Origin of the sequence: Labilithrix sp. (genome assembly GCA_019637155.1) — a bacterium.
In the GTDB taxonomy this organism is placed as follows: domain Bacteria; phylum Myxococcota_A; class Polyangia; order Polyangiales; family Polyangiaceae; genus Labilithrix.
Map to the genome: position 1 here is coordinate 57,672 of JAHBWE010000016.1, position 230,686 is coordinate 288,357.

Consider the following 230,686-nt stretch of genomic DNA (forward strand, 5'->3'; position numbering starts at 1 on the left):
GTGTCGCGTCTGTCGTGCGTGACGCGGCGTCGCTGGGAGCGGTCGTCTCGTCTGCACTTGCTCGTGGCGCGCCGCTCGTTGCGGTCGGCGCGGCCGCACGTTCTGTCGCGTTTCCCCCGTCTGCCGCCGACGTCACGGCTCGATTCATGTCCTCCGTTCTAGCAGATGATATTGAAAGTCAAATTCAATTAGGTCGACGCGTAGGCTTCGACTCGGGAGCGCGAGCGTTGGGGTCCGCGCTCGGGAGCGCGAGCGTTGGGGTCCGCGCTCGGGAGCGCGAGCTGCCAATCGCCAGGTGAACGCGATGACGGAGAAGCACGATGCGAGGTCGCTCGAGGATGCGGCCTTGCATCGTCCAGATGGATTACGATCCCTTGGTGGAGAGCGCGTTTTCCCGAGTTGTGGAGCGTGTTTATGCGGCGGCGGTCGAACCTGCGGGCTGGTCCGAGGCGCTCCGTTTCCTCGCGGGAGCGGTCGGCGGGACTGCGTGTGGATTTCGGGTCGAGTCGTTCGAGGTGCCCGCCGTCACGCAGACGTGGGTAGGCCTCGAGCCCGCGTTCGAGCGCGCCTACGTCGAGCGCTACTGGGCGGACGACGTCTGGGCGATCGAAGCGCGCCGGGGGCCGGTCGGCTTCGCGCGGACGGGCGACCAGCTCGTCTCGCCGAAGATCAGGAAGGCGAACCCCTTCATCAACGAGCTCTGCGTGCCGTACGAGCTCGACGATCTCGTCGGCGGTCTCGTCGCGCTCGGTCCGCACGAGATGATCTCCTTCGCCGCGATGAAGCCGCGCGGCGCGCGCCCGTTCGACGCGTCGCACGCCGAGCTCTTCGAAGCGCTCATCCCTCACATGCGACGGGCGTTGGCGATCGCCGATACGCTCCAGTCCGCTCAGCGCGACGCGCGCACGGCGTGGGACGTCGTCGATCGCCTGCCCGCCGGCGCGATCGTGCTCGACGCGCGCGGCCGTCGCCTCCACTTGAACGAAGCCGCTCGGCGCATGGTCGCGGCGGGGCTCGACCTCGACGCGCGCGACTTCCGCGAGATCGTGGCCACGCTCGAGCCCCGGCGCGTGACGACGAGCTCGGGCGCCGTGCTCGCGGTGACGGCGGTCCCGCTTCGCGCGGAGGACGACCTCTTCGCCCTCGCGAACGAACGCGGGCGGACGCTCGTCGTCGTGACCGATCCGTCGGCGCGGGTCGGCGCGCCGGCGGAGCTGCTCTCGCAGGTCTACGGCCTCACCGCGGCCGAGGCGCGCGTCGCGCTCCTCGTCGGCGGCGGCCTCGCGCCGAAGGAGGCGGCCGACCGGCTCGGCACCGCCTGGAACACCGTGCGCGCGCAGCTCCGGCACGTCTTCGCGAAGACGGGGACGAGCGGACAACCCGCGCTCGCGCGCCTGCTCGTCCTCCTCGGCCTCGCGTCCTGACGCCCGACGCCCGACGCCTGACGCCCGACGCCGTTGGCCGGAAGTCGAAAGACGTTGGCCGGCCGGCGAAAGCGGCGCGCGCGCGGCGGCGCTACTGCGTGGGCATGAACAAGACGACGCTCCTCGCCGCTTCTCTCTCGCTCCTCTCGCTCGTCGCGTGCGCGCCCGCCGACACGGAAGACGCCGCGACGTCCGAGGACGCCTTCGCCGCCGACGGACCCGCGCTCCGCGTCGACGCGACGTGGCGGCGCGTCGTGACCGGCACGCCGACGTACGGCTACGACGCGACGACGCCGATGGTCGCGATCGGCGTGCGCGTCAACGACGCGGCGGTGCGGCGGACGCACCCCGACTTCGACGGCTTCGAGCGCGCGGTCGCGTACGTGCCGCGCGCGGACGGCACGACGGAGCGGCGCGAGCTCCCGTTCCGCTACACGACGTGGCAAGGGTACATCCAGCTCTACCCGGTCGACGTGCACGAGGCGGCGGCGTTCTTCGTGTCGGAGGCGGACCTCGCCGTCATCCGGCGCGACGGCATCACGGTGACGCTCGAGACGAACGCGGGCGTCGTCGGTGGTGACAACGTCGCGGTCGTCGCGAACAATCCGTGAGGTGCACGAGATCGACGTCGATCGCGCCGCCGCGCCTGCGTTCGGGATCGCCGAGGACTACGAGCCGTTCCGCGGCGACTGGCACCAGCACGATCGCCATCAGCTCCTCTTCGCTGCGCGCGGCACGCTCGTCCTGACGACCGAGGACCGACGCTGGACGCTCCCGCCCGAGCGCGCGGCGTGGATCGCGCGGAAGGTCCGCCATCGCGTCGAGAGCAGCACCGGCTGCGCGCTGCGCACGGTCTACATCGCCGCCGCGCTCGTGAAGCGCTCGCCGCCCCGCTGCCGCGTCTTCGCCGTCACCCCGCTCGCACGCGAGATGCTCCTCTACGCGATGCGCTGGGGCCCGACGGGGAGGGGGAGCCCGCCAGACCCGACGGGGCCCCAGAAGCGGCCGCGCAAGCGAAGCGACCCGAGCGCTCCGCAGGGCCCCGACGTTGACCAAGACCTCGCGGATACGTACTTCCACGCGCTCGGGGCGCTCGCGTCGGAGTGGATCGCGGACGAGCGGCCGTACTTCCTGCCGGTCGCGAAGTCCGCCGCGACCGCGCGCGCGACGGCGTGGATCGACGAGCACCTCGACGAGGCCACGGTGGAGCGCGCCGCGGCGGCGGCGAAGGTGTCGGTCCGCACGCTGTCGCGCCGGTTCGAGGACGAGCTGCAGACGAGCTACCGCTCGTACTTGCAAAGTGCACGCATGATGCGCGCGATGGAGCTCCTCGCGCGCCCCGACGCGTCGGTGTCCTCCACCGCGCACGCGGTCGGCTTCTCGAGCCTCGGCGCGTTCACGACCGCGTTCACCGAGCGATGCGGCGAGACCCCGAGCGCCTACCGCAAGCGCGTCACCTCGTAACCGGCACGACGCGACACGAAAAGTGCCATAGTGCGCGGCATGAAGGCGCGGGAGGTGACGACGTACGCGGTCGCGGCCTGCGTCCACGCGCTCGTCGTCGCGTGGGCGCGGACGCCGGCGCCCGCGCGCGCACCGATCGTCGAGGCGGCCGAGGTCCCCGCCACGGAGGCCGCGATCGAGATCGAGACCCCCGTCGAGCGAGAAGACGAGTGGTCGCCTTCGGCAGAGGCCCCGCGCGCCGCCGCGGCGATCCGCGCCGCCGCGGTGGGCGCCGTCGCGGTGGGCGCCGCCGCGGTCGCTCCACGCGCGTCCGCCGCGTCCGTCGCGCCCGCCCCCACCGGCTCGGCCGAAGCCGTCGCGGGCTCGAACGGCACGTTCATCGTGTTCGGACCGAAGACCGGCATCGGCCTCGGCGAGCTCAACCCGTTCATGGCGCGTGGTGCGCTCGCGGAGGGCGGCGACGCGGGGGCGCCTCCTCCTGCCGACGCGAAGCGCAGAGACGATACGCTCGCCGCGGCCTTGCGCGCGCAGGACGTCGCGAAGGGGCTCGGGCCCGAAGGTCCGGTCATCCGCGCGCTCGAAGAGGCGACGCTCGCGAGCGCGGCGCCGATCAAGGGCGGCGCGACGTTCAGGGCGATCGTCGACGCGGCGGGCATCGTCACCGACCTTCGCCTCGTGGCGTGGCGCGGCGAGCGCAACGGCTGGGACGACGCGCGGGAGCGCGCGGCCGTGGCCCTCGCCGCGACGAAGCTGAACCTGCGCGGCGCGCAGGGCGCGGAGCTCCACATCCAGGTCGACTCCGATCTGAAGCTCCCGAGCGGCGCGAGCGCCGACGGCCTCTCGCAGAAGAAGACCGTGTTCTCGCTCGATCCGAGCGACGTCGGCGCGCGCCCGATGCGGATCGTGCACGCGCGCCTCGAGAGCTTCGAGCTGCTCTAATCGCGTTACTGCTTGATGAACCTGAAGCCCTCGCCGTCGTCGACGTCGCATTTCACGGTGCTGCCGTTGGTGTAGCCCCCGGCGAGGAGCTCCTCGGCGAGCGGGTCCTGAATGGCCTTTACGATCGCGCGCTTCAGCGGGCGCGCGCCGAAGGCGGGCTCGTAGCCGATGTCGACGAGGCGCATCTTCGCGCCCTCCGTCAGCTCGAGGTGCAACTCCCGATCAGCGACGAGCTTTTCCACTTTGCGTAGTTGGATATCGACGATGCCGCGCAGATCGGGCTTCGAGAGCGGGCGGAAGATGATGACGTCGTCGATGCGGTTCAAGAACTCGGGGCGGAGGAAGTTCTTGAGCTCCTCGCGCAGCACGTCGCGGAGCGCCTCGCGGCCCTCGTCCGACTCGAAGAGCCTCGGGTCGGTCTCGAGGATGCGCTGCGAGCCGATGTTGCTCGTCATGATGACGACCGTGTTCGAGAAGTCCGCCGTGCGGCCGCGGCCGTCGGTGAGGCGGCCGTCGTCGAGGACCTGGAGGAGCAGGTTGAACACGTCGGCGTGCGCCTTCTCGACCTCGTCGAAGAGGAGCACGGAGTAGGGGCGGCGGCGGACCGCCTCGGTGAGGAAGCCGCCCTCCTCGCTGTCGACGTAGCCGGGCGGCGCGCCGACGAGGCGCTGCGCCATGTGCTTCTCCATGAACTCGCTCATGTCGAGGCGGGTCATCGCCTGCTCGTCGTCGAAGAGGAACTCGGCGAGCGCCTTCGCGAGCTCGGTCTTGCCGACGCCGGAGGGGCCGAGGAAGAGGAACGAGCCGATCGGCTTGCCGGGATCGCGGAGGCCCACGCGCCCGCGGCGGACCGCGCGCGAGAGCGCCTTCACCGCTTCGCTCTGGCCGACGACGCGATGGGAGAGGCGCTCCTCCATCTTCATGAGCTTCTCGCTCTCGGCCTCGAGCATCTTCGCGACCTGGATGCCGGTCCAGTCGCAGAGGACCTGCGCGACGTCCTCCTCCGTGACGATGCTCGAGATGCTCTCCTTCAGCCCCGCGTTCGCGACCGCGGCGTCGGCGGCCTCGAGGCGGCGCCGCACGTCCGGGATCTGCACGTGCTCGAGCTCGCCGAGCTTCGCGAAGTTCTTCTCGTTCCGCGCCTGCTCGAGCTGCGCTTGCAGCTTGGTCATCTCGTCCTTGAGCGCCGCCTGCGCCGCGACCGCGCCGCGGCGCGACTCGAGCTTGATCCGCATCTCGGCGACGGACGGCTCGAGATCGCGGATCTCCTTCTCGAGGCGCTCGCGCGTCTTCGTGCTCATCGCGTCGTGGTCGTCCTTGAGGCCCTCGAGCTGCGCCTTGAGCGACGCGACGCGGCGGATCGCGTCGTCCATGTGCGCGGGGAGGCCGTCGATCTCGACGCGCTTGCGCGCCGCCGCTTCGTCGAGGAGGTCGATCGCGCTGTCCGGCAGCGCGCGCTCCTGCACGTAGCGCTTCGCGAGGCGGACCGCGGCCGTGATCGCGGGATCGCCGATCTGCACTTTGTGATGCGACTCGTAGCGCGTGGCGACGCCGCGCAGGATCTCGACCGCGCGCTCGGGCGTCGCGGGCTCGATCGTGAGCACGGTGAAGCGACGGAGGAGGTTCGGGTCCTTCTCCGAGAGCTTGCGCACGCCCTCGAGCGTGGTCGACGCGAGGAGGCGGACCTCGCCGCGCGCGAGGAGCGGCTTCAGGAGGTCGCCGACGCCGGCGCCGGCCGGGCCCGAGCCGAGGAGCGACTCGAGCTGCGCGATGTAGAGGAGCGAGTCCCTGCCCTTGAGCGAGGAGACGACCTGCTTCAAGCGGTCCTCGATCTCGCCGCGGAGCTTGGCGCCGGCGAGGAGGAGGCCGGTCTCGAGCTCCAGGATCGAGAGCGACGCGAGGTTCTGCGGGACGTCTCCCGCCGCGATGCGCATCGCGAGCGCGCCGACGATCGCGCTCTTGCCGACGCCGGGATCGCCGACGACGAGCGGGTGGTTCTTCTGCCGGCGCTCGAGGATCTGGAGGAGGCGGCGCACCTCGACGTCGCGACCGATGACGGGATCGAAGCCCTTCTCCTTCGCGCGCCGCGTGAGATCGTGGAGGTAGCGCGCCGCGCCGTCGGCGCCCACGCCGGTGCTCGTCGAGGCGATCTCGCGCGGCACGCTCTTCAGCGCCGCCATGTGGGGGCGGAACGAGCCCGGTCCGAGCGAGAAGGCCTGGAGGACGACCGCGGCCGGACCGCGGATCTCCTGCGAGAGCGCGTTGAGGAGGTTCTCGACCCCGACCGCGCTCTTGTCCGCGTCCTTCTCCGCGCGCTGGAGCAGCCCCAGCATCGCGGTCGAGAGGTACGCGAGGCCGGTCCCCGCCTTCGCGAGCTTCTGGAGCTGCGACTCCGCCTCCGACGCGACGTCGTTCGGATCGGCCCCCGCTTTCTTGAAGACCTCCGCGACGCCCGGATCGCGTTCGAGCGCGCGCGCGAGGAGGTGGATCGGGTCGACCTGGACGTGCTTGCGCTCGTCGGCGAGCGCCTGCGCGCCCGCGACGAGGGCCTTCGCGTCGTGTGCGTATTTCTCGAGGTGAATCGTCTGCTCGGCGGCCATGGGGATCACGAAGGTACCACGGCGCTGTCACGCGTTCGCGACATCGGTCGACGGGGCGCGACGCGCCGTTTGCCCCGGAATTTCGGATGCTGACGGCGGCACGTGCGTTGCTCTCCGAAGAGGCGATGCGGTTCGGCGGGATCACGGACGCGCGCTTCGAGGTGCACGGGCAGATCGGCGCGGGCGGCTGCGGGGTGATCCATGAAGCGTTCGACCGGGAGACGGCGCGGTGGGTGGCGCTCAAGATCCTGACCGACGAGGACCCGAACGCGCGGGCGAGGTTCGAGCGCGAAGCCCGCGCCGCGTGTTCCATCAACCACCCGAACGTGTGCGCGGCCTACGCCGCCGGCCTCCTCGACGACGGCCGCCCCTACGTCGCGATGGAGCTCCTCCACGGCGAGAACCTCCGCCGCTACCTCGATCGGCACCGCGGCCTCGAGCTCGAGGCCGCGATCGAGGTGACGGTGCAACTGCTCTCCGGCCTCGAGGTCGCGCACGCGCACGGGCTCGTTCATCGCGACGTGAAGCCGGAGAACGTGTTCCTCGTCACCGGCGAGGACGGTCGCATCACGGTGAAGCTGCTCGACTTCGGCCTCTGCCGCAGCGCGGTCGATCCGTTCGACGGCCGCACGCTCACCGCGCTCGGCTGCGTCGTCGGGACGCCCGGCTACCTCGCGCCGGAGCAGCTCGGCGAGGGCGCCGTCGTCGACCAGCGCGCCGACGTCTTCACCGCCGGGCTCGTCCTCTTCGAGATGCTCGCCGGTCGCCGCGCCTACCGCGGACGGAACGCGGCGCAGCTCGTGATGCAGCTCCTCCTCGACGAGGTCCCGCTCCTCGGCGAGGTCTGCCGCGCGCCGGCCGTGCTCGAGCGCGTCGTCGCCCGCGCCACCGCGCGCGATCCGGCGCAGCGTTACCCGGTCGTCGCGGCGTTCCTGCACGACCTCCTGTCGGCGCGGACGCGCATCCGCCTCGAGGGCTCGCGGCGCGCGCGCGTCAGGCTGCCAGCTTCTTCGCCAGCTCTCCGCTGAGGTCGAGCTTGCGCAGCTCGTCGAACCCGCCGATCGGCTCGTCGCCGATGAAGATCTGCGGGACGGTGCGGCGGCCGGTGGTCTCCACGAGCCACTGCCGCTTCTCGTGATCGCCGCTGACGTTGATCTCCTCGAACGCGATGCCGCGGTCCTCGAGCAGCATCTTGGCGCGGACGCAATAAGGGCAGAAGTTCGTCGAGTACATGCGAACGGGCTTCATCGGGGGCTTCGATGAAGCATAGTCCGCGCCAGTTGCGTTCGCGAGCCGGAGCTCACGTTCGACCGCGCCTCGACCGCGGGGAAGTGGCGTCGCCGGCGGGCTCTCGCCTCGTCATCCCGTGCTTCTTGAGGAGTCGGTTCAACGCGTCGCGGCTCGAGAGTCCGAGCGCCTTCCATGCGTGCGAGACGTTGCCGTCCGCGTCGTCGAGCGCGCGGGCGATCTCGTCGCGTGACGGAGGTGCGTCGGCGATGCGCTTGAGGCGGAGTCGTCGCGACACCCCCGCCGACAGCGTCAAGCGGTCGTGGCGGCTCTCCGCCATCGACAGGAGCAGCAAGCTCTCGAGCTCGCGGACGTGTCCCGTGTACGAGTGCCGAAGGAGCGCCGCGATGAGCGCAGGCTCGACGCGCGGGGCGTCGTCGGTGAAGAAGCGCTCGCGGAGCTGAGCGTCCCGGCGGCTCACCTCCTGGAGGATCGCGCGGGCGAGCAGCGGAACGTCCTCGACGCGCTCGTCGATGCCCGGGATCTCGAGCCGAAGCTTGAGGCGCGCGAGGAGATCGTGCTTCAGCGCGTCCTCGTCACGGTTGGTCGCCGCGACGAGCCGCAGGTCGCACCGGCGCGCGCGATCTTCGCCCAGCCGGTGGTACTCCCCTGCGTCGAGCAGGCGGAGGAGGTGCGCCTGCACGTACGACGGCAGCTCGCCGATCTCGTCGAGGAAGAGCGTGCCGCCGTCGGCCTCACCCACGAGCCCCGCGCGCTCACGCATCCCCGCGTTCGGGTAGTTCTTCGCGTTGCCGAAGAGCTCCGCGTCGACGATCCCGTCGGGGAGCGTCGCGGCGTTGCGCGCGACGAACGGCCCGGCGCGCCGCGGCGAGAGCGCGTGGATCGCGCGCGCCGCGAGCTCCTTCCCCGCGCCGCTCGGTCCCGTGACGAGGACATGGGACTCGCGACGCCCGTAGAAGTCGATCGTGTCGCGCATCGTCCACGTCGTGACGCTCTCTCCGACGATGCCGAACCCGTCGGCTTCGCCGAACGCGAACGCGGGTTCGCTGCCGCGCATGAACGCGCCCCTCGCGCGCTCGATGCAGAGGAGCGCCATCTGACCTTCGAGGAGGAGGACATCGCCGGGCGCGATCGTGGCGCGGTCGAGCTTGCGCCCGTTCACCTCGAGCGAGAGCTTCCCCGTGCGCTCGATCGTGATCCCGCCCGCGGCGCGCGTCATGACGAGCTGGCGCCGAGAGAGCGCCGGGCAGAGGAGCGGCGCAGGCTCCTTGCGCGCGGCGCCGGGGCGGTGCGGCGCGAACAGGAGGCGTGGTCCCGGATCGTCGTCTCGCGCCGCGCCCCGTCCGAGCACCCACGGCCCTCGTCCCTCGGCGAACGCGACCTCGCCGAGGCGCGACGGCTCCGCGAGCGACCACGCGAGCAGCAAGGCCGTCCCCGCGGCGTCCGCCTCGCTCGGCTCGGACCGCCCGGGGCCGGCGGTTCCGGTCTTCGTGTCGTCGGTCATCGAAGGAAGCGGTCGCCGAGGCCACGGCGACAAACTCGACTCAGGATGCGAGGCGCGCGCTCCCCTCGTCAAGTCCGGTCACGCGCGCACAGCAGGCCTCTGTGCGCGCACACCGCTCTCCTGCACGAGAGCGCATGTTTTCTCGGGAGGCGAGGTCGCGACGGCCAGGCATGACGCTTGCGAAGCTCGAGCGCGTGGCGCCCATCCGCGAAGGAGAGATCCTCGCCGGCAAGTACAAGGTGGAACGCGTGCTCGCCCACGGCGGGATGGGCGTCATCGTCGCGGCGATCCATCAGCAGCTCGATCAGCGCGTCGCGCTCAAGTTCCTGCTCCCCGAACAGACGAAGAACGAGGCGCTCATCGGGCGCTTCCTCCGTGAGGCACGCGCGGCGGTCCGCCTCCGCAGCGAGCACGTCGCGCGCGTCCTCGACGTCGGGACCGCCGAGACGGGCTCGCCGTACATCGTCATGGAGTACCTCGAGGGCCGTGATCTGGCGGTCGTCCTCGACGAGGAGCGCCAGCTCTCGGTCCGCGCGGCCGTGACCTACGTCCTCCAGGCGTCGGAGGCCGTGGCCGAGGCGCACGCGCTCGGCATCGTGCACCGCGATCTGAAGCCGGCGAACCTGTTCCTGACGACGCGCCCCGACGGGAGTCCGTGCGTGAAGGTGCTCGACTTCGGGATCTCGAAGCTCCGCGGCAGCGAGCTCGACATGACGAAGACGAGCGCGCTCCTCGGCACGCCGTTCTACATGTCGCCGGAGCAGCTCCGCTCGTCGAAGGACGTCGACGTCCGCGCGGACATCTGGGCGCTCGGCATGATCCTCTACCAGCTCCTCACGGGCGTGGTGGCCTTCGATCGCGAGACGCTGCCGGAGCTCTGCATGGCCATCCTCGAGGAGCCGCTCCCGCCGCTCTCGACGAGCAGGCCCGAGCTCGCGCCCGAGCTCAGCGCGGTGATCGAGAAGGCCCTCACGAAGTCGAGGGACGATCGGTACCAGACGCTCGCGGAGCTCGCGACCGCGCTCGCGCCGTTCTCTCCGACCGGACACGCGTCCGAGCAGCGGATCCATCGCATCCTCGGGATCGGGACTCCGCACAGCGACGCGCCGCCTCCGGATCCGGGCGCGCGGGCGTCGAGCCCGTCGCTCACGGTCGTCATGCCTCCCTCGTCCGCGCGCGACGCTACGTCCGGGCACTTCGGCTCGAGCTCCGGGCAGCTCCCGTCCTTCGGAGAGCTCCCGTCCTCGGACCAGCTCCCGTCTCCACACGCGATCTCCGGCGGGGACACCGCGCCCGTGCGCGGGCTCAGCACGCGGGCCCTCATCGGGTTCTCCGTCGTCATGACGCTCGCCGCGGGGATCGGCGTGACCGCGTTCGTCCTCGCGCGCCGTGCTCCAAGACCGACGCCGGCGGCGTTCGTCGAGGCGAGCGCCCCGCTCGCGTCCGCGGCGCCGGCCACGGAGCTCGCGCCGGAGGTCCCGGCGCCGGCCAAGAGCCCGGAGAAGGAGCCGGAGCCCGCGGCGGTGGCGCCCGAGGCCGCGCTGCCGCGCGCGGGGGCTCACCCGCGGCCGAGCGCGCTCGCGAGCGCGCCGCCCTCGGCGTCGAGCGCGCCGCCGCCCGCGCGATCAGGCGACGACGACGTGATGTTCGGCCCGCGCAAGTGATGGCGCGCGAGCCAGGAGGAGGGACCGATGTCGAATGAGCTTACCTCGCGAATCCTACCGCTCGTCGCGATCATGTTCGCGACGTCCATCGCGCGCGCGGAGCCGAGCGGCGCGGACAAGGCCGCGGCCGAGGCGCTCTTCGACGACGCGCGCCGGCTCATGAAGGAGGGGCGCTTCGCCGACGCGTGCCCGAAGCTCGTCGAGAGCCAGAAGCTCGACGCCGGCATCGGCACGCTCATGTACCTCGCCGACTGCTACGAGCGCGACGGGCGCGTCGCGAGCGCCTGGGCGACGTGGCGCGAGGCGGCGCACGCGGCGCACGCGGCGGCGCAGCTCGAGCGCGAGCAGGTCGCGAAGGCGCGCGCCGACGCGCTCTCCCCTTCTCTGCCGCACATCGTCGTCGTCGTGCGCGCCGCGACGCCTGGGATCACGGTCCGTCGCAACGGGGCTGTCGTGGCCGAGCCGCTCTGGGGCACGCCCATCCCGGTGGACCCGGGCGATCACGTCGTCGAGGCGAGCGCCGAGGGCCGCGTCCCGTTCCGCCGGACGATCGCCGTCGCGAAGGGAGAGCGCCAGGAGCTCGCCGTCCCGGAGCTCGAGGTCGCTCGGGTGGAGGCGCCTCCGCCGGCCCCTGTCGTCGCGCCGCCGGCTCCTCCGGCCCAGCCGGAGCCCACGCCGAAGACGGGGCTCGGCACGTCGCGGACCGTCGCGCTCGGCCTCGCCGGCGCGGGCGTGGTCGCGGCGGCGATCGGCACCTACTTCGGCCTGCGCGCGGCGTCGCGCTGGAGCGACGCCGAGGGCATGTGCCCGAACGATCGCTGCCGCGACGCGGCGGGCAACGCGCTCGCCAGCGACGCGCGCGCCGACGGCACTGTCTCGACGATCGCGTTCGCCGGGAGCGGCGTCGCGCTCGCGGGGGCCGCGGTTCTCTGGTTCGTCGCGGGCAGCTCCGCTCGCGGCTCGTCCCCGTCCGCCCAGAGGTCTGCGCGGATCTTGCCGATCGTGTCGTCCACGGGCGGCGGGATCGCGATCGGAGGCTCCCTTTGATGAAGATGCGCATCTTCCCCGTGCTCCTCGTCTCGACGATCGTGTCCGGATGCACCGCGGTCCTCGGTATCCACGATTTCGACGACGAGCCGCCGGATCAGGACGCAGAGGCGGGCGCGCCCGACGGCGCGAGCGCCTCGAGCAGCAGCAGCAGCGGCGGTCCGGTCGTCGTCGACGACGGGACTGCGCCCATCGTCGATGGAAGCGGCGAGGCCGGGACCGACGAGGGCGGCGTGATCGACGCGGACGCCTTCGACGCAGGGGAAGACGCGACGATCGAGGACGCGGGCGAAGACGCGACGATCGAGGACGCGGGCGAAGACGCGGGCGCCGACGCGTCCACCTTCGACGCGGGGGAAGACGCGGGCGAAGACGCGGGCGTCGACGCCGGCATCGAGGACGCAGGCGTCGACGCGCCGATCGACGCCGGTCCCGCGTGCGTCGATCCCGAGGACCCGCCCATCACGCTGGGGCCCACCCCCGCGACGTGCGCCGCGGTCCGCGCGGCGAACCCGCAAGCAGGCGACGGCGAGTACACGCTCTACGTGCAGGGCGATCGCGCGCGCCCGTGGCAGGCCTACTGCGCGGAGATGGCCAACGCGCCGCTCGAGTACGTCCCCCTCATCCATCGCGGATATGCGACCGGCGACGGGTCGGCGATGGGCGGCGTCACGGCCGGGAAGTTCGTCAACTACTCGCAGATATTCCAGGAGGAGCGGGGCAACCAATCGCGCCCGACGCGGCAGCTCTTCACGTTCTACGATCGCGTGCGCGTCGATCCGAGCACGCTCCGCGTCGCGATCAGTGACGGGCGCTTCGCGCGCCTCGTCGGCGCGACGGACTTCTTCGAGGCGGGGCAGCTCGCGCAGGTCCCCTACGCGACGGCGGCGTACTGCTGGGAGGGCGGCAACGCGCGCGGCAGCGGCAACGTCGATCTGCGCGGGACGGCCTTCACCGTGAGCGGGACCGCGCAGTTCGTGAAGGGCGGCGCGGCGCCCGGCGGCTCGGCCGTCCTCGCCGCGGGTGGCCAGGTCGTCGAGATCTCGGGCGGTGGAGGCAACGGGGACGGCGGCGGCGACGGCAAATGCGGGTGGACGAGCACGGTGCCGGCGGCCGGGTCGATCTACACGTTCTCGGCGGGGCAGTTCCCCCTCCAGCTCGCGCATCGCGCGCTCCCGCAGAGCTGCGCGGACGTTCGCGCGAAGAACGCGCAGGCGGCCGACGGCGACTACGTGCTCTACCTCGATCACGACGCGCGGCGCCCCTGGCGCGCGTACTGCGCGGGGATGAGCAGCGGGACGCCGCGCGAGTACCTCGTGCTCCGGGAGACGGGCGCGAGCTCCAACTTCGCGACGTACGCGGCGGGAGGAGGCGCGACCGGGACCGAGGTCAGGACGCGCTACCAGCGGCTCCGCATCGATCCGGCGACCCTGCGGATCGACATCTCCGATCGTACGTACGCGAGCTCGACCGGGACGCTCTCGGTCGAGGGCAAGACGCTGACGTCGGTGCCGTTCGGCGTGGCCGCCGATTGCACCGGCGGCGTGACGGGGAGCGCGAACGTCGACCTGCGCGGGACACCGTTCGCGGTCGCGCCGGCTGCCTTCGTCACGCAGGGCTCGAGCGCGGGCGGCGGCGCGACGTACGCGTCTTCGGACCGCGTCGTCGACGTCACCGGCGGCGGCGCCTGCGGGCGAGTCGAGCCGGCGCCCGCGCGCTGCGACGTCTTCGCGCGCACGGAGAGCTACCAGCTCAGCCTCGTCTATCGACCGCTCCCGCAGACGTGCGCCGAGCTCAAGGCCGAAGACCCGACCGCGACGATCGACGGCGAGTACACGCTCTGGGGGCCGGACGCGCGCGCGTGGACCGCCTACTGCTCGGCGATGCCGAGCGCCGCTCCGCTCGAGTACCTGAGCGTGCGCCACGGAGCGAACGAGAACTTCGCGCAAGCGACGGCGGCGGGCGGCGGCGCCTGGGGCGGCACGAACGTCGTCACCTCCTATTCGAGGATCCGCGTCGATCCGAGGTCGTTCCACGTCGACGAGACCGATCGCCGGTTCACGACGAGCACGGGGCAGCTCAACTTCGGCCTCAGGTCGGCCGAGTACGGGAACGCGCTCGCGTGCGGCTACTCCTTCGACGACACCGGGCGCGCGAACGTCGACATGCGAGGCACGCCGTTCGTGGTGCCCAGGAACAAGTTCGAGAACTACGGTTATCTCGCGAACGGCAGCGAGACCTACGCCGGCCTCGATCAGGTCGTCGACCTGAAGGGCGGCGGACTCTGCGGCCGCCGCGAGCCGAGGCCGGTCGCGGCCGGCGCCAGCGCGATCCCGTCTCCGCTGTTTCGGATCGGGCTAGTCTATGCCGATTGATGACGACGGACCGCGGGACTGTGGGCCGATGCATCGCGGTCGCGATCCTGTTCACCTCTGCGCCGGCGCGCGCGGAGCCGAGCGCCGACGTGAAGGCCGCCGCCGAGGCGCTCTTCGACGACGCGCGTGAGCTCATGAGGGACGGTCGCTTCGCCGAGGCGTGTCCGAAGCTCGTCGAGAGCCAGCGGCTCGACGCCGGCGTCGGCACGCTCCTGTACCTCGCCGACTGCTACGAGCGCGAAGATCGCGTCGCGAGCGCGTGGGCGACGTGGCGCGAGGCGTCCTACGCCGCCCGCGCCGCGGCGCAGGGGGAGCGCGAGCAGCTCGCGAAGACGCGCGCCGACGCGCTCGTCCCTGCGCTGCCGTACCTCGTCGTCGTCGTGCGCGCCAAGGCGCCCGGCCTCATGATCCGTCGTGACGGGGTCGCGGTCGCCGAGCCGCTCTGGGGCACGCCTATCCCGGTCGACCCCGGCGAGCACGTCGTCGACGTCTCCGCCGACGGTCGCGTGCCCTTTCGCAGGAGCGTCGCGATCGCGAAGGGGGAGCGTCTCGAGGTCGCGGTCCCGGAGCTCGCGCCTCTCGTCGCGCCGGCGGCCCCGCAGCCGCGCGAGCCCGCGCGCGAGCTCGAGCGTCCGCCCGCGCCGGCGGGCTTCGGCGCGCCGCGGACCGTCGCGATCGGCCTCGCGGGGGCGGGCGTGATCGCGATCGCGGTCGGCTCGTTCTTCGGCGTGCGTACGATCTCCCGCTTCCGCGACGCCGAGGCGATGTGTCCGAACGATCGCTGCCCCGACGCGCGGGGGAAGGACCTCGCCGACGACGCGCGCCGCGACGGCGTCATCTCCACGATCGCGATCGCCGGCGGCGCCGCCGCGCTCGCCGGCGCCGCCGCGCTCTGGCTCTTCGCGCCTCGTACGAAGAGCGCCGCGCGGCTCGCGCCGATCGTCGCGCCGGGCGGCGGCGGCGTCGCCTTCGGAGGTTCGTTGTGATTCGCGCCCGCGTCGTCTCCGCGCTCCTCGTCTCGACGTCGATGGCCGGCTGCGGCGCGCTCGTGGGCATCCGTGACTTCCAGATCGATCCGCCCGACGTGGAGGCGGGGACGAGCGACGCGAGCGAGGCCTCGAGCGAGGCGTGCGTCGACGCGGAGGAGCCCGCGCCCGTCGCGCCCGGCCCCACGCCGGCGACGTGCGCCGAGGTCCGCGCCGCGAGCCCCGCGGCCGCCGACGGCGAGTACACGCTCTACGCGCGTGGCGACCGCGCGCGCCCTTGGCAGGCGTACTGCCACGACATGGAAGGCACGCCGGCGGAGTACGTGCCGCTCGTGAACACCGGTGAGGCGCACGCGATCGGCGACGCCCTCGGCTCGGTGTCGAGCGGGGCGTTCGTGAACTACTCGCAGCTCTTCCAGGAGGAGCGAGGCAACCACGGGCGGCCGACGCGCCATCAGCTCACGTTCTTCGATCGCGTGCGCGTCGATCCCGCGACGCTCCGCGTCGACGTCGGCGACCGGCGCTTCGCGCGCGTCGTCGGCGCGATGGACTTCCTCGAGGCGGGGACGCTCACCGGCCTGCCGTACGGTACGGGCGCGTACTGCTGGGAGAGCGGCAACGCCCGGGGCAGCGGCAACGTCGATCTGCGCGGGACGCCGTTCGCGATCGCGGACACGGCGCAGTTCGTGAAGGGCGGCTCGGATCCCGGAGGAGAGGTCGTCGTCGCGGCCGGCGGGCAGGTCGTCGAGCTGCACGGCGGCGGCGGCCACGGCAACGGCGGCGGCGACGGCGCGTGCGGATGGATGAGCGCGCTGCCCCCGAGCGAGTCGATCTACACCCTCCCCGCGGGGCGGTTCCAGCTCGCGCTCGCGCACCGCGCGCTCCCGCGGAGCTGCGCCGAGGTGCTCGCGCAGGACCCGCAGGCGAAGGACGGTGAGCGCCTGCTCTACGTCGACAACGACGTCCGCAGGCCGTGGCGCGCGCACTGCGTGGGGATGGCCGGCGGGGCGCCGCGCGAGTACCTCACGCTCGTCGAGACGGGCGCGACCTCGAACTTCGCGACGTACGCCGCGGGGGGCGCCGCGGAGGGGACCGACGTGACGACGCGCTACGAGCGGCTCCGCATCGATCCGGTGACGCTGCGGATCGACGTCGTCGATCGGACGTTCGCGAGCTCGGCGGGCTCGGTCATGGTCGGCGGCGAGACGATCGCGTCGGTGCCCTTCGGCGTGGCGGCGAGCTGCGGCGGTCCGGGCTCGGCGACCGGCAGCGCCAACGTCGATCTGCGCGGGACGCCGTTCGCCGTGGCGCAGGACGCCTTCGTCACGCGCGGCGAGAGCCCGGGAGGGAGCGCGACGTACCGCCGATCGGATCGCGTCGTCGACGTGCTGGGCGGCGGCGCGTGCGGGCGGAGCGAGCCGGCGCCGGGGCGCTGCGACCTCTTCACGCGCGCCTCGAGCTTCCAGCTTCGCCTGATCCATCGCCCGCTCCCTCGGACGTGCGCCGAGCTCGCGGTCGAGGAGCCGACGGCGCGAGACGGCTCCCATACGCTCCACGGCGTCGACGGTCGCGCGTGGACGGCCTACTGCGCCGACATGCAGAGCGCGACGCCGCGCGAGTACCTGACCGTCGGCGGCGGTGACGGCCGGAACTACGCGCAGGCGACGGCTTCCGCGGGCACGGGTGAGTGGGGCGGCACGAACGTCGTCACGCGCTACGAGCGCGTTCGCGTCGACCCGAAGACGTTCTACGTCGACGAGAGCGATCGCAGGTTCGCGACGAGCACGGGTAAGCTCAACTTCGGGCTCACGGAGCTCGACTATGGCAACGCCGTGGACTGCGGCTACTCGTTCTCCGACACGGGCCGTGCGAACGTCGATCTCCGCGCCACGCCGTTCGCGGTGACCGAGAGGAAGTTCGAGAGCTACGGCTACCTCGTGGGGGGCTCGACGACGGAGACCGCGCTCAACCAGTTCGTCGACTTGAGGGGAGGTGGCCTCTGCGGCCGTCGCGAGCCGCGCCCCGTGCTCGTGTCCGGCTCCACGCGGCCATCCCCGAGCTACCGCCTCGGCCTCGTCTATCTCGACTGAGTCTCGCGACGGCTCGACGGTCCGGGCATACGGTCCGTCGCTTTACACGAACGGCCGGTCTGCTGCACTCTAGAGGCGAATGGCCGCAGCGCTCTCCATCGGAGACGAGATCGCCGGACGCTACCGCTTGGAGGGGACGCTCGGCTCGGGTGGGATGGGCCAGGTGTGGTCGGCGAGGCACGTCGGCCTCGACGAGCGCGTGGCGATCAAGGTGCTGCGCCCCGAGCGCGCCGGCGGCGAGCGCGATCTCGAGCGCTTCCGTCGTGAGGCGCGCGCGGCGGCGCGCATCCGCGGGGAGAACGTGGTCCGCGTCCTCGACTTCGGCACGCTCGACGAGGCGCGTCCGTACATCGTGATGGAGCTCGTCGATGGGACGAACCTCGAATCGCTGCTCGCGGAGGCCGGCCCGCTGCCGCCCGCGCGCGCGGCGAGCTACGTCCTCCAGGCGTGCTACGCGATGGCGGAGGCGCACCGCCTCGGCATCGTGCATCGCGACCTGAAGCCATCGAACCTGCTGCTCACGCGTCGCCCGGACGGCTCGGCCCTCGTGAAGGTCTCCGACTTCGGCATCGCGACGGCCGGCGCGCTGGCGTCCGATACTCTCACGGAGACGACCGACATCCTCGGGTCGCCGAAGTACATGTCCCCGGAGCAGCTCCGCGAGGCGCGCGCGGTCGACGCGCGCTCGGACGTCTGGTCCATCGGCGTGACGCTCCATCACCTGTTGACCGGCAAGCTCCCCTTCGAGGCGTTCACGGCGGCCGGCCTCATCGCCCGCATCACGTCCGAGCCGCCGGTCCCCGTGCGCGAGCAGGCGCCCCAAGTCGACGCGCGGCTCGAGCGCCTCATCCTGCGATGTCTCGAGAAGGAGCCCGAGCGTCGCTACGAGGACGTCGCCGAGCTCGCGGCGGCGCTCGTCCCGTTCGCGAACGCGGACGACGCTGCGGCGGAGCGCGTTCGGCGCACGCTCCTCCGCCCGCGTACGGAGAGGCCGGCCGCGACGGTGACGGCGCCGCGTGTCGAGGCCGACGCGAACACCGTGGTCCCGACGGAGCGGCCGGCGACGCTCACGGAGAGGTCGGCCTCGCGCCCGCTCCGCTTCGTCCTCCTCGCCGGCGCCGTGGTGCCGCTCGCCGCGGTCTTCGCGCTCACGGCGGCCTCGCGGGTGGCGCCGAAGGCGGCGGATCCTTCCGTGGCACCTCCGAGCGCTCCAGCGCGCGAAGAGCCGCCGCCCGTGGAGTCGCCAGCTCGCGACGAGCCGGCGCCGGCCGTGTCCACTTCGCCCGAGGTGGCCGTGGCGCCGCTCCCGGCGACCGTCGCCGCCGCCGCGCGTCCTGCGCCCGCGCCGCGTCCCGCCGCGAGCGCACCGCCGGCGAGGCCGATCGTCCAACCGTCCTCGAGCGCTACCAAGGTGAACCTGCTCGACTATGGTCCGCGGAAGTGAGCGGCCACGGGGGTGGCGGCGGTTCGCGCTCGGAGACGTCGACCTGGTGAGTGCGTCCGCGGCGATCCGATAGCATCGCGCGATGTCCTTCTCGCCCAGGCCGTGCGCGCATTGCGGAGGCGTTCAGTTCCACGTGCTCCCGGACGTCATGCTCGAGCCTCACAAGGTCGTGATGTTCGGACGAACCACCGGCGGCCAGAGGCTCGGCTGGTGGAAGGTCACCATCGTGATCTGTGTACAGTGCACGCGCACGGAGCTGTTCACGCCCAACGCGGCGGAGCTCGTCTCGCTCACGCCCGGCGCCCACGTCGTGACGTCGACGCGCTGACCCGCGGAACTTCGTTCGCCGGACGCTGTCGACCGCGTGTGCCTCGCGGTTTGCTCGTCTCGCTCGTCGCCCTCGCCGCGTGCGCGTCCCCGCGCGCGGCGGCGCCGTCCTTCGTGCCGGCGCCGGCGCCAGCGAAGCCGGAGTTCTTCGCGTGGGGGAGCTTCCCGGGCTGCTCGCGCGAGCGGGCGGAGGAGGACCGCTCGCGGACGGCGACCCTCGCGAAGATGCTCGCCGGCATCTCGGCGCCCGCGCCGGAGACGCTCGCGCCCGCGCTCGCGGACATCGACGCGACCTGGGCGAGCCCGTGCTTCGCCCACGTCGCGCGGCTGTTCCCGCGACCGCGCATCACGTCGATCGAAGACCTGCGATCGACGTGGTTTCGCGGGCGGCTCTCCGGCATCGGCGCGATGCTCGGCGGCCTCTACGAGCGGGACGGCAAGCGCTTCTTCTACGTCCCGCCTGCGACGCGCGAGCCGCTCGACGCCGAGACGCGCCGTGCGCTGGCGCCGTGGATCTGCGAAGGCGCGAACGCCGACTGCGGGAACACGGGCTCGTACGTCAGCGCGGCGGAGGCGTCCTTCGATCGCGAGGAGGAGCGCTCGCGGCAGCGCGTCGAGTCGGGCAAATACGATCCGTGCAAGGACGCGGCCGCGAACGAGGACCGCGACCCCAAGCCGACCGCGTTCGAGTCGTTCGCGCTCTGCGTCGCGAGCGAGGCGCCGCGCACGTATCGCTATCCGGAGGAGGTCCGACTCCGTGCGCCGCAGCGCGGATGGCTCATCGTCCGCGGCCGGCGCGGGCACTACGTCTTCGCCGACGAGATCGCGGCCTACGACCTCGCGACCGGCGCGGCCTACGAAGCGCGGAGCCGCAGCGCGCTCGTGCTCGACGGACCCTGCATCGACGCGGAGGCGATCGACGAGAAGCGGGAGCTCGAGACGTTCACCGGCAACGTGCTCGCGACCGCGGCGCGCGAGCTCGCCTTCGTCGTGCTGACCGCCGCAGCGCTGAGGCCGGCGCGCACGACGATGACGCTCATGCCCGTCCCCGCCGACCTCCCGCTCACGCTCTCGCCCCGCCTCGAGCACGCGCCGCGCGCGTCGGGCTGGGGCACGAGCGAGCAGACCACGATCTCGCTCACGCTCGTCGACGGCGGGACGATCGTCGCGGAGGGGAGCTTCACGTACCCATATTCCTCCGAGCCTGCGGACGCACGCGCGAACGAGGTCCTCCGCATCCTCGAAGCGGGGCGCGAGCCGGGCTGCGCGCGCGCCTCGCTGCCGGCGACGCTCCCGCGGAGCGGGGCCTCGGGCGCCTCCGTCCTCGACGCCGACCCCGGGCGTCAGGTCGACGTGTCGCGCAAGCTCGAGGACACGCTCCTCGCGCTCCGTCGAAAAGACTGCGCGCGCTGATTGACGGAGACGCGTTCGATGAACTAGCGAACGTCCGGTGAAGACTCGACTCTGGATGATCCTCTTCGGTGGCATGGTGGCGTGCGCGGCGGCGCCTCGGAGCGATGGGCCCGCTGCGCCCGCGGCGTCGGCGCCGGCGCCGGAGCCGCGCCGCGCGTACGACACGGCGCGAGGGGGGCGGCTCTTCGACAAGTGGACGGCGGAGACCAAGCGGACCGGGGCCGAGCCCGCGCGGATGAAGGACCTCTTTGGCTGGGACCTTCGCGGGCAGAAGGGGATGTACGGGCCGGAGCACATGAACAAGAAGAACGCGCTGCCCGTCGACCTCCTCTCGTGGGAGGGGGACGTCGCCGCCGTCGCCGCGCGGCTCGCTCGTGGTGGGGACGGCGTGCCCGCGTATGCGCCCGCGCTCACGCCGCCGGAGCTCGAGAACGTCGCCGCCCTCATCGTCGCGATGCGCGATGGGGAGCTGCCGCGCGCCGATCAGGTCCTCACGCTCACCAGCCCGGCGGCGAAGGACTATGCCCTCGCGACGGGCGGGGACGCCGCGCGCGGCAAGGCGCTCTTCGCGGAGCGATGCGCCAACTGCCACGGCGCCGACGGCACCAAGTTCCTCCTCGACGACGGCGCGTATTCGCTCGGCTCGCACGCGCGGCAGAAGGCCTACGAGGACTGGTTCAAGATCCTCAACGGACAGCCCGGCTCCGCGATGGAGCGGCAGGTCAAGGGCGCGAGCGCCGCCGAGATGCGCAAGGAGCTCCTCGATCTGCTCACCGCGCTCTGCGATCGGACCGCCTTCCCGAAGGGCGCCGCCACCGCCGCCGACGTCCCCGACGCCGATCCACGCTGCGGCGCCGCCCTCCGCTGAGGGCGTCCATTGAAATAGCACCCCTCGCGCGCCGTCTTCCGGCACGATGGACAGGATGGGCTCGGGGCGCTCTCTCTCGGCGGCGGTATCGGTCGTGGCGGCTCTCCTCGTGCTCGCCGCGTGCACGGGTGCGCGGCCCTACGAAGGCAGCGGTGACGCGGGGGCCGACGACGGCGGGGTCGCGGAAGGCGGAGTCGACGCGCCGAGCCCCCTCGACGCCGCGGCGGACGCCGCAGACTCGCAAGCCGGATACGGGTGCGCCGACGTCCCGGCCGTCGAGAGCACGAGCTCCCCCAACCCCGCGCACCGGCGCTTCTTCTTTCGGCAGTCCGTCTACGGTGGGATCAAGGGCTGCGGCGCGCTCGCCGAGGGAGTGAGCTCCTGCGACGCCTTCGATCGCCTCCGGGACTGCATGGGCTCGCGGCTCGCGTGCACGTGCCTCGACGGCGCGGTGCAGACGCGCATGTGCCGCGACGTCGACGATCTGTCTCCGTTCGAGAAGGCGCGCTGCGCGGTCGCCGGCTCGATCGGTCCGGAGCACCCGGCGTACGCCGCGAGCCTCCCCGACGGGCCGTACCCGATGCCGGACCGAAAGTACCTCTCCGACGCCGTGTGCACGACGACCGGAGGCGAGGAACGATCGCCCATCGGCTTTCATCGCTGCACGTCGCGCCAGATGCCACGGCCCGCCGGCTATCTCTCCTGCGTCGTCCGTCATACCTACGGCCAGGACGTCGGCGGAATCCAAAGTTGCTCCGAGATCTACGAAGACGACGCCTCCAAGATGACGGCCTTCCGCGCCGCCTGCACGGGCAGCGACGAGCTGCGCGAGGACGTCCCGTGCCCCCGCGGCGAGCAGTTCGTCGTCGCCTGCCAGAAGCGAGAGCCGTCCGCCTACGCGGCCAGGTATTACTACTTTCGCAATTACCCATTTCAGGAGTTCCGAACACCGCCGTACACGGACGGGTGGCTCTCGCCCAGCACGCAGGACTGGATCCACAGCCTCGAGGTCGACTGCCTCGCCAGAGACGGCACGCCCGGCGTGCTCTATCCGTGGGACACCCTGCCGGAGTACTTCACGGACGGAGAGGGGAACCATCGAGGCGGGATCCGCGGCCAAGGCGCCGTGATCTTCCCCGACGCCGACGACCCCTGACGCAGAATCAGCGCCCGCGATCCTCATGGCACAGGCACAGTCCGCTCTTCGAACCGCTGCGGCGGGGCTCATCGGGAACGTCCTCGAGTGGTTCGACTTCGCGGTCTACGGGTACTTCGCGAGCGACATCGGGCGGCAGTTCTTCCCCGAGGCGAGCTCGACGGCGCGGCAGCTCTTGTCGTTCGGCGTCTTCGCGCTCGGCTTCGCGGCGCGTCCGGCCGGCAGCGTCGTGCTCGGCCTCGTCGGCGATCGGATCGGCCGGCGCGCGCTCCTCACCTTGTCGATCGGTCTCATGGGCGGCGCGACGCTCGCGATCGGCCTGCTCCCCGGCTACGAGCAGATCGGCGCCGCCGCGCCGGTGACGTTGGTGCTCCTCCGCCTCGTGCAAGGCTTCTCGCTCGGCGGCGAGTTCACCGGCTCGATGGTCTACACGACCGAGCTCGCCTCGCCGCGCCTGCGCGGCCTCATCAGCAGCTCGACGGCGGCGGGCACGACGATCGGGTTCATGCTCGGCTCGGTCTCGGCGTGGGCGGTGAACCGCGCGCTCGGCGCCGAGGCGGCCGGCGCCTGGGGCTGGCGGATCCCGTTCGTCGCGAGCGTCTCGTTCTGTCTGGCCGGGTGGCTCTTGCGTCGCGGCATCGCCGAGTCGGAGGCCGGCGCGCAGGCGGCGGTCGAGCGCGCGCCCTGGCTCGCGTCGCTCGTGGCCGACGCGCGGCCGATCGTGCAGACGTTCGGGATCGTCGCGATGACGAACGCCGCGTATTACCTGACGTTCACGTTCGCGGTCGAGCGCCGCAAGTCGCTCGCGGGGGAGGGCGGCGAGGCGTTCTTGCTCGCGAACACGCTGAGCCTCGCCGCCGTGCTCGTGGCGAAGCCGTTCGGGGGTTGGCTGTCCGATCGCGTCGGCCGCCGGCGCCTGATGATGGCGGCCACCCTCGTCACGATGATGGCGGTCGTGCCCGCGCTGCGCGTCATGCTCCGTGGCTCGCCCGCGCAGTTCGTCGTCGGGCAGGTGCTCCTCGCCGTCCCGCTCGGCATGGCGCTCGGCCTGCAGGGCGCGATGCTCGTCGAGATATTTCCCCTCCGGACGCGCGTGACGTCGATGAGCATCGCCTACAGCGTGGCCCTCGCGCTCGCGGGCGGAACGGCGCCGCTCCTGTCGACGTGGCTGATCGAGACCTTCCACGATCCGATGCTGCCCGCGTACGCGATCCTGCTCTACGGAGCGATCGGGCTCGCGATCATGGCGCCCATGCGCGAGACGAACGGCCGCTCGCTCACGGCGTAGCGTCAAGGAGGGCAAACGGGCGGAGGAGGCGGAGTGACGCGGGGCGCGCACGTGCCGTCCGTGCAGGCGAGGCCCGAGCCGCACGGCGCTTTCGTGAAATCGCTGTTGTCGCAGGCGTCGCCCTGCTTGCCGTACTCGAGGCACTGCGGGCTCGAGAGGGGGCAATGGAGACGGACGCATTGGACGTACTTGCCGCCGGATTGGAAGCCGCACGTGTCGCCGACGTTCGTGGCGTATCCGTCTTCGACACATTTGCCGTCCACGCACGACAGGTTCGAGCGGCAGGAGCTGGGGAACGAGCCCGTGCACGCCTCGCCGATGCCGACGGTCTTCAGGCACTTGTTGCCGACGCAGTTGTGGTCGGCCGCGCAGGAGCCGTCGCCGAAGGTGCAGCTCGCGTTCTGCCCGCCGTACTTTGTGCACGTCTTGGTGGCGGAGGCGCAATAGAGGTCATCTTGGCACTCGAGGCCGCCCGTGCACTCCGCGCCGAGGGCGAGGCGCTCCGCGCACTTCCCGCAGTCGACCCCGGGGTCGCGTTTGCACCGGCCGCTCGCGCATTGGCCGTTCCTGCTGCAACCCGCGTCGTCGGGGAGCGTGCCGGGAGGGTCGAAATCGCACTCGGCGAAGTCGCGCTCGCGTTGCGCGCACGTGGCGGAGGCGAGCTTCGAGGCGCAGGCATCGTATTGCGCCTGCGTCGTGGCGGGCTCGAGGTCGGTCCGTGCGTCGCCCTCGCACGCGGCGTCGTCGGCGAAGTAGGCCCGGAATCGATCGGGAAGGCAGCGCTTCTGGAGCGCACATTTCGCCCTCACGTAGCTCGAGGGATCGATCGGCGTCGCGACGTCACCGGAGCTCGACGCCGCGCCCGAGCTGCTCGCGCCGCCTTCGCCGACGACGCCGGCGTCGGGATCGTCCACGAGCTCGTAGTCGGAGAGGCCGGTGACGGCCGCGCATGCGCACACGGCGGCCACCCCAACGACGGTGACGAGACGAAGACCGTCGAAGCTCCTCACGTCAATAGTCTACTACCGGGCTCCGGCTCAGTCTGCCAGCGCGGTGACGAGGCGCTCGACGTCCTTCGCCGGGACGGAGCAGAGGGCGACGCGGAGGCAGCCCTTCGACGGGACGACGAAGACGCCCTTCTCCTTCATGCGGAGCGCGCGCTCGATCGCGTCGTCGCAGAAGACGGTGACGAAGAAGCCTCCCTCGTAGCGCGGGTATTTGAGCCCCGCCTTCGAGGCGTGCTCGTTGAACGCGGCGACGCGCGCGTCGAGCAGCGCGCGGAGCTCGTCGCGCTCCTCGTCGCACGCCGCCCGGAGCTCCGGCGTCGTCAGCAAGCGCGCGATCGCCCGCATGCCGCCGCGGCTGCAGTTCGACCACGTGCCGCGCGACGAATAGGAGAGCGCCGCCGCCGTCGCCGCGCGCGCCGCCGCGTCGGGCACGCACGAGACGAGTGCGCCGACGCGGAGCCCGTAGTGCGTGAACGACTTGGACGCGCTCCACGCGAAGAGGAGCCCCACCTTGCCGAGGAGCGGCAAGAGCTCCGCGAGGAACGCCCGCGGAGCGCGCGCGCCGTACGCGTAGTACGCCATGTCCGCGAGGAGCGTGATCGGCGCCGCGTCGGCGTGGCGGAGCAAGCACGCGACGACCGCGCGCCACTCCTCCATGCTCATCGAGTAGCCGGTCGGGTTGTGGCACGGATCGTTGAGGAAGAGGAGGACCCGCTTCTGCTCCGCGATCTGCCTCGCGACCGCGGCGTCGAGCGCGGCGACGTCGAAGCCGCCCTTTTCGTCGAACATCGAGAACGTCGAGAGCTTCCGCTCCGTCTCGTCGCAGAGCGTCTGGTACGGGCCCCAGAAGTAGCTCGTCGTGAGGAGCGCGTGGTGCGGCTCCATGTAGTTCGCGATCGCGTGGCGGAGCGCGCCGGTGCCGCCCGGGGTCGCGCCCGCGACCGCGCAGGCGCGCATCTCGGGCTCGCCCGCGAACAGGTCGTCGATGACGGCGGCGAGGAAGTCGGGGGAGCCCGCGATCGGCGCGTACGTCGCCCACTCCTCCGGCGCGACCTCCTGCACCGCGCGCGCGGCGGTCGGGAGGATCGCGAGCTTGCCGTCGTCGTGGAGGAGCGCGCCCACCGTGGCGTTGACGACCGACTCGCCACGCGCCTTCCGCTCCGTCGCCTCTTTGTTGAGCGCGAAGATCGGATCGTCCGAGGGGCGACCTTGATGCGACGGGATGACGTGCAGCATGCGTCCTTCGCCCTACCGCTCGGGCGGTGCGGGGGCAAGCACGTCATCCGCGCGGTCGACCGACAGGTAGAGGCCGCGCGCGTAGAGGCGGCGCCGTTCGGGTTCTGAAAGATCGCCCTTCCGGCCGGCCGTCGCGGCGGCGAGGAGGATCGCCGCGCTCACCGACACGTTGAGGCTCTCGACGAAGCCGCGCATCGGCACGCGGACCTTCCGGCTGCACGCGGCGACGAGGTCGCCCGCGATGCCGTCGCGCTCGTTGCCGAGGACGAGCGCGAGCTTGGGGACGTGGGCGAGGTCGGCGGGCGCGAGCTCGCCGTCGGCGGCGGCGCCGACGAGCTCGTAGCCGTCGGCGCGGAGCTTCGTCACGGCGTCCTCCGCCTTCTTCCAGCGCCGAAGATCGACCCATTTCTCGGAGCCGCGCGACACGGTCGAGGCGAGGAGGAAGCCCTCGTAGCGCTCGACGACGTTGACGTACTGCACACCGAACGCCTCGCAGGAGCGGACGACCGCGGCGCCGTTGTGCGGATCGTGCGGCGCGTCGAAGACGACCTGCACGCTCGCGAGCCGCTGCTCGATGACGCCGAGGAGCCGCTCGCGCCGCCGATCGAGGACCATGCCCTCGAGCAGCGCGATGACGCGCTCCGGATCGTGCTGCTCCGCGACCGCGATCCGCGCCGGCACGATGCGATCGCCGGTGACGACCCCGTAGCTCCGCCGTCGCATGTTCGCCCCCGCCCTTACCACGGCGTACGATGAGGGGGCCAATGGATCGGAGCTCGAGCACCCAGCTCCCGCCGCTCCCGCGCTCGTCGCGGCGGCGCGATTGGGTGCGCGTGGTCTGCCGGTTCCTCTGCGCCGTCTTCGCCGTCGCCGGCTTCCTCCCGATCGCGCTCGGCGTCGCCGTCCGCACCGAGTGGGCGCGCTCGCTCGCGACGCGCGAGACGCGGAAGATCGTCAAGGACCTCGGCATCGAGGCGCGCTACGAGCTCGACCTCCGCCTCTGGCCGCTCAGCGTCACGCTCACGAACATCCACGTCGACGCGAGCGACGGGGGCACGCCGTTCCTCACCGCCACGCGCGCCACCGCGCGGCCGAAGATCTTCGGGCTCCTCGCGGGGAAGCTCGTCATCGATCAGATCGAGGTCCTCGAGCCGAAGGCCCGCGTCGTGATGAAGGACGGGAAGCTCCAGAACCTGAAGCTCGACCTCCCGGAGGGCCCGAAGTCCGACAAGCGCTCGCGCGCCCCGTTCTCGGTCGTCTCCACCACCGAGGCGTTCGTCGACTTCACGTTCGACGACAAACACGTCGTCGCCACCCACATCGACGCGGACGTCACGGTCGACGAGGACGAGGCCGGCGACGACGCCTTCGAGGTCGCGCTCCGCGTCGACGAGGCGCGCACCAAGGTCGTCCGCGGCGGCGCGGTGGACGACGACACGCTCTGCAAGCTCGACGGCCGCGCGCGCATCGAGCAGAAGAAGGTGCTCGTGCGCCGGCTCGAGCTCCACGGCGCGGCGGACATGGACCCGGCGCCGGGCACGCACCTCGGCTGCGAGCTCCCGAAGACCGATTACCGCGTCGTCGAGCTCGCGCTCGGGCACTTCGCGGTGACGATGCCGCCGGGGCAGGACTACCCGAACCTCGAAGGCCACGTGAAGGTGCGCGCGCCGCTCCCGCTCATCGGCCGCAAAGGGCCGGACGCGCCCTTGACGGAGGGGTGGGCCGGCGTCGACGCCGAAATCCGATTTACGCCCGAGACCGCGATACCCGATCTCGCGGGCAAGATCGAGGTGCACGGCGTCCGCGTGGAGCGCTTCATCTTCGGCGACGTGTCGAGTGAGGTCGCCGTCCGCCGCGGCGTCATCACCGCCCCGCTGACGAAGCTGAACCTCGCCGAGAGCCAGACCGAAATACGGGACATCGAGGTCCGCCCGCTCTCCGACGGAATCCCGATCAAGGTCGGGAGCATCAGCGTCCGGAATGCCAACTTCACGTCGCTCCTCCGCGACTTCCACGTCCACCCGCGGCCCTTCGTCGGGTGGGACATCCGCGAGGTGGACGTCTCGAAGGTCGAGGGGACCGCCGATCCCCTCCACCTCGACGGCGAGATCAAGGGGCACACCTACAACTTCGCGGTCTACGACCGCCCGGCGAAGGAGACGGCGACGCGCGAGCGCATCATCGGCGTCCCCGACGCGGCGCTCGCGGGCAAGCTCGCGATCCGTCCGAAGGGCTTCTCCTTCGAGAACATGACCGTCACGACGCCGCGGAGCGTCGCGCAGAACACGACCGTGATGATCGGGTATCACGAGGAGCTCCTCGTCGACGTGCCGAGCTCCCGCATCGACCTCGCCGAGATGTCCCCCCTCGGCGACCTCGTGATGAGCGGCGTCGCGGAGCCGAAGGTCCACATCAGCGGCACCGCCGGCGCGCCGATGTTGAAGGGCGAGACGTCGGTGAAGGACTTCGTCATGGCCGACATCCCGTTCGGCAACGTGACGCAGGGCACGATCGAGGCCGACATCGCGAACGTGAAGGTCGACCTCTCCGACGTGAGGGCGACGAAGGGGAAGAGCACCTACGAGCTCTCGACCGGGCGCCTCGATTTCTCGAAGCCGGCGAAGATGCGGATGGAGGCGCAGGTCTCCTCGAAGAGCCTCAACGTCCGCGACTTCTTCTCGATGTTCCACCTCGAGGACGATCCTCGCCTCCTCGAGCTCGACGGGACGCTCGAGACCAACGCGCGGATGCGGCTCGTGCTCGGCGGGCCGGAGGACAAGTGCCAGAGCGGCTTCCTCACCGTGACGGCGCAGACGACCGGGCGCGACCTCAACGTCCTCGGCGAGCACTTCGACGAGGGCCACGCCGACATGGAGTACCGCTGGGAGGATCGCCTCGCGGGGCTGGAGGGCGCCGAGATCGACGTCCACTCGATGTCGCTCACGAAGGTGAAGAAAGCGGGCGGCACCCCGGTCGGCTCCGTCCTCGGCTCGGTCGCGATCCATCGCGGCGGCGCGATCCGCGGCAGCGTCGTCGTCCAGGGCTTCCCCCTCGCGCGCACCAACGTGATGGGTCCCGCCGCGCGCTACCTCGAGGGCAGCGGCTCCGGCGTCGCGCGCATCGGCGGCACGATCTCCTCCTTCGAGGTCACCGCCGACGCGAGCCTCAGCCCGATGCGCATCTTCGGCGCGCCGTTCGGGAGCTCCGACGTCCACCTCACGATGACCCAGGTCCCGCGCCCCTCGAAGGTCAAAGGAAAGACCAAATGCGGCGCCGACATCTACGCCGAGCTCGACAAAGAGGCTTATGGGCGCGACACCTCCTCGCAGGGTGAATTCCGAATATCGGGCGGGCTATTCGGTAATCAGGTGCGCCTCGACGACGTCGTCGTCACGCGCCAGAAGGCCCCGCTCATCACCGGCAACGTCCGCTTCGAGGACTTCGACCTCGACCCGATCGGGCGCATCGTCGTCGCGCGCACGCCCGACGAGACGGACGACGCCACGCCGCTCGGCGGCCGCCTCTCCGGCGCTCTCGCGCTGAAGCGCGTCGCGACGGACGACCTCCCGCACGCGGACGTGACCTTCACCCCCGCCGAGCTCCGCGTCGACCGCGGCGGGCAGCGCCTCGAGCTCCACGACAAACAAGCGGTGTTCACGCTCGCGAACGACACGGTGACGATCCCGAAGGTCACGTTCGACCTCGCCGCGCCGAACGGCCTCAAGGGCGCCGTCGCCGTGAACGGCAAGATCGATCGCGTCACCCGCGGCGGCGCGCTCGACCTCGAGGCGGTCCTCTCGCCCATCGATCTCGGCATCCTCGTCGGCGTCGTCCCGAAGATGACGCGCGGCATCGGCACGCTCACGGGCTCGGTGAAGGTCAAGGGCACGCCGAAGGAGCCCGCGCTCGACGGCCGCCTCGCGATCCGCGGCGGCGAGTTCGCGTTCCGCGGCCTCCCCGGCGGCATCAGCGACGTGAACGTCGACATCGAGGCGGACGAGAACGAGGTCCGCATCACGCACGCGCGCGGCCACTTCCTCGGCGGCGACGTCGGCATGACGGGCCGCCTCCCGATCAAGGACGGCAACCTCGGCATCGCGCGCGCGGAGGTCACCGGCCGGCAGCTCTATTTCACGCCGGTCGAGGGCGTGCGGGGCGTCGTCGACGCGGACCTCGAGCTGAGCCTGAACTCCAACGCCCCCTCGGCGCAGGGGCGTCTCCCGTTCGTCGGCGGCTCCGTCACCATCACGCAGTTCGAGTACACGCGCCCGGTCGCGCTCGACCTCACCGGCTTCCGCGGCGGCGCGAAGCGCACGGTGGTGGAGGCCTACGATCCCTCTCAGGACTCGGTCGTCTTCGGCTTCGACGTGCGCGCGCGGAGCCCGCTCCGCATCCGCAACAACCTCGTCGACGCGCAGCTCGCGATCGATCAGCGCGGCCTCCACGTCAGCGGCACCAACCAGCGCCTCGGCCTCCGCGGCGAGCTCGCGGCGGTGCAGGGCGGCCGCTTCCGCGTCTTCGCGAACGACTTCGAAGTACGAAAAGCCACCATCCGCTTCGACGATCCGACGCGCATCGTCCCGCGCGTCGACATCACCGGCGTCACGGAGTACCGCCGCTACTCGAACACGACCGGCCCCGGCGCCGGCGGCGCGGCGGCGGGCGGCGGCAGCGGATCCATCTCGAGCGGCGGCAGCGGGAGCGGCCTCTGGCGCATCACGCTCCACGCCTACGGCGACACCGAGGACCTCCACGTCGACATGACGAGCGATCCGGCGCTGTCGCGCGAGGACATCTTCTTCCTCCTCACGATCGGCCTCACGCGCGCGGAGGTCGATCAGGTCCGCGCGGGCTCCGTCTACGCGAGCGCGGCGTTCGAGGCGATCGGCACCGTGAGCGGCGCCGACCGCGCGCTCAAGACGGTCATCCCCGTCATCGACGACTTCCGCTTCGGCAGCGCCTACTCCCCCCGCACCGGCCGCACGGAGCCGCAGGTCACGCTCGGGCGGAGGCTCACCGAGAGCCTCCGCGCCAACGTCTCCACCGGCCTCACCGAAGATCGCCAGTTACGCTCGAACGTGGAGTGGCGCCTCTCCCGCCCCCTCAGCGTGCAAACGAGCTACGACAACATCAGCACGGTGTCGTCCGGCTCCGTCGGCAACTTCGGCTTGGATTTCCGCTGGCGCATCGAGTTCAACTAATCAGCTCCCACGCCGAGTGCCGGTCGCGCCGCCGAGCAGCATGTCGCGCACGGCTTGCGTTCTGTCGCGCCCGACCGGAACGCGAACGCCTCGCTGCTCCGATCCCATCCTCTCTCCAACGAAGATTCGCGTCTCCCTGCCTTCGCGCTCGAGCTCCTTGATGAAGCTGGTGTTGACCAACCAGTTCCGATGAACGCGCATCATCGAGCGTCCGAGCGAGACCTCGATGACGGACAGCGAGAGGTCGACGTCGAAGACACCATGCAGCGTGTGGACGGAGGTCAAGCGCTCCCTCGCCTCGAACGCCCATACCTCGGACGGCTCCAGGAAGACGAGCGTCTTCCCTCGGCGTGCAACGATCCGCTTTCGATACCCTGCTTCGGCCCGGGATGGACGCCGTCCGAGCAAGCGGAGGAGGCACTGTTGTACGCGCTCTTCGGTGAACGGTTTTAGCAAGTAGTCGACCACGTCGAGGCTGAACGCCTCCACCGCGTGCTCCTGGAAGGCCGTCGCGAGGACGAACATGGGGGCGTCGGGTTTTCCGGCGAGATTACGAACGACGGCGAGACCGCTCGTGTCACCGCTGCCCGCCAGCCGAACATCGACGAACACGGCGTCCACCTGCAGCTCGCTGCCCGGCTTCAGCGCTTGCCAGGCCTCCGCCAAGCTGCCGACCGCACCGACCACCTCGGCGAGCTTCGAGTCTTCGAGCAACTCGACGAGATAGTCGCGAGCGGGAGGCTCGTCTTCTACGACCATGACGCGAAGTCTCTCCGTCATGGCGCGTGCACCCGCGACGGCTCGTCGTCGACGAGCGGGAGTCGAACGACCGCCTGAGTTCCGCGGGCCGTCGACTCGAGCCGGAGGCTCGCGTCATCGTACTTGAGCTCCAGCCGGCGGCGCACGGAGTGAAGCCCGAACGCACCGGGCCGCGGCTCGACGGCGGGGACGCCCGGCCCGTTGTCCTCCACCGTGCACACGACGTGTCCGGCGCCGTCCCCTCTCTCGAGCGAGACACGCAGCGTCACCTCACCGTCGCCGGAGCGCTGCAAGGCTCCGTGATTGACGGCATTCTCCATCAGCGGCTGGAGCAGCAGCCTCGGCACGAGGACCCGCTCCGCAGCGCGTTCAATCTCCCACCGAAATTGCAGCGCACCAACGTGGCGAGACTCCAGGATCTCGGCGTAGCGGCGAAGCCACGAAACTTGCTCTCCGATCGTCTGCATCTCCTCGGGCTCACGCAGGGAATCCCGAAGAAGGTCGCCGAGGCATCCGAGGAGGCGTCGCGCCTCCTTGGGGTGTTTGGTGACGAGACCCGCGATGGCGTTGAGGGTGTTGAGGAGAAAGTGCGGTTCGAGCTGAGACCGAAGATAAGCGAGCTCGGCGGCGCTCCTCAGCTGCTCGGCTTCGAGCTTCAACTTGTCCGCTTCGAGGCGATGCGTATCCGCCTCGAGCTTCAACTTGTCCGCTTCGAGTCGATGCGCATCGGCCTCGAGCGCGCGCAGCCGCGCGTCCTCCGCGGCGAAGGGGAAGACGAAGCCGAGCGCCCAGATCGCGCACAACAGGAGCCCCCAGAACATGCCGAAGAACAGCATGGCGGAGAGCGGCACGTGCCGGCCTTGGACGTCGAGGCTGAGCCCGAGCATGACGACGGTCAGAAGGACGACCGCCGCCGAGAACGTACCGAGCACCGCCGCGAGCGCGAGGTTCGCGAGGAGCGTGCGCATCGTGCCCAGCGAGCGACGCAATGCGCGTTCATAGTGAAGAGAGAGACCCACGAAGAGGACGGGGGCCTCAATCCCGTAGAACAGTAGTTTCGGGACGGCATTTCGGCGCTCGAAGAACAACTGCGGAAGGACGGCGAGGAGGGAGACGCCGAGGACCACGCCACCTGCAGCGAGCCATCGTCTTCGCCGTCGGTCCTCCATCCACGACGTTAGCGAGCTCGCCTGCGCGGGCTGCCGATTCGTACTCGGGAAGGCCTGAGATGATGCCACGCCAGCGAGAAGCTACCCCGCAGTCCGACGGCGTCCAGCGCGTTTTCGACGCTCGGCCGCACTGCCTCGCGGAGCTCGCGTTCACGGTGTGAACGGAGGTTCCCACCCGAACGGTGCGCGCGGTGAGCGGTGCCGAGCTGCGCCTCATTGCGGACTTCTCGTGGTCGTCTCCAGACCACTGGTCAGAATGCATCGGCGCGGCCCGCCGCGCGCCCTAGTTGTGCATGAGTCGAGTGCCTCTTAGGAGCCGTATTTGGTTGAGGAGCCCACGTGAAGAAGCCGACCGAGATTAGCCCGCCGAGAGGAGAGCTCGGTCTGTTGCTCCGCGACTCGATCCTCGCGGCGCCGGTCGTCCTCGACCTCGCCAAGCGCGCCGAGCTGCGCGGGATCCACGACCTGTTCGTCCAACGAGCGAAGCTCGAGAACACGCTTCGTTGGATGGCGGGGGAGGACCTGATCCACCACCTCGGTCGCGAGTACTACGACTGAGGTGCGCGTGGCTTGGTCTTGCGATCTCGCGGCCTCGCTCTGCCTGCTCGGCGCTCTCGCCGTCGCGCTCGGCGCACATCTCCTCGCGAGCCTCGTCCACGGTCGTCCGCTCGTCGCGTCCCGCGTCGAGCGTGAGGCGGGCTTGCCGCTCGTGGGCCGGGCGCCGATGCACGCGGTCTATCGCGCTCTCGAGCCGCTCGGGAGCGCGCTCGCTCATCTCGGCGTCAGCGCCAACTCGATCACGGTGGCGTCGGCCGTCATCGCTCTCGGCGCCGGCGCGGCCTTCGCGACCGGGCATTTCGGCGTCGCCGCCGCGATCGCGACGGTCGCTTCGCTCGCGGACGGGCTCGACGGCTTCGTCGCTCGGCGCACGGGGACGCAGAGTCGGTTCGGTCAGGTGCTCGACACGACCGTCGACCGCTACGTGGACGCGATTCTTCTCGGTGGGATCGCGCTCTACGTCCACGGCGACGTCGCGCTGCTCTCGCTCACGATCGCGGCCATCGTCGGCAGCTTCATGGTGAGCTACTCCTCGTCGGTCGAGCGCGAGCTCGGCGTCGTGAGCAAAGACGCGCCGATGCGGCGCGCGCATCGTCTCGCGTTCTTGCTCCTTGCATCCGCCGTCGCTCCACTCACCGGCGACTTCGCCTTGCCGGTCGTCTTCGCGGCGGTCATCGCCATCGGCGTAGTCGGCAACGTCTCCGCGGTGAGCCGACTCGTTCGCGCCGCGCGCCAGGCCGACGCCAGCATGAGCGATCCGGTCCTCTCGGAGCCGGCGCATCCGGCCACGGCACCCGAATCCGAGAGGGCATGAGGTCGCCCGCCGACCCGTCTCACGCCACGTTCACGGGCAAGTAGTCGGACGCCGAGATCGTGACGTGAATGGCTCCTGGGAGGAAAACACCATTCGCGCGCCAACTGCCGATGGCAACGACATCGGCGTCCGTTCTGGTCCTTCCCCGGCGCGCACGATGACGGCTGCGCGCAAGCCATGGGAGGAGTGTGCCTGCATCATGGCGTGCGACGGCTCGAGGTTGGTTTCCGCATCGCAGTTTCCATGAATCCGCGCCCGCGGCGGCTGTCGCGATGCGCTGCTCGTGAATACGACGAATATCAGCGGGAGACAGGCGCCGCTGCGCATTCCGACCGGAGGTCCGCCGGCATCGACGAGCGGACCGATTGCCCCGTCGGCGCGGCAGATCGGCAATCACCGCTAGTCGTCATTCGCCGCTGGAGTGAATTCGGTGTCGACCGCGCCCTCGCGTTTGGGCAGAGTGGCTCCTCCTTCTCGGAGCGTCGCAACGTCGAATGAGCTCGGTGCATACGAGCGGCAACGTGAGGCCGCGCTGTTTCCTCCTCCTCGCTCGCGGCGTGGTCCTTCGTCTCGCGCTCGCGGCGACCGCCCTGGCGTTCACGTCCTCGCCGGCGATCGCGTTTGCGCAGCAGCCCGCGCCGGCGAACGAGGTGGTTCCGCCGAAGCTGACGAAGGACTCGCCTGCGCTTTATCCGGAGCAAGCGCTCCGGGAGAAGGTCGCGGGGCGGGTCGTCGTGAACCTGATCCTGGAGATCGATCCCAGCGGGAAGGTGAAGACCGCGACGATCCCGGAGCCGGTGGGGCACGGCTTCGACGAGGCGGCGGCGTCGGCGGCGTCGGGCCTCGCGTTCGAGCCCGCCACGCGCGGAGGCGCGCCGATCGCCGCGAAGATCCGCTTCTCGTACACGTTCGATCCGCCCGCCGCGCGCGTGACGGGCAAGGTCCTTCGTCCCCCGAACGACGTGCCGATCGAGGGCGCGACGGTGGTGGTGACCGACGCGACCGGCGAGCATCGCGTGACGACGGGGAAAGACGGCGCGTACCGCGTCGAGGGCCTCGCGGCGGGGAAGGTCCACATCCACGTCGAGGCGCGGGGGCGCACGCCGCAGGACCTCGACGAGGAGATCGGCGCGGGCGAGGAGGCCGAGGTCGTGCTCCGTCTCGCCGTCTTCGAAGAAGCGCCGCCGCCGACGGTGCCGGGGAAACCGGGCGAGCCGGAGGAGGCGATCGAAGAGGTCCGCGTCAAAGGCGAGCGGCCGCCGCGGGAGGTCACGAAGCGCAGCATCCCGCGCGAGGAGATCAACGTCATCCCCGGCACCAACGGCGACGCGCTCCGCTCGCTCCAGAACCTCCCCGGCGTCGCGCGTCCGCCGCCGTTCGGCGGTCAGCTCGTGGTGCGCGGCTCGGCCCCGCAGGACACGAACTACTTCGTCGACGGGACGAACATCCCGCTCATTTACCACTTCGGCGGCCTCTCCTCGGTCCTCCCGACCGAGGTGCTCGACCATATCGACTTTTATCCCGGCAACTACGGCGCGCAATACGGCCGCGGAATGGGCGGTATCGTCGACGTCGCGGTGCGCGGGCCGAAGGACGACGGGCGCATGCACGGCATGGCGCAGGTCGACCTCATCGACGCGCGCTTCGTCGCGGAGCGCTCGCTCGGCAAGGGCTGGAGCTTCATGCTCGGCGGCCGCCGGTCGTATTTCGATTTGTGGCTCGGCCCGATCCTCGCGAGCGCCGCCGGCGTCAGCACCGCGCCGCGCTATTACGATTACCAGGTGATGCTGAAGAAGGAGCTCGGGCCGGACCACGAGCTCCGGTTCTTCTTCTTCGGCTCGGACGACCGACTCCAGATCTTCAGCTCGGACCTCGGCGGCGACTTCGTGCTCGGCGGCGGCATCCGCGCCGTCGTCACGTTCTGGCGCGCGCAGATGCGCTACACGAACAAGCTCAACGCCGACACCCGCGTCACCGCCGTCGCCGCGGTCGGGCAGGACTACGTCAACTTCGGATTCGGTCCGAACTACCTCGATCTCACCACCACCCCGATCTCGCTCCGCGCCGAGGTGAGCCGCCGCCTCGCGCGCGCGATCACGCTCAACGCCGGCATCGACGCGATCCACACGCCGTTCAACATCGCGGTGCGCTTCCCGGTGCCGCAGCGCCCGGGCGTGCCCGACAGCGGCTTGAACGCGCCTTCGGTGCGGCAGGACACGTCCGGCACGTTGTTCACGCCGGGCGTGTACTCCGACCTCGAGATCGTCCCGCTGCGCGGCACGCGCATCGTGCCCGGCATCCGCGCGGACTACTTCAAGTTCGCGGAGACCGACGCGCGGAACTCGAGCTGGAACTTCTCACCCCGCGTCGTCGTCCGGCAAGACCTGACGACGAGCAGCCCGAAGACCACGGTGAAAGGCGGCGTCGGCGTCTTCCACCAGCCGCCGCAGGCGTTCGAGATGGACAAGGTGTTCGGGCGCCCGAACCTGACGTCGAACCGCGCGATCCACTACACGGCGGGCCTCGAGCAGGAGGTCGGCGCGCACGTCACGGTGTCGGTCGAGGGCTTCTACAAGGCGCTCGACAACCTCGTCGTGCAGGGGCTCGGCAACACCGGCGACGGCCGCGTGTACGGCTCGGAGTGGCTGCTCCGCTGGCAGAAGGACCCGAAGATGTTCGGGTGGATCGCGTACACGCTCATGCGGAGCGAGCGGCGCGAGAAGCCGGACGATCTCCTGCGCCTCTTCGACTTCGATCAGACGCACATCCTGACCGCCATCTTGAGCCGCAACCTCGGGCACGGCTGGCGCGTCGGCGGGCGCTTCCGCCTCGTCTCGGGCAACCTGTACACGCCGAGCAACTACGGCGCGCTCGACGCCGACCGCGCGGTGTATCAGCCGGTCAGCTCGATGCCGCTCTTCGGCGAGCGCCTCGGCACGTTCCACCAGCTCGACTTCCGCGTCGACAAGGAGATCGACGCCAAGCCGCTGAAGCTCAGCATCTACCTCGATATCCAAAACATCTACTTCCACCGGAGCCAAGAGGGCATTTCCTACAATTACAACTACGTCGAGAAGTCCCCTGTCCTCGGCCTGCCCATCCTGCCGATCCTCGGCCTGCGCGGAGACCTCCTGTGAAGCAGCTCCTCGCCGCCGCCGGTTTCGTCGGCCTCGTGGGCATGGTCGCTTGCGGCGCCGACTTCGCGCCGAAGAACGCGGTCCAGACGATCCGCATCCTCGCGACGAAGTCGGACCTCCCCTATGCGCGTCCGGGGGAGAACGTGAACCTCGAGGTCCTCGCCTTCGACGGTCGCACGAGCCCGACCAAGAAGCCGATGCGCGTCTTCTGGTTCCCCGCTCCGTGCGTGAACCCGCCCGGCGACCAGTACTTCGTCTGCTACGCGTTCGTGCACCAGCTCTTCCCGCTGAACACGGACCTGTCGCCGGTCCTCGTCGAGAGCACGAAGACGACGATCACGATCCCGCCGAACGCGCTCGACGGCGTCGTCGCGCCGCCGGGCGCGGGGGCGGACCGCACCGTCACCGCCTACAACTTCGTCGCCGCGTGCGCGGGGCACCTCCGCCGCGTCGCGCCGAAGTCCGGCCTCGGCCTCAACCAGCTCCCGGTCGGCTGCTTCGACGACGAGACGGGGCTAGAGCTCGGCCCCGACGACTTCGTCTTCGCCTTCACGCGCGTCTTCGTCTTCGATCAGCGCCGGAACGCGCTCCCGACCTTCAGCGGCGTGACCTTCGAGGGGCAGCCGCTCGACGCCGCGAAGGGCGTCGTCACCCCGCGCTGCAAGCGCAACGAGGCCACCGGGCTCTGCGAGACGGTGAAGCTCGACGTCCAGTTCGACGACGCGACCGCCGAGCTCGACCCCGACATCGTCGACTCGAACAACAACGTGCAGCACGAGACGCTCTACGTCGATTGGTTCTCGAGCGCCGGCAAGTTCCGCACCGACCGCAAGATCATCTTCGACGGCACGCTCGGACGCCCGCCGAAGACGGAGATCGAATACGAGCCGCCGCCGGATCCGGTGAGCGGACAGCGAATGTGGATGATCCTCCACGACAACCGCAACGGCACGACGTGGCTCGAGTGGCCGCTCGAGGTTCAGTAGCGCGTGCGGTCGTGATCGATCAGCGCGCCGCTTGCGGGACGAGGGCTCCGCTGACGTGGAGAAGGCCGAGGTCGGCGATCGCGAGATCGACGCGGGCTCGAACGGCTCGCAGCTCGCTGGTCCGCACCTGGTCTTCGGCGACACGCACCTGTAGCGCGGTGCCGGTCCCCGTCTTGAACCGAGCCTTTTCGGAGTCGAGCTGGCTCTTCGAGACCGCCAGCGTGCGATCGGCGAGACCGATGCGAAGCGTCGCGGAGACGCGCCGTTGCTCCGCGTCGTCGAGATCGGCGGTCACCTTCTGGATCGTCGAATCGAGGCGCTGCTTCGCGGCGGTCACGGCGACGAGCGCCCGCTCGTGCTCCGCGCGATAGCGGGTGTTGTCCAGCGGTGCCTCGTACGTCAGCGTGACCTGCGCCGTGATCGCCTTGAGCGCGCCGAGTTGATCGAAGACCGGGGGGACCTCGCGGTTGCCGAGGCCATTGGCCTGAACGTATCCATCGACGTCGAGTCGGTGCCGGAAGGGATCCGCCACCGTCCGCGCCTGAACCTCGGCCAGGGCGAGGGTGTTTCGTTGCTCGGATATCTCGGGAGAGCTCTCGAGCGCGCGCCGGCGTAGATCGCTCGAAGGAGCGAAGTCGCGATGCCGGGGCTCCTCGTCGACGGCGCGGCGAGGCGTGAGGTCCGGGTCTCCGACGAGGCGCCCGAGCGCGGTGGAGCGACGGCGCTCCTCGGCCTCTACCGCGACCAGCTCCTCCTCGAGCGAGGCGATGCGCGAGTCGAACGTGAGCAGCTCGACCGGCGCCAAGCTCCCGGTCTTGACCCGGGCGGCCGCCTCTTCGCGCTGGTCGCGCGCCAATTCGAGGGTTCGTCGCTGGATGTCGAGCGATCGGCTCGCGTAGTAGAGCTCCCAGTACGCCGTGAGCGCGTCGAGCAGGAGCTGGCTGCCGGTGCGGTCGCGCGCGGAGTCTGCCGTCCTCCGGTTCACCCTCGCGGCGTCGAGGTTCGCGAGCACGACGTCACGACCTGCGCCGCGGAGGAGCGGCTGCGTGAAGCCGAGCCGCATCATCCCGCCATACCCGGGACCGAGCTGGAAGATCTGCTGGACCGGCGCGCCGCCGGGAGGTGTGAACGCGAAGACGGTATTCGACTGCTGCCGCGTCGCCTCGAGTCGGACATAGAGGTCCGTTCCCCAAATGAGCTTTCGGCGCAGCTCGGCCCCGGTCGAGAACGTCGTCGACGTCGGAAACGTCAGACCGGCGGCGCCGAGCTGGGGCGCGCCGCTGCGAAGGCCCTTTCCGTCGACGACGAGCGTGAAGGGATAGCGGTGCAGCTCGGCTTCTTCGAGGAGCTGCGCCCGGCGAAGGTCGCTCCTGGCGGCCGCGAGGGAGGGATTCGTCGCGAGCACCATCTCGATGACGGTCCGGTCGTCGATCGTACTCCGTGGAGCCTCACCTTCGGCGCGCGCGACCGGCGCGAGCGCGAGGAGCGCCGTGAGGCAGCCGGCGAGCATGACCGTCGCGCGCGCTCGTCGCTCATTCATGACGGAGCGCCTCGATCGGGTTGAGACGAGCGGCCTTGCGCGCGGGGAAGAAGCCGAACGCGACGCCGATCGCGGCCGAGAACGCGAACGCGAGGACGACGATCGAGGGATCCATCACGAACGGCATCGAGAGCACGCGGGTCGCGACGTAGGAGCCGCCGAGGCCGAACGCGACGCCGATCCCGCCGCCGAGCACGCAGAGCAATATGGCCTCGACGAGGAACTGGAGCAGGACCTCCTCGGCGAGCGCGCCGATCGCGAGTCGAATACCGATTTCACGCGTCCGCTCGGTCACCGACACGAGCATGATGTTCATGATTCCGATCCCTCCGACGAGCAGGCTCACCGCTGCGATCGCGCCGAGCAGCGCCGTGAGCACTCCCGTCACGCTGCTCACGGTGTTCGCGATTTCTTTCGTGTCCTGGACGTTGAAGTCGTCCTCTTGTCCCGGCTGGATCCGGCGCCGATCGCGGAGCACTCCCTGGATCCGGGAACGTGTCCGCGCGAGCTCGCGCTCGTCCGCGACCGAGACGTAGATCGTCGAGATGTCCACGTTGCCCGCGAGCCGCCTTTGGAGCGTGGTCAGCGGCATGACGAGGAAGTCGTCCTGATCTTGTCCGAACGTATTCTGCCCCTTCGACTCGAGCAGACCGACGACGTTGCAGGCGACGGTGCCGACACGAATCGTCGTGCCGAGCGCCTCCTGGTTGGCGAAGAGCTTCGTCCTCACCGTCTCGCCGAGGATGCAGGCGGGGGTTCCACCGGCGAGCTCTCCCTCCGAGAAGTCTCGACCGCGGACGATCTTGAGCCCCCGCACTGCGAAGTAGGCATTCGTCGCGCCGTACGCGATGCTCGAATAATTCGTATTGCCATAAACGACGAGCACTCCTTTCGTCGTCGTCGGCGCGACGCCGGCGAGGTCGGCGACCTCTTTCTCCATCGCGCGGACGTCCTCGAGCCGGAACGGCGAGGCGGCGACGGTGACAGGACCACCGCGCCGGGCCGAGCCGGGCATGACGATGAGCATGTTCTGACCGAGGCTCGCGATGTCGCTCGTCACGCGTGACGTCGCGGACTGGCCGAGCGTGACCATCGCGATGACCGAGCCGACGCCGATCACGATGCCGAGCGTCGTGAGGACCGAGCGCATCACGTTGCGCCGGATCTCGCGGATCGCCATGAACAGCGTCGCGACCCACATCATGTCCTCGACCGGGGAGGAACGGACGGGGGCGGAGTGGGGACGTTGGGCACGTCGCTCTCGACGAGGCCGTCCCTGAACCGGATGATCCGCCTCGCCCAGCACGCGATGTCGGGCTCGTGGGTGACCATCACCACCGAGATGCCGCGCGTTCGATTCAGCTCGGAGAGGAGGACCATGATCTCGCTCTTCTTCGCCGAGTCGAGGTTTCCGGTGGGCTCGTCCGCGAGCACGAGCGAGGGCTCGGTGACGATCGCCCGCGCGATCGCGACGCGCTGTTGCTGCCCGCCGGAGAGCTCGGCCGGAGTGTGGTGCTCGCGACCGGCGAGGCCGACCGAGTGCAGCGCCTCGATCGCGCGCTCGCGGCGTTCGCCGGCGCCGACTCGACGATAGATGAGCGGGAGCTCGACGTTCTCGAGCGCGCTCGTACGGCCGAGCAGGTTGAAGCCCTGGAAGACGAACCCGATGTAGTGGCGACGGAGGAGGGCGAGCTGGTCGAGATCGAGCTCGGTCACCTCGACCCCACGAAAGCGGTAGGAGCCGAACGTCGGTCGATCGAGGCAGCCGAGGACGTTCATGCACGTCGATTTGCCCGAGCCGCTCGCCCCGATCACGGCGACGAGCTCGCCGTGGGCGATCGAGAGGCTGACGCCGTCGAGCGCCCGCACCTCCGCGTCTCCGGAGCCGTAGACCTTGCTCACGTCCGCGAGCTCGATGAGGGGCTCAGCGGGGTACGACGACATCGACGACCACCTCGGTTCCGACCGCGACCTCTCCGCTCACGACCTGCGTCACGTGTCCATCGGTTGCGCCCGTCTTGACCGGGATCGACACCGGTGCTCCGCCGCGCAGGAGATGGACCCGCTTCTCGTCGGCCTTCGGCGGTGGGGGAGGGGCCACGCCCGGGCTGACGGGAGGCACGAACCGAAGCGCGGCGTTCGGCACGACGAGCGTGTCCGCGATCGTCTCCGACGTGATCGTCGCGGTCGCGGTCATTCCCGGGCGGAGCAGCAGCTCGTCGTTGTCGACGGTGAGGACCGCCTCGTACGAGACGACGCTCTGGGAGGACTTCGGCTCGTTGCGCAGCGAGACGACCTTCGAGGAGAACGTGCGCTGAGGATAGGCGTCGACCGTGAACGTCGCCGCGCCTCCCTCCTTCACGCGCCCGACGTCGGCTTCATCGACGTCGACGTGGAGGGCGAGCTTGGTCAGATCCTCCGCGACGCGGAAGAGGACCGGCGTCTGGAATCCGGCGGTCACGGTCTGACCGGGCTCGACGGCGCGCGCGAGGACGATCCCGTCGATGGGCGCGAGGATCTTCGTCTTGCCCACCCTGGACTGCGCCGACTTCAGGGACGCGCGCGACAGGCTCGCGCTCGCGGTGGCGCTCGACAAGCTCGCCTGCGCGCGCGCCTCGGCCGCGCGCGCCGCCTCGAGGTCCTTCTGCGAGATGAGCCCTTGCGCGGCCTGTTCTTCGGCGCGGTCGCGGGCCTGTTTGGACTCCAGCACGTTCGCCTGCGCCGTGCGGATGTTCGCTTCGGCGGAGAGGACCTGTGCGTTCGTCTCTTCCAGCGCGGCGTTGAGCTGCTCGGGATCGATCTCCGCGAGGACTTGACCCTTCTTGACGCGATCGTTGTAGTCGACGAGGACACGAAGGACCTTGCCGGTGACCTCGGCGCCGACCTCGACCGTGTTCAGTCCCTGGATCTTGCCGGTCGCCGAGATCGTGACGTGAACGTCCGCACGGAGCGCGCGCTCCGTGACGTACTGCGGGCTCTTGGCCGCCGCCCGCCGGCGCAGGAGGTGCACGCCCACGAGCGCGACGACGACCACGGCGAGCGCGAGGACGAGCCACTTCGCGACCGTGCGCCTCTTCGAGCGGCCGATGCGAAGGACTCTGCGGACGTCGTCATCCGGGCGGGTCGAGGTCATCGTCGTCGCTCTCGATCTCGAGGCTGCGCACGAATACGATGCTCGATCGCGAGGCAGAATTCCGCGGCGAAGAAGGCTATTCGACCAATGGTCTGTCTGGATTGCCGAGCGGTCCGCGAGGACTCCCGAGCAGGTCGCTTACGGACAGGGCTTCATGCCGTCGATCCACGACGAGATCAGGTCCACCGCCGCGGTGTCGACGCGGGCGCGGCCGAGCGGGGGCATGAGGCCGCTCTCGGCGTGGCTCATTCGCTGGTAGAGCACCGAGCTCGCCGCGTCGCCGGGGTGGATCACGAACGGCTTCGTGTCCGACGCGAGGTCGTAGGAGGCGCTCGCGGTTCGACACACCGTGAGCGTGTCGGCGAGCGCGGTCGTGAAGCGGAGGTCGACCGCGGTGCCCATTCCGCTGTGGCACTGGCTGCAGTTCGCGGCGAGGTAGCTCCGCGCGCGCGACTCCAGCGGGGCCGCCAGCGGATCGAACGGATCGACGAGCGGCGTCACGCGCGCTCCGTCGACGGGGCGGTCGAGCAGTCCCCGTTGGGCGAGGACGTCGAGCCGATCGCCGCGCGCGAGCTGCGGCGGCGTGAAGCCGAGGACCGTGCCGGCGCCGCGCCGATGGCAGGCCGAGCACTGGCTCCGGCTCGGCACCGTCCACGGAACGCCGTCGACGTCGACCGACTTGCCCTCGCGGAGGAGCACCGCGTCGGTCTGGCCCTCGTTCCACTCGAACGTGTACGCGAGCCAGCTCTCGTCGACCGACTTCGTGAGCATGCGCGTCTCGATCTTCTGCCCGTGCGCGGAGAGCTCCTTGAGGAGGACGGTGCCGATCGGAAAGTGGAACGTCTCCTCGTCGGTGACGTGGATGGGGAAGCCCGGGAGCCCGAGCCAGCGCCGTTTGTCGAGGCCGTCGGACCAGAGCTCGGCGTTCACGTCGTAGGGGATGAGGCTCGGATCGTCGAGGCAGCCGAGCGAGCCGAGCGTCGCCGCTTCCTCCTGCCCCGCCGCGTTCGCTTCGAGGCGGAGGACCTGGCCGGCGAAGTCGACGACGAGGATCTCGCCGTCGTCGTCCTCACCGAACGCCGAGATGAAGCGGCCGCTGTCGAGCAACAGGCGCGCGTCGTCGCTCGGGTTCGCGGCGTCGAGCGCGGCGAGGCGGCCGGTCATGAAGTCGCCGAACACGTAGAGACCCGCGAGCTCCGGCTGCGAGCCGCGGTACACGTAGCCGCCGGTGACGGAGAACCCGTCCGCGTGCGCGTACTCGTGCACGGGATCGATCGCGCCGCCCGGCACCTCGCACGGCGCCGGGGCGGTCACGAAGCAGTGGCGCCCCTCGTGGATCGGCCAGCCGTAGTTGCCGCCCTTCGTGACGATGTTGATCTCTTCGTAGTGCTCGTGACCGACGTCGCCGACCCAGAGCCGGCCGTCGGGAGCGAACGAGAAGCTCCAAGGGTTGCGGAGGCCGATCGCGAACACCTCGGGCTCCGGGCGCGCGGCGCCGAGCACGTCGAGGCGGACGATCTTGCCGAAGAGCTGCGCGGGATCCTGCGCCCGCCGGAGGGGATCGCCCCACGAGCCGTCGCCGATGCCGACGTAGAGCAGGCGATCGGGACCGAACACGAGCCGCCCGCCGTTGTGCCCCTTCTCTTCGCGCTCGATCGTGAAGAGGATCTCCTCCGTCGCCGGGTCGATCGTCGCGCCGCCGTCGCGGCTCGTGAAGCGCGAGTAGACGAGGCGGAAGACGGAGCCGGGCACGTCCGAGCGGCCGGTGTACACGGCGAAGACCTCGGGCTTCGTCACGTAGTCGGGCGAGGCCGCGAACCCGATGAGGCCCGACTCGCCGGTCGTCTCGGCGAGCACGGCGCCGAGATCGAGGAACGGGACCGCGGTGTGGGTGCCCTCGCTCTCGACGACGCGCACGACCTTGCCGTCCTGTCCGGCGACGAGCCAGTCGCGGCCGGCGCGCGCGAGCGCGAGCGGTCCGAAGAAGCGGACGCCGTCGAACCGATCGACGAGGCGGAAGGCGGCCGGCGCGAGCGGCGCCCGACACGTGACCGTCGGCGCGTCGGGCTTCAACTGCGCGTCGTGGCAGCTCGCGACGAACAGGACCGCTGCTGCAAGCTGCAATACGCTGCGCGTGCGGCTCACCGGCCGTGGACTATGCACGCAAAGCGCGCGCGCCGCAGCTGTGATCCGACGAGCCGGACGATACGAAGCTCAAGCGACGTAGCGCTGGGTCGGGACGTCCCAACAGTCGGAGCCGCTCACGACGACGGGCGCAGGGCGCGTCGCGGCGGCCTGCGCGGCCTTGCGCGCGTGCGAGCCCTCGCGGCGCATCACCGTGCGCGCCTCGAGGAGGTCGTGCTGCATCTCCGCCGCCGACGCGTAGCGCTCGCGGAGGTTGGGCTCGGTCGCCTTCGAGACGATCGCGTCGAACATCCAGTTGATCGAGCGGTAGCGCGTGACGCGCGGGACGCGGATCGACACGCCGTCCATCAGCTCCGCGCACGTGCGGCCGAGGAAGCCGGGGCGGCCGGTGAGGGCCTCGAAGAGGATGAGGCCGACCGAGAAGAGGTCGGCGCGCGCGTCGAGGTCGCGCTCGCCGTACGCCTGCTCCGGCGAGAGGTAGCCGGGCGTGCCGACGACGAAGCCCGTCAGCGTGAGCGTCTGCGAGTCGAGGCTGTGATCGATGCGCCGGCACGTCCCGAAGTCGAGGACCTTCACCGTCACGCGACCGCGCGCGCGCGTGACGAACACGTTCTCCGGCTTCACGTCGCGATGGATGACGCCGGCCTCGTGCGCGGCCTGGAGCCCGGCGAGGATCTGAACGCCGATCTCGAGCGCCTCCTCTTCTTCGAGGCGCCCTTCGCGGATGAGTACCTCGCGGAGCGACTCGCCCTCGAGGAGCTCCATCGCGACGTAGGGGCGGCCGTCGTCGAAGAAGCCCGACTCGTACACCTCGCAGACGTTCGGGTGACGGATCGACGCGGCGGTGCGCGCCTCGCGGCTGAAGCGGGCCTTCGTGATCGAGTCGAGGTGCGTCTCGGGCAGGACCTTGAGCGCCACGCGGCGCCGCGTCTTTCGGTCCAGTGCTTCGTAGACGGTGGCGTTGCCGCCACGTCCGAGGATCCGCCCGAGGGAGTAACGCGAGACGTCGCCGGCCATCGCTTCCGTCCTCAGCAGCCGACGTGCCAGGTGATGGAATCTGAAATGCCGCGGAGATAGCTGGTCCGCGCGCCGCCCTTTCGCCGGCGTGATCCGAGCTCCATACCTCCGTGATCGACTCGAGCACGATCGATTCGATCGGATGGGGCGGCGAAGACCCAGGGTGTCCACAATGGGTTAGTCTGGGGGAGTGCTCCGCCGGATCACGGTCGTCATGACGCTCGCCGCCGCGGCCTTCGCCGCGTGCAGCGACTACGACTCGGAGGAGCGAGACGCGCCGCTCGACGCCGGCGCGGAAGCCGCGACGACGGACGTGGACGCGGGAGAGGACGCGGACGTGGACGCGGGCGTGACGGAGGACGCGGGCGCGGAGGCGGCGAGTCACGACGGCGGCGCGGACGCGGACGCCGACGCGCGCTCGTGCGTGAAGCCGTGCGACTGCGACGGAGACGGCTACGAGCGGAAGGAGTGCTCCGGTGACGCCGGGCCGTTCGACTGCGACGACCACGATCCGGAGCGCCACCCGGGCGTGTCGGTCTTCTCGACGCGCCTTCCTACCTCCGGGAGCGACGGCGACTGGAACTGCGACGGCCAGATCGAGCTCGGCTTCCGGATCGTGAGCTGCACGAGCCTCGTCGGCCTCGGCTGTGCGGGGAGCGGCTTCAAAGACGATCCGGGCTGCGGCGAAAGCGGGACGTTCTACGAATGTCAGGCGAACGCCCTCAATTGCGCGTTCATCGTGAGCGGCGAGCGCGTGCAGGCGTGCCGCTGATCAGCCCTTCTTGAGCCAGAGCGTGTCGTCGATGACCTTCTTCGCGGCGACGAGCGACGCGTCGGCGGAGGCGAGGAAGACGACCGCGAGCTCCGAGGGATCGTGGAGGACCACGCGCGTCGAGAGGAACATGCCGTTGCGATCGCGGATGTCGACCTCCTCCACGCCGTCGAGCGGGAGCAGGCGATCGGTGCGCGCGCCGGCGTCGCGGATGTACGCGCCGAAGGCGGCGAGGTTCTCGGCGAGCTCTCCGTTGCCGAGGAGGACCGCGCCCACCTCGTCGGCGAGGCAGACGCCCTTCAGGCCCGCGATGCTCGTGAGGCGATCGATCACGAGCTTGTAGACGTCGAGGTCGACCTCGGCCGGCGCGTCTTCGCGCGCGCTGCCGGCCTTCTTCGGCGGGAAGCTCCCCAGCGTCTGCGCCCGCAGCGCGCGGTTCTCCTGCGCGAGCCGCGCGATCTCCTCGCGGAGGATCGCGGTGTCGTCGTTCATCGGGACGAGCGAGCGCGGGAGGCCCGCGGTCGCGAGCGCAGCGCGCGGGATCGAGTCCGGCGGCAGCGTCGTGCCGGTGCGGTTGGAGGCCGGCGGTCCGCCCTGCGAGGGCGGCGGCATCGACGCGCGCTCGAGCTTCTGCACGACGTCACGGAGCTTGAGCCGCATCTCCTCCGCTTCTTCGTCGCGGCGGCGCGGATCGTCGATCGGACCTTTTCCCTTGAGGCTCTCGCGGAGCAGCTTCGCCTGCCGATCGAGCATGTTCACGCGATGGCGCAGGCTCGAGGCCTCCTCCGACGCGCGCACGAGGCGATCGGAGAGCTCCTCCGCTCGCGCCTCCGCCGCGGCGCGGAGGACGACCTCGTTGCGGAGATCGTTGCGCGCCGCCTCCGCCTGGCGTTCGAGCTCGACCTTCACCGCCTCGAGCGCGCGCGTCTGCTCGGCCGCGTGCTCCACCTGCGCGAGCGCGTCGCGGATCATCGCGCGCGTCGCGTCGTGATCGAAGCCGTCGATCTGGAGCGACGGCGCGCGCGGCGACGGCGGGATCGTCGCGACCGAGCTCTGCACCATCGCCTCGTGCGTCGCGACGTCGGGCATCAAGGTGGGCCGGTCCTCGCCGTCGTCGTCCGGCAGCTCCGGCTCCGTCTCCGCGGGCGGCGGGAACACCGTCTTGATCGCCGACTGCGACTCGGGCGCGGGCGGGACCTCGTCCTCGACCTTCGGCGCGACGGGCGTGACCGCCTCCGCCGCCTCCGCCGCCTCCGCCGCCGCGGGCGCGGCCGGCAGCGACGGCGCGGACGGCGTCTCACCCGCCTTCTTCTTTTTCTTCTTTGGCGTCGACTCCACCGGCGCGGCCACGGGTACCGGCGCCGGCGCCTTCGAGAGACCGAGCACGTAGCCGGCGCCGGCGAAGGCCGCCGCACCGAGGATCGACACTACCCATGCGCCGAGGACCGCGTCCATCTCACCTCCCGACCCATCTTACTTCGACGCGACGATTCACCGACGCTGCATCCGGGATGTCGGGCCGGAGCGGCCGCGTCGATCCGAGACCCACCGTCTCGATCCGTTCTTCGCTCACCCCGAGCTCGACGAGGCGCGCCTTCACGAGGTTCGCGCGCTCGAGACTGAGGTCGTGGTTGAAGTGGTCGGCCCCGAACTGATCGCTGTGCCCTTCGAGGATGACCTTCGCCTCGTGGTCCTCGATCATCGCGGTCGCGAGCGCGCGGACGCCGAGCTCGTCGACCGGCGCCTTCGCCTCCGCCTCGAACCGCGCCACGATCGTGGGGACACGCGCGGCGGCCGGGAGCGCCGGCGGCGCGCTCGCGGTCACGCTCACCGCGGGCGGCTCGACCTCGAGCGGCGGCACGCTCGCGATCGGCGCGCCCGCGTCGACCTCGGAGGGCGCGCTCAGGACGTCGGGGAGGAATACGAGGTTCAAGGTGAAGAGACACGCGACGCCGACCGCGAGGAAGAGCCAGAAGCGGCCCTCGGGTCTTCGCGCGTCGGCCATCGAACAAAGCGTCGCGCGCTCGGGGTAGAGAGGGAAGTTTCTTGTGAAGATGCGCGATCCTGGCACCATCGGCGCGCATGCGCTCGATCGGGACAGCAGCGGTGGCGGCGCTCCTTTTCGCCTGCCATTCCGCCGTTCGCGTCGCGACGCCGCCGCCCGCGGTCCCGGAGCCCCCGATCGACGCGGGCGCTCCGCCGCCGCTTATCGAAGTCGACGCCGGGCCGCCCGCGCCGATCGGCTACGTCCCGCGCGACGTCAACCACGTGCTCTCCACCGGGCAGAGCCTCGCCGTCGGCGTCTCCGGCGCGCCCGCGCTCACGCTCACGCAGCCGTTCGGCAACCTGATGTTCAACACCGGCGTCATGGCCGGCGGGGAAGGGCTCGAGTCGTTCCAGCCCCTCACCGAGGGCGACAACATCCCGGGCTCGAAGGCGATCGTCGAGACGATGTCGTCGTCGTTCGCGAACCTCGTCGCCGAGCTCGCGCGGGAAGCGGGCGGCGAGCACGACGTCCTCATGAGCGTCCACGCGTCCGGCGCGCGGACCTACGCGCAGCTGAAGCGCGGCACGAGGTTCTACAACAACGGGATGGCGCAGGTCACCGCCGCGCGCGACATCGCGAAGGCGCTCGGCAAGAGCTACGTCGTGCGCGCGGTCACGACCGTGCACGGCGAGTCCGATCACGCCGAGAAGAGCACGCGCTACGAGGCGGACCTCCTCGCGTGGCAGGCCGACTACGAGCGCGACGTGCAGGCGCTCACCGGGCAGACCGAGCCGGTCCCGCTCTTCCAGACCCAGATCTCGAGCTGGACGAAGATGATGGGCGGCACGACGACGAGCGCGATCCCAGCGGCGCAGCTCGCGGCGCACCTCGCGAGCGCCGGCAAAGTCGTCCTCGTCGGTCCGAAGTACCACCTGCCGTACTCGAAGGACGGCGTGCACCTCACGGCGGAGGGGTATCGCCACATGGGGGAGGACTACGCGAAGGCCTATCGCCGGGTCGTCCTCGAAGGGCAGCCGTGGGAGCCGCTCCGGCCGATCGAGGTGACGCGCGACGGCGCCGTCATCACGGTGAAGCTCGCGGTGCCGTCGCCGCCGATCGTCCTCGACACGACCCTCGTCTCCGATCCCAATAACTTCGGCTTCGAGTACATGGACGCGGCGAGCTCGTCGCCGGCGATCGCGAAGGTGGAGGTCACCGGGCCCGACACGATCGCGATCACGCTCGAGGCGGAGCCGACCGCGGACGACCGGCGGATCCGCTACGCCTTCACCGGCGTCCGCGGGCAGCGCGCCGGCCCGCAGACGGGGCCCCGCGGCAACCTGCGCGACTCGGACGCGACCCGCTCCCGCTCGGGGAAACGGCTCTACAACTGGTGCATTCACTTCGACGAGCCCGTTCCCTAGCGACTAAGATGCGCGCCTCGATGCGCGTCGGCTGGATCCTCGTCGCGCTCGCGTTCCTCCTCGGGTCGATGCGCCACGCGCGCGCGGACGTCGGCGACGAGGTCACCGTCCTCACGCCGCCGCCGGTCCCGCCGCTCGGCAACCCCACCCCCGAGCTGACCGCGGGGCCCGACCTCACGCCGTACCTCAACATGGTGGTCGAGGGGGTGGAGGTCACGATCGACCCCGACGACGCGCGGGTGTGGCCGGACGTGACGGTGCCCACCGTCGGCACGCTGAAGCCGGGCGATCCGCTGAGCCGGCAGGGCCTCCGCGACGCGCTCGCGGAGGTGCTCGCGAACGGCGCGTTCGCGGACGCGCGCTCCGAGCTCACGCTCACGGACGCGGGCGTGAAGGTCACGATCCGCGTCGTGCCGCGGAAGGTGATCGACTCCGTCCGCGTCGACCTCCACGGCGCGCCGCTCGACGCCGACGAGATCGTGCGCGAGCTCGATCTCGCGACCGACGGCGAGGTCGTCGCGAGCGAGCTCCCGAAGCAGCACACGCGGCTCGAGGCGATCCTGCAGCGCCACGGGTTCTCGGGGCCGAGCGTCGCGATCACGACGAGGCCTTCGAGGACCGATCCGCTCCGCGTCCGCGTCGACGTGAGCGTGACGGTGGGCGCGCCGCGCAAGATCGAGCGGCGCGTCATCTACACCGAGGGCGCGACGCCGGAGGAGCGCGAGGACGCGGAGCGGTTCTACGGGCTGAAGACCGGCGCGCGCGCGGACGAGGTGCACCTCGCCGCCGCCGACGCGGCGCTCGAGGCCCGCATCCGCGCGCGCGGTCATCATCGCGCGGACGTCTCGCACGACGTCGTGCTCCATCGCGGGCTCGTCGTGCTGCGCGTGCGCGTCGACTTCGGGACGCGCTACGAGACGCGCTACGAGGGCAACGACCACTTCGACCGCGGCACGCTCGACGGCGTGCTCGACCTCGAGGAGGAGACCGACCGGACCCCGAACCACCTCGTCCAGAAGGTGGTCGAGTTCTACGTGAAGCACGGCTTCCTCGACGCCGTCGTCACGCTCGAGAACCGAGCGGGGGAGGGGAGCCGCCCGAGCTACCTCGTGTTCCACGTCCGCGAAGGCGAGCGCGTGCAGGTCGCGGCGCGCTCGTACCCGTGCCTGCGCGAAGCCGACATCCGCCTGCTCACCGAGGCGGGGCCGAGGAGCGCGCGCGCGATCGGGCAGGAGATCGACAGCTTCCTCGAGGAGGAGCTGCCGGGGAACGACGTCTTCGCCGCTCCGCGCCCGGGCCTGCTCGACGAGACGATCTCGGTCTCGCTCGGCACGAACCGCGGCACGCGCCCCGCGCCGCTCGACCTCGAGCCGCACAACACCTACGTCCCCGAGACCTACGAGCGCGCGGTGGCGCACGTGCAGGAGCTCTATCGCTCGGAGGGCTTCCTCTCGGCGCAGGTCGGTCCGGTGCAGGTCGTGCGCCGGCGCTGCCATCCGCGCTCGCCGCCGGGCGAGTGCACGCCGATGCCGGTGCCGACGACGGCGGAGCCGGGCCGGACCTCGGCCTCGGCCGACATCTGCACCTACGACAGCATCGGCCTCCCGCTCCCGGTGCCGCCGCTCGAGCAAGGCGCGACGTGCCTGCCGGACGCCGCCCACGGCATCGAGTGCGAGCCGCGCGTGTGGCTCCGCGTGCCGGTCAAGCTCGGACCGCGCTCGCAGCTCTGGGACATCGCCTTCAACGGCCAGGGCGCGCTCTCGCCGGCGCAGCTCGCCGCCGCCGCGGACGTGAAGCTCGGTCAGTACGTCAGCACGATCAAGCTCGAGGAGGCGCGGCGGCGCGTCATCGAGGCGTACAAGGAGGAGGGCTACGCGTTCGCGGACGTGAAGTACGCGCTCGAGCAGTCGCCCGATCACACGCGGACGCGCGTGCGCTTCGGCGTCTCGGAGAACGACAAGGTCATCGTCCGCAACATCGTGCTGCGCGGGAACAGGTTCACGCGCGACAGCGCGATCAACAAGCGCATCGCGTTGATCGTGGGCGAGCCTTACCGCGCGTCGCTCGTGCGCAAGACGGAGGAGCGCATCGCGACGCTCGGCGCGTTCTCTTCCGTCACGGTGTCGCTCGAGAACCCCTACGTCCCGCAGCGCATCAAGACCGTCATCATCACGGTGGCGGAGCGACCGCGGCAATACACCGAGATCAGCCCCGGCTTCTCGACCGGCGAGGGCTTCCGCATCCGGAGCGAATACGGCCACACGAACCTGTGGGGCAACGCGGTGCAGCTCACGCTGCGCCTCCAGCTCTCGTACATCCCGACGCCGTTCATCATCGATCCCGTCGCGCGCGAGAACTACCGGAACCTCAACACGCTCGCGCGCCTCGGCGTCCGCGCCACCGCGGGCCTCGTGTTCCCCGAGATCGGGCTCGGCCCGCTCGTGCGCTCCGGCATCGACACGCTCCTCGTGCACGACCTGCAGCGCGACTTCTTCCTCACGAAGGTCGCCGCGATCCCGAACATCAACTTCCGCCCGATCAACGAGGTCCAGCTCACGTTCTTCCAGAGCTTCGAGTTCAACAACTCGCGCATCTTCCGCGCCGGCAGCGCGAACGACTACCTCGCCTCGCTCCTCGCGCAGGGCTTCAACATCACCGACCTCGTGCGCCAGCTGCTCGTCCCCGACGGCGAGACGTACGCGTTCTCGCAGCGCCTCCTCGCGACCTGGGACCGGCGCGACAACGCGTTCAACGCGACGCGCGGCACCTACGTCGTCACCGGCATCGAGCACGTCGACGCGTTCCCCACCGACGTGAACCTCGCGAACGCGCGCGCGCGCAACAAGCCTTCGCCGCCGGAGTCGCACTTCTTCAAGATCACGCAGACGTTCGGCGGCTACATCCCGCTCCCGAAGGGCCTCCGCATCGCCGCGCTCACGCGCATCGGCGTGAACTTGCAGATCACGCCGACCTCGCAGACCTACCCCGATCGCCTCTTCTTCATGGGCGGCGTCGACACGATGCGCGGCTGGACGCTGAACAGCTTCATCCCGCAGGACAACGTCGATCGCATCTTCGCGTCGAAGGACCTGCCCGACCTGATCCCCGATCCGACGAACCCGGCGCCGAACGCGCCGCTGGTCCCGAACCCGAACAAGTTCACGCCCGCGACGCGCCCGATCCGCGGCGGCAACCTGATGGCGAACGAGCGCATCGAGCTCCGCATCCCGGTCCGCGGCCCCTTCGAGACGGTCATCTTCGGGGACATCGGCAACCTATGGACCGACCCGACGTACCCCTTCACGAAGGGCGCGTTCCCGATGCGCGTCGCGGTGGGCAGCGGCGTCCGCGTTCAGACGCCGGTCGGTCCGCTCGCCGTCGACTACGGCTTCAACGTGACCAAGGAAAGCTACGAAGACATCGGCGCGATCAACTTCGCGATCGGCCTGTTCTGAGGTGCGCGCTTCAGTAGACGCCGATGGCGTCGAGGCCGGCGGGCCGGGCGCTCGAGCGCCGGAGGAGCCCGACCGGTCCGGCGGTCGCCGGGAGCTGGGGCCCGAGGACGATCGAGAGGAGGCGGCGCGCGATGCTCATGCCCGTTTTCAGAAGCAACTCGGATGCCTCTCTTTTTTCCTCGAAGAAGCGCCGCTAACCATGCAGAAAGACTGGATCAAAGACGATCGTGGGGCCCTGTAGTCCCGCCCATGATCGGAACCGACGGGCTGGATCGTCCGCTCGGAGATCAACGGCCGATCCGTGCAGAATTCCCGTATCCCTGCTCGCCGATCGGCGGCATTTCGAAGGCCGTCCGCCGCCTCCGCGCCACCGGCGACCGAAAGAGGATGGCGGAGATCGAGACGACCACGCGGGTGAGCATCATGCCTCCCTCCCGGAGCAAGCGCGATGCCGCCCATCCACGTCCAATAACCCCACAAAAAGCCGCAAAAACGGGGCAGCGAAGGCGCCGACGAGCCCGTGTTCTCCGTTCGGAGACGACAGTCCACACTCCGAGACGTCCGCGCGCCGGTGGTAGGCTCGAGGTTACGCGTGCTGCTCCTCGATGCTCCGCTCACCTTTCGCGAGTTCATGACCCACGACGAGCTCCCTCTCGCCACGGTGTTTCGCGAGCTGCTCGTGTTTCTGAGCACCCGCGAGGACGCGGTGCTGTTCGGAGCCCAGGCGGTGAACGCTTATTGCGAGCCCGCCCGCATGACCGAGGACGTCGATGTCCTCTCGACCGACGCCGCGGCGCTCGCCGAGGCGCTACGTGAGCACCTCGCGTCCCGCTTTCATATCGCCGTTCGGGTGCGCGAGGCCAAGTCCGAGCTCGGCTATCGCGTGTATCAGCTGCGTCAGCCGAAGAACCGGCATCTCGTCGACGTTCGGCAGGCGACCGTGCTGCCCGACACGCGCACGATCGAGGGAGTGCAGATCGTCGCGCCGCCCGTGCTCATGGCGATGAAGGCGGTGAGCGTCGCGGCGCGGGTCGGTCGGGAGAAGGAGCTCTCGGATCGACTCGATCTCGCGCGGCTCCTGCGAACGTTCCCCGAGCTGCGAGCCGATGACCGCGTGCCCAGCGAGCTACGCCGGCTCGGCGCACCAGCCGAAGCGCACGAGGCGTGGCGGCAGGCGGCCGCCGAGCACCGCGAGGCCGACGACGACGATTGAACATGGTCAGAACGACTTCAGGTCCGAGATGAGGCGCTTCGAGATGACGATGCGCTGGATCTGGCCCGTGCCTTCGAAGATGTCGTAGACCTTGATGTCGCGGAACCACTTCTCGAGGAGCTGGTGGTCCTTCGCGATCGAGCCCTCGGCGCCGCAGATCTCGATCGCGTCGATGCACGCGCGGATCGCGGCCTGGCCGGCCATCGCCTTCGACATGCTCGCCTCCTTCGCGTTCGAGATCCCCTCGTCCGCCATCCACGCCGCGCGCCACGTGAGGACGCGCGCGGCCTCGAGGCCACGCCCGACCTTCGCGAGCTTCTCGACGATCGCGGCGTAGCGCGGGATCGGACGCGCGAGGACGTAGTTGTCCTTCACGAAGTCGCGCGCGTACTCGTACGCTGCGCGGCCGATGCCGAGCGCCATCGCGGCGACGAGCGGACGCGTGTTGTCGAAGGTCTTCATCGCCGTCATGAAGCCCTCCTTCGAGGTGTATTTCTCTTCGCCGCCGAGGAGGTTCTCCTCCGGAACGCGGCAGTCCTCGAGGACGAGCTCCGCCGTCTCGCTCGCGCGGAGGCCCATCTTCTCTTCGATGCGCCCGACGCTGAAGCCGGGCGTGCCCTTCTCGACGACGAAGGCGCGATGACCGGCGCGGCCGAGCGACGGATCGATCGTCGCGAAGATCACCGTCCACGCCGCGCGCGCGCCGTTCGTGATGTAGCACTTGCGGCCGTTGAGGACCCAGTGCGCCCCGTCCTTGCGGCAGCTCGTGCGGATGCCCGCGACGTCGCTGCCCGCGCCCGGCTCGGTGAGGCCGTAGGCGCCCCACTGGAGGGGCTTCTCGATGTCGGCGAAGATCGACATGAACCGCTTCCGCTGCTCCGGCGTGCCGCTCGAGCGCACGGGAGGACCGCCGAGGCCGGGGCCGGGCAGGCAGAGGAGGAGGCCGGGATCGCCCCACGAGAGCATCTCCGCCGCCATCGCGCTGAAGAGGTTCCCGTCGCTCCGCTTCTTCTTCTCCTCGGCGGGTTTCTCGTCGCCCTCCGTCGCGAGCTTCTTCGCCTCTTCGCCGACGCCGGCGAGGAGCGCGTTCGAGCCGAACGACGTCGCGAGGCGCGCCATGTTGCGGAGGAACTCCTCCGGCACGCCGCCGGCGCGGTCCCACGCGAGCGCCTGCGGGCGGATCACGTTCACCGCGAGGTCGCGCACGGCGTCGCGCATCATCTCCTGCTTCCTGCTGAGCGAGAACTCGATCGTCATGGTCTCTCCTCTTCGAGTCTTCGAGTCTTCGAGTCTTCGAGTCTTCGAGTCTTCGAGCGCTCACACGAAGGCGTTTTGGGTCTCGGGCGTCGGCAAGACGAGGCCGGGGTCGAGCGGCGCGCCGAGCGCGATCGCGGCGGCGAGCTGATCGGCGTGCTCCGCCGTCATCCCGCAGAGGCCGATCTGCTTCGCGTCGCGCATCAGCTTCTCGACCGCGTAGTCGCGCATGAAGCCCGCGCCGCCGTGGAGCTGCACCCCGTCGTCCCCGCACCGCATCGCCGCCTCGTGCGCAAACGCGACCGCCTGCGCGCTGAGCAAGAGCGCCTCGTCCACGGCCTTGTCACCGCCCCGCGCGCCGCCGCCTTGCGCGCCGCCGCCTTGCGCGCCGCCGCCGCCTTGCGCGCCGCCACCGCCTTGCGCGCCGCCGCCGCCCTGCGTGCCGCCGCCGCTCTGCGCGGCGTCCCACGCCGCTGCTGCGCGCCAGACGAGGCCGCGGGCGGCGTCGACGTCCATCGCGCGATCGGCGATGTTGAAGGCGACGGCCTGGAAGTGGCCGATCGGTTTGCCGAACGCCTTGCGCGTGTCGACGTACGCGCGGGTCTCCTCGAACGCGAAGCGCGAGAGGCCGACCGCGCGCGCGGCGACGACGAGCGCGTTCTTCGCGAAGAACGTGCAGAGTGCACGCACATGCGCGAGCGTGCCGACCTCGTGGCGCGAGAGGCGCGCGGAGTCGGGCACCACCACGCCGTCGAGCTTCACGCCGCCGAAGCTCGCGGCGTCGAGGCCGAGCGTCGTCTGCCGCTCCGCGATCGTGACGCCGGTCGCCTTCGCGTCGACGAGGAACGCGCCGACGCCGCGAAAGCCCTTGCTCGCGTCGACCTGCGCGAACACGACGAGGCTCGCCGCGCGGTCCGCGTTGAGGACGTACGCCTTCGCGCCGTCGAGCCGCCAGCCGTCGCCGCTCTTCGTCGCCGTCGTCGCGAACCCGGGCCGCTCGGGGTGCGGCTTCGCTTCGCCCCACGCCACCGCGCCGAAGCGATCGAGATCGCTCGCGAACGGCGCGAGCGCGGCCTTCGCCTGCTCGTCGGTCCCGAGCTCCGCGACCGCGAACCCCAGCGCGCCGGGCCCCGGCAGCGCGAATGCGGCACCAGGGTCGCCCCACCCGAGCTCCTCCTCTAGTAGCACCGCCGTCACGAGCCCCAGCCCGCCGAGGGCCTCCGGCAGCGCGGCGAGGCCCAGGCCGAGCTCTGCCCCGGCCTTCCGCGCGGCGTCGGCAAGGCCGCGGGATGTTTCGGTTTCCCGGAGCTTGGGGCGCAGCACGGTGCGGGCGTACTGGCCCACGGAGTCGACCATGAGCTTCTGATCGTCGGTCGGCTGGAAGCTGATCATCGATGGAATGCTTTACGTGCTAAACATCTCGGCCCGCAAGGGCGACGTCAGCGCTTGACGGGAGGTGGGCCGGCAAGTACGTTCCCGCGCCCTTCGCCCCTCCTCCATGAGCGGGCGCGGAAAGTTTGCGAGAGGCTAAGAGAATCATGGCAACGTCCGCCGCCGAGAAGCCGGCCAAACCGAGGAATTTGCACCGCTCCTACCAGGCGACGCCGAAGGACGCGGAGGCCAACCGCCAGTGGTGGGTCGTCGACGCGACCGACAAGCCGCTCGGCCGCCTCGCGAGCCAGGTCGCCACGGTCCTCCGCGGCAAGCACAAGCCGACCTTCACCACCCACGAGGACGCGGGCGATTTCGTCATCGTCGTCAACGCGGACAAGGTGAAGCTCACCGGCAACAAGCTCGACCAGAAGCTCTACTCGCATCACTCCGGCATCCCGGGCGGCTTCAAGCAGGTCTCGTATCGGACGCTGCTCGCCGACAAGCCGGAGTTCCCGATCGAGAAGGCCGTGAAGGGCATGCTCCCGAAGAACGTCCTCGGTCGTCAGATGTTCGGCAAGCTGAAGGTCTACGCGACCGCCGATCATCCCCACACCGCCCAGAAGCCCAAGGCCCTCGAGATCAAGCAGAGCAAGAGCGCGAAATGAGCACTTCCACCCGCACGTACGCCACCGGCAAGCGCAAGACCGCGATCGCTCGCGTTTGGCTCTCGGCCGGCTCCGGCCAGGTCATCGTCAACGACAAACCGGCCGATCAGTACTTCGAGCGCGAGACCTCGATCATGGTCATGAAGCAGGCGCTCGAGCTCATCGAGGCGGAGGACCAGTTCGACGTCTGGGCGACGGTGAAGGGCGGCGGCCACTCCGCGCAGGCGGAGGCGATGCGCCACGGCATCTCGCGCGCGCTCATCGCGCTCGACCCGGAGAAGCGCTCGCTCATCAAGCGCGCCGGCTTCCTCACGCGTGACGCGCGCAAGAAGGAGCGCAAGAAGTACGGCCAGCCGGGCGCCCGCAAGCGCTTCCAGTACTCCAAGCGCTGATCCGAGCTTCGGCTCGCTCGCGAAAGCCGATCGCCTCCGGGTGGTCGGCTTTCTGCATTTCCGGCCGATGAATTTCGGCGCGCGAAGGAGTCCAACGAGCATGATCAAGAGCGCGACCCCGTACCTCTTCTTTTTCGGCAAGGCGAACGAGGCCATCGGCCACTACGAGCGCGCGCTCGGGGCGAAGGCGAAGACGAAGCAAACCTTCGGCGCGATGGCGAAGGAGGGCAGTACGTGGGCCGACAAGATCATGCACTGCGAGCTCGAGGTCGGCGAGGCGCTCATCCTCCTCAGTGACGGGCGCCCGCACCCGGGCGTCGCGCCGACCAACGCGAGCATGTCCGTCGCGCTGCAGCTCGACGACGAGGCGGAGGCACGCCGCGCGTTCGACGTGCTCGCGGAGGGCGGCAACGTGCACGAGAAGCTCTTCGACGCGCCGTGGGGCGGCATCTTCGGAGTGGTCGAGGACCGCTACGGCATCAACTGGATGTTCACCGCCCCGAAGAACGCGAAGTGATCACGGGACGGCCTGGCCGACGTCCGGCGCCGCATGCGCGGCCCGCCGGCGCGACGTGATCACGGGAACGGCTGGCCGTTCGAGGTGTTGATGAAGTCGTTGTACTCCTTCACCGTCTTGTCCTTGCGGTCGATCGGGTTGCTGCCGTCGGCGCAGCGGCCGATCTTCGCCTTGTCGATCTTCCCCGACGCCGTCTTCGAGGAGGCGGGCGCGCCGCGGAGGCACTGCCACCACAGGTTCGACACCTTCTTGAAGTCGGTCGCTTCGCGCGTGAACGCGGTGAAGTTCGAGTCGGCGAGCGGCGTCGTCGTGAGCGCGGGGTTCGAGAGATCGGCGCGGTGGCTGGCGCCGTAGGCGGAGAGCTCGTCGAGCGCCTTCTCGAAGTCGGTATAGGTCTGGTTGAACAGGTTGAAGTCGACGTCGCGATCGTCGCCCACTGGATCGGCCGACTCGATGAGGTCACGCGCGGTGATGAGGACCTTGCGCCGGCCGTAGCGGAACTTCCGGCCGTCCTCGCGCTCGATGCGCGCGAGGGCGCGCTGCGCGAGCGGTTTCGTGATGCCGTCGACCGCCTCGTGCATGCCGCGGTCGGCGGTGTTGAAGCGCTTCAGCGCGGAGATGAACTGCGGATGGAGCGCCTTGCCGCGCGCCCACTTGTCGTTCTTGAAGCCCTTCGTGTCGAAGTACGTCGCGAGCTGATTGATGATCACGTCGAGCGCCTGCGCCGCGCTGGCGTACTCGGTGCCGGCGATCTCGAGCTTCGGGTCGTCGGGGGGGAGCGTGCTCGCGCGCGATATGCCCGAGGCGCAGTTCGCGGTCACGCCGGGGGGCACGCGGAAGATCGCCGCGAACGTCTCCTTGCCGGTGGGGCCTCCCGGCAGCGGCAGCGTGTCGAAGTAGCGATCGGTCGACCGCGAGATCTGATGCCCGACGGTGTTGATGCACTTGATGTACGCGTCGAGCTTGATGCTCATCTGCTCGTCGGAGAGGTCTTGCGCCGTCGCGTTGCTCGTCGTCGAGCCCGCGCCTGCGTCCGACTTCTTCTTGAAAAGCTTGTTGCAGCTGATCGTCGTGAGGGCGAGGCAAATCCCCACGGCCGTTACCACCACCCGTTCGAAGAACCAGCTCCTGGACATCGTCCGCGGAGGATAGACTCACTCCCAGGCGGTTCGTAGTGCTAAGACCGAAGGGCATGGGCTCACGTAGGACAGCAGCGGCGCTTCTCGCAGCCGCGGCGCTCTTCGTCGGGGCGATGACGGAGGCGCCTCCCGCCGAGGCGGCGATCGTCGAGCGCATCGTCGCCGTCGTCGGCGAGCGCCCGATCCTCCTCTCGGAGCTGCGCCTGCGCGCGCGCCCGCACATCTACAAGCTGCTCGAGCGGAACCCGAGCCCCACCCAGCTCGCGGCGGCGGAGAGCGAGCTGTTCCGCGAGCTCCTCTCGCGCATGATCGACGAGCGCCTCGAGGAGCAGACCGCGTCGAAGGCGAACATCACCGTGCCGCCGGAGGAGGTGGACAACGCGATCCGCACGCTCGCGGCGCAGCAGCACGTGGACCCGGCGATCCTCATCGCGGAGGCGCGGCGGCAAGGCAACCTCTCGGAGCAGGACTACCGCGACGAGATCCGGCGGCAGGTCCTCGAGGGAAAGCTCATTCAGCTCCGCGTCCGCAGCCGCGTGCGCGTGAGCGAGGCGGACGCGCGCCAGATCTACAACCGCGAGATCAAGAAGCTCGCGCAGGAGCAGACGGTCGACCTGCGTCTCCTCGCGCTCGCGATCCCGCCGAGCGCGACGCAAGAGACCGCCGCCGCGCGCATCACGCTCGGCGAGGAGCTCTCGCGCCGCGGCAACTCGGGCGAGGACTTCTGCAAGCTCGTGCACGACTACAGCGACGATCCGAGCACGCGCGACTCGTGCGGCTCGCGCGGCCCCGTCGCGATGAAGCAGCTCTCGCCGGAGCTCCTGGCGCAGGTCGAGACGCTGAAGCCGGGCGAGGTCTCGAAGCCGATCGTCTTCCGCGACCAGACCGGGCAGGCCGGCGTCCTCCTCGCGCAGGTGTCGAAGACGAAGCTCGAGAACGCGACCTTCGAGCAGGTGAAAGAGGAGATGTTGAACGCCGCCTACATGGAGGCGACGGAGCGCCAGCGAAAGCTCTGGCTCCAGGAGCTCCGCCGCGGCGTCTACATCGACGTGAGGCTCTGATCCGCGCGGCGCTCTTCGCGCTCGTGCTCGCGGCGTGCGCAGGCGAGAGCACGCCGCGCCCGCTCACCCCGCCGAGCGCCGCTCTCGCACCGAGCATCGCTCCCGTCCCGCTCGCCGCTCCCGCCCCGAGCGTCGTCGTGCGAGGACAACGTGACGTCGAGGCGTTCGAGTGGCTCTGGCGGCAGCTCCGCGACATGCCGTTCTTTCGCCAGAACCGCTACGAGGTCGGGTTGCCGTCGCATCCGCTCTTCCAGCGTCTGGCGCAAGACGGCATCGCCGGCGAAGACAAGGACGCCGCGCAGCGCGTGTTCCTCGCCGAGGTCTACGATCCGCGCGCTCTCACCGCCGGCGTCGCGGCGATCGAGGCGCGGGCCCCCGAGCTCCGCCCCGCGCTCGCGACGTTCGCGCGCTGGTCTTCGCGTTGGGGCTTCACGTCCGCTCCGCGCTACGAGGTCGTCCTCACGCTCTACGGCCCGGGCGGCTCGTACGATCCCGACACCGCGACGATCACGGTGCTCACCACGCCCGACGGGCGGTTCAAGAAGGAGCCGCTCCACAACCTCGTGCACGAGATGGTGCACATCGGCATCGAGCGCCCGATCGTCCGACGCTTCGACCTGACCCATCACGAGAAGGAGCGCCTCGTCGACCGCCTCTGCATCGTCGCGTTCGCCGATCTGCTCCCCGGCTATCAGCCGCAACCGCTTGGGCCACCGGAGCTCGACGCCTTCATCGACGCCGCGGCGCTCGACGATCTCCCCGCCGCGCTCGGCCGCTACCGACGTCCGCTTTGATTTCAATAAGTTACGACCCACCGTTTCAGTTTCAGATTTTGCCGACAAAGAACCACTTGCACCTACCTGTGTGAGGTGGCACATGGGCGGGGCGTCGCGAGAGAACCTCGCGCGAACGGTGTCCGGGCGATGAGCCTGGGGGCCCCATCGGAACGACCTTTCCAGGTCACCCCTCCGACGTCGATTGCCGAGAAAGGAAGTCTGGAGCACTCGTAGAAATGATTCGTCACATCCTCGCGCTCGTTGCGTGCGTTGCCCTCTCGTTGTCCACCGTCGCCTGCGCGGCCGAGACCGATACCGAGGAAGAGGCCGACGTGACTGACGTGGCCGACCAGGAGCTGGTCGGGCGGAGCGCCAAGTTCGAAGTCTTTCAGGGGAAGGACGGCGACTACTACTTCCGCCTCATCGCCGGCAACGGCGAGATCATCCTCCGCTCGGAGGGTTACACGACGCGCCAGAGCGCGGAGAAGGGCATCGCCTCCGTGATCGAGAACGCGCCCGACGCGCGCAACATCGAGCAGCGCGAAGCCAAGGACGGCAGCTTCTACTTCGTCGTGAAGGCCGGCAACGGCGAGGTCATCGGCGTCAGCGAGATGTACGTGAGCCGCTCGAACGCGGTCCGCGGCGCCCGCGCCGTGAGCGCGCTGACCCGCATCATCCGCAACGACGGGCAGTGAGCGCCCGCCTCAACGCTTCTTCGAAACGTCGCCCTTCGAGAGGTGCCGGACCGCGTCGCTCAGGCCTTCGAGCGTGAGCTGGAACATCGTGAACAGCTTGCCGATCTCCTCCGCGGTGCCGCCGCGCCAGTAGTTGGGCGGGTCCGGGTTCAGCCAGACCGAGCGGCGGAAGTGATCGGCGAGCTTGGCGAGGACCTTGTGTCCGGTCGTGGGCTCGCCGGGCTGGCCCGTCGCGTAGTACTCGTAGTCGCCCATGCCGAGGAGCTCGGCGGGGTGCATCGCCGCGTCGCCGACGACGACGAGCTTCCACTCGGCGCCGAGCTCGTGGAGCAGATCGTCGACGCGGACCGGATCGCTGAAGCGCTCCGTCTCGTAGACGCGCGCGTAGATGCAGTTGTGGAAGTAGTACGTCTTGAGCGAGCGGATGTTCGAGGCGCGCTTCGCGGCGGAGAAGAGGCGTGAGACGACCTCGATGTGCGGGTCCATCGAGCCGCCGACGTCCATGAGCAAGAGGACGCGCACGTTGGATTTTCGCGGCGGACGCGTCACGATCTCGAGCTCGCCCGCGTTCTTCGCGGTCGCGTCGATCGTGCCTTCGAGGTCGAGCTCGTCCGGCTGCCCCTCGCGCTGGAACGCCTTCAGCTTGCGGAGCGCGACCTCGATCTGACGCACGTCGAGGAGCAGGTCCGATCGGTACGGCTTGAAGCGTCGCGCGTCGGCGATGCCCATCGCGCTGCGCCCGCCGCCCTGCGGCCCGACGCGGAGCCCCGACGGATGCTGCCCCATCGCGCCGAACGGCGAGGTGCCGCCGGTGCCGATCCAGCGGTTGCCGCCTTGATGGCGGCCCTTCTGCTCTTTCATCCGCTCTTCGAAGAGCCGCTTCAGCTCCTCCATGTCGAGCGACTTCATCGCATCGAGGTCCTCTTGCGAGAGCTCCTTCCGGTTCGCGGGATCGGCGAGCCACGCTTCGAGCTCCGCGACGAGCTCGAGGCTCTGCGTCTCGATCCCCTTGAAGTGGTAGAGGAACGCCTCATCGAACTTGTCGAGGTCGCTCTCGCGATGCACGCAGACGGCGCGCGCGAGGTGATAGAACCCGTCGAGCGAGCTGTCGTGGAGGCCCAACATCAAGGCCTTCGCGAGCGCGGTCGCTTCCTGCGCGCCGACCCTCACCTTCCGCGAGCGCAGCTCGTACAGAAACGGAACGAACGCCGCGCTCATGCCTCGAGAGCTTAGCGCGTCTTGCCCTTGCCGCAGCGGGCGTCGCCGAGGGTGCGGGCGTGGGCCTCGTAGTCGCCGAGCGGGACGGTGGAGGGGAGGACGAGCGTGCCCTCGTAGACGCCGCGCTCGTCGGTGGCGAGGACGCCGACGGGGATGTCGCCCGCGGTTCGGCTCGAGAGGACGACCTCGACCGTGACGTGGCCGCACGGCTCGCCGTCGGCGGAGACCTGACCCTTCACCGGGAGCGGCGCGCCGCGGCGCGCGTCGGTGCCGCCGAGCGACATCGTCAACGACGACGCGGGCCGCTCGTCCGGCATACCCGGCGCCGTCGGCGAGCCGAGCGCGGTCGACGACGTGCCGCCTCCGCTCGTGCCGCCGCTCGACACCGTGCCGCCGCCGCTCGACATCACGCCGCCCGGCTTGTTCGGATCGGGAGGCCCGCCGTTGCCGCCCGCGGCGGAGCCGGAGCCGGACGGAGAGGGGGAAGACGCCGTGCGCGATTCCTGCCGCGCGCGATCGGCCTGGTCCTGCCCGCGCGTGGAGCCCTGCGGCCACGCGAACGGATCCGGCGGCGGCTCGTAGCTCACGTTCGACGAGAGAGGATCGTGCTGCATGCGGCCCGCGCCGCCGAGGTCGATGCGGCGCCACGCGTGGCCGTCGTTCACCTCGACCCACGCGTGCGCTTCGTTGATGACGACGCGCGCCGGGATGCCGAGCGAGAGCGCGGTGATGAGGAACGCGAAGGAGCGATGGCGGCAGACGCCCTTCTGCGAGAGCGCGAGGTCGAGGTAGATGTCGCTCTGGCCCTTGGGCTCGTCGGCGGAGTCCTGGAACGCGCGGAAGTACGCGACGAGCTTCGTCACGATGTCGCGCGGCGGCATCGAGCGGCTCACGCCGATCTTCTTCTGCACGACGACGGCGGAGGCCTGCACGTTCGACGGGAGCGGCGGCACCGCGCGCAGCTCGGCGCGGGTGGGGTTGCCGAACTCGCCGCCGAAGGCGCTCCGCGCGATCGCGAGCTGCATGACGAGGCGCACGCGCGCGGTCGTGTCGCCTTCGATGAACCAGTTCTCGGCGCCGTCCTTGTAGAGCGTGAAGCGGACGTCCTGCGTGCCGATGCCCGCGCGCGCGTGGAGCACGCGCGTGCCCGGACCCACGGTGGGGATCCGGACTTTGTGGCCCGCCGCGAGGTCGATGACCATGTCCGCGTAGAACGTCTCCTCCGCCGCCGACGGCGCAGGGAGCGGCGACACCGCGATCGACGTCGTGTGCGTGTCGCGCACGCCGAGGACGAAATCCGAGCTCACGGTGTCGAACGCGGAGAGGCGCTTGAAGGGCGCGGTCGACGGCGTGAACGGATCGTCGTACGGCCGGACGTCGGGCTTCTCGGTGTTGCGATCGGGCCGGAACTCGGAGCCGGGCGCGTCCGACGGCGGCGAGCTGTTGTACCGCGTCTGCCCCGTCCCGATCGGGCGCGCGGGATCGGGCGCCGAGACGAGCCCGCGCGGCGTGTTGATCGCGGCGGGGAGATCGCCGTCGAGCGCGACGCCGAGCGCGACGTCCTCCTTCGGATCGGCCGGGATCGGCTCGTGGAGCGTGGGCCCGTTCTTCCCCGCGAGCGCCGGCGCCGGCAAGAGCGCGACGAGCGCGACGAGGACGGTACGAGCCCGGAACGGCACCACGTCCTTAGACTACCTCGTCAACGCAAAGATTGGCTGTTCGCCGGCGACGCCGGGCGCCAGCCGCCGGACTCGTAGACGTAGCGGCCGTCGGGCGTGACGCTGATCTTCGGCGCGGTCCACACCTGCGTCTGCGAGGGCGGGGCTTCCCAGTGGCCCGGGATCCATGCGTATTGCATCCCCGTCCAGTGCCAGTAGCCCGGCACCCAGCTCGCTTGCGGGTTCGGCGCGGGCGCGCGCTCCTCGCGCATCGGCGCCGGCGGCGGACCGCTCACGACGACCCCGCGCGGCGGAGACTCCGGCTCGTTCACGACGCACGCGGCGACGAGCATCGTCCCCATGATCGTCCCCGCCGTCCGCATGCGTCTCATTTTCCCCTCTTGCCGGCAGAACGCCAGCTCCTTCGCGGGAGGAAGCAATCCGCACGCCGGGCATGCGATGATGGCGCGCGTCATGGCCCGACTTCACCCCGAGCTCGAGCATCAGCTCTCCGCGATCGCCCCCGAAATGAAGCGCCGCCTCGACGAGACAGGCTTCGATCGCGCCCGCTTTCTCGATCTCGCGTCGTCCCTCACCGATCTCGCGCCGTCCCTCACCGAGCTCGCGCCCCCCGAAGGGGCCCCAGACGCGGCCGCCACAGCGGGCGCGCAGCGCCCCGAGTCTTCGAGGGCCGTGTCTGGGGCGGGGGTGTCGGGGGCAGAGCCCCCGACGTTGAGAGCGGGGGTGTCGGGGGCAGAGCCCCCGACGTTGAGAGCGCGAAATGCGGTCAAAGGTGAGGTGCGCGCGCCCGAGCCCTCCGCGCTCGTGAAGCTCCCGCCGTCCGGCTCCCCCGAGCACGACCGGCTGCGCGCCCTCGGGGCGGCGGCGCTCGAGCGTGGCGAGCTTGCGTTCTGCACGATGGCCGGCGGCATGGCGACGCGCATGGGCGGCATCGTGAAGGCGCTCGCGGAGGTGACGCGCGACGCGAACGGCGCGCACACGTTCCTCTCGATGCGCCTCGCCGAGAACGCCACCGCGAGCGCGCGCGCCGGCCGGCCGATCCCGCTCTGGCTCATGACGAGCGAGGCCACGCACGACGGCCTCGTCGCCGCGCTCGCGAAGGCGGACGCGCCGCCGCACGTCGCGTGCTTCCGGCAGGACCTCTCGCTCCGCCTCGAGCCGAGCGGCGCGCTCTTCTACGGCGACGACGGTGCGCCGAGCCCGCACGCGACCGGCCACGGCGATCTCGTCGACGCGCTCCGTCGCTCCGGGTTGCTCGACGCGTTCCTCGCGAACGGCGGGAAGTACGTGTGGATCACGAACGTCGACAACCTCGGCGCCTCGATCGACGAGGCCGAGCTCGGGTTCTTCGTCGAGGCCGCAGGGAAGGGGATCGACGTGCTGTGCGAGGTCTGCCCGAAGGCAGGCGACAAAGGCGGAATCCCCGTCTTCGCCGAAGGCAAGACGCAGGTCCTCGAGGAGTTCCGCCTCCCGCCCGGGTTCGACCCGAGCACCGTCGACGTGTTCAACACGAACACGTTCCTCGTCCGCGCGGAGCCGCTCGCGAAGGCGAAGCTCGTCTGGACGTACTTCGAGGTCGAGAAGACGGTCGACGGCCGCACCGCGATCCAGTTCGAGCGCCTCATCCAGGAGCTGACCGCGCACCTCCCGTCGATCTTCCTCGTCGTCCCGCGCGACGGCATCGCCGCCCGCTTCCTCCCGGTGAAGGATCACGACGAGCTGGCGCGGCGAAGGGCCGACATCGAGGCCGTCGCCCGCGCACGCGGCATGATGTAGGCTGGCCGGCGCGTGCACTTCGACATCGTTCACGAATTCGACATCCCGCTCGACGCGCTGGAGCTCGCGGTGATCTCGCCCAACCTCTGCTCGAAGCTCGCGCACCGGCTCGACAACATGGAGCGCATCCAGCAGAAGGAGCACATCGTCGCGGCCGACGAGGTCGAGCGCGTGTGGAGCTACCGCGCGAACATCCGCCTCCCGGACTTCGCGAAGGCCTACGTCACGCCGGAGATGATGGCGTGGGACGAGCGCTCGGTCTACGACATCAAGCGGCACGCGGCGGAGTGGACGATCCTCCCGCACGTGAAGCCTTCGTTCCGAAAGTACTTCGACGCCGCGGGCACGTACGAGCTGACCTCGCTCGACAGCGGCCGCACGAAGCGGACCGTGAAGGGCTCGATCGAGCTCCGCGTCCCGGTCCTCCGCCAGGTCGCGGAGAAGCTCATCGTCGCGGAGGTCCGGAAGACGTTCGACGCCGAGGCAGAGACCTTGCGCGAGCTCGCGACACTCGTCTGAGGAGAACCGAAGTGAAGAACCACGCACGCGCGCTGATCGGGCTCCTTGCCTTCGCCTCCACGCTCGTCGTCGCCGATGCGAGCGCCGATCCGTTCCCCGCGCGCGCGGACCGGATCATGTCGCCGGGGCGCATGACGGCGTCGGAGGACTCGGCCGAGGCGCTGGTCCTCAACCCCGCGAACCTCGCGAACATGACCGGCCTCGAGGGACGCTGGACGTGGGTGCGCTGCCCCGACACGAAGGTCGTCGGCTGCGGTCACTCGTTCGAGCTCGCGGCGCCGCTCTTGTGGGGCCTCGCGACCGGCCTCCGCGTCGACTACGTGACGCCGCCGAGCGGCCCGAGCGGCGTCGGCTTCCCGTTCAACGGCGTCGACTACACGTGGATCACGTGGGGCTTCGGGCACAAGGTCTCCGACCGCCTCCAGGTCGGCGGATCGGTGCAGTGGTCGTATTCGTCCAATCCGTACACCGACGGCCTCTTCGGCCTCACCGCCGCCGCCTCGTACCGGATGTTCACGCGCTTCGGCGTCGCCCTCGTCGCGCACGACTTCAACGGCCCGTCGCTGCAGCCGCTGCCGCCGAGCGGCTTCCCCCTGCTCGGTCGCAACCTCGTCGCCGCCGCGACGTTCCGTCCGACCGGGAAGCGCAACATCGAGGTCGCGCTCGAGGGACGGTGGCTCCCCGACGGCGTCGATCAGCTCCGCCCGCGCGCGGTGGCCGCGATCGACATCCCGGGCGTGGGGCGCATCCGCGGCGACGTCGAGGTGATGAACCTCGGCAACGACGCCACGCGCGGCGTCCTCGCGACCGCGGGCGCGGAGATCTACTTCAGCGCGCTCAGCGCCGGCGGCGGCGCGCTCTTCGGCAACGCGCTCGGCAGCGCGCAGAGCGCGGGCCAGTACGCGACCATCTCGTTCAACACGACGTTCCAGCCGGGCATCCCGCGCCCGCAGCACGCGGTCTACATCCGGATGGAGAGCACGCCCGGCAACCGCGCCCACGTGCGCCTCCTCCGCAGCCTGTGGAAGCTCGCGGAAGAGAAGGACGTCGCGGCGGTCACGATGGTCATGCGCTCGGAGCCGGCGACGAGCTACGCGCACGCGGAGGAGCTCGCGGACGCGTTCCGCGTGCTCAAGGCGCGCGGGAAGAAGGTCATCTGCTCGTTCGAGGACGCGGGGCCGAAGGCGCTCTACGCGTGCGCGAGCGCGGACCGCGTCGTCATCAACCCCGCCGGCGGCGTCCGCTACTCCGGCCTCAAGACGCAGCACATGTACCTCGCCGGCCTCCTCAAGAAGCTCGGCGTGAAGGCGGAGTTCGTCCGCATCGGCGCGCACAAGGCCGCGCCGGAGCAGTTCATGAACGAGCGATCGAGCGACGTCGCGCGCGCCGATCAGGAGGACCTGCTCCGCCAGCACGAGGCCGTCTTCACACGGAACATGGAGCTCTATCGGAAGATCCCGGCCGATCAGTTCCGCGTCGTCTCCTCGAAGGGTCCCTTCGTCGCGAGCGAGGCGCGGGAGGCGAAGCTCGTCGACGGCTTCGCGTTCGACGACGAGCTCGAGCGCGTCACGCAGGACGTCGTCGGCAAGAAGGTGTCCTACGAGAAGCTCGCCGGCGTCCGCAAGGCGTCGCCGTACTTCGGGCCGCGGCCGCGCGTCGGCCTCCTCTACGTCGACGGCGACATCATCGACGGCCGCTCGCGCAACGTGCCGCTCATCGACACGAAGCTGGTCGGCTCGTACACGATCGCGGAGGCGGTGAAGAGCCTGCGCGAGAACGACAGCATCAAGGCCGTCGTCCTCCGGATCGAGTCGCCCGGCGGCTCCTCGATGGCGTCGGACGTGATGTGGCGCGAGCTCAAGAAGCTCGCCGAGAAGAAGCCGCTCGTCGTCTCGATGGGCTCCGTCGCGGCGAGCGGCGGCTACTACGTCGCCTCGCCAGCGAAGACGATCTACGCGCTCCCGCTCACGATCACCGGCTCGATCGGCATCTTCTACGGCAAGGCCGACATCAGCGAGCTGCTCGGCAAGGTCGGCGTCAACATCGAGACGCGCCGCACGACCGCGCGCGCGGACGCGGAGTCGATCTTCCGCGGCTTCACCGACGACGAGCGCGCGGAGCTGAACCACAAGGTCCGTCAGTTCTACGACGTGTTCCTCGATCGCGTCGCGCAGGGCCGCCATATGACGAAAGAGCAAGTCGACGCGGTGGGGCAGGGCCGGGTGTGGGCGGGCCAGCAGGCGCTCGAGAAGAAGCTCGTCGACAAGATGGGCGGCCTCCGCCACGCGCTCGAGGAGGCGCGCGCGCTCGCGAACCTCCCCCCCGACGCGCCGATCGACGAGCTCCCGACCGTGCCGCAGTCGCTCCTCGACTACGCGCTCTCCCTCGCCGGCTTCAAGGCAGGCTCCTCGATCACGCTCGACGAGCTCCCGGTCCAGGTCCGCGAGGTCCTACGCGGCATCGCCCCGATGGCACTCTACGGCGACGGCGAGTCGCTCGCCCGCATGGAGTGGGTCCCCCTCGAGGACACGATCGGCGTCGAAGACGACGACGCCTTCGCGTACTAACGGTACGGCCGCACCGCTCGGTTGAGCGCGGTGGCGACGATGTGGGCGAGGATGTCGACGGCGCCGGCGGAGGACGACGTCATGTGCTTCGAGCCGGACGAGATGATCTGCGTGCCGACCCGCACCTGGAGGAGGCGCGCGTCGTAGGTGGCCTGCGGCGCGAGCGAGCGGAGGAGGCGGATGAGGACCTCGAAGTTCTCCGCCTTCGAGACCTTCATCTCGCCGGCGAGGCCGCCGTAGCGGAGCGACTGCGCGCCGAGCAGCCACGGGTCGCCGTCGCCGCGAAAGAGGTAGAGCACCGGCTCGCGCTCGTTCGTGACGCGCTGCGACTCGCGCTCGACCGTCTTCGTCGTGACGAGCCCGCCGGTCGCGAACGCGCGCGAGAGGCTCCGCGTCTTCTCGTGCGTCGTCGTCGTGTCCACGCTCTGGACCTGATGCGTCGCGCGGACGAGCGCGAAGACGTCCGCGAGCGCGACGCGTCGCTGCTCGCCGTTGCCGTGGCCGACGAGCTCGGAGCCCTCGAACTGGAACGTCTTCGGCCGGAACATGTCGTCGCTCGACACGACCGAGTCGAGGTCGCACGCGACCGCGTCGTGCCCGCGCGCGCGGAGCTTCGACGCCAGGTCGGCGGTGCGCGCGCGGTCCTCGCTGCGGTAGACGATGATCGGCGTCGGCGCGCGGAGCATGACGCCGGTCTCGTAGGTCGTCAGCCCGAGGTCCGCGGCGAGGAGGGGGGCCTCCTGGTCCGAGTGCCGCCCGAGCGCCACGATCGCGACGACGTCCACGCGGCGATCGTACCCTCACCCGGCGCGGAGCGTGAGGAGGACGACGGCCGGCGCGACGCCGAGGCGGATCGGCGGCCCGGTCGTGCCGAGGCCGGGGTGGACGTAGAGGACGGAGTCGCCGCGGCGGTAGAGCCCGATGTGGAACTGGTGCGCCAGCTTCGAGGCGTTGATCCAGCGCCCGAGGAACGGGACCGCGATCTGCCCGCCGTGGGTGTGACCGGCGAGGGTGAGCTCGACGCCGCGCGCCGCCATCTCGGGGAAGCGATCGGGATCGTGCGAGAGCATCACCGTCGGGACGCCCTCGGGCCGGCCGGCGAGGGCGCGGTCGACGTCGGCGCGGCGCGTCCACGTGTCGTCGATCGCGGTGAGGTAGAGGCGCGCTCCGTCGCGCTCGATCGTCGTCCCTTCGTTGCGGAGCACCTTCTGTCCCTTCGCGCGGAGGAGCGAGATGAGCGGCTCGCCCTCGCCGAAGTAGTCGTGGTTGCCCATCGCGCAGAAGACGCCGTCCTTCGCGCGGAGCCCGCCGACGACCTCCGCGATCGCCTCGTGGAAGAGGACCCCGCTCGTGACGAGATCGCCGGTGACCGCGACCGCGTCGGGCGCGAGCGCGTTCGCGCGGTCGATCCAGCGCTCGGCCCACCACGGCGGCGTGAGCGCGCCGATGTGCAGGTCGGAGAGGTGCGCGATGCGGTAGCCGTCGAGCTTCGGGTCGAGGCCCTTCACCGCGATCTCGACGCGCCGGGTGACGAAGAACCAGCGCCGGATCATGACGCCGTAGAAGCAGACGACGAGCCCGGTCGCGTAGCACCCGAGGAAGAAGCTCGCGGACGGACCGCCGAAGAGCGGCGACGCGAGGAGGTAGAGCACCGACGGCACGAGGCAGAAGATGCAGGCCGACCAGTGCACGTAGTACGGCAGATCGAAGAGGAGGATCGGGCCGAACGGACGCGGCGCGTCCCACGCGATCTTCTCGGCGCGGCCGTTGAAGACCCAGACGCCGAGCGCTCCGAGCGCGCCGCCGATCGCGATCGCGGCGCCGAGCGGAGCGCCGAGCCGCCGCGCGAGCTCGCTCGCCGCCACGACGAACGGGAGGTGCGTCGCGGCGGTGATGGCGAGGAGGATCTTCCGGAAGCGCGAGAGGCGTTCGCGCTTGGGACGAGTCACGCCGGCGCGAGCCTTCCTTCGACGACCATTCCGTCGTCTCCGATCGCGCGCACGGTGCGAGCGGCGGCGGCGATCGCGAGCATGTTCGTGGTGACGCCGATGTCGCCCGAGATCCGCATCCAGGTCGGCGCGCCGTCGTGCGTGCCGCGGCGGACGATGCGCGCGGCGGCGGAGCCGGCCCAGGCCTGCGCGTCGTCCGCGACGCCGATGCTGAGGAGGTCCTTCGTCGTCTGCACCGCCTCGAGCGTGGGCTCGAGCGTGGGGCTGAGCGAGAGCGCGTGGCCGCCGACGCCGACGGCGTAGGCGCCGCCCTCGGGGCGCGGCGCGAGCGCGAGGAGGTGACCGCCGCAGATCGATCCGACGTATTCGATGACGCCGAGCTCGATCCGGACGAGCGCGCCCCAGTCGCCGCACGCGATGAGGGTCCCGTTCCGCATCCGCGTGACGGCGTGGAGGCGCGAGCAGCTCATCGTGTCCCCCACCACCGTGACGCGGTCGCCGCTCCACTGCGTGACGACGCCGGAGGTGTTGCCGGGGAACGCGCGCGGCTGGTTCCCGCGGTACGGGCGCTCGCCGACGAGGGTCGTGTGCCCGTTCGCCTCGATGAGCGCGCCGAGGAACGTGATCTCGGGATCGGGCACGCGCCAGATCGCGGTGCCGCCGCCGATGACGTGGCGCGCGACGAAGCCGCCCTCGCCGTAGAGGAGCACGCTCCCGTCGGTGAGCCAGCGGAGGCCGCGCAGCGCGTTGCGCGGGACGTGCGCGGGCAAGGGGATCGAGACCCAGGCGCCGCGCTCCCACTGGACGAGGCCCGCCGCGTTGAGCGCGATCGCGGTGTCGGCCGTCTTGTTGAAGGTGACCGCGCGCAAGACCCGCTCGCCGATCGGCGGCGTGAGCAGCGCCCACGTCCACGCCTCGTTTTCGTGCGCGTTCGGCGGCTGCGGCGGGAGCTTGGGGAGCGCGTTCTGCGCGTCGGTCGGGGCGAGGGCGATGTCTTCGTTCGCGGAGCGGATGACGGCGGCGGCGCCCGGCTCGGCCGGCGCTCGGCTCGGCGTCGCGGTGGCCTCGTAGGGAGAGACGGCGGCGCGCGGCGCGGTCTTCTGGTCTTCGAGCGCGGCGCGGAGCGGCGGCTCGAGCGCGTTCCACAGCGCGGTCGCCGACTCGTGACGCAGGGTCGGGTCGGCGGCGAGGGCGCGCGAGAGCTCGCGATCGAGCGCCTCGACGATCGGCTGCGACGCCTCGAGCTCGGGCGCGAGGCGGTCTCGGTTCTTGATCAACGAAGGCCGCGGCCCGTTCAAGATGCGGGTGATGATGATGAGCGGGTTCTCGCCGTCGACGAACGGGAACGCCGGCTTCGTCGTGAGCATCTCGTAGACGACGGCGGCGAGCGAGAACACGTCCGTGCGCGGCGACACGCGCTTGTTGCCCTGCTCGTACTGCTCCGGCGGCGCGTACCCGAGCGACGCGCCCGCGAGCGCGGCCGTCTTCTGCAGGTTCATGTCGACGAGCTTCACGAGCCCGAAGTCGGTGACCTTCGCGACCTCGACGCCGTTGTCGTAGGCGAGGAGGATGTTCGACGGCTTGAGGTCGCGGTGGACGACCTTCTGCTTGTGCACGACCTCGAGCGCCTGGCAGATCTGACGGAGGAGCCGCCGCACGCGCTCGGCGGAGAGGCCGCGCTTCAGCTTCGTCTGATCGGTCAGCACCTTCTCGAGCGTCGACCCGTCGACGTACTCGAGGACGGTGAAGGGGAGCGTCACCTGGTCGCGGCCGAAGGGGCTCGGCACCTGCGCGACGGCGTGATCGAAGAACCGCACGATGTACGGGTTCGGCCGCCCTTGCGCGGAGAGCATGCGCAGCACCTCCGCTTCGCGCTGGAACCGGCGGAGCGCCTCGGTCGCGAACACGTCCGGCCGCAGCACCTTGACGATGACGACGTTGCCGTTCGGGGAACCGTAACCCGCGCGGAAGACCCAGCCTTGGCCGCCTTCGCCGATGCAGTCCTTGATGTGGTACGCGACGTTCCCCGACCCTTGCAGCACCCGCCCCACGAGCGAGTCGCGGAGCGAGAGTTGGCGCTGCTGGTCGGAGGGCGACTGCATCGAGGGGCGTTCCTAGGTTACCCCCAAACGCCCCGCTCGAAATTGGGGTTTTCAGCCCTCGAGCATCTTGACGAGCGTGTCCTTGTTCGTCACGCCGACGTGCTGCGCCTTCTTCTCTCCGCCCTTGAAGACCATCACGGTGGGGACGCCGCGGACGCCGTACTTCTGCGTGATGCCGGGCGCGTCGTCGATGTCGAGCTTGCCGATCTTGTACTTGCCGGCGAACTCGTCGGCCATGCCTTCGACGATCGGCGCGAGGACTTTGCACGGGCCGCACCACGTGGCGGTGAAGTCGACGAGCACGGGGACGGTCGATTGGAGGACTTCCGCTTCGAAGTTGGCGTCGGTGAGCTCGATGACGTTCTTGCCGGCCATGTTGGCCTCCTGTTCGTTCCGTGAGGGTCTGTACTTCCACTTCGGATGGCGCGAGCCGCCCGACGGTTGCGCAGCCTAGGTACGCAGAATCCCGAACGCAAGCTCAGGGCTTGGCCGGAAGCCGCTCGTCCGGTTTCCGCGGCTCCGGCGGAGGCGCCGGCTCCGGGGGCTGCGCGGCGCGGCGGGCGCGGAGCCTGAGGATGCGGTCGAGGGTGGCGGCGAGCGCGCTCGCGGGGGCGCCGGCGGTGACGCGGACCTTGGCGCCGCTGCGCTCGATGTGGATCGAGTCGAGGAGCGGACCGAGCCCGACCATGCGGTAGGAGAGCTCCTTCGACCAGTCGAAGCGCTTCTTCGCGAGGAGCTTCTCCACCCCTGCGCAGGCCTCCTCCGCGTCGCAGACGAGCTCGGCCGCGATCTCGGCGGAGGTCGCGCCGGTGCCGGCGCGGAGCGCGACGCCGACCGCGGACACGCCGAGGACGCCGGCCATCGCGCTCTCTGCCGCGTCGCGCGCGCCGACCTCGCCCTCCATTTCGTTGCGGATGCGGTCGCGGAGCGAGCGCGGGAGGATCGCGGAGACGAGCACGGTCGGCGCGCCCCAGCCGTCCTTGCTCGTCAGGTCGCGGCGCACGGTCGTGTGCAGCTCGGCGTCGCGCACGCTCGGGTTCTTCGCGTCGGCGGTCGCGAGCATCGTCGTGAGCCAGCTGCCTTTTCCGGCGACGAGGAGGTCGTGCCCGTACGCGAGGCTCGCGCCGCCGGCGTCGATGACGGAGAAGCCATGAAGGCTCTTGGCCTCGGCCTTCGTGCCGCGCTGGGCGGTGAGCGCGTCGGTGCAGCGGCCGAGCTCCTCACGCGAGACGACGACGCGCGCGGCGACGCCGAAGTCGCCTTTGTCGCCGTCCTCGGGCACCGCGACGGCGAGCTTCTCCACGCGCGAGAGCGGATCGAAGCCGCATGCGTCCGCGAGCCGCGTGATCCCGAGCGCGCGTCGATCGACGAACGACTCGCTCTTCTCGGCGAAGAGGACCTCATGGAGGGGAGAGCGGCGCAGCTCGGCGTAGTTGATCGAGGCGAAGAGGAACGTGCTCTTCGGCACCGCGTGATCGGGATCGGTCGGGGCGCTCGAGAAGAGGCCGAGGCCGCCGAACATGAAGAACGCTCCGGCCGCGCCGAGCGTGCCCACGATCGCGACGCGCGCGCGTTGTGAAAGGGCAGGCACCGCCCGCAGTCTATCAGTGCTAGTGCGTTCGGCATGCGGGGTGTGGCGGTGGCCATCCTTCTGTCGATCGCGCTCGCGCGTGTGCTCGTCGCTTGCGACGATCCGCCCAAGCCTGCCGCGCCCGACGCGGCCGCGCCCGCGCCTCCGCCGCCGCCCCCGCCGCGCGAGGGCTGCGCGCGCTCGACCTTCGAAGGGATCGAGACCGACCCCGCGTGTGTGGTGAAGGCTCCGAGCGAGGAGACCGTGCGCGCGTCGATGAAGCAGCTCTCGGTCACGGTGACGCCCGACACGACCGAGACGTACGCCGGCGGCACGGTGCACCTCACGGTGACGATCAAGAACACGTCGCCGACCGAGGCGATGGTGTGGCTCGAGGCGACGACGCGCACGACCGGCGTGCGGACGGACTGGGCGCGGCTCGTCGGCGTCCCGGACCGGCACCCCGGCGCGAGCGACGTCCCGCGTCTCTTCATCAGCCTCACGACGACGGATCCGTGGGATCGCGACGTCGACGCGGTCCCCACCGTCGGGAGCGGCGCGCCGCCGGCGCCGGTCCCGCTCGGCGTCCGCCTCCGTCCGGGCGCGAAGGTCCGGCGCGTGGTGGAGTGGTTCGCGCTCCGCATCCCCGCGCCGCCGCCGATGTTCCAGAACGACGCGGGGCATCGCTTCTACCCGAAGACGGCGGCGCTGCCGCTCGCGCCGGGTGAGTACGGCGTCGCGCTCGACCTCCCGTTCTTCGCGCTCTCGAAGGAGGAGCGGAAGCAGGCGCTGAAGCTCAAGGTGCTCGCGATGCCCAAGCTCGACGCGGGGCTGCCTCGTTAGCGGTCGGATTCAGAGGCCGCCGTCGAGCTGGCGCGTGGGGACGACGGAGTCGGGGAGGTCCGGCTCGATGCGCCAGGCCGCGCCTTCGCGCGTGCAGCGGACGGCGGCGTGCTCTTCGGCGCCTTCGCCGTTCACGTCGACCCACGCCTCGTTGCCGTCGATGCGCGCCGTCATCGTGCGCGGGCGGAAGCGGAGGCCGAAGCGGCCCTCCGCGAGCATCTCGTGCGGCTCGTAGCGTCGCCCCTGTCCGCGGCTCGCGCGATCGGCGCGGTCCTTGAGGTTCGCGCGCGCGTGCGGACCGAGCAGCGCGTACGCCTCCTTCATCGCGCGCGAGTCCTCCGACGCGCTCTCCATCTTCTCGAGCCACAGCCGCACGACGCCTTCGGGCGTGCTGTCCGGCGGCGGCCGCGAGCACGCGACGAGGAGCGCCGCGACGACCGCGACGATCGCGCCGACGAACGAGCGGCGGATCACGCGCGCTCGCTCGCGAGCGAGCCGAGCCCCATCGCGGCGCGGACCTCTTTCATCGTCTCCCGCGCGATGCGGCGCGCCTTGGCGGCGCCGTCGCCGAGGGCCTCGCGGATCTGCGGGAGCTGTAGCTCCGCGCGCTTCCGGCGCAGCGGGACGAGCTCCCTGTCGAAGTTCTCGTAGAGCACCTTCTTGCAGTCGACGCAGCCCCACTTCGCGCCGGTGCAGTTGGTGACGACCTCGGCCTGCGTCTCCTTCGAGGAGACCGCTTTGTGCATCGTGTAGATGTTGCAGATCTCGGGGTTGCCCGGGTCTTTGAGCTGCTTGCGCGCGGGGTCGGTGAACGAGGTGCGGAGCTTCGACCAGAACTGCTCTCGCTCCTCGAAGAGGGAGATCGTGTTGCCCTTCGACTTCGACATCTTGGCCTCGCCGTCGAGGCCCATGATGCGCGGCGTGGTGGAGAGGCGCGGCTTCGGCTCGACGAAGACGTCGCCGAAGCGGTGGTTGAAGCGGCGCACGGTCTCGCGCGCGAGCTCGAGGTGCTGCACCTGGTCGTCGCCAACGGGGACGATCGTCGCTTTGTAGAGGAGGATGTCCGCGCTCATGAGGACGGGGTACGTGAAGAGCGCGGTCGAGACGAAGTCCTTGCCCTCGCCCTTCTCTTTGAACTGCGTCATGCGCCCGAGGTCCCCCATCGGCGTGACGCTCGCGAGGTACCAGGCGAGCTCGGTGTGCTCCCGCACGTCGCTCTGCACGAAGAGGGTGGTCTTCGCGGGGTCGAGCCCGCACGCGACGAGGTCGATCGCGAACCCGTCGATGCGCGCGCGGAGGTCCGCCGCCTCGTAGGGCACCGTGATCGCGTGCGCGTCGACGATGCAGAACATCGTGTCCTCGACGTCCTCCTCGATCTGCCTCCGCCACGTGCGCACCGCCCCGAGGTAATTGCCGATATGGAGCTCACCCGAAGGCTGGATGCCGGAGAAGACGCGCGGTCGAGTCACGGCCGGCAGTCTAGCAGCGTGTTTGGGCGAGAAGTTGGCCATGTAGGCAAATGTAGGCCCCAATGCCGGGCCATGAAGCGCGACGAGAGCGGGGTTCGCCTCTCATGGGCTGGGAAAGACGCGGTGTTCGAGGCGCCGGGCGCGTTGGCGTCGGAGCGGGTGTTGCGCTCGGGGCGTGGGGCGCTCTGGCTCGGGGACAACCGGGCGTCGCTCGCGGCGATGAGGAAGGAGATCGGGAGCACGGTCACGCTCGCGTACCTCGATCCGCCGTTTCTCACCGGGCGCGCGTTCGAGGCGATCGAGAAGGAGAACGCGCCGCCGCGGTCGGGGCCGCTCAGCAAGCGGCCGAAGAAGTTCGCGTTCGACGATCGGTGGTCGGGGCGCGGTGAGTACCTCGAGGCGCTCGGACAAAGGCTCGTGCTCGTGCGTGAGCTGCTCGCGCCGCACGGATCGGTCGTGGTGCACGTCGATCCGAAGACGAGCCACTACGTGAAGGTGCTCTGCGACGAGATCTTCGGCGACGACGCGTTCGCGAGCGAGATCGTGTGGCGCTACCGGCGCTGGCCGAGCAAGACGCCCAACTTCCAGCGCGTCCACGACGTGCTCCTCCGCTACCGCAAGGACCCGAAGGCGGCGCCGCGCTGGAACCAGCCCTACGAGCCGCTCGCCGCGTCGACCCTCGCGACGTGGGGGACGAACAAGCAGCGCGCCGTCATCGAGGCCGACGGGCGCCGCGCGCGATCGTCGACGCTCGACGAGCCCTCGAAGGGCGTGCCGATGGGGGACGTCTGGGAGATCGGCGTCATCGCGCCGGTGTCGAAGGAGCGCACCGGGTATCCCTCGCAGAAGCCGGAGCTCCTGCTCGAGCGCCTCGTCTCCGCGCTGTCCGATCCCGGCGACCTCGTGCTCGATCCCTACATGGGCAGCGGCACGACGCTCGCGGCGGCGGCGAAGCTCGGGCGCTCCTTCGTCGGGGCGGACGCGAGCGAGGTCGCGTTCGGCATCACGCAGAAGCGGCTCGAAGACCTCGGCGTCGCCTTCGAGGAGGACTCCGCCCGCCGGGTGAAGAAGTCCGCGTGAGCCCTCGACGCCTGCGCTCGCTCGCGGGACGATGGAGCATGCTTCGCCGCCTCGTCCCTTCGCTGGCGCTCTTCCTCTTCCTCCTCACTTCCTCCGCCCGCGCGCAGTACGCGCCGTACCCGCAGCAGTATCCGCCGCCCCCGCCGCCGGGACCGTACGCGCCGTATCCTCCGCCGCCGCCGCAGTACGCGCCGTACCCGCAACGGTACCCGTCGTATCCGCAGCAGCCGCCCCCGCCGGTCTGTCCGCCGATCGACGAGGACGAGCCGTTCGAGGTCGAGCCGAACGGCTGCAAGAAGCGGAAGTCGAAGCCGTGGGAGCAGGGCAGCGTGTTCGGCGTCCGCGCCTCGATGACCACGACGAAGGGCGCCGAGACGAACGGGATGTTCGGCGGCGTGATGGTCGCGGGGAACTCGGAGCAGTTCAAGACGACGGGCGTGCTCACGCTCCACGAGTCGAGCCACGCGTCGATCGGCGGCGGCTCGGCGGGCTTCGAGGGCGGGCTCGGCGGGCTGATCGCGCTCGGCGCGCGCGCGCCCTTCGGGAAGGAGCACGGGCCGCTCGCGCGGATCGGCTTCCACGGCGAGCTCCTCGGCAACAAGCGCTTCTACTTCTCGCGCCTCTCGCTCCCGGTCGCGGAGGTCGCGTACCAGTACCTGAAGGGCCGCAACGTCATCGAGGCCGGCGTCCGCGCGGCGCCGCTGATCACGGGGCGCTACAACACGGGCCATCGCACGCGGCGCGAGCTCGGCGGCGGCAGCCTGGAGTGGGGCGGCTACTTCGCGCTCCACTCGCGCCTCCTCCGCTTCGACATGGGCTACACGCGGATCGAGGCGGACGACAACCTCCCCGGCGGCGCCGTCGCCGTGCTGCGCGGGAACGGCTGCGTCTACCTCGGGCGGCTCGGCATCTGCGCCGACGGGATGTACACGCGCGGCGACGGGTATTTCACGCTGCCGCTGTTCCCCGGCCAGCGGTTCGACCGCGACGTCCGATCCTTCTACGGCGGCCTCACCATCGGCGTCGTCGATCTGTGACGCCGCCGGTTTAACCGAGTACCCTCAGCCATTCCTGTGAACCCCAACCAATTCAGCACCAGGCACTTCGCCGGGCTCTTCCTCGTTGGTTTCGCCGCGGCCGCGACGTACTTCCTCCTGAAGGACGCGAAGGATCCGTCGCAGGTGATGCCGACCGTGCTCCTGATCATCGCCGGCACCGGCGCCGTGATCGTCTTCTTCCTCATGGGGCAAGGTGGAGGCGCGCAGGACGTCAGCTCCGTCACCGACGGCGTCAACCGCGCGCGCCGCGGGGAGCGCCCGTCGCCGCCGCTCGGCGCGTCGCCCGAGCTCGCGCGCGTGTTCGACGAGCTCGGCCGCCTCGCGGAGGACGAGAGCAAGCGCGCGCGGGAGGCGCGCGAAGCGCAGGCCGAGATCGAGACGCTGACGCGCAAGCTCCAGGAGAGCGTGCAGGCGCAGGTCACGGCCTCGGAGGACACGTCGCGCCTGGTGAAGGACATCGCCGGCGCTATGCGCGCGTTCTCGACCAGCGTCGAGTCGCTCACCCACAACGCGGAGGAGTCGTCGTCGTCGATCCTCGAGATGACGGCGACGAGCGCGGAGGTCGCGACCAACATCGGCGACCTCGCGAACAGCGTGCGCGAGAGCGTGAGCTCGATCGAGGAGATGGCGGCCTCGATCAAGGAGGTGAACAAGAACATCGACGCCCTCGCGCTCACGGCGGAGGAGACGAGCTCGTCGATGAACGAGATGGACGTCTCGATCGATCAGGTGCAGTCGAACGCGAACGAGACCGCGCGCCTCTCGGAGGAAGTGACGCTCGACGCGGAGAAGGGCGCGGAGGCGATCCTGAAGACGATCAGCGAGATCTACCGCATCAAGGAGAGCTCGCAGGAGGCCGTCACCGCGATCGGCACGCTCGGAGCGCGCATCGACGCGATCGGCCAGATCGTCAACGTCATCGACGACGTCGCCGAGCAGACGAACCTCCTCGCGCTCAACGCCGCGATCATCGCCGCCCAGGCCGGCGAGCAGGGCAAGGGCTTCGCCGTCGTCGCGGACGAGATCAAGGATCTCGCCGAGCGCGCCGGCGCGAGCACGCGCGAGATCACGGACCTCATCAAGACGGTCCAGGGCGAGAGCAAGAACGCGATCACGGCGGTCGAGCGCGGCGCGCACAACGTCGACCGCGGCGTCGAGGTCTCGAACGAGGCCGAGCGCGCGCTCAAGAAGATCCTCGAGTCGAGCCAGAAGTCGACGACCATGGTCCGCGCGATCGCGCGCGCGACGGTGGAGCAGTCGAAGGGCTCGCGTCAGGTCACCGACGCGATCGGGCGCATCTCGGACGCGGTGCAGCAGATCGCGGTCGCGACGGGGCAGCAGGCGAAGGGCGCCGAGCACATCACGAAGAGCGCCGACAAGATGCGCATCATCACGCAGCAGGTCGAGCGCAGCGCCAACGAGCAGGCGAAGGGCGGCCGCCAGATCACGACCGCGATCGAGAACATCTCGGGGATGGTGACGGACCTCAACACCGGCCACAAATCCCAGTCCGAGGGCGCGAAGCAGCTCGTCGCGATGATCACGAAGGTCGAGGAGAGCGCGCGCGCGCAGGAGGCCGCGCTCCGCCAGCTCACGAGCGCGCTCTCCACCTTCCGCCTGCGCTGAGGATCTCGTCGTCGTCGCGCGACCGAGACAAGGGGAGCACGTGAGCATGACTTCCCGCGCCGCCGCACTCCTCTTCGTCCTCGCCGCGCCGGGCTGCACGCTCTTCTTCCTCGGGAGTGGCTTTACGGACGGCGACGGCGACGGGAGCCCGCCGCAGGGAGACGCCGCGGCCGAGGGGGCGGCGGCGATCGAGGCGTCGCCCGACGACGCGACGACCGCCGACGACGCGCCGGTCGACGCGCCGCCCGCGCATGCCTACGTCGCGGCGGTGATGGCGGACGCGCCCGCGTCGTACTGGCGGCTCGAGGAGCCGGCCGGCAACATCCTCGCCGACGAGATGGGCCGCCGTCCGCTCACGATCATCCATCCCTCGCGGGTGCAGCGCGGGCAGAAGGGCGCGCTGAGCGGAGCCTCGATCACGCTCAATGGCAACACGGAGCTCCGCGTCGGCGGCGAGATCGACCTCTCTCCCGACAAGACGTTCACGCTCGAGGCCTGGGTCCGGCCGACCTCGAGCGGCGACGACTACCGGCGCTTGTTCTCGAAGATCACGATCGGCGGGGGCGGGCCGCTCGACGGGACGTACGCGTGGCTCAACGCCGGACGGGGAGTCGTCGGCTTCGAGCGCTGGCGCGAGAGGGCGGTGGTGGACGGCCTGTACTGGGACACGCGCTTGCCAGCCGACCGCTTCACGCATCTCGTCATCGTCTACGACGGCGTGCGCTCGAAGATGTACGCCGACGCGATGGTCGTCGCGACGGCAGGAGGCGCGCCCGAGCCCGCCGGGAACCCCGACGCCACGATCTCGTGGGGCTTCGACTTCGAGGGCGGCCTCGACGAGCTCGCGATCTACGACGCGCCGCTGACCGCCGATCGCGTGAAGGCCCACTTCGACGCCGCGAAGCTCACGCCACCGTGACGGCGTCGCCGCGTGCTCCTCGCCACGGCTCGTGGGATATCGTGGCGGGATGCGCGTTGCCCGCCGCCTCCCCGCGAAGCTTGCCTCGATCGTCTCCGCCGTGACCGTCTCGTCGACGGTGATGGCGGCTCCGACCCCCGCCATCGCGCCCAAGGGCGCGCGGGACGCTTCGTGGGTCGAGTTCTCGGGTGCCAACGCGGGCGCGACGGTGGGCTTCACCTTCACCGTGGGGAAACGCGATCTGGCCGTCACGTCGCTCGGCGTCTTTCAAGGCACCGGGCTCACGGGCTCCCACGAGGTCGGGATCTGGGACGACGCCGGGACGCTCTTGGGCAGCGTCACGGTCAAGGCCGGCGCCGAGAGCACGCTGGACGGCGAGTATCGCTACGAGTCGTTGACGGTGACCCTGGCGAAGAACCAGACGTACACGGTCGGCGCCTTCTTTCCGGGCATGAGCACGGAACGGATCCTCGTCGTCGCGAGCGACTCCACCGTCCCTCACCTGACCTTCGGCGGATCACGGCAAACGTCGCTCATCTTGGGCGGCGGCAGCTTCGCGCGACCGACGATCGACGCCAAGGTGGCCCAGGGCGTGTTCGGTCCCGGCTTTCGGTACGAGGGCCACGCCGCCGGCGGAGCCATCTCGGGCCTCACGAACGACGGGCTGGTGCTCCGGATCGACGACGCGACGGATCTCCCGATCGCGGCGTCCGGTCCGTATCGCTTCGAAGGGCTGCCCGACGGGACCTACGACGTGACGGTGAAGTCCCAGCCGGCGGGCCAGCACTGCTCCTTCGCGGCGACGGGGACGGTGGTCGTCGCGGGCGGCGACGTGACGAACCTCGACATGACCTGCGGTCTCGTGCCCACGGACGCCGGCTCCGACAGCGGTGTCGACGCGGGTCCTGAAGACGCCGGCGCCGGCGACGAGGACAGCGGCGTCACCGACGCGGGAGCCCCCGATTCCACGACACCGGAGCCCGTCGTTCCGGCTGCGGACAGCGGCGCGACGGCCCCTCCGGGCTCGAGCGGTGGGCTCAACCCCGGCGTCATCACCGTCGGCGCGGCCGACTCCGGCTCCGGCTGCAGCGTCGTCCCCGCGGAATCGCTTCGCCCCGCGTCGCTCTTTGGAGGCGGGCTCGTCGCCGCCGCGTGCATCCTCCGATCGCTCCGCCGCCGAAGGAGCGCCGTCGCGCTGCCGGCGACTCAGCGTGGTGGCGGAGGACCGCGCCGTGACGCACTCAGTACGCGTGAGAGGCGCGGCAGAGGCCGTAGTTGAGCGCGGTCTTCACGCAGCGAGCCCGGATCTCGGTGTTCGGCGGCGGGTCGGCGGTGTCCGACTCGGCGCGCACCCAGTGGACGACGCAGTCGGCGTGCCGGACTTCGCGCTCGCCGGGGCAAGGCTTTGACCTGAGATAGGCGTCTTTGCCGGCGGCCGTGATGCCCAGGCGCATCGTCGATGCGCAGTCCCCGCCGTCGAACGTCGGAATGTCGAAGATGGCGCAATCGGCGTCCACGTCGCACTCGGTCGGCGGAGGAGCAGAGCAGTGTTCGATCAGCGCGCCGGCGCGCGCCGAGCGCTCGAAGAACGTCGGATCGCGCGCCGGAGGATCGTGTGGCGGAGGAGACTCGAGCGCCACCGAGGCGCTCCCCGCCGGCGTCGGCCGCACGCGCGATTTCGAGCACCCCATGAGGCCCAGCAGGCTGAGGAGAGAGCACGACACGAGCGAGCGGGCGAGCTTCGTCATTTCGTGTGCGGGGCAGGCGCCCTCGCCCTCGTCACTCCACCGTGACGGTCTTGGCGAGGTTGCGGGGCTGGTCGACGTCGGTGCCCTTGAGATCGGCCATGTGGTAGGAGAGCAGCTGGAGCGGGATGACGGTGAGGAGCGGCAGCACCTCGTGCTCCGCGATCGGGACCGTCACCACGTCCGGGATCACCGGCGGGATCGAGTGGAGCGGGCGCGACGGCGGGATCTGGCTCTCCGGGATGCAGAGCATCGGCACGTCCATGTCGCCGGCGGAGCAGACCGCGATGAGCTGGCCCTCGCGCGCCTTCACCTCCTGCATGTTCGAGACGACCTTCTCGTACTGGTTGTCCTTCGGGCACACGACGACGACCGGCATGTCCTCGTCGATGAGCGCGATCGGACCGTGCTTCATCTCGCCCGCGGCGTAGCCCTCCGCGTGGATGTACGAGATCTCCTTCAGCTTCAGCGCGCCCTCGAGCGCGATCGGGAACTGCGTGCCGCGGCCGAGGAACAGCATGTCGCGCGCGCGGAGGTGCTTCCGCGCGATGTGCTTGATGTGCTCCGACTGCTGCAGCACCTCGCGCATCTGCGCGGGGACGTGGAAGAGCGCGTGGAGGACCCGGCTCGCCTCCTTCTCCGGGAGCGTCCCGCGGCGGCGGCCGAGGTAGACCGCGAGCATGAGGAGCGCCGCGAGCTGCGTCGTGAAGCACTTCGTCGACGCGACGCCGATCTCGGGGCCCGCGTGCGTGTAGAGTGCACCGTTCGAGGCGCGCGGGATCGCGCTGTCGAGGACGTTCGCGATCGCGACGACGGTCGCGCCCGCCGCGCGCGCGGTCTTCACCGCCGCGATCGTGTCGAGCGTCTCGCCGCTCTGGCTCACCGCGACGACGAGGTCGTTCGGGAGGAAGACGGGGTCGCGGTAGCGGACCTCGCTCCCGATCTCGACCATCGCCGGGACGCGGGCGAGCGACTCGACCCAGTAGCGCCCCGCCATCGCGGCGTGGGCGCTCGTGCCGCAAGCGACGAAGTAGACGCGCCCGAGCTTCTTCGCGAGCTCCTCGGTGACGCCGATCTCCGACGCGATGACGTCCGCGGCCTGGAGGTCGACGCGCCCGCGGAGCGTGTCCTCGATCGCGCGCGGCTGCTCGAAGATCTCCTTGAGCATGAAGTGCTTGTAGCCGCCCTTCTCCGCCTGCGTCGGCGACCAGTCGATGCGCTTCGGCGCGCGCTCGACCTTGTCCCCCGTCGCGATGTTCGTGATCTCGAAGCCGGACTTCTTCACGACCGCCATCTCGCCGTCGGAGAGGAGGATGACGTCGCGCGTGTGCGCGAGGAGCGCGGGGATGTCGCTCGCGGCGAAGCTCTCGCCGTCCCCGACCCCGAGGACGAGCGGCGAGTCGTTCTTCGCGACGACGATCTCGTCGGGGGAGTCTCCGTCGACGACCGCGATCGCGTACGCGCCGCGCACGACGTTGAGCGCCTTCCGCACCGCCGCGACGAGGTTCGCGCCGCCCTTCATGTTCTCGTCGACGAGGTGCGCCACGATCTCGGTGTCGGTGTCGCTCGCGAACTTGACCCCGCGGCCCTCGAGCTCGCGCCGCAGCTCGACGTGGTTCTCGATGATGCCGTTGTGCACGACCGCGACCTTGCCCGCGACGTGCGGGTGCGCGTTCGCCTCGTTCGGGCGCCCGTGCGTCGCCCAGCGCGTGTGGCCGATGCCGGTCGTGCCGGAGAGCGGGTTCTTCGCGAGCGCCGCGTCGAGGTTGGCGAGCTTGCCTACCGCGCGGACGATCTCGACGCCGCGTCCGGCGTGGACCGCGAGGCCGGCCGAGTCGTAGCCGCGATACTCGAGGCGGCGGAGCCCCTCGACGAGGATGGGGGCGCAATCTTTCGTTCCGACGTAGGCGACGATCCCGCACATGCACGGGAGGCTATCACGGCTTCTGCGCGGATCCTCGCGGGCGGGCGATGGTCGTCGCGCCGGTGTTGCACTCGAGCGGCGGCAGCTCTTGCGGCGAGGCCCCGTCCGCGATCGCGTGGGCGTTCGAGAAGACGGAGCGGTAGGCGTCGATGCGCGCCATCACCGACGCGCCGCGCGTGCGCTCGTCGTGATCCATCGCCGAGAGGCTCACCACCCCGATGACCTCGCGCGTGCCCTTCGCGAAGACCGGTCCGCCGGAGTCGCCCGGGCAGATCGCGGCGTCGAGCGAGATCGTCTCCGGCTGCATCGCGCGGATCGGCCCGCCCTCGCGCGTCTTTCGGCGGATCGCGTCGCCGGAGAGCGCGCAGCGGCCGAAGCCCATCGAGACCGCCTCTTCGCCGAGCTTCGGCGGCGCCTCGAGCCGCGGCGTCATCTTCTCCATGCCGACGAGCTTGCGCTGCAGCACGAGCACCGCGATGTCGCCGCTCCCGCCGCCCTCGCCGCACGGCGGCGCGACGATGTGACGGACCCCGACCTCCGTCCACGCGAAGTAGTCGCCGCCGATCTCGACGTTCAGCGTCGACGGCGCGACGAGCTTCTTCTCGAACTCACCGTGCGCCCCGCGCTCGACGAGGCAGTGATGCGCGGTCAGCACGAGGTCGTCCGCGATCAGCGTGCCGGTGCACGTCATCGTCGGGCCGACGACGCGCAAGATCGCGTCGTCCGGCACCGCGCCGACGTTCGGCGTCTCGGCGAGCCAGCGGATCTCGATCTCCGTCTCTTCCTTCGCCGAGGGATGGAGCGCATGTTTCGGCGACATCCCCGGACCCTGGATGAGCGAGCATCCCGTGCTCGCGAGAGCCAGAGTCGTCACCGTGCATGCTTTCGCCCAGCTTGCCATTCGACTCCGCCCTTCACGATACGTGACCGCCGCCCCCACCGCCACGACAACTCACGCAAGAGACTCGTTCGAAATTACATGCAAACTGCACACACCCATCAAGCGAACCGGGGCCCCAGAAGCGGCCGCGAAAGCGGGCGCGAAGCGCCCCGAGCGCTCCGCGCGAGGGCCGTGTCTGGGGTGGGGTGTCGGGGCGAAGCCCCGACGTTAATAAGAGACAGACACCTGGCGGGTGGCGTTGTGGTAAGCGAGGCTCGACGCCTCCGGGTGCGCGTTCGCGTCTTCGACGCCGAGCTGGACGAGCTGCTCGATGATCTCCGCGCGGCGCGTGGCGGAGGCGATGAGCCACGTCGAGCACGCGGGGACCTCGACGGAGGGGTCGGCGCAGCGCGCGAGCACGCGCTTCTCCGCCGCGAGGGCGTCGGCGGAGCGCCCCTGCTCCAGCAGCGCGCGGGCGTACACGTGGTCGACCGCGGGCTCGTTGCGGAGGGCCGCCGGCGCGCGCTCGATCGCGCCCACCGCCATGCCGGGCTGGTTGGAGTCGAGGTAGGCCTGCGCGAGGTTCCGCAGCGTCGCCGCGTCGTTCGGGGTCGCGGCGGCCTTGCTCTCGAGGGCGGAGAGGGTCGTCGTCCGCGACGCGTCACTGACGACAGGCTTCTCGCGCTGCGTCGTGCCGCAGAACCAGAGAGCCCCGATCGCCACCAGCACCGCCACGTTCCAGCCCTTGACGCCCATGTTTCTTCGAGATTCTCCGCTTTGTCCGGCTCGGCCTTCCCGAGCGCGGCGTATTGGACGAACAACGCTCGAGACCGGATCAATCTGACACGGCTCGGATGAATCACGCGGACAGCGGGAAAACGCGGAAGTTCCCGCGCCCGAGCCGAAATGTCATCCGTTTGGGGGAAACACGTCGGAGCTCGCCGCGCTTGGGAGAAAAATTAGCGACCCCCGCGAATTCGATCCAGCACCCAGTCCGCGACCGCCTTCGTTCCCTTGTCGCCACCTACATCGGGCGTGCAGTTCCCACTCGCGATCGCCTCGGCGCAGGCCTTCTCGATCCGCTCCTCTTCTTCTGCGTAGCCGAGGTGGGCCAGCATCATTCCGACCGTGAGGAAGCCCGCGATCGGGTTCGCGAGGTCCTTGCCGACGAGGGGAGGGGCGGAGCCGTGGACCGGCTCGAACATCGCGACGCGCTTCGGGTCGGCGTAGTGGAGGTTCGCGCTCGCGGCCATGCCGAGGCCGCCCTGGAGACCGGCGCCGAGGTCGGTGACGATGTCGCCGAACAGGTTGTTCGTGACGATCACCTCGAAGGGCGTCGGGTCCTGCACGAGGTAGAGGCACAGCGCGTCGACGTAGACGTGCTTCGCGTCGATGCCGGGGTACTCCTTCGCGACCTCGAAGAAGCAGCGGTACCAGAGCTCGTGCGCGTGCTTCATCGCGTTCGACTTGTCCGCCATGTGCACGGTCTTCTTCCCGTGCGCCTTCGCGTACTCGAAGCCCGCGCGGATCAGGCGCTCGACGCCCTTCCGCGTGTTGATGTCCTCGTTGATCGCGATCTCGTCGGCGGTGCCCTTCTTGAACTGCCCGCCGACGCCGACGTAGATGCCCTCCGTGTTCTCGCGGAACACGACGAGGTCGACGTCCTTCGCGGTCCGGTCCTTCAGCGGGACGAGCCGATCGGCGAGCGCCTTCACCGGGCGCACGTTGGCGTAGAGGTCGAGCCCGAAGCGGAGACCGAAGAGGATGTCGCGCGCGTACTCGAGGCTCGGGACGCGCGGATCGCCGAGCGCGCCGAGCAGCACCGCGCTCGCCTCGTTCTCGATCCGCTCCGCGATCTCCTTCGGGAACGTCGTCCCGTCCCGGAGGAAGCGCTCGGCGCCGAGATCGAGCTGCCATAGATCGAGCGGCAGCTTGCGGTCGCTCTTGTAGTGCTCGAGGAGCCGCGTCGCGTGGGCCATGACCTCGGGCCCGATTCCGTCGCCGGGGAGGATCGCAATGAGAGACATGAGAGACGGCGGCTATACCACGCGCGCCCGCCGATCCTGTATCGTTGGAGCGATGTCAGGACGCTCCGCTCCGTACGCGCTCGTCGCGCTGGTGCTCGCAGGATGCGGGACGTTCCTGAGCATCGACTCGTCCGGCGAAGACGGCGCCGAAGCCACGAGCGGCCCGAGCGCGCTCGCCCCGAGCGCCGACGGCGGCGTCGACGCGGAGGTGTACGGCGGAAGCGTCGGCGCGGCGGACGCAGCGAAGCCGAAGGAGGAGGACGCCGGTTCGAGCAGCGGCGGCATCGTCTTGAGCGACGCGGGGTCGGGCGACGCGAGCGACGCGGGGTCGTGCACCGCCAAGTCGATCGCGGCGCTCTGTAACGGACAGTGCGACGTCGACAGGTCGAACTGCGGGCAGACCGTCACGTGCACGTGCGCGACCGGCGACACGTGCGTGAACAAGACGTGCTGCACGCCCGAGTCGAAGGACGACGCGTGCAAGCGCGCCTCCGCGGAGTGCGGGGTCGTGACGAACAACTGCGGGCAGGACGTCGACTGCGGCGACTGCGATGGCGCTCCGTCCCGCTGCGGCGTGGCGGCCGAGAACAAGTGCTGCCGTCCCGCGGTCGTGGACTGTCAGCTGCACTGCGGGGAGTCGCTCTCGAACGGCTGCGAGCAGATCATCTGCGAGCCGTGCTGCCAGCCTCCCCTCATCTGTCTCCCCGAGGTCCCCCAGAACTGACGATCGCGCGCGCGACCTCGGGCGCGCCCGGGACGCGCGGCACGTCGAGGTGGCGGCCTTCGTAGTGGCCGAACGGATCGACGAGGCCGACGCGGCACCCGGCGGCGCGCGCGCCGAGGACGTCGGTCGCGTACACGTCGCCGAGGTGGAGCGCGTGCTCGGGCCTCACGCCGAAGCGATCGAACGCGATGCGGAAGATGCGCGGGTCCGGCTTCTCGACCCCCGCCTTGCCGCTGTCGACGACGAGGTCGAAATGCCCGAGGACGCCGAGCTCGGTGAAGAGCCGCTCGAGCATGCCCTCCGAGTTCGAGATGATCGCGACGTGCACGCCGGTGGCGCGGAGACCGTCGAGCGCCGCGCCGAGGCCCTCCGGCACCTTGCACCACAGGTTCTTCGCGACGTGATCCGCCCACGCCGCGTCGAGGAACGCCGGGACGCGCTCCTCCGCGAGCCCGCCGCGGAGCGCGATCGTGCCGACCATCTTCCCCCATCCCGCCGCGCCGGGGAGGTGCTTGCCGCCCCACGCGCAGTCGTGGAGCGCGTCCTCCTCCGCGAGGCGCTTCGCTTCGCCCTCGGTGCGCACCAAAACGGACGGCTCGATGCCGCACAGCGCACCGAGCCGTTCGTGATCGAGGAAGATGACGGTGTTGCCGGCGTCGAGGCAGAGCAGCTCTACGCCGGCAACGAGGTCGTCCATCAGGCCATCAGCTTGGAGGTCGCGACGTACTCCATCTTGTGCGCCTGCGCGACGGGCTCGCACGTGACGTGACCGCCGTACGTGTTGACGCCCTTCATCAGCGCGGGGTCCGCCTTGCAGGCCGCGGCCGCGCCGAGGTCCGCGATCTTCAGCGCGTAGCTCATCGTCGTGTTCGTGAGCGCCCACGTCGACGTCTGCGGGACCGCGCCCGGCATGTTCGCGACGCAGTAGTGCACGACGCCCTTCACCTCGTAGGTCGGGTTGTCGTGCGTCGTGGGGCGGCACGTCTCGATGCAGCCGCCCTGATCGACCGCGACGTCGACGACGACGGAGCCCGGCTCCATCTCGCCGATGAGCTTCTCGGTGACGAGCTTCGGCGCGCGCGCGCCGGTGACGAGGACGCCGCCGACGACGAGGTCCGCGCGGCGGACCGCGTTCTCGATGTTGATCGGGTTCGAGTAGAGCGTCTCGACCGCGCCGCCGAAGATGTCCTCGAGGTACGCCATCGTCGACGACTGGACGTCGAGGACGGTGACCTGCGCGCCCATGCCGATCGCGATCGTCGCCGCGTTGCGGCCGACGACGCCGCCGCCGAGGATGACGACGCGGCCGCGGCGCGTGCCGGGCACGCCGCCGAGGAGCACGCCCTTGCCGCCGTGCTCCTTCTCGAGGCAGCTCGCGCCGACCTGCACCGCCATGCGGCCGGCGACCTCGCTCATCGGGCGGAGGAGCGGGAGCGATCCGTCGGCGAGCTCGATCGTCTCGTAGGCGATGCCGCACACCTTCGTCTCGGCGAGCTTCTTCGTGAGCTCCGGCTCCGGCGCGAGGTGGAGATACGTGTAGAGGATCAGGTTCTCGCGGAAGAAGCCGAACTCCTGCGGGAGCGGCTCCTTGACCTTCACGACCATCTCCGCGCCCCACGCGTCGGCCGCGCTCGCGACGATCTGCGCGCCGGCCGCGACGAAGTCGGCGTCCTTGATGCCCGCGCCTTCGCCGGCGCTCTTCTCGACGAGGACCTTGTGCCCGCGCGAGGTGAGGCTGCGGACGCCGGCGGGCGTCATACCGACGCGGTACTCACGAGTCTTGATCTCTTTCGGCACTCCGATGATCACGGCGGGCTCCTTTGGTGATTTGCGCGCACCATAGTCGAGGGATTTCATCGCGTCGAGCAGCGCCGAGCGCTCTCTACATGACGCGACGCGGCGTGTGTAAGGTTCTCCCGCGCGGTCGGACTATCCGACTGTGAGCCCCGAAATGACGATGGAAGGAGCGCCGCTCGAACGCCCGGAGGCACGGCTCGCCCGCGTGCTGGCCGAGCACGCGCGGCCGCTCGAACGAGTCGCAGCGAGCTACGCGCGCTCTGCCGCGGATCGCGACGATCTGCTGCAGGAGATCGCCATGGCGCTCTTTCGCGCGCTGCCGTCGTTCCGCGGCGAGGCGAGCGAGCGGACCTTCGTCCTCCGCGTCGCGCACAACCGCGCGCTGACGTTCCTCGCGAAGCGAGGGCGGCCCGCCCTCGACATCGACGACCACGTCGACGACGTCGTCGCGACGACGGGGAAGAACCCGGCCGTGGCGTACGAGCGGAAGGAGCGCGGGAGCAAGCTCCTCGCGGCGACGCGCGCGCTCCCGCTCGGGCATCGTCAGGTCGTGATGCTCCTCCTCGAGGGGCTCTCGCATCGCGAGATCGCGGAGGTGCTCGGGACGACGGAGAACAACGTGGCCGTCCGCGCGAACCGCGCGCGGGCGGCGATGCGGGCGCTGATGGAGGAAGGAGGCACGTCATGACGGAGGAGAGAGAGCTGGAGGTATGGCGCGCGGAGTGGGCCGCGCTCGGCGGTCGCGACGATCTCGCGAAGACCCTCGCCGCGCGCGTCGTGAAGGACGGGCGGCGGATCAAGCGCGGGGTGGCGGGGGAGGTCGCGGCGGCGATGCTCGCAGCGTCGTTCTCGCTCTGGATGGCGATCGCCTCGAACGGCCGTCCCGGCGCGGTCGTGCTCTGCGCAGGGATCTTCCTCTTCAGCGGGGTGTGGCTCACGCGCCTCTTCACGCTGCGTGAAGGCGCGCGGATGGCGGAGGGGCTCGAGGGGTTCGTCGCGCTCACGCGCAAGCGCCTCGCCGACGACATGCGCTGGAACGCGTTCTCGTGGCGCGCGACGTTCGTGGTCGGCGTCGCCGCCACCGCGTGGGCGATCTGGACGCTCGTCGCGGGGTGGAGCTTCTACCGGGCGGAGCCGTGGCGCGGCGTCGTCGGCTTCGGCGGGATCTACGTCATCTTGGCGGCGGTCGCGGTGGGGATGCGGGTGCGACGGCGCAAGATCGCGGCCGAGGCCGAGCGCTTCGAGGCGCTCGTCGCCGACGCGCTAATCGAAGCCGGCGATGAAGGGGCGAAGCGTGACGAGCACGCCTAGGCACATCTCCTCGTCGGTCGACTCGCCGAGCCCGAGGTCGACCGGCTGCGTCGCGCCGGGGATCGTGAGGAGCGCGTTCGCGACGTGACGGTTCTGCATCGTGTTGTCGTACGTGCAGGTGAAGGTGACCTTGTCGCCGTCGCTCAAGGTCGGCAGCTCCTCGGGCGGCGCGTCGTAGACGTAGCCGCGCTGCCAGTTGAAGTCGTACTTCGGCACGCCGAGGAGGCACTCGTTCTTCGGGCCGTTCTTCGGGTCCTTCCGCTCGATGTCCATCTTCAGGTCGACGCCGGCCCAGTGCATGTGCGCCCCGACCGCGGCGATGTTCACCGTGAACGGGAACCCTCCGACCTTCGGGACCTCGAGGACCATCGACTCCTTGTGCGCGGCGCGTCCCGCCGGGATGAAGAAGGCCGGGCCCGAAGGCGGATCGTCGGTGCCGGGGAGGAGCTTGATCCGTCCGCCGTTGTTCGAGCCCTCCGCGTCGCGCGCGTTGCCCGCGAGGACGACCTGCGCGACCTGCTTCGGCGGCTCGGTCAGGCGCTTCAGCTCGAACTTCGTCTGGTCCGTCGTCTTCTCCTGCGTCGGGTGGTAGTGGACCTGCAGCACGAGGCCCGAGTCCTTCGGGACCTTGAGCGCGGCGTCGGCGCCGTAGTCGCTCGGCGGAACGCCCGGCGCCCACGCGAGCAGGATCGTCGGCGTCGCCTGGAGGCCGGGGCCGCCGAAGCACTTGTAGCTCCCCTCTGCGCCCGCCTTCGCCGGTCCCTCCTTGTTCGGATCGAGGTACACGATGACGTGGTGCACGACGCGCGGATCGCCCGGCACCACGTTCGTCGCGTTGATCCAGGTGTCGCTCGTGAAGCCGGGATCGACCGCGAAGCAGCGGATGTCGTCGGGGCCGGGCGCGACGGTGTGCGGCTTCGCGAGGCCGAACGACTCGGCGCCTTCGCCGAGGTCCGTCGCGCCGAAGTCCGTCTTCGGCGGCGGGCGCTGCGCCGGATCGCCGAGCGGCATGCCGCCCTCGACCCAGCGGCCGAACGTCGCGATCTGTTCGTCGGAGAGGCTCAGGTCGTCCTTGAACGAATGCTGTACTTTGCAATCATCGTCGTCGAACGCGCCCCAGGGCGGCATCTCGCGCGCTTCGACCTTCACCCGCGCGATGTTCCCCATCGCGCGGACCTCCTCGTAGGAGACGAGCGAGAACGGCGCGATCCCTCCCGGCCGATGGCAGCGCTGGCACTTCTCCTGGACGAGCGGCTCGACGTCCTTCGCGAACGTCGGACCGCCGCTCGCGCTCGCGTCGGGCGGAGGCGGCACCGGCGTCTCGGGGGACGCGCTCTCGCCGGCGGAGCAGGCGCTCGCGACGAGGACGGCGCCGATGGAAGGCGACGCGAGCAGCGGCCAACGCATCTCTTCACCGTAGGCCCTTCGCGTCGCGCGTCCAACGCGGTATGTGCATCGCATCGGCCCTTCGATGTACGCGCTCCTGCGACCCTTCCTGTTCGCGCTCGATCCGACGACGGCCCACGCCGCCGCGATGCTGGCGCTCGCGCCGCTCGAGCACCTCGCGCCGCTCCGCGCTGCGCTTCGTGGTCTCTCGACCGTGACGCGCGATCCGCGGCTCGAGGTCCGCAAGATGGGGCTCGTGTTCCCGAGCCCGCTCGGCGTCGCGGCGGGGCTCGACAAGAACGGCGAGCGCGCGCGGGCGCTCGCGGCGCTCGGCTTCGGCCACGTCGAGCTCGGCACCGTCACCGCGGAGGCGCAGGGACCGAACCCGCCGCCGAACCTGTTCCGGCTCCCCGCCGATCGCGCGCTCGTGAACCGCCTCGGCTTCCCGAACGAAGGCGCGAGCGTGGTCGGCCCGCGCATCCTCGCGCGCCGCGGCGGCGTCGGCGTGCCGGTCGGCGTCTCGATCGGGAAGTCGCGCAGCGTGCCGGTCGAGATCGAAGCCGCGCTCCCCGACTACGTGACGAGCATCCGCGCGGTCCGCGACGCGGCCGACTTCCTCGTCGTTAACGTCTCGTCTCCGAACACGAAGGACCTCCGCGCGCTCCAGGCCGCGGACGTCGCGCGCGTGCTCTTCGCCGCGCTGATGAAGGAGACGGCGGGGCGTCCGCTCCTCGTGAAGATCGCGCCCGACCTCGCCGACGACGCGATCGACGCGATCTGCATGGAAGCGGATCGCGCCGGCCTCGCCGGCGTCGTCGCGACGAACACCACCGTCGCGCGGACGGGGCTCGCGACGCCGGCGGAGGAGATCGAGCGCATCGGCGCGGGCGGCCTCAGCGGCGTCCCGCTCTTCCCGCGCGCGCTCGCGGTGGTGAAGCGCGCGCGCACGCAGCTCGGCCCCGACGCGTGCGTCATCGGCGTCGGCGGCATCCACGGGACCGACAGCGCGCTCGCGATGCTGCAGGCGGGGGCCGATCTGATCCAGGTCTATACGAGCTTCGTCTACGAGGGCCCGTTCCTTCCGCGCGCGATCGCCCGCGGCATGCTGAACGCGATCGCGGCGGAGAGCGGAGCGGGCCTCGCGGACGTGGTCGGTCATCCGCGCGGGCGCGCGGCGGCCGGGAGCAGCCCGAGCGTGCGCGGCGAGTCGGTGAGCGCCGCGATCGACAGCTCGTCGAAGTAGGCGACGCCGGGCGGCGCCCAGAGCCCGATCGCGCCGCCGCTCGCGTAGAGGCCTTCGCTCGTGGCGATGAGCAGCCGGCGATCGAGCGCGACGCGAAGGACGCCGGCGTTCGTGTCGATCCGGAGCTCGTGCCACGAGCCGGGGACGACCTCGATCGGAGCGCTCGCGAGGAGGTGCTCCTGCCCGTCGCTCACCGAGGCGAGGATCGCCCGTTGCGTGACGGGATCGAGGCGGACGATCTCGTAGTGACGGTCATCGCGGTAGCGAAAGACGATGCCGCACTCGTCTTTGCACCGCGTGACGGCGGTGAAGTCCCGCAGCGTGCTCTTCTCCGCGAGGAGGACGGCCGGGCCCGGCCCCTCGCGGCTCACGAGCGTGTTCGACTCGATCGCCCACGGCCCCGCGCGCGCGACGAGATCCGACGGCACGCCGCCGCTGTCGAACGTCCATCGCCGGGTGGAGCTCGAGCCCGAGCCGAGGAGGATCGCGGCGATCGCGATGAGGCTGACCAGCGCGATCGCGCTCCCCGCGCGCACGAAAGAGCGGCCGGTCATGTCAGCTCACCTCGCGACGCACGACGCGGTAAGACGCGAAGAGGAGGGCCAGCCCTACGAGGAGCACCGCCCAGCCGACGGGCATGTTGCGGAGCCCGGCGCCGAGGCCGGCGAGCGCGCCGCCAACGCCGAGGAGAAGGAGGAAATAGCCGATCGAATCACGTGCGTTCATGAAGACCTCGTCCGAAACGAAAAATGGAGGGATGCCGCTCGAGCGATGGAGCTCGGCGGCGGCCTATCGGTGTCCGCGGACGAGGCGGCTCAGTTCAGGAAGACCATCAAGCGTGCGCGCGCGCGCGCCGCGCTCTCCCAGCCGATCCACGTCGTCGGCGGGAGGACCTCGGCGAGCTCGGCCGAGAGATGAAACGCAGCCGGCGTCGTGGCGAACGGCCCGAGCGGCAGCGGCGGCGCGTGGTGGCTCGTCCGCGGCGAGCGTTCGAGCTTCCGCGCGTCCGGGGTGTCGCCCGACCTGCGCGCGGTGACGGCCTCGCGCTCGCCGGCCGGCGCGGTGGGCGCGGCCTCGACGGTGTCGACGCCCGCGCGGCCGAGCGTGTGCGAGTACGCGTACGCCGGCGTCGCGTGCACGCCGAGCATGGCGAGCACGGTGAGGAGCCTGAAGAAGGCCGCGACTACCGGGCGAGGAAACACGTCTCTACATCGTAGCTGATAAACTCGAGGATGGTGACCGAGGGGCCACAAAAACCGTTCGATCGCACGCTCCACGTCGTGATGCGGGAGCGCACGCGCCAGCGTCCGGTCGAGCTCAATCGCGCGGGCGGCTTCGGTACGGTGGCGGCGCTCGTCGGAGTGATGGCGTGGTCGTACTTCGGTGCGGTCGTCGCTTCGATCCTCGTCGGCGTCGGGCTCATCTTCATGCGGATCGGGTTCGGCGTACGCCCCGGCCTCGTGCGCGAGACGGTGACGCGTCCTGCCCGCGTCCGCATCTCGAGCGAGGGCGTCGCGATCGCGGACGAGGCGTTCGTCCCGCGCGAGGAGATCGCGCAGGCGTACCACCAGCCGCGGCGGATGGGGCTCGGCACCGTGCGCGCGCTCGACGCGGCGGGCGACGTGCTCTTCGATCTCGAGGCGAAGAGCGAGGAGGAGCGGAAGGAGATCCTCCTCGCGCTCGGGCGCGACGTCACCCACGGGCGCGCGACCTTCTCCCTCTCGTCGCCGTTCTTCTCCACCCCCGCGCGCCGCGTCGCGGTGATCCTCGCGTTCCCCGCGCTCCTCGCGGTCGCGGTGTGGGGGCACGCGGTCCCGCGGCTGATCTACGTCGTGGTCGCGGCGTTCGCGCTCCTCATCGCGGCGCTCGCGATGAGGCAGCGCGTCGAGGTCGGCGTCGACGGTCTCCATCTGCGCTGGCTCGTGGGGTCGCGCTTCGTGCGCTACGACCAGGTCCGCTCCGTCGCGACGACCGGCGTCGACGTGGTCATCACGCTCGCCGAGGGGCCGCCGCTTCGCGTCACGCCGCAGAGCCCGGGCGGCCCCGCCGACGCGGCGCTCGTGCAAGACGCCTTCGTCGCGCGCATCGAGGAGGCGCGCGCCGCCTTCGAGGCGCGCGCGGGCGCGGGCGACTTCGTGGCGCGGGTCGGCCGCGGCCGCCGCGCGATCGGCGAGTGGCGCGCGGACCTCGCGCGCCTGCGCGACGCCGACGGCGGCTACCGCGACGCGGCCGCGCGCAGCGAAGACCTCTGGCGCGTCGTCGAAGACGCGGGCGCACCGGAGGACGCCCGCGCGGGCGCGGCGGTCGCGCTACGAACCGAGGAGGGCGCCGCCGAGCGCCTCCGCGTCGCCGCCGACACCGCCGCTTCGCCGCGCCTCCGCGTCGCCCTCGAGCGCGCCGCGGATCCCGAGACCGACGACACGATCCTCGACGCGGCGCTCGAGGCGACGTCGCCGGGCGAGCGGTGACGGCGCTCGCGTCACTTCGTGAGCTCGGCGAAGAGCTTCGGGAGCGCGCGCTTCCAGGACGGAAGCGCCTCGACGCGCGCGATCCATGCCTCGACGTTCGGGACCTTCGCGAGCGAGATGCCGGCGGGCGCGCGCAGCGGAAAGGTCGACGCGACGGCGAAGTCGGCGAGGGTGAGCGCACCGGCGAGCCACTCCTTTCCTTCGAGGCCGCGCTCGAGGATCGGAAGGAGGCGCTCGACCTCGGCGAGCTTCGCCACGACGAGCGCTTCGTCCGCCGTCCCGAGCCCGAACTTGGGCTTGAAGACACGCTCGAACGCGACCGCCTGCATGGCGGGCCCGAGGTGGATCGCCTGCCAGTACGACCACTGATCGACGATCGCGCGCCGCTTCGGATCGTCCGGGTAGAGCCCTCGCGCGGGGCGCTTGCTCGCGAGGTAGGTGTTGATCGCGCGCGACTCGAAGAGCGCGAAGCCGTCGTCGTCGACGAAGGCCGGGACCTTGCCGCTCGGGCTCGCGTCGAGCAGCCCCGCCGGCTTCGGCGCCTTGGAGGAGAGGTCCACGGCGACGAGCTCGACCTCCAAGCCGAGCTCGTGGATCACCGTGCGCACGCGGAAACAGTTCGGAGAAGGATCGGCGTCGTAGAGCTTCATCGGCAAGAGACCTACCCCATTCGGGCAAGCGCGCCGAGCGCATCACGCAGGAGGCGGCGAGCTCGTCGCTCTCGTCCGCGAAGATATCGGATGGTACGCGTCGGGCGCGCGGCCGGCGTCGGGCGCGCTACGGGAGGATGCGGGCGAGGACCATGTCGACGATCTCGCGGTGGCGGTCGTCGACTTGTTCGGAGTGGTCCCACTCGACCGGCCAGATCGCGCGGACGAAGAGCTCCTCCTGGAAGGGGAACGCGGCCATCGCGACGCACGAGAGGACGAGGTGCTTCGAGTCGACGTCCTTCCGGATCTCGCCGCGTTTCTTCATTTCGTCGAGGCGCTCCACGACCGCGTTGAAGATGGGCAGGATCGTGTCGGTGACGATCTTCGTGGCCTTGAGGCCCTCGCTCTGCGCGCGGCCGCCTTCGTGTCGGAGGATGGCGAGGAAGTGTCCGTTGCTCGCGAAGAAGCGGAGGACGATGCTCACGAACGCGGAGCAGATCTCGCGGATCTCCTCGCGGCTGCGGAGCCGCTTGCCCTTGTGCGAGGAGGTGTCCATCTGCTTGACGACGACCCACGCGCTCGACGTCATGCCCTCCACGCCGATGCGGAGGACCTCCGCGTGGAGGCCTTCCTTGTCGTTGAAGTAGTGATGGATGAGGGGACCGGGGACGCGCGCGCGCTTCGCGATCGAGGAGAGGCGCGCGCCGTCGAAGCCCTTCTGCGAGAACTCGTACTCGGCGGCCCAGAGGATCCGTCGCTTGGTCTCGGCGGCGTCGCGGCTCCGCTTCGCCTTGGGGCCTGGCGGCGGCTCGATCGGCCGTTCGCTCTCGGGGACCTCGTTCTCTAGGCCGGCCATTCGCTCTGAGAGCGAAGGTAGATCAGCTATGCGCTAGGCTCCCAGGATTCGTACTCGATGACGTCGAGCTCCTCGAACCCGCGGCGAACGCGGGGCGTCAAGAGCCCGAGCCGCTTCACGTTCGGGACGATCTTGCTGAAGAGGAGCTTCGCGAACATCTTGAGGAGGTCCGACGACGCCGCGGCCGCCTCGCACTCCTTCTGCGGCAACCCGAGGTTGGCCCAGACCTCTTGGCCGAGGAACCGATCGCGTAGGAGGCGCGAGCTCTCGATCACGAAGTCCTCCCGGTCGCGGAGCTCGTTCTCGGGCATGTCTTCGTAGAACCCCTTGAGCGACATGACGCCGAAGGCGACGTGCCGAGCCTCGTCTTGCATGATCATCTGCGTGATCTGCTTGATGAGCGGCTCTTGCGCGGTCTGGTGGATGAGCCCGAAGGCGCCGAGGGCGACGCCTTCGATGAGGATCTGCATCCCGAGGAACTTGAAGTCCCATCGTGAGTCGGCGAGCACGGTGTCGAGGAGCGTCTTGAGGTGCGGGCTCGGCGGGTAGACGAGCTCGATCTTGTCGCGGAGGTACCGGTCGTACGCCTCGACGTGCCGCGCCTCGTCGAACACCTGCGCGGCCGCGTACATCTTCGCGTCGGTGGTCGGCGCCTGGGTGACGATCTGCGAGGTCGCGAGGAGGGCGCCTTGTTCGCCGTGGAGGAAGTTCGAGAGCATGTAGCTCGCCATGTGCCGCCGCAGCCGCGGGATCTCGGTCTTCGGATCGAGCTTGTTCCACACGTCGGTCCCGAAGATCGGATTGAACGAGTCCGCGAGCAGCTCGCTCTCCGGATCCACGTTGGTGTCCCAAGGCAGATCGGTCCGCGCGTTCCAGTTCAGGTCCTTGGACTTCTCGTACAGCGTCCGCAGCTCCGGCCGCTCCCGCGCATACGCGAAGTCATAGACGACCGGCGCCGCCCGCTCCGCGAGCACGACCTGACTCTCGGGCGCGCCGCCGCTATCCCCCCCACGCAGCTCCCGCGCCCGCGCAAACGTAGCCGACGCGGCGTCGCCCCTGGCCGCGGCGCCGGCCGCAGCCGAGGTATCGACCCCGCCAGGCAAGACATCCCTCGCAGACGTAACAGTCCCCAACGACGTGACGGGCGTGCTGACGATCGCGGCCATGAGTTTACTTTTTAGTAAATAAACGACCGCGTCAAGCCCGAGAATGTACTTTTTACTAAATAAACAGACCGCCGCGACCCGCGGCCCCGCTGCGTGCGACCACACTGCCCGCCGCAGTCACGCTACCCGCCACGGCCACGCTGCTCGCTGCTCGCGACTCCGCCCGTTGCGGCCACGCAGCCACGCAGCTCGCGACTGGCGGCGGCGGCCACACTCCTGTCGCGGCCACGCTGCCCGCCGCGCCAAGGAGCCGGAACCACCGCAGGCCGAAAGGCCGAACCTCCCGAGAGGTAGCCGAAGGCCCGAGGGCGAAACCATCCGAGGCCAACAGCCGGAGGCCCAAGGGCGAACCACCCGAGGGCCAGGCCCAAGGCGAAGCCATCCGAGGGGCCAGCGCAACCGAAGGCCATCCGAGAGGCCCGCTCTCGGATGGTTCGGCTCGACTTGGGGTTGTCGTCTTAGCGGAGCTGTGCGTCCTGGAGGTCGGCGAGGGCTTGCTCGACGGCCTTGTCGAGCTGCTTGCCCGCGGGCTTCTTTGCCGGCTTCTTCGGGGCCGGCTTCTCCTCGTCGTCGTCGTTCTGCGCGGACCTCGTCGCGACGGCGGGCTTGCGCGGCTTCTTCGGTGTTGCCGCCTTGTCGGTCTTTGCGCTTGCGCCCGACTCCGGCGGAGGCGGCGCGGCCATCTGGGTCGGCGGAAGCGCCGGCGTCTGATCGGCGCGCGCGTTCGCGTTCTCGATCACCTGCTGCGTGCCGGCGACGACCGGCGTCGGAGTCGGCGCGACCGCCGGCACCGGCGCGACCACCGGCATCGACGCCGGCGCGACCGCCGTGGGCGCGACCGCCGCCACCGGCGTGACCGCCGTCGGAGCGACTCCCGTCGGCGCGACGCCCATCGGGGGCGCGACCGCAGGCATTGGCGGCTGGGGCTGCGTGACCGTCGGCTCCGTGACGGAGAGCGTGTTCGGGAGTGACTCGGTCGCGTCGTCGAGCGACGTTGGGTCGACCGTGAACGCAGGCGGCGGGGCCGCGCCGTTGCGGACGAAGAGGAGCGCGCCGACCATCACCATGAGCGCCGCGAGCGCCGTGATCGCCGCCGCGATGGTGGACGCCGTGAGCTTCGGGCCGCTCGGGGCCACGTCGATGCGGCGGTGCGTGGCGATGGCCGAGGGCAGCGACGGCGACGGCGTGGAGACGACCCACGAGCCGTCGACCGACGGAACCGAGTCTTGGCGCAGCCGCTGGTCGAACGCGTCGACCGCGGCCGGACGGTGACGGAGCGCGGAGTCCGCGGCGACAATTGCCGGCATCCCCGAAATTACTGACATCGCCGGAATTGGCGTCTGCGGGAGGCGCTCGTGGGTCTCGCCGAGCTCCGCCATCTGCGGCTGCGGCCTCGGCTGCGGGCGCTTCGCGCGCGGGCCCTCGAAGTCGGGGTGCGCGGAGAGCATCGGTCCACGGCCGCCGCGCGGGCCCTCGAAGTCGGGATGCGAGGAGAACATCTGCGGGCGCCCGCCACGCGCGCCGCGCGGGCCCTCGAAGTCGGGGTGCGAGGAGAACATCTGCGGGCGGCCGCCACGCGCACCGCGCGGGCCCTCGAAGTCGGGGTGCGCGGAGACCATCGGGGCGCGTGCGCTGCCGTGCGGGCCCTCGAAGTCGGGGTGCGAGGAGAACATCTGCGGGCGCCCGCCGCGCGCACCGCGCGGGCCCTCGAAGTCGGGGTGCGAGGAGACCATCGGGGCGCGTGCGCTGCCGCGGGGGCCCTCGAAGTCCGGGTGCGAGGACATCATGCGGCCGCGCGGGGAGGGGGGCGGGACGGACGCGACGCCGCGGTGGCCGCGCGGGCCCTCGAAGTCCGGGTGGGCCGACATCATCGGCGGGCGCGCCGAAGGACGCGGCGGAGAAGGCACCGGCGGCGGGGGCGGGACCTCCGCACGCGAGATGCCCGGCGACAGGGCGGTCTCGGTCGACGGCACGGCGCCGGTGCCGCGCGCGATCGTGCGCATCGACTCGACCTGCTCTTCGTAGTCCGGCGCGCCCGGGTCGGGGCCGTCCTCGAAGAGGAAGCGCTTCAGCGCCTCGTAGTCGAGCGGCTTCTCCGTCAGCTTCTGCGCGCGCGGCGCCGAACGCGGCGGCGGAGCCGAACGCGGCGGAGGCGCCGAACGCGGCGGCTCCGGGCGCTGCACGAACGACGTGACCTCCTCGATCTCCGGCGCGCTGCTCGCCACCTCGGAGTAGTCGAGACGCGACGCACGGCGCGCGCGGATCGCCGGCGAACGGTCGCCCTCGATCTCCGGCGGCGCGACGAACGGCGAGAGCTCCGCGTACGCCTCCCGCGCCGAACGCGTGCGGTCCTCGAGGTCGTCCTCATAGGAAGGCGCGACCGAGTCGACCGGACGGGCGCAGCGCGTGAGCTCGCTCTCCGCGTACTCCTCGTACAGGTCGTGCCGGCCCATCGATGGGTTCACAATGCACTCCGAATGCCAGCGCGGCATTCCAGGAACAGCCGATAATTCCGCCGTGTGGAAACTTCGCGGCCGGCTTCCTGGATCGCCCGTGCACCGCCCCCACAGCCCACCTCGGCGCGACGACGAAGAGGACGAAGAGGATGAAGAGAACGACGAAGAGGAGGACAGCCCGAGCGCTACTTCAGCTCGTCACACGAGACGACGGTCCCTCCGACGTCGCCCGACCGCATGACCGTCGCGTTCTTGCACGCGAGCAGCACGTCGTGTTCGCAGCCAGTCGCCTGGAAGATCGTATAGGTGCGCCGGTAGTCCGCCGACAGCTTGTCGTCCTGCGCCTTCTTGTCGGCCGTCCACTTCGCGAGACGCGCGGGATCCTTCTTCACCTCGTCGCTCGGCGCCTCGTCTCCTTGCCGGACGAGCAGCTTGTACGGATCGAGATCGCTGCGCTCCTTGATGGCGACCCGGTCGTCGGGGCAGCTGTAGCGCTTGCCGAACTCTTCCTTCGCGCTCGTGCTCATCGTCTTGCTCTTGCAACCAGCCCCCGCGAGGAGAGCGACGAAGACGAAGAGCAGAACGGGACGCATCGTTTCCTCCTCTTCTATCACGAGCGAAGAAGGCCGGCGCTCAGCGGCGCGTGACGCGGAGGGCCCTCGCGGCGCCGGCGGTTGGCGCTTGCGGGCCGCGGAGGCCGATCGAGATGCGGGCGTCGGGCGCGAGATCGGTGGGGCACGCGCGCGCCGCCGCGCTGTCGACGACGACGTCGACGCGAGGGCCGCGTCGCGCGATCGCGAGCGACGTGAGCGCGCTCTGCGCGAACGCGCAGCTCGCGCCGCCGACCTCGAGCTCCGCGCCGAGCTCGTCGCGAAGGACGATGACGGGCGCGCTCGCGGTGACCTCGAGCGCGAGATCGAAGTCGGCGAACGACGCGTCGGTGAGGAACGCGCTCGCGCCCGCGCCGAGCGTGAGGCCGCGCGCGGGATCGAAGCGGAGCGGGCTCGACGCGAGGCTCGCGAGGCGATCGGGCGCGAAGCCGCTCGTCGAGTCGGCGAGCAGCGTGTTCGGAAGCGCCGCGTAGCGCGTGCGCGCCGCGAAGCGGAAGCCGAGCACGTTGAAGCCCGCCACGTCGCGGTCTTCGAGCCACAGCGCGAGCCCCGTGTCGCCGTTCGCGATCGCCTCGAGCGTGGGGCCCGTCGCCGGCGCCTCGATCTTCTCGACCAGCGCCTGGAACTGCCCGCGCCAGGGGTGCCACCGCATCCACGCTTGCCCCGTCCACAAGAGCGGCGCGCCCTCCGCCCCCGGATAGAGACGCACGCGCGAGATGCTCGCGGGCGCGATCGGCGCCGCCGCTTCGAGGGTGCCGTCCGCCGAGATGACCCAGACCGTCTTGAAGTCGGAGGGCGCGGGCGCCTCCGGCATCACCACCGCGAGCGCGCCGCCGGCCTCGAGCGGGACGATGCCGCGCTCGCGTCCGGTGACGAGATCGGTCGGCCGTCGCGCCGCGCGCGTCGCGTCGGGCGAGAACCACTCGAGGGTGGGGACCCTCGCGCCCGTCGCGTCGGTGCCGCCCGCGACGAGGATCTCGCCGTTCGCGAGGCGGAGCACGGTGGGGGCGACGCGGGCGACCGCGAGCAGCGCGACGCCCGAGGTGCGCGCGCGCCGCGTCGTGGGATCGACGACCTCCATCGTGCGCAGCGGACCGGCGGGGCCGCGCCCGCCGACGAGCAGCGTCTCGCCCGTCACCAGCACCGCCGCGCCGTGCTCCGCGCGCGGCTCCGAGAGATCGATGCGTTGAGGCTCGAAGTCGCCGACGTCGCTCGGGGCGCCGGGCTTCGGCGCGTAGACCTCCGCGCTCGCGATCGGGAAGTCGGAGTCGGGATCGCTGCCGCCCGCGATGAGCGCGCGCTCCGGGCCCGGCGGATCGCTCGGCGCGCGGAACGAGGTCACGCTCGGGTGCATGCGGCGCGTCGCGGGGCCGATCGCGAGGCGCTCGATGATCCCGGTCGAGAGGTCGCCGACGAACGCGTGCGGGACCGCGTCGCCTCCGAGCGCGCGTCCGCCCGTCACGAGGAAGTGGCGGCCGAAGACGCCGAAGCCGCTCGCCTCGCGCCGCTCGACGTCGCGCGTGAGCCGGCACGCCTCGGAGCCGCGCCACACGAGCACGTTCGTCGGACCCGACGACGGCACCTCCGCGACGCCGCGCCAGCCGAGCTCGCGCTCCGAGACGTCGACGACGATCGCGCGCGTGCCGAGCGGGAGCGGCATCGTCTTGCCGACCTCGCGCAGCCACTGCGAAGCGATCGGCGGCTCCTCCGGCGTCGGCTCGAAGTCGCCCGCGGCGTACACGACCGAGAACGCCTGGCTCTCCGCGACGGGGCACGAGCGGAGCGAGTACACGACGACCGAGCGCGACTCGATCGCCGCGTCACGCTCGCAGGCCGACCCGGCGCACAGCGCCAGCGAGACGACGGCGAGCGCGCGGCCTTTCACGGCGACATCGTACAGGCTCGGCGGCGACCGGTGATATTCTCGAGCGCGGCGGCGCGACCGTGTATCCGCAGGTCTTCGGTAAATACGTCCTCGAGAAGGAGCTCTCTCGCGGCGGCATGGCCCGCGTCATCCTCGCGACGTTGCGCGGCGCGGGCGGGTTCGAGAAGCGCCTCGTCGTGAAGCAGATCCGCGACGAGCTCGCGTTCGACCAGCAGTTCGTCCGCCGCTTCGTGGAAGAGGCGAAGACCACCGTCGCGCTCAGCCATCCGAACATCGTCCCCGTCTACGAGCTCGGCGTGGAGCAGGGCACGTACTTCCTCGCGATGGAGCTCGTCGAGGGCGTGAGCATCAGCGACCTCATCGCCGAGCGGAACGAAGACGGCTCGCGGCGCGTCCTCTCCCCGGAGGAGGGGGCGTACGTCGGCGTCGAGGTCTGTCGCGCGCTCGACTACGCGCACCGCCGGATGAAGGTCGTCCATCGCGACATCACCCCGCGCAACGTGATGATCGACGAGGAAGGACAGGTGAAGCTGATCGACTTCGGCATCGCCGCGCCCGCGCTCGTCGCCGGTCACGAGATCCTCGGCTCGCCGGGGCACATGGCGCCGGAGCAGGTCGACGGCGGCGAGCTCGGCCCGCCGACGGACATCTTCGCGGTCGCGGTCCTCCTCATGGAGGCGTGGACCGGCGCCGCGCCCTTCCGTCGCGCGACGCCGGAGGAGTGCGCGGCGGCGGTGCGCGAGGAGCACCCGAGGCCGAGCGCCTTCGACCCGCGCTTGCTCCCGGTCGACGCGCCGATCGCCCGCGCGATGAGCGTCGATCGCCACGCGCGGCAGCAGGAGGCGAACGAGCTCGGGCGCTCGCTGCGCAGCTTCCTCCAGGGCATCGACGTCGAGGACGTCGCGCGCTCGCTCGGCGCGCGCGTCCGCGAGCTCCGCGAGCAGGCGCACTCGCTCGCGCCGCCGTCGCTGCGCCACGCGCCGCGTCCGTCGACCGCGAGCCAGGGCGAGCTCAGCACGCGCACGTTCGCCGCGCGCGATGAGGCCCTCTCCTGGTCGCGGCCGCCCGCGGCGATGCCGATCGATCCGGACGACGTGCCGGTCCCGAGCACGCGGAAGCTCGACGACAGCAACCCGCGCATCGAGCCCGCACCCATCGCCGAGCCCCCCGACGCTGAGAAGGGGCCCCAGACGCGGCCGCCACAGCGGTCGCGAAGCGACCCGAGCGCATCGCGCGAGGGCCGTGTCTGGGGCGGGGGTGTCGGGGGCGGAGCCCCCGACGCTGAGAAAGGGCCGCCACAGCGGTCGCGAAGCGACCCGAGCGCATCGCGCGAGGGCCGTGTCTGGGGCGGGGGTGTCGGGGGCGGAGCCCCCGACGTCCCCACCGTGCGTCGCCAGAAGGTGGAGCGGCCGGAGAAGGGGACGACCGCGCCGGCGTCGCGAAAGAACGCGGCGATCGCGATCGGGGCCGTCGCCGCGATCGGTCTCGTCCTCTGGCGGACGCGCGGCGAGCCGGCCTCGACCGTCCCTCCGCCGATCGCGCCGCCGGTCACCTCGTCGTCGGTGACGGCCGCGCCCGTCTCCGTCGCGCCGATCGTCTCCGCGCCGCCGCCGCTCAGCGCGCCGCCCCCTCCTTCGGCGCCGCCCCCTCCCACCGCGCCCGCGCCGCCGGTCACGCCGCAGCAGCAGAAGGCGAGCGTCTCCTTCCTCGGCGAGCCCGGGACGCGCGTGTCGGTCGACGGCGTCGCGCGCGGCGCGTGCCCGGTGCGGCTCGAGCTCGATCCCGGTCGTCACGACGTGAAGTTCACCTTCGACCCGACGAAGGAGAGCAAGAGCGACGCCGTCACGTTGAAGAGCGGCGAGCGCGTCGTCGTGCGCTCCGAGTTCACCGGCGCGACGCCGACGATCCGCGTTCAGCGCTGACGCGCCGCTCACCACGGGGCAGCGGTATCATGGGCCGCCATGCGCTGGGCGGCTCTTCTCTTCCTCGTCGGGACCGCGTGTGGAGGCGAGTCGCCGAAGGCGAGCGAGCCCGTGCTCTGCAGGACGACGCTGCCGCCGAAGCCGCCGCTCGCGGCGCCGCTCCCGCCTGCGCCGGTGCCGCCGCCCGCGGGTCCGTCGCGGGTCGTCGCGCAGGCGGAGCTGAAGCTCGCGTCGATCGTGAAGGAGCTCGAGGGCAAGGTCGCGCCGCGCATCGCGGAGCAGCGCGGGCGCCCGATCGGCGCCGCGGGGCAGCTCAACGTTGTCGTCGATCGCGGTCCGTTCTCCGCCGCGGTCGAGAACGACGCGCTCGTCGTGCGCACCGACGTCCGCGCGCGCGCCGAGGCGTGCAAAGGCAGCAGCTGCTACGCGAGCTGCGCGCCGGAGGGCCGCGCGACCGCGACGGTGTCGCTCCGGCTCGGCCCCGACTACCGCTTCGCCCCGTCGAAGGTCGCCTTCGCGTTCACGAAGGGATGCGAGGTCAAGGTCCTCGGCGGCTTCCTCCGCATCGACGTCACGCCCACCATCGCGGCGGAGGTGCAGTCCGCGCTCCGCCGCGTCGAGCAGCAGATCGACGCGAGCCTCCCGCCGCTGAAGCCGCGCGCGGAGAAGCTCTGGGCGGAGCTCGCGAAGCCGCGGCCGCTCCCGCTCGGCGGCTGCGCGATCGTGAACCCGCGCGGCCTCGCGCAAGGCCCGATCGCGGGGACGCCCGAGCTCCTCGCGGTCCGCATCGGCGTGAGCGCGTATCCGGAGGTGCGCTCGCAGCCGTGCGAGCCCGCGGCGCCCGCGCCGCCGCTCCCGCCGCTCGCGCAGGAGCCGGCGATGCCGGAGGAGGACGACGTGCTCCTCGGCCTCGTGTCACCGCTCGCGAGCGCGGCGGGCGCGATCCAGAACGGACCCGTCACCCGCGCCGCCGTCGTGCAGTCGGGCGCGCAGGCGCAGGTCGACGTCACCGTGCGCGGCGAGTCGTGCGGCGACGCGGCCGCGCTCGCGAACGTGGCGTGGGCCGACGATCGGCGCTCGCTCCACTTCGACGCGCCCGAGGTCGTGACGAAGCAGACGTTCGCGCCGGCGATCGATCCGAGCGCGCTCCCCTCCGTCGTCCCCGCGCTCGCCGCGGCCGCGACCGAGCCCGGCGTCGCGGTGAGCGCGAAGGTCTCCGCGGTGAAGCCGAAGGTCGTGGTCCTCCGCGGCGGCGACGTCGTCGCGAGCGTCGCCGTCCGCGGGAACCTCACCCTGACGGAGAGGTGATCACGGCGTGCACACCGCGGCGAGCTCCGCGAACGCCGGCAGGAGCTCGGCGTACGACTCGATGCGGCGCCCCGAGAACTCGCCTTCGATCTTGTAGAAGATGCGGTTCTGCTCGCCGGGGATCTTCGCGTACGCGTTCGAGTCGCTCGTCTTGTTGCCGAACCCGAACGCGGGCGTGAGCCCCTTCGCGGCGAGGAGATCCATCTCCGCCGTCTTGAAGCGCGCTGCCTTTTCGCTCTGGAACGCGCCGGTCGTGAACGGCGACGTGCGGACGAGGCCGGGCGGGAAGCCGCGCTCGGCGACGAACGCGCGCGTCCGCTCGGTGAGCATCTCCGGCCGCGCGGTGAGGTAGAGCGGGCGATAGCCCTTCGCCGCGAGCGCGCGCAGCGCCTCGGGCGCGCTCGCGTGCGTCTCCGGCGTGAAGCCGCCGAGGAGCGCCGCGGCCTCGACCTCCTCCGACGAGGTGAGGGTGCCGTCGACGTCGCTGACGAAGACCTTCGTGCCTTCGGGGACGACGTCGATGAACGTGTCGGCGAACGTCCCGTCGCCCGCGACGACGAGGCGGAGCCGATGGCGGCCGGGGCCGAGGCGTTTGTCCGCCGGGATATCGAAGTAGATCCGGCCGCCGTCGTCCTCGACGCCGTCGACCGTCGCGTGCGCGCCGTCCTTCGTCGTGATCGCGGTGCCGAGCTTGGTCCAGTCGCCGTCGCACTCCGCCTGCGCGAAGACGTCGACCTCCTCGTCGACGAGGTCCTTGTCGTTCGCGCCGTACGTGAACTTGCCGATGATCGTCTGCGGCGCGCCGGGGTTCGCGAAGAAGTCGCGACCGCGGTGGCGCGGCGAGCCGAGCGCGGTCACGGCGTTCGACGTGATCGTGTGACGCCAGCCGCGCGGCGTGAACGAGAACGGCGCGGCCTCGCAGTCGCGGAGCGGCAAACACGCGCCGCCGCCGCCACCACCCGGCGCGTCGTCGTCGTCGTCCGCGTCCGCGCCCGCCGGCGCCGCCTCGCGCGCCGGGTCCACCTGCTCCGACGGAGGCGCCGCGGCGGCCGAGCATCCCACGGCGAAGGCGGCGAGGAAGGCGAGACGCATCGCGGCGTGCTCAAGCAAGCGGAGGTCCATCCGCTCGCCCCGCCAATTTCAGGCCCCGAAGAGCGCCGCCTGGATCGCGCAGGCGCGCCGTTGTCTCTCCGTCGTGACGGTTACTTGCAGACCTCCGGCAGCGCCTCGTAGCCGGGGACGAGCTCCTCGTACGACTCGATGCGGCGGCCGTCGAACGCGCCCTCGATCTTGTAGAAGACCCGGTGCTCCACGCCGGTCACGCTCGTGTACGCCTCCGAGTCGGTCGACTTGTTGCCGAACGCGAAGGTCGGGGTGAGGCCCTTCTCCGCGAGGAGCTTCATCTCGTCGGACTTGAACGAGGACGCGGTGCTGCCGACGCCGGCGCCCGTCGTCTGCGACGAGGTGTGGATGATCCCGGGCGGGAACCCGTGTTTTTCGAGGAACTCGCGCGTGCGCGAGGTCAGGATCTCCGGCCGCGCGGTGAGGTACATCGGGCGGTAGCCCTTCGCGACGAGCGCGCGCAGCGCCTCGGGCGCGCCGGGGTGGGTGCCGGGCTGGACGCCCTTCGCGATCGCGAGGTACTCCGCGTTCTCCGACTCGGTGAGCGTGCCGTCGACGTCGCTCACGAAGATCTTCGTGTCACGCGGAACGACGTCGATGAACGAGTCGGTGAAGGTGCCGTCGCCCGCGACGACGAGGCGCACGCGGTGACGCCCCGGCCCGAGCCGCTTGTCGCGCGGGATCTCGAAGTAGACGCGGCCGCCGTTGTCTGCGACGCCCTCCATTGCCGCGTGCTCGCCGTCGTGTGTCGTCACCGCGGTGCCGACCTTCTCCCAGCCGCTCGCGCAGTCGCGCTGCACGAAGACGTCGACCTCCTCGCCGCGGAGGTCCTTGTCGGTGAGGCCGTACGTGATCTTCCCGAGCACCCACTGCGGCGCGCCGGGGTTCACGAACATGTCGCGCCCGCGGTGATGCGGATCGCCGATGCGAGAGACGAGCGTGGAGGACCAGCGCCTCCACCCCCGCGTCTGGTACGAGAGCTTCGGCGCCTCGCACGCGATCGTCGGCAGGCACGCCGGCACGGTGGTGAGGTCGTCGGTCGACGTCCCTTCCTCCGGCTCGGTGGGGACGGCGCAGGCGGCGAGGAGGAGCGAGAGCGAAAGGAAGGCGAACCGCATGGCCCTCCCGCGAGCAAGGATGGGACCAATGTAGTCCGATGTCGTCAGTGACGAAACCCCGCGATTTCAGGGCTCCCGTGTGGATCGCGCGCGCATCACCCCGCGGTTCGGAGCGAGCTCGCGGCCGATCCGCGCATCGCGCAAGGATCAGCGCACACGCGCGCGAACGAGCTGGAAGTAGCGATGCGCGACGCCGCTCGCGCGCGCGGCGGCGCCGACGTTGCCGTTGTGCTTCGCGAGGACGGCCTCGATGTAGCGACGCTCGAACTCCCAGACGACGCGATCGCGCGCGGCGGGGAAGGCGAGGCCCTCCTGGATGACCGCGGTCACGATGTCGTGCCCCTGCTCGCCGGCGCGATCGGAGAGGTACGTCTTCGAGAGCTCGCCGAACGTCGCGCGCTGCTTCACGACCGCGGCGAGCTCGCGCACGTTGCCGGGCCACGGGTAGTTCTCGAAGCGCGGGAGGAGATCGACCGGCAGGTCCTCCGACCCAGCTTCGGGCGCGTGCTCCTTCCAGAAGTGCTTGGCGAGGAGCGCGACGTCGCCGTGGCGATCGGAGAGGCGCGGGAGCTCGACGCGGCCGCTCGAGAGCTCGAAGAAGAACGCGTCGTCGAAGCGGCCCGCGGTGACGTCGCGATCGAGATCGCGCTTCGTCGCGGCGAAGAGGCGGAAGTCACCGCTCGGCAGCGCGTCGCGCAGCTTCTTCTGCGCGTGACGCGGGACGTCGCCGATCTCGTCGACGAAGAGCACGCCGCCCTTCGCGCGCTCGACGAGGCCGCCCGGCTCCTCCGGCGTGCCGAAGAGGCGCGTCGCGATCTGATCGGACGGGATCGCGCTCGCCTCGAGCACGATGAAGGGGCCCTCCGCGCGCTTGCTCGCGCGATGGAGCTCCTCCGCGAGGAGCTCCTTGCCGGTGCCGGCCTCGCCCTCGATCAGGATCGGGCCGTCGCCCTTCGCGATCGTGTCGAACGCGGGGTAGAGCCGGCGCATCGCGAGGCTCGAGCCGAGGATGCGGCCGAACGAGGTCGTCTCGATCTGACGCGACGAAGGCACCGCTTGCCCGCGCTGGATGCCGAGCACCGTGCGCCCCATGCGGATCGCCTCGCCGCCGTGGAGCGACACCTCCTTGACCGTGACGCCGTTGACGGTCGTGCCGTTCGTGGAGTCGAGGTCGATGAGCTGCACGCTCGCCGCCGTGATCGTGAGCGCGGCGTGGCGGCGCGAGATCTCGGGATCGGTGAGGCGCAGCGTGCAGACCGGGCTCGACCCGACGAGCGCGCGCGTCGGCGACGAGGCGTCGAGGGTGAACGTCTTTCCGACGTCCGGCCCTTCGATGACCGAGAGGACATATGACGCGTCCGTCTCGTCGGGCGCAGCGACGCGAGAACGACGAACGGTGGGACCGACTCCGGGCTGCGGCGGTTTCATCGACATCGCGCCGGATGCTAACGCTCGCGCTCGCCGCCGTCACGGACAGCGGAACGTCTCGTCGCCGCAGGGGGGAGGCTCGGCGTCCTGGAGCACGACCCGCCCGGCCTTGGCGGGGCTCGCGCCGAAGGAGAACGCGCCGCTCAGGTGATCGCACGGCGCGCCGATCCCGTCCTTGCCGGCCGCGGCGATGTCGCGCGCGTCGCACACCTCCGGGCGGAAGCCGCCCTCGAACAACGGGCTCTTGCAGATCGGCAGGGTTCCGATCCGGAGGTTCGCGACCATGGTGAGGTATTGCTCGGCCGAGATGCGCCCTGCGATCTCGCCGTCGAGGCGGTAGGAGCCTCCGTCCTGAGCGCTGAGGGCGCCGGTGAGGACGAAGTCGGCGAGGTCGAACCGGATCGGTCCCGACGTGGTGGGGATCGTGAGCCGGACCGGCCGGCTCGGATCGGGACGCGCCACGAGCTGCCCGCCCGTCACGTACGCCTTCGTGTCGAAGACGAGCGCCTGGCACTGCACCGCGGCGTTGCGGCAGTCCAGCCCGCCGGCGTCGTCGCCGCCGAAGATGCTCTGCGGATCGACGGCCCAGAGATCGCGGCCGTCGAACCGCGGCCTCTCGCGGCCGCCGTCGAGCCGGTCCATCTCGCCGGCGAGACGAATGTTGACGGTCACGCTCGGATCGTCGGGCAAGCCGTTCCAGCCGCGCAGCTCGGCGAGGATCGTGAAGCGGCCCTCGCGGATGGCGTCGGTCACGAACGTGGGGCTGAAGACCTGGGCGGCGCTGGCCACTTGGAGCAGCCTCGCCACCGCGTTGTCGGCGCCGTTGGGGCCGTCGCAGATCGGCTCCGGCTTGCTGCGTACGCACGAGTCCTGCGGCGCGGTGCAGGTGCACGTGCGATCGAGATCGAGCCCCTTCGGCGGAGGGCCGCTCGCGTCGGGATCGACTTGCGTGTCCGCGCGTATGTACTCGAACGCGAGGAGCATCGTGACGTTCTCGACGTTGTCGGCCGCGTCCGGCCGCTCGGGCGGGACGGCGGAGACGCAACCGAGCGGGGCGTCGTCTCCCGCGTCGCTCGGCGGCGGAGGAGCGGCCTCGTCGCCGCCGTCGACGTGCCCGCCCGAGATGCCGTCGAGGAAGCCGGGCCCGCACGCGATCGCGACGCCGGCCACCGCCGCGCATCCGATCGCGAACGTCGCGCGCCAGCGCTTCACCACGTGAGCCCCCGCATCGCGAGCTGCGGACGGCGCGGCGCGAGGATGAACCACGTCGCCGCGGCGAGCACGAGGCCGCCGATGCCGACGCCGAGGAGCACGTTCGCTTTCACGAGCTCGCCCGAGAGGCGATCGCGATCGCTCTCGGGGCAGGTGGGGCCGCAGCGCGCCTTGAGATCGTCGGCCTCGCTCCCGGCGCCGAGCCGCACGATCCCGGCGAAGGCGAGCGCGCCCGCGCCCACCGCCGCGAACGTGCCGGGGACGATCCAGCCGACGAGGTCCCGCTTCGGCTCGGGCTCGATCGCGCGGACCGGCGGCATCGCGGGCGGCGGCTCGGCGGGCGGGCCGAGCGTCACCGCGACGATGCGGTTCTTCTCCGCCTCCGCGAGCATGACGTTCACGGTGACGGGGTCCCAAGGCGCGCGCTTGAAGACGAGGGTGAGCTTGCCGGGGTCGACCGCGATCGCGCGTCCGTCGAGCGACGACGCGACGAGGTCGCCGTTCAGCTCGACGCTCACGTCGGTGAGGTCGGCGCCCTTCGCGTCGGTCGCCTTGAGCACGATCGTCGGCTGCGCGGCTTCGACCTGGCGCAGCACCTCGGCGCAGTCGACGCGCACCACCGCGGGGCACTCCTGCTGCGAGCAGACGAGGAGCGACTCGGTCGACTCCTTGAAGTGACCCTCGCGCCGCGCGCGCTGTCCCTTGTCGAACGCGGCGATGCACTCGTCCTTCTTCGGCGCGGCGAGCGCGGGGGGGCTCGCGAGGACGCCGGCGAGCAGGAGGAGGAGAAGGAGGACGCCTCTAGTCATTGACGCATTCGGAGCGGTAGTGCCGATCTCCGTTGGCGTCGATGGTATACGGGACGCGGCAGTCCGGCTTCTTGGTCGGCTTGATCTTCGGCGCGCCCGGCTTCGCCGGCGGACGCGCCGACGCCGACGGCGGCGGTTCGGGCCCCGGCTCGGGCTCCGGCTCCGGCTCCGGTGGAGGCGCGGACGGCGGCGCGGCGGCGGAGGTGACCGCGGGCGGGGGCTCGGGCGGCGGCGCGCTCGGCGCGGTTCGCCCCGACCTGCTCCCGATCACGAAGGCTCCGCCGACGAGGCCGAGCACGAGCACCGCGCCTCCGGCGACGAGCGCGATCGAGCGTCCGCGTCCGCGCGCCGGCGTCTCCGGGACGATCGAGCGGTTGCTCACGGTGGGGCCGGCCGTGATCGTCGCGTGCACGGTGAGGATCTCGGCGAGCGCGCTCACCTCCGCCGGGCTCGACTCGCCCGCGAACGAGGTGCGGCTCTGTCGAAGCCGCGTTTGCCGCGACTCGATCTCCTCCGCCGCGAAGTCGCGCACGAGCGCGGCGACGACGTGACGCGGAGCGGGCGGCATCACCTCCGCGAGCGCGGTCGCCATCTCGGCCGCGCTGCTCCAGCGGTCCTCCTTCTCCGCCGCGAGCGCCTTCATCACGACCGCGTCGAGCGCGGGACCGAACGGCTCGTCGGTGAAGAGGCTCGGCGGCTCGACCTTCGTGTCGAGCACCTGCTTGATGATCGCCCCTTCGTTCTGCGCGGTCACGAGGCGGCGCCGCGCGAGCATCTCCCAGAGGACGACGCCGACGGCGTAGACGTCGCTCCGATGATCGACCTCCTCCCCGCAGATCTGCTCCTTCGACATGTACGCGAGCTTGCCTTTGACCTCGCCGCTCTGCGTGACGTACCGGCGCGACGCCGCCTTCGCGACGCCGAAATCGAGCACGCGCCCGAGCCCGTCGCTCCCGACGTGGATGTTCTGCGGGGACACGTCGCGATGGACGACGTGCAGCGGCGCGCCGTTGTCGTCCCTCAGCTCGTGCGCGGCGTGGAGACCATGGAGCGTGTCGCAGATGATCGCGGAGACGATCGCGTGGCTGATCGCCGAGCGCTTCGGCGAGCCGCCGGTGAAGGCGCGGCGGAGCAGCGTCGCGAGCGAGATGCCCTCGATGTACTCCATGACGAGGAGCACGTTCGCCTCGGCGCACACGATGTCGAGGGTGGGGACGACGTTGGGATGACGGATGCGCGAGGTGAGCGTCGCCTCGTCGAGGAACATCGCGCGGAACCCTTCGTCCTTCGCGTACTGCGGGTGCATGCTCTTGATCGCGACCGTGCGCGCGAACCCGAACGGGCCGTGCTGGCGCCCGAGGTAGACCGTCGCCATGCCGCCGGTCGCGAGCTCTCCGATGAGCTCGTAGCGATCGACGCGTTGCTCGGCCGCGATCATGAGGGACCGATGATAGCGGATTACTCGTCGGGGTCGTCGCTCGGGAGCACCGGCAGCGCGCGACGCTTGCGCGGAGGAGAGAGACGGTCCCACACCCAGCGCAGCGGGTCGCTCCGATCGGCGAGGCGCTCCTTCAGCGGGATGATCGCGTCGTCCGTGATCCGGATCCCCTCCGGGCACACGTCGGTGCAGCAGCGCGTCACGTTGCAGTATCCGAGCCCCAAGGTCTCCTGCACCGGCTTACGCCGATCGAGCGCGTCGAGCGGGTGGAGCTCGAGGCTCGCCGCATGCAAGAGGTGGCGCGGCCCCACGAACTGCCGGTAGAGCTTCTGATCGCGCAGCACGTGGCACACGTCCTGGCAGAGGAAGCACTCGATGCACTTCCTGAGCTCGCGCTGCCGCTCCACCTCCGCCGCGCCGAGCGCGCCGTTCGGATCGGGCTGGAACGGCGGGACGCGCCGCGCCGCCTCGTACGCGCGGCTCGGATCGGTGACGATGTCCTTCACGAGCGGGAAGGTGCGGAGCGGCGTGATCGTGAGCGCCTCCTCGTTCTCGTAGAGCGAGAGCGGCGTCGTGCACATGAGGACGGGGCGGCCGTTCACCTCCGCGCTGCACGATCCGCAGCGGCCGGCCTTGCAGTTCCAGCGCACGGCGAGGTCCGGCACGAGCGAGCGCTGGATCGCGAGCACCGCGTCGAGCACGACCATGTCCGGGAACGTGTCGATCTCGTATTCGCCGAACGAGCCGGGCTCGTCGGTCGTCGGATCGGAGCGCCAGATGCGGAGCCTCATTCGAGCTCCTCCTCCAGCAGCACCGCCTGGATGTCCTCCGGCAGCGCGGGGAGCGGCACCGCCTCGAGCTCCATCCGGCCGCCCTCGCCGAGCCGCGCGATCCAGCTCACCTTCGCGAGCTCGGGGTCCTCCTCCGGCGCCTCCGCGCGGGCGTGGCCGCCGCGGCTCTCCCTCCGCGCGAGCGCGCCGCGCGTGGTCGCCTCCGCGACGAGGAGGAGGCTCTCGAGGTCGAACGCCTCCTGCCAGCCGGCGTTGTACGCGCGCGTGCCGGTGACCTTCACGTTCGCGAGCGCCTCGCGGAGCCGCGCGATGTCCTCGATGCACGCGTGGAGCCCGGCCTCGTCCCGCACGACGCCGCAGTATGCCTGCATCACCGCGCCGAGGTCCTCGCGGACCTCGAACGGGTTCTCGCCCTCGTCGCGATCGAACGGCGCGAGCGCCTCGCGCGCGAGCGCGGCGAGCTCTTCGCGCTCGGCGGTCTTCTTCTTCGTCTTCTTCTTCGCGTGCTCGCCGGCGTGGAGCCCGGCGCGGCGGCCGAACACGAGCGACGCGACGAGCTCGTTCTCGCCGAAGCGGTGGCTGCCGTGGAGGCCGCCCATGCACTCGCCGGCGGCGAAGAGCCCGCGCACGCGCGACTCCTGCGTCTCGGGGTCCACGCGGATGCCGCCGAGCACGGCGTGCGCGGTGGGCCCGACCTCCATCTCGCCGAGGTAGACGCCGCCGTGCGGCGAGCCGCGACCGGCGTCTACCTCGCCCTTGATCGCGCGCGCGACGACGTAGTCGGGCGCGTCCGCGACGAAGCGCTCGCCGTTCGCGTTGCGGAGCGCGGCGACGTCGCCCGCGACGCAGCGGCCGCGCGTGCTCGGCGGCCACACGACGCCGAGGGGATGGAACTGCACGAGCTCCGGATCGACGAGCGCGGCGCCGAGGCGGTACGCGAGCGCCTGCCCGTCGCCGGTGCACTCCCACGAGCTCGAGCTGATCTCGAACGCGCGCCCGGCGCCGCCGGTCGCGAGCACCACCGCCTTCGCCTCGAACGCGACGAAGCCGCCGTTGTCGCGCCGGATCCCGAACGCGCCGGTCACGCCGTTGCGATCGCCGAGGAGCCGCGTGATCGTGTGCTCCATGTAGACGTGGATGCCGGTGTGGGACGCGTGTTGCTGCAGCGTGCGCAGCACCTCGAGGCCGTTGCGCTCGCCGGTCGGATCGAGCACCGCGCCCCAGCGCTCGAGCTCGGCGACGCGGTCCTCTGCCTCCGTCGCGAGCGTCTTCACCATGCGCCAGTCGGCGAGGTAGCGGCCCGCGCGCATCACGTCGCGGAAGTGCGCCTTCCAGTCGGCGCGCGCGTCGAGCGGTCCGCGCGCGGTCACGGTGTGCGCCTTGCCGAGGAGCGTCTTGCACACGATCGCGACGTCGAGGCCCGCGGTGCGCGCCTCGAGCGCGGCGCGGAGGCCGGCGGCGCCGGCGCCGATCACGAGCACGTCGTGCGCGTGGACTAGAAGAGACGAAAGTCCATCCATGCGCCGGTCGCGATCGAGCGGACGTAGACGTCGGTGAGGCACACGCTCGCGAGGGACGCCCAGCCGAGGAGGGCGTGGTGCTCCGTGAGCTTCGACACCCCTCGCCACACGAAGCCGAGGCGCGCGCCGGTGAAGCGACCGACGAGGTGACGGAACGAGTGACACGAGAACGTGAACGCGGAGAGCAGCGTGCAGTTCACGAGGATCACGAAGGACCCGACCCCGGCGCCGAAGCGGTCTTCCCAGGAGAGCGAGCGCGCGAAGTCGAGCCAGAGCATGACGAGGAAGACGAGCGCGAGGTAGAGCGTCCAGCGGTGCAGGACCTGGAGGAAGGCGAGCTTGCGCTCTCCTTCGTAGCGCGCGCTCGGGGCCGCGCCGACGCTGCACGCCGGCGGCGACATGAAGAACGCGCGGTAGTACGCCTGCCGGTGCGCGTAGCAGGTGAGGCGGAAGAGCGCGGGGATCGGGAGCACGAGCGTCGCCGGCGTGAGGAGCGGGACGCCGAAGCCCTTCGTCTCGAAGTACGGCGACGCGAGCGGCGACACGTACGGGCCCCACGTGTACGCGCTCCCTTCGAGCGCGCGGAACGCGGCGTAGACGACGAAGACGGTGAGCGCCAGGAACGTGACGAGCGGCGCCACCCACCAGTTGTCCCGGCGGAGCGTCTGCCCCAACCCGTCTACGACGGGAAGTCGCACGACCGTTCTCATGCGCCCTCATTTTTAGACCGTCGCTTCCGGCGCGTCGATCGCGAACGTGATCCCGTCGTAGGATTCCGCGCGCGTGACCACGCCTCCGTCGCCTCGTCTGCGCGCCGCGAAGCCGGCGAATCCATTTCACCTCGTGCTCGTCGAGCCGGAGATCCCGCCGAACACCGGGAACGTCGCGCGCCTCGGCGCGGCGACGGGCTCGCCGCTCCACCTCGTCGGCCGGCTCGGCTTCCGCATCGACGAGCACAGCGTGCGGCGCGCCGGCGTCGACTACTGGCACCTCGTCGACGTGCGGCAGCACGTCGACTTCCCGCAGTTCGTGCACGCGTTCGCGCAGGCCTCCCCCGGCGGGAAGCTCCACCTCTTCAGCGCGCTCGCGACGAAGAGCTACCTCGACGCCGACTTCGCGCCCGGCGACGCGCTCGTGTTCGGGAGAGAGAGCGTCGGCCTCTCCGACGAGCTGACTGCACAATACAACGATCGCCTCGTCGGGATCCCGACCCTCGGCGCGGTGCGATCGCTGAACCTCGCGAACGCGGTCGGCATCGCGCTCTTCGAGGCGCTCCGGAAGAGCGGGGCGCTCGCGCCGACCTTCCTCGGTTGAGCAGGCCGCTGCGCAACGCGCGCTTGGCGCAGGGATGCTCGAGATCCGCGTCCGGCCCCCGCCGGGCGACGCGCGCCCGCCCTAACTACGCGGAATTACGGCGTGGCGCGAAGGTACGACCATTGCTCACCCCTCGGCCATGCGCGCGCTCCTTCCTCTCTTCTTCGTCGCCCTCGCCGCCTGCGCGCCGGCCTACGACGAAGACGAAGACGCTCCGGCCGTCGACGTCGCGAACATCGCGGGCTGCACCACGATCGGCGAAGCCGAGGTGCCGCTCGCGACCGCGCGCGCGGACGGCGAGATGGTCCTCACGCTCGACGCGCAGGCGCTCAGCAGGACGTCGTGGGCGGAGAAGGGCAACGAGGCGGTCGTCCTCGAGGTCCGCGGCGGCGGCGCGCGCGTCGGTCACCTCGTGCTCCATCAGGGCGCGGACGCGTTCGGCTACGGCATGCACGTCGGCGCGCTGAAGAAGGGCGACGCCCTCACGATCAAGGTCTCGAGCCTCAGCGCCCCGCGCGCCGCGCGCGGCGCCTGCATCTCGAACGCGAAGCTCGCCGCGCCGGCGCCGGACATGGCCGAGGGCGTCGCGCACGCGCCGATCCTGAAGTGGCCCGCGCAGAAGTCGTTCAACGATCTCCCCGTCCTCACCGGCTGGTCGCGCAAGGGCAAGAGCTACCAGCTGACGTACACGCACGAGGACGGCGGCACGGTGGAGCTCTGCGGCGGCGGCGCGCGCGGGATGCGCTCCGAGATCGCGCGCTGGGGCCGCGGCCTCGACATGGAAGGTGGCTGGTCCTACGGCGGCGCCGGCAAGTTCGGGCGCTGCACCGGCGGCGTGGCGCCTTCGCCCGGCGCGCCGCGCATGGAGTCGGAGCACCCTGTCCTCTATTACGGCGACGGTCACAACCGGCTCTTCGAGAGCCGCGGCGGCTACGGGCAGAAGTGCGGGACGTCGCGGGACAACAAGACGAACGGCGACCTCGACGGGTGGAACAAGAACAACCCCGGCAACGACGCCGCGAACGACGACCCGTTCACGATCGTGCTCCGTCCGATCCCGGTCGACGGCGACGCGATCGGCATGGCCGAGCTCGGCGGGCGGCGCGAAGGCCTCGTCGATACGTACGCGCCGTGGCTCTATCGCCTCGTCGACTCCGAGCTGAAGCGCGAGGGGCGCGTCGACGGCGCGCTCACGTTCTCGATGGAGCGCTACCTCTTCGCCGACGTCTACGCCGACGACGTCGGCGGCTCGGGCGACGAGACGTGCGGCCCGATCCCGTTCGTGCCCGGCGTCTCGCGCGTGACGGGCGGCTTCCGCCTGAACGTCGAGACGCGCGACGGCAAGGTCGCGCGGGGGCCGCAGATGACGGCGAGCTACTTCGCGGGCGGCAGCGGCGTGAAGCGGATCGCGATCCCGCTCCCCGAAGGCGTGGAGGCTGACGACATCGTGAAGGTCGTCTTCGACGCGTACGACGACGACGGCATCTACTTCCTCGCCCTCGGCGACGCGTTCATCCCGCGCGCCGACAAGTCGAACGGCGCCGTCCTCGACTACGTGAACAAGGGCCTGAAGCGCGCCGACGTCTACGTCGACGACGACCGCAGCGGCTGCGTCGACGGAAAGAACACGAAGAACGGCGTCGCCTACCCGTGCGCCGGCTCCGCCTTCACGCTGAAGCTCCGCGACTGAGCGCGAGCGGTCCGTAGACGTTCGCCGTCGTGCGTTCGCACCTCGATCCGCCGCTCGTCCTGCGAGACGAGGACGTACTGCTCGATTCGGTGAGCGGAGTGAGCACGCGACCGTTGAAGCGCGACATGAGTCGGCTGTGCTCCGGCGAGCTACCGCCCATCGCGTAGACGACGCCGTCGACCCACTCGTGGTTCTGCTCGCGCGTCTCCTCCGCGCGCAAGAGCTCGTCGTAGGGAACGAAGTCTGGCGTCGCGCGGTCGCCCATGCGCGATCACTCGTAGGCGGCGATGCCGGTGACGTCCTGGCCGAGGATGAGGGTGTGGATGTCGTGCGTGCCCTCGTAGGTGTAGACCGTCTCGAGGTTGCAGAGGTGGCGCATGACCGGGTACTCGAGCGTGATGCCGTTGCCGCCGAGGATGTCGCGGCAGACGCGCGCGCACTCGAGCGCCATCCGCACGTTGTTGCGCTTGATCATCGAGACGTGCTGCGGGCGGAGGGTCTTCTCCTCCTTGTGCTTCGAGACCTCGAGCGCCATGAGCTGCGCGGCCGTGATCTGCGTGAGCATCTCCGCGAACTTCGCCTGCACGAGCTGGTGGCTCGCGATCGGCTTGCCTGCGAACTGCACGCGGTTCTTGGCGTAGTCGAGCGCGCTGTCGAAGCACGCGATCGCGGCGCCGATGACGCCCCACGCGATGCCGTAGCGCGCCTGGGTGAGGCACGAGAGGGGGCCCTTCATCCCCTTCACGTTCGGGAGGATCGCGTCCTTCGGGATGCGGCAGTCCTCCATGATGAGCTCGCTCGTCACGCTCGCGCGCAGCGACGCCTTCTTGTGGATCAGCTGCGCCTCGAAGCCCTTCGCCTCGGTCGGGACGATGAAGCCGTGGACGACGCCGTCCTGCCCGCCGACCTTCGCCCAGACGATCGCGATTTGCGCGAGGTTCCCGTTCGTGATCCAGCGCTTCGTGCCGTTCAGGACCCACGAGTCGCCGTCGTCGACCGCGGTCGTGCGCATGCCGGCCGGGTTCGAGCCCGCGTCCGGCTCGGTGAGGCCGAAGCAGCCGATGATCTCGCCCTTCGCCATCTTCGGCAGGTAGCGCTCCTTCTGCGCCTCCGAGCCGTAGGAGTGGATCGGGTACATCGCGAGCGAGCCCTGCACGCTCGCGAACGAGCGGATGCCGGAGTCGCCGCGCTCGAGCTCCTGCATCGCGACGCCGTAGCCCGCCTGCGAGAGGCCGGCGCAGCCGTACCCTTGCAGGTTGCACCCGAGGAGGCCGAGCCCCGCGATCTCGGGGATGAGCTCCATCGGGAAGGTCCCCTTCTCGTAGTGCTCCGAGATGGTGGGGAGGATCTTCGCGTCGACGAAGGCGCGGACCGACTTCTGGATCGAGCGTTCTTCGTCGGTGAGATGGCGGGCGATGTTGAAGAAGTCCGGCATGACGCCGCCCCACGTAGCACGGCGCCCGCCGCGTGCCGACTCGATTTGGAATAAGCTGAAAACCTTGAGCTTCAAGTCTCGCTTCCCCCTCGGCGCCGCGCTCGTCCTCATGCCGCTCGCGTGCACGCTCGCGTACCCGCTCGGCGGCTACGACGACGGAGCGCAAGCGGCCGCCGACGCTGGTCTCGACGCGAACGCGATCGAGGACGGCGGCGAGGCCGCGCCGCCCGACGGCGACGCCGCCGCGACGGAGAACGATCCCGATCCTTCGCCGATGCTCGCGTACGCGAGCGGCGCCGCGATCCGCTATCGCCGCTGGAACGCCGCGACGAGCTCGTGGAGCGCGCCCGCCGACGGACCCGCGATCGCGAGCGGCCGCGACGTGCGCGGCGTCGCGCTGAAGCGGTCGACCGTCAACGGCCGCCGCACGCTCGCGGTGTACACGGTGGCCGGCGGCGTCTCCGACGCGGAGCTCGCGGTGTACGACTGGATCGGCGGCTCGTTCCGCGAGGCGTTCCGGGCGCGCGACTTCGGCGCGCGCCCGGAGTGGCGCACGTTCGATCTCGCCTGCGACGGCAAGAGCGGCAACACGTATGTCGTCTACAGCAACGCGACGACGGGGAGCCCGCGCCTCCGCTCGCGCGACGATCGCGGATGGACGGAAGAGCGCGGCGCGTTCGCCGACTCGATCGGCGAGACGCTCACGTTCACCGAGCTCGTCACGCGGCCCGGCACCGACGACATGACGCTCCTCTACGTCGACGGCTCCCGCCACTTCGCCGCGGCGCGCCTCGCCGGGAACGGCTTCGAGCCGCCGGCGCGCCTCGCGGGCACCATCAGCGTGACGGAGCACAAGGCGTTCGCCGGCGCGTACGAGAGCAAGAGCGGCGACCTCTTCGTGACGTGGGCGGCCGAAGGCACGTTCAACTGGAACACGGTCCCTCCCGGCGCGGCGGCGATCCCTCCCGCCATGTCGGAGCCTCACCCCGACGTCTCCCAGACCGGCGTGATGGCGGTGGCGGCGGATCCGTCGAGCGATCGGATCGCGCTCGCGCTCCTCGAGTCCGTGTGCGGGATGAAAGACTGCGACGACTGGAGCCTCGACATGTGGAACGGCGCCGGGCTCGACGGGCTGGCCACGCTCGACGGGGACATCACGCAGTCGTACGCGGGGCTCGAGGCCAACGCGCCGATCGCGGTGGGCTGGGCCGGCGGCCAGGCCGTCGCGGTCTACTTCCGCGACGCGGACGGCTTCCGCTGGGGCCGCTGGCGCGACGGCAAGTGGGTCCTCCAGCCGCCGTTCGTACCGCGCGACCCGATCGGCCCGAAGGCGAGCTTCGTCACGTTCCGCTCCGGGAGCGACCTCGTGCTCCTGATCGAGGAGCTCTCCGGGAAGCTCTGGGCGAAGCGCTTCGACGGCACGAGCTGGAGCGACACCGAGGGCGCTGGCCCGCTCGCGGAGGGCCTCCCCAACCCCGACGACTTCAACGGGATCACGTTCGCGATCGACGCGCCGTGACGAGCGCGCCGCCGACCGTTGTTGCAACCGCGGCGCTTGGAAAGTAGCCTCGCTCGCGTCGTGCGCATCGGCTTCGGCGCCACGTTTGCCTTCATTGCTATCTGCGCGCTCGGCGTGACGGCGACGCGAACGGCCGCCGCGGGCGACATGGACCCGACGCCGGAGCGGCTCGTCATCCAGCCGCCCGGCCTGCCGCCGGGACAGACCTGCCAGTCGATCGCGGCGACGCCGAACGTCGCGGTCGCGGCCGGCCTCCGCCCGCAGGACTTCGCGTGCCGCCCCAACCAGGCCGCGTTCACGAACTTCGTCTCCGAGCTCGGGTTCGCGCTCGCGCCGTCCGCCTTCTATCCCGCGCGGACGACCGGCATCGGCGGCTTCCAGGTCTCGATCGAGGCGAGCTACACCGGCATCTCCGCCGATCGCGCGGTCGAGGTGTCGCGCGGCAACTACCAGCAGTACTGGCGCCTCGGCACGCGCGGCACGCAGGACCCGAGCTCGCGCCAGTTCTCCGTCGCGAACAGCTCGCCCGACGGCATCATCCAGGTCTACGCCCTCAAGGCGCGGAAGGGCCTCCCGCTCGGCTTCGAGCTCGCCGCGTCGATCGGCACGATCTCGAACACCTCGATGTGGATCGGCGGCGGCGACGTCCGCTGGTCGGTCTTCGAAGGGTTCCGCACCGGCCCGCTCGGCTACCTCCCCGACGTCTCCGTCGGCGGCGGCCTCCGCACCGTCACCGGCACCTCGCGCTTCTACCTCACCACCGTCGGCATCGACGCGCGCATCTCGAAGCCGATCTCGCTCCAGGACTCGTCCCAGATCATCCCGTCGATCGGCTTCCAGCGCCTCATCATCTTCGGCAACTCGAACGTGCTCGACGCGACGCCCAACGTCGACGCCGTCGCGCAGTGCGGTCACCAGGGCCTCGAGGAGACGACCGGGCAGCCGATCTGCCGGAACAAGCTCGCGAACGGGAACGACAACAACGGCGACTACGCCAACAACTTCACGTTCAACGAGGTCCGCATCCACCGCAACCGCGGCATGCTCGCCCTCAACTACCGGTTCGAGATGTTGTGGCTCGGCTCGCAGGTCGCGTTCGACCTCAGCGATCCGAAGGACGAGAACCCCGGCGTGGTGGGGAAGCGGCAGTGGACGCTCTCGCTCGAGGCCGGCGTCCACTTCTGATCGCGGGGGCGGCGCTCTTCGTGGTGGCCTGCTTCGGCCGCGAAGGAAGCGGCCCCGCGGTCGGTGTGAGCGACAAACCGAGCGGCGGGCGCACGACCGCCGACGGCGGCGCGCCCGGCCCCGTCGACGGCGCGGCGTCGCTCCCCGCCTCGTACCGCGCGACGTTCGCGAAGGTGAACAAGGCGCGCTTCGTCTCGACCGGCCACGCGTCGGGTCGCTGGGAGGTCGACGTCTGGGCGAACGAGCTCGCGCAGAAGGCGCTCGCGGCGCGATCGCGCGAGGTCCCGGTCGGCGCGATCGTCGTACAGGAGCACTTCGAGCGCTCCTCGCCCGAGCGGACGCCGGGCCCGGTGATGGTGATGGAGAAGCGCGCGCCCGGCTTCGCGAAGGAGCACGGCGACTGGCGCTGGGCCGTCGTCGGCTCGCAAGGTCAGCTCGTGCAGGACGGCGTGATCGAGTCGTGCGCCGGCTGCCACGACGACGCGCCGATGGACGGGCTCTTCCCGATCGTCGAGTGAGTCGAGCGCGTCAGGAGAGCGCGAGCGCGATGACGGCGGCGAGGACGAGGAACGCGAAGACGATCGTCGCGACGGTCGCGCCGACGTACGAGGTGCCGAGCGCCTTGTTCGCGCGCTCGCCTTCGAGGCGGTAGCAGCCGCGGAGGAAGGCCTTCGTCGCGCGGGTCGGGAGGCCGGAGAGCGAGCCCGCGAGATCGAGCGCGGGGCGGATCCCCTCCTTGATCGCGACGACGATCGCGCCGATCGGACCCATCACGAGGTCCCACCCGCAGGCGTAGAGGCCGAAGCGGAGCGCGCGCGAACGAGCGACGCGCGCGCCGCCGTTCCTGCGCGCGCCGAGGTCGATCGAGAGGCCGTGCGCGGCGTGCGCGACGACGAGCATGCCCGCGAACGCGGGGAGCCCGAGCACGAGGGCGCGGAGCGCGATCGATCGCGCGGAGGGATCGAAGGCGACGTGGTGCAGCCAGCTCGGCGCGACGACGGCGGCGACGCCGACGAACGCGAGGAACGCCGCCGTCGACGCGAGCAGCTCGCACGTCGCGGCGAAGCGCAGCGCGGGGGCGATCGGTCCGTCGGGGAGCAGCTCGAAGAACGCCTCCGCGTCGCGCGTGCTCGAGCGCGCGGTGGACCACAGGCGCGAGAGCGTCGGCGCGTGCGGGCGCTCCCACGCGATGATCGACACGATGCCGGAGCGGGAGAGAGCGCTCTCCTCGCACCCCGCGCAGTCGGCGTCACCGCAGAGCGCGCAGACGACGGCGGCGGGGACGTCGACGAGATCGCCGGACGCGTCGCGATCGAGCCGCTCTTCGAGCGACTCCTCGAGCTCGGGATTCCTTCGACGCGCCGCTGCCATGTTCCCCGACGCTCAGCATGCCTCCATCGGCGCGGGGACGCCACGCTCACAGGTCCCACATGCCGCGCGCTAATGCAGCTGCTGCCCCGCCGACGATCCCTTCGTGACCTTGATGTCGCGGACGGAGCCGCCGAGGCGGAAGGAGAGGAGGACGCAGGCGAGGGACACCGCGAGCGTCGCCCAGAGCGGCCAGTCCCATGTAAAGCGCACGGGCATGTGACGCGCGCCGTGCGGAGGCCTCGCGAGGAGCACCGCGACCGAGACCGCGGGAAATGCGCTGAGAAACGCCGCCGCGACGCGCGCCCCCCGCATCTGGAAGATCGAGCGGCGGCTCAGCACCGTCGGCACGAGGACACACCAGGCCGCACAGCAGCCCCAGAGCCATCCGATGTTCTTCGCGAGCACGAAGCCGGAGCGGCCCTCGATCACGGGGAGCGTGAGCTGGACCCACGGCAAGAAGAAGAGGACGAGCCCGACGAGGCCGAGCGCCGCGAGCGGCGCCTTCCCTCGACCGAGATAGGTGAGCGGCATCCGCTCCATCTCCGGCGCGGTGGGGACGCCGGCCTCGTCGTGGAGCGCGTCGTGCGAGGGCGGCAGCTTGTGGAGCTGCGCGAGCGGCATCTGGCAGACGGGGCACGCGGTGGCCTCGCCCTCCTCGTACATCTCACGGCAAAAAGGGCAGGCGAGGAGTCCCACCCGACGAGAATAGCGGACGGCGGAGAGCATCGACCCTCGAGCGACAGCGCACCTGCCGCGGGGTTCCCGCCCGCGACCGCAGGCGTGGTAACGATCGGACATGGCTCGGCCGACGAAGCTCGACGCGGTGGTGGTGGACTCGTGGCTCGGCGCGCACCCCGGGTGGGCGCGTGAGCGTGACGGGCTCGCGCGCACGTACTCCTTCCCCGACTTCTCGGCGGCGCTCGGCTTCGTCGTGCGCGTCGGGCTCGTCGCGGAGAAGCGCGATCACCACCCCGACGTCACGCTCTCGTGGGGCAAGGCGAGCGTCTTCTGGACGACGCACGACGCGGGCGGGATCTCGCAGCTCGATCTCGATCTCGCCGCCGCGAGCGACAGCCTCGCCGGATGACGGCGCGCGACGACGAGCTCGCTCTCGCGCGCGCCCGCCTCCGCGCGCGCCTCGAGGCGATCGTCGGCGCGGGGCCGATGCCGCGCTTCGAGGAGGCACTCACCCATCGCTCGCACGCGAACGAGACGAAGCCGCCCGAGAACGAGGCGAAGCTCCCCGACAACCAGCGCCTCGAGTTCCTCGGCGACGCGGTCCTCGATCTGTGCGTGAGCGAGATGCTCATGAACGCGCATCCGGCCGCGGACGAAGGCGCGCTCACGCGGATGTGGAGCGCGCTCGTCAGCGCGGAGCCGCTCGCGCTGTGGGCGCGCGCGGAGGACGTCGGCGACGCGATCGCGTTCGGCAAAGGCGCGCGGAGCGAGCGCGAACGCACCAACGTGCTCGCCGACGCGGTCGAGGCGCTCATCGCGTGCGTGTACGAGGCGCACGGGCTCGACGGCGCGCGCAAGCTCGTCGCCGAGGTCGTGCGAGGATCGCTTCAAGAGGCAGCGACGCTCTCGAGCCGCGATCCGAAGAGCCGCCTGCAAGAGGAGCTGCAGGCGCGGGGCCTGCCGCCGCCGACGTACCGCGTCATCGCCACGCTCGGACCGCCCGAGCCGAGCTTCGAGGTCGAGGTCGTCGTCGAAGGCGCCGTCGCCGGCACTGGCAGCGGACGCTCGAAGCGCGCGGCGGAGCAGGCGGCGGCGGCGGCGGCGCTGGCGGGCCGCGTCACCGATGACGCGGCGCAGGGCGCCGAGCGCTCCCTCTCCGGCCGCGACTGACGCACCCTCGCGCCGGAATTGTTTGGCTTTTACATGTTTGGCGCCTGGCCTGCGGCGTGCGAGCCTAGCCAGCATGCGTCTTCAAAGCCTCCTCTTCGCTCCTGCCGTCGTCATCGCGCTCCTCGCCGCGTGCACGGTCAACAACACCAGCGACGGTCCGTCGGGCTCCGATCCCTGCAGCACGCTCGCGCGCAAGTGCCCCTTCTGCACCGAGGCCAACCTCAAGCAGACCTGCGAGGCCGCGGTGAAGACGAGCGACTCCGCCTCCTGTCAGAACGGCCTCGACGATCGCGACATCCAAGCGAGCTGCGTCGAGTCGTCGTCCAGCTCGTCGTCGACCTCGTCGACGAGCAGCTCGGGCGGGGCGTCGTCCAGCTCGTCGTCGACCTCCGGCGGCGGCGGCTCGACGTGCAACGGAGGCGCGTGCGTCTGCGTCGGCGTCAACGCGTGCGATCTCGCGTGCGACGGCTCGGGCTGCGCCTTCGAGTGCAAGGGGCCCGGCGGCTGCAAGCTCTCGTGCCCGGGCGGCAACTGCAGCGCGCGCAACACCGGCGCGGGCTCGCTCACCCTCGAGTGCGCCGGCGGCGCGTGCGCGGTGACGTCCGAGTCGTCGGGCAGCTCGACGGTGTCATGCGGCGGCAAGGGCAACTGCACGTGCACGAAGATGGGCCCCGCCCTCTGCACCAGCAACCCCTGACCGGATCGGTCAGCGCTTCGTCGCGGAGGGGATCACGCGCGGCGCGAGACCGGCGTCGAACGGCGGCAGCTCGATCGTCTTGAGCGGCTCCGGGTCGTAGCCGGTCACCTTCGCCTTCCGCAGCTCCTCGATGTGCTTCTTCTCGAGCGCCTCGGTGCGCTCGCGGTAGATCGTGGTCCGGATCTGGGCGGTCGCGTCTTCGAGCGAGCGCTTCGTCGCCGCGACGGTCGTGCGCCGCCACACGACCGCCCAGCTCGGGCCCTCCGGGATCGGCTCCGGCGCGAGCTCGCCGTCCTTCACGTTCGCGACCGCCTTCACGAGCCCGGGGTCGACCCTCACCCCGGCTTCGTTGCTCTGCCCATCGGGCGCGACGAAGCCGAGGTTGCCGCCGCGGAACGCGGTCGCCTTGTCGACGCTGTGATCGCGCGCGAGGTCGTTGTACTTCGGGATCGTGAGGTCCTTCTTCGCGGCGGCGAGGACGGTGGTCGCCTCCTCTCTCGTCTTGCAGAGGATGCGCCAGAGGTTCACGCGCTCCGGCTGCTCGAAGCGCGTCCGGTTGTCGTCGTAGAACTTCTGCACGTCGGCGAGGGGGATCGCCTCCGGCGACTTCAGGTCCTTCCGCAGCGCGCGGAGCGTGGCCGTGCTCAGCGTGCGCTCCCGCACCTGCTTGGTCGGGTACTTTTCGGCGAGCCCCCGCTTCTCGGCGCCGGCGACGAGGAGGAGCTCGCGCCCGATGACCTGATCGACGTAGGCCTTCACGAGCTCCTCGCGCGTCGCGCCGTACTCCTTCACCTGGAAGGAGGGGAGCTCGGCGATCCGATCTTCGATCTCGCCCACCGACGCGGAGAAGCTCCCCGCCTCGAGCGCGATCTTCGCGCGGCGGGCGGCGTCGTCGTCCGCGAGCGCGGCGCTGCCGGCGAGGAGGACGAAGGCGGCCGCGCGCGCCTTCATGGACGCGGCCGCCGCGGGGCGGGCTTCTTCCCGAGGGACGCCGGCGCGGTCGTACCGTCGTCGAGCACCCCCGCGTCGCGCAGCACGTCCTCGTCGATGCCGACGAAGCGGTAGACCTCGGGCCGGAAGTTGTAGGCCTTGTGGAGGCGCTCCACGACGCCGACGATCGACTCCGACGGCACCGCGTTCTTCTTCACCTTCGCGACCTTGCGGATCGATCCGAGCGGCTCGCCGAGGTCCATCAGCTCCTGCACGCGCTGGAGCACGTCGAGCGGCTTGAGCTCGCGCGTCCCCCGCGCCTTGCCCACCTCGAGCTCCTTCAAGAGCCGCTGCCGCCGCTTCTCGGTGCGGCCGTCGAGCTTGCTCGACGCGGAGCCGCTGCCGCCGAGGATGTCGTTGAAGACGCGGGCGACGCGGCGCTTCTCGATCGCCTCCGGCGAGCCGCGGCGGTTCGGCGCCTCCTCCGCCTTGTCGCGCTCTTTCGCGGTTCTCCCGCCCGCGGCAGTGCGAGGTTTCGCGCCCATCGCCCCCGACGGTACGAGCCTCAAACGAGCGTGTCAACGCGTGTTTCTTCGGCGTAACAAACGCACAATCAAAGCGAGCAACGCGCCTCGAGGACGGTGACCGCGAAGACGACCGCCGCGATGAGCACGAGCGGCCACGCGCGGCGGAAGAAATCGCGGAGGCTCGATCCGAAGCCGGCGAGCTCGCGGCGCGCCGCCTCGCGCTTGCCGACGACGCGCACCGCCTCCGCCGCGATCTCGGCGCGCTCCTCTTCATCCATCGGATCGTCGCCGCGCAGGAAGTAGACGTGGTGCTCGAGCTCGTGCTCGATCGTCTCGCGGAGCTCGTCCTCCCAGTCGAAGTCGGGCTCGTCGCGATGGGCGGCCTGGAAGGTGCGGTAGTAGACCGTGATCGTGCCCGGCCGCGCCGGCACCGGCGCGTCCTTCGGCGGCGGCGGGACGTAGCTGCCGAGGAGCGGGACGCCGCCGTCGTCGACCGCGGGCGTGCCGTCCTCGACGATGAGCTCCGGCGGCTCCGGCACCTCGGCGAGGAGCGGCTCCGCGATCGCGTGCGCGAGATCGACGAAGTCCTCGAGCGGCGCGAGCGGCGTCCTGGACTCGCCCGACTTGCCCGACTCGCTCGACGACGCGCCGCCCTCGCGGATCAGGCCGCGCTCGAACTCGCGCTCGTACGGCGCGTCGACCGTGTTGCGCGCCTTGCACTTCGGGCAGAACACCTCCGCCGCGAGGCGCGGGACGTACCACGCGTCGAGCCACGCGTCGGTGATCTCCTCGAAGGTCGCGTCGTCGCAGCTCGCCAGCGTCTCCGCCGAGATCCCGCGGAGGCCCATCGCCTTAACGACGCCGTCGTCGATGTCGAAGCGGCGCCGCGCGAGCGCCTTCCAGAGCGGGATCGCCTCGCGCACCGTGCGCGGCTCGAAGCGCTCGTCGGGGACGAGGCGATCGAGCTCGGGATCGCTCACCTCGCCGTCCTCCCACGGTCCCGTCTCGAGCAGCGCGCACGGCTTCACCGCGATCGGCTCCGCGCAGTTCAGGCACTCGATCTCGATCTCCTCCTCCGGGAGGAGGCCCTTCTTCGTCGCGACCGCGCGCACGACGTGGAAGTCGGCGAGGGAGAGGTCGCGCACGTTGCCGGGGGCGATCGTGAGGCCGAGCCCCTCCGCGAAGAGGATGTCGCGTCGCTGCGGCTTCGGCGCTTCGAGGGTGAGCTCGACGCGCTTGCCGCTCGGGAGCGTCAGCTTCACCTTCGCCCCTCGTGCGCCTCCGGCTGGACGCGGAGGAACTTCACGACGAAGCCGTGGACGCCGTAGACGACGGGCGTGAGCATGATCGCGACCGCGACCTTGATCCCGTACTCGCGCGCGATCTTGCCGAAGATCCACTCCATCCTTCCGCCGGGCGTCATCTTCCCGAGGAAGGACTCCGGATCGCCGGCCGCGGTCCAGTACCAGAACACGACGTTGATCGTGACGGTGTCGATGACCTGAGAGAGGAGGGTGGAGCCGGTCGCGCGGAGCCAGAGATGCTTCGATTGCGTGAGCGCCTTCCAGAACTGGAATACCTGGATGTCGAGGAACTGACCGAGGAGGTAGGCCATCATCGACGCGACGAAGAGCTGCGAGCTTCCGCCGAAGATCTTCGCGAACTCCGCCTGCGTGAAGTAGGTGGATTCGTGGGCGGGGAGCGCGGTGCCGATCTGGAGGATCACGTAGGCGAGGACCGCCATCGTGAAGCCCACGAGCGTGAGGAAGCGCGCGCCGCGCCGTCCGTAGAAGTCGTTGACGACGTCGGTGAGGAGGAACGTCACCGGGAAGGGGATGATGCCGATCGAGATCGGCCCGAGCGGGGTGGGGATCGTCTTGCCGCCGATGACGTCGCCGAGGAGCAAGCACGACACGAAGACGGCGACGAGGCACACGTACAGCTTGTGCGACGCCGTCATCTTGCCGAACACGGTCCTGTCTTCGGTCGTGTCCGTCATGGCTCGAGGGGCTCCGCCGAGGAGGGGGGCGCGTCGGGATCGGCCGGCGGCGGTCCCGCGATCGGCAGGACGAGCCGGAACACGGCGCCCTTTCCGTTCGCGCTCGGGCCGACGTACGAGAGCTCGCCGTTGTGCTCGTACGCGATGCGCTGCGCGATCGCGAGGCCGAGGCCGGTGCCGGTCGTCTTCGTCGTCGCGTACGGCTCGAAGAGGCGGCCCGCGAACTCGGGCGTCACGCCGGGACCGTTGTCGGCGACGGCGAACGACGCGTATTGCCCGTCGGTGTCGGTCGTCAGCGTGACCGCGCCGCCGGGGGTGTCCTTCACCGCGTCGAGCGCGTTCTGGACGAGGTTCGTGAGCACCTGGATGACCTGATCGCGATCGGCGCGGATGGCGGGCGCGCGCCGCTGGGTGACGTGGGCGAGGTGTTTGTCGCCCGCGGCGGCGGCGTGCATCTTCACGATGTGGCGCGCGACGTCCTCGACGTCCATCTCCTGCGGGCGCGGCGGCGGGAGGCGCGCGAAGCGCGTGAACTCGGTCACGATGTTGGAGATGCGATGCACCTCGTCGAGCACGGTGCGCGTCGCCTCGTCGAAGTACTCGTCGAAGCGCGGGTCCTCGCGCGCGCGCAGGCGGCGGAGCGTCTCGACCGCGGCGCGGATCGGCGCGAGCGGGTTCTTCACCTCGTGCGCGACGCGGCGCGCGACCTCGCGCCAGGCCGCGATGCGCGACGCGGCGGCGAGGCGGCGGCGCGTGACGGCGAGGTCCTTGAGCATGCGGTCGAACGCGATCGCCAGCGTGCGGACCTCGCCCGAGCCGCGGATCTCGATCGGCTCGGCGTTGCCCTCCGCGACCTTGCCCGCCTCCTGCGCGAGCACCGCGAGCGGCCGGCTCACCGTGCGCGCGAGCACGATCGACACGAGGAACGCGACGATCGCCGCCGCGATCGCGAGGACACCTACCGTGCGGTCGACCTCGGCGACGTTGGCCTCGAGCTCCTTCGTGGACTTCACGAGCTCGAAGGGGAGCTTCGCGCCCTTGCCGTCCTCGAGCTCACAGGTGCTTTTCATCGTCGGGGGCTCTGCCCCCGACACCCCCGCCCCAGACACGGCCCTCGAAGACTCGGGGCGCTTCGCGCCCGCTGTGGCGGCCGCGTCTGGGGCCCCGGGGCCGGGTGCGGGCTTTGTGGGGGGGGGCTTTGTGGGACTGGGCTTTGTGGGGGTGGGGGTCCAGGAGGGGAGGAGGGTGATGTCGAGCGTCTTGGCGATGCGCTCCATCATCGGGTCGACGTGGCGGGCGGCGACCATGCCGACGAGGCGGCCGCTCGGGGAGGGTTTCGTGCAGCGCGTGACGATCGCGGGGGGGCTTGGTGCTCCGTGCGCGTCGTGGCCGGTGCGGAGGACGAAGCCCTTCGGGTCGGCGCGGATGAGGCGGTCGACCTCTGCCGCGGGCATGCCGATGAGCGTGGTCGGGCTCGCGCCGATGATGTCGCCGCGCTCGACCCCGACGAGGAGCTCGTCCATGCCGAACGCGGCGCGCTCGGTGCGAACGAGCTGCGAGAACGAGAGGCGGCGGCTGTCGATCTCGCCGGTGTCGATCGCGAGGCCGACGCGCTCGACGAGCTCGCCGCCCTCGCAGAAGCCCGTGATCAACGTGCGGTCGGCCTCGGCTTGGCGGCGCACCTCCTCCTTGATGCGCTGGCAGACGCCGCCGACCTCGTGCCGGAAGCGCTCGGTCTCCAAGCTGACGAGGCGCTGCCTCACCGCGACGCCGACGAGCCCGCTCGACGCCGCGGCGAGCAGGCCAAAGGTCAGCGCGAGTCGAAAGGCAAGGCGCAACGGGGCGGCTCCAGGCTAAGTGGAAACGCCCTCCTCGGCCCGTGGAATTCCGACGCGCCGCGCGCGCCAGGTGTGAGCGCGTCAGACGCCGTGCTTCTTCAGCAGGCGATAGAGGTACGTGCGCTCGAGGCCGGCCTCGCGTGAGGCCGCGCCGCTCGAGCGGTTCGTGCGGTGCATGAGGCGGCGGAGGTACTCGCGCTCGCCGAGGTCGATCCAGCGCTCGCGGAACTCCTTGAAGCCGATCAGGAACCACGGCTCGAGCGCGATCGGCAGCATGCGCCCGATGTCGCCGAGCGGCTCGCTGCCGAGGACGCCGGCGATGGTCGACACCTCCATCGTGTCGTGCCCCGCGTCGCGCTGGCGGCGGAGATCGTCGGACTCCACCGCGTCGAGGTGCGCCTGCGCGACCGCGCGCACGAGGTCGCCGGTGCGGAGGTGCTCGGCGTAGACCTCTAGCTCGCGCACGTTGCCGATCCACGGGAGGCGCTCGAGGTCCTCCACCAGCTGGCGCGTCGCGAGGTCGGCTTGCTCGCCGAGGAAGCTTTGCAGGAGCGGGACGAGGTCGCCCGTGCGCTGCCGCAGCGGCGGCACGCGCACGGTGGCGCCGGCGAGGCGGAAGTAGAGGTTCTCGCGGAACGCGCCCTGGTTCACGAGCTTCCGCAGGTCGCGCTGCGTCGTCACGATGACGCGGAACGCCTTCGCGTCGAGCGGCGGCGTGAGCTCGCGCTGCACCGCGAGCGGCAGCTCGGCGGGGAGGTCGAGGACGAGCGTGCCGCCCTCGGCGCTCGTGAGCGCGGCCTCGAGCGCGTCCGCGACCGCGTCCTCGCGCGGGAGGCCGGCGCACTCGACGATGACGAACGGGCTCCCCGCGCGCGCCGACGCGTCGTGGATCGCCTTCGCGAGCGCCTTCTTCCCGGTGCCGGGCTCGCCCTCGAGGATGATCGAGGTCTCGCTCGCGGCGAGCCCGTTCAACGTCGCGAAGAGCGACTGCATCGCCGGCGACGTCCCCACGAGCGAGCCGAACGAGACCGGCTCCGCAGTGACGGGCATCTCCGGGTTGCCGTACGCGACGGTGATGTCGGTCGTGCCGACGCGGATCACGGAGCCGGCGGGGACGCGCGCCTCCGTCACCTTCACGCCGTTCACGTACGTCCCGTTGCGGCTCCCGAGGTCGCGCACCCAGAGGCCGTCGACCGCCGGATCGACCTCGAAGTGGAGGCGCGACACCGCCTTGTCCGCGATGACCAGCTCGCAGTGCACCGCCGAGCCGGCCGTGCGCGGCTCGGAGAGATCGAGCAAATGGCTCCCCGACGCGTCGGTCCACGTGAGCTGCGGCCTGCTCCGCGGCATCAAAGCCGGATCGGGCGTGGGGAGTTGCTCGCTCACGTCGGTCGCGAGCATACCTCGCTTTCTCACCCGAAAGCAGGCAGAAGCCAGCGCTCGACGTCCGTCGTGTCGCCGACCGCGAACGGCGTCGGCGCGTCGTGCTGGACGAGCACGCCGCTCGGGACCCGCGCGAGCGTGACCCCGTCCGGCGGCGGGCGCGCGAGGCCCTTCATCTTGGCGCGCGGGATCAGCGTGCGCCAGCCGGGCGATCGCGCGTGGGCGCGGAGCCAGCGGCCGTCTTCGCGCTTCGCGACCGTGCCGGCGAGCGTCTCGTAAGGGAGCGTCGTGTCCGCGAGCGAGATCGGCGTGCCCTGCGCCGCGACGACGGCGGAGAGGCAACCTTCGAGGCCGGCCGCGACCTCGGCGATCACGCTCATCGCGTGGGCGAGCGCGCGCTCGGGGGCGTCCGCGCCGGGACGCGTGAGCGCGAACCCGAAGTGGAGCGGCACCGCGTCCTGTTCGTCCAGCACCGCGGGGTCGTTCGCGATCCAGAAGATCGGGGCCGCCATCGGATCGTGGAAGAAGTGCCCCGCGGTCAGCTCCACGCTGCCGCCGCGCGCGAGCTGCGCGGCCTTGATGCTCGCGGTGCGGCTGAAGCGGCTCGGCAACACCTCGCTCTTCTCGCCGCGCGTGACCTGGACGCGCAACCCGTCCGGCGGCGCGAACGCGCGGACGAGCTCCGACATCACGTTCGCGACGCTCTCGAGGTCCGCCTCCGCGCCGAAGGCGAACGTGCCGACCGCGTAGTTGCGTCCTCGGTACGCGGCCGCGGCGGGCTCGAAGCCGGTCGCCTTCGCGCGCTTCGGCAGCACCGGGATCTCGGCGCGGCGGCGGAACACGAACGTCTCGCCTTCGTCGGGATCCCACACGTGGAGCCACCGCTTCGGCAGCGCGAGCCCCTTCGTGAGCGCGGCGGCGAACGCCTCGCCGTCCTTGCCCTTCAGCGCGACGCCCTTGCCCGGCCGCCCGAGGATCGCCGCCGAGATCCGCGTCGCCTCCTCCTCGATCGTGAAGCCGAGCTGATGCCCGTCGGCGGCGAAGCGCGTGACGTGAGAGCCGGGCCCGTCCTCGTGGACGCCGATCGCGACCGCGCTCGCGTCGACCGCCTCGGCGAGGTGCTCCGCCCACTCGCGCTCGAGCCAGCCGCTCGCGCTCTCGGCGCGGAGCATGTCGCGCATGCTGGGGTGGAGCGAGAGCATGATGTCCTCGCCGTCGCGATGGAAGCTGACGCGCACGCCGCTCGTCGCGCCCTTCACGCGCACGTAGCCGTCCTGCGCGAGCCGCCGCTCGACGGCCGCGATCACGTCGCCGTGCGAGACGCCGCGGAGGAGCACGTTGTGGCTCGAACGATGGGTCACGAGGAGCACGATACCGTGCTACAGAACGGCGATGGACCTCGACATCGATCGCGCGCTCACGGACCTCCGCGAAGGGCTCGCGGCGCGGTTTGGCGCGGCGGCGACGGAGCAGGCGCTCCGTGACGAGAACGCGAAGGTCCTCGGCAAGAAGGGCGAGCTCACCGCCATCTTGAGCCAGCTCGGCAAGCTCCCGCCCGACCAGCGCAAGGCGATCGGCGAGCGCGTGAACGGCGTGAAGCAGGAGGTCGAGGCGCGCTTCGCGGAGGCGCTCTCCGCGCTGCGCCGGAAGGCGCGGCAAGCCGAGCTCGACGCGCCGCCCTTCGACCTCACCCTCCCGGCGCGCCTCCCGGTCTCCGACGGCGGTCATCGCCACCCGATCTCGCGCGTGCGCGAGGAGGTCATCGCGGTGTTCCGCCAGCTCGGCTTCGCCGTGTTCGACGGCCCCGAGGTCGAGCGGGAGGAGAACAACTTCGGCCTCCTCGGCTATCCGCCCGATCACCCGGCGACGGACATGCAGGACACGTTCTGGACCGACGTCCGCGTGACCGGCGCCGACAAGCCGCTCCTCCTCCGCTCGCACACGAGCAACATCCAGGTCCGCGCGATGCGCTCGATGAAGCCGCCGATGGCGTTCATCGCGCCGGGCACGGTGTACCGCCGCGACGACGACGCGACGCACTCGCCGATGTTCCACCAGATCGAGGCGTTCCTCGTCGACGAGAACGTCACCCTCGCGCACCTGAAGGGCGTCCTCGCGGAGTTCGCGGAGCGCATCTACGGCCCCGGTACGCCGGTGCGCCTCCGCCCCTCCTACTTCCCGTTCGTCGAGCCCGGCGCCGAGGTCGACGTGGGATGTGTATTCTGCAAACAACCCGACGGCGCGCGGCCGGGCTGCAGCTTGTGCAAGCACACCGGCTGGATCGAGATCCTGGGCTGCGGGATGATCCATCCCGTCGTCTTCGAGAACTGCGGGATCGATCCCGAGGTCTGGTCCGGCTTCGCGCTCGGGATGGGCCTCGAGCGCATCGCGCTCTTGAAGTACGGCATCCCGAACATCAAGCTCCTGTTCGAGAACGATCCGCGCTTCCTCGCGCAGTTCTGACGCTACTGCTTTCGCAGCGCGATCGTCACCGTCGATCGCTCCTCCGTGTTCGCCCACGGCACGTCCTCGAGCGTGAGCGTGAGCCCCTCGGCCGCGATCGCGTCGATGAACGCGGCGCACGTGGTGGAGGGCGAGACGTCGACGCCCGAGGTGCTCACCGCGAGCGTGGTCGCGTCGATGGTGACGTTGATCTTCGACGCGCAGCCGCTCCGCGGCGGCGACACGACCGTCGCGTCGACGCGCGGATGCTGGAGGAGCGGGAAGTGACCCGGCGGCAGCGGCGTCGAGAACGACGGCGGGCCCGCGACGTTGAAGAGCGACGAGAGCATCGTGCCCGCGGTCGTGTGGGTCGCGACGTAGCCGGGCGGGATCGCGGCCGCGATCGTGACCGCCGGCGGCACGAACGCGGGAGGCTCCGTCGGCCCCACCGTGCCCGCCGACGCGTCGCCGAAGAGCGGACAGATCGACGCGAGCGCGCCGCCGCGCGACGCCACGCCGACGAGGTCGCCGCACGACGTCGCCTCGAGGCACTGCGCCTGTCCCTCCGTCACCGCGGCGTTGCAGATCTGCGCGCAGATGAGCTCGGCCTGCGCGCTCGGCGCGTTGCACTCGGCCGCCTTCGCTTCGCAGCGACCCTTGCACGCCGCGGGCGAGACCGTGAGCGGCCCCGCGTCGCCCTCGTTCGCCTCCGGCGTCGCCGTCGCCGGCTCGTCGTCGGAGCACGCCGCGAAGACGGCGAGGACGACGGCGACGGCGAACGCGCGGCGCATGGCTCGCTACTTCAACTCGATCGTGACGGTCGACGTCTTCGTGCTGTTCGCCCACGGCACGTTCGCGAGCGTGAGCTTGGCGCCGTCGGAGACGATCTTGTCCGCGAAGGTCGCGCACGGGGTGTCGGGGATCGTCTCGACCGCGGTGAACTGAACGCCGACCTGCTCGGAGTTGATGACGAACGAGAACTTCGCGTCGCATCCGCCGCGCGACGGCGCGTCGACCGTGACCGCGACGTCCTTGTCGCCGATCTGCGGGAACTGGGCGGCCGGCGGCTCCGGGGAGAAGGATGGCTTCGGCGCCACGTTGAAGAGCGTCGCGATCTCGTTGCCCTGCTTCGTGTGGAGCGCCTTGTAGTCGGACGGGATCGTCGCCGTGATGGTCATGCTCTCCGGGAGGTCGGTCGCGGTGCCGCCGGAGCTCGTGGTCGTCGTGGTCGACGAGGAGCTGCTCGTGACGGGACAGATGGCCGCGAGATCGCCGCCCTCGGCGAGCGGCTCGAGCTGGGAGCACGACTTGCCTTCGAGGCACGCGACCTGGCCCTCGGTGACGGAGCCGGCGCACAGCTGCGCGCACCCGGAGGCCGGACCACCGCACTCTGCCGCCTTCGCGTTGCAGCGCGACTTGCACGTGTCCGGCGACACGGTGGGCGAGCCGGACGTGGTGGTGCTCGTCGTGGTCGACGACGCGCCCGAGTCGTCCGAGCAACCTCCCGCGACAGCGGAGCCGACGAAGCCGGCGAGGACCGAGACCGCGAAGCGACCGTGCATGCCCATGGACGTAGCATCGTGGTAAGGATCGCGGGCCATGAAAGCGTCGTACCGCTGGCTGCGCGAGCTCCTGCCGAGCCTGACCCTCTCCGCCGACGAGGTCGCGCGCGCGCTCACGAGCGGCGGTCTCGAGGTCGAAGGAAAGCACGAGTACGGCGCCGGCGCGGAGGCGTGCCTCGTCGTGAAGGTCGTCGCGATCAAGCCGCACCCGACGAAGAGCGGCCTCCGCCTGGTGACGGTCGAGCGCGAAGGCGGCAAACGGCAGGAGGTCGTCTGCGGCGCGCCGAACGTCCCCGATCCCGGCGGCCTCGTCGTGCTCGCGCCGCTCGGCGCGCACCTGCCGGCGAAGGACCTGACCATCGCGCCGCGTGCGATCGCGGGCGTCACGAGCGAGGGCATGCTCTGCAGCGAGTCGGAGCTCGGGCTCTCCGACGAGAGCGGCGGGATCCTCGTCCTCCCACCCGGCACCGCGGAGCCCGGCACGCCGCTCGCGACCGCGGTCCCGAACGCGCGCGACACCGTCCTCGAGATCGGCCTCACCCCGAACCGCCCCGACGGCCTCGGTCACGTCGGCCTCGCGCGCGAGCTCGCGGCGCACCTCGGCACGACGTTCCAGTGGCCGGCGATCCCTGCGCCCGCGCGCGTCGCGGACGAGGCGACGGCGTCGATCGTCGCGATCGAGGTCGAGGACGCGGAGCGCTGCCCGCACTACGGCGCGGCCGGCGCGGTGGGCGTCTCGATCGCGCCGTCGCCGCTCTGGGCGAGGTACCGCTTGCAGGCGCTCGGGGTGCGGTCGATCTCGAACGTCGTCGACGTCACGAACCTCGTGATGCTCGAGTACGGCCACCCGATGCACGCGTTCGATCTCGACCGCGTGCGCGGCAAGAAGATCGTGGTCCGCCGCGCGAAGGACGGCGAGACGATGAAGACGCTCGACGACGTGGAGCGCAAGCTCGTCGCCGACGACCTCCTCATTTGCGACGGCGAAGGCCCCGTCGCGCTCGCGGGCGTGATGGGCGGCGCGTCGAGCGAGATCCACCGCGACACCAAGCGCGTGCTCTTCGAGTGCGCGTGGTTCGATCCCCGCACCGTGCGGCGCACCGCGCGCCGCCACGGCATGCACACGGAGTCGAGCCACCGCTTCGAGCGCGGGGTCGATCCGAGCGACGTCGCGCAGGTGCTCGATCGCGCGGTCGCGCTCACGCTCGAGCTCTCGCCCGGCGCCGCGGCGACGAAGGGTCGCCTCCACGTCCAGGGCTCGCGCGCCCTCGGCGAGCCGTCGCCGGTCGCGAAGCGCGTGATCCATTTCGACGCCGCGCGCGTCGCCGCGCTCACCGGCGTCGACGTGCCGTTCGCGGAGTCGGTCGCGATCCTGAAGCGCCTCGGCTGCGAGATGACGAACGCGACCGATCGCGAGTGCGACGTGCACGTGCCGACGCACCGTCCCGACATCGGTCGCGGGGCGGACCTCGTCGAGGAGGTGATCCGGATGCACGGCATCGACAAGGTGCCGGCGGAGCTCCCGCCGATCCACGCGTCGCGCGACGTGGGGGGACGCGAGGACCTCGCGCGCCGGGCGAAGGAGGTCGCGGCCGCGGTCGGCCTCTCGGAGGCGATCACGTTCAGCTTCACCTCGCCGAAGGTGCTCGCCGCGCTGGGCGCGCCGCCGCCGGCGGTGACGCTCACGAACCCGATGGCGGAGCCGCACAGCGTCCTCCGCACGACGCTGCTCGCCGGCTTGCTCGACGCGATCAAGAACGCGCGGCGCCACGGCGAGCGCGACGTGCGCGTGTTCACGGTGGGCCCGGTCTACCTCGCGCCGTCGCGCGAAGGCGAGATGCCGGAGGAGCGCCTCCGCCTCGCGTTCGCGCTCGCCGGCGATCGCCCGGCGTGGCTCGAGAAGCGGCAAGCCCTCGACGTGTGGGACGCGAAGGGCTACGCGATCGAGATCGCGCGCCGCCTCTCCGGCAAGCCCGCCGACGTCGTGCAGGCGAAGCGCGACGAGGCCCCCGCGCATCTGCATCCGCGCGGCGCGGGCTTCGTCGTCGCCGGCGGCGAGCGGATCGGCAGCGTCGGTCCGCTCCACCCCGACGTGATCGAGTCGCTCGACCTCGACGGCGAGGTGCTCGTCCTCGAGATCGAGCTCGAGCCGTTCCGCGGCGGCGCCGCGACGCCGCGCTTCACCGAGATCCCGCGCTTCCCCGCGAGCGCGCGCGACATCGCGCTCGTCGTGAAGGACGGCATCCCGGCGGGGGAGGTCGAGGCCGGCATCCGTGCCGCGGCGGGGCCGCTCGCGATCGCGGTGCGCCTCTTCGATCGCTTCGCCGGCGGGCAGGTGCCGGCGGGCCACACCAGCCTCGCGTTCCGCGTCGTCTACCGCGATCCGAAGGGCACGCTCACCGACGCGCAGGTGGACGCGGCGCACGCGGCGGTCGTGAAGGAGGCGGAGGCCCGCTTCGGCGCCACGTTGCGCGCCGGCTGACGTCGCCGGCTGACGTCGACCGCGGGAGCGCGTACCATCGGCGCGGTGAACGCGCCGGCGCCTGCGAAGCAGAACGAGCTCGTCGGCGCGATCCTGTCTCGCAAGTACCCGCTCTCGCGGGTCATCGGCTCGGGCGGGATGGGGACCGTCTTCGAGTCGCGGAACCCGGAGGACGGGCGCGCGATCGCGATCAAGCTCCTCTCCGTCGATTACCTGCACGACCTCGAGGTCATCCAGCGCTTCATCGAGGAGGGGCGCGTCTGCCAGCGCCTCATCCACCCCAACATCGTGCGCGTCTTCGAGACCGCGACGGCGGAGGACGGCACGCCGTACCTCGTGATGGAGCTACTCGAGGGGGTCCCGCTCAGCGCGTACACGCGGTCGAGCGTCCGCGTCCCGATCGGGCAGGCGACCGCGATCCTCCAGGGCGTCCTCGCCGGCCTCGGCGCCGCCCACGCGCAGGGCATCGTCCATCGCGACCTCAAGCCCGAGAACGTCGTCCTCGCGCGGGAGGCGAGCGGCACCTTCACCGCGAAGATCCTCGACTTCGGGATCGCGAAGGTGATGGACGCCGCGGGCGGCATGGGCTCGAAGACGAAGACCGGCGTGCTGCTCGGGACACCGGCGTACATGAGCCCGGAGCAGATCAAGAACGCGAAGGAGGTCGACGCGCGGAGCGACCTCTGGAGCGCGGGCGTCCTCCTCTACGAGATGCTCACCGGCCGCGTCGCGTTCCCCGCCCCGACGGAGTACGCCCGCCTCGGCGCCGTCCTCAACGCCACGCCCGCGCCGATCGAGAGCATCGATCCGCAGCTCGGCCGGCTCTCCGCGTTCATCTCCCTCTCGATGCAGAAGGACCGGACGCAGCGCTACCAGTCCGCGCTCGAGATGGCGCGCGCGCTCACGGCGGCCTCCGGCGAGACGCCGAGCCCGGCGGGGCCCGCGCCGATCAGCCGCCTCCCCGACGTGCCGAGCGTCTTCATGGCGGGCACCGCCCTCCGCGGGAGCGCGCCGCCGACGCCGGTCATCGACGCGCACCCCACCTTCGTCGACGTCGTCGATCGCGGACAGGTCGTCATCGAGCCGGGGGTCCCCGACAAGGGGCCGGGCGGGACGCTCGCGAGCCGCCCCGGCCGCCAGGTCACCGATCCGCCGCCGCAGGTCGTCATCGCGTCGCAAGGGACGCTCCCGTCCGAGAACCTCCCGATGCTGATGGCGCACGGCGCGCGCCGCGGCGTCGCCGCGTGGGCGGTGGTCGTCCTCGTCCTCGGCGCGCTGGTGGCGGGATTCCTTCTCGGCCTCGCGACGGCCCGTTTGCACTAAACTGGACGCTCATGACGTCACAAGACCCGGCCGCGCTCGCTCGTTACCTCGACGTGTTCCCCGAGTGGCTCCGAACCCTCGGCGAGGACGCCGCCGCGCTCGGCCAGATCGCGCACGCGACGGGCGAGAACGAGACCGGCCGCTACGTCATCGCGGGCCTCAACTACGTGTTCAAGTCGCTCGACCTCATCGCCGACGGCATCGACGACGTCGGCTTCTGCGACGACGCGTTCGTCATCCGCGTCGCCGCCGCCCTCGCGGTGGAGGCCGATCCCACCGTCGACACCGGCGTCCTCGGGCGCCTCGCGGCGGACGCGAAGCAGGTGGAGGAGTTCCTCGAGGAGGACTACCCGAAGCTCGTCGAGTACGTGAAGGGCCTCAAGCGCGGCGCCGCGCGCGGCCGCACGGTCGACGACATCATCGGTGACTCGGGCGTGCGCGCGCTCTTCGTCCAGGAGGTCGGCGCGTGGGCGCAGGAGTACAAGGTGCCGAGCTTTTCACGCGACGTGAAGACGCTCATCAAGCTCAAGGCCTTCCTCGGCGCGAAGCTCTCCTGACGATGAGCACCAAAGAGATCGCGCGTCTCCTGAAGGACGCAGAGGCCACGATGAAGCGCGACGCGAAGTCGGCGGTCGCGACGCTGCAAGAGGCTTACGCGATCGCCGTCCAAGCGGGGAACGACGGCGACACGGCGTACGTGGCGGAGGAGCTCGCGAAGGGCTGGGCGCGCCGCAAGAAGTCGGGCAAGGCGCTCTACTTCGCGATCAAGGCGACGAAGCTCGCGCCGAACGAGCGCGCGACGTGGACGACGCTCGGAAAGACGTGCGAGCTCGTCGCGTCGCGCCAGAAGCGCGAGACGAAGGCGCGCCGAGTCATGGCCCTCTACCAGGCCGCCGCCGCCGCCTTCAAGAAGGCCGCGAGCATGACGAAGGACGCCGAGGACAAGCACTTCCTCCTCGAGCTCGCGAAGGACGCCGCGAAGCAAGGCAAAGGCGAGGTCATCCCCCCGCCGCGCCAGGGCTAGTCTTGTTCGAGAGGGCTCTGCCCTCTCGAGCTCTCCCGCCGGGGGTTTCTTCGCGCGCGGGGCGCGCGCTCCGACGCCCCCGGACCCCCGAGAGGGGGACCCCGCCAAGCATCGCTGCCGATGCAGGTCCAGCGAGCTGGTGAGCTTGCGGGCTCAGATCTGGTTTGGGCCGCGGCTCTCGGGGCCGAGGTTGGGTTGGCTCTTCGTGTTCGAGCCGGCGTGGATGTTCGCCATGAGCTCTTGGAGGAGGTCGCGCGCCTCGGGCTTCTGCTTCAGGTGGTTCAGGAGCAGGGTCGTCACGTCGCTGAAGGCCTTCTCGAAGTTGAGGCCTTCGCGCGTGCGCGACGCGACCTTCTCGCGGCCGGCGTTGAGGTCCTCCTCGAGGGCCTCGGCGTAGCGCGCGAGCTGGGCGCGGAGCTCGTCGATCTGGCGGCGGAGATCGCGCGCCTGCTGATCCTTCACGTTCGCCTTCTGCTCGCGCTCGCCGAGGGCTTCGCGGCGCGCCTCGAGCAGCGCCGCCGCCGCGCCCGAGCGCTCGTAGATCGCGCGGAGCGTGGTCGGCGTGCCGCCCTGCTGCGCGGCCTGGTCCGCCTGGGCCTTCGCGGTCGCGCCGGCGCGCTCGGCGACCTGGACGAGCTCCCGCAGCTTCGCGGCCTCGGTCTGCTCCGCCGCGGCCTCGCGGAGCGCGCGCGACTCCTCGTGCGCGAGCTCTTCGACCTTACGACCGATCTCCGCGCGGAGGGCGCGGCCGCGGCGCTCGAGCGACTCGAGCTTGCGCGTGTGCGAGGCGACCTCGCCTTCGAGGCGGGTCGCGCGCGAGGCGAGGTCCCACGCCTGCGCGACGCCGGTCTGGATCTCGGGCGGCGTGTTGCCGGTCGGGTAGACGCGGCTCACCATGCGCGAGAACAGGGCGGCGCGGTTCGCCCACTCGATGACGCCCGGCGACTGCGGCGGCGGCGGGGGAGGCGGCGGCGCGTTCTGCGGATCGGCGGCCTGCACCTCCCACGGCGTCGAGGGGAGGGCGCGCTGGAGCGCCTTCAGCTCCTCGTGGAGGTGGTGGGCGTCCTGGTAGCGCTTGCGCCGCTCCTTCTCGAGGAGCTTGAGGACGATGACCTCGGACTGCGGGAGCACGTCCGGCTTGATCGCGGAGGGCTTGGGCGGCGGCGCGCTCCGCTGCATCTCGAGGAGCGTGTCGCGATCGTTCGAGCGGAAGGGGAGCTGCCCGGTGAGCATCTCGTAGAACAGGACGCCGAGGGCGTAGAGATCGCTCGGCGGCCCGGCCTCTTCGCCGCGGGCCTGCTCCGGGGACATGTACTCCGGCGTCCCGAACACCGCGCCCTTCGGGGCGAGGCGCGGGTCCATCGCGAGGTGCGCGAGGCCGAAGTCGAGGATCTTCACGAAGTCTTTTCGGCCGCCGCGCGTCGAGAGGAGGATGTTGTCGCTCTTCAGGTCGCGGTGGACGACGCCGAGGTCGTGCGCGCGCGCGAGGGCGGCGCACATCTGCTCGAGGATGTCGACGGCGCGCGAGAGCTGCATCGGGCCCTTCGCGAGCTCGCTCGAGAGCGAGGTGCCGACGAGGTACTCCATGACGAGGTAGAGCTCGCCCTCCTCGGTTTCGCCGATGTCATGGATATCGATGATATGGGCGTGATCGACGCGGTTGGCGGCGCGGGCCTCCCGCAGCATCCAGGCGCGGAGGTGGGTCTCGCCGCGGAGGTCGGGTCGGATCAGCTTGAGCGCGACGACGCGATCGATGAGCACGTGGCGCGCGCGGTACACGACACCCATTCCGCCTTCACCCGCGCGGGCCTCGAGTCGGTACCGCCCGGCGACGACACGCCCGAGCATGGGATCCTGCGGCTTGGCTGCGCTGCGCGGAGTGTTCATGTGCGGCTTTGCCGCGAGACTACAGCGCTCTCCGCGTTAAAGGAACAGCTGGATTTTCCCGCGTTTGCCTCGCTTCGGCCGCCGCTCCGGCGTGCTCGACGGGGTCGCTGTTTTCGGCGTGGTCGCGGGTTCGCTACTCTGCGCGTCGCTGCTTCGGCGCGGGTTGCCGCCCCGCCGCCGCTTCGCGCGGGTTGCCGCTCGGTCGCGCTCGCGGTCGGTGCATCTGCGCGTCGCAGGGTTGTTGCTCTGGTGCGCCTCCGGTGCGCCTCGGGGCGCCGCAGCTCAGAAGGCGACGTTCAGCACCGGGAAGCGGACCTCGTTCCCGCGGTTGTCGACGCCCATGCGCTGGCGCTCGGTCGCGCCCATGATCGCGCGGACCTCGGGGACGGGGACGCCGATCGCGAGCTGTCCGTTCCGCACGCCGACGAGCGAGGGGGCGGGGCGCGAGGGGACGTGGCGCGACGCCTGGGGAGCCTTCGTGCCGCCGCCGCTCGGGTCCGTCTCCGGCGCCGGCTGCGGAGGCGGCTCTGCGGGCGGAGTGGTGGCGGGCTCCGGCGAAGCGGGCGCGGGCGTCGCTGGGGCGGGTGCGGTCGGTGCGCCGACGACGCTGCTGCCACCCGGCTGACCGGGATCGGAAGTGGGGAGATCGCCGGTCGGCTTGTCTTCGCGAGCGCCTTCGGTCGCCCGGTATCGTGTGGCGTCGAGCGTGACGACGATGGCGGGGATGAGCGCCGCGATGCCGCCCGCGAGGAGGTAGGCGGGGACGCGGCCGTCGCTCGAGCCCCGCTCGATGAAGTAGCCGCCCGCGCCGCCCGCGCCGGCGCCGACGACGCCGCCGATCACGTACGCGAGCGTCGAGTGGACGCCGAAGATGGCCTCACCGAAGACGACGAGCTCGCCGCCGAGGAGCGCGCCGCCGACGATGCCGCGTCCGGTGCTCGAGACCTCTTCGGCCTGTGCGGCCGTTGGTGTCGCGAGCAGGGCACCGGCGACGAGAGCGCCCAGACCGAAGGCGCGCAGCTTCTTTCCGTCGAGCGTCATGGCCATCCCTTCTCGATGCGCGACCCTAACACGTCGGTACGCGACCTAACACGTCGGTGCGCGACCCTATCACGACGTTCAACCGGGTCTCAATTGAGGTCGGGGGCGTTGCCCCCGACACCCCCACCCCAGACACGGCCCTCGCGCTTTGCGCTCGGGGCGCTTCGCGCCCGCTTGCGCGGCCGCTTCTGGGGCCCCGTTCCGCATCCAGCAGCGACGCGTCGGCCCCGACGTTGAGTATTCTCGCGCGTCGTGGCTCGGTTGAGGGATCCTATCGCGCGGCCGGCGGCGGGTGCTGCGATCGTCGCGACGGCGCTGATCCTGAGCGCCGCGGCCGTCGGCGCGGTCATTCGGCTTCTTCCGTGGGTGCTCGATCCGGCGATCGGGTGGGGCACCCTCGCGCCGTTCGCGAAGAGCCTCCTCGCGGTTGCGGTCGAGGCGGCGCTCCTCATCGGCTGGCCGGTGGGGTGGGCGCTCGCGATTCAGCGGCTCGTCGAGCGCGGCGAAGCGCGTGTGCTCGCGTCGCTCGGCGAGCCGCCGGCGCGGACGGTCTTTCGACTCCTTCCGCAGGCCGCGGTCCTCGGCGGGGCGCTCGTGCTCTCGTCGGTCGTGCTCGGGCGCGAGGCGGTGGCGCCGGGGCGCGTCGTGAACGCGCTCCTCGTCGAGGGCCGCGCCACCTGCACGTCCGGCGCGACGCACGCGGTCCCTTTCGTGTCGGCGACGTGGCTCTGTCCGCCCGAAGGCGCGGGGCCGCCGCGCCTCGTCGGTCGCGCGCCGCTCGGCGGGGTGGTGTTCACGGCGGAGGAGGCGACGGTCAGCGACGACCTCCGGCGCATCGAGCTCGTCGGCGCGCGCCTCGCGCTGCCGTCCGCGACGGGCAACGTGCGCGTGCGCGTCGACAACCTCGTGCTCCGCGGCCTCGCGCCGTGGGCGCGGGCCTCCTCGCTGCCGCCTGTCCTGCGCGCCGGCGTCGTCACGGCCTCGGCGCTCGTCGCCGGCGCGGTCGCGGCGCTCGCGATCCTGCGCGCTCGCCGCCGTGTCGGCGGCGTCGCCGCGGCCGCGATCGGCGCCGCCGGTCCGCTCGCCGCGCTCGCGACGCTCCGCGCGCTGGAGCTGCGCGTGCCCGAGTCGTCGCCGGGCGCGTGGCTCTTCCTGTTCTCGCTCGTCCCCGTCGCCGCCCTCGCCGGCGCGGTCGCGGTCGCCGCGATCGTCACGGCCTTGCCCGAGGCACGCGGCGCTGATAGCAAATAAGGATGCTTGGCGGACTCGGAGCCCCGGAGCTCATCGTCATCGCGCTGATCGCGCTCCTCCTCTTCGGAGCGGGCCGCATCGCCGATATCGGCAAGGGTCTCGGCCAGGGCATCAAGAACTTCAAAGAAGGCATCAAGGAAGCGGACAAGGACGACGACGACGAGAAGTCGGAGAAGCCCGAGAAGACCGCGAAGAAGAAGGACGCCGACAAGACCGAGAAGGCGGAGAAGAAAGAGAAGAAGGAAAAGGAAGAGGCGTCCGAAGACGCCTGACCTCCGCGCTCGCTTTCGAAGCATGAGCTCCGCGGTCAGCACGCCGTTCGTATCGCTCGAGGACTTCCTCGAGATGGAGCCCGAGGACGGTGTGCGGCTCGAGTGGTGCGCTGGCATCGTCCACGCGATGAGCGGCGGGAGCCCCGACCACTCGCGTCTCGGCGCGCGCGTCATCGGTGCCCTCCTGTCGATCGCGGGTGAGGACTGCACCGTCTTCGACGCGAACGCGGATCTCTGGGTGGACGCCGCGCAGTTCTTCGGACGGGCGGACGCGAGCCTCGTGTGCGGAGCGCTCCAAGTCCACTCGGTGAAGAGAGGAAACAGGACGCTGGGCGAGGCGATCACGAACCCCGTCGTGATCGTCGAGGTGCTCTCCCCGTCGACCGAGACCCGCGATCGCGGCGAGAAGTTCGTTGCTTACAAGCAGCTCATGTCGCTCGAGGAGTACGTGCTCGTCTCACAAGACCAGCGACACGTCGAGGTACGCCGGCGCACGAGCGGAGGCTGGCGGAGCGACGTGGTCGCGGGCGAGGGGACGATCGCGATTCACGGTGCGCCGGTCGACCTCGACGCGATCTACGGACGTCAGCCGAGAGCGTAGTCCGTCGTTCAGACGCCGTTCTTCTTGAACCACTCGAGCGTCTTCTTCCACGCGTCTTCCGCGGCGGCCTTGTTGTAGGTCGGGCGGTAGTCGGCGTTGAAGCCGTGGTCGGCGTCGGCGTAGACGTTCACCTCGGAGCCGCTCTTGCCCGCCGCGATCTCCTTCTTGAGGAGCTCGACGTGCGAGACCGGGATGTGGGTGTCCTTGCCGCCGTAGAAGCCGATGACCGGGCACTTCAGCTTCGCGCCCACGTCGAGCGCCGACCTCGGCTTGAGCGCCGAGGGCGCGTTGGAGATCGGGCCGTAGTACGCCGCCGCGGCCTTGAGCTCCGCGCGCGCGGCGTAGAGCCAGACCTGACGGCCGCCCCAGCACCAGCCGATGCACGCGATGCGCTTGCCGTCGACCTTGCCCTGGCCCTTCGCCCACGTGACCGCGGCGTCGAGGTCTTTGGCGACTTGGTCGTCGGGCACCTTCTCGACGATCTTGATAATCTCGGCGAAATCCTTGAGCTTCGAGACGTCGCCCTCGCGGTAGTAGAGCTCCGGCGCGACGGCCATGTAGCCCGCCTTCGCGAGGCGGCGGCACATGTCCTTGATGTGCTCGTGCACGCCGAAGATCTCCTGGATGACGACGACGAGCGGGAAGGGGCCCTTGCCCTCCGGCATCGCGCGGTAGGCGGGCATCTTGTCGATCTTGACCTCGCCTGCGACGAGGCCCGTCGCGTCGGTCGTGATCGTGTCGGCGGAGACGGGGCTCACCGCGAGGGCGAAGCCGGTCGCGAGAGACGTGACGACGAAGGCGCGGCGGGAGACGTCCGTGTTCATGGGCGCGACGTCTAGCACACCTGGCCGCGGGGGAGGCGAGGGCGTGGTCGCGGCTCGGAGCGCTCGCAGTTCTCCATCCCATCGGAGCGTTCATCGGCGAGCAGCGGAGGATGCGCGCGTCTTCGCGCGCGTCCTACGGCTGCGAGCGGGGTGCAGGGGCCGCAGGCCCCTGCGTTGAAGACCCCGCGGCCCAGACGATGGCGTCGTGGAGGGCGGTCGGATCCTCCGCGGCGTAGGTGTGGCCGACGTCGCCGAGGCTGACGAAGCGGACCTCCATGCCCTCGCGCTCGAGGCGCTTCGCGTCCTCCTTGAGCGGCGCGTACGCGGCGTCGCGATAGCCGGCCGCGAGGACGACGCGGCGGACGCCGGCGGCGTGGAGCTTCTCGGCGGAGGGGTGCGCCTCGGGCGCCGCGATGAGCACGAGGCCGCGGAACTTCACCTTGCCGCTCTTCACGAGATCGAGCGTGACGTAGCCGCCCTGCGAGAAGCCGACCGCGACGCCCGGCTCCGCCGACGCGCCCTCTGCCTCCGCCGCCTCGAGCGCGTGCGTGACGACCGCGGCGGGCTTCGTCGGATCGATCGACCACGTCGCGGTGCCGTTCGCCTCCGCGTTGTCCGCCTTCGGGCAGACGAGCCAGCCGACGTCGCTCGCGCCGTTCTTGATGTGGGGGCAGCCGTTCGCCGCCTTGCCGTGGATGCCGTGGAGGTACACGACCGTGAGCGGCTTGTCCGAGGTCGACGTCGACGTCGACGGCGCCGGCGCGAACGCGAGGACGTCGCCGCCGATCGTCTTCGGCGCGCTCGAGTGGAAACCGCGCGTCTCGCCGCCGAGCGTCGTCTTCTGCGTGGCGACCACGTGCACCGTGTGCGCCGTCATGGTCTCGTGCGTCGACGCAGCGGCGCGGCTCACGAAGACGGAGCCGAGGGTAGCGGTGACGACGAGACAAAGGACGGCCGCGCGGCGAACGCCGCGGGTGAACGCGATCGACATCGAAACTCCAGGGGTGGGAGGACCGCGGACTTGCGGTCGTGGTGACGGGCAGACGTAAAGCAGCGCGCGTGCCTATTCCCGGCACGCGCGCAACTCTCGGATCTGAGGGCACATCGCGAGGGCCCCGGATTCCGTGACGTGTTTTTTCTCCCGCACGCGCGTGCGTCCCCGGAAACTCGTCACCCGATCGGATGACAGGCGCTAAAGTGGCCGCCAGAAGCCATGCCTACCTCTCTCGCCAAGCGTCTCGACGTCGTTCAGCCCAGCGTCACCCTCGCCATGAATGCGCGCGCCGCCGAGAAGCGCGCGGCCGGGATCGACGTCTATGCGTTCGGGGTCGGCGAGCCGGACTTCGAGCCGCCGGCGTTCGTGTTCGAGGCGGCGCGGAAGGCGATGGAGGTGAAGCCGGGCGTGTCGAAGTACACGGCCGTCACCGGCATCCCGCAATTGAAGCAGGCGATCTGCGCGCGCACCGCGGAGATCCGCGGCTGGCACGCGAAGCCGTCGCAGGTCACCGTCGCGGTCGGCGCGAAGCACGCCCTCTTCAACCTCGCCCTCTCGCTCTACGAGCCGGGCGACGAGGTCGTGATCCCCGCGCCGTATTGGGTCAGCTACCCGGAGCAGGTGAAGCTGTGCGGAGCGACGCCGGTCTTCGTCGAGACGACGGAGGAGGCGGGCTTCAAGATGTCGCCGCAGGCCTTCGAGAAGGCGCTCTCGCCGAAGACGAAGGCGGTCATCCTCTGCACGCCGTCGAACCCGACCGGGTCCGCGTACCACGAGGCCGAGCTCAAGGCGATCGTCGACGTGTGGAAGACCAAGAGCGACTCGTGGCTCATCGTCGACGAGATCTACGCCGACCTCGTCTACGACGGCTTCAAGCACGTGTCGGCGGCGCGGCTCGCGCCGGACGCGCTCGACCGCATCGTCGTCGTCGACGGCGTCTCGAAGACGTACGCGATGACGGGCTGGCGCATCGGCTGGAGCATCGCGCCCGAGCGCCTCGCGAAGGCGATGGACAAGGTGCAGGGGCAGAGCACGACGAACGCGACCGCGATCGCGCAGCACGCCGCCATCGCGGCGATCACGGGGCTGCAGGACGAGGTCGTGAAGATGCGCGACGCGTTCCAGAAGCGGCGCGACGTGATGGTCGCGGAGCTCTCCTCCATCCCGGGCGTGAAGTGCCGCACGCCGGAGGGCGCGTTCTACGCGTTCGCCGACTGCCGCGCGCTCTACGGCATCGAGTACAAGGGCAAGCCGATCTCGAACGACGAGGAGGCCGCGTTCTGGATGCTCGACGAGGCGAACGTCGCCGCGGTCCCGGGCGGCGCGTTCGGCGCGCCGGGCTACATCCGCTTCAGCTACGCCACGAACGAGGACCGCATCCGCGGCGGCATTGCTTCCATCAAGGCGGCCGCGGAGCGCGCGCGGAAGAAGTAGAGGAGGGAGGAGCACGATGCGGCATGCCGCGACGGAGCTGTGTCCGTTATCGCGGATGCTGCATCGGCGCGACATGACAGCGTTGTCCCGGCGCGGAGGTACGAGTGTCTTCGGGCCGCCACTGTGTCGAATCGTGCGCAGCGAGACGGTGTCGGAAATCGTGCAACGGGCTCTTTACCGCGGCCGTTTTCGTGTAGGGTGCCGCCGCGGCCCTGGTCCTGCCTGGGCTGAAGATTCGATCAAGAGAGCTTCGCGCCAACGGCTCCGTTTGGATTCTTCGGCAACAAGCTTCGTCAATCGTCAGTTCGAGGCGTCGTATGGCATCGCCCAGGTATGGGCCCGGCCAGGCGCTGAGTAAGAAGGAGAGCTTCAAATGAATACGAAACGCTTCTACGGCGCCGCCCTCATGGGCGCGATCCTCGTCCCCGTCGCCCTCACGGCCTGCGGTGACGGCGAGGACAACCCGCTCTGCTGCAACGAGTTCAAGGCGGGCGCCACCATCAGCGCCAACATCGGCGGCAGCGCCGAGAGCCAGGTCGCTGTCCAGGCGGTCGCCGACTTCGCCGGCATCGCCTCGGCGGCGCTCGACGACATCTCGTCGGCCTGCAAGGCCATGGCGTCCGACCTCGACGCGCCGGCGGCGACGCTCGACGCGGCGGAGAAGGAGACCGACAAGCAGAAGCGCATGCAGGCGTACTGCGCGGCGGCCGTGTCGGCGATCGGCTCGGTGAAGGCCAAGGCGTCGGGCACGCTCACCGTCGACTTCGTCCCGCCGAAGTGCGAGGCGTCGCTCAGCGCGAAGGCCAACTGCCAGGCGAAGTGCTCGGCCAGCGGCAGCTGCGATATCAAGGCGACCCCGCCGACGTGCGAGGGCGGCAGCCTCGAGGTCTCGTGCAAGGGCTCGTGCGAGGCGAAGGCCGGCGCGAAGCTGAACTGCACGGGCTCGTGCAGCGCGACGTGCACCGGCAAGTGCACGGCCGAGGGCGGCGTCCAGTGCGCCGGTGAGTGCAACGGCACGTGCGAAGGCAACACCGCGAACGGCGCGGCCTCGGGCAAGTGCGAAGGCACCTGCAAGGGCACGTGCTCGGCCACGGCGCCGAACGTGACCTGCGAGGGCTCCTGCGAGGGCGAGTGCGGCGGTAGCTGCACCGGCTCGGCCGAGGCCTCGGTCAAGTGCGACGGCGAGTGCAAGGCCGACTACGAGCCGCTCTCCTGCAAGGGTGGCGAGCTCAAGGGCGGCTGCCAGGTCGAGGCGAAGTGCGACGCGAACTGCGATGCGTCCGTCTCGGCGAAGGCGAACTGCTCGCCGCCGTCCGTCACGGTGGCGTTCGCGGGTGCGGCCGACGTCCAGGCGGCCGGCAAGCTCCGCGCGACGCTCGAGGCGAACTTCGGCATCATCCTCGCGTTCCGCGCGCGCCTCGAGGGCATGGTCAAGGTCACCACGTCGTTCAGCGCGAACGTCACGGCGGTCACCGACATCAAGGCGGCCTGCATCCCGCCGGTCGTCGCAGCGGTCGGCACGGCGCTCGCCGATGCGCAGGCGGCGGCTTCGGCCACGGTCAGCGTCGCGGGCTCCGTCACCGGCGGCTGATCGCGTGATGCCCCGCTCCACGTGAGCGGTGGCTTGGAAGAGCGCGTCTCCCTTCGCGGGTGGCGCGCTCTTCTTCATTTCGGCGACCCGTCGGGTGTATGTATTGCGCAGTTAGTTGCAGAACTGCGTGCACGCTTCGGCGACGCAGCCGTCGCGGGCGTCGGCGGCCTGGCGGCAGGCGGGGGGGGCGTTCGCGTAGCAGCCGTCGAGGCACGCGCAGTCGTCTTGGATGCAGCCGAGGGCGCAGTTGCGGATCCCCTCGTCGCAGGAGGTCTTCATCGCGGCGTCCTGGTTCGAGCACGCGGCGGAGAAGGCCTTCAACGCCTCGCACTCGCAGCGCGGCGACACGACGGCGGCCTCGCAGATCGAGCAGTTCTCGGCGCTGCGGTTCCAGCCTTGCCGGATGTCGCAGGCGGCGCGGAGGTTGTTCACGCCGTTGCCGACCTTGGGCTTGTCGTCGTCGTCGCTCCCGCACCCGGCAGCAACGACCAACGCGACGGAAAGAAAGGCGAAGAAGCGTTTCACGGGATCTCCGTACAACGACCGCGACCATGACGCGAGCGCGGCGGTAGCGACAGGGGGTTGCGGCTGGATGCCGCGCTCGGGTGGGCGGAGCGCGAATGCTACGATGCGTGAATGGGCGCTCATCCGATCTATCGCGTCGATCCGGCGGACCCGCGGGCGCCGTCGGACGAGGTGTGGGCCGAGCTCTCCGAGGACGAGCGTCGGGCGATCGTCGCGGCACTTCCGAGCGAGATCGAGCTGGGGCCGCCCGAGGGGGACACGCATCGCATCGCGATCGAGAAGACGAAGGATCCGCTGGAGGGGTTCTTCGAGCGGCTCGGGCGGCGTGTGTACATCTCCTCGAACCTCGCGGTGTACTACCCGAACGAGAGGGTGTTCGCGCCCGATCTCCTCGCCGTGCTCGACGTCGATCCGCACCGGCGCGAGAAGTGGGTCGTTCAGGACGAGAAGCGAGGTCTCGACTTCGTCCTCGAGGTGAACGTCGGCGGCGATCGAGCGAAGGACTTCCAGCGGAACGTCGACCTCTACGCGCGGCTCGGGATCGCGGAGTACTTCATCTACGATCCGCCGCGCGGACTCATTCGCGCGTTCGCGCTCCCGAGCGACGGCCGAACGTACGATCCCGTGCTCGGGCAACAAGGCCGGTTCCCGTCGCGCGTCCTCGGGCTCGACCTCGGCCTCGAAGACGGTGTGCTGCGCTTCTTCTTCAATGGCGCGATCGTGCCGGAGACGCGCGAGCTCCTCGACCGGGCGCAGCGCCTCCTCTCGGACGTCATGGCGAAGTACGACGCCGCGCTCCGCCGCGCCGAGGAGGCGGAGGCCGGACGCGAAGAGGAGCGCCGCGCGCGCGAAGAGGAGCACCGCGCGCGCGAAGAGGAGCACCGCGCGCGGGAGGCAGCGGAGGAGCGGGTTCGCGAGCTGCTCGCCGAGAACGAGCGGCTTCGGCGCGAGCGCGATTCGTAGGGAATCGACGCGCGCGCGTGGGTATGCTCGCGCGTGCATGGCGAACGACGATTCGAGCGAGAGGGACGTCGAGGCGGCGAGCTCGAAGGCGGCGCGGCTGTCCGCGATCCCGTCGGCGCCGACGACGCTCGCGCCCGGGTCGCTCCCCGACGACTCGATGGAGCCGCCCGACTCCGCGCTCTGGATCGAGGGCAAGCGGATCGAAGACGGCGACGTCGCGTGGATCACCGATCCGTGGACGCAGGAGCGCGTCGGCTCCGTCGTGCTCGCGAACGAGGTGCAGGCGGACCTCGCGGCGAACGCGGCCAAGCGCGCCTTCGAGACGATGCGGAAGACGCCGAGCTTCGCGCGGCGGCGGCTCCTCCTCGACGTCGCGCGGCGCATCGCCGAGGCGCGCGAGGAGCTCGCGATCCTCATCGAGCACGAGTCGGGGAAGCCGAAGACGCTCGCGCGCTTCGAGGTCGATCGCGCGATCACCACCTTCGAGCTCGGCGCGGAGGAGGCGGTGCGCATCGGCGGCGAGGTCGTGCCGCTCGACGTGACCGAGCCGACCGCGAGCTACCGCGGACACTGGCAGCGCGTCCCGCGCGGGCCCGTGCTCGCGATCTCGCCGTTCAACTACCCGCTCAACCTCGTCGCGCACAAGGTCGCGCCCGCGCTCGCGTGCGGCGCGCCGGTGGTGCTCAAGCCCGCGCCGCAGACGCCGCTCACCGCGCTCCGCCTCGCCGAGATCGTGCGCGACGCCGGCGCGCCGACCGACGCGCTGCAGGTCGTGCCGTGCAGCAACGAGGTCGCGGAGACGCTCGTGCGCAACGACGTCTTCGCCGTCCTCTCGTTCACCGGCAGCGACAAGGTCGGGTGGCACCTCAAGTCGATCGCGGGGCGCAAGCACGTGCTGCTCGAGCTCGGCGGCAACGCCGCGTGCATCGTCCACGAAGACGCACAGAACCTCGGCCAGATCGCGGCGACGATCTGCGCGAGCGCGTTCAACTACGCGGGCCAGGTCTGCATCAAGACGCAGCGCCTCTACGTCCACGCCGCCGTCGCCGACCGCTTGATGACGGAGCTCGCCGCGCGCGCGAAGGCGTACGAGCCGCAGGATCCGAAGAGCCCGACCACCGCGATCGGGCCGATGATCGACGAGCGCGCCGCGAAGCGCGTCGAGCAATGGATCGATCAGGCGCGCGCGGGCGGCGCCGAGGCTCTCGCGTCCGGGCCGCGCGTCAACAACCGCCTCCCCGCGCACGTGCTCCGCTTCGACGGGCCGGGGCGCGGCCTCCCGATCGTGGAGGAGGAGGTGTTCGGCCCCGTCCTCACCGTGCACACCTACGAGCGCTTCGAGGACGCGCTCGAGATGGCGGGGTCGACACGCTACGGCCTCCAGGCGGGGGTGTACACCGACTCGATCGCGCGGATGCGTGAGGCCTTCGATCGCCTCGACGTCGGGGCGCTCATCGTCAACGACGTCCCGAGCACGCGCGTCGACGCGATGCCGTACGGCGGCCGCCGCGACTCCGGCATTGGCCGCGAAGGCGTGCGCTATGCGATCGAGGAGATGACCGACCGCAAGATGCTCGTCATGCGCGCGTGACGTGCTAGGAAATCTTCGCTGTGCGTCGCTTCGGGTCGCTCCTCGGTGTCCTCGCCCTCGGCGCGTGCACGCACGGGAGCTGGGGGCGCGGCGGCACGAGCAACGAGATCGTCTTCGGCATCGAGCAGAGCCGGCTCGGCGTCGCGGCGGGGTACGAGTTCATCGGGCTCGCGAAGCACGGCGGGTCGGCCGCGGTCGCGTTCCGCGACGGCGACGGTCGCGGGCGCTGCTGGTTCGAGCGGCTCGATACGCGGCTCGGACGTCCTCACGTCGAGAACGGCGTCGCGACGTGGTCGGGCGGCTCGCTCCCGAGCGAGGGCCTCACCGTGCTCGCGAACCAGCCCGACCTCGTCCGGCGCGAAGGCGCCGCGTGGACCTCGGACGACACGCTCTTCTTCTACGCGGAGGGGTTCGCGATGCCGCCGCTCGAGGGCGTGCGGATGCGCGCGCCGCTCGTACAGCTCGCGATCGGCGACGTCACCCCCGCGCCCGACGCGACGACGGGCGCGCTCGCGCTCGACGCGACGAGCGAGGTCAGCGTGAAGTGGACCCCGCCGGTGGAGGACACGCGGTCGCGCGTGATGGTCGCGCTCACGACCGACCTCGCCGAGGTCCGCTGCTTCGACGACGCTGCGAACGGCGGCGCCGTCATCGGCAACGAGTGGATCGCGCGCCTCCTCGCGGCGAGCACGAAGGACGACGACGCGGGCGCCGGCGTGACCGGGACGATGACGGTGGCGTCGCATCGCCAGACGACGCTCTTCGCGGAAGGCGACTGGATCGTCTACGTCGTCGCGGCGCACGTCCACCGCGACATCGCCTTCACCATGCGCTAAATCGGCGCCATGGAAGCCCCGAAGAGCCGCACGGTAGGTCCGGAGGACCCCGTCCCCGGCGTCGCGCACGTCGTCCTCGTCATGAGCGGAAAGGGCGGTGTCGGCAAGAGCACGACCGCGACGAACCTCGCCCTCGCGCTCCATCGTTCGGGATACCGAACCGGTCTCCTCGACGCCGACATCTACGGCCCCTCGATCCCGACGATGCTCGGCGTCAGCGGCCGTCCCGTCTCGACCGACGGCAAGACGATCGAGCCGCTCGAGCGCTTCGGGCTGAAGCTCATGAGCATCGGCTTCCTCCTCGAGGACCCGAAGGCGGCCGTCATCTGGCGCGGGCCGATGCTCCACGGCGCGCTCTCGCAGTTCCTCAAGGACGTCGCGTGGGGGGAGCTCGACTTCCTCGTCCTCGATCTCCCGCCCGGCACCGGCGACGTCGCGCTCTCGCTCTCGCAGCGCCTCGGCGTGACGGGCGCGGTGATGGTGACGACGCCGCAACCCGTCGCGACGGACGACGTCTACAAGTCCGTCTCGATGTGCCGGAAGGTCAACATCCCGCTCCTCGGCGTCGTCGAGAACATGAGCTGGTTCGTCGACAGCGCGGGCGTGAAGCACGAGCTCTTCGGCAAGGGCGGCGGCCAGGCCGTCGCTGACTTCGCCGAGACGAGGCTCCTCGCCCAGATCCCGATCGATCAGAGCGTCCGCGAATGGGGCGACAAGGGCACCCCCGTCGTCCAGGCCGCCCCCGACGGCCCCGTCGCGCAAGCCTTCATGAAGCTCGCCGAAGAGCTCATCATCGTCGTCCAATCCAAGGCCGACGCCGGCGACGCCGCCGCCCCCCTCATCGATCGATCCGGCGGCCCCGGCGGCCGCCGCCGCCTCCCCGTCACGAAGTAGCGCAAGCGCCGAGACTGCGGGCCCGCGCCCGCGCCCGCGCCCCGTCGCGATGCGGTTGGAGCCCGCCCCGGGGCCCCGCGCCCGCGCCCCGTCGCGATGCGGTTGGGCCCCACCCCGGGCCCCCGCGACCGCGGCCGCCCCAGCGGTTGCGAAGCAACCCTCGCGCACCGCGCGAGGGCCGTGGTCGCGGGGTGGGGGTGTCGGGGGCAAAGCCCCCGACGTTGAAAAGCAGGTGTCGGGGGCAAAGCCCCCGACGTTGAGAGAAGAGAAACTGGATCGATAGCCGTCCATCTGACGCGTCAGATTCCTTGTGCTTTACTCGTAATGTCGACCGCGCCTCGCATACGGTGGACGTGACCCTTTTACCTTCGGTGGGATGATGCTCCTTTCCTCTCGGAAGCTGCTCGCGGCTGCTCTCGGATTGTCCGTGGTGACGGCGGGTGTGATCGTGGCGTGTGGCTCGGAGGACGAGAGCAAGTTCGATGACCCGGGCGTGAAGCCGGGGTTCTACACGGAGGCCGGCATCGCCGCGGACGGCGGCGACGATCCGAACGGCGACCTCTACAAGAACGATCCTCCGCCCGCGTGGTGCGGTGTCGAGGCCGGCGCGCCGCCTCCCGTGGGCGGTACGGAGGAGTGCCCCGACGACAAGAACAAGCCGGGCTGCGGCTGCAACAACGTCGGCGAGGAGGCGAACTGCTGGACCGGCCTCCGCAAGAACCGCGGGCTCGGCGGCTGTAAGGACGGCCGCACCGTGTGCCTCAAAGACACCGAGACGCAGGGCAAGTGGGGACCGTGCGAAGGTCAGGTCCTCCCCAAGCAGGGCGCGACGGGTGCGCCGGCGTGCAGCTGTTTCTCGGTCGGTCTCTGGAAGATCGCGAACACGGCGCCCTGCGTCTGGAACAACAACGGCTGGTACGCGTTCTCGACGCGCGGTGACGACGCCAGCGGCTGCAGCGGCAGCGTGCCGAAGGACACGGTGCTCGATCCGCTGCCGGACGGCGGCTCCTCCTCCGTGTGGTCGACGAACACGCTGAAGACCGACTGCGCCGGCTCCTTCAAGCTCGTCTTCCGCATTCGCGTCGGCGACAAGGACAACCCGTCGCCGAACGACTGCATCCTCGGCGAGAGCGAGACGTTCGCGGACTACCGCGAGGAGAACGTCGAGCAGAAGCTCCCCGACCTCCCGCACTGGAAGTCGACCAACGCCGAGTGCGTGAAGAAGTGGGAGGTCGACACGCCCGAGGACAAGAGCCCGGGCTACGGCGAGATGATCGTGAAGGGCGGTCAGACGGTCCGCTGCGAAGCGGTCTCCGAGCTCGGCGTGGACCAGGAGTTCGTCTTCAACCGCGTGAAGTTCTGCCCGAAGATCTGCCGCGACCAGGCGAACGCGAACCACCCGGCCTGCGTCGAGTGCAAGCTCTCCGGTCAGGGCAACTTCTGACGTCGAGGAGTCAGTTCTTCCAGCCGCCGCTCTTCTTCGCGGCGGCGAACGTGTCGAGGTCCTGCTCCTTCTTGAGGAGGACTCCGAGGAACGGGAGCTCGCGCACGAAGCGCTCGTTGCCGACGCCGGCGCGGCGGAGGACGGCGATCCAGTCGATGAGCTCGCTCGTCGACGGGCGCTTCCGCAGCTTCGGGAGGTCGCGCAGGCGATAGAAGGTGACGACCGCCTGATCGATGAGCTCGCGATCGAGGTTCGGGTGGTGCACCGCCACGATGCGGCGCATCAGCTCCTGATCCGGGAAGTCGATGAAGTGGAAGACGCAGCGGCGCAGGAACGCGTCGGGCAGCTCCTTCTCGTTGTTCGACGTGATGATGACGACGGGGCGCTCCTTCGCGACCACCTCGTCGCCCGTCTCCGTGACGACGAAGCGCATGCGGTCGACCTCGTGGAGGAGGTCGTTCGGGAACTCGAGGTCGGCCTTGTCGACCTCGTCGATGAGGAGCACGACGCGGCGCGACGCGCTGAACGCGCGGCCGAGCGGTCCCAGCTTGATGTACTGGCGGATGTCGGAGACCTTCGACTTGTCGTCGCCCGCGAAGCGCGAGTCGTAGAGGCGCTGGACGGTGTCGTAGACGTAGAGGCCGTCCTGCGCGCGCGTCGTCGACTTGACCGGCCAGTGAATGAGCTCCGTGCCGAGCGCCTCCGCCACCGCTTCGGCGAGCAGCGTCTTCCCCGTCCCCGGCTCGCCGCGGATGAGGAGCGGGCGCTCGAGCGCGAGGGCGGCGTTGACGGCGGCCTCCAGCGCGTCGTTGGTCAGGTAGGAGGCTGTCCCTTTGAACCGGAAGAACTCGCTCACGCTCTCTCGATATCACCGCTCACACGAGGAGAGCCAGGCGAAGAACGTCCTCGAGCGCGGGCTCGAGCGCTCGAGCTTTCGGATCGCGACGAAGATCGCCTCGCGGCGCTCCGGCGGCTCCGCCGCGAGGACGTCGCGGTACGCGCAGACCGAGAGCGGATCCTCGAGGTAGGCGTACGCCGCGGCGGCGTTCTCGGGCGCCGCGTGCGCGACGACGTGCGCGAGGACGGCGCGGACGTGCTCGATCGTGACGAGCGACGTGATCGCGTCCGACGGCGCGCCTGCCTCGACGAGCGCCAGCGCGACGCGCTCGCGGAGGCCGCCGACGCTGGTGCCGCGCGCGCGCGCCTCGCGCTCCGCCGCGCAGACGCGCGCGTGCCAGTGGCGCTCCTTCGGTCGCGCGAGCGTCGCGACGACGGCCGCGCGCAAGGTCTCGTCACCGAGCGACCACAGATCGACGAGCACGCGCGCGGGGAAGGCGCAGCTTCGCGGGAGCTTCGTCTCGAGGATGCGCTCCGCCGTGAGCGCGTCGCCGCGGCGCGCGCACGCGGCGAGGAGGCGGACCCAATGGCTCGGACCGCCGTCGGGCGAGCTCAGGATCAGCGCGCGCGCGTTCGCTCGCTCCGCCGGCGGCGTCTCGTCGGCGAGGAGCTCGCGGCGCGCGCGATCGAGATCGACCGAGTCGCGTCCGACCGCGGGCGTCGCGCCTCCGCGACGTCGTCGCCACGCCTCCTCCCACGGGCCCTGCGCCGGCTCGGCGGCGGGCGTCGCCCAGCGGCCGAGGAGCAGCTCGATCCCGGGGAGCACGACGAGATCGCGCAGCGACTCGAACGGCGCCTCGCGCGGCGGCGGCACGCGCTTCGCGAACGCGGGCGTCACGCGCTCGATCGCGGCCTGGCGCACGAGCGCGGCGACGCCGTCGGCGCTCGAGACGAGGTCCGGCCGCAGCGCCGCGAAGCGCTGGAGCGCGCGGCGTCCTCCCGGCAGCACGTGCGCGGCCGCGACGCGGAGGGCGGCGCGGTGCGCGATGCGCGTGCGGTGACGGCTCATCAGCGCGGCGACGACGACCGAGGGATCGGGCGCGCGCTCGAACGTCTCTTCGAGCGCGTCGATCGCGGCGGCGACGCCCTTCACGACGCAGTCCTTGCAGGCGGGGATCCGCGACGACAGCCAGCGCCACGCCGGCGCGATCGCGTCGAGCAGATCGAGCGCGCCGGTGACGTCTTCGAAGTGGCGCGGCAGCTCGGTCAGCGTGAGGTGGGCGTGCCCGTGATCGCGCGCCCATTCGTAGCGCATCGAGCGGAGCGCGAGGTCGACGAGCGCGACGCCGATCTTCGGTGACGACGGGAACCGGGCGAGGAGCGGGGCGAGGCGGTGATCGGACTGTCGCTCCGGCAGGCGCGCGGCGACGTCGAGCGCGCGGAGCATGCCGTCCTCGTCACGAGCGAGGGCGTCGAAGAGCGCGTGCGCGACGTTCACGTCGTTCCGCGCGTGGACGACGCCGCGCCGAATGCCGAGGCGCGCGGCGACCCACTCCTCGTGGACGCGTCCCTCCGGCGTTTCGCACGAGCCGTCGAGGAGCGCGAGCGCGGCCGGGACGTCGCCGGCTTCACGCGCGCGCCATCGCTCGGCCTCCACGAGCGTCGTGTCGTCCGGTTTCGGCGGCGTCGCGAGCCCGAGCGCGGCGCAATAGGGGCCGAGCGCGTCGGCGGCGGGCTCGAACGCGACCTCGCCGTCGTCGTACCAGAAGAGCCGATCGTAGAGCTGCGCCGGCCGGCCCTTCGACGCGAGCGGCACGCGGACCGCGCGCGCGATCTCGGCGCAGATCGCGCTCACGGCCGCTCGGATCGCACGATCCTCCTCCGCGCCGACGGACGAGTAGAGGCGATAGCCGACGAGCGTGTGCTCCGGCGTGATGCCGATGAGCTTCCGCGCGACGACGTTGCCGCTCGCGTTCCGAACGTAGAGGACGCGCTTGTTCGCCTCGATCGCGTTGAGCACCGTCGACGCCGCGTTCGATCCGTCGTCGAGCGCGAGGCAGGTCCCGAACGGGATCCCCATCCGGAGCACCTCGAGCGGGTCTTCCTCCAGCGCGAGCACGAACCGCGCGCCGCCGGCGCGGACCTCCATCCGCCGCGGCGCGAGCCAGGCGTCGACGTCGATCTTCCCCGCGTTCTGCCTGATCCAGCGCCGGCTGCGCGCGAACTCGCGGACGACGGAGCGGCCCGGCGTCTTCGCCGCTTCGCGGAGCAGCTTCTCGAGCATCTTGCGGTTGTCGTCGACGTTGAGCCAGAAGCGGACCGCGTCGCGCCATGCCGGCGTGAGCGCGGGCGCCGCGATCCCCCAGCCCTCGGCGAGGACCTGGCGGAAGGTCGCGTCGAGCTCGCGGCGGTAGGCGATCGGGAACAGCTGCTCGATGCGCGCGCGGAGGCGGCGCAACGTGCGCGCGCGCGGCGTCTCCGCGCGGATCCGCTCCTCGCTCCGCAGCGCCTCGAGCCGGCGCGCCTGCAGCTCGGTGCGGGCGGCGAGGCGCTCGAGGTGGCGCCGCTCGCCCGCGCGGCGGGCGGCGTGCTCGAAGTCCTCGCGGATCGCGTGCGAGAGCGGGCGCTCGCCGGCGAGGCGAGCGAGGTGGACGGCGCGATCGAGCGTGGCGTCGTCGTCGAGCCACGCCGCGAACGCGGGCTCGGCGCGGCGGCCGGCGCCGGGCTCGATGCCGCGCAGGCGACCGAGGATGCCGCGCGCCTTCGCGGGCAGGCGCTGGAACAACCCGAGCGTCGCGTCGAGCGTGGCGAGCGGGTCGGTCCCCTCCGCGGGAGCGTCGAGGAGGCAGAGCGTGAGGACGGCGAGGTCCTCGTTCTTGGGGAGCGACTCGAAGAGCTCCGGCTTCAGCGTCAGCTGGACTCCGTGCTCCGCGAGGCGGATCGACCACGTCGCGAACGCGCGCGCGGCGCGGACGTCCTCGAGCGCCGCGAGCTGGTCTTCGAGGTCGCGCTCCACCATCGCGGCGACGAGCTCGAGCTCGAGGCCGTTCGCGACGAGGTGGCCGATCTTGTTGCGCTGGTAGCCGTTGAAGTCGTGGCGCGAGAGCGCACACGCTTGCGCGAGGGTGAGGTCGCTCGTGGTGTACGCGAGCACGACCTCCGGCTTCACGTCGTCGAGCGCGGGGACCCCGCCCTCGCCGGCGCGGAACGACAGCGCGACGAGCGCGAGCCTCTCCTCTGCTGCTTCGTCGGACTCGAGCGGGAGCACGCGGAGCGCGGCGGCGGCGGACGCGAGGAAGTCGTCGGTCACGAGCTCGGCGGGCAAGAGCGGCCAGCGCAAGGCCTGGCGGAGCACGTCGAGCGTGCGTCGTCTTCGCGCGCGCCCCGGGAGCTCGCGCGCCGCGTCGAGCCGCTCCGCGAGGCGGGCGAGCTCTTCGTCGTCGCCGGTCTCGCCCGCCGCGATCGCGAGGGCGCGCCGCTCCGCCTCCGCGCGCCGCTCCGCCGGCAGCGCGCGGAGCGACGCGAAGGCGCGCGCGATGGTGGTCGCTTCGCCGTCGTCGCGCATCGCGCGCACGAGCTCGACGATCGAGTCGCTCCATCGCTCGGGCGCGCACGAGCGATGAAGCGCGCGGAGCCGCGCCTGTCGCTCTTCGATCCACGCTCCGTCGATCCTCCCGTATCGCGTGAACGCGCGGCGATGGCGTCTCGCGGCGTCAAGCAGCGACGGGTCGGCGAGGACGCGGAGGTCGCGATGCGCGGTCGCCATGAAGGTGGCGTCGAGCGGGAGCGGCGGCGCCGCGAGCTCGACGTCGCGCTCGAGCACGGCGCGATCGAGCGCGCCGTCACGCTTCAAGCACGTGACGAGGTCGCGCGCGTGCGCCGCGCTCCGCACGCGACGCGCGCGGAGGAGGGTGGGACCCGTGCGGAGGTGCACGACGTCGAGGTCGAGGCGAGCGGCGCCCACGACGCGCCGCTTCAGGGCGGCGAGCTCGTCGCGACCCTTCGGGCGCCGGTAGTCTCTCGTCGAAAGTGGGGCGTGAGCCATGAACGGGCCGCACCATAAGCACGGCCCATCGGCCCCGCCACTCGCAGCTCACAGCTCACAGCTCACAGCTCGATGTTCATTCCGAACCCGAGGGTGCCGCCGAGCTGGAGGACGGACGCGCTGCCTCCGGTGCTGACGCCGTTCGTCGACGACTCGCTCCGCCCGCCGAACGTGACGCCGACCTCGGGCCCACCTTTCATGAAGAACGTCTCGTTGAAGCGGTACACGATCGACGCGTCGACGTTCAGCACCATCGCGCGGAACGTGTCGGTCGTCGGCGCCGAGCCCGCCGCGAGGAAGCTCGCCGACTCGGTGCGCGTCCAGCCCACGCCCGCGCGCGCCCAGAGCCCGACGCGATCGCCGAACGGCACGTAGAACCCGACGCGGGGGAGGAAGGTCATCGAGGTGGTGCCGGGGAGCTCGAGCCGCTGGCCGCCGCTCTCGACCGCGCCCCACGTGTGTTGGACGTCGACGCGCCCGCCGACGGAGAGGTGGTCGGTGACGAACACGTCCGCCGCGGGAGCGAACCACACGCTGGTGGTGCTCTGCTCGACGCCGCCGACGTTCGCGGTGCGCATCATCACGCCCGCGGGCGCGGCGTACGAGAAGCCGCTCATGTCGAGGCGAAGCCCGGCGAGCTGGTCGAGCACGACGTGCCCCCCCTCGTGAAACGGCACGATGAGGTCCCTCTCCGCCCAGGCCACACTAGAGGAAAGGAGCAACACGACGAAGACAACGATCCCGAGGAGCCAACGAACCATGCACGCCCCCTCGGCCCGCCTCCCCACCGGTTGTGCACTTTCTCTCGCCGAGCCATCAAGACGGGCCCCAGAAGCGGCCGCGAAAGCGGGCGCGAAGCGCCCCGAGCGCTCCGCGCGAGGGCCGTGTCTGGGGTGGGGTGTCGGGGCGAAGCCCCGACGTTGAGAGACGCCGTTCGAGTCCGTCGCGACCTGGGCGGCGCGCCCGAGCCCGACCTTCATGCCTCGCTCACCGTTTCGGCCGACCGTCCTCGGACCCAGCGAGATCCCGTGCATCGCTGACGCGACGAAGACACCGTCACCCGAGCTCGCGATGCTGAGCGCTTTCGTCCACGGCGGTCGTGTCGACGGAGCCGCGGTCGTCGACGCCGCGGTGCGTGCGGCGGCCGCGCTGGATGAGGCCCGAGCGAAGGCCTATGCTGACCTGGCGATCGGTGTGCTCGGTGACGCCGTACGCCCGATCCTGGAGCAAGTGATGCCGTATCTCTTTCCAGAAGAACCGTTCAGCGACTGGGCGAAGGGCCACTACCGCGAGGGCCAGATCGACGCCAAGCGCGAGGCCATCCATGCAGCGCTCAAGGTGCGTCGCATCAAGGTCTCGGCGGTGGCTCGCAAGCGAATCGACGCGTGCACCAAGCTCGCGATCCTCGACAGGTGGTTTCGTCGCGCGGTGACCGCGACGAAAGAGCGCGACGTCCTGTAGCGCGGCTGAGTGATGCTCCTCGCGTCCCCCGACGTGCGTGTTCCTCCCGCCGATGCGGTCGAGCGGGCGGTGCGCGAGCTCGATCGGAGGCTCGGCGCGTCGAAGGTCGACGTCGGCGAGGGCACGCGGGACACGTACTCGCGCGACGACAGCCCCGCGGCGGGGCGGCTGCCGGCGGCGGTGGTGTTCGCGTCGTCGCGGGAGGACATCGCGGCGACGCTCGCGATCTGCGAGACCCACGGCGTGCCCGTCACGCCGCGCGCGGCGGGGACCGGGCGCACCGGCGGCGCCGTGCCCGTCGCGGGCGGTGTCGTGCTCGCGACGCACGGGATGGCGAACGTCGTCGACATCGATCGCAAGGACCTCCTCGCGGTGGTGCAGCCCGGCGTCGTGCTCGGCGATCTCCACGCCGCGGTCGAGGCGGAGGGCCTCTTCTACCCGCCCGATCCTCAGTCGTGGAAGACGTGCATGATCGGCGGCAACGTCGCCGAGAACGCCGGCGGGCCGCGCGCGTTCAAGTACGGCGTCACCCGCGACTACGTGCTCGGCCTCGAGGCGTGTTTGATGGGCGGGCGCGTCGTGCGCACCGGGAGGCGCACGGTGAAGGGGGTCACCGGCTACGACGTGACCTCGCTCCTCGTCGGGAGCGAAGGCACGCTCGGCGTGTTCAGCGAGATCACGCTGAAGCTCCTCCACGCGCCGACCGAGGTCGCGACCGTGCTCGCGCTCTACCCCGACGTCCGCGTCGCCGCCGCCGCGGTGGAGCGCACGATCGCGGCGGGGCTCGTCCCGCGCTGCGTCGAGCTGATGGACGCGACGACGGTGGAGGCGATCCGCAAGCAGGGCGTCGCGATCGACCCTCGCGCCGGCGCGCTCATCCTCGCCGAGGTCGACGGACGCAACGCGCCGATCGATCCGCTCCTCACCGTGCTCGGCGACACCCTCGGCGTCGGATCGATCGACGTGCTCGCGGCGCAGGACGCCGCCCAGCGCGAGCGGCTGTGGGCGGCGCGGAGCACGCTCTCGATCGCGACGCGGAAGCTTGCAAAATACAAGCTTTCGGAGGACGTCGTCGTCCCGCGCTCGCGCCTCGTCGCGTTGCTCGACGAGGCGGGGCGCATCTGCGAGCGAGAGAAGGTCCGCCACCTCACGTACGGGCACGCGGGTGACGGGAACATGCACGTGAACTTCCTCTGGAACGACGAGAGCGAGCGGCCCGCCGTCGACCGCGCGATCGACGGCCTGATGCGCGCCACCGTCGCTCTCGGCGGCACCCTCTCCGGCGAGCACGGCATCGGCGTCGCGAAGGCGCCGTACCTCGCGATCGAGCAAGGTCCTGAATTGATTGGGCTTCAGCAAGACCTCAAGCGCGCCTTCGACCCGAGCGGGCTCCTCAATCCGGGCAAGGTCTTCCCGACCGGGCACGCCGGTTGCTGAAGCGGAGGACTTGCGCCCTGACCGAATTGCGACAAAGAAGGCCCGGTGCATGACACGACGATGACAAACGGGGCGGCGTCGAACGGGGCGAGCCCGAGCGTGCGGCCTTCGCGAGAGAAAGAGCGGCAGCTCCTCGATTTCGAGGACCAGCTCTCGCCGGTGGAGCGGAAGCAGATCACGTTCGTGCGGAACACGTTCGAGCCCGGCGGTTGGGACCGCGCGGTGCGCCTCGCGCAGCGGTACATCGGCTCGAACTGGATCGAGCAGTGCACGAAGAACATCCGTCACGTCCACGGCACCGAGCGGCTGCCGAAGTTCGATCGGAACAAGAGCTACCTCGTGGTCGCGAACCACCGGAGCTTCTTCGATCTCTACGTCGTCACCGGCTACCTCGTGAACCGCGACATGCCGCACCGGCTCCTCTTCCCGGTGCGCTCGCAGTTCTTCTACGACAAGCCGCTCGGCCTCTTCGTCAACGGCGTGATGAGCTTCTTCGCGATGTACCCGCCGGTGTTCCGCGAGCGGAGCCGCGCCGCGCTCAACCTCGCGAGCCTCGACGAGACCGTCCGCCTCCTCAAGCGCGGCGGCATGTTCGTCGGCCTCCACCCCGAGGGCCAGCGGAACAAAGGCGACGATCCGTACGAGCTCCTCCCGGCGCAGGGCGGGGTCGGCCGCGTCATCCAGGGGGCAGGCGTCGAGGTGCTGCCGGTGTTCATCAACGGCCTCGGCAACGACCTGCCGAAGCAAGTCGCCGGGAACTTCACGCGAAAAGGCACCCCCATCATCGTGAACTTCGGCGCGCCGGTCGACTTCGGCGACCTCCTGACGCAGCCCCCGAGCCCGCGCCTCCACAAGAAGATCTCCGAGCACGCGCTCGACGAGATCCGACGACTCGGCGCCGAGGAGCGCGAGATCCGCGCGTCGCTGCGCTAAGTAGTGGAGGCCATGAAGCCTCTCTCCCTCGCCCTCGCCTCGCTCGTCGTCGTCGTTGCCGCCTGCAGCAAAGATCCTCCGCCCGCGACGCAGACGACGGCGGCGCAGCCGGAGACCGAGACCAAGACCGCGACCAACGTCGAGCCGAAGAGCGCGACGCCCGCCATCCCCGCGGTCGCCGCCGACGCGCCGGACGCGGAGCTCGGCAAGCCCGCGCCCGACTTCACGCTCAAGGACCTCGACGGCAAGGAGACGAAGCTCTCCTCCTTCAAGGGGAAGGTCGTCGTGCTCGAGTGGTTCAACCCGGGCTGCCCGTTCGTGAACAAGTCTCACACGAAGGGCACGCTGAAGGAGGCCGCGGCGAAGCACGCGAAGAGCGGCGTCGTGTGGCTCGCGATCAACTCCGGCGCGGCGGGCAAGCAGGGCGCGGGCCTCGAGACGAACAAGGAGGCGGTGAAGAAGTACGCGATGGCGAACCCCGTCCTCCTCGACGAGGGCGGCGAGGTCGGGCGGAAGTACAACGCGACGAACACCCCGCACATGTTCGTCGTCGACGCGAACGGCACGCTCGTCTACCGCGGCGCGATCGACAACTCCCCCGATGGCGAGGGCGAGACCCCCACCGGCGGGAAGCTGATCTCCTACGTCGACGAGGCCGTCGCCGCGGTCACGGCGGGGAAGCCGGTCGCCACCGCGGAGACCAAGGCCTACGGCTGCAGCGTGAAATACGCGACGAAGTGACGGATGTCCCGGTAGTCTGGGCGCCATGAGCAAGGAGTTCCTCGTCAGCTCCGTGAAGACGATCATGGCGCAGAACCGCAGCGGCGACGTCGAGGGGTCGTACGACGGGTACGCCAAGCTCTTCGCCGCGCCCGAGTTCATGCAGAACAAGCCGGAGGACATGCGGCAGGCGCTGAAGCTCCTCATCCTCGCGAAGCGCTTCGGCAACGCGTCTCCGCGGCTCATCGAGGCGCACCGCGCCGCGATCCCGGCGCTGACCGAGCTCGTCTCCGTGCACGAGGAGGCGGAGGACTACGAGATGCTCGGCATCTGTCACCTCCTCATCGGCAACGACGCCGCCGCGTCGAACATGTTCCGGCAAGGTCTCGCGCTCGAGCGCGCGAAGAACCCCGCCTCCGATCTCTGCGGTCGCCTCATGACGCGCGTCGCCGCGATCTGATCCGCGTTGCGCCTCCGTGCACTGGCGCTCCTGGGCGCGCTGCTCCTCACCGGCTGCCCCCACACCGCGGACGAGAAGACCAAGGAGCCGAAGTGCCCGCCGCCCCCGGAGCCGGAGCATCAGGCGGTCGTCGTCGGGACGATCGGGCGCTACCACCTCGTCGAGAGCCGCTACCCGCTCGCGAAGCTCGCGGAGACGATGGCGGTGTTCAAGCCGGACCTCGTCCTCGTCGCGGTGCGCGTCGACGCGTTCCGGCAGGACGAGCTCGAGGACGCGTCGTTCGAGATGACGTACGTGCAGCACCTCGCGAAGGCGCGCGGCGTCGCGCTCGAGCCGATCGACTGGTGGCGCGAGGCCGACCTCGGCGCGCCGCCGCCGCCGGTCGAGCCGGCCGACGAGATCGAGATCGAGCGGCGCGAGACCGAGGTCCTGCGCGCGACGCGGATGTTCACGTTCGAGCAAGCGAACGGCGCCGAGCTCGGTGAGCGCGTCTTGCTCGCGCAGAACGCGGCCCTGCGCCACCGCGCGGGCGATCCGGTGACCATGCGCCGCCGCGCGTGGATCCAAGAGCTCGCCGCCGACGCCGCGCTCCGCCACGGCCGGCCGAAGCGCGTCCTCGCCTACGTCGACGTGTTCGATCGCCCCGCGATCGACGCCGTCCTCGGCGGCGTCGGCTACGCGCCGCGCCCGCCGGCCGAGGTCCTCGCGAAGTCGACGGAGGCGCTCGCGGTCCCGGACCTGCCGCCCGATCTCGTGACGAAGTGGCGCGCCCAGTCCGAGCGGGCGAAGGCGCGCGGCGAGAAGGCGACGACGCCGGCGGAGAAGGAGCTCTGGACCGATCGCGCGAAGGTGCTCGACGTTGCGGTCGAGAAGAGAGGCGGCTGCTGCGTGACGCAGTCCACCTTCGCGCCCGCGCGGCCTTGAGCCGACCTACGAGGACTCCGAGGCTTGGACGGCGCGCGGAGCGCGGGCGGTCGTCGCGTCGCGGACGATCGTGGCGGCGCGGCCGCGGGCGAGCTCCGGGAAGTGGCGGAGCGAGTCTTCGTAGATCTTCTGCGCGATCTTCTCGCCCGCCGCTTGCGGGAGGAGGCTGAGAAGCTTGTGGAGGCCGACGTTGCGGCGCGGGAGGACGATGATGCCCTCGTTCTTCTCGATCGCCGCGAGGGCTTCGCGCGTGAAGTCCTCGAGCTCCATGATCGGGCCGATGCGCTTCCACCACGCGAGCATGCGCTCCGCGGTGATGTCGTAGATCGAGCCGCCGAGCTGGCTCTCGCTGAGGATCGGCGTCCGCACGGCGCCGGGGCAGAGCGCGCTGACGCGGACGCCCTTCGACGCCGCCTCCACCCGCATCGTCTTCGAGAGGCCGACGACGGCGTGTTTCGTCAGCGCGTACGGCGCGAGGAACGGCGACTGCACGAGCCCCGCGAGCGACGCCGTGTTCACGATGTGGCCGAAGCCCTGCGCCACCATCTTGCGGTACGCGGGGCGCACGACGTGGACGACGCCCCAGACGTTCACGTCGATGACGGCGTCCCACTCCTTGTCCTCGAGCAGGTGCGTCTCGCCGAAGACGCCGATGCCCGCGTTCGCGAAGACGTAGTCGAGCCGCCCCTCGAGCGCGAAGGCGTTCTCGACGAGGTCGGCGCACGCGCCCTTGTCGCGCACGTCGAGGACGACGCCGCGCGCCTTGCCGCCGGCCTCCTCGATCGCGGTGACGGTGTCCTCGAGCTTCGCGCGCTGGATGTCGGAGAGCACGAGGTTCGCGCCGCGCTTGGCGAGCGTCTCCGCGAACGCGCGGCCGAAGCCCGACGCCGCTCCCGTGATCACGACCGTCGCTCCGTCCCATGTCCTCAGTCCGTTCTTCATCGCGGCTCCTTCCTCTTCATCTCTTGCTCGAGCACGTCGAGCGGAAGCGGTCCTTCGCCGAGGACCGCCTCGTGGAACGCCTTTTCGTCGAGCTTCGTCTTCTTGCGCAGCTCCTTGATCTTCAGCTCGCCGATCTTGTACGCGAGCGCCTGCCCCGGCCACGCGATGTAGCGGTCGACCTCGTTCACGACGTCGAGCTCCGCCTTCGGCGCGTTCTCGAGGAAGAAGTCGATCGCGCGCTGGCGATCCCATTTCAGGTGATGGATGCCGGTGTCGACGACGAGCCGCACCGCGCGCCACATCTCGTAGGTGAGCTGCCCGATCTTCGACCAGGGATCGTCGTAGAGCCCGAGCTCGTCGCCGAGGCTCTCCGCGTAGAGCGCCCACCCCTCGACGAACGCGTTGTAGCCGCCGTGGCGCCGGAACGGCGGGATGTTCGCCTGCTCGGTCGCGAGCGCGATCTGGAGGTGATGCCCCGGCACCGACTCGTGGAGCGAGAGCGCGACCATCTCCCATTTCGGCCGCGACTCCGGCTTGTAGAGGTTCACGAAGTAGGTGCCGGGCCGCGAGCCGTCCGCGGCCGGCTCGCGGTAGTACGCCGTCGTCGTGTCGGGCGCGACGTTGTCCGGCACCGGCTGCACCGTGTACGGCGTCTTCGGGAGGCGCGAGAACACGCGCGGGAGGAGGGGATCGATGCGCTGCCCGAGCTGCCGGTAGGCGGCGAGGAGCTCGTCGCCGTCGGCGTAGAAGAAGCGCGGGTCGCTCCGGAGGAACGTGAAGAGCTCCTTCGTCGTGCCGGTGAAGCCCGCGCGCGCCTTCGCCGCCTCCATCTCGCCGCGGATGCGCGCGACCTCGCGGAGGCCGATCGCGTGGATCTCGTCCGGCGTGAGCTTCGTCGTCGTGTGGAGCCGCGCGAGGTACGCGTAGCGCGCCGGCGCCTTCGGCAGCTGCCACGCGCCGACGTCGGGCTTGCACGCGGGCAGGTACGTCTCCGTCCAGAACGCCTTCAGCTTCACGAAGGCGGGGACGACCGCGCTCTCTACGAGCGCCTCCGCCTCCGCCGCGCGCGCGGCGGGGCCCGCGTGGTCCTTGTAAGGTGCAAAGAACGGGCTCTTCTTCGGATCGGCGACGATCTGCTTCTCGATCTGGCCCGTCACGCGCTCCATCACGACGCGCGGGTGGACGATGCCTTCCTTCACGCCGGCGGCGAGGAGCTCGATCGTCTGGTCCATGTACGCCGGGAACGAGCGGAGGCGCGCGTTCCAGTCGGCGAAGTCCTTGTCCGTCTTGAACGGCAGCGCGTCCGCGAGCTCGTCGGCGGTCTGGATCCCTCCGCGCTGGTTGATGGGGAGGAGGTGCTGGCGGTACTCGCGACCCTCGACCGCGACGGCGTAGCGATGGCGGAAGAGGTCCCACGACAGCGCGTCCTCGCGCCCGAGCGCGGCGCGCGGGATCTTCTCGATCTCCGCGAGCGCCATGTCTTCGTATTGGTCGCGGCGCGCCTCTGCCGCGAGGCTCACGTCGTCCCAGCGATCGCCGTAGCGATGGTCGCCGAGGCTCGAGGCCCACGTCGGATGCTCCCGCATCGTGAATTCCCAGTCGGCGTTGAAGAGCGCGTGGAGCGAGCGCGCCGCGTCGCTCGCGGTCGCGTCACGCGCCGGACGCGACGAGCACGCGCTGGCGACGAGGAGGACGAGGACGGCGCGGCGCATGGGGAGCGCGGAGCATGCCCCGGATCGCCGCGCGCCGGTAGTCGTACGGTCGGGCGAAATGTTTCAACGAATCTGAAGCTTTACGAGGCGCTTTCGCTCGCCGTGGCTCGTTCGTACGGCAGTGCTATGGAGCCGCTCGATGTCGGACGTACTCGCAGCCTCTCGTTTCCTCGTCGTCGGCGCCGGTGGCATCGGCGGCGTCATCACCGCGTCGCTCTCGGAGATCGGTCACGACGTGACCGCGGTCACGACCAACCAGGCGATCCACGACGCGGTGGTCGATCGCGGGATGAAGGTCGTCGGCGAAGGCGCGCCGCGCAGCGTGAAGGCGAAGGTCTCGCTCGGCGTCGCGCCGCTCATCGAGCGCGGCGAGAAGTTCGACTACGTGCTCCTCGCGACGCAGCCGCCGCAGGTCGAAGAGGCCGCGCGGCAAGCGCTCCCGCTCCTCGGCGACGACGGCGCGATGGTCTGCCTCCAGAACGGCCTCTGCGAGCGGCGCATCGCGAAGATCGCGGGCGACGATCGCGTCATCGGCGCCGTCGTCGGCTGGGGCGCGACGATGCCGGAGCCGGGGCTCTACGAGAAGACGGCGGCGGGCGGCTTCACGCTCGGCTACCCGGCCGGCGAGCCCTTCGGCTCCGATCACGACGACCTCGTCGCCGCGCTCGAGGCGGTGGGGCCGGTCGAGACGACGCAGAACCTCCCCGGCAAGCGCTGGAGCAAGCTCGCGATCAACTGCGCCATCTCCGCGCTCGGCACCGTCGGCGGCGACCGCCTCGGCGCGCTGATGCAGCACCGCATCGTGCGGCGCCTCGCGCTCGAGATCATGACCGAGACCGTGCATGTTGCACGCAAGGAGAACGTGCGCCTCGAGAAGGTGTCCGGCACGCTCGACCTCAACTGGATCGCGCTCACGGAGGAGGAGGCGCACGCGGCGGGCTCGCCGAGCCTCGTCGCGAAGCACACGCTGCTCCTCGCGGTCGGCCTCCGCTACCGCCGCATGAAGAGCTCGATGCTCTCCGCGATCGAGCGCGGCCGCACCCCCGCGGTCGACTTCCTCAACGGCGAGGTCGCCCTCCAAGGGAAGCGCCACGGCGTCTCCACCCCCGTGAACACGACGATGCGCGACACGGTGTGGGCGATCGCGGACGGCAAGAAGACCCCGGGCGTCGACCTCCTGCGCGAGGTCTACGAAGCGACCGGCCCGCACGGAGCCTGAGCGCGCTATTTCTTGTAGCGCGAGACCGTTCCGGCGCCGGGGTGACCGAAATAGACCCAATCCGCGGTGACGACGATGAGCCGCGGATAGGCGCCGGCAGGGAACGCGGGCCCGCTCGCGATCAGCTCCGAGGGCGCCGCGGAGGCGGCCTGCTTCGGCCGGCGCCGCAGCGCTCCGGTCGTCGCCTCGAACCAGTAGAGATGGGAGTCGTCACCGACGAGGGAGACCGGCTTCGCGAGCCCGCCCGCCACCTCGTTGCTCGCGCCGCCGGACGTCTTCATGACGCGGTGGACGGTGGTGTTCGTCGTGAAGTACACGCTCGCGTCGTCGGCGAAGAGCGCCGTCGGCGCGGTCGCTCCGCTCCAGCTCGCGCCGTTGCTCTGGGTCCAATCGCCGCGGTGGATCCCGTTGGTCTTCGAGTCCGCCCAGTAGATCTTCGTCGCGTCGCCCGCGACCGCCACCGGGGTGATGCCGGAGCTCGAGTTGTGCCGCTGCTCGTCCGAGAAGTCGCTCGTGCGGTACGACTCGACGTAGTTGTTCCACGCGGCGAGCACGCGGCCGTTCGCGACGACGACGTCCCTCCCGCCGCTCTCGCCTCCATGGCTGGCCGACGGGTAGCGCCCGACGTTCGTGTCGTTGATCCAGTAGAGGTCGTTGCCCGAGGTGAAGAGCGAGGTCGCGCCGTCGATCGCGGGGACGCTCTGCGCCGCGCCGCCGCCGGGCGTGCGCCGGACGCGCTGGGCGGGACCGCTCACCGCGACGTAGACGCCGTCGTCGCGCACGGCGATCGCCCGCATCGCTCCGAGCCCGGTCGCGAGCTGCTGCACCGTCCCCGCCGCCACCCTCGCCGTGTCGTCGTCCCTCCCGCCGTCGGTGACCGGCGTCGTCGGGTCCGGATCCGTGTCGCCGTTCGTACCGGCGGGAGCGGGAGCGGGAGCGCCGGCGCCGCTCTCCGTCCCCGACGGAGCCGGACCTCCCGGTGTGACGTCGCTCGTGCCGGTGCCGGCGATCTCGAGGCCACACGCCGCGAGCATGATCGAAGCGAGCGCCGTCCCCCAGCGAGCCATCCCCTCAGCGTACCGCGTTCAGGCGACGAGCAGAACCTGACGGCCGATCTCGCCGGGGCGGAGCAGCCACTCCGGAGTACGGTCTCGCACGAAGGAGACCTGTCCCGGCACGGCCGGCGGGAAGGTGGGGCGACCGACGAGGAAGGCGCCGATCGTCCCGAGGATCGGCTCGTCCGCGACGACGACGATGGAGGAACCGCGCGCGGAGAGGAGCGGGACGATCACCTCCGCCGGCGTGCTCCCGACGAGGAGCGGCAGCGTCTCCACGACGCCGACGTAGTCGGTGCGATCGGCGAAGAGCTCCGCGGTCTGCACCGCGGCGGGCTCCGGCGACACGACGAAGCGATCGAACGAGGGCTCCTCCGTCATCTTCAGCTTGTGGCCGAGCGCGCGGATCATGCGCCGGCCCTCCGCCGAGAGGAACGCGGCGCCTTCGTCGACGAGCGAGGTGCGGAGGAGATAGACGTCCATCAGGCCCGCAGCGTCAGCGCCTTCGGCACGACCTCGACCTCGAGCGGCAGCCCGCCCATCGGCTCGCCGTCGACGTCGAGGAGGTAGACGTCCGACGCGCTCGTGTTCACGAGCTCGAGCTTCATCTTCTGCCCGCGGAGGTGGACCGTGCCGGCCTGGTTGACGTGATCGCCGGAGTAGATGCTGCCGGAGGTGAGGGCGAAGCCGATCTTCGAGGTGGCGCCGAGCGCGACGAGCTCGAGGACGCCGTCGTCGATCTCCGCCATCGGCGCGACCTTCATCCCGCCGCCGAAGTAGCGGCCGTTGCAGATCGCGATCATGAAGGAGCGAACGAGGTGCTCCTCGCTCTTGCCGTCGTTCGTGATCGTGACGCGCACGTGCCCGAGCTCGGCGTTGAAGAGCGCCTTCAGCGACGCGCCGAAGTACGCCGCCTTGCCGCCGAGCGCGCGCGGCGCGCTCGCGACGTAGCGGTCGACGAGGCCGCCCATGCCGGCAGAGAGGATGTTCACGAACCAGTGGCTCGTCTTGCCGCCGCCGCTGAACTTGCCGACGTCGATCGCGCGCTGCTTCCCGCTCGCGATCGCCTCGACGTAGCGATCGAGCCGGTGCTCGGTGCCGAGCGTCTTGCGGAAGTCGCCGCCGGTGCCCTGACCGATGACGCCGAGCGCCGTCTCCGCCGCCTTCGTCCCGTAGTCGGACGAGCGCGCCTGCATGAGGCCGTTCACGACCTCGTGGATCGTGCCGTCGCCGCCGACCGCGACGACGAGCGGGTGCCCCGCGATCGCGCCTTGCCGCGCGAGGTCGATGCCGTGGCCGGGGTGCTCCGTCATCGCGACCTCGCACGCCCCGAGCGCGCGCTCGATCGTGCCGCGCATCGCCGCGAAGGTGCGCGCGGTCGTGCCGCCGCCCGAGCGCGGGTTGACGACGAGGAGCGGCTTCACGCTTCGTCACGCACGTCGGTGATGCGACGGCGGAGCGTGGAGAGGAAGGAGCCGCCCGTCTGCGGCCAGACCACGCCGCGCTCTTCGAGGTCGCGCACGGTGGCGACGAGCGTGACGGTCGGATCGCGCGGCGCCCAGCCGAGCTCGCTCTCGGCGAGCGACGCGTCGAGGTACCAGTAGAAGTGCGCCATATCGAGGCTGACGGGGTCGACCGAGACCGGGATGCCGAGGCGCTCCGAGAGCTGCTGCAGCATCTCGGCGCCGGTCTTCGCGATCTCGCGCGCCTGCCGCGGCATCGGGAGGATGGGGCCGCGCACGCCGGACACGCGCTCGAGCCGCGCGAAGAACTCCTTGATCGTGAGGTTGCACGCGCCGATGAGGTAGCGGCGGCCGCCGATCCCCTTGTCCATCGCGAGCGCCATCGCGAGCGCGGCGTCGCGCGCGTCGACGTAGGAGAGGCCGCCGGGCGGGATCGCGGGGATCTTCCGCTCGAGGAAGAGGCGCACGTCCTCCGTCGAGGAGCCGTTCACGTCGCCGGGGCCGAGGAGGAGCGTGGGGTTCACGCAGACGACCTCGAGCCCGTCCTTGCCGTTCTGCTCGAGCGCCGCCATCTCGGCGAAGAGCTTCGAGCGGTAGTACGGCCAGCGCTGGAGGAGGCCGATCGGGCTCGAGTCCTCCTCGGTGTAGATGCGATCGGGATCGTCGCCGACCGCGATCGTGCCGCTCGTCGACGCGACGACGACGCGGAGCACGCCGCGCTTCACCATCGCGGCGAGGACGTTCTTCGTCCCGTCGACGTGGAGCTTGTAGAGCTCCTCCGCGTCCTCGGGCTTGCGCGAGACCTTGCCCGCGCAGTGGAAGACTCCGTCGCACCCGACGAGCGCCTCCGCGATGCTCTCGGGATCGAGGACGTCACCGGTGACCTGCGTCACGGCGGCGGGGAGGTCGGCCGGCTTGCGCACCAGCGCGACCACCGCGTCGCCGCGATCGAGCAGCGTGCGGACGAGATGACGCCCGAGGAACCCGGTCGCTCCGGTGACGAGATAGCGGCTCACGGCCACGTCGTAGTCGGAGCGCCGCGGGGCGGCAAGCGGCGGTATGATGATGAGCTGCCCATGACGAACCTGGTCTCGGCGGAGCACTACCAGCTCCTCGGTGAGCTCGCGTCGGGGGGCATGGCGACGGTGTTCCTCGGGCGCCGCCGCTCGCGGCGGAGCCGCCAAGAGCTCGTCGCGATCAAGAGCATGCGCCAGGAGCTCGCGGAGGACGAGGCGTTCGCGACGATGTTCCTCGACGAGGCGACGCTCACCTCGCGGATCAAACACCCGAACGTCGTGCAGACGCTCGACGTCGCGTCCGAGGGCGGCAAGCTCCTCATCGTGATGGAGTACGTCGAGGGCATCTCCCTCTCGCGCCTCCTCGAGCTCCTCATGCAGGCGCGCGGATCCATCCCGCCGCGGATCGTCGTCGCGATCGTGTGCGATCTCCTCCGCGGCCTCCACGCCGCGCACGAGCTCGTCGACGGGAGCAATCGCCCGCTCTTCGTCGTGCATCGCGACGTGTCCCCGCAGAACGTGATCGTCGGCACCGACGGGGTCGCGCGCATCCTCGACTTCGGCGTCGCGAAGGCGTCGTCGCAGCGGCACGTCACGATGCGCGGCGAGATCAAGGGCAAGCTCGCGTACATGCCGCCCGAGCAAGCGCTCGGGGAGATGGTCGATCGTCGCTCCGACGTCTACGCCGCGGGCGTCGTGCTGTGGGAGACGCTCGTCGGCCGGCGGCTCTTCGACGCGCGGAGCGAAGAGGAGCTCGTGCGGCAGATCTTCGACGCCCAGATCGATCCCCCGAGCCTCGTCGCCGACGAGCCGATCCCCTCCGCGGTCGATCGCGTCTGCCTCCGCGCGCTCACGCACGCGCGCGAGGGGCGCTGGTCCACCGCAGAGGAGATGGCCGACGCGCTCGCGGCGGCGCTGTCGCCCGCGCATCGCGAGGACGTCTCCGCCTTCGTCCGGCGCACGGCGGCGGCCGACCTGCACGAGCGCGCCCGTCACGTCCAGGACCTCGAGCAGAACGCGGGCGCCCTCGACGCCGAGACCCAGACCCTGCAGCACATCCTCACCGGCCGCGCCGAGCGCACCGCCCGCGGGGTCCCCTCCGCCCCGCCGCCGCCGACGTCGCGCCGTCCCACGACGGCGGAGCATGTGCGCATGCCCGCGGCCACGCCGCGGCGCGAGTCGTCGCGGTCCACCCAGCGCCGCGAAGCACGCCGAAAACGGCGGCGAATGCGGCTCGTCCTCGGGTTCGTCACCGGGATCCTCGTCATTCTGGTCCTGATGCTCGCCGCCCTCATCCTGGGGCGTCACGCCAGCTAGAAGGCAGGTATAATCGAGGGATGGGGGCCCTCCGCCCAGGCTACGAGGTCACGCGCGAGCTCACGCTCGTGCGCCGGCTCGGCGCGGGCGGAATGGGAACGGTCTGGCTCGCGAGTCACAACAAGCTGAAGACCGACGTCGTCGTGAAGTTCCTCTCCGAGGCGCTCGCGAGCGACGCGGAGGCGTGCGCGCGCTTCGAGCGCGAGGTGCACGCCACGCTCCAGGTCCGCAGCCCGCACGTCGTGCAGACGCTCGACCACGGCATCACCGAGAGCGGCATTCCCTACCTCGTGCTCGAGTGGCTCGAAGGTCACGACCTCGCGAAGGAGATGCGCGCGCGGGGGCCGCTCCGTCCCGACGAGATCATGCACGTGGTCGAGGGGCTCGCGTCCGCGCTCACGAAGGCGCACGAGCGCGGCATCGTCCATCGCGACATCAAGCCGGCCAACGTCTTCCTCGTGAACGGATCGCCGCGGCCGTTCGTGAAGCTCGTCGACTTCGGGATCGCGAAGCGGCTCGAGGACGAGACGATGACGGCGACGAACGCGCTCCTCGGCACGCCGGCCTACATGAGCCCGGAGCAGATGGACGGCACGTCGCCGGTCGACCACCGGACCGATCTCTGGGCGCTCGGCGTCCTCACGTTCCACATGATGACGGGGCGCGCGCCCTTCAAGGGATCGCACATCGCGCACATCGCGCACGCGATCATGCACGGCGAGCGGCCGCGCGTCTCGACGGAGCGTCCCGATCTCCCGCCCGCGCTCGACGCGTGGATGGAATGTGCGCTCGCGCGCGATCCGGCGCAGCGGTTCGCGAGCGCGCGCGAGCTGTGTGACACGCTCGCGAACGCGTTCGGAGAGGTCGCGTTCACGACGAACCGCCGCCAGGCGCTCGCGTTCGGCACCGGCCCGCACCTCCCGCCCGGCTTCGCGCCCCCCGGCTCGCAGCCTGCGCCGATCTCGAGCCCGCTGATGCTCACCCCTTCGGTCCCGATCACCGTCGGCACCGTCGGCAACACGATCGACGTCGGCGCGACGCTCGGCCCGACCGCGAACACGCACTCGCCGTACGGCTCGTCGCCGCGCGTGAAGTGGGGGGTGATGGCCCTCGCGATGCTCGGCGTCGTGGGCATCGGCCTCGCCTATCGGTTCGGCAAGCAGAGCGTGGCGTCGTCTCCGCCGCTCGAGGCCACGTTCGACGCGCCGCCGGCGATGACGGCGCCCGCGACCGCGGTCACCCCCGTCGCGAACGCGACCGAGACGGCCGCGCCGCCGCCGCCGATCGTCACGGCGCCGCCGCCGAGCGCGTCGAGCGTCGCGGTCGCGCCGCATCCGCCTCCGCCCGCCCCGCCGCCGGCGGTCCGGCCGGTACCGAACCGCAAGACCCCCGCGCGGCCGCCGCCGTCGCCGGGGACCAAGCCCAAAGGCAACGGAGCGGGTGACAGCGACGATGTTGGGTTCTGAGCGCCGGACGGCGCGCTGCCTCCTCGGCGCGCTCGCGATCCTCGTCGTCACCAGCGCCGCCGCGGCCGAGCCGACCGCGGCGGAGCGCGAGACCGCGCGCACGCTCCTCCTCTCCGGCCGCGAGAAGAAGAAGAACGGACAGCACAAGGAGGCGCTCGCCGACTTCGAGAAGGCGCACGCGATCATGCACGTCCCGACGACGGGGCTCGATCTCGGCAAGACGCAGGAGTCGCTCGGGCTCCTCGTCGAGGCGCGCGCGACCTTCCTCGAGTCGGCGCGGTTCCCGCCGCAAGCGAACGAGCCGACCGCGTTCAAGCGCGCGCGCGAGGAGGCGAAGAGCCGCGCCGACGCGATCACGCCGCGGCTCGCGACGCTCACGGTGACGGTCCCCGCCGGCGCGAAGGTGAAGCTCGACGACAGCGAGATGTCGGACGCGAGCGTCGGCGTGCCGCTCAAGGTGAACCCGGGCAAGCACCAGATCGTCGCGTCGACGTCGAGCGACGAGAAGCGCGCGAGCGTCGACCTCGCGGAGGGGGAGACGAAGGCGATCGAGCTCGACGTCGCGGGCGCGGCCGAGGCTCCGCCGCCCCCGCCGCCGAAGCCGAAGGCCACGACGACGACGACGAGCACGCTCGTGTGGATCGGCGGCGGCGTCGCGGCGGCGGGCGTCGTCGCCGGGAGCATCACCGGCATCATGGCGTTCAGCGCGAAGAGCGACGTGTCGACGCGCTGCGAGAACAACCGCTGTCCGCCGTCGGAGGACGCGAAGATCGATCAGGGGATGCTCTACGGCAACATCTCGACCGTGTCGTTCATCGTCGCCGGCGTCGGCGCGGGGATCCTCGTCTACGGGCTCCTCAACCCTGCGAAGGTCGAGCAGGCCGCGTCGCGCCCGACGTTCTACGCGAGCCCGTTCGGCGTCGCGGGCACGTTCTAGAGCGACCTCATCAGCACGAGCTTCGCGTGGACGGTGCGCGTCTTCTTCGCGCCGATGTCGGTGAGGTCGAACTCGGCGACGGTCGCGCCGGCGGCGACGTCGGCGCCGCTCGGCGATCCGGGCGCGTTCGACCGCGTGACGACCGCGGTCGGCTTGGCGGTGGGCGTGATCGGCTTCTTCGGATCGTTCCCGCTCGGGAGGACGACCTTCGACTCGACCGCGATCGTGAGCTCCGCGCGCTTCACGCCGCGCATCTGGATCTTCGCGGACGCGAGCGACTTCACCGCGCGCGCGCGCACGTCCTCCCAGCCTTGCGCGCCGGCTTTGCCGGAGGCGCTCGACGACGTGAGCTTCAGGTCGACGACGATGCCGCGCTCGTCGATGACGGCGACGAACGTCGCGGTCCCTTGCTCCGGCGCGAAGCCCGCGTGCGTCGCGGCCTCGAGCGCGGTGATGACGGGGCCCTCCGGCCCGAGGCCGAGCGCGTGATCGCGGGCGCGGAGGGCGTCCTTCACCGCCTGCTCGGCGCGCTTGTCCTCGGGGATGTACATCGGATCGGCCGTCGCCGTCGTCGCCGCGCCGTTCGTCTCCGCCGATCCGGCGGGGAGAACGCCGCGGCCGAGGAACGGGTTGATCTGCCCCGGCGCCGCGATGCCGAGCGACAACCCGGAGACGATCCAGGTCCCGTTGCTCGCGACCGGCGCCGGCTCGCTCGGCGGCGCCGGTTCGCTCGACGCCGCGCTCTCGGTCGTGCTCGGACCGGAAGAACCAGGGACCACCGCCATCGCGAGCGGGGCGCTCGGCGCGGGCGCGGCCGGCGCGGTGCTCGGCTCCGTGATGATCTCGTCGAACCCGACCTCGAACGGCGTGTACGTGGGCGGCGCCGGCTCGACCGCCTCGACCGGCACCTCGATCCCGCGCACGAGCGCGAAGACGGCGACGTGGGCGAGCGCCGAGACGACGAGGACGCGGCGCAGCATGACTTCAGGATAGAGCGAAGACCTTCTGGAACGTCATCAGAAGGCTCACGTCGTTCGATTTGATCGCGCCGGAGAGGAACTCGGCGGGGCCGGGCGTGTACGCGTCGCGGACGATCTTCGTGAAGATCTCCGCGCTCGTCTTGAGGACGCAGTCGGCGGTGCCGCCGGCGGGCTTGCCGAGGGAGACCTTGCAGTCGTCCTTCGAGACGACCACCGTCCACTTCGCCATCTCGTCGCCGCCGAGGGTGAAATAGAAGGAGACCGGTTTGTCGACCGCGTCCTTCTGGAACTTGCTCTCGAGCTCCGCGAAGAGCGTGACGAGCGGGTGCTCCTTCGGCTCGTTCTCCTCGAGCGTCTTGAGCCGCGCGCAGTCGAGGATGGTGCCGTCCTTGAGCGCCTGCACCGCGCGCCGCGCGAGCTTCGCGACCTCGCGCGACGCGTCGCCGGCGGAGAGGCCCTTCGTGAGGCGGCGCATGTCCGTCACCGCGATCGGCGGACCGATCCGCGCCTCGAGCTCGCGCTTGAGCGGGACCTTGCTCCCCTTCGGCATCGCCTCGCGCGTGCCGGAGAGGTAGAGCGGGAGGATGTCGACGCCGTAGGTCAGCGCGAGGTGTCCGAGCAGCGGCTTGAACTCGTGGAGGTCGCCGTCGGTCGAGCGCGTGCCCTCCGGGAAGATGAGCATCGTTTTGCCGCTCGAGAGGATCTCGCCCGCCTGCCGCTCGCTCGCGCGGAGGCCGCCCTTGCGGTCGACCGCCTTCAGGTTGGTGAGGTTCTCGAAGAAGGCGCGCTGGAGCGAGTTCTTCTCGAAGAAGTAGTCCTGCGCCGCGAGGGTGGTGATGTCCTCGCCGTACTTGCCGAGCGCGTGCCGCACGAAGCCCATGTCGAGGTGGGAGCCGTGGTTCGCGACGACGATCGTGTTGCGGTTGTGCGGGATGAACGCGCGCCCGACGATGTTCGAGCGCATCACGTCGCCGTAGAACATGTCCTGGAAGACGCCGATGAGCCTCTTCCCGCGCTCCTGGATCGGAGACGGGAGCACGATCGGTTTGTTGCCGTCGTCGTCCTCTTTACGGCCCTCGATCGCGTAGCGCGACTTCACGATCTGCTGCGGGCGCAGCGACGCGCGCTCGGTGCCGACGAGGTTCTCGACGTCCGCGACCGTGCGGCACGCCTGGAGCTGCTTCGGCTCGATCGCGCCGTACTTCGCCTCGAGCGCGACGAGGAGCTCCGTGAGCGAGAGCGAGTCGAACGCGAGGTCGTCCGCCATCGTGCTCTCGCCGTGGATCTCGGCGGCCTTCTTGCCCTTCACCGCCGCGATCGCGATCCGGACCGGGCTCGAAGGCGCGTCGCCCTCCTCCGGCCGCGCCGTCGCCGCGATCATCCGCTCGAGGATCGCGCGCGCCTCGTTGCGCTTTACCTTGCGCGTCGCCGTCTTCGGGAGCGGCGCGTCGTACAGGTGCATGATCGCGGGCTGGCGTCCGTACGGCAGCTTCGCGATCGCGGAGCGGAGCGCGCCCATCGCGCGGTCGTTGCGCGCGCCGCGATCGATCGACTCGTCCTCCTCTGGCACCGCGATGCACGCGACGCGCTCGCCGCCGGAGCGGCCCTTCACGCCGACGATCGCGATCTCGAGGAGGTGGGGGACCTTCCCGAGCATCCGCTCGATGTCGTCGGGGTACACGTTCTCGCCGGTGGACGTGACGATGACGTCCTTCACGCGACCGACGATCTGGAGGCGGCCCTGGCGATCGAGCTTGCCGAGGTCGCCGGTGTGGAGCCAGCCGTCGTCGGTGAGCACCGCCTTCGTCGCGTCGAGGTCGGTGTAGCCCGCCATCACGTTCGGGCCCTTCGCGAGCACCTCGCCGACGCCGTTGTCGTCGGGGGAGTCGATCTTGATCTCGACGCCGGGGATCGCCTTGCCGACCTGGCCCGGCGGCGAGCCCGGCTTCGCGACGGTGAGCACCGGCGCGGCCTCGGTGAGGCCGTAGCCCTCGGTGAGCTTGAGGCCGATGCCGCTGAAGAGCTGCTGCGTCTCCTTCGGGAGCGCGGCGCCGCCGGAGATGAGGTAGCGGATGTTGCCGCCGAGCCCGTCGTGGACGGGGCCGAAGAGGACCTTGCCGAGATCGATGCCGGTGCCCTTCGAGAGCTGGCGGTTCAGGTCCGCCATCACGTCGAAGAGCTTCTCCACGATCGGGCCCTTCGCCGACACCTGCGAGAGGATGCGGCGCTCGAGGAGCTGCCACACCGCGGGCACGCCGACCATCGCGGTGACGCGCGCGTCCTTGAGGCCCTGCGAGACGCGGCCGCCCGAGAGCTCGTCGAGGTAGACGACGCGCGCGCCGCGCGAGAAGGGGAGGAGCATGCCGCACGTGAACTCGAACGTGTGGTGGAGCGGGAGCACGCTGAGGAGTCGATCGCCGCCGGAGAGCGGGAACAGCGGCGCGAGCGCGGCGATGAGGGAGGTGAAGTTCGCGTGCGTGAGCATGACGCCCTTCGGCCGCCCCGTCGTCCCGCTCGTGTAGATGAGGCTCGCGACGTCGTCGTCGTCCACGTCCACGTCCGGGCGCGCGAGGGTCTCGTCGGCGGCGGTGACGTCGGCGAGGAGATGGGTGGAGAGGTCGCCGAGCGTGTCGCCGAGGCGCTTCTTCACCTCGTCGTCCCAGCAGACGATCTTCGCCTCGCTCTCCTTCACGACGTTCGCGAACAGCGCCGGCTCGAGCGCGGGATCGATCGGCACCGCGGTGCCGCCCGCGCGGACGATGCCGAAGAACGCGATCGCCCAGTCGGGGTGGTTGTGGCCGGAGAGGACGACGCGATCGCCCTTCGAGAGCCCGAGCTTCACGAGGCGCGCGGCGGCGGCGTTCGCGCGCGCCCGCACGTCGAGGTACGTGACGCGCGCGATGCCGTCGTCCTCGAGGCGGCCGAAGGCGAGCGCGTGCTCGTGGCGCTCCGCCATCTGGTCGACGAGCGACGCGAGCGTGTCGTGGGACTTGAGCGGCTTCAGCTCGCGCTTGTAGCGCTCATCCATCCACGGGATGACGCGCTTCTCCATCGCGGGCATGTGCTGATGGAACCAGTAGTCGGGCCAATCGAGCTTCTCCGGCGCCCAGGGGAGCTTCGCGCGGTCCTCCTCGCTCATGCGCGCGTAGGCGGCGCGCGTGTTGGCGCACGAGAACGGGCCCTTCGCGTCGGTCGTGAACGGCGCGAAGAGGCGGAGGATGAAGTCGACGCGCTCGCTCTGCGCCGCGGCGGACTCGAGCGCCTTCGCGGTGGGCTTCGCGACGCCCCTGAGCGGCCCCGGCGCGGAGCCGATCGCCTTCGACGCGGCGCGCGCGAGCTTGCCGATCGCGCCGGCGCCGTACGCGTTGTAGCGGTCCATCGTGACCGCGGCGGGCTCCATGTACGCGTGGAAGACGTTCGCGACCGGGTTCCCCTTCGCGCGGCGCTTGAAGTACTGCCGCTTGTAGAGGCCGGTGAGCTCGCCGCTGCGCTCGGCGGTGAAGAGGTTCGAGTCGCTCGTGCCGTACTGGTAGACGGGCTTCGCGGTGCCCTCGAGCATCTCCGCGAGCGTGATGACCATGCCGTAGCAGACGATGTCGGCGGGGACGAAGTCGAGGACGCCCTTGCCGAGCGGCACCTGGTGCACGCCGCGCATCGCGAGGTAGATGATCGGCGCGGAGGTGCCGATGCCCTCGTTCCAGCCGGGGAACGGGAAGGCGAGCGTGCTCTCGCAGCAGGCGGGGCGCGCGATGGTGTAGCGGATGCCGGAGCGGGCGAGGATCTGCTCGCCGATGCTCTTCGTGTACGTGTAGATGTTGGGCCAGCCCCAGTGCTCGGCGCGCTCGAGCCCCGCCGCGACGAGGCGGTCGGACACGAATTTGCGCTTCACGTTCTTGAGCTCGGCCTCGAGCGGCACGCCCATCGTCGGCTCGCCGCGGCGGACGAGGTTCTTCGTCGCCTTCTCGAGGAACTCGCTCTGGCGGAACGCGTCTTCGCAGCGGCTCTTCGCCTGCGCGATGATGTCGAGGCAGTCGGTGATCTCGCGCTCGGGATCCCACAGCTCGCGCCCGAGCTCGTCCGCGCGGGGGAACGGATACGTCGTGCCGGGGGCCTCTTCGAGGATGAGGCCCTGCCGGTTGCCGACGACGTAGCAGGTCGACGTGTGCATGAGCGGCACGTCGCCGAGCGCGCGCACGAGGGCGACGAGGTTCTGCGCGCCGAACGCGTTCGTGTCGAGCGCCTCGTCGAGCGGCGGGTTGAAGTCGACGACGCCGGCGACGTTGACGACGCAGTCGACCTGTCCGCGCAGCGCCTCGACGTCGACGCCGCAGTTCTTCCGCGCGACGTCTCCGTCGATCGGGACGACCTTCTCGCGGAGGAAGGCCTCGAAGCCGTCGCCGTGCTGCTCCTTGAGCGGCTGCATCGCCTCGCTCGTCGCGATCGTGCTCCAGAAGCGCTCCTCGCTCGTCTCGGTCTTGGACTTGCGGACGAGGAGGTAGATCTTCCCGAGCTCGGGGTAGCGCGCGAGGATGAGGATCCAGAAGATCTTCCCGAGGAAGCCGGTGCCGCCGAGGATGAGGAGGCGCTTGCCTTTGAACTGGGCGCTGACGTCCAGCCGGGCCTGGGCCGCCGCGGGCGCGGCGGTTCCATTGATCCCGTTCGAGTGCACTTCTTGCGGCATGGGTCCGCGTGCTTACCGCACACCCCAGGACGCGGCAATACGAGGGTGATGGCTCGAAATTGTTCGCGAATTTCGGGCTACTGCGAGCAGAAAAACAGGCCGACGCCGAGGCTGCCGCCCTCGCACTTGCCGTTCGTGCACGAGCCGAAGGTCCCGCACTCGACGTTGCGGGTGCAGGCGCCGCCCGGCGGGATCGTCACCCCGCACTTCTGGGTGTTCGGATCGCAGAACGCTCCGCGCACGCAAGCTCCCGTCGCCGCGCAGTCTTCGCCGACCTCCCCGAACGCGACGCACGTCGCGCCGCTGCCGCAGAGCGCGCCGGCCACGCAGCTGTTCTGCCCGTACCCCTCGCACGCCTCGCCGATCGCGCTGCGCTTCTTGCACACGCGCGGCTCGCCGCCCCTGCCGTAGCTGCAATAGAGGCCGTCGGCCTCCCAGCAGACCTCGCGGCGCGGGCCGTCGCCGCTCGCCGTCGTCGAGGTCGACGTGCCGTCGAACGGCGAGGTCGCCTTGTCGCCGAGGCACGTGTCGTTCTCCTTCGCGCGGACGTAGACGACGCACGTCCGGCTCGTGCCGCCGTCGGAGCTCGACGAGAACACGCACTCCACGTCGCCGCTCGGATCCGGGGCGCACTCCGCGTCCGACTCGCAGACGGCGCCGGGCTGCTTCGTCCCGCTGCCGGTGCGCGTATAGACGCCGTCGCACGTGTCGTCGACGGCCTTGCCGCCGAGGTCCTCGCAGAACGTCGGCGCCGACTGCGCGCTCCGGAGCGCGGCGAGGCAGGCGTCGGCGCGCGCGGCGTCGAACGCGACGTCCTCGGACGCGCCGCCGAGCGCGAGGAGCGCGCGGCACGTCCCGCCGTTGTACGTCTTGCCCTGCTTCGGACAGCACGTGCCGCCGAGGATGTCGCAATACTCCGTCGCGAACGAGGACGTCGTGGCGCCGCCTCCTCCCGAGGTGCCGCCGCCCCCGCTGCACGCGACGATCGCGCTCGTGGTCGCGACGACGCCGAAGAAGAAGCTCCGAACGCGCGTCGTCAATCGCACACGAGCGCGAGGCCCGCTCCGCTGCTGCTCTCGCCGCCGCACTTGCCGTTGAAGCAGCCGATCGCGCCGCACTCCTCCGAGCTGGTGCACGCTTCTCCGCGCTTCAGCACCGGCGTGCACTTCTTCGTGTCGCTCTTGCAGTACGCGCCCTTCACGCACGGGTTGTTGCCGAACGAGAAGCCGCACTCGCCGCCCTCGGCGACGAGCTTCGCGCACTTCTTCTCCCGGTCGCACGAGAGGCCGTCGGGCCGCCAGCAGACCCCGACGCGCGGGGCGTCGTCGCTGCCGCTGAAGACGAAGGAGTCCTCGTCCTCTTTGTCGCCGACGCACGCGTCGCCTTCCTTCGCGCGGACCTGGACCTGGCACTTTCGCGTGGTCGCCTGCCCGGTCGAGAACGAGGCGCACTCGACCTCGCCGTCCGGCTGCGCGGCGCACTGGCCTTCGCCGTCGCAGAGCTCGCCGGGCTGCTTCGTCCCGCCCGCCGGCGCGGCCTCCTTGAAGACGTCCTCGCACGCTTGGCTCTGCGTGTCGTCGTCATCGTCGTCGTCGTTGCAGAACGCCGGCTGGCTCTGCGCGGCGCGGAGCGCGTCGAGGCACGTCTGGCCCTTGGCCGGATCGTACGTGCCCGCCTCGCCGATGATCGCGTTGTAGAGGTTGACGCACTTCTGCTGGTTGTACGTCTTGTCGACCTTCGGGCAGCACGACCCGATGACGTCGCAGAACGACGCGATGAATGCGCTCGACGTCGACGCACCTCCGCCACCGCCGCCGCCCGACCCGCCGCCGCACGCGACGACGAGCGCGGTCGTCGCGAGAGCTCCCCCGAAACCCCGACCCCAGAGCGAACGTAGCCTCATCCGTACGAGGATAGCGAAAGGTCTGCTGTAAGGCAGCTCTTTGGGCGGCGTTGAGAGCGCATGTCGCCTCGCTCGTCCCTCGCCGTCGCCTTCGTCCTCGCCCTCGCCACCGGTTGTGGCGCCGGAAGCGGCTACGCCCCGGCGAAGGAGCCGATGGGCGATCGCTATCGCTACTACGCCGCCGCGCCCATGCAGATGGCCTACCCCGGCGCTCCGCCCTCGGAGGAGGCGCCCGTCGCGCAGCCGGCGCCGGAGGCGCAGGGCACGGAGGGCTTCAAGGACCACGGCGTCAATCCGTTCGTCGACGCGAAGAAGGACCGCCTCTCCACGTTCTCGATCGACGTCGACACCGCCTCGTACTCGTTCGGGCGCCGGAAGCTCGTGCGCGAGAACACGCTCCCGCCGTACGCGTCGGTGCGGGCGGAGGAGTACCTGAACTCGTTCGACTACGGCTACGAGACGCCGTCGGCGAACGACAAGGCGCCGTTCAAGGTGCACTTCGCGGCGTCGCCGTCGCCGTTCACGCAGGGGCATCACCTCGTGCGCATCGGCGTGCAGGCGAAGCGCGTCACGGCGCAGGAGCGGATGCCGGTCCACCTCGTCTACCTCGTCGACACGTCGGGCTCGATGAGCCCCGCCGATCGGCTGCCGCTCGCGAAGAAGAGCCTCGCGCTCCTCACCGAGACGCTGAAGCCCGGCGACACGGTCGCGCTCTGCACCTATGCGGGCGACACGAAGGTCGTCCTCGAGCCGACCGGCGTCGACGACAAGCAGAAGATCCTCGCCGCGATCGCGTCCCTCGGCGCGGGCGGCGGCACCGCGATGTCGAGCGGCATCGACGCCGCCTACGCGCTCGCGAGCCGCACCCTCGTGAAGGGGCACGTAAACCGCATCGTGGTCCTCTCCGACGGCGACGCGAACATCGGCCGCTCGAGCCACGAGGAGATCCTCAAGACCATCGCGCAGTACAAGGACAAGGGCATCACCCTGTCCACGGTCGGCTTCGGCTCCGGCAACTACAAGGACACGATGATGGAGCAGCTCGCCGACAAGGGCGACGGCAACTACACGTACATCGACGGGGAGGACGAGGCGCGCAAGGTCTTCACCGAGCAGGTGGACGGGCTCCTCCAGGTCGTCGCGCGCGACGTGAAGATCCAGGTCGAGTACGACCCGAACGTCGTCAAGCGCTACCGCCTCATCGGCTACGAGAACCGCGACATCGCGGACAAGGACTTCCGCAACGACAAGGTCGACGCGGGCGAGGTCGGCGCGGGTCACTCGGTGACGGCGCTCTACGACGTCGAGCTCGTCGATCCGGCGAAGGCGGCGGCCGCCCCTCCGCTCACGCTCCGCATGCGCTGGAAGCCGGCGAAGAACGCGCTCCACGGCGGCGGCGATCAGGCGTCGGAGGAGACCTTCAAGATGCCGGCGAGCGCGATCGCCCCGTCGTTCGAGGAGGCGCCGGAGAGCTACCGCTTCGCCGTCGCGGTCGGGGCGTTCGCGGAGGTGCTGCGCCGCTCGCCGCACGCGGCCGACTGGAGCCTCGACAAGATCGGCGCGATCGCCTCGAACGCGACCGCCTCGCGCAAGGACCGGACGGAGCTCGTCTCCCTCGTCGACCGCGCGGCGCGGCTCTCGGCCAAGGCGCGCTGAGCCACCGACTACGGCGCGCCGGCGACGAGGTCGAACAAGGCCTCGGCGTTCGGCGCGGCGCCGCTCCCGGGCCAGAAGAGGTCGGCGTGGTGGCCGCGCTCCACGCGAACGAGCTTCGCGTTCGGCAGCGCGGCGGCGACCTTCTCGCCCATCGCGAACGGGATCAGCTCGTCGGCGTCGCCGTGGATGACGAGCGCGGGCTGCTGGATGCTCGGCGCCTTCTTGATCGTGTCGAGCTCGTGGCTCATGAGGAGCGAGACGGGTAGGAACGGCGCGAAGCGTCGCCCCATCGCGGCGATGTTCGTGAACGGCGAGACGAGGACGAGCCGCGCGCCGTGCCCGCGGTGGGCCATCTCCGCCGCGACGCTGCTGCCGAGCGACCAGCCGAAGACGACGAGCCGCTCGTTCGTCACGCCCCGCGCGCGGAGCCACGCGATCGCGGCGTCGCCGTCCTCGTAGAGCATCGCTTCGCTCGGCGGATCGCCGTGGAGCGTGCCATAGCCGCGGTACTCGACGAGCAGCACCCCGAGCCCGCGGCGCCGGAGCTCGGTGCCCATCGTGACCCCGTGGAAGATCGTCTCCCCGTTCCCGTGGAACATGACGACGGTGCGCGCGCCGTCGGGCGCGGGCCAGTGGATCCCCTCCGTCGCGCCGAAGCGGACGAGCGACGCGTCGGGATCGTCGATCCGCGGCGTCCCCGCGATCCGCGGCGCAGGGAAGAGCATCCGTGGATACGCGAGCCGCGCGACGCCGCAGAGCGCGAGGTATCCGCCGGCGATCACGGCGAGCGCGATCACGAAACCCCGCCGCCGCTTCGACATGCAGCTCCTCGCATGCCCCCTCCTACCATCGTCGCGTCAGCGAAGCGCGATCGCGCAGCAACTGCTCGAGTTGCGCAGGCCGGGCGGCGGGTGGGCTGCGCGAGCGGGGGTCGACCTGCACCAGCGCGGGCGGCTCGTTGCGCAGCGGACGACGCCAAACCAGCGGAATCCTTTGAATACACACATGTGCGCCGCCGGCATACACGCTGCAGTAACGGAGGGCATGAAGACGGCGGTGCTCGGGGCGGTCCTTGCGGCGGTGGTCGGGATGGCGGGCTGCGCGGTGGAGACCGGCGAGGACGACGACCTCATCGGGGACAGCTCCGACGCGGTGACGAACGGGCGCTGCGCGGGGACGACCGGCACGAAGACCGCGAACCTGAAGGTCATGACGGTGAACCTCCGCCACGACGTCGACTCGTGGCAGCGTCGCTTCGAGCTGATCGCCGACGAGATCGTGCGCCTCGATCCGGACGTCATCGGCGCGCAGGAGGTGGAGTTCTTCCTCCGCGACAACCAGGCCGAGAAGCTCAACGACCTGATCGCGAAGCGCGGTCATGCAAAGTACAACCTTTACGCGAAGCGGAAGTCGGGGGTCGCCGGCTTCTTCACCGGCGAAGGCATCGCGATCATGTCGCGCTGGAAGATCACGGAGAAGGAGCACGAGGACATCGGCGAGAAACGCGTCAGCATCCGCGCCCGCATCCAGCACCCGAACGGCCCGATCGACATGCTCGACACGCACCTCGAGGCCGGCGGCGGCGAGCGGGGCGCGGAGATCCGCGACGACCAGGCGCGCCAGACGATCGACCTCGCCGATCGCGACGACGACTGCCACCCGACCTTCCTCACCGGCGACATGAACGCGAAGGAGGACAGCGCCGCGCTGAAGCGCTTCTTCGCGGCGGGCTTCGTCGACTCCTTCAAGAAGGTGCACGGCGCCCAGACCTCGAAGGTCGGCAACACCTCGAGCGTGAAGCTCGCCGAGGGCGCCTTCGAGCAGAACCCGAAGAACCGCATCGACTTCGTCCTCGCCCGCGGCGCCGGCGGCCGCACGATCGAGCCGATCGACTCCGTCGTCTGCTTCAAGAACCACGACGCGAAGGGCTTCTACCCGTCCGACCACTTCGGCGTGATGACGACGTTCCGCGTGAAGCTCTGAGCGACGCCGAGCCTCCGCGCTCGCGTGGTAGGATCTCTCTCGTGATGGAGCGGATCCTCCGCGCAGCGAACACCCTCGAGGAGGCGGACGCGCTCGACCTCGAGGACCTCGCCGCGATCGCGCGGGGCCGGCGGAAGCGTCGTCGGTGAGAGGGGTCGCCGTTTCGCTCGGGGTCGCGCTCGGCGTCGCGTCGGCGTGCTCGCGGGAGCCACGGCTCGAGCCGATCGTCCACTATCCGCGGCCGCATTGTCCGGATGCGGGGGCGACGGCGCGGGCGCGGGTGAAGGTGATGACGCTGAACCTGCGCCACGACGCGGACCAGTGGGAGCGGCGGTTCGCGATGGTCGCCGACGAGATCGTGCGGCTCGATCCCGACGTCATCGGAATGCAAGAGGTGAAGCTCTCGCGCGATCAGGCGAACGTCCTCGACCGCCTCGTCGGCGAGCGGGGCGGCGCGCGCTACGAGGTGTTCACCGCTTACAAGAGCGGCCCCGGTGGCGTCGCGTCCGGTGAGGGGCTCGCCATCCTCACGCGCTGGCCCATGCTCGTGAAGGAGAGCGCCGACATCGGCGACGGGCGCGTCACGCTGTTCGCGCGCATCGCGCATCCGAACGGCGTGATCGACGCCTACAACACGCACTTCGACGCGCACCGCGACGCCGACGGAGAGGAGATGCGCGACCGCGAGGCGCTCCGCACCGTCGACTTCATCGCGAAGCACGACGAGTGCCACGCGACGTTCCTCCTCGGCGACATGAACTCGGAGGCCGACGAGCCGCCGCTCCGCCGCTTCGTCGCGGCCGCGTTCGACGACTCCTTCGCCGCCGCCGGCGCCGGCGCGCCCGGCAACACGCTGCGCATCCAGCTCGAGGAGGGCGCGTTCACGCAGTCGCCGCGGCGGCGCGTCGACTTCGTCCTCGCGCGCACGGCCGGGCGGCGCGTCGCGACGCCGACCGAGTCGGTCGTGTGCTTCAAGAACCACGACGCGAAGGGCTTCTACCCGTCCGACCACTTCGGCGTGATGTCGACGTTCGACCTCGGTTTGTGAGCGCGCGCGTCAGGGGAGGCGGGCGGCGACCTCGCGCGGGAGCGTGTGCTCGGCGAGCGGGCGGGCGACGCCGTCGTCGCCGGTGACGGTCCCGCGCCACAGGTCGTAGACCTCGTGCCGTCCGTTCGGGAGGACGACGAGCATCGTCGGCTCGAGGAGGTAGGCCGGCGTGTACGCGCTCACGACGCGCACGCGCGGCGGCGGCGGCCCCGCGATCCAGTCCGCGCAGTCCATCGGCGCGTTCGCGGCCGGCGCGGTGTGCATCAGGTGCAGGATCGTCGGCGCGACGTCGCAGGCGGAGGTCTGCGCGTCGGCGACGGCGCGCATCGCGCTCCGCTCCGCCGCGGGCGGGAGGACGAAGAGCGGATCGCGGACGACGTTGGATTGGTAGCCGTGGTTGTAGAACGCGCCGCCTTCGCCGAGCGGCTGGCCGTGGTCGCTCGTGAAGAACATCCACGCGTCCGGATCGCGTTCGCGGAGGGCCGCGTGCACGCGCGCGAGGAGCTCGTCGGTGACGCGGATCGTGTTGTCGTACGCGCCGATCGAGTTGACGCCGTCCTCGGGGAAGACCTTGTGCGACGGCGGCGAGTGCTCGCGGTAGGGCAGGTGCGATCCGTCCATGTGGACGACGAGGAAGAACGGCTCCGCGAGCGCGTGGAGGGTGGGGAGGACGCCCTTCTCGAGCATGACGAGGTCGTCGGAGCCCTTCAGCACGTCGACCTGCGGCGCGAACGAGATGCCGGTCTTGAAGACGTCGGCGCCCTCGCGCAGCATCGCGTCGAGGTCGCCCCACGACTCCTCCTGCGCGCTGATGAAGGCGGTGTGGTAGCCGCGCGCCTTCGCGTACTCCGTCACGGTCGGCGCGCGGAAGACGCGGCCGCTCGGGTCGGGCCCGGCGAGGCCGGTCATGATGTACGGCACGCTCGTGCGCGTGTGCGGCCCCATCACGACGGCGTCCTTCATCGCGACGAGCTCTCCCGCGTCGTGGAGCGCCTGGAGGCGCGGCGAGGTGGGGCGGTCGTAGCCGTAGATCGTGAGGTGGCTCGCCGCGAGCGACTCGCCGACGACGAGCACGATGTTGGGCAGCCGCACGCCCGCGGCGAGGGGCTCCGCCGGCGGCACCGCCACGCGGCCCTCGCCGCGCGCGGTCACGGTCGCGCGCTTCGCGAGCCCCACCACCGCGCAGGCGAAGGCCGGCTGCGGGTGCTCGAGCGTCGACGAGGCGCGCCAGTACGTCGAGCCGAGCGCGAGCCCGCCCGCGAGCACGGTCGCGAGCGCGGCGGCGCGGAGGCGCCCGAGCGGCTTCGCCGCGCGCGGGTAGAGGCCGAGCGTCGCGACCGACGCTGCGAGCACGACCAGCGTCCCGAGCGCGTCCGACGCCTGGCCCGCCGCCTGGAGCACGACGCGCGGCGCCTCGCCGAACGCGGCGAAGTCCGTCGGCGTCACGAACGCGCCGTAGGACTGGAACACCATCCACTGCACCGTCACCGGCACCGTGATGAGTGCAATATGCAAGCAAGTCCGGACCCGCCCGCGCGTCGTCGCGACGAGGCGCACGACGATCCAGAGCGCGAGCGCGGCCGCGGCGTAGTTGAGCGCGCCGCGCAGCGTGACGAGCCGCGGCCGCAGGTAGGCGGCCCGCGCGACGAGGTCGAGCGCGAGCAGCGCCGCCCACGCGAGCCCGACCGAGCGCGCCATCCAGCGCGGCGTGACACGATGAAGCAAGCGACGAGCGACCACCATCAGCGGCCGCATCTTCGCACCCGATCGCCCGGGGCCGAAGCTCGGCGTGTCGACGCGCGCCTCAGCGCGGCGATCGAGCCGTCACTTCTTGCAATACTCCACGATCTCGCCCTGAATTCGATTCTCTTCCTTCGTCGTTTTGTCCGTTTCGCGGAGGAAACCAGCGAAGTCGAGCCGCTTCGAGCTGAGCTTGTTGTAGGCCGTGCCGATGGAGTCGAGGTTGTCGGCGTAGTCGTCCTTGAGCGACGACAGCGTCTTGTCGGAGATCTTCTCCTCGCGGAGAGACGTCGCTTCCTTCTTCAGCTTGTCGCCGATGTCTCCGAGGTCCGAGCTCTTGTCGCTTCGGACCTTCGCTACTTGCGAATGCGCCTCGGTGACCTCGATGAGGAGGTGGCCGCAGGCCTCCTTCTTTGCGTTCTTGCATGCGGGGAGCGCGAGCAGAAGAAACACGGCGCCAATCCCAACCCCGATCCTACCAAGCATGGTCACCTCGACACTGTTGCGTGAATGGGGATCGACTGTCCTTGAGAATTGGCGTTTATGTCACCTTAAACCGAGTCGGCGACGCAGCGAATAAGCGCTCGCGAGCGAGGCTTAAGCCACGTTTAAGGTGGCGGGCTTGTAGTGTCCCGAGCCGCGCGCCGTCACACGCTCCCATACCAAACCATCGAGGGTCCATGCGTCGTTCCCCCTTCGCTCCGATTGTCGTCGTCGCCGCGCTCACGTCCGTCACGGCTCTGGCGCAGGTCCAGCTGCCTGGCGCCAAGAAAGACGTCCCTGCGCCGCTCCCGGGCGCGCTCGCGCCTCTCGTCGTCCAGGCGTCGCTTCCGCCGGCGACGACGATCGCGTGCGGAGCGACGAGGGAGGTGCTCGTCGGGCTCGAGAACAAAGCCACCGTGGCGAGGAGCGGCACGCTCACGACGGGAGGAACGTCGTCGGTGCCGTTCTCGGTCCCGGCAGGCGGCGCGCAGCAGTACAAGGTCCCGTTCTCCGTCGACTGCAACAAGCCGGTCTTGAAGATCACGGCGCAACCCAGCACCGGGGCGACCGTGACGAAGGAGCTCGTGGCGAAGTCGTTCAACTTCGCGCCGCAGTCGCTCGCGGCTACGAACGGGAAGGGGGCCCTGCAAGCGGCGGTCGTCGCGACCTGCGGCGCCGAGGTCGCGGTGCAGCTGAAGTCCGAGCTCGCGGAGGCCGCGACCATCAACGTCAACTTCGGCTACGGCAGCGGCATGGACAAGAACGAGACGATCGCGCCGCAGGCGAAGCTCACGGTGAAGGGCCCGGTGCTGGACTGCTCCAACTTCAAGAACTACGTCGTCGGCGTCGTCGGGCCGGCCATCGACGGCAAGAAGCTCCCTCCCGCGTCGCTCACGTACTGACGACCGGCCAGGAGGCTCCGCCATAGCCCTCCGAGCTCGTTGCATAGTACAAAGGAGCACGTGCGCGGTAGGTCTCGTGTCCCAAGAGCTTGCGCTCGCCGGTTGGGCCGGCCACGCCGGCTTCGAGCTCCTCGGCACGCTCGGCGAGGGTGGGTTCGGCGTCGTGTACGAGGCGCTCGATCGCGAGCGCGGCGAGCGGGTCGCGCTCAAGGTCCTCAAGCGCCGATCGAAGACCGATCTCGAGCGCTTCAAGCGCGAGTTCCGCGACCTCGCGCACCTCACCCACCCGAACCTGCCGCTGCTCTACGAGCTCTTCTGCCTCGACGAGCCCTGGTTCTTCACGATGGAGCTGCTCCGCGGGAGCTCGCTCCGCGCGTACATCCACGGCGACGATCGCGACGATCGCGGCGGCGCGATGGCGAGCGCGATCGCGAGCGCGACGCGCGGGACCTGGACGAGCACGGCCGAGCCGCCGCCGGCGCCGCCCTCCGCCGCCGCGCGCGGCGCGGCGCAGCTCGACGAGGAGCGCCTCGATCGCTGCCTCGAGCAGCTCGCCGACGTGCTCACGTTCCTCCACCGGCGCGGCTTCGTGCACGGCGACGTCAAGCCGTCGAACGTGCTCGTCCGGCCGGACGGTCACCTCTTCCTGCTCGACTTCGGGCTCGTCCGCCGCGACGACGAGACGCGCGACGGCTTCGCCGGCACCTCGCTCTACGCCGCGCCGGAGCTGCTCCGACGCGGCCGCCCGGCGCCGGAGCAAGACGTCTACTCCGTCGGCGCGATGGTCTTCGATCTGATCGCGGGGGCCCCGCCGTTCCCGGGGCCGGGCCTGCAGCCGATGCTGGACAAGGTCCGCCGCGCCGCGCCGCCGATCGCGTCGGTGGCGCCGTCCGTCTCGCCGCGCCTCGCCCGGCGGGTGGACCGCTGGCTCGATCGCGATCCCGCGCGCCGGGGAGGGCTCGCCGGGAGGTCGGAGACGGTGGCGCGCGGGTTCGTCGGCCGTACGGCGGAGCGCGGCGCGTTGCTCGATGCCTACCGTCGCGCGGAGGAAGGTCGGAGCGAGGTCGTCGTCGTCGTCGGGCGCGCGGGCTTCGGCAAGTCGGCGCTGGTCGAGGACGCGCTCGCGTCGATCGGGGGCCTCCCGTCGCGACCGCTGATCCTCTCGTCCCGCGCGAGCCCGAAGGAGCACGTCCCGTTCAACGCGCTCGACGGCTTGCTGAGCGCGCTTCCTCCGCTCGACGTCGAGCGCGCGGCGTCCCGGCGCGACGTCGCGCTCGCGTTGAAGTCCGCGATTCGCCGTGAGGCCGGCGAGCGCGTCGTCGTGATCTGGCTCGACGATCTCCACTGGGCCGACGCCGACAGCCTCTCCGTGCTGGAGGAGATGCTCCATCCCCCGCGCCTGCGCGCGGCGCTCTTCGTCCTCTCGCGACGGCCGGCCGAGCCGGGCTACGCGACCCTCGTGCTCCCGTGCCCGTCGCGCACGCTGGAGGTGGGGCCGCTCCTCCACGCGGACGCGCTCACGCTCGTGGCGGCGCACGGCGTGTCCGAGCGCCCCGCGGCGGAGACGCTCGTGTCGCGCGCGCGCGGGCACGCGCTCTTCCTCGAAGAGCTGTGCTCGGGCGGTGACCTCCGCTCCGCCGACGTCCCGGAGCTCGTCGCCCTTCGCGCGGCGCGCCTCTCGCCCCACGAGCGAGCGTTGCTCGAGCTCGTCTGCGTCTCGCAGGCCGCGCTGCCGTCGGCGCGCCTGAGGGTGCTCGTCGCGGACGAAGACGCCGACGTCGCGCGCTCGCTCGAGGCGCTCTGCCGCGCGCGCCTCCTCCGTCCCGCGATCGGCGGCGGCGGCGGCGGAGGGGAGGGCGGCTTCGCGCCCTTCCACGACCTGATCCGGGAGACCGTGGTCGACGCGATGCCGGACGAGAGGCGTCGAGCGCGTCACGAGGCGATCGCGCGCTCGCTCGATCCGTACGATCCGCGGCAGGTCCCGGCGCGGATCGAGCACCTGCGCGGCGCCGGTCGCGCGGAGGAGGCGGCGACGCTCGCGATCCAGGAGGCCCGCGCGGCCGCACGGGCGAAGGCCTTCGCGCAGGCGGCCGAGCTTCTCCGCGTGGCGCTCGAGCTGGGGGCGGACGAGTCGCTGCGCGAGGAGCGGCTCGAGGCGCTCGAGCGCGCGCAGCTCCCCTGCGACGCAGGGGACGCCGCGCTGGAGCTCGCGCGCACCGAGCCGGACGCCGCTTCGAAGACGAGGCTCGGCATCCGCGCGGCGAAGCACTACCTCGCGAGCGGCGAGCTCGCGCGCGGCCACGCGGTGCTGCGCGAGTTGCTCGCGCAGTCGGGCGTCCCGTGGCCGGAGACCGAGGTCGAGACGTTCGCGCGCCTCGTGCTCGCGCGGCTCGTCCCCCGCTGGCGGTCGAACCGCGCGCTCGATCGCGAGCTCGTGCTCGAGCTCCTCTGCGCGCTCGCCGAGGGCCTCGGCATGATCGACAACGCGCGCGGCAGCTTCTTCATGACGTGCGCGCTCGCGGCGGCGGAGGAGCTCGGCGATCCCCGCCGCCTCGCGTGGGTCCTCTTGAACGCGGCGATGTACCTCGGCTCGATGGACGAGCGGCGCCGCGCGAAGGGGCGCGCGTTCGTGCGGCGCGCCCGCGCGCTCTACCCCGGCCCGCTGCCGCCCGACCTCGCGGCTTACGAGCTCGCCGTCCTCGGGACGATGTCCTTCCAGGAGGCGCCGAGCCGCGAGGCCTCGGAGCTGCTCGCGCGCGCGGAGCGAGCCTTCTCCGACCTCGACGACGGCGGAGGGCCCTCGCTCGGCAACGTCGGCATCATCCGCGGACATTGTCTCCGCATGCTCGGCGATCTCACGGAGCTGCGCGCGCAGGCGGAGCGCCTCGCGCGCGTGGCGGAGCACCGCGCCGATTCGTACCTCCGGACGACGGCGAAGTTCGGCGGTCACGTGATCTGGCTGGCGGACGACGCGCCGGAGGCTTCGCGTCATTTGCTCGAGAGCGTGCCCTGGCCCGAGGTGCCGGGGGCCTTTCACTTCCAGCACTGGCTCCGCACCGAGGCGGAGGTGGAGACCTCGCTCTACGAGGGCGACGGGCGCGGCGGCTGGGAGCGGATCCGCGCCGTCCGCGCGTCCTTGCTCCTGTCCCTCATCCGCCAGATCCAGTCGGTGCGCATCTCGTGCGACTTCACGTTCGGCCGCGCGCTCGTCGGCTTCTGGGAGGCGGGCGGCGCGCGGCGCGTCGATCTCCTCGCGTCGTTCGAGCTCGTGCGCCGGCGCCTCCTCTCGGAGCGGAACCCCGCCGCCGCGGTGCGCTCGCACCTGCTCGGCGGAGGCGCGGCCGCGCTCGCCGGCCGGCGCGCGCGCGCGGCGCGGCACCTCCGGACCGCGCGCGAGATCGCGGAGGCGAACGGCCACGCGTACTTCGGCGCGCTCGCCGAGCTCGGCCTCGGCGCGCTCGGCGTGTCGTCCGGCGACGCGCAGGCGCGCGCGGAGGCGGTCCTGCGATCGATGGGCGTCGTCGATCCGCGACGCTTCATGGCGGTCGAGGTCCCCGGCTTCTACTCCGCGAGCACGACGTCGTCGTCGAGGCGATAGCCGGTGCGTGTGTGGTGGACGGCGGACTGCAGGCCCATCCGCCGGAGGGAGCTCACCGCGACGTAGACCCGGTTGCGCGCGGCGCGCGGCAAGATGAGCTCCCCCGGCCAGCCCTCCGCGACGATGGCGGACGTGTCGAGCGTGTCTCGACCGTCCAGACGCGCGCGCACGAGCGCGGCGAGCACCGCAGCGAGCTTCGGCGACGCCGCCAAGCTCACGCGCTCGCCGCTCGGCGAGACGAACCACTGGCCGCTCCTCGCGATCACGGCGCCGGTCTCCGCGCTCTGGACCTCGCGCGGGCGATCGGCGCCGTCGCCGTACGTGAGCGCGAATCGCCGTATGCTCTCGAGGAGCGTGTAGCGCGGCTCCTCTCCTGCCTCGACGCGCATCAGCGACGCGTCGACGAGCTCCTCGATGACGTAGGCCGGCGCCGTGACCCCCGCGACGCGGACCCGCGCCTCCGCCGCCGCGAGCGTGAGCGGAGACGGCCCCGTCGCGAGCGCCGTCAGCGCGCCGCGCGCCGCCGGCGTCAGCCGATCGAACGAGGAGCGGATCGCGTCACGGAGCGGCGAGCGCGCCGTCCCTCCGCGTGGATCGAGCAGGACGTCGACGTTCATCCGCTCGAGCAAGTCGGCCGGCGCGAAGGAGCGCGCGCTCTCGGCGGCGAGCTCCACCGCGAGAGGGAGGCCGTCGAGGCGTCGCGACAGCTCGGCGACGAGCCGCCGCTCCTCCTCCCGCAGCGCGAAGCTCGGGATCGCGCGGCGGGCCTTGCCGGCGAAGACCTCGACGCAGAGCTCCGGTTCGAGGGGGCCGAGATCCACGACGAGCTCGCCGGCGCACCGCAGCCGGACACGGCTCGGCGCGAGCAGCGCGAGCTCCGGCGCGGCGGCGAGCCAGCGTTCGAGCTCCTCCGCCGCGAAGCCGGCGGCGTCGTCGAGCCCGTCCACGAGGACCACCGCTGGCCCGAGCCGCGCCAACGCATGCAGCTCCGAGCAGCCTTCCTTCGACGCCGCCACGAGCAGCGCGTCGCGGAGCTCCGCGGCGTCCTCGGCGAACGAGCCGTCGATTTCGATCGCGCGCCGTCCCGCGTCTCGCGCGCGAGAGAGCGCCTCGCGCGCGAGGCGGGACTTGCCGACGCCCGGCGGTCCGAGGATCGAGATCATCCGCTCGCCGTCCGCCAGCGCCGACGCGACGTAGGTGAGCTCCGCCGCGCGCCCGACGAACGGCGATCGCCACGGCGTGCGCGATGCCCTCGCCGAAGGCTCCGCGCTCGCGTCGTCGTGAACAAGGACCGCGAATCCCATCCCCTCGAATGCTCCCTGCGTCTTTGTCCCGCATCGACGCGCGAGGGGTCAAGGCGGCCTCCGAAGGCCGATCCAAATTTAACCCCCTCTTAAGGGAGGGCCTCCCGGCGCGCTCTGGAGGCCGCGGGAAGCGAAGATCCTCTTAAGATCTCGGTGACGGCTCGGCTCGACTATGGTCGCCCGTCCGTGACCGGCTCGACGACGACCGACGAGAGCAGCGATCCGGAGTCGTCTGCTGCGGCGTACGTGCTGGTCGTCGCGTTCGGCGCTCCAGCAAGCGATCTCGGCCGCCGGTTCCTGGTCGCGGACGAGCTGCTCGTCGGCAGAGAGTCGCCGAGCTTCGGGAGCGACTACCGCGGCCTGTCGCGGCGGCACGCGGAGCTCCGGCGCGAGAGCGGCACCGTCGTCGTGCGCGATCTCGAGAGCCGCTTCGGCACCTTCGTCAACGGCACGAAGGTCCGCCGGCAAGAGCTCGCGCTCGGCGACGTCGTCTCGTTCGGCCGCGCCGGGATGATCCTCGCGCGGACGCCGCTGTCGTTCGTGCCCACGCCGCATCTCCGGATCGCGCACGAGTCGCTCGCGATCGCGCGCGTGCTCGACGAGCTTCGCGCGGCGGCGAGGACCGGGCTCCCCGTCTCCTTCGTCGGAGAGCCCGGCGTCGGCAAGCGTCTCTTCGCCGCCGAGCTCCACGCCGCCTCCGCGTCGGCGGGCGCGCTCGCCGTCGTGGACGGGTCGCGCGAACAATGGTCCGAGCCGCTGCCGTCACCAGAGGACACGATCGTCTTCACGCATATGTCGGAGGCCTCTCCGGCGATGCTCAAGACCTGCCTCCGGCTGCTCCGCGATCGCGAGCACGGGCGCCCCGCGCCGCGCGTCGTCTTGACGTTCGAGCCGGCCGACGGCGGCGTGGAGCCCTCGATCCCGCCGTCGCTCGCGAGCCACCTCTCCGGCTCCTTCATCCACGTGCCGCCGCTGCGCAGCCGGCCGGAGGACACCCTCCCCATCGCGCGCCGGAAGCTCGCCGAGCTCGCCGGGAGGTCGGTCCTCGTCGGGCCGCGGCTCGCGCTCCGCCTCTTGCGCGGTCGCGTCCACGGAAATGCGCGCGGGATCGAGTCCGAGATCGAGCGCGCGTGGCACCGCGACGAGGCTCGGGCCTCGAGCGCGGGGGAGCTCGAGGACCGGCGCGTGGCCGATCTCCGCGACGTACGGAAGGTGGCGCGGGACGGGAGCTTCATCGAGGACGCGTCGGGGGTGCAGACGAAGATCGCGGGCCGCGTCCTCCAGAGCATCCTCCGCGCGCTCGTGGCGGCGCGCGGAGGCGGCGCGCTCTCGGTCGAGGCGATCACGCGCGCGGCCTGGCCCGACGAGCAGATGACCGCGGCGTCACGCGCCAACCGCATCCACGTCGCGATCGCCTCGCTCCGGAAGGCGGGCCTCGGCCGCGCGTTGTTGCACGAAGGGGACGGCTACCTGCTCGCGCCCGAGCCGTTCGTGGAGGTGATCGACCTGGACCACGAACGACCCGACGCCCCGGACGCGCGTCAGCGGTAGAAGCCGACGAAGCCGCCTGCGCCCGCGACGACGATCGTGCCGTCCGGCCGCGCCTGGCACTTGCTGACGGTGTCCGTCACCTCCGCCGGCGTGATGTTCGTGAAGGTCTTGCCGCCGTCGTCGGAGAGGACGACGAGGCCGGTGCTCGATCCGAGCGGCTGCTTCTCGCCCACGACGACGACGCGCTGGCCCACCTGACAGACGCCGCGCGCCCACGTCCAGTCCGTCGCGGCGCCGACGATGCTGGAGAGGTTCGTCTCGACGTACGCCTCCGCCGAGGTGCGGTCGCCCGTGTTCACGTAGATGCGCCCCGTGTGCGCGTTCTGGTTCTCGCCGACGACCACGACGCGGTCCGCGTTCGCGGCGATGCCCCACATCTCGCCCGTCCACGCGCCGCCTCCCTCGCGCGGGAGGTTGACGCGCGTGAGCTCGTACGGGTTCGTCGCGCCCGGCGTCGGGACGAAGACGTACGGCGGCTCGGCGATGCGGCTGCCCGCGCCGTAGAGCTTGCCGTCGTGCACGACGAGATCCAGGAGCTGCTCGGCCGGCGTGCCGCCGCTGAGCGCGTTGCTCACGTCCGTCCAGCCCGCCGCCGACGCGCCGGCCGTCGCCGACGGACGGAAGAGCGCGTCCGTGCCCGTCAGGCTCTCCGCGACCGCCGCGCCGTTCGGGAGGTTGCGGAACGTGCCGACCGTGAACGACTTGCCGACCACGTTCTCCGCGACGAGGACCGGCGTGACCGTGAACGGAGCGGCCGCGCCTTCGAGCTTGAGGACGCGGTTGCCGGTGCCGTCGTTCTCGTTGACCCCTCCGATGTAGAGCGCGCCGTCCGTGCCGCGCTCGATCGTGTTCACGCGGAACTGCTCGAGCGTCGGCGAGCCGGTGGCCTTCTCCCAGCTGTCGCCGCCGTTCTTGCTGAAGTAGAGGCCATAGCCGACCGCGTTCGTTCCGCAGCCGACCCAGAGCGCGCCGTCCGTGTCCTCGAAGAGCGCGTCAGTGCGGTTCGGGCCCGGACAGCCGTGCTTCTTGAACGTCCACCCCGCCGGCGACGTGCTCGCTTCGGTCCCGCCGTCGAGCGCGGGCGTCGAGCCGTCGGGCGTCACCGGCGTGTTGGAGGAGGCGTCTGGAGAGTCGTTCACGCTCGTCGTCACGCACGCGGAGGACGCGAACGAGAGCGCGAGGAGAGAGAGGAAGCGAATGCTCATCCCTATTGGTATGCCGGGAGGAGGGGATCGAGGATCTAAATTCCCGTCTCGCGATCTTAAGCGCGGCGGGCGTTGCTGCGTGGCCGCTACACCACGAGTCGCGACGACGCGACAGGCTCATCGCAGCGTGCGGTCGAGCGCGCGCCGCAACGACTCGGACGTCACCTCGCGCGAGATCGTGGTCATGCAGTGATGGTTGCGGAGCTCGAGCCATCCGCCGCATCCGTCGTGCTGGAAGCCGACGAACGGCAGCGCGAACCACTCGCGGAGGGTGAGCTCCTCTCGGCACATCGCGCAGATCTTCACCCACACCGTCGTCCCTGTGGGAAGGCCGCGGAGCACAGGGCGGGCCAACGCGCGGTGGACTGGGGTACGCTTCGCAGCCTCGTGCGCGCGCAGCCGTTCGTCTCATGGTTCGTCGTCCTCCTCGCGGCTTGTGGTGCGCAAGAGGGGGCCGGCTCGAAGCATCCCGGTGGAGATGACTCGACCAGCGGCGGCGGCAAGGTCGAGTGCACCGACGTCGACGCGACGAGCACGCGCGACGCGAGCTACCGCATCATCGACACGACCGATCCGGCGCGGCGCCCCGCGCTTCCGCCGCGCGTCGTGGCGGACAAGCTCGCGTTCGCGGTCAACGACCATGACGGAGACGGCATCGACGACGAATACGACCTGTGCCCGGCGAGCGCCGAGGACGGCCGCGAGCCTCATCCCTTCGACGGCTGCGCGGCGGACGCGGACCACACGCGCAAGCGCGCGGTCTGGCCGGACCTGCCGCGGGTCGTCGTCAAGGGCGACCGCATCGACATCTCGGAGCAGATCCACTTCGCCCCCGCCTCGGCGAAGATCCTGGAGGACTCGAAGTCCCTCGTCGCCGCGATCGCGCAGGCGATCCTCGACAACCCGGAGATCGAGCTCGTCGAGGTCGCGGGCCACGCCGACAAGCAGGGCGACGCGAAGACCAATTTGACCCTCACGCACCAGCGCGCCAAGGCGGTCGTCGACGCCCTGGTCGCGCGCGGCGTTTCCGCGAAATGGCTCCGCTCGATGGGATATGGCGAATACTGTCCCCTCGATACCGGAGTAAGCAAAGAGGCATTTGCCAAGAACCGCCGCGTCGAATTCCGGATTATCCGCCGCGACGGAAAGGAGCTCACCCCGTCGTGGGGCGGCTGCGACGCCGCGGAGAAGCAGGGCGTCCGTCGCCCGGGTGCACCCCCCGCCGTCACGCGCCCGAAGGCGTCGAAGCCGGCGGCGTCGAAGGGCGCGCCCACGTTCCACGGCTCCTGCCGTACGCGCTACGCCGCCGAGTGCGAGGCCGACTGCCGCGCCGGCTCCACCGTGTCGTGTTACGTCGGCGCGCACGAGCAGAGTCACGCGAGCGAGCCGGCCGCCCTCACCGCCGATCGGAGCTCGCTCAAGCGCGAGTGCGACGCCGGGCTCTTCCCGGCCTGCTCCCAGCTCGCCATGTCGCTCTTCTCGTCTCCGCCTCACGATCACGCGACGGCGCTCGCGCTCGCGACCCCGGCCTGCGAGAAGGGGGACGGCGTCGGCTGCGGCGCGGCCTCCTTCCTCCTCCAGCGCGGCTGCAACGTGCCGGCCGACCCGACGAAGGCCTACGCGCTCGCCAAGAAGGGCTGCGCGATCGACGTCGAGCACGCGCGCGAGCGCATGCCGACCTCGGTCGGCGATCGCCTGTCCTGCGGCGTGGCGAGCAGCTCGCTCTGGTCGGGGCTGGGCGGTCCACGCGATCGCGCCGCCGCGTACGCCTTGGATCAGCGCGCCTGCGCGGCGGGGCTGCCGCGCGCGTGCGTCAGGCTCGCAGAGGACGCGCTGAGCGAGCCCTCCCTCGTCACCGATCGCGACAAGCTCGTCGCCACGCTCCACGACGCGTGCGAGCAGGCGGGCTGGGAGGACCAAGCGAGCGAGTGCATCGCCCTCGCCCACGTCGAGAAGCCCGGTGAGTACCAATCCCCGCGCCTCTGCGAGGCGGGCGGCCAGCTCGAGTGCGCGAAGAAGTGCGCGGAGAGCGACTGGGAGCCGTGCATGGACCTCTACATCTCGGCGCTCTATCGGGGATTCCATCGCCGCGTCGACAGCCTCTCGCCCCGCGGCTGGACGCTGCGCGGCCTCCTCGAAGAGGCGAAGACGGATCGCTATCGCGACTCGCAAGCGAAGCTCGACGAGGCGGCGGCGGACCACTACAGCAAGGCCTGCACCGCCAACGTCCCGAGCGGTTGCATCCACCACGCGCGCATGCGCCTCGAAGGCCGCGGCGTCTTCCGCGATCCCTCCGGCGCCGCGAGAGCGCTCGACGAGTGGTGCGCGAAGGGCGAAAAGATGGCCTGCGCCTTCCTCGCCCACGCCGCCGCCACGAAGAAGATCCCCGGCGGCCAACCGGAAGCGCAAAGGCGCCTGTCCGAAGCCTGCAAAGCCGGCCTCAAACGCGCCTGTAAGTGATGGCGAGGAGCTTGGTTGGCACGACTTAAGCCTTAATCGTCGCGACGAGGCTTGCATCGAACGCGCGGTGTGTCGTCCATCGAGCTCCCGCATGAAAGTCTTCCACCTCACCGCTCTCGCGGTCCTCTCCGCGGCTTGCGTGCTCGCGACCACCACGCCTGCGGACGCCTTTCTCGTCCCCGACTACGCTATCCAGGAGGTCGCCAAATCGAAGGGGCCGTCGACGAAGACGGTGACCACGACCACGACCACGACGACGACCACCACGGACAGCGACGGCAGAACCACGACCACGACCACGACGACGACCGAGACCACGACGGTCGTGGTGTCGAGCCAGTCCGCCGCGTCCGCGACCGCTGGGTCCTTGGGAACCGTCAGCGGCGACCTCTCTTTCCCGAGCGGAATACGCGTCGGGACCCGCGGCGGCGAGCTCACCGCGTTGAAGATCGCGGGCAGCCAGATCGGGATCGTCTCCGTCGACGGGGGCGCGTTCAAGCGCGTGCGCACCGCGACCGAGGCGGCCTCGAGCCTCAAGGTGTTGAAGCTCAAGACCCTCCCGAGCCCGGCCGGCAAGGGCCCGATCGACCGGAAGCTCCTGAAGCTCTCCGGTGACGCGCGCGAATACGCCGAGCTCGCGAAGGACGCGTGGGCGATCGAAGGTCAGGCGCCGGACAAGGAGCTCTCGCTCGGCTTCCCCGACGGCACGGCGATCACGGGCGTGCAGGTCGGTACGGGCGACAACGGCTCCGTGCGCTGGGTCCGCTTGTTCGGCAAGAAGATCGATCCGAAGACGGGCAGCCTGACCGGCCCCGAGCTCCAGCAAGAGCAGGTGCCGACGGGCGTGCGCGCGACCTGGCAGCCGCGCGTCGACTGCTCGACGGGGCGGTTCGCGGTCGGCTTCCTCGTCACGGACGGCGCCGCCGGCGCGATCACCGACCTGGGGCTCCGCTGCGTCAAGCTCGGGAGGTGATACCATCGCGTCGCGATGAGCTATCGGACGAAGCGCCCTCGCTTGCGGCTCTTCGGCACGTCACCGCGACCGCATCGGTAGGACCTCGCTGAACGGCTGCACGCGGCCAGCGAAGATCCCCTTCTCCACCGCCGGATCGCCGGTGAGGAACGCGGTCGCGGCGTCCTGATCCGCCGCCTCGAGCACGGCGAGGCCGAGGTGCGGAGCGTCGAGCGTCCTGCCCACGTAGCGAACGACGCCGGAGTCGTAGGCGGCCTTGAGGTACGCGAAGTGCGCCGCGACCGCGCTCTGCTCCTCCGGCGTCGGGTCGGTCGGCATGCCGAGGCGGGTGGGCTCGATGCGATAGAGGTAGGTCGGCATCCGTCGAGTCTACGCGCGCGCCGTCACTCCGCGCGCGCGAACCGCTCGTCGAGCTTCGTGAGCTGGCTCGTGAAGCCCTCCTCCTGCATCTTCGTGAGCTCGTCGGTGTGCATCCCGTCGAGCGTGACCACCATGCGAACGCGGTCGCCGGTCGCGGAGAGGTCGACCGCGATGTTGCTCTCGTAGGTCGCGACGCCGGGCAGGAAGTCGATGACGTTCGTGAGGACGAGCCGCTCGTGAGGCTTCACCTCGGTGAAGCGTGAGCGCGTCGCGTGCGAGGCCGGCCGCCCCATCTGCTTCATCGCCGCGATCATCTCCGCCGTCGCGGCGATCATGTCGTAGCGAAGCGCGCCGCCGACGCGCGCGTCGATCTGCCGCTCGCTACGTTGCACGACCAGCGGGTCCGGCGGCGTTCTCGCCGATGGCGCTACTGGCAGTCGGACATGTTCGTGCTCGCCTGGCAGCCGGCGGAGCCTGCGCAGCTCGAGCCTGGTGTGCAGCAGAGCCGCTTGCTGCCGCCGGTCTCGCAGGAGCTCGCGCACGAGCCGGCGTCGCACTGGACGTGACGCAGGCACGCGTCGCCTCCGCCGCATGTCACGCTCGCGTTCTGCCCCGACATCGCGACGCCCTCCCGGCAGTTGTTCCCCGCCGCGCACACGACCGTCGACGTCGTCCCCGCCTTCGCGATCACGCGCTCGTTCCTGCAGGACTCGCTGCCGAGGCACGCGACGGTGCACGAGGTGCCGGCGAAGCACTGCGCGCCGTCGCGGCACGCGTTGAGGTCGGCGCCCGGCTGCTCGCCGCAGCGCAACGCGCAGTCGCCGTCCGTGATGCAGCGCGGGCCGTTCGCGCAGGCGTTCACGCCGCGGCACGAGACACCGCAATGTTCGGCGGCGCGGCAGTCGACGCCGAACTGGCATGCGTTGGCGCCGTCGCACGTGACGTCACAGCGCCGGCCGGCGCACTTGACGCCCTCGTTCAAGCACGTGTTGGCGCCGATGCATTGGACGTCGCACGTGCTCGCGTCGCCGCAGTCGACGCCGTCGACGCACGCGGTCGCGCCCACGCAGCGGACCTCGCACGGCAGACCGGCCGGACAGACGACCACGCCGGACCCCGGACCCGTGCGCCCGACGAGGCACACGCCGCCATCACACGTCCCGCCGACGGCGCCGCACGCCACCTGACACTTCTGCGTCGCGTCAGCGTCGGGCCCCGGCGCGTCCGGTCCGTCGAGCGACGCGTCGCGCCCGCCGTCCCCATCGCCTCCACCACCGTCGAGCGTCTCACCGCCATCGTCCGGACTGCTCCCGTCGCCGCCCCCGCTCGACGAGGAAGAGCCCGACGACGAGGAAGAGGAAGAGCCCGACGACGACGATGACGCGCCCGAAGACGACGATGAGCCCGACGACGACGACGCGCCCGAGTCTCCGTCGACCAGCGCGCCTCCGTCGTCCGTCGCGCTCCCCACGACCGTGAGCCCGCACGCGACCGCCGCGGGAAAGAACAGGCTCGCGAGGAAGAGCCGCCGGCGCATGCCGCCATCATCGCAGAAGGCCACCAAAGAACACGCGCCCTTTCGGCGTGCGAACGCCCGGCACATCTCCAAGCCGGCCACCAGGCCGCTGAAGAATGCGCGCCCCTTCGGTGTGCGAACGCCCGGCACATCTCCAAGCCGGCCACCCCTTGCGGGAGCGTCACTTGGCGCGTCGTCAGGTGCGCAGCGTCACGCCGCGGCGGCGAGCGGGGTGGTGAGGGCGGCGAGGTGGGTGCGGGCGTACGTGAGGCGGGCGGTGAATACGGCGCCGGCGCGCGAGGTGTCGACGCGGCCGTGGGCCCAGAGCGGCGTCTTGTCGGGGAGCGCGGCGACGCGGCGGGCGAGGGACTCCTCGTAGAGCGAGACCGGCTCGGGCGGCACCTCCGCGAAGCGCCGCTCGAGCGCGGCCACGACCGGCGCGCCGCCTCGCTCGACGCAGAACGCGATGATGTCCCACGCGAGGCGCGCGTGAGCGCTCTCGTCTTCCACGATGCGGACCAGCGCTTCGCGCGCGGCCGGATCGCGGACGGCGTCGAGCGCCGTCGCGGCGAGGGCCGCGTTGTAGTCCTCGAGGAGCGCTCCGTCGACGAGCGCCTCCGTCGCCACCTGCGTCAGCGCGCGCACGCGATCCTTCGGGAGCGCCGCGCCGCCGGCGTGGAGCGCCGGCATCTCCTGCACGCCGAGGTCGCGCCCCGCGTACGCGGACGCGAGGGCGAAGCACCGCTCCGCGTGATCGATCTCCTGGAGACACGACTCGTGCGCGCGCCGCACGAGGTCCGACGGCGCGCCCAGCGCCACGAGCTGCCACGCGACCTGCCCGAACGCGGGCACGCTCGCGTGCTCCTTGCGTGCATCATGCAACCATAGGTCGCGCAGCGCCGCGCGCGTCTCCACGTCGAGCCCGGTCACGTCCGGCCGCGGCCCGCGCGCCCACTCCTTGCTCGCGCGGACCCCCGGCGTCACCGCGCGCCGTCCGATCCGGAGCGGCCGCCCCCACCCGCCGAGCCCGATCCCGCCCGAGGACGTCGTGCAGGCCCAGAAGAAGAAGGAGAGGGGGCCCGTCGCGAGCGTGAGGAGGATCGTCACGGCGAGACCGAGGATGCTCGACGTCTCGTGCGCGCGGCGGTTCTGCAGGAGGACCACGACGGCGACGACGCCGGAGAGGAGGCAGAGCGCGCCGGCGCCGAAGGCGAGCGAGAAGCCGGCGCTCTCGCTCAAGTGATCGTACGTGCACCCCCACTTCACGCAGCCGCCGAACGAGCCGAGCAGCACGAGGAGCATCGTCACGTTCGCCGCGATCGCGATCGCGCGCGACGGTGGCTTCGAGGGGCCCGGCGGCGGGGCCGGTACGCGGTACGGCTGCGGCCCCCCCGGCGCCATCAGACCGTGACCTCCGCCATCGCGAGCGGCGGGATGTGCATCAGCACGATGTCGGGGCTCGGCGGCGCGGTGTCCTTCGCCATCTCGAGCGCCTCCGGCATCGAGCGCGCGGTCTCCCAGCCCATGAGCTTCGGGATGTACTCGTTGTCCGCGCCGACGACGATGACGCGGCCGGTGTGCTGGCGGCCCGCCTCGCCCCAGTACCACATGAAGAAGGGGTGGGCCGGGTGGTACGCGTGGCCGGTGCGGTACGCCTGGATGTACGCCGGGTTCGCCGCGAACTTCGCCTCGTAGCGCTTGTGCAGCTCCATCGCGTCGCGCGTCTCCGGGAGGAGGTTGTGCACGAACTCGATGTACGGAGCGTGATGCTCCTTGTCGAACTGATCGGTGCACGGGTGCGTGACGATCATCGTGCCGCCCTTCTTGAGGAGGGGCTTCCCCTTGTAGAGGTTGAAGAGGTACCCGTTCACCATCACCTGCACGAGGAGCGGGTTGAGGAACGAGTTCACGTTGTAGGGGCTGATGTACGGGACGCCCGTGACGAGGATGTCCGCCTGGCCCTTGATCGGGACGAGGTACTGCTCGTAGGAGCGCGCGAGCGTGTGCGGGTGCACCGCCTCCGTCTCGCCCGCGAAGACGCCGGTGACGCCGTAGGGCGAGGGGACCTTCTGGAAGATGGCCTGGCGCGCGGGCTGCGGCACCTTCGAGAGCGTGACGTTGAGCGCCTTCAGCGCCGCCTTCTCCATCGCGGAGAGGTCGTCCTCGTTCTTGTGGAGGAACTGGAGCGGCGTGTCGAACATGTTGTTGTTGACCGTCGTCTCGATCGTGAAGACGTTGAGCTTCTTGTTCGCGACGCGGCCCATGCGCTCGACGCTGGTGGCGAGCTCCGACGACGACGGGTCCATGTACGAGTGGCAGTTCCGCATCACCTTCGGGTTGTGATGCGCGCGCAGGCTCTTGTAGCCGCAGAAGCCGACCGCGACCGACTTGTGGCCGCCGTCCATCGGCACGAAGTTCAGGTTCACGTAGATGACGAGGTCGGCCTCGACCGCCTTGCGCGAGAGCTCGACGACCTCGCCGAGCTCGGTCTCGCCGATCGTGACCATGTTCTTCAGGTCTTCGGCGTCGTGGTTGTAGAGGCGGTCCGGGTAGTACGCGTCATAGATCTTGTCGCCGACGATGTGCCGGATCTCGGGGCCGGTCATGCGCCGGTGGACCGACGTAGCGATGATCATCTCGACGTCCTCGACCCCGTGGTCGGCGAGCGTCTGCAGCACGATCGTCAGCACGCGCTCGCGGATGTCGGGCCGGCGCATCGGCGGGAGCGGGAGCGAGATGTCGTCGATGCCGATGACCACCTTCATCCCCGGGCGGAGCTTCGCGTGGAGCGGGTCGGTCCCGTGGGGGTGGTTGATCGCGTAACGGATCGCCGCGTCGACGTCCTTCAGCGGAGCGAGCGGCTGCTTCGGATAGATGACCCGCGTGCCCGGCGGGAGGTCCACTTCGACGAGGCGGTCGCCCGAAAAGATGGTGCGCGGCGCGCTCTTGCGGTCGAGGGTGACGACGAGAGGGTGAGACATGGCCGCCGCCTCCGTACCACGAGCCCCGGCCCGCGCGAAGCCGCCCGCGCTAGGCTCGTCCGCGCGATGCCGAAGCGTCCGAAGAAAGCCGCCGACCGTCCGTTCGAGGCGGTCTGGAAGATCGTACGGCGGATCCCGCGCGGACGGGTCGCCACCTACGGCCAGATCAGCCAGCTCATCGATCGCCGCCTCACGCCGGTCGGCGTGGGATGGGCCATCCGCGCCGCGTCGGACGATCTGCCGTGGCAGCGGGTCGTCAACGGCCAGGGCGGCATCTCGACGGAGGGGGAGCACCCCGGCCTCCAGCGCGCGATGCTCGAGGCGGAGGGGATCGTCTTCGACGCGCGCGGCCGCATCGACCTCGGACGGTTCGGATGGAAGCCGCGGCGCTGAGCTCCGTCAGGGAGCGGCGACGAGCTCGGCGCCGGCCAAGCTGGGTGGTGGACTCGAGGATGGCGCGGCGGCTGGGATGTGGGCGTGATGCGTAGCGAAAAGGCAGATCCTCGCGACGCCGCATACCGAAGGCGTAGCGGTGGGCTGGAGAGTCGTGCGCGCCTAAAAAGAGGACGTTCATTTTCTTCGGTCGTAGATCGGGGACGCGGGGAGTACGTCCATGCGAGGTTCGGTCTCGCGGAGAATGCCATGCGCCATTTCGCCGTCGTCCTCGTTTTGTTCCTGTTGACGTTCGCGGCTCCGGCGGGGGCCGCGCCGATCCCCGAGCCGCTCAAGCCGTGGGCGGAGTGGGCGCTCCATGGAAAGGAGGACGCGCTGTGTCCCACGCTGCAAGGCGTCACCGGCGGCGCGCCGCAGTGCGCGTGGCCGGCGCGGCTCGAGCTGGTGCTCGACGAGAAGCGGGGGACGTGGAAGCAGGCGTGGCACGTCGACGCGAAGCGCGCGGTGCCGCTCCCCGGCGACGACAAGCGATGGCCGCTCGACGTCACCGTCGACGGGAAGCGCGCCGTCGTCGTCCCGCAGGGCGGAGTCCCGAGCGTCGAGCTCGAGCCGGGCGACCACGTCGTCGCCGGCGTCTTCGCGTGGGACTCGCTCCCCGAGTCGATCCAGGTGCCGCCCGAGACCGCGCTCCTCTCGCTCGCGCTCCGCGGCAAGGCGATCGACGAGCCGAACCGCGACGCGAAGGGGACGGTGTGGCTCCAGAAGACGCTCACCGCCGAGGAGGGCGAGCGCCTCGACTTCGTCGTGCATCGCAAGATCGTCGACGAGGTCCCGCTCCTCCTCACGACGCGGATCGTCCTCAACGTCGCGGGCCGCAACCGCGAGGTGCTCCTCGGCAAGGTGCTGCCGCCGGGCTTCGTGCCGATGGCGATCGACGCGCAGCTCCCCGCGCGGGTGGAGCCCGACACGCGGCTCCGCGTGCAGGCGCGCCCGGGCACGTGGACGATCGAGGTCGTCGCGCGGAGCGAAGGGCCCGTCGCCACGATCGAGCGCCCGAAGCCGGAGGGGCCGTGGCGCGAAGGCGAGGAGGTCTGGGTCTTCGAGGCGCGGACGAACCTGCGCCTCGTCGACGTGCAGGGCGTCTCCGCGATCGATCCGCAGCAGACCTCGCTCCCCGACGAGTGGAAGAAGCTCCCCGCGTACCCGCTCGCGCTCGGGAGCAAGCTCCAGCTCGTCGAGCGGCGGCGCGGCGACGCGGAGCCGCCGCCCGATCACCTCACCCTCGTCCGCACGATGTGGCTCGACTTCGACGGCAAGGCGCTCACCGTGAGCGACGAGCTCGGCGGGAACCTCCGCCGCGCGAGCCGCCTCGAGATGCTCGCGCCGACGACGCTCGGGCGCGTCGCGATCGACGGCAAGGACCAGTTCATCACCCACCTCGAGACCGACGCGGCGCGGACCGGCGTCGAGGTCCGGCAGGGCGTGCTCCGCGTGAGCGCGGACTCGCGGGTCGTGGCCGATCCTGGCGATTTGCCCGCTGTTGGCTGGAACCACGATTTCCACTCCGTGCGCGCGACGCTGAACCTGCCGCCCGGCTTCCGCCTCGTGCACGCCGCGGGGGTGGACGACGTCCCCGGCACCTGGGTGAAGCACTGGACGCTCCTCGAGCTGTTCCTCGCCCTCGTCCTCGCGATCGGCGCGTGGCGGCTCTGGGGCGTGAAGTGGGGCGCGCTCGCGCTCGTGACGTTCGCGCTCACGTTCCCGGAGAGCGGCGCGCCGAAGTACGTCCTCGTCGCCGTCTTCGTGGTGGAGGCGCTCGTCCGCGCGATCGATCGCGCGAAGAGCAAGGCGGAGATCCCGAGCCGCGGTATCGTCGTCGCGCGGAAGCTCGCCGGCCTCGGACGCGGCGCGGTCGCGGTGGCGCTCGTCCTCGTGACGGTGCCCTTCCTCATCCAGCACGTGCGCGGCGGGCTCTTCCCCGCGCTCGCGGCGGAGATGCGCGAGGGCGGCGGCCTCGCGCGGAGCAACGCGCCGGCCGATATGGCCGAAGAGGGGGAGGCCGACGTCGCGCAGGACCAGATGGCGGAGAAGAGGCCGGCCGAGCCGCCGAAGGCCGAGCCCGCCGCGTCGGCGACCGCTCCGACGCGCGCGATCGGCGGCAAGTACGCGCCGAGCTCGAGCGTGGACTACCAGCAGTTCAACGCCAACGTGTACGACCCGAGCTCGATGGTGCAGACCGGTCCCGGTCGCCCGCGCTGGAGCTTCGTGCAGGTCCCGCTCCAGTGGAGCGGCCCGGTCGATCGCTCGCAGCGGCTGCACCTCTATCTCCTCACGCCGCCGATGAACGCCGCGCTCGCGGTCCTCCGCGTGCTCCTCGTCGCCGCGCTGATCTTCCGCGTCGTTCCGATCCGACCGCGTCGCGACAAGGACGCGAGCGGCAAGAGCTCCCTCGGCTTCGCCGTCACGGCGGTCCTCGCCCTCTTCGTGCTCTTCCCGCGCACCGCGAGCGCGCAGAGCATCCCGGACAAGGAGGTCCTCGACGAGCTCGCGAAGCGGATCCTCGAGACGCCGGCGTGCGCGCCGACGTGCGCGTCGAGCTCGCGCATGCTGATCGAGGCGTCGGCGAAGCAGCTCCGCGTGCGGGTGGAGATCGAGGCGGCGGCGCCGGCCGCGATCCCGATCCCGACCAGCGCGCAGTGGTCGCCGGAGGACGTGCTCCTCGATGGCAAGCCGGCGCGCGCGCTGAAGCGCACCGAGGACGGGCGGGTGTGGATCGCGGTCGAGAAGGGCTGGCATCAGGCCACGCTCGTGGGGCCGCTCCCCGATCGCGAGCTCGTCCAGCTGTCGCTCCCGCTGAAGCCTCATCACGTCGAGGCGCAGGCGGAGGGCTGGCGCGTCGAGGGGATCCACGAAGACGGCCTCGCCGACGACAACTTGCAGCTTACACGTGTTCGGCAGGCCGGCGGCGCGGCGACGCTGGAGCCGGGCGTGCTCCCGCCGTTCGTGCGCATCGAGCGGACGCTCCTCGTCGGCCTCGACTGGCAGGTCTCGACCAAGGTCGTGCGCCTCTCGCCGGTGGGGACCGCGATCGTCCTCGAGGTCCCGCTCCTCAAGGGCGAGTCGGTCACGACCGCGGACGTGCGCGTCGCCGGCGGCAAGGCGCAGCTCAACATGCCGCCGGCGGCGACGGAGCTCTCGTGGAAGTCGGTCCTCACCCAGGCGTCGCCGGTGGTCCTCACCGCGCCGAAGGCCGCGGCGTGGACGGAGCTGTGGCGCCTCGACATGAGCCCGATCTGGCACGCCGACTTCGAAGGTGTGCCGGTGGTGCACGCGGAGCAGAAGGCGGCGGGGCAGGCACTGCCCGAGTGGCGGCCGTGGCCGGGCGAGGTCGTCACGGTGAAGGTGAGCCGTCCGAACGGCGTCACCGGCAACACGCTCACGATCGACGAGAGCACGTACGCGCTCGAGCCGGGCCTCCGCGCCACCGACGCGACGCTCACGATGAAGCTCCGCTCGAGCCGCGGCGCGCAGCACGTGCTCACGCTGCCGGAGAGCTCGCTCCTCGAGTCGGTGTCGATCAACGGGGCGACGCAGCCGATCCAGCAGGAGGGGCGGAAGGTCACGCTCCCGATCGCGCCGGGCTCGCAGTCCGTCGTCCTCAAGTGGCGCATGAACGTGGCGATGGGCTTCGTGTACCGCGCGCCGGAGCTCGACCTCGGCGCGCCGAGCGTGAACGCGACGACGACGATCGCGATGCCGGAGGGGCGCTGGCTCCTCGCGCTCCGCGGGCCGCGCCTCGGGCCGGTCGTCCTCTATTGGAGCCTCCTCGCGATCGTGCTCGCCGTCGCCGGCGCGGTGGGGTGGATGCGCAAGACGCCGATCAAGTCGTGGCAGTGGATGCTCTTCGCGATCGGCCTCTCGCAGCTCAGCGTCGTGGCGGCGGCGATCGTCGTCGCGTGGCTGCACGCGGTCGCGTGGCGCGAGCGCACGCCCGAGGTCTCGGCGCACGGGTTCAACGTTCGCCAGCTCGCGATCGCGGGCGGCGCGTTCGTGGTCGTCGTCATCTTGCTCGTCGCGGTGCATCAGGGCCTCCTCGGCCGCCCCGACATGCAGGTGAGCGGCAACGGCTCGTACGGCTCGAGCCTTCGGTGGTTCACCGATCGCTCCGGCGCGGAGCTCGACGCCCCGGTCGTCGTCAGCGCGCCGATGATGCTCTACCGCCTGGCGATGCTCGCGTGGGCGCTGTGGCTCGCGCTCACGGTGGTGCGCTGGATGCGCTGGGCCTTCGCCGCCTTCGGTACGGGCGGCTTCTGGAAGAAGCCTCCGCCTCCCCCTCCGGTCCCGCTCTCCCCGCATCGCGTCCCGGCGCACCCGGCGCAGCAGGGCTACGGTCCGCCGCCAGGCTTCACCCCACCCGCCCCGCCCCCGCCGCCGCAGGACCCGACGCCGTAACGTTCGTGACCGTGAGCGCCCCCTTCGTCGGAAATGGGTGGAGGGTCGGGCGTGGAGATCCATCGTGATCGTTTCCATGATTGGCCATGTCGACATGCTCGTTCGCATCGGGACCGGTGCTGCGCTCGGCGCGGTCATCGGCTACGAGCGCGACCGTCACGGTCGTCCCGTCGGTCTGCGCACGCACCTCATCGTCGCGATGGCGGCGGCGACCTTCATGGTCGTATCCGCACAATTCGCTTATTTGCAGGGCTACACGCACGACGGCCCGGTCGACGTCGACGGCTCGCGCATCGCCGCGTCCGTCGTCTCCGGGATCGGGTTCCTCGCCGGTGGCGCGATCCTGCGGACCGGCTTCACGGTGCAGGGGCTCACGACCGCGGCGGGCCTCTGGCTCGTGACCGCGATCGGCATGTGCGCGGGCGGCGGCATGTTCGTCGAGGCGATCGCGGTGACGGGCATGGGCGTCGTCGCGCTCACGGTGCTGCGCCGCTTCGAGGACAAGGACGACCACGTGCTGAAGCGCCAGCTCGAGCTCGTCCTCGGCGATCCGGACGCGCTCGACGAGGTCGTCGGCAACCTCGGCGCGCTCGGCGTCACGATCTCGGACGTCGCCTACGAGCGGCGGCTCGACGAGGACAAACGGCGCGTCGGCGCGACGCTCGACCTCGCCTTCAAGGACACCCTCGCCCTGCCGAAGCTGCTCCACGCGGTGGAGGCGGTGGCCGGCGTGCGCCGTCTGCATCTGAAGACACGCTGACACGCTCGCCCGCTGGTACGCTCGCCCGAACGGGGCGATGCGCACGATCGGAGGTCGATACGAGCTGTGCGGTGCGATCGCCTCCGGCGGGATGGCGACGGTGCACCTCGCGCGGCAGGTCGGCGCGGCGGGGTTCGCGCGCATGGTGGCGGTGAAGCAGCTGCACGAGCGGTTCGCGCACGCGCCCGAGTTCGTGACGATGTTCCTCGACGAGGCGCGGCTCGTCGCGCGCATCCGGCACGTGAACGTCGTGCAGACGCTCGACGTCGTGCACGAGCGCGAGAGCTCGGAGCTCTTCATCGTCATGGAGTACGTCCACGGCGTCGCGCTGAACCAGGTGCTCCAGTCCGCGCGGCAGCGGTTCGTGCCGATCGCGCCCGCCGTCGCCGCGGCGGTGATGATCGGCGCATTGCATGGCCTCCACGACGCGCACGAGGCGCGGAGCGAGACGGGGGAGCCGCTCGGGATCGTCCATCGCGACGTGTCTCCGCACAACATCCTCGTCGGGCTCGACGGCGCGCCGCGCGTGCTCGACTTCGGCGTCGCGAAGGCGGAGGAGCGCATCTCCAGCACGAACGAGGGCGAGCTCAAAGGGAAGCTCTCGTACATGTCGCCGGAGCAGATCGAGAGCCGCGCCGTCGATCGCCGGACCGACGTCTACGCGGCGGCGGTCGTCTTCTGGGAGATGCTGAGCGGCAAGAAGCTCTTCCTCGCCGGGAACGAGGGCGCGGTGGTGCGGCAGATCCTCGAGTCGGTGGTGGAGCCGCCGAGCAAGGGTCAGCCCGCCGTCTCGACCGCGCTCGATCGCGTCGTGATGCGCGGCCTCGAGCGCGACGTCGGCGAGCGGTGGGCGACCGCGCGCGCGTTCGCGGAGGCGATCGGCGCGACCGTCACGCCGGCGAGCCCGGCCGAGGTCGGAGCATGGCTGCGCGATCTGTGCGGGGCCACGATCGCGGAGCGGGACGAGGCGATCGCGATGATCGAGGCGAAGAGCTCCGGCCAGAACCTCGCCGACCTCCAGGCGAGCCTGCGCGCGATGGGCCTCGTCGGCGGGGCGGACGCGAAGGACGCGAGCATGTCCGAGGAGACGGAGCGACGGCCGCCCGCGCCGGCGTCCACTCCGAGCAGCGCGCGCGTGTCGGCGCGCGGCACGCTCATGCTGACGGACGGCGCCGCGCCGGCGGCCACGCCGATGCCGATGTCCGTCGCCCGCACGCTCCCGATCGTCACGTCGCGCAGCCCCGCCCCCGCGCCCTCGGCGGCGCCGGCGGGGGAGGGGACGAGCACGCGGACGTCGATCGCGGCGCCGGTGCGGAGATCGTCGGGGGCCCGCGCAAGCGTCGCGGTCGGCGCCGTGATCTTGCTCGGGCTCGGCGGCGTTGGGGCGTGGGTCGGCGCGCGGCGGGGAGCGAGCCCGCCGCCGCCGGTCGTCGCGAGCGCGAGCGCGAGCGTGTCCGCGCCGGCTTCCTGCCCGGAAGGGATGGTCCTCGTCGAGGGCGGGAGGTTCTTCATGGGCACCGACGACGGGCCCGACGACGAGCGACCGGCGCATCACGTCAAGGTGCATGCGTTCTGCATCGATCGACTCGAGGTCACCGCGAACGCGTACCGCGCGTGCAGCGATCGCGGCGACTGCAAGCGGGCGCCCGACACGAATCGCTTCGAGGGGATGAGCGAGACGGAGCACAAGGTCTACGATCCGCTCTGCACCGGCGTCGCTCCCGCGCTCGGCGCGCATCCGATCAACTGCGTGGACTGGACGATGGCGGATCGCTTCTGCCGCGTGAACGACAAGCGCTTGCCGACCGAGGCGGAGTGGGAGTTCGCCGCGCGCGGCTCGGACGGGCGCAGGTATCCATGGGGTGACGTCGCTCCCGGGCCCAAGCACCTCAACGCGTGCGGCCGCGAGTGCGACGGGTGGTTCAAGAAGAACAAGCAGCCGAGCCAGGGCGCGCTTCACGCGGGGAACGACGGGTGGCCGACGACCGCGCCGGTCGGCTCGTTCCCCGCCGGCGCGTCGCGCTGGGGCGCGGAGGACATGGCGGGCAACGTCTGGGAGTGGGTGGCCGACTGGCACGGCGCGTATGCGCGCGACGACGCGACCGATCCGGCGGGGCCGACCGAAGGAACGACGCGCGTGATCCGCGGCGGCGCGTGGAACGGCTCGTCGGAGGCGTGGGTCCGCTCGACGTTTCGATTCCACGCCGACCCCGGCGAGCGCAACCACGGGACGGGTTTTCGCTGCGCGAAGTCGCTTCCGTGACGGATTTCGCGGCGGCCGGTCACTCATGACTCGTGCTCTTCGTGCTCGGTGGCCGGCTTGACGCTCGGGGCTCGCTGCGGGGATGTTACCGCCCAGTGACGACGCGGCGTCTCGAGGAGCTTCCGGCGGTGATGCCTGGGACCGCGGACGCGGCGCCTGCGCACGCGCTCGAGTTCGATCAGGTGTACGAGACGCATGCGGATTTCGTGTGGCGCTCCGCGCGGCGGCTCGGCGTCGTCGAAGACGCGGTGGAGGACGTCGTGCAGGAGGTGTTCCTCACGGTGCATCGGCGGCTCGCGCAGTTCGCGGGTCGGAGCCAGCTCCGCACGTGGATCTTCGGCATCCTGCTCCATGTGGTTCGGGCGCACCGGCGTACGCATCGTCGCAAGGGGCGCTTCTTCCACGGCGAGGAGGTCGGACCCGAGACGCTCTCGCTCCCCGCGCAGGAGGGACCCGAGGCGCTCACGGAGCGGGCGCAAGCGGCGCGTATGCTCCAGCGTCTCCTCGACGGCCTCGAGCAGGAGAAGCGCGAGGTCTTCGTCCTCGTCGAGCTCGAGGGCTTCTCCGTCGCCGAGGCCGCGGAGATCCTCGGCACGAACGTCAACACGACGCACGGCCGACTGCGCGCGGCGCGCAAGGAGTTCGAGCGCCTCGCGGCACGTGTTCGCGGCGCGCAGGGAGAGACGGAGGGAGCCGATGAGTGATCTCTCACGCTGGTCGCGCGACCTCATCGACTCGGCCCGCGGCGAGGGGGGGCCTTCCGCGGAGGCCAAGTCCCGCGTGCGGGACGCCGTGCTCCGCGCCGCGGCGGGCCCGCCACCGGACACGAGCCCCGCCAACACGGCGGCCGCAAAGGGCCTCGCGGTCAAGGCGATCCTCCCCGCCGCGCTCGCGCTCGCGATCGGCGGCGGCTGGCTCGCCACCCACAGCGAGGACGCTCCTCCGAACACAAGCGCGGTCGCGAGCTCCGCGTCGTCGTCGCGCGCCGCCACCGCGCCGCCGCCCAGCTCGGCCGAGGCCCCCTCTCACGAGCACGCCGAAGGCACGAACGGCGGCGCGATGGCGGCATCGAGCGGCGCAAGCGGCGGCGCGGCGGCGGCATCGAGCGGCGGCGCGGCGGCCTCGAGCGGCGCAATGGCGACATCGACCGGCGCAAGCGGCGGCGCGGCGACGGCAGCGAGCGGCGCAAGCGGCGGTGCGGCGGCATCGAGTGGAGGGAGCGGCGGCGTAGCGGCGGCATCGAGTGGTGCGAGCGGCGTGGGAGCATCGAGCGGTGCGAGTGCGAGTGGGTCTGGGCTCGAGGAGGAGGTGCGGCTGATTCGTGAGGCGCAGGCGGCGCTTCAGCGTGGGGATGCGGCGGGCGCGCGGCGTTCGCTCGATGAGCATGCGCGGCGCTTTCCGTCCGGCATGCTGGCGCTCGAGCGACGTGGCTTGCGTGCGATCGCGCTCTGTCAGGAAGGCGCGCCCGACGCGGAGCGCGAGGCTCGTGCCTTCGTCGCGAGCAACGGCGGCGCGCCGATCGCCGCGCGAGTGCGCGCCACGTGCGGGCTCGATCCATGAGCGCGCTCCGCGTGGTCGTCGGCGTGCTCGTCGTCGTGTGTGCGGCGTGCACGGGCGGTGGGCCGTATTCGTTGGGGGAGGACCGCGCGGCGCGGAGCGATGCGTCGGCGGAGCCTCCGCGCGATGCGGCGGCCGACACGGCGATCTCGCCTGCGTCGATCCGGTGCGGCGAGCGCGGCGAGCCTTGCGCGGCGGACGAGTTTTGCGACTTTGCCGACACCGCGTGCGGGACCACGCCTGTCGTCGGGCGCTGCCTGCCGCGCCCGGCGGCGGCGGTGTGCCCGGCGGAGTGCAACCCGGTGTGTGGCTGCGACGGCGTCACCTACTGCAACGAGTGCTTCGCGCACGTCGCCGGCTTCGACCGCAAGCTCCCGTGTCCCTGAGCGTCCGAGCTCGTATCGCCTTCGCGGCGCCGCTGCTGTTCGCCGCCGGCGTGGCCGCGGCCGACGCCACTCCGCCGCCCGTCAGGCTGCGCTGGGAGGCGCCGCCCGGGTGCCCGACCGAGGACGACGTGCTCGTGCAGATTGCACGTATGTTGGCGGGACGGTCTCGCCCGACCGATCGCGTGGTCACCGCGCGCGTGAAGCAAGACGGCGAGCGCTGGCGCGTCGTGCTCGAGACCGTCGCCGACGGGACGCGTTCTTCGCGCGAGCTCGAAGCGTCGTCGTGCGCCGCCCTCGCCGAGGCGAGCGCGCTCATCGTCGCGGTGAGCATCGACCCCGACGTCGCGCTCGCGCCCGCACCCACCACCACGGCGCCGGTCACGAACACAGACGCGGCGCCGCCCACGCCCACGCCCACGGCGCCCCCGCCCGTGCCGCTCGCGCCCCCGCCACTCGAGCCCCCGCCCCCCACGCCCACGCCCACGCCCATTCGTTGGGCCCTCCACGCCGGCGCCGGCGCCGCCTTCGGGATCCTCCCCGCGCCCGCGGTCGCCGCGCACGTCGGTGCCTCCGCCGCGCGCGGCCCCGTCGGCGCGCGCGTCGATGGTCACTGGCTCTTCCCCGCCGACGCGGGCGACGACGCCACGTTCGGCGCGCTCCGGGTCCGCGCCCTCGGGTGCTTCGCGCTCCTCGCGATCGGTCGCGCGCACCTCGCGCCGTGCGGCGGACTCGAGGCCGACGTCGTCTGGGGCCGCGGCCGCGGCGTGACCGATCCGCGCTCCGCGACGGCGGCGCTCTTCGCGCCCGTCGTCGCGCTCGACGGTTCGTACGACCTCACGTCGTGGCTCGCGCTCGGTGTCGGCGGCGACGCCGCGTTGCCGCTGCAGCGGCCGTCGTTCGAGCTCGCCGGCCGGCCCGTGTTCCGCGTCGCGCCCGTGCTCGGCGGCGCTCGCGCGGAGGCGCGTGTGAGATGGTGAGCGACTGAATCGAAGAAATGTGATCGCGACCGCACGAGAACGCGCGCGTCCGGTCACAGATGGGAGATGCTCGCTTCACGCGAATGCGCACGCGGCGCGCTCGTCGTCGTCCTCCTCGCCGCCGTCGCCGCGTACGCCGGCTGCGGGAGCGACGGCGACGCCGGCCCCTCCTCGAACGCGACGCCGGACCCCGACGGCGGCAGCAGCGGCGTGAACGCCCCGCTCGACGGCGGATCGGTGGGCCTCGTCGACGCCGGCGGCTCGCCCGACGCGCGCGCCGACTACCCCGCGTCGATCCTCTGCCCCGAGGCGGCGGCCGATCCGCGCTGCGGACCCGGTTTCGCCGCCGAGCGCGCGATGCCGGAGCCCGAGCTCGCCGCCGCGATCGGCGCCGGCCTCGCGGCGTGGACCGATCCCGCGAGCAAGGACGGCGCGTGCATCACGTGCCACAGCCCCGACGGGATCGACCTCGCGAAGATCGGGTACTCCGATTGCGACATCCGCCGGCGCGCGCTCCGCCACGTCTCCGAAGGTCAGGCCGACGCGATCGTGAAGCTCGTGCACGCGCTGCGACAGAAGTACGAGGTCCGCCGCCCGCTCCATCCGGACAAGTTCCGCCCGTTCCAGCCCGCGTACGAGCCCTTCGGCCAGCCGGCCGACGACGTCGAGGTCGTGAAGACCAGCTCGCAAGACGCGCGCGACGAGCAGTTCGCGCGCTACCTCACCGAGGACCTGAAGCTCACGTGGGCGACGACGAAGATCGACTCGCTCGCCCTCGCGAAGAAGGCGTACGCCGAGCTCGTCGGCCTCGATCTCCATGCGATCAAGCTCGGCGTCCCGTTCGATCGCTTCTCCGAGGACCCGAGCGCGTCCGAAGGCGTGTGCGGCCGGACCCCTGCCGCCGCGCACGCCGGTCGCTCGATCTTCGAGTGGGTCCCCGACATCGCGACGTCGCCGAAGCCCGGCTCCGAGGCCGCGTGGAGCGCCGCCGTCGCCGCGTACCGCGAGGCGCCGACGACGGAGAACCTCTGGAAGTACTACGACGCGATCGACACGCTCACGGAGTGCTCGCACTTGCCCGCCGGCGACTTCACGCGCGCGTGCGACTGGATGCGCTTCAAGTACAAGTCGGTCCAGGTCCTCTCGCACATGTTGCGGCACGACCTCCGCCTCCACCCCGATCAGCTCGCCGACGAACGCGCGAACGGCGCGAGCCCGCGCGAGCACGAGCACCTCGCGACCGTCATCGCGCGGAGCCCGCTCTGGGAGGCCGGCGACATGATCCGCATCGCCCCGCTCGAGCGCCGCGACAACCCCGCGTGCTTCTCGTCACCCGCTCACCCCTGCACCGTGCTCCCGCCACGCGTCGATCAGTCGATCCACTCCGTGCCGTCGCACAAGGAGGCGCTCATCAACCAGGGCGACCTCTTCCAGCTCAGCTGGTTCGTCATGAGCTTCCTCAACGATCCGACGCTGACGAAACACGCCGACAACTTCGCGACCTTCATCGGCGACTACCTCGAGTCGGTGATGCTCCCGCGCTACGACGTGCATCATGCATTCATCGTCGCGGTGATGGCGGCGCGGAAGTCGGCCGCCTCCGAGTGGCTCGACGCGTCCGGCTTCCGGCAAGGCACCGGCAAGATCGCGAGCGTCCGCACGTTCAGCTTCAAGCAGCTCCGCGACAACTTCAGCCCGCCCGCCTCGGGCCCGCGCCGCGCGATCCACGAGCGGATGTTCGCCAACTTCGCGCGGATGTGGATCTACCTCGTCGAGGACGACCTCAGGACGAGCGGCACGGTGTACGGGCGCGACGGCGCGTTCGGCGGCGCGCCGACGAACGAGGGCGGCCTCCTCTCCGCGGTCCGCTTCATGCGCCGCTGGGTGAAGGACCTCGAGGGCGCCGACGACCCCGCGATCGACGCCGCCGTCGTTTCGATCGAGTCGCTCGCGAAATCGGCGCGCGAGCTCCGGACGAAGGACAACTACGATCGAGAGAACGGCCTCCAGCCCACCTCGCGCTGGGCCGACTTCCAGACGCCGTACGCGCCGTGACCCTCAGCTCGCGGCGCGCTCGAGGCTGAGGACGGGCCAGCCGTAGGTGCGGGCGAGGCGTTCGAGCTTGCCGTCCGGGTTCACCGCCGCGGGGTGGCCGACGACGCTGAGCATCGGCACGTCGGAGTAGCTGTCCGAGTACGCGAAGCACTCGTTGAGGTCGTGGCCGCGCTCCTTCGCGTGCTCGCGGACGAGGCGCGCCTTCTCCGGGCCCGCGACGACGGGACGGAGCAGGCGCCCCGTCGCGTAGCCGTCCTTGATCTCGAGCCGGTTCGCGATCACGTGCGTCGCGCCGAGGTGATCGGCGAGGCGATGCATGAGGAAGTCGAGCGCGCCCGAGACGAGCACGACGTCGTGCCCCTCGTCGCGGCAGCGCGAGACGAGGCTGCGCGCGTGGGGGAAGATCGCCTTCTTGAGGACGCTCTCGAACGCGTCGTCGGCGAGGAGGCGGAGGCGATCGCTCGAGATCCCCTCGAAGCTCGTGAAGAGCGCCTCGTTGAAGAGGCGGCGGTCCGAGAGCTCCGCGAGCACCATCTGCGGCGCGCGGATCGCGGCGCGCGCGAGCTTCTGCAGGCTCCGCATCGGGGAGCGCTGGTGAAGCATGTAATAGAGGGTCGGGTGGATGAGGCTCGTGCGGACGAGCGTCCCGTCGACGTCGAAATAGGAGGCTGCCACGGCGCCGCCTCCTTCGCGCCGCGGCGCTACGGCGTCAAGCGCGCCACGACGAGGCTGCTCAGGGCCGCGACCGCGGCGGGCACGTCCGGGCGCGCCTCGAGCAGGCCGGCGAGGCGATCGCCGTGCTTCGCGAGGCGCTTCGGCATCGTCGCGATCGTGAAGGCGCGCGGATCGAGCTTCGCGTTCACCTCGCTCCACGCGAGCGGCGCCGACACGGTCGCGCCCGGCACCGCGCGGACCGAGTAGGGTGCGACGATCGCGCGCGACGTCCCGGTCTGCACGGTGTCGACGTAGACTTTGTCGCCGCGCTTGCCGACGACGCGCTCCATCGTCGCGATGTCGGGGTGCCGCTCGACGAGGAGTCGCCCGAGGAGCTCCGCCAATGCGCGCGCGGTGTCGAAGCTCTGCCCCGGGCCGAGCGGGATGAGCACGTGAAGCCCGGACTGCCCCGAGGTCTTCGGGAAGCCGGGGAGGCCGATCTGGTCGAGGATCCGGTGGAGCGTGCGCGCGAGCGTGATCGCGTCCGTGAGGGTGGACTGCTTCACGTCGAAGTCGATCGTCGCGAAGTCGGCCTCCTCGCGGCTCGAGGCGCGGGCGGCGAGGACGTGGAGCGGGATGCAGCCGAGGTTCGCGACGTAGAGGAGCGTCGCCGCGTCGTCGACGAGGAAGACGCGCTTGAGATGCTCGTGCCGGTCGAGCACCAGCGTGCGGATCCACGGCGGCATGCCGGCGGGCACGTTCCACTGGAAGAAGCTCTTGCCCTCGATGCCGTCGGGGTAACGCGTCAGGATGACGGGGCGGCTCTTCAAGAAGGGGACGAGCACGTCCGCGACGGCGGCGTAGTAGTCGACGAGGTCGCCCTTCGTGTACGTCGGATCGCCGGGCCAGTAGACCTTCTCCCGGTTCGTGACGTTGACCTCGCGCGTGCTCTCGTGCCGGATCGGCGTGAGCGAAGGCGGCGCGACGCCGGTCTCGAGGCGCTGCCACCCGCCGTCGTCGTAGGGGGCGCCCTTCGGCTTCGCGATCGCCGACGCGATGCCGAGGCTCGCCATCGCCTCGAGCAACGTCGCCTCGTCGCCCTCGAGCGGCGAGGCGGCGCGGAGGAAGCCGATCGACGGGAGGAGGAGGAGCGCGAGCGCGCGGCGGTCCTCGATCGGGAGCGGACGCGTGTCGAGGTCGCCCGCGGCGAGGACGTCGGTGACGACGAGGATGACCGGCGTCTCCGTCGTCGCGCGGAGAGCGCCCTCGCTCGCGAAGGAGCGCGCCCGACGCGCGAGGAGGGCGCGGCTCGGATGGCCCGACGGATCGAACGCGATGAGCTCACCTTCGAGCACGACGGAGGACAGCGGCAACGCGCGGAGCGCGCGCACGGTCTCGGGGTAATACGCCTCGACGTCCTCGCCCGCGGCGCCGGCCCAGCGCCGGAGCGTCACGACGTCGCCGTCCCGCGCCGCGAGCACGCGGATCCCGCCGAGCTCGGCGTCGAAGAGCGAGGGCGGCAGCGGCGCCTTGCTCCCCGGCTTCTTCGCGCCCGCGATCGCCGCGAGCGCGGGGCGGCGCGAGGTGACGAACGACGTCGTGAGCTTCGTCGCGCCGAGCGCCTTCGCGCGCGCGAGGAAGCGGTCGCCGATCGCGTCGCGCTCGAGGAGCTCCTCCACCGTGAGGCCGGAGAGGACCGAGCGCGGGAGCTCCGCGAGGAGGTCGCGCCCCGGGTTCGCGGATTCATCGTCTTTCTTGAACAAGAGCCA

198 protein-coding genes and 1 pseudogene (1 of these 199 running past the window's edge) are annotated in these 230,686 nt (G+C 71.1%); 98 read left to right on the forward strand and 101 right to left on the reverse strand.

Annotated features, from left to right (window positions below; genetic code table 11):
* The first annotated feature begins 401 nt into the window (after positions 1–401).
* The 4 genes from KF837_30955 to KF837_30970 all read left to right on the forward strand — a co-directional run bounded on the left by KF837_30955 (position 402) and on the right by KF837_30970 (position 3,827).
* Positions 402–1,424 (forward strand): helix-turn-helix transcriptional regulator, encoded by a 1,023-nt coding sequence (locus KF837_30955; protein ID MBX3231785.1) that lies wholly within the window; start codon positions 402–404, stop codon positions 1,422–1,424.
* A gap of 104 nt (positions 1,425–1,528) precedes the next feature.
* Positions 1,529–2,035: a hypothetical protein gene (locus tag KF837_30960; GenBank protein MBX3231786.1), complete on the forward strand. Its 507-nt coding sequence runs from the start codon at positions 1,529–1,531 to the stop codon at positions 2,033–2,035.
* A 1-nt stretch (position 2,036) separates the two neighbouring features.
* Positions 2,037–2,888: a helix-turn-helix transcriptional regulator gene (locus tag KF837_30965; protein MBX3231787.1), complete on the forward strand. Its 852-nt coding sequence runs from the start codon at positions 2,037–2,039 to the stop codon at positions 2,886–2,888.
* A 39-nt stretch (positions 2,889–2,927) separates the two neighbouring features.
* Positions 2,928–3,827 (forward strand): hypothetical protein, encoded by a 900-nt coding sequence (locus KF837_30970; GenBank protein MBX3231788.1) that lies wholly within the window; start codon positions 2,928–2,930, stop codon positions 3,825–3,827.
* A gap of 5 nt (positions 3,828–3,832) precedes the next feature.
* On the opposite strand, the gene KF837_30975 is transcribed toward KF837_30970, so the two are convergent.
* Complete coding sequence (locus tag KF837_30975; protein MBX3231789.1) at positions 3,833–6,427, reverse strand: AAA family ATPase; 2,595 nt, start codon at positions 6,425–6,427, stop codon at positions 3,833–3,835.
* A 125-nt stretch (positions 6,428–6,552) separates the two neighbouring features.
* On the opposite strand from KF837_30975, the gene KF837_30980 reads away from it, so the two are divergent.
* Entirely contained in the window at positions 6,553–7,455 is a 903-nt protein-coding gene (locus tag KF837_30980; GenBank protein MBX3231790.1) for a serine/threonine protein kinase, read from the forward strand.
* On the opposite strand, the gene grxC is transcribed toward KF837_30980, so the two are convergent.
* Together grxC and KF837_30990 are read right to left on the reverse strand one after the other, a co-directional pair.
* Positions 7,421–7,675, reverse strand: coding sequence for a glutaredoxin 3 (gene grxC / locus KF837_30985; protein MBX3231791.1), 255 nt, complete (start codon positions 7,673–7,675; stop codon positions 7,421–7,423). The two genes, KF837_30980 and grxC, sit on opposite strands and share 35 nt — an antisense overlap.
* Before the next feature lie 52 nt (positions 7,676–7,727).
* Complete coding sequence (locus KF837_30990) at positions 7,728–9,179, reverse strand: sigma-54-dependent Fis family transcriptional regulator (protein ID MBX3231792.1); 1,452 nt, start codon at positions 9,177–9,179, stop codon at positions 7,728–7,730.
* Between the two features lie 170 nt (positions 9,180–9,349).
* On the opposite strand from KF837_30990, the gene KF837_30995 reads away from it, so the two are divergent.
* The 11 genes from KF837_30995 (at position 9,350) to KF837_31045 (ending at position 23,837) form a co-directional block, all read left to right on the forward strand.
* Positions 9,350–10,843: a protein kinase gene (locus KF837_30995; protein ID MBX3231793.1), complete on the forward strand. Its 1,494-nt coding sequence runs from the start codon at positions 9,350–9,352 to the stop codon at positions 10,841–10,843.
* 27 nt (positions 10,844–10,870) lie between these two features.
* Complete coding sequence (locus tag KF837_31000) at positions 10,871–11,890, forward strand: hypothetical protein (protein ID MBX3231794.1); 1,020 nt, start codon at positions 10,871–10,873, stop codon at positions 11,888–11,890.
* Positions 11,890–14,265, forward strand: a complete 2,376-nt coding sequence (locus KF837_31005) for a hypothetical protein (GenBank protein MBX3231795.1) — start codon at positions 11,890–11,892, stop codon at positions 14,263–14,265. Before KF837_31000 ends, KF837_31005 begins: the two co-directional genes overlap by 1 nt.
* Positions 14,265–15,251 carry a hypothetical protein gene (locus KF837_31010; protein MBX3231796.1) on the forward strand — a complete coding sequence of 329 codons (987 nt, stop codon included), beginning with the start codon at positions 14,265–14,267 and terminating at the stop codon, positions 15,249–15,251. Before KF837_31005 ends, KF837_31010 begins: the two co-directional genes overlap by 1 nt.
* Entirely contained in the window at positions 15,248–17,341 is a 2,094-nt protein-coding gene (locus KF837_31015) for a hypothetical protein (protein ID MBX3231797.1), read from the forward strand. The genes KF837_31010 and KF837_31015 overlap by 4 nt, the downstream gene beginning before the upstream one ends.
* A 79-nt stretch (positions 17,342–17,420) precedes the next feature.
* Positions 17,421–18,785 (forward strand): protein kinase, encoded by a 1,365-nt coding sequence (locus tag KF837_31020; GenBank protein ID MBX3231798.1) that lies wholly within the window; start codon positions 17,421–17,423, stop codon positions 18,783–18,785.
* Positions 18,786–18,867: 82 nt separating this feature from the next.
* Positions 18,868–19,113, forward strand: a complete 246-nt coding sequence (locus KF837_31025; protein ID MBX3231799.1) for a hypothetical protein — start codon at positions 18,868–18,870, stop codon at positions 19,111–19,113.
* Positions 19,114–19,151: 38 nt separating this feature from the next.
* Positions 19,152–20,525, forward strand: a complete 1,374-nt coding sequence (locus tag KF837_31030) for a hypothetical protein (GenBank protein ID MBX3231800.1) — start codon at positions 19,152–19,154, stop codon at positions 20,523–20,525.
* Positions 20,526–20,562: 37 nt separating this feature from the next.
* The gene (locus tag KF837_31035; protein MBX3231801.1) at positions 20,563–21,393 is read left to right on the forward strand and encodes a c-type cytochrome; all 831 of its coding nucleotides are present in this window, start codon (positions 20,563–20,565) and stop codon (positions 21,391–21,393) included.
* Positions 21,394–21,487: 94 nt separating this feature from the next.
* Positions 21,488–22,549, forward strand: coding sequence for a hypothetical protein (locus KF837_31040; GenBank protein ID MBX3231802.1), 1,062 nt, complete (start codon positions 21,488–21,490; stop codon positions 22,547–22,549).
* A 25-nt stretch (positions 22,550–22,574) separates the two neighbouring features.
* Positions 22,575–23,837 (forward strand): MFS transporter, encoded by a 1,263-nt coding sequence (locus tag KF837_31045; GenBank protein ID MBX3231803.1) that lies wholly within the window; start codon positions 22,575–22,577, stop codon positions 23,835–23,837.
* A gap of 2 nt (positions 23,838–23,839) precedes the next feature.
* Here KF837_31045 and KF837_31050 read toward each other — a convergent pair whose 3' ends face one another.
* The 3 genes from KF837_31050 to KF837_31060 are packed head-to-tail and all read right to left on the reverse strand — an operon-like array spanning position 23,840 to position 26,803.
* Entirely contained in the window at positions 23,840–24,847 is a 1,008-nt protein-coding gene (locus KF837_31050) for a hypothetical protein (GenBank protein MBX3231804.1), read from the reverse strand.
* A gap of 27 nt (positions 24,848–24,874) precedes the next feature.
* Positions 24,875–26,080 (reverse strand): aminotransferase class I/II-fold pyridoxal phosphate-dependent enzyme, encoded by a 1,206-nt coding sequence (locus KF837_31055; protein ID MBX3231805.1) that lies wholly within the window; start codon positions 26,078–26,080, stop codon positions 24,875–24,877.
* Between the two features lie 12 nt (positions 26,081–26,092).
* Positions 26,093–26,803, reverse strand: coding sequence for an RNA methyltransferase (locus tag KF837_31060; protein ID MBX3231806.1), 711 nt, complete (start codon positions 26,801–26,803; stop codon positions 26,093–26,095).
* A 41-nt stretch (positions 26,804–26,844) separates the two neighbouring features.
* On the opposite strand from KF837_31060, the gene KF837_31065 reads away from it, so the two are divergent.
* Complete coding sequence (locus KF837_31065; GenBank protein MBX3231807.1) at positions 26,845–31,281, forward strand: translocation/assembly module TamB domain-containing protein; 4,437 nt, start codon at positions 26,845–26,847, stop codon at positions 31,279–31,281.
* Here KF837_31065 and KF837_31070 read toward each other — a convergent pair whose 3' ends face one another.
* Together KF837_31070 and KF837_31075 are read right to left on the reverse strand one after the other, a co-directional pair.
* Positions 31,282–32,061, reverse strand: a complete 780-nt coding sequence (locus KF837_31070) for a response regulator transcription factor (protein MBX3231808.1) — start codon at positions 32,059–32,061, stop codon at positions 31,282–31,284.
* Complete coding sequence (locus tag KF837_31075) at positions 32,058–33,167, reverse strand: histidine kinase (protein ID MBX3231809.1); 1,110 nt, start codon at positions 33,165–33,167, stop codon at positions 32,058–32,060. The genes KF837_31070 and KF837_31075 overlap by 4 nt, the downstream gene beginning before the upstream one ends.
* A gap of 429 nt (positions 33,168–33,596) precedes the next feature.
* Between KF837_31075 and KF837_31080 the strand changes: the two are divergent.
* From KF837_31080 to KF837_31100, 5 genes and pseudogenes are all read left to right on the forward strand, one after another.
* Positions 33,597–33,767: pseudogene (locus KF837_31080) on the forward strand (inositol-3-phosphate synthase).
* A gap of 7 nt (positions 33,768–33,774) precedes the next feature.
* On the forward strand, positions 33,775–34,581 hold the full coding sequence (locus tag KF837_31085) for a CDP-alcohol phosphatidyltransferase family protein (GenBank protein MBX3231810.1): 807 nt from the start codon (positions 33,775–33,777) through the stop codon (positions 34,579–34,581).
* Between the two features lie 204 nt (positions 34,582–34,785).
* On the forward strand, positions 34,786–35,079 hold the full coding sequence (locus KF837_31090; GenBank protein MBX3231811.1) for a hypothetical protein: 294 nt from the start codon (positions 34,786–34,788) through the stop codon (positions 35,077–35,079).
* Positions 35,076–37,718, forward strand: coding sequence for a TonB-dependent receptor (locus tag KF837_31095; GenBank protein ID MBX3231812.1), 2,643 nt, complete (start codon positions 35,076–35,078; stop codon positions 37,716–37,718). Before KF837_31090 ends, KF837_31095 begins: the two co-directional genes overlap by 4 nt.
* The gene (locus KF837_31100; GenBank protein ID MBX3231813.1) at positions 37,715–38,704 is read left to right on the forward strand and encodes a hypothetical protein; all 990 of its coding nucleotides are present in this window, start codon (positions 37,715–37,717) and stop codon (positions 38,702–38,704) included. Before KF837_31095 ends, KF837_31100 begins: the two co-directional genes overlap by 4 nt.
* A gap of 19 nt (positions 38,705–38,723) precedes the next feature.
* Here the strand turns inward: KF837_31100 and KF837_31105 are convergent, their stop codons facing one another.
* From KF837_31105 to KF837_31130, 6 genes are all read right to left on the reverse strand, one after another.
* A complete protein-coding gene (locus KF837_31105; protein MBX3231814.1) occupies positions 38,724–40,244 on the reverse strand; it encodes a TolC family protein in 1,521 nt (506 codons plus the stop codon).
* Positions 40,237–41,448, reverse strand: a complete 1,212-nt coding sequence (locus KF837_31110; GenBank protein ID MBX3231815.1) for an ABC transporter permease — start codon at positions 41,446–41,448, stop codon at positions 40,237–40,239. The genes KF837_31105 and KF837_31110 overlap by 8 nt, the downstream gene beginning before the upstream one ends.
* Positions 41,445–42,188, reverse strand: a complete 744-nt coding sequence (locus tag KF837_31115; protein ID MBX3231816.1) for an ABC transporter ATP-binding protein — start codon at positions 42,186–42,188, stop codon at positions 41,445–41,447. The genes KF837_31110 and KF837_31115 overlap by 4 nt, the downstream gene beginning before the upstream one ends.
* The gene (locus KF837_31120) at positions 42,169–43,377 is read right to left on the reverse strand and encodes an efflux RND transporter periplasmic adaptor subunit (protein ID MBX3231817.1); all 1,209 of its coding nucleotides are present in this window, start codon (positions 43,375–43,377) and stop codon (positions 42,169–42,171) included. Before KF837_31120 ends, KF837_31115 begins: the two co-directional genes overlap by 20 nt.
* Positions 43,378–43,515: 138 nt before the next feature.
* Entirely contained in the window at positions 43,516–45,522 is a 2,007-nt protein-coding gene (locus tag KF837_31125; GenBank protein ID MBX3231818.1) for a PQQ-dependent sugar dehydrogenase, read from the reverse strand.
* Positions 45,523–45,591: 69 nt separating this feature from the next.
* Positions 45,592–46,539: a serine/threonine protein kinase gene (locus KF837_31130; GenBank protein MBX3231819.1), complete on the reverse strand. Its 948-nt coding sequence runs from the start codon at positions 46,537–46,539 to the stop codon at positions 45,592–45,594.
* 190 nt (positions 46,540–46,729) lie between these two features.
* On the opposite strand from KF837_31130, the gene KF837_31135 reads away from it, so the two are divergent.
* The gene (locus KF837_31135; protein ID MBX3231820.1) at positions 46,730–47,311 is read left to right on the forward strand and encodes a hypothetical protein; all 582 of its coding nucleotides are present in this window, start codon (positions 46,730–46,732) and stop codon (positions 47,309–47,311) included.
* On the opposite strand, the gene KF837_31140 is transcribed toward KF837_31135, so the two are convergent.
* Both KF837_31140 and KF837_31145 read right to left on the reverse strand, forming a co-directional pair.
* Positions 47,312–48,766: a hypothetical protein gene (locus KF837_31140; GenBank protein ID MBX3231821.1), complete on the reverse strand. Its 1,455-nt coding sequence runs from the start codon at positions 48,764–48,766 to the stop codon at positions 47,312–47,314.
* A gap of 1 nt (position 48,767) precedes the next feature.
* Complete coding sequence (locus KF837_31145) at positions 48,768–49,316, reverse strand: OmpA family protein (GenBank protein MBX3231822.1); 549 nt, start codon at positions 49,314–49,316, stop codon at positions 48,768–48,770.
* 101 nt (positions 49,317–49,417) lie between these two features.
* On the opposite strand from KF837_31145, the gene KF837_31150 reads away from it, so the two are divergent.
* On the forward strand, positions 49,418–50,722 hold the full coding sequence (locus tag KF837_31150; GenBank protein ID MBX3231823.1) for a hypothetical protein: 1,305 nt from the start codon (positions 49,418–49,420) through the stop codon (positions 50,720–50,722).
* Positions 50,723–50,742: 20 nt separating this feature from the next.
* Entirely contained in the window at positions 50,743–54,177 is a 3,435-nt protein-coding gene (locus KF837_31155) for a BamA/TamA family outer membrane protein (protein MBX3231824.1), read from the forward strand.
* Positions 54,178–54,464: 287 nt separating this feature from the next.
* Here the strand turns inward: KF837_31155 and KF837_31160 are convergent, their stop codons facing one another.
* Positions 54,465–54,602 carry a hypothetical protein gene (locus tag KF837_31160; GenBank protein ID MBX3231825.1) on the reverse strand — a complete coding sequence of 46 codons (138 nt, stop codon included), beginning with the start codon at positions 54,600–54,602 and terminating at the stop codon, positions 54,465–54,467.
* A gap of 167 nt (positions 54,603–54,769) precedes the next feature.
* Between KF837_31160 and KF837_31165 the strand changes: the two genes are divergently transcribed.
* Positions 54,770–55,390, forward strand: a complete 621-nt coding sequence (locus KF837_31165) for a hypothetical protein (GenBank protein MBX3231826.1) — start codon at positions 54,770–54,772, stop codon at positions 55,388–55,390.
* A gap of 6 nt (positions 55,391–55,396) precedes the next feature.
* On the opposite strand, the gene KF837_31170 is transcribed toward KF837_31165, so the two are convergent.
* Both KF837_31170 and KF837_31175 read right to left on the reverse strand, forming a co-directional pair.
* Complete coding sequence (locus KF837_31170; protein MBX3231827.1) at positions 55,397–56,647, reverse strand: acyl-CoA dehydrogenase family protein; 1,251 nt, start codon at positions 56,645–56,647, stop codon at positions 55,397–55,399.
* Between the two features lie 60 nt (positions 56,648–56,707).
* Entirely contained in the window at positions 56,708–58,036 is a 1,329-nt protein-coding gene (locus KF837_31175) for an acyl-CoA dehydrogenase family protein (protein MBX3231828.1), read from the reverse strand.
* A gap of 146 nt (positions 58,037–58,182) precedes the next feature.
* Here KF837_31175 and rplM point away from each other — a divergent pair, with 146 nt between their 5' ends.
* The 3 genes from rplM to KF837_31190 all read left to right on the forward strand — a co-directional run bounded on the left by rplM (position 58,183) and on the right by KF837_31190 (position 59,592).
* On the forward strand, positions 58,183–58,683 hold the full coding sequence (rplM, locus tag KF837_31180; protein ID MBX3231829.1) for a 50S ribosomal protein L13: 501 nt from the start codon (positions 58,183–58,185) through the stop codon (positions 58,681–58,683).
* Positions 58,680–59,075, forward strand: coding sequence for a 30S ribosomal protein S9 (rpsI, locus tag KF837_31185; protein ID MBX3231830.1), 396 nt, complete (start codon positions 58,680–58,682; stop codon positions 59,073–59,075). Before rplM ends, rpsI begins: the two co-directional genes overlap by 4 nt.
* 100 nt (positions 59,076–59,175) lie before the next feature.
* Complete coding sequence (locus KF837_31190) at positions 59,176–59,592, forward strand: VOC family protein (protein MBX3231831.1); 417 nt, start codon at positions 59,176–59,178, stop codon at positions 59,590–59,592.
* A 59-nt stretch (positions 59,593–59,651) separates the two neighbouring features.
* On the opposite strand, the gene KF837_31195 is transcribed toward KF837_31190, so the two are convergent.
* Entirely contained in the window at positions 59,652–60,686 is a 1,035-nt protein-coding gene (locus tag KF837_31195) for a DUF3829 domain-containing protein (GenBank protein MBX3231832.1), read from the reverse strand.
* A gap of 98 nt (positions 60,687–60,784) precedes the next feature.
* Here KF837_31195 and KF837_31200 point away from each other — a divergent pair, with 98 nt between their 5' ends.
* From KF837_31200 to KF837_31210, 3 genes are all read left to right on the forward strand, one after another.
* Positions 60,785–61,792, forward strand: coding sequence for a SurA N-terminal domain-containing protein (locus KF837_31200; GenBank protein MBX3231833.1), 1,008 nt, complete (start codon positions 60,785–60,787; stop codon positions 61,790–61,792).
* Between the two features lie 23 nt (positions 61,793–61,815).
* Positions 61,816–62,586: a hypothetical protein gene (locus KF837_31205; GenBank protein ID MBX3231834.1), complete on the forward strand. Its 771-nt coding sequence runs from the start codon at positions 61,816–61,818 to the stop codon at positions 62,584–62,586.
* 314 nt (positions 62,587–62,900) lie between these two features.
* The gene (locus KF837_31210; GenBank protein ID MBX3231835.1) at positions 62,901–63,263 is read left to right on the forward strand and encodes a YegP family protein; all 363 of its coding nucleotides are present in this window, start codon (positions 62,901–62,903) and stop codon (positions 63,261–63,263) included.
* Between the two features lie 9 nt (positions 63,264–63,272).
* Here KF837_31210 and KF837_31215 read toward each other — a convergent pair whose 3' ends face one another.
* The 3 genes from KF837_31215 to KF837_31225 all read right to left on the reverse strand — a co-directional run bounded on the left by KF837_31215 (position 63,273) and on the right by KF837_31225 (position 66,522).
* The gene (locus KF837_31215; protein ID MBX3231836.1) at positions 63,273–64,481 is read right to left on the reverse strand and encodes a VWA domain-containing protein; all 1,209 of its coding nucleotides are present in this window, start codon (positions 64,479–64,481) and stop codon (positions 63,273–63,275) included.
* A gap of 11 nt (positions 64,482–64,492) precedes the next feature.
* Entirely contained in the window at positions 64,493–65,683 is a 1,191-nt protein-coding gene (locus tag KF837_31220) for a transglutaminase domain-containing protein (protein MBX3231837.1), read from the reverse strand.
* Positions 65,684–66,180: 497 nt separating this feature from the next.
* Positions 66,181–66,522 carry a YXWGXW repeat-containing protein gene (locus KF837_31225; protein ID MBX3231838.1) on the reverse strand — a complete coding sequence of 114 codons (342 nt, stop codon included), beginning with the start codon at positions 66,520–66,522 and terminating at the stop codon, positions 66,181–66,183.
* Positions 66,523–66,613: 91 nt separating this feature from the next.
* Between KF837_31225 and KF837_31230 the strand changes: the two genes are divergently transcribed.
* The 3 genes from KF837_31230 to sppA are packed head-to-tail and all read left to right on the forward strand — an operon-like array spanning position 66,614 to position 71,022.
* The gene (locus tag KF837_31230) at positions 66,614–67,936 is read left to right on the forward strand and encodes a UTP--glucose-1-phosphate uridylyltransferase (protein ID MBX3231839.1); all 1,323 of its coding nucleotides are present in this window, start codon (positions 66,614–66,616) and stop codon (positions 67,934–67,936) included.
* A gap of 12 nt (positions 67,937–67,948) precedes the next feature.
* Complete coding sequence (locus tag KF837_31235; protein ID MBX3231840.1) at positions 67,949–68,455, forward strand: DUF2505 family protein; 507 nt, start codon at positions 67,949–67,951, stop codon at positions 68,453–68,455.
* Between the two features lie 11 nt (positions 68,456–68,466).
* Positions 68,467–71,022 carry a signal peptide peptidase SppA gene (gene sppA / locus KF837_31240; GenBank protein ID MBX3231841.1) on the forward strand — a complete coding sequence of 852 codons (2,556 nt, stop codon included), beginning with the start codon at positions 68,467–68,469 and terminating at the stop codon, positions 71,020–71,022.
* Here sppA and KF837_31245 read toward each other — a convergent pair.
* From KF837_31245 to KF837_31265, 5 genes are all read right to left on the reverse strand, one after another.
* Entirely contained in the window at positions 71,019–71,807 is a 789-nt protein-coding gene (locus KF837_31245) for a hypothetical protein (GenBank protein ID MBX3231842.1), read from the reverse strand. The two genes, sppA and KF837_31245, sit on opposite strands and share 4 nt — an antisense overlap.
* A gap of 15 nt (positions 71,808–71,822) precedes the next feature.
* The gene (locus KF837_31250; GenBank protein ID MBX3231843.1) at positions 71,823–72,971 is read right to left on the reverse strand and encodes a metallophosphoesterase; all 1,149 of its coding nucleotides are present in this window, start codon (positions 72,969–72,971) and stop codon (positions 71,823–71,825) included.
* Positions 72,968–75,073, reverse strand: coding sequence for a protein kinase (locus KF837_31255; protein ID MBX3231844.1), 2,106 nt, complete (start codon positions 75,071–75,073; stop codon positions 72,968–72,970). The genes KF837_31250 and KF837_31255 overlap by 4 nt, the downstream gene beginning before the upstream one ends.
* Positions 75,074–75,124: 51 nt before the next feature.
* Entirely contained in the window at positions 75,125–75,448 is a 324-nt protein-coding gene (gene trxA / locus KF837_31260) for a thioredoxin (protein MBX3231845.1), read from the reverse strand.
* 103 nt (positions 75,449–75,551) lie between these two features.
* Positions 75,552–76,664, reverse strand: a complete 1,113-nt coding sequence (locus KF837_31265; protein MBX3231846.1) for a hypothetical protein — start codon at positions 76,662–76,664, stop codon at positions 75,552–75,554.
* A 48-nt stretch (positions 76,665–76,712) separates the two neighbouring features.
* Between KF837_31265 and KF837_31270 the strand changes: the two genes are divergently transcribed.
* Positions 76,713–77,486, forward strand: a complete 774-nt coding sequence (locus tag KF837_31270) for a hypothetical protein (protein MBX3231847.1) — start codon at positions 76,713–76,715, stop codon at positions 77,484–77,486.
* Between the two features lie 9 nt (positions 77,487–77,495).
* On the opposite strand, the gene KF837_31275 is transcribed toward KF837_31270, so the two are convergent.
* Together KF837_31275 and trpS are read right to left on the reverse strand one after the other, a co-directional pair.
* Positions 77,496–77,960, reverse strand: a complete 465-nt coding sequence (locus tag KF837_31275; protein MBX3231848.1) for a hypothetical protein — start codon at positions 77,958–77,960, stop codon at positions 77,496–77,498.
* Positions 77,957–78,997: a tryptophan--tRNA ligase gene (trpS, locus tag KF837_31280; GenBank protein ID MBX3231849.1), complete on the reverse strand. Its 1,041-nt coding sequence runs from the start codon at positions 78,995–78,997 to the stop codon at positions 77,957–77,959. Before trpS ends, KF837_31275 begins: the two co-directional genes overlap by 4 nt.
* Positions 78,998–79,174: 177 nt before the next feature.
* Between trpS and KF837_31285 the strand changes: the two genes are divergently transcribed.
* The 5 genes from KF837_31285 to KF837_31305 all read left to right on the forward strand — a co-directional run bounded on the left by KF837_31285 (position 79,175) and on the right by KF837_31305 (position 84,917).
* Entirely contained in the window at positions 79,175–80,035 is an 861-nt protein-coding gene (locus KF837_31285; protein ID MBX3231850.1) for a site-specific DNA-methyltransferase, read from the forward strand.
* 38 nt (positions 80,036–80,073) lie between these two features.
* Positions 80,074–81,072, forward strand: coding sequence for a hypothetical protein (locus KF837_31290; GenBank protein MBX3231851.1), 999 nt, complete (start codon positions 80,074–80,076; stop codon positions 81,070–81,072).
* A gap of 147 nt (positions 81,073–81,219) precedes the next feature.
* On the forward strand, positions 81,220–82,719 hold the full coding sequence (locus tag KF837_31295) for a chemotaxis protein (protein ID MBX3231852.1): 1,500 nt from the start codon (positions 81,220–81,222) through the stop codon (positions 82,717–82,719).
* A gap of 46 nt (positions 82,720–82,765) precedes the next feature.
* Positions 82,766–83,638, forward strand: a complete 873-nt coding sequence (locus KF837_31300; protein ID MBX3231853.1) for a LamG domain-containing protein — start codon at positions 82,766–82,768, stop codon at positions 83,636–83,638.
* A 49-nt stretch (positions 83,639–83,687) separates the two neighbouring features.
* Complete coding sequence (locus KF837_31305) at positions 83,688–84,917, forward strand: DUF4082 domain-containing protein (protein MBX3231854.1); 1,230 nt, start codon at positions 83,688–83,690, stop codon at positions 84,915–84,917.
* On the opposite strand, the gene KF837_31310 is transcribed toward KF837_31305, so the two are convergent.
* The 5 genes from KF837_31310 to KF837_31330 all read right to left on the reverse strand — a co-directional run bounded on the left by KF837_31310 (position 84,880) and on the right by KF837_31330 (position 90,214).
* Positions 84,880–85,386 carry a hypothetical protein gene (locus KF837_31310; GenBank protein ID MBX3231855.1) on the reverse strand — a complete coding sequence of 169 codons (507 nt, stop codon included), beginning with the start codon at positions 85,384–85,386 and terminating at the stop codon, positions 84,880–84,882. The two genes, KF837_31305 and KF837_31310, sit on opposite strands and share 38 nt — an antisense overlap.
* A gap of 31 nt (positions 85,387–85,417) precedes the next feature.
* Positions 85,418–87,307, reverse strand: coding sequence for a glutamine--fructose-6-phosphate transaminase (isomerizing) (gene glmS, locus KF837_31315; GenBank protein ID MBX3231856.1), 1,890 nt, complete (start codon positions 87,305–87,307; stop codon positions 85,418–85,420).
* A gap of 13 nt (positions 87,308–87,320) precedes the next feature.
* Positions 87,321–88,181, reverse strand: coding sequence for a S1 family peptidase (locus KF837_31320; GenBank protein MBX3231857.1), 861 nt, complete (start codon positions 88,179–88,181; stop codon positions 87,321–87,323).
* 234 nt (positions 88,182–88,415) lie between these two features.
* The gene (locus tag KF837_31325; GenBank protein MBX3231858.1) at positions 88,416–88,943 is read right to left on the reverse strand and encodes a hypothetical protein; all 528 of its coding nucleotides are present in this window, start codon (positions 88,941–88,943) and stop codon (positions 88,416–88,418) included.
* 203 nt (positions 88,944–89,146) lie between these two features.
* Positions 89,147–90,214, reverse strand: coding sequence for an isocitrate/isopropylmalate dehydrogenase family protein (locus tag KF837_31330; protein MBX3231859.1), 1,068 nt, complete (start codon positions 90,212–90,214; stop codon positions 89,147–89,149).
* Between the two features lie 52 nt (positions 90,215–90,266).
* Between KF837_31330 and KF837_31335 the strand changes: the two genes are divergently transcribed.
* Complete coding sequence (locus KF837_31335) at positions 90,267–90,938, forward strand: hypothetical protein (GenBank protein MBX3231860.1); 672 nt, start codon at positions 90,267–90,269, stop codon at positions 90,936–90,938.
* On the opposite strand, the gene KF837_31340 is transcribed toward KF837_31335, so the two are convergent.
* Together KF837_31340 and ald are read right to left on the reverse strand one after the other, a co-directional pair.
* Positions 90,907–91,635: an HAD-IA family hydrolase gene (locus KF837_31340; protein MBX3231861.1), complete on the reverse strand. Its 729-nt coding sequence runs from the start codon at positions 91,633–91,635 to the stop codon at positions 90,907–90,909. The two genes, KF837_31335 and KF837_31340, sit on opposite strands and share 32 nt — an antisense overlap.
* Positions 91,635–92,747, reverse strand: coding sequence for an alanine dehydrogenase (gene ald / locus KF837_31345; protein MBX3231862.1), 1,113 nt, complete (start codon positions 92,745–92,747; stop codon positions 91,635–91,637). The genes KF837_31340 and ald overlap by 1 nt, the downstream gene beginning before the upstream one ends.
* A gap of 142 nt (positions 92,748–92,889) precedes the next feature.
* Between ald and KF837_31350 the strand changes: the two genes are divergently transcribed.
* Positions 92,890–93,423, forward strand: a complete 534-nt coding sequence (locus KF837_31350; GenBank protein MBX3231863.1) for an RNA polymerase sigma factor — start codon at positions 92,890–92,892, stop codon at positions 93,421–93,423.
* Positions 93,420–94,046 (forward strand): hypothetical protein, encoded by a 627-nt coding sequence (locus KF837_31355; GenBank protein ID MBX3231864.1) that lies wholly within the window; start codon positions 93,420–93,422, stop codon positions 94,044–94,046. The genes KF837_31350 and KF837_31355 overlap by 4 nt, the downstream gene beginning before the upstream one ends.
* Here KF837_31355 and KF837_31360 read toward each other — a convergent pair.
* Positions 93,999–95,453 (reverse strand): hypothetical protein, encoded by a 1,455-nt coding sequence (locus KF837_31360; protein ID MBX3231865.1) that lies wholly within the window; start codon positions 95,451–95,453, stop codon positions 93,999–94,001. The genes KF837_31355 and KF837_31360 overlap by 48 nt on opposite strands.
* A gap of 64 nt (positions 95,454–95,517) precedes the next feature.
* Here KF837_31360 and KF837_31365 point away from each other — a divergent pair, with 64 nt between their 5' ends.
* Complete coding sequence (locus tag KF837_31365) at positions 95,518–96,675, forward strand: quinone-dependent dihydroorotate dehydrogenase (protein ID MBX3231866.1); 1,158 nt, start codon at positions 95,518–95,520, stop codon at positions 96,673–96,675.
* Here the strand turns inward: KF837_31365 and KF837_31370 are convergent.
* The 3 genes from KF837_31370 to KF837_31380 form a co-directional block, all read right to left on the reverse strand.
* Positions 96,588–97,229, reverse strand: a complete 642-nt coding sequence (locus KF837_31370; GenBank protein ID MBX3231867.1) for a hypothetical protein — start codon at positions 97,227–97,229, stop codon at positions 96,588–96,590. The two genes, KF837_31365 and KF837_31370, sit on opposite strands and share 88 nt — an antisense overlap.
* Before the next feature lies 1 nt (position 97,230).
* The gene (locus KF837_31375; GenBank protein MBX3231868.1) at positions 97,231–97,401 is read right to left on the reverse strand and encodes a hypothetical protein; all 171 of its coding nucleotides are present in this window, start codon (positions 97,399–97,401) and stop codon (positions 97,231–97,233) included.
* Positions 97,402–97,490: 89 nt separating this feature from the next.
* On the reverse strand, positions 97,491–97,877 hold the full coding sequence (locus tag KF837_31380) for a hypothetical protein (GenBank protein MBX3231869.1): 387 nt from the start codon (positions 97,875–97,877) through the stop codon (positions 97,491–97,493).
* A 30-nt stretch (positions 97,878–97,907) separates the two neighbouring features.
* On the opposite strand from KF837_31380, the gene KF837_31385 reads away from it, so the two are divergent.
* Positions 97,908–99,143, forward strand: coding sequence for a hypothetical protein (locus KF837_31385; protein MBX3231870.1), 1,236 nt, complete (start codon positions 97,908–97,910; stop codon positions 99,141–99,143).
* Positions 99,144–99,154: 11 nt separating this feature from the next.
* On the opposite strand, the gene KF837_31390 is transcribed toward KF837_31385, so the two are convergent.
* From KF837_31390 to KF837_31415, 6 genes are all read right to left on the reverse strand, one after another.
* Positions 99,155–99,793, reverse strand: a complete 639-nt coding sequence (locus KF837_31390) for a glutathione S-transferase family protein (protein ID MBX3231871.1) — start codon at positions 99,791–99,793, stop codon at positions 99,155–99,157.
* Between the two features lie 127 nt (positions 99,794–99,920).
* Complete coding sequence (locus KF837_31395) at positions 99,921–100,649, reverse strand: TetR/AcrR family transcriptional regulator (protein MBX3231872.1); 729 nt, start codon at positions 100,647–100,649, stop codon at positions 99,921–99,923.
* Positions 100,650–100,675: 26 nt separating this feature from the next.
* Positions 100,676–101,623: a ferritin-like domain-containing protein gene (locus tag KF837_31400; GenBank protein ID MBX3231873.1), complete on the reverse strand. Its 948-nt coding sequence runs from the start codon at positions 101,621–101,623 to the stop codon at positions 100,676–100,678.
* A gap of 650 nt (positions 101,624–102,273) precedes the next feature.
* On the reverse strand, positions 102,274–104,268 hold the full coding sequence (locus tag KF837_31405) for a hypothetical protein (GenBank protein MBX3231874.1): 1,995 nt from the start codon (positions 104,266–104,268) through the stop codon (positions 102,274–102,276).
* Between the two features lie 188 nt (positions 104,269–104,456).
* Positions 104,457–104,864: a hypothetical protein gene (locus KF837_31410; GenBank protein MBX3231875.1), complete on the reverse strand. Its 408-nt coding sequence runs from the start codon at positions 104,862–104,864 to the stop codon at positions 104,457–104,459.
* Between the two features lie 40 nt (positions 104,865–104,904).
* Positions 104,905–106,767 carry a hypothetical protein gene (locus KF837_31415; protein MBX3231876.1) on the reverse strand — a complete coding sequence of 621 codons (1,863 nt, stop codon included), beginning with the start codon at positions 106,765–106,767 and terminating at the stop codon, positions 104,905–104,907.
* 59 nt (positions 106,768–106,826) lie between these two features.
* Between KF837_31415 and KF837_31420 the strand changes: the two genes are divergently transcribed.
* Complete coding sequence (locus tag KF837_31420; protein MBX3231877.1) at positions 106,827–108,689, forward strand: serine/threonine protein kinase; 1,863 nt, start codon at positions 106,827–106,829, stop codon at positions 108,687–108,689.
* A 39-nt stretch (positions 108,690–108,728) separates the two neighbouring features.
* Positions 108,729–109,997, forward strand: a complete 1,269-nt coding sequence (locus tag KF837_31425) for a DUF4403 family protein (protein MBX3231878.1) — start codon at positions 108,729–108,731, stop codon at positions 109,995–109,997.
* Here the strand turns inward: KF837_31425 and KF837_31430 are convergent, their stop codons facing one another.
* From KF837_31430 to KF837_31470, 9 genes are all read right to left on the reverse strand, one after another.
* Positions 109,998–111,089 (reverse strand): phosphatidylinositol transfer protein, encoded by a 1,092-nt coding sequence (locus KF837_31430; protein ID MBX3231879.1) that lies wholly within the window; start codon positions 111,087–111,089, stop codon positions 109,998–110,000.
* Between the two features lie 110 nt (positions 111,090–111,199).
* Positions 111,200–112,237 (reverse strand): phosphatidylinositol transfer protein, encoded by a 1,038-nt coding sequence (locus KF837_31435; protein ID MBX3231880.1) that lies wholly within the window; start codon positions 112,235–112,237, stop codon positions 111,200–111,202.
* Positions 112,238–112,384: 147 nt separating this feature from the next.
* Positions 112,385–113,671, reverse strand: coding sequence for a sigma 54-dependent Fis family transcriptional regulator (locus tag KF837_31440; GenBank protein ID MBX3231881.1), 1,287 nt, complete (start codon positions 113,669–113,671; stop codon positions 112,385–112,387).
* Between the two features lie 33 nt (positions 113,672–113,704).
* Positions 113,705–114,877, reverse strand: a complete 1,173-nt coding sequence (locus KF837_31445) for a hypothetical protein (GenBank protein MBX3231882.1) — start codon at positions 114,875–114,877, stop codon at positions 113,705–113,707.
* Positions 114,874–115,686 (reverse strand): hypothetical protein, encoded by an 813-nt coding sequence (locus tag KF837_31450; GenBank protein ID MBX3231883.1) that lies wholly within the window; start codon positions 115,684–115,686, stop codon positions 114,874–114,876. Before KF837_31450 ends, KF837_31445 begins: the two co-directional genes overlap by 4 nt.
* The gene (locus KF837_31455; GenBank protein ID MBX3231884.1) at positions 115,679–117,124 is read right to left on the reverse strand and encodes a serine/threonine protein kinase; all 1,446 of its coding nucleotides are present in this window, start codon (positions 117,122–117,124) and stop codon (positions 115,679–115,681) included. Before KF837_31455 ends, KF837_31450 begins: the two co-directional genes overlap by 8 nt.
* A 20-nt stretch (positions 117,125–117,144) precedes the next feature.
* Entirely contained in the window at positions 117,145–117,915 is a 771-nt protein-coding gene (locus KF837_31460; GenBank protein MBX3231885.1) for a succinate dehydrogenase/fumarate reductase iron-sulfur subunit, read from the reverse strand.
* Complete coding sequence (locus tag KF837_31465) at positions 117,912–119,435, reverse strand: FAD-binding protein (GenBank protein ID MBX3231886.1); 1,524 nt, start codon at positions 119,433–119,435, stop codon at positions 117,912–117,914. Before KF837_31465 ends, KF837_31460 begins: the two co-directional genes overlap by 4 nt.
* Positions 119,411–120,145, reverse strand: a complete 735-nt coding sequence (locus KF837_31470; GenBank protein ID MBX3231887.1) for a hypothetical protein — start codon at positions 120,143–120,145, stop codon at positions 119,411–119,413. Before KF837_31470 ends, KF837_31465 begins: the two co-directional genes overlap by 25 nt.
* Positions 120,146–120,278: 133 nt before the next feature.
* On the opposite strand from KF837_31470, the gene KF837_31475 reads away from it, so the two are divergent.
* A complete protein-coding gene (locus KF837_31475; protein ID MBX3231888.1) occupies positions 120,279–120,749 on the forward strand; it encodes a tRNA (cytidine(34)-2'-O)-methyltransferase in 471 nt (156 codons plus the stop codon).
* A 139-nt stretch (positions 120,750–120,888) separates the two neighbouring features.
* A complete protein-coding gene (locus KF837_31480) occupies positions 120,889–122,439 on the forward strand; it encodes a hypothetical protein (protein ID MBX3231889.1) in 1,551 nt (516 codons plus the stop codon).
* Here the strand turns inward: KF837_31480 and KF837_31485 are convergent.
* Together KF837_31485 and KF837_31490 are read right to left on the reverse strand one after the other, a co-directional pair.
* Positions 122,417–122,704 (reverse strand): hypothetical protein, encoded by a 288-nt coding sequence (locus tag KF837_31485; GenBank protein MBX3231890.1) that lies wholly within the window; start codon positions 122,702–122,704, stop codon positions 122,417–122,419. The two genes, KF837_31480 and KF837_31485, sit on opposite strands and share 23 nt — an antisense overlap.
* Positions 122,705–122,710: 6 nt before the next feature.
* Entirely contained in the window at positions 122,711–123,874 is a 1,164-nt protein-coding gene (locus KF837_31490; protein ID MBX3231891.1) for an acyl-CoA dehydrogenase family protein, read from the reverse strand.
* A 64-nt stretch (positions 123,875–123,938) separates the two neighbouring features.
* Here KF837_31490 and KF837_31495 point away from each other — a divergent pair, with 64 nt between their 5' ends.
* The 3 genes from KF837_31495 (at position 123,939) to KF837_31505 (ending at position 127,096) form a co-directional block, all read left to right on the forward strand.
* The gene (locus tag KF837_31495; protein ID MBX3231892.1) at positions 123,939–125,393 is read left to right on the forward strand and encodes a hypothetical protein; all 1,455 of its coding nucleotides are present in this window, start codon (positions 123,939–123,941) and stop codon (positions 125,391–125,393) included.
* A gap of 114 nt (positions 125,394–125,507) precedes the next feature.
* Entirely contained in the window at positions 125,508–126,578 is a 1,071-nt protein-coding gene (locus tag KF837_31500; protein ID MBX3231893.1) for a hypothetical protein, read from the forward strand.
* Positions 126,579–126,643: 65 nt separating this feature from the next.
* Positions 126,644–127,096 (forward strand): cytochrome P460 family protein, encoded by a 453-nt coding sequence (locus tag KF837_31505; GenBank protein ID MBX3231894.1) that lies wholly within the window; start codon positions 126,644–126,646, stop codon positions 127,094–127,096.
* A gap of 10 nt (positions 127,097–127,106) precedes the next feature.
* Here KF837_31505 and KF837_31510 read toward each other — a convergent pair whose 3' ends face one another.
* A complete protein-coding gene (locus KF837_31510; GenBank protein MBX3231895.1) occupies positions 127,107–127,949 on the reverse strand; it encodes a hypothetical protein in 843 nt (280 codons plus the stop codon).
* A 69-nt stretch (positions 127,950–128,018) separates the two neighbouring features.
* Complete coding sequence (locus tag KF837_31515) at positions 128,019–128,645, reverse strand: hypothetical protein (protein ID MBX3231896.1); 627 nt, start codon at positions 128,643–128,645, stop codon at positions 128,019–128,021.
* A 100-nt stretch (positions 128,646–128,745) separates the two neighbouring features.
* Here KF837_31515 and KF837_31520 point away from each other — a divergent pair, with 100 nt between their 5' ends.
* The 3 genes from KF837_31520 to KF837_31530 all read left to right on the forward strand — a co-directional run bounded on the left by KF837_31520 (position 128,746) and on the right by KF837_31530 (position 130,494).
* Positions 128,746–129,036 carry a 4a-hydroxytetrahydrobiopterin dehydratase gene (locus KF837_31520; protein ID MBX3231897.1) on the forward strand — a complete coding sequence of 97 codons (291 nt, stop codon included), beginning with the start codon at positions 128,746–128,748 and terminating at the stop codon, positions 129,034–129,036.
* On the forward strand, positions 129,033–129,797 hold the full coding sequence (rnc, locus tag KF837_31525; GenBank protein MBX3231898.1) for a ribonuclease III: 765 nt from the start codon (positions 129,033–129,035) through the stop codon (positions 129,795–129,797). Before KF837_31520 ends, rnc begins: the two co-directional genes overlap by 4 nt.
* 73 nt (positions 129,798–129,870) lie before the next feature.
* Entirely contained in the window at positions 129,871–130,494 is a 624-nt protein-coding gene (locus KF837_31530; protein ID MBX3231899.1) for a hypothetical protein, read from the forward strand.
* A gap of 9 nt (positions 130,495–130,503) precedes the next feature.
* Here KF837_31530 and KF837_31535 read toward each other — a convergent pair whose 3' ends face one another.
* The 7 genes from KF837_31535 to KF837_31565 form a co-directional block, all read right to left on the reverse strand.
* Entirely contained in the window at positions 130,504–131,445 is a 942-nt protein-coding gene (locus KF837_31535; protein MBX3231900.1) for a peptidyl-prolyl cis-trans isomerase, read from the reverse strand.
* Positions 131,442–131,969 carry a hypothetical protein gene (locus tag KF837_31540; GenBank protein MBX3231901.1) on the reverse strand — a complete coding sequence of 176 codons (528 nt, stop codon included), beginning with the start codon at positions 131,967–131,969 and terminating at the stop codon, positions 131,442–131,444. The genes KF837_31535 and KF837_31540 overlap by 4 nt, the downstream gene beginning before the upstream one ends.
* Positions 131,970–132,037: 68 nt before the next feature.
* Positions 132,038–133,213 (reverse strand): metallopeptidase family protein, encoded by a 1,176-nt coding sequence (locus KF837_31545; GenBank protein MBX3231902.1) that lies wholly within the window; start codon positions 133,211–133,213, stop codon positions 132,038–132,040.
* Positions 133,210–133,950 (reverse strand): queuosine precursor transporter, encoded by a 741-nt coding sequence (locus KF837_31550; protein MBX3231903.1) that lies wholly within the window; start codon positions 133,948–133,950, stop codon positions 133,210–133,212. The genes KF837_31545 and KF837_31550 overlap by 4 nt, the downstream gene beginning before the upstream one ends.
* Positions 133,947–135,788 carry a HAMP domain-containing protein gene (locus tag KF837_31555; GenBank protein ID MBX3231904.1) on the reverse strand — a complete coding sequence of 614 codons (1,842 nt, stop codon included), beginning with the start codon at positions 135,786–135,788 and terminating at the stop codon, positions 133,947–133,949. Before KF837_31555 ends, KF837_31550 begins: the two co-directional genes overlap by 4 nt.
* 81 nt (positions 135,789–135,869) lie before the next feature.
* Positions 135,870–137,174, reverse strand: a complete 1,305-nt coding sequence (locus KF837_31560) for a sigma 54-dependent Fis family transcriptional regulator (protein MBX3231905.1) — start codon at positions 137,172–137,174, stop codon at positions 135,870–135,872.
* A gap of 26 nt (positions 137,175–137,200) precedes the next feature.
* Positions 137,201–138,541: a hypothetical protein gene (locus tag KF837_31565; protein MBX3231906.1), complete on the reverse strand. Its 1,341-nt coding sequence runs from the start codon at positions 138,539–138,541 to the stop codon at positions 137,201–137,203.
* A 22-nt stretch (positions 138,542–138,563) separates the two neighbouring features.
* Between KF837_31565 and pheS the strand changes: the two genes are divergently transcribed.
* On the forward strand, positions 138,564–139,634 hold the full coding sequence (pheS, locus tag KF837_31570; GenBank protein ID MBX3231907.1) for a phenylalanine--tRNA ligase subunit alpha: 1,071 nt from the start codon (positions 138,564–138,566) through the stop codon (positions 139,632–139,634).
* Positions 139,635–139,636: 2 nt separating this feature from the next.
* Here pheS and KF837_31575 read toward each other — a convergent pair whose 3' ends face one another.
* Positions 139,637–140,404, reverse strand: coding sequence for a hypothetical protein (locus KF837_31575; protein ID MBX3231908.1), 768 nt, complete (start codon positions 140,402–140,404; stop codon positions 139,637–139,639).
* Between the two features lie 6 nt (positions 140,405–140,410).
* Positions 140,411–141,175: a hypothetical protein gene (locus KF837_31580; GenBank protein MBX3231909.1), complete on the reverse strand. Its 765-nt coding sequence runs from the start codon at positions 141,173–141,175 to the stop codon at positions 140,411–140,413.
* A gap of 37 nt (positions 141,176–141,212) precedes the next feature.
* Between KF837_31580 and pheT the strand changes: the two genes are divergently transcribed.
* Genes pheT through KF837_31600 form a run of 4 tightly spaced genes read left to right on the forward strand, consistent with a single transcriptional unit; the run spans position 141,213 to position 146,004 of the window.
* A complete protein-coding gene (gene pheT, locus KF837_31585) occupies positions 141,213–143,657 on the forward strand; it encodes a phenylalanine--tRNA ligase subunit beta (protein ID MBX3231910.1) in 2,445 nt (814 codons plus the stop codon).
* 45 nt (positions 143,658–143,702) lie between these two features.
* Positions 143,703–144,980 carry a serine/threonine protein kinase gene (locus KF837_31590; protein ID MBX3231911.1) on the forward strand — a complete coding sequence of 426 codons (1,278 nt, stop codon included), beginning with the start codon at positions 143,703–143,705 and terminating at the stop codon, positions 144,978–144,980.
* Positions 144,981–144,991: 11 nt separating this feature from the next.
* Positions 144,992–145,537: a DUF1232 domain-containing protein gene (locus KF837_31595; protein ID MBX3231912.1), complete on the forward strand. Its 546-nt coding sequence runs from the start codon at positions 144,992–144,994 to the stop codon at positions 145,535–145,537.
* Positions 145,538–145,539: 2 nt separating this feature from the next.
* Positions 145,540–146,004 carry a hypothetical protein gene (locus KF837_31600; protein MBX3231913.1) on the forward strand — a complete coding sequence of 155 codons (465 nt, stop codon included), beginning with the start codon at positions 145,540–145,542 and terminating at the stop codon, positions 146,002–146,004.
* A 153-nt stretch (positions 146,005–146,157) separates the two neighbouring features.
* On the opposite strand, the gene KF837_31605 is transcribed toward KF837_31600, so the two are convergent.
* Both KF837_31605 and KF837_31610 read right to left on the reverse strand, forming a co-directional pair.
* Entirely contained in the window at positions 146,158–147,792 is a 1,635-nt protein-coding gene (locus tag KF837_31605) for a protein kinase (GenBank protein ID MBX3231914.1), read from the reverse strand.
* Positions 147,793–148,173: 381 nt separating this feature from the next.
* The gene (locus KF837_31610) at positions 148,174–148,932 is read right to left on the reverse strand and encodes a hypothetical protein (protein ID MBX3231915.1); all 759 of its coding nucleotides are present in this window, start codon (positions 148,930–148,932) and stop codon (positions 148,174–148,176) included.
* Between the two features lie 252 nt (positions 148,933–149,184).
* Between KF837_31610 and KF837_31615 the strand changes: the two genes are divergently transcribed.
* Genes KF837_31615 through KF837_31625 form a run of 3 tightly spaced genes read left to right on the forward strand, consistent with a single transcriptional unit; the run spans position 149,185 to position 151,056 of the window.
* Positions 149,185–150,183, forward strand: a complete 999-nt coding sequence (locus tag KF837_31615; GenBank protein ID MBX3231916.1) for a hypothetical protein — start codon at positions 149,185–149,187, stop codon at positions 150,181–150,183.
* Positions 150,184–150,185: 2 nt separating this feature from the next.
* Complete coding sequence (tatA, locus tag KF837_31620; protein ID MBX3231917.1) at positions 150,186–150,455, forward strand: twin-arginine translocase TatA/TatE family subunit; 270 nt, start codon at positions 150,186–150,188, stop codon at positions 150,453–150,455.
* 22 nt (positions 150,456–150,477) lie between these two features.
* Positions 150,478–151,056 carry a Uma2 family endonuclease gene (locus KF837_31625; GenBank protein ID MBX3231918.1) on the forward strand — a complete coding sequence of 193 codons (579 nt, stop codon included), beginning with the start codon at positions 150,478–150,480 and terminating at the stop codon, positions 151,054–151,056.
* An 8-nt stretch (positions 151,057–151,064) separates the two neighbouring features.
* On the opposite strand, the gene KF837_31630 is transcribed toward KF837_31625, so the two are convergent.
* Together KF837_31630 and KF837_31635 are read right to left on the reverse strand one after the other, a co-directional pair.
* The gene (locus KF837_31630) at positions 151,065–151,880 is read right to left on the reverse strand and encodes a dienelactone hydrolase family protein (protein ID MBX3231919.1); all 816 of its coding nucleotides are present in this window, start codon (positions 151,878–151,880) and stop codon (positions 151,065–151,067) included.
* Between the two features lie 133 nt (positions 151,881–152,013).
* A complete protein-coding gene (locus KF837_31635) occupies positions 152,014–152,871 on the reverse strand; it encodes a hypothetical protein (protein ID MBX3231920.1) in 858 nt (285 codons plus the stop codon).
* Between the two features lie 222 nt (positions 152,872–153,093).
* Between KF837_31635 and KF837_31640 the strand changes: the two genes are divergently transcribed.
* Positions 153,094–154,308 carry a pyridoxal phosphate-dependent aminotransferase gene (locus KF837_31640; protein ID MBX3231921.1) on the forward strand — a complete coding sequence of 405 codons (1,215 nt, stop codon included), beginning with the start codon at positions 153,094–153,096 and terminating at the stop codon, positions 154,306–154,308.
* Between the two features lie 373 nt (positions 154,309–154,681).
* Entirely contained in the window at positions 154,682–155,899 is a 1,218-nt protein-coding gene (locus KF837_31645) for a hypothetical protein (GenBank protein MBX3231922.1), read from the forward strand.
* 111 nt (positions 155,900–156,010) lie between these two features.
* Here the strand turns inward: KF837_31645 and KF837_31650 are convergent, their stop codons facing one another.
* Positions 156,011–156,424: a hypothetical protein gene (locus KF837_31650; GenBank protein MBX3231923.1), complete on the reverse strand. Its 414-nt coding sequence runs from the start codon at positions 156,422–156,424 to the stop codon at positions 156,011–156,013.
* A gap of 111 nt (positions 156,425–156,535) precedes the next feature.
* Here KF837_31650 and KF837_31655 point away from each other — a divergent pair, with 111 nt between their 5' ends.
* The 5 genes from KF837_31655 (at position 156,536) to KF837_31675 (ending at position 162,152) form a co-directional block, all read left to right on the forward strand.
* Positions 156,536–157,387, forward strand: a complete 852-nt coding sequence (locus tag KF837_31655; protein MBX3231924.1) for a Uma2 family endonuclease — start codon at positions 156,536–156,538, stop codon at positions 157,385–157,387.
* Positions 157,388–157,424: 37 nt separating this feature from the next.
* Positions 157,425–158,978: an aldehyde dehydrogenase family protein gene (locus tag KF837_31660; GenBank protein ID MBX3231925.1), complete on the forward strand. Its 1,554-nt coding sequence runs from the start codon at positions 157,425–157,427 to the stop codon at positions 158,976–158,978.
* A gap of 20 nt (positions 158,979–158,998) precedes the next feature.
* Positions 158,999–159,814 carry a hypothetical protein gene (locus tag KF837_31665; GenBank protein MBX3231926.1) on the forward strand — a complete coding sequence of 272 codons (816 nt, stop codon included), beginning with the start codon at positions 158,999–159,001 and terminating at the stop codon, positions 159,812–159,814.
* A 9-nt stretch (positions 159,815–159,823) separates the two neighbouring features.
* Complete coding sequence (locus KF837_31670) at positions 159,824–160,708, forward strand: Mrp/NBP35 family ATP-binding protein (protein ID MBX3231927.1); 885 nt, start codon at positions 159,824–159,826, stop codon at positions 160,706–160,708.
* 427 nt (positions 160,709–161,135) lie between these two features.
* Complete coding sequence (locus tag KF837_31675) at positions 161,136–162,152, forward strand: hypothetical protein (protein MBX3231928.1); 1,017 nt, start codon at positions 161,136–161,138, stop codon at positions 162,150–162,152.
* Positions 162,153–162,162: 10 nt separating this feature from the next.
* Here KF837_31675 and KF837_31680 read toward each other — a convergent pair whose 3' ends face one another.
* The 3 genes from KF837_31680 to KF837_31690 all read right to left on the reverse strand — a co-directional run bounded on the left by KF837_31680 (position 162,163) and on the right by KF837_31690 (position 167,795).
* Positions 162,163–163,008: a MoxR family ATPase gene (locus KF837_31680; GenBank protein ID MBX3231929.1), complete on the reverse strand. Its 846-nt coding sequence runs from the start codon at positions 163,006–163,008 to the stop codon at positions 162,163–162,165.
* 12 nt (positions 163,009–163,020) lie between these two features.
* Positions 163,021–166,953: a hypothetical protein gene (locus KF837_31685; GenBank protein ID MBX3231930.1), complete on the reverse strand. Its 3,933-nt coding sequence runs from the start codon at positions 166,951–166,953 to the stop codon at positions 163,021–163,023.
* A 143-nt stretch (positions 166,954–167,096) separates the two neighbouring features.
* Complete coding sequence (locus tag KF837_31690; GenBank protein MBX3231931.1) at positions 167,097–167,795, reverse strand: hypothetical protein; 699 nt, start codon at positions 167,793–167,795, stop codon at positions 167,097–167,099.
* A gap of 217 nt (positions 167,796–168,012) precedes the next feature.
* On the opposite strand from KF837_31690, the gene KF837_31695 reads away from it, so the two are divergent.
* The 6 genes from KF837_31695 to KF837_31720 are packed head-to-tail and all read left to right on the forward strand — an operon-like array spanning position 168,013 to position 172,969.
* The gene (locus tag KF837_31695) at positions 168,013–168,495 is read left to right on the forward strand and encodes a hypothetical protein (GenBank protein MBX3231932.1); all 483 of its coding nucleotides are present in this window, start codon (positions 168,013–168,015) and stop codon (positions 168,493–168,495) included.
* 9 nt (positions 168,496–168,504) lie between these two features.
* Positions 168,505–169,932 carry an FAD-binding protein gene (locus KF837_31700; protein ID MBX3231933.1) on the forward strand — a complete coding sequence of 476 codons (1,428 nt, stop codon included), beginning with the start codon at positions 168,505–168,507 and terminating at the stop codon, positions 169,930–169,932.
* Between the two features lie 60 nt (positions 169,933–169,992).
* A complete protein-coding gene (locus tag KF837_31705; GenBank protein MBX3231934.1) occupies positions 169,993–170,865 on the forward strand; it encodes a 1-acyl-sn-glycerol-3-phosphate acyltransferase in 873 nt (290 codons plus the stop codon).
* Positions 170,866–170,877: 12 nt separating this feature from the next.
* Positions 170,878–171,606 carry a thioredoxin family protein gene (locus tag KF837_31710; GenBank protein MBX3231935.1) on the forward strand — a complete coding sequence of 243 codons (729 nt, stop codon included), beginning with the start codon at positions 170,878–170,880 and terminating at the stop codon, positions 171,604–171,606.
* Between the two features lie 25 nt (positions 171,607–171,631).
* Positions 171,632–172,045 (forward strand): hypothetical protein, encoded by a 414-nt coding sequence (locus tag KF837_31715; GenBank protein ID MBX3231936.1) that lies wholly within the window; start codon positions 171,632–171,634, stop codon positions 172,043–172,045.
* Positions 172,046–172,051: 6 nt separating this feature from the next.
* Complete coding sequence (locus KF837_31720) at positions 172,052–172,969, forward strand: hypothetical protein (GenBank protein MBX3231937.1); 918 nt, start codon at positions 172,052–172,054, stop codon at positions 172,967–172,969.
* A gap of 6 nt (positions 172,970–172,975) precedes the next feature.
* On the opposite strand, the gene KF837_31725 is transcribed toward KF837_31720, so the two are convergent.
* Positions 172,976–173,911: an SDR family oxidoreductase gene (locus KF837_31725; protein ID MBX3231938.1), complete on the reverse strand. Its 936-nt coding sequence runs from the start codon at positions 173,909–173,911 to the stop codon at positions 172,976–172,978.
* A complete protein-coding gene (locus tag KF837_31730; GenBank protein ID MBX3231939.1) occupies positions 173,908–175,623 on the reverse strand; it encodes a DUF885 domain-containing protein in 1,716 nt (571 codons plus the stop codon). The genes KF837_31725 and KF837_31730 overlap by 4 nt, the downstream gene beginning before the upstream one ends.
* 139 nt (positions 175,624–175,762) lie before the next feature.
* Here KF837_31730 and KF837_31735 point away from each other — a divergent pair, with 139 nt between their 5' ends.
* The gene (locus KF837_31735) at positions 175,763–176,842 is read left to right on the forward strand and encodes a 2-dehydropantoate 2-reductase (GenBank protein MBX3231940.1); all 1,080 of its coding nucleotides are present in this window, start codon (positions 175,763–175,765) and stop codon (positions 176,840–176,842) included.
* A 5-nt stretch (positions 176,843–176,847) separates the two neighbouring features.
* On the opposite strand, the gene KF837_31740 is transcribed toward KF837_31735, so the two are convergent.
* Genes KF837_31740 through KF837_31755 form a run of 4 tightly spaced genes read right to left on the reverse strand, consistent with a single transcriptional unit; the run spans position 176,848 to position 180,376 of the window.
* A complete protein-coding gene (locus KF837_31740; protein ID MBX3231941.1) occupies positions 176,848–177,909 on the reverse strand; it encodes a hypothetical protein in 1,062 nt (353 codons plus the stop codon).
* 18 nt (positions 177,910–177,927) lie between these two features.
* Positions 177,928–178,380 carry a histidine phosphatase family protein gene (locus KF837_31745; protein ID MBX3231942.1) on the reverse strand — a complete coding sequence of 151 codons (453 nt, stop codon included), beginning with the start codon at positions 178,378–178,380 and terminating at the stop codon, positions 177,928–177,930.
* Positions 178,380–179,321: a diacylglycerol kinase family lipid kinase gene (locus KF837_31750; GenBank protein ID MBX3231943.1), complete on the reverse strand. Its 942-nt coding sequence runs from the start codon at positions 179,319–179,321 to the stop codon at positions 178,380–178,382. The genes KF837_31745 and KF837_31750 overlap by 1 nt, the downstream gene beginning before the upstream one ends.
* Positions 179,318–180,376 carry an NAD-dependent epimerase/dehydratase family protein gene (locus KF837_31755; protein MBX3231944.1) on the reverse strand — a complete coding sequence of 353 codons (1,059 nt, stop codon included), beginning with the start codon at positions 180,374–180,376 and terminating at the stop codon, positions 179,318–179,320. The genes KF837_31750 and KF837_31755 overlap by 4 nt, the downstream gene beginning before the upstream one ends.
* A 60-nt stretch (positions 180,377–180,436) precedes the next feature.
* On the opposite strand from KF837_31755, the gene KF837_31760 reads away from it, so the two are divergent.
* Genes KF837_31760 through KF837_31770 form a run of 3 tightly spaced genes read left to right on the forward strand, consistent with a single transcriptional unit; the run spans position 180,437 to position 184,096 of the window.
* Complete coding sequence (locus KF837_31760) at positions 180,437–181,693, forward strand: serine/threonine protein kinase (GenBank protein ID MBX3231945.1); 1,257 nt, start codon at positions 180,437–180,439, stop codon at positions 181,691–181,693.
* A gap of 20 nt (positions 181,694–181,713) precedes the next feature.
* The gene (locus KF837_31765; protein ID MBX3231946.1) at positions 181,714–183,159 is read left to right on the forward strand and encodes a protein kinase; all 1,446 of its coding nucleotides are present in this window, start codon (positions 181,714–181,716) and stop codon (positions 183,157–183,159) included.
* On the forward strand, positions 183,146–184,096 hold the full coding sequence (locus KF837_31770) for a hypothetical protein (GenBank protein MBX3231947.1): 951 nt from the start codon (positions 183,146–183,148) through the stop codon (positions 184,094–184,096). The genes KF837_31765 and KF837_31770 overlap by 14 nt, the downstream gene beginning before the upstream one ends.
* Here the strand turns inward: KF837_31770 and KF837_31775 are convergent.
* From KF837_31775 to KF837_31790, 4 genes are all read right to left on the reverse strand, one after another.
* Complete coding sequence (locus tag KF837_31775; GenBank protein MBX3231948.1) at positions 184,093–185,076, reverse strand: hypothetical protein; 984 nt, start codon at positions 185,074–185,076, stop codon at positions 184,093–184,095. The two genes, KF837_31770 and KF837_31775, sit on opposite strands and share 4 nt — an antisense overlap.
* Positions 185,077–185,080: 4 nt before the next feature.
* Positions 185,081–189,757 (reverse strand): AMP-binding protein, encoded by a 4,677-nt coding sequence (locus KF837_31780; protein MBX3231949.1) that lies wholly within the window; start codon positions 189,755–189,757, stop codon positions 185,081–185,083.
* 77 nt (positions 189,758–189,834) lie between these two features.
* Positions 189,835–190,797: a hypothetical protein gene (locus KF837_31785; GenBank protein ID MBX3231950.1), complete on the reverse strand. Its 963-nt coding sequence runs from the start codon at positions 190,795–190,797 to the stop codon at positions 189,835–189,837.
* A complete protein-coding gene (locus tag KF837_31790) occupies positions 190,794–191,660 on the reverse strand; it encodes a hypothetical protein (protein ID MBX3231951.1) in 867 nt (288 codons plus the stop codon). The genes KF837_31785 and KF837_31790 overlap by 4 nt, the downstream gene beginning before the upstream one ends.
* Positions 191,661–191,720: 60 nt before the next feature.
* Here KF837_31790 and KF837_31795 point away from each other — a divergent pair, with 60 nt between their 5' ends.
* The gene (locus KF837_31795; protein MBX3231952.1) at positions 191,721–193,316 is read left to right on the forward strand and encodes a von Willebrand factor type A domain-containing protein; all 1,596 of its coding nucleotides are present in this window, start codon (positions 191,721–191,723) and stop codon (positions 193,314–193,316) included.
* 8 nt (positions 193,317–193,324) lie between these two features.
* On the opposite strand, the gene KF837_31800 is transcribed toward KF837_31795, so the two are convergent.
* Positions 193,325–194,113: an alpha/beta hydrolase gene (locus KF837_31800; protein ID MBX3231953.1), complete on the reverse strand. Its 789-nt coding sequence runs from the start codon at positions 194,111–194,113 to the stop codon at positions 193,325–193,327.
* A 247-nt stretch (positions 194,114–194,360) separates the two neighbouring features.
* Here KF837_31800 and KF837_31805 point away from each other — a divergent pair, with 247 nt between their 5' ends.
* Positions 194,361–195,299 carry an endonuclease/exonuclease/phosphatase family protein gene (locus KF837_31805; protein MBX3231954.1) on the forward strand — a complete coding sequence of 313 codons (939 nt, stop codon included), beginning with the start codon at positions 194,361–194,363 and terminating at the stop codon, positions 195,297–195,299.
* Positions 195,300–195,444: 145 nt separating this feature from the next.
* Positions 195,445–196,347, forward strand: a complete 903-nt coding sequence (locus KF837_31810) for an endonuclease/exonuclease/phosphatase family protein (GenBank protein ID MBX3231955.1) — start codon at positions 195,445–195,447, stop codon at positions 196,345–196,347.
* Between the two features lie 9 nt (positions 196,348–196,356).
* Here the strand turns inward: KF837_31810 and KF837_31815 are convergent, their stop codons facing one another.
* Together KF837_31815 and KF837_31820 are read right to left on the reverse strand one after the other, a co-directional pair.
* On the reverse strand, positions 196,357–198,090 hold the full coding sequence (locus KF837_31815; GenBank protein ID MBX3231956.1) for a phosphoethanolamine transferase: 1,734 nt from the start codon (positions 198,088–198,090) through the stop codon (positions 196,357–196,359).
* An 81-nt stretch (positions 198,091–198,171) separates the two neighbouring features.
* Positions 198,172–198,540 (reverse strand): hypothetical protein, encoded by a 369-nt coding sequence (locus KF837_31820; GenBank protein MBX3231957.1) that lies wholly within the window; start codon positions 198,538–198,540, stop codon positions 198,172–198,174.
* A gap of 227 nt (positions 198,541–198,767) precedes the next feature.
* Between KF837_31820 and KF837_31825 the strand changes: the two genes are divergently transcribed.
* Entirely contained in the window at positions 198,768–199,472 is a 705-nt protein-coding gene (locus tag KF837_31825) for a hypothetical protein (GenBank protein ID MBX3231958.1), read from the forward strand.
* Between the two features lie 76 nt (positions 199,473–199,548).
* Entirely contained in the window at positions 199,549–203,070 is a 3,522-nt protein-coding gene (locus KF837_31830) for a protein kinase (GenBank protein ID MBX3231959.1), read from the forward strand.
* Here the strand turns inward: KF837_31830 and KF837_31835 are convergent.
* Positions 203,034–204,374, reverse strand: a complete 1,341-nt coding sequence (locus tag KF837_31835) for an AAA family ATPase (GenBank protein ID MBX3231960.1) — start codon at positions 204,372–204,374, stop codon at positions 203,034–203,036. The two genes, KF837_31830 and KF837_31835, sit on opposite strands and share 37 nt — an antisense overlap.
* Before the next feature lie 186 nt (positions 204,375–204,560).
* Between KF837_31835 and KF837_31840 the strand changes: the two genes are divergently transcribed.
* On the forward strand, positions 204,561–205,925 hold the full coding sequence (locus KF837_31840; GenBank protein ID MBX3231961.1) for an FHA domain-containing protein: 1,365 nt from the start codon (positions 204,561–204,563) through the stop codon (positions 205,923–205,925).
* Here KF837_31840 and KF837_31845 read toward each other — a convergent pair.
* Positions 205,916–207,130: a hypothetical protein gene (locus KF837_31845; GenBank protein ID MBX3231962.1), complete on the reverse strand. Its 1,215-nt coding sequence runs from the start codon at positions 207,128–207,130 to the stop codon at positions 205,916–205,918. The genes KF837_31840 and KF837_31845 overlap by 10 nt on opposite strands.
* Positions 207,131–207,247: 117 nt before the next feature.
* Positions 207,248–207,421, reverse strand: a complete 174-nt coding sequence (locus KF837_31850) for a hypothetical protein (GenBank protein ID MBX3231963.1) — start codon at positions 207,419–207,421, stop codon at positions 207,248–207,250.
* Positions 207,422–207,517: 96 nt separating this feature from the next.
* Between KF837_31850 and KF837_31855 the strand changes: the two genes are divergently transcribed.
* Positions 207,518–209,590 carry an OmpA family protein gene (locus tag KF837_31855; GenBank protein MBX3231964.1) on the forward strand — a complete coding sequence of 691 codons (2,073 nt, stop codon included), beginning with the start codon at positions 207,518–207,520 and terminating at the stop codon, positions 209,588–209,590.
* Positions 209,591–209,773: 183 nt separating this feature from the next.
* On the opposite strand, the gene KF837_31860 is transcribed toward KF837_31855, so the two are convergent.
* Positions 209,774–210,028 carry a hypothetical protein gene (locus tag KF837_31860; protein MBX3231965.1) on the reverse strand — a complete coding sequence of 85 codons (255 nt, stop codon included), beginning with the start codon at positions 210,026–210,028 and terminating at the stop codon, positions 209,774–209,776.
* Positions 210,029–210,032: 4 nt separating this feature from the next.
* On the opposite strand from KF837_31860, the gene KF837_31865 reads away from it, so the two are divergent.
* The gene (locus KF837_31865) at positions 210,033–210,563 is read left to right on the forward strand and encodes a hypothetical protein (protein ID MBX3231966.1); all 531 of its coding nucleotides are present in this window, start codon (positions 210,033–210,035) and stop codon (positions 210,561–210,563) included.
* A gap of 60 nt (positions 210,564–210,623) precedes the next feature.
* On the opposite strand, the gene KF837_31870 is transcribed toward KF837_31865, so the two are convergent.
* The 5 genes from KF837_31870 to KF837_31890 all read right to left on the reverse strand — a co-directional run bounded on the left by KF837_31870 (position 210,624) and on the right by KF837_31890 (position 215,420).
* Entirely contained in the window at positions 210,624–210,923 is a 300-nt protein-coding gene (locus KF837_31870) for a hypothetical protein (protein MBX3231967.1), read from the reverse strand.
* A gap of 23 nt (positions 210,924–210,946) precedes the next feature.
* A complete protein-coding gene (locus KF837_31875; protein MBX3231968.1) occupies positions 210,947–211,426 on the reverse strand; it encodes an SRPBCC domain-containing protein in 480 nt (159 codons plus the stop codon).
* On the reverse strand, positions 211,351–212,460 hold the full coding sequence (locus KF837_31880) for a hypothetical protein (protein MBX3231969.1): 1,110 nt from the start codon (positions 212,458–212,460) through the stop codon (positions 211,351–211,353). The genes KF837_31875 and KF837_31880 overlap by 76 nt, the downstream gene beginning before the upstream one ends.
* Positions 212,461–212,649: 189 nt before the next feature.
* Positions 212,650–213,840 carry a hypothetical protein gene (locus KF837_31885; protein ID MBX3231970.1) on the reverse strand — a complete coding sequence of 397 codons (1,191 nt, stop codon included), beginning with the start codon at positions 213,838–213,840 and terminating at the stop codon, positions 212,650–212,652.
* Positions 213,840–215,420, reverse strand: coding sequence for a DUF2088 domain-containing protein (locus KF837_31890; protein ID MBX3231971.1), 1,581 nt, complete (start codon positions 215,418–215,420; stop codon positions 213,840–213,842). Before KF837_31890 ends, KF837_31885 begins: the two co-directional genes overlap by 1 nt.
* 66 nt (positions 215,421–215,486) lie before the next feature.
* Here KF837_31890 and KF837_31895 point away from each other — a divergent pair, with 66 nt between their 5' ends.
* The 9 genes from KF837_31895 to KF837_31935 all read left to right on the forward strand — a co-directional run bounded on the left by KF837_31895 (position 215,487) and on the right by KF837_31935 (position 228,263).
* Entirely contained in the window at positions 215,487–215,813 is a 327-nt protein-coding gene (locus KF837_31895) for an MGMT family protein (protein ID MBX3231972.1), read from the forward strand.
* A 249-nt stretch (positions 215,814–216,062) separates the two neighbouring features.
* Entirely contained in the window at positions 216,063–220,265 is a 4,203-nt protein-coding gene (locus KF837_31900) for a hypothetical protein (protein ID MBX3231973.1), read from the forward strand.
* 76 nt (positions 220,266–220,341) lie between these two features.
* Positions 220,342–221,025, forward strand: coding sequence for an MgtC/SapB family protein (locus KF837_31905; GenBank protein ID MBX3231974.1), 684 nt, complete (start codon positions 220,342–220,344; stop codon positions 221,023–221,025).
* Positions 221,026–221,062: 37 nt separating this feature from the next.
* The gene (locus KF837_31910) at positions 221,063–223,288 is read left to right on the forward strand and encodes an SUMF1/EgtB/PvdO family nonheme iron enzyme (protein ID MBX3231975.1); all 2,226 of its coding nucleotides are present in this window, start codon (positions 221,063–221,065) and stop codon (positions 223,286–223,288) included.
* 95 nt (positions 223,289–223,383) lie between these two features.
* Positions 223,384–223,992 carry a sigma-70 family RNA polymerase sigma factor gene (locus tag KF837_31915; GenBank protein ID MBX3231976.1) on the forward strand — a complete coding sequence of 203 codons (609 nt, stop codon included), beginning with the start codon at positions 223,384–223,386 and terminating at the stop codon, positions 223,990–223,992.
* The gene (locus KF837_31920) at positions 223,949–224,848 is read left to right on the forward strand and encodes a hypothetical protein (protein MBX3231977.1); all 900 of its coding nucleotides are present in this window, start codon (positions 223,949–223,951) and stop codon (positions 224,846–224,848) included. The genes KF837_31915 and KF837_31920 overlap by 44 nt, the downstream gene beginning before the upstream one ends.
* On the forward strand, positions 224,845–225,231 hold the full coding sequence (locus KF837_31925; GenBank protein ID MBX3231978.1) for a hypothetical protein: 387 nt from the start codon (positions 224,845–224,847) through the stop codon (positions 225,229–225,231). Before KF837_31920 ends, KF837_31925 begins: the two co-directional genes overlap by 4 nt.
* Positions 225,222–226,208: a hypothetical protein gene (locus KF837_31930; GenBank protein ID MBX3231979.1), complete on the forward strand. Its 987-nt coding sequence runs from the start codon at positions 225,222–225,224 to the stop codon at positions 226,206–226,208. Before KF837_31925 ends, KF837_31930 begins: the two co-directional genes overlap by 10 nt.
* A 66-nt stretch (positions 226,209–226,274) precedes the next feature.
* Positions 226,275–228,263, forward strand: a complete 1,989-nt coding sequence (locus KF837_31935) for a hypothetical protein (GenBank protein MBX3231980.1) — start codon at positions 226,275–226,277, stop codon at positions 228,261–228,263.
* Between the two features lie 3 nt (positions 228,264–228,266).
* Here the strand turns inward: KF837_31935 and KF837_31940 are convergent, their stop codons facing one another.
* Both KF837_31940 and KF837_31945 read right to left on the reverse strand, forming a co-directional pair.
* On the reverse strand, positions 228,267–228,938 hold the full coding sequence (locus tag KF837_31940) for an HAD family hydrolase (protein MBX3231981.1): 672 nt from the start codon (positions 228,936–228,938) through the stop codon (positions 228,267–228,269).
* Positions 228,939–228,964: 26 nt separating this feature from the next.
* Positions 228,965–230,686, reverse strand: partial view of a DNA ligase gene (locus KF837_31945; GenBank protein ID MBX3231982.1) — the 3' portion only. Its footprint extends 477 nt past the window's final position; only the last 1,722 of its 2,199 coding nucleotides appear in the window; its start codon lies off the right edge, out of view — the gene reads right to left on this strand; it ends in the stop codon at positions 228,965–228,967.

What these genes read in the sequence shown, in the direction of transcription:
- KF837_30960 (MBX3231786.1), top strand. Translation starts at nt 1,529, where the DNA reads ATGAACAAGACGACGCTCCTCGCCGCTTCTCTCTCGCTCCTCTCGCTC.
- KF837_30970 (MBX3231788.1), top strand. Translation starts at nt 2,928, where the DNA reads ATGAAGGCGCGGGAGGTGACGACGTACGCGGTCGCGGCCTGCGTCCAC.
- KF837_30975 (MBX3231789.1), bottom strand. Translation starts at nt 6,427, where the DNA reads ATGGCCGCCGAGCAGACGATTCACCTCGAGAAATACGCACACGACGCG.
- KF837_30980 (MBX3231790.1), top strand. Translation starts at nt 6,553, where the DNA reads ATGCGGTTCGGCGGGATCACGGACGCGCGCTTCGAGGTGCACGGGCAG.
- grxC (MBX3231791.1), bottom strand. Translation starts at nt 7,675, where the DNA reads ATGAAGCCCGTTCGCATGTACTCGACGAACTTCTGCCCTTATTGCGTC.
- KF837_30990 (MBX3231792.1), bottom strand. Translation starts at nt 9,179, where the DNA reads ATGACCGACGACACGAAGACCGGAACCGCCGGCCCCGGGCGGTCCGAG.
- KF837_30995 (MBX3231793.1), top strand. Translation starts at nt 9,350, where the DNA reads ATGACGCTTGCGAAGCTCGAGCGCGTGGCGCCCATCCGCGAAGGAGAG.
- KF837_31000 (MBX3231794.1), top strand. Translation starts at nt 10,871, where the DNA reads ATGTCGAATGAGCTTACCTCGCGAATCCTACCGCTCGTCGCGATCATG.
- KF837_31005 (MBX3231795.1), top strand. Translation starts at nt 11,890, where the DNA reads ATGAAGATGCGCATCTTCCCCGTGCTCCTCGTCTCGACGATCGTGTCC.
- KF837_31010 (MBX3231796.1), top strand. Translation starts at nt 14,265, where the DNA reads ATGACGACGGACCGCGGGACTGTGGGCCGATGCATCGCGGTCGCGATC.
- KF837_31020 (MBX3231798.1), top strand. Translation starts at nt 17,421, where the DNA reads ATGGCCGCAGCGCTCTCCATCGGAGACGAGATCGCCGGACGCTACCGC.
- KF837_31025 (MBX3231799.1), top strand. Translation starts at nt 18,868, where the DNA reads ATGTCCTTCTCGCCCAGGCCGTGCGCGCATTGCGGAGGCGTTCAGTTC.
- KF837_31045 (MBX3231803.1), top strand. Translation starts at nt 22,575, where the DNA reads ATGGCACAGGCACAGTCCGCTCTTCGAACCGCTGCGGCGGGGCTCATC.
- KF837_31055 (MBX3231805.1), bottom strand. Translation starts at nt 26,080, where the DNA reads ATGCTGCACGTCATCCCGTCGCATCAAGGTCGCCCCTCGGACGATCCG.
- KF837_31060 (MBX3231806.1), bottom strand. Translation starts at nt 26,803, where the DNA reads ATGCGACGGCGGAGCTACGGGGTCGTCACCGGCGATCGCATCGTGCCG.
- KF837_31065 (MBX3231807.1), top strand. Translation starts at nt 26,845, where the DNA reads ATGGATCGGAGCTCGAGCACCCAGCTCCCGCCGCTCCCGCGCTCGTCG.
- KF837_31070 (MBX3231808.1), bottom strand. Translation starts at nt 32,061, where the DNA reads ATGACGGAGAGACTTCGCGTCATGGTCGTAGAAGACGAGCCTCCCGCT.
- KF837_31095 (MBX3231812.1), top strand. Translation starts at nt 35,076, where the DNA reads ATGAGCTCGGTGCATACGAGCGGCAACGTGAGGCCGCGCTGTTTCCTC.
- KF837_31105 (MBX3231814.1), bottom strand. Translation starts at nt 40,244, where the DNA reads ATGAATGAGCGACGAGCGCGCGCGACGGTCATGCTCGCCGGCTGCCTC.
- KF837_31110 (MBX3231815.1), bottom strand. Translation starts at nt 41,448, where the DNA reads ATGATGTGGGTCGCGACGCTGTTCATGGCGATCCGCGAGATCCGGCGC.
- KF837_31115 (MBX3231816.1), bottom strand. Translation starts at nt 42,188, where the DNA reads ATGTCGTCGTACCCCGCTGAGCCCCTCATCGAGCTCGCGGACGTGAGC.
- KF837_31120 (MBX3231817.1), bottom strand. Translation starts at nt 43,377, where the DNA reads ATGACCTCGACCCGCCCGGATGACGACGTCCGCAGAGTCCTTCGCATC.
- KF837_31130 (MBX3231819.1), bottom strand. Translation starts at nt 46,539, where the DNA reads ATGGCCGGCGACGTCTCGCGTTACTCCCTCGGGCGGATCCTCGGACGT.
- KF837_31140 (MBX3231821.1), bottom strand. Translation starts at nt 48,766, where the DNA reads ATGGACGCGGTCCTCGGCGCATGGGTAGTGTCGATCCTCGGTGCGGCG.
- KF837_31145 (MBX3231822.1), bottom strand. Translation starts at nt 49,316, where the DNA reads ATGGCCGACGCGCGAAGACCCGAGGGCCGCTTCTGGCTCTTCCTCGCG.
- KF837_31155 (MBX3231824.1), top strand. Translation starts at nt 50,743, where the DNA reads ATGCGCGTCGGCTGGATCCTCGTCGCGCTCGCGTTCCTCCTCGGGTCG.
- KF837_31160 (MBX3231825.1), bottom strand. Translation starts at nt 54,602, where the DNA reads ATGATGCTCACCCGCGTGGTCGTCTCGATCTCCGCCATCCTCTTTCGG.
- KF837_31170 (MBX3231827.1), bottom strand. Translation starts at nt 56,647, where the DNA reads ATGACGATCGAGTTCTCGCTCAGCAGGAAGCAGGAGATGATGCGCGAC.
- KF837_31175 (MBX3231828.1), bottom strand. Translation starts at nt 58,036, where the DNA reads ATGATCAGCTTCCAGCCGACCGACGATCAGAAGCTCATGGTCGACTCC.
- rplM (MBX3231829.1), top strand. Translation starts at nt 58,183, where the DNA reads ATGGCAACGTCCGCCGCCGAGAAGCCGGCCAAACCGAGGAATTTGCAC.
- rpsI (MBX3231830.1), top strand. Translation starts at nt 58,680, where the DNA reads ATGAGCACTTCCACCCGCACGTACGCCACCGGCAAGCGCAAGACCGCG.
- KF837_31190 (MBX3231831.1), top strand. Translation starts at nt 59,176, where the DNA reads ATGATCAAGAGCGCGACCCCGTACCTCTTCTTTTTCGGCAAGGCGAAC.
- KF837_31200 (MBX3231833.1), top strand. Translation starts at nt 60,785, where the DNA reads ATGGGCTCACGTAGGACAGCAGCGGCGCTTCTCGCAGCCGCGGCGCTC.
- KF837_31215 (MBX3231836.1), bottom strand. Translation starts at nt 64,481, where the DNA reads ATGAGCGCGGCGTTCGTTCCGTTTCTGTACGAGCTGCGCTCGCGGAAG.
- KF837_31220 (MBX3231837.1), bottom strand. Translation starts at nt 65,683, where the DNA reads ATGGTCATCGACCTCGCGGCGGGCCACAAAGTCCGGATCCCCACCGTG.
- KF837_31225 (MBX3231838.1), bottom strand. Translation starts at nt 66,522, where the DNA reads ATGCGGACGGCGGGGACGATCATGGGGACGATGCTCGTCGCCGCGTGC.
- KF837_31230 (MBX3231839.1), top strand. Translation starts at nt 66,614, where the DNA reads ATGGCCCGACTTCACCCCGAGCTCGAGCATCAGCTCTCCGCGATCGCC.
- KF837_31255 (MBX3231844.1), bottom strand. Translation starts at nt 75,073, where the DNA reads ATGCAGTCGCCCTCCGACCAGCAGCGCCAACTCTCGCTCCGCGACTCG.
- trxA (MBX3231845.1), bottom strand. Translation starts at nt 75,448, where the DNA reads ATGGCCGGCAAGAACGTCATCGAGCTCACCGACGCCAACTTCGAAGCG.
- trpS (MBX3231849.1), bottom strand. Translation starts at nt 78,997, where the DNA reads ATGGCCAACTTCTCGCCCAAACACGCTGCTAGACTGCCGGCCGTGACT.
- KF837_31285 (MBX3231850.1), top strand. Translation starts at nt 79,175, where the DNA reads ATGAGGAAGGAGATCGGGAGCACGGTCACGCTCGCGTACCTCGATCCG.
- KF837_31290 (MBX3231851.1), top strand. Translation starts at nt 80,074, where the DNA reads ATGCTTCGCCGCCTCGTCCCTTCGCTGGCGCTCTTCCTCTTCCTCCTC.
- KF837_31295 (MBX3231852.1), top strand. Translation starts at nt 81,220, where the DNA reads ATGCCGACCGTGCTCCTGATCATCGCCGGCACCGGCGCCGTGATCGTC.
- KF837_31300 (MBX3231853.1), top strand. Translation starts at nt 82,766, where the DNA reads ATGACTTCCCGCGCCGCCGCACTCCTCTTCGTCCTCGCCGCGCCGGGC.
- KF837_31305 (MBX3231854.1), top strand. Translation starts at nt 83,688, where the DNA reads ATGCGCGTTGCCCGCCGCCTCCCCGCGAAGCTTGCCTCGATCGTCTCC.
- KF837_31310 (MBX3231855.1), bottom strand. Translation starts at nt 85,386, where the DNA reads ATGACGAAGCTCGCCCGCTCGCTCGTGTCGTGCTCTCTCCTCAGCCTG.
- glmS (MBX3231856.1), bottom strand. Translation starts at nt 87,307, where the DNA reads ATGTGCGGGATCGTCGCCTACGTCGGAACGAAAGATTGCGCCCCCATC.
- KF837_31325 (MBX3231858.1), bottom strand. Translation starts at nt 88,943, where the DNA reads ATGGGCGTCAAGGGCTGGAACGTGGCGGTGCTGGTGGCGATCGGGGCT.
- KF837_31330 (MBX3231859.1), bottom strand. Translation starts at nt 90,214, where the DNA reads ATGTCTCTCATTGCGATCCTCCCCGGCGACGGAATCGGGCCCGAGGTC.
- KF837_31335 (MBX3231860.1), top strand. Translation starts at nt 90,267, where the DNA reads ATGTCAGGACGCTCCGCTCCGTACGCGCTCGTCGCGCTGGTGCTCGCA.
- KF837_31340 (MBX3231861.1), bottom strand. Translation starts at nt 91,635, where the DNA reads ATGGACGACCTCGTTGCCGGCGTAGAGCTGCTCTGCCTCGACGCCGGC.
- KF837_31350 (MBX3231863.1), top strand. Translation starts at nt 92,890, where the DNA reads ATGACGATGGAAGGAGCGCCGCTCGAACGCCCGGAGGCACGGCTCGCC.
- KF837_31355 (MBX3231864.1), top strand. Translation starts at nt 93,420, where the DNA reads ATGACGGAGGAGAGAGAGCTGGAGGTATGGCGCGCGGAGTGGGCCGCG.
- KF837_31360 (MBX3231865.1), bottom strand. Translation starts at nt 95,453, where the DNA reads ATGCGTTGGCCGCTGCTCGCGTCGCCTTCCATCGGCGCCGTCCTCGTC.
- KF837_31365 (MBX3231866.1), top strand. Translation starts at nt 95,518, where the DNA reads ATGTACGCGCTCCTGCGACCCTTCCTGTTCGCGCTCGATCCGACGACG.
- KF837_31370 (MBX3231867.1), bottom strand. Translation starts at nt 97,229, where the DNA reads ATGACCGGCCGCTCTTTCGTGCGCGCGGGGAGCGCGATCGCGCTGGTC.
- KF837_31375 (MBX3231868.1), bottom strand. Translation starts at nt 97,401, where the DNA reads ATGAACGCACGTGATTCGATCGGCTATTTCCTCCTTCTCCTCGGCGTT.
- KF837_31385 (MBX3231870.1), top strand. Translation starts at nt 97,908, where the DNA reads ATGGTGACCGAGGGGCCACAAAAACCGTTCGATCGCACGCTCCACGTC.
- KF837_31390 (MBX3231871.1), bottom strand. Translation starts at nt 99,793, where the DNA reads ATGAAGCTCTACGACGCCGATCCTTCTCCGAACTGTTTCCGCGTGCGC.
- KF837_31395 (MBX3231872.1), bottom strand. Translation starts at nt 100,649, where the DNA reads ATGGCCGGCCTAGAGAACGAGGTCCCCGAGAGCGAACGGCCGATCGAG.
- KF837_31405 (MBX3231874.1), bottom strand. Translation starts at nt 104,268, where the DNA reads ATGGGCCGGCACGACCTGTACGAGGAGTACGCGGAGAGCGAGCTCACG.
- KF837_31410 (MBX3231875.1), bottom strand. Translation starts at nt 104,864, where the DNA reads ATGCGTCCCGTTCTGCTCTTCGTCTTCGTCGCTCTCCTCGCGGGGGCT.
- KF837_31425 (MBX3231878.1), top strand. Translation starts at nt 108,729, where the DNA reads ATGCGCTGGGCGGCTCTTCTCTTCCTCGTCGGGACCGCGTGTGGAGGC.
- KF837_31430 (MBX3231879.1), bottom strand. Translation starts at nt 111,089, where the DNA reads ATGCGTCTCGCCTTCCTCGCCGCCTTCGCCGTGGGATGCTCGGCCGCC.
- KF837_31435 (MBX3231880.1), bottom strand. Translation starts at nt 112,237, where the DNA reads ATGCGGTTCGCCTTCCTTTCGCTCTCGCTCCTCCTCGCCGCCTGCGCC.
- KF837_31440 (MBX3231881.1), bottom strand. Translation starts at nt 113,671, where the DNA reads ATGTCGATGAAACCGCCGCAGCCCGGAGTCGGTCCCACCGTTCGTCGT.
- KF837_31450 (MBX3231883.1), bottom strand. Translation starts at nt 115,686, where the DNA reads ATGACTAGAGGCGTCCTCCTTCTCCTCCTCCTGCTCGCCGGCGTCCTC.
- KF837_31455 (MBX3231884.1), bottom strand. Translation starts at nt 117,124, where the DNA reads ATGATCGCGGCCGAGCAACGCGTCGATCGCTACGAGCTCATCGGAGAG.
- KF837_31460 (MBX3231885.1), bottom strand. Translation starts at nt 117,915, where the DNA reads ATGAGGCTCCGCATCTGGCGCTCCGATCCGACGACCGACGAGCCCGGC.
- KF837_31465 (MBX3231886.1), bottom strand. Translation starts at nt 119,435, where the DNA reads ATGGATGGACTTTCGTCTCTTCTAGTCCACGCGCACGACGTGCTCGTG.
- KF837_31470 (MBX3231887.1), bottom strand. Translation starts at nt 120,145, where the DNA reads ATGAGAACGGTCGTGCGACTTCCCGTCGTAGACGGGTTGGGGCAGACG.
- KF837_31480 (MBX3231889.1), top strand. Translation starts at nt 120,889, where the DNA reads ATGCGCGCGCTCCTTCCTCTCTTCTTCGTCGCCCTCGCCGCCTGCGCG.
- KF837_31485 (MBX3231890.1), bottom strand. Translation starts at nt 122,704, where the DNA reads ATGGGCGACCGCGCGACGCCAGACTTCGTTCCCTACGACGAGCTCTTG.
- KF837_31490 (MBX3231891.1), bottom strand. Translation starts at nt 123,874, where the DNA reads ATGCCGGACTTCTTCAACATCGCCCGCCATCTCACCGACGAAGAACGC.
- KF837_31510 (MBX3231895.1), bottom strand. Translation starts at nt 127,949, where the DNA reads ATGGCAGCGGCGCGTCGAAGGAATCCCGAGCTCGAGGAGTCGCTCGAA.
- KF837_31520 (MBX3231897.1), top strand. Translation starts at nt 128,746, where the DNA reads ATGGCTCGGCCGACGAAGCTCGACGCGGTGGTGGTGGACTCGTGGCTC.
- rnc (MBX3231898.1), top strand. Translation starts at nt 129,033, where the DNA reads ATGACGGCGCGCGACGACGAGCTCGCTCTCGCGCGCGCCCGCCTCCGC.
- KF837_31530 (MBX3231899.1), top strand. Translation starts at nt 129,871, where the DNA reads ATGCGTCTTCAAAGCCTCCTCTTCGCTCCTGCCGTCGTCATCGCGCTC.
- KF837_31535 (MBX3231900.1), bottom strand. Translation starts at nt 131,445, where the DNA reads ATGAAGGCGCGCGCGGCCGCCTTCGTCCTCCTCGCCGGCAGCGCCGCG.
- KF837_31540 (MBX3231901.1), bottom strand. Translation starts at nt 131,969, where the DNA reads ATGGGCGCGAAACCTCGCACTGCCGCGGGCGGGAGAACCGCGAAAGAG.
- KF837_31550 (MBX3231903.1), bottom strand. Translation starts at nt 133,950, where the DNA reads ATGACGGACACGACCGAAGACAGGACCGTGTTCGGCAAGATGACGGCG.
- pheS (MBX3231907.1), top strand. Translation starts at nt 138,564, where the DNA reads ATGGACCTCGACATCGATCGCGCGCTCACGGACCTCCGCGAAGGGCTC.
- KF837_31575 (MBX3231908.1), bottom strand. Translation starts at nt 140,404, where the DNA reads ATGCGCCGCGCGTTCGCCGTCGCCGTCGTCCTCGCCGTCTTCGCGGCG.
- KF837_31580 (MBX3231909.1), bottom strand. Translation starts at nt 141,175, where the DNA reads ATGCACGGTCGCTTCGCGGTCTCGGTCCTCGCCGGCTTCGTCGGCTCC.
- pheT (MBX3231910.1), top strand. Translation starts at nt 141,213, where the DNA reads ATGAAAGCGTCGTACCGCTGGCTGCGCGAGCTCCTGCCGAGCCTGACC.
- KF837_31595 (MBX3231912.1), top strand. Translation starts at nt 144,992, where the DNA reads ATGACGTCACAAGACCCGGCCGCGCTCGCTCGTTACCTCGACGTGTTC.
- KF837_31600 (MBX3231913.1), top strand. Translation starts at nt 145,540, where the DNA reads ATGAGCACCAAAGAGATCGCGCGTCTCCTGAAGGACGCAGAGGCCACG.
- KF837_31605 (MBX3231914.1), bottom strand. Translation starts at nt 147,792, where the DNA reads ATGGGTGTCGTGTACCGCGCGCGCCACGTGCTCATCGATCGCGTCGTC.
- KF837_31610 (MBX3231915.1), bottom strand. Translation starts at nt 148,932, where the DNA reads ATGACGCTCGACGGAAAGAAGCTGCGCGCCTTCGGTCTGGGCGCTCTC.
- tatA (MBX3231917.1), top strand. Translation starts at nt 150,186, where the DNA reads ATGCTTGGCGGACTCGGAGCCCCGGAGCTCATCGTCATCGCGCTGATC.
- KF837_31625 (MBX3231918.1), top strand. Translation starts at nt 150,478, where the DNA reads ATGAGCTCCGCGGTCAGCACGCCGTTCGTATCGCTCGAGGACTTCCTC.
- KF837_31630 (MBX3231919.1), bottom strand. Translation starts at nt 151,880, where the DNA reads ATGAACACGGACGTCTCCCGCCGCGCCTTCGTCGTCACGTCTCTCGCG.
- KF837_31635 (MBX3231920.1), bottom strand. Translation starts at nt 152,871, where the DNA reads ATGTCGATCGCGTTCACCCGCGGCGTTCGCCGCGCGGCCGTCCTTTGT.
- KF837_31640 (MBX3231921.1), top strand. Translation starts at nt 153,094, where the DNA reads ATGCCTACCTCTCTCGCCAAGCGTCTCGACGTCGTTCAGCCCAGCGTC.
- KF837_31645 (MBX3231922.1), top strand. Translation starts at nt 154,682, where the DNA reads ATGAATACGAAACGCTTCTACGGCGCCGCCCTCATGGGCGCGATCCTC.
- KF837_31655 (MBX3231924.1), top strand. Translation starts at nt 156,536, where the DNA reads ATGGGCGCTCATCCGATCTATCGCGTCGATCCGGCGGACCCGCGGGCG.
- KF837_31660 (MBX3231925.1), top strand. Translation starts at nt 157,425, where the DNA reads ATGGCGAACGACGATTCGAGCGAGAGGGACGTCGAGGCGGCGAGCTCG.
- KF837_31670 (MBX3231927.1), top strand. Translation starts at nt 159,824, where the DNA reads ATGGAAGCCCCGAAGAGCCGCACGGTAGGTCCGGAGGACCCCGTCCCC.
- KF837_31690 (MBX3231931.1), bottom strand. Translation starts at nt 167,795, where the DNA reads ATGGTTCGTTGGCTCCTCGGGATCGTTGTCTTCGTCGTGTTGCTCCTT.
- KF837_31695 (MBX3231932.1), top strand. Translation starts at nt 168,013, where the DNA reads ATGCCTCGCTCACCGTTTCGGCCGACCGTCCTCGGACCCAGCGAGATC.
- KF837_31705 (MBX3231934.1), top strand. Translation starts at nt 169,993, where the DNA reads ATGACAAACGGGGCGGCGTCGAACGGGGCGAGCCCGAGCGTGCGGCCT.
- KF837_31710 (MBX3231935.1), top strand. Translation starts at nt 170,878, where the DNA reads ATGAAGCCTCTCTCCCTCGCCCTCGCCTCGCTCGTCGTCGTCGTTGCC.
- KF837_31715 (MBX3231936.1), top strand. Translation starts at nt 171,632, where the DNA reads ATGAGCAAGGAGTTCCTCGTCAGCTCCGTGAAGACGATCATGGCGCAG.
- KF837_31725 (MBX3231938.1), bottom strand. Translation starts at nt 173,911, where the DNA reads ATGAAGAACGGACTGAGGACATGGGACGGAGCGACGGTCGTGATCACG.
- KF837_31730 (MBX3231939.1), bottom strand. Translation starts at nt 175,623, where the DNA reads ATGCGCCGCGCCGTCCTCGTCCTCCTCGTCGCCAGCGCGTGCTCGTCG.
- KF837_31735 (MBX3231940.1), top strand. Translation starts at nt 175,763, where the DNA reads ATGTCGGACGTACTCGCAGCCTCTCGTTTCCTCGTCGTCGGCGCCGGT.
- KF837_31740 (MBX3231941.1), bottom strand. Translation starts at nt 177,909, where the DNA reads ATGGCTCGCTGGGGGACGGCGCTCGCTTCGATCATGCTCGCGGCGTGT.
- KF837_31745 (MBX3231942.1), bottom strand. Translation starts at nt 178,380, where the DNA reads ATGGACGTCTATCTCCTCCGCACCTCGCTCGTCGACGAAGGCGCCGCG.
- KF837_31760 (MBX3231945.1), top strand. Translation starts at nt 180,437, where the DNA reads ATGACGAACCTGGTCTCGGCGGAGCACTACCAGCTCCTCGGTGAGCTC.
- KF837_31765 (MBX3231946.1), top strand. Translation starts at nt 181,714, where the DNA reads ATGGGGGCCCTCCGCCCAGGCTACGAGGTCACGCGCGAGCTCACGCTC.
- KF837_31770 (MBX3231947.1), top strand. Translation starts at nt 183,146, where the DNA reads ATGTTGGGTTCTGAGCGCCGGACGGCGCGCTGCCTCCTCGGCGCGCTC.
- KF837_31775 (MBX3231948.1), bottom strand. Translation starts at nt 185,076, where the DNA reads ATGCTGCGCCGCGTCCTCGTCGTCTCGGCGCTCGCCCACGTCGCCGTC.
- KF837_31780 (MBX3231949.1), bottom strand. Translation starts at nt 189,757, where the DNA reads ATGCCGCAAGAAGTGCACTCGAACGGGATCAATGGAACCGCCGCGCCC.
- KF837_31790 (MBX3231951.1), bottom strand. Translation starts at nt 191,660, where the DNA reads ATGAGGCTACGTTCGCTCTGGGGTCGGGGTTTCGGGGGAGCTCTCGCG.
- KF837_31795 (MBX3231952.1), top strand. Translation starts at nt 191,721, where the DNA reads ATGTCGCCTCGCTCGTCCCTCGCCGTCGCCTTCGTCCTCGCCCTCGCC.
- KF837_31805 (MBX3231954.1), top strand. Translation starts at nt 194,361, where the DNA reads ATGAAGACGGCGGTGCTCGGGGCGGTCCTTGCGGCGGTGGTCGGGATG.
- KF837_31815 (MBX3231956.1), bottom strand. Translation starts at nt 198,090, where the DNA reads ATGGTGGTCGCTCGTCGCTTGCTTCATCGTGTCACGCCGCGCTGGATG.
- KF837_31825 (MBX3231958.1), top strand. Translation starts at nt 198,768, where the DNA reads ATGCGTCGTTCCCCCTTCGCTCCGATTGTCGTCGTCGCCGCGCTCACG.
- KF837_31835 (MBX3231960.1), bottom strand. Translation starts at nt 204,374, where the DNA reads ATGGGATTCGCGGTCCTTGTTCACGACGACGCGAGCGCGGAGCCTTCG.
- KF837_31845 (MBX3231962.1), bottom strand. Translation starts at nt 207,130, where the DNA reads ATGAGCATTCGCTTCCTCTCTCTCCTCGCGCTCTCGTTCGCGTCCTCC.
- KF837_31850 (MBX3231963.1), bottom strand. Translation starts at nt 207,421, where the DNA reads ATGTGCCGAGAGGAGCTCACCCTCCGCGAGTGGTTCGCGCTGCCGTTC.
- KF837_31870 (MBX3231967.1), bottom strand. Translation starts at nt 210,923, where the DNA reads ATGCCGACCTACCTCTATCGCATCGAGCCCACCCGCCTCGGCATGCCG.
- KF837_31880 (MBX3231969.1), bottom strand. Translation starts at nt 212,460, where the DNA reads ATGCGCCGGCGGCTCTTCCTCGCGAGCCTGTTCTTTCCCGCGGCGGTC.
- KF837_31885 (MBX3231970.1), bottom strand. Translation starts at nt 213,840, where the DNA reads ATGGCGCCGGGGGGGCCGCAGCCGTACCGCGTACCGGCCCCGCCGCCG.
- KF837_31890 (MBX3231971.1), bottom strand. Translation starts at nt 215,420, where the DNA reads ATGTCTCACCCTCTCGTCGTCACCCTCGACCGCAAGAGCGCGCCGCGC.
- KF837_31895 (MBX3231972.1), top strand. Translation starts at nt 215,487, where the DNA reads ATGCCGAAGCGTCCGAAGAAAGCCGCCGACCGTCCGTTCGAGGCGGTC.
- KF837_31900 (MBX3231973.1), top strand. Translation starts at nt 216,063, where the DNA reads ATGCGCCATTTCGCCGTCGTCCTCGTTTTGTTCCTGTTGACGTTCGCG.
- KF837_31905 (MBX3231974.1), top strand. Translation starts at nt 220,342, where the DNA reads ATGATTGGCCATGTCGACATGCTCGTTCGCATCGGGACCGGTGCTGCG.
- KF837_31910 (MBX3231975.1), top strand. Translation starts at nt 221,063, where the DNA reads ATGCGCACGATCGGAGGTCGATACGAGCTGTGCGGTGCGATCGCCTCC.
- KF837_31925 (MBX3231978.1), top strand. Translation starts at nt 224,845, where the DNA reads ATGAGCGCGCTCCGCGTGGTCGTCGGCGTGCTCGTCGTCGTGTGTGCG.
- KF837_31935 (MBX3231980.1), top strand. Translation starts at nt 226,275, where the DNA reads ATGCTCGCTTCACGCGAATGCGCACGCGGCGCGCTCGTCGTCGTCCTC.